216 protein-coding genes, 2 tRNA genes, 6 pseudogenes and 1 riboswitch (1 of these 225 running past the window's edge) are annotated in these 226638 nt (G+C 61.4%); of the genes and pseudogenes, 123 read left to right on the top strand and 101 right to left on the bottom strand.

The window, feature by feature from the left end:
• Nucleotides 1-1477, top strand: the 3' portion of a protein-coding gene (locus RlegSU303_RS21860) for an ABC transporter permease (protein WP_131720332.1). 191 nt of this gene lie to the left of the window's left edge; the window shows 1477 of its 1668 coding nt (coding positions 192-1668); its start codon lies off the left edge, out of view; it ends in the stop codon at nt 1475-1477.
• Nucleotides 1474-2511 carry an ABC transporter ATP-binding protein gene (locus RlegSU303_RS21855; protein WP_131720333.1) on the top strand — a complete coding sequence of 346 codons (1038 nt, stop codon included), beginning with the start codon at nt 1474-1476 and terminating at the stop codon, nt 2509-2511. Before RlegSU303_RS21860 ends, RlegSU303_RS21855 begins: the two co-directional genes overlap by 4 nt.
• Nucleotides 2512-2576: 65 nt before the next feature.
• Here RlegSU303_RS21855 and RlegSU303_RS21850 read toward each other — a convergent pair whose 3' ends face one another.
• From RlegSU303_RS21850 to RlegSU303_RS21800, 11 genes are all read right to left on the bottom strand, one after another.
• Nucleotides 2577-3911, bottom strand: coding sequence for a glucoamylase family protein (locus RlegSU303_RS21850; protein ID WP_131628259.1), 1335 nt, complete (start codon nt 3909-3911; stop codon nt 2577-2579).
• A gap of 254 nt (nt 3912-4165) precedes the next feature.
• Nucleotides 4166-6004 carry an ABC transporter ATP-binding protein gene (locus RlegSU303_RS21845; protein WP_131628260.1) on the bottom strand — a complete coding sequence of 613 codons (1839 nt, stop codon included), beginning with the start codon at nt 6002-6004 and terminating at the stop codon, nt 4166-4168.
• Nucleotides 6005-6029: 25 nt separating this feature from the next.
• Nucleotides 6030-6785 (bottom strand): DUF1028 domain-containing protein, encoded by a 756-nt coding sequence (locus RlegSU303_RS21840; protein ID WP_131720334.1) that lies wholly within the window; start codon nt 6783-6785, stop codon nt 6030-6032.
• 2 nt (nt 6786-6787) lie between these two features.
• Nucleotides 6788-8572, bottom strand: coding sequence for a gamma-glutamyltransferase family protein (locus RlegSU303_RS21835; RefSeq protein WP_131720335.1), 1785 nt, complete (start codon nt 8570-8572; stop codon nt 6788-6790).
• A 21-nt stretch (nt 8573-8593) separates the two neighbouring features.
• Nucleotides 8594-9469 (bottom strand): ABC transporter permease, encoded by an 876-nt coding sequence (locus RlegSU303_RS21830; RefSeq protein ID WP_131720336.1) that lies wholly within the window; start codon nt 9467-9469, stop codon nt 8594-8596.
• Entirely contained in the window at nt 9466-10413 is a 948-nt protein-coding gene (locus tag RlegSU303_RS21825) for an ABC transporter permease (RefSeq protein WP_131720337.1), read from the bottom strand. The genes RlegSU303_RS21830 and RlegSU303_RS21825 overlap by 4 nt, the downstream gene beginning before the upstream one ends.
• A gap of 125 nt (nt 10414-10538) precedes the next feature.
• Nucleotides 10539-12047, bottom strand: a complete 1509-nt coding sequence (locus RlegSU303_RS21820; RefSeq protein ID WP_168279257.1) for an ABC transporter substrate-binding protein — start codon at nt 12045-12047, stop codon at nt 10539-10541.
• Nucleotides 12048-12141: 94 nt separating this feature from the next.
• Nucleotides 12142-12873: a FadR/GntR family transcriptional regulator gene (locus RlegSU303_RS21815; protein ID WP_131720339.1), complete on the bottom strand. Its 732-nt coding sequence runs from the start codon at nt 12871-12873 to the stop codon at nt 12142-12144.
• A 209-nt stretch (nt 12874-13082) separates the two neighbouring features.
• Nucleotides 13083-14525 (bottom strand): M81 family metallopeptidase, encoded by a 1443-nt coding sequence (locus tag RlegSU303_RS21810; protein ID WP_131720340.1) that lies wholly within the window; start codon nt 14523-14525, stop codon nt 13083-13085.
• A 405-nt stretch (nt 14526-14930) separates the two neighbouring features.
• Nucleotides 14931-15494, bottom strand: a complete 564-nt coding sequence (locus RlegSU303_RS21805; protein ID WP_205928092.1) for an ImmA/IrrE family metallo-endopeptidase — start codon at nt 15492-15494, stop codon at nt 14931-14933.
• Nucleotides 15495-15851 (bottom strand): helix-turn-helix domain-containing protein, encoded by a 357-nt coding sequence (locus tag RlegSU303_RS21800; RefSeq protein WP_131720341.1) that lies wholly within the window; start codon nt 15849-15851, stop codon nt 15495-15497.
• A 167-nt stretch (nt 15852-16018) separates the two neighbouring features.
• Here RlegSU303_RS21800 and RlegSU303_RS21795 point away from each other — a divergent pair, with 167 nt between their 5' ends.
• Nucleotides 16019-16240, top strand: coding sequence for a DUF2188 domain-containing protein (locus tag RlegSU303_RS21795; RefSeq protein ID WP_131720342.1), 222 nt, complete (start codon nt 16019-16021; stop codon nt 16238-16240).
• A 170-nt stretch (nt 16241-16410) separates the two neighbouring features.
• Here the strand turns inward: RlegSU303_RS21795 and RlegSU303_RS21790 are convergent.
• Nucleotides 16411-16485 (bottom strand) — tRNA-Gly (locus tag RlegSU303_RS21790).
• 256 nt (nt 16486-16741) lie between these two features.
• On the opposite strand from RlegSU303_RS21790, the gene RlegSU303_RS21785 reads away from it, so the two are divergent.
• The 4 genes from RlegSU303_RS21785 to RlegSU303_RS21770 all read left to right on the top strand — a co-directional run bounded on the left by RlegSU303_RS21785 (nt 16742) and on the right by RlegSU303_RS21770 (nt 19539).
• The gene (locus RlegSU303_RS21785; RefSeq protein ID WP_131720343.1) at nt 16742-17251 is read left to right on the top strand and encodes a prolyl-tRNA synthetase associated domain-containing protein; all 510 of its coding nucleotides are present in this window, start codon (nt 16742-16744) and stop codon (nt 17249-17251) included.
• Nucleotides 17252-17411: 160 nt separating this feature from the next.
• Nucleotides 17412-18386: a thioredoxin gene (trxA, locus tag RlegSU303_RS21780; RefSeq protein ID WP_029870880.1), complete on the top strand. Its 975-nt coding sequence runs from the start codon at nt 17412-17414 to the stop codon at nt 18384-18386.
• 268 nt (nt 18387-18654) lie between these two features.
• Nucleotides 18655-19341, top strand: coding sequence for an LON peptidase substrate-binding domain-containing protein (locus tag RlegSU303_RS21775; protein WP_027666960.1), 687 nt, complete (start codon nt 18655-18657; stop codon nt 19339-19341).
• 9 nt (nt 19342-19350) lie between these two features.
• Nucleotides 19351-19539, top strand: coding sequence for a Trm112 family protein (locus RlegSU303_RS21770; RefSeq protein ID WP_011653922.1), 189 nt, complete (start codon nt 19351-19353; stop codon nt 19537-19539).
• 67 nt (nt 19540-19606) lie between these two features.
• Here the strand turns inward: RlegSU303_RS21770 and RlegSU303_RS21765 are convergent, their stop codons facing one another.
• Nucleotides 19607-20821, bottom strand: coding sequence for a ubiquinone biosynthesis hydroxylase (locus tag RlegSU303_RS21765; protein WP_131720344.1), 1215 nt, complete (start codon nt 20819-20821; stop codon nt 19607-19609).
• Nucleotides 20822-20904: 83 nt separating this feature from the next.
• On the opposite strand from RlegSU303_RS21765, the gene tesB reads away from it, so the two are divergent.
• The 6 genes from tesB (at nt 20905) to RlegSU303_RS21735 (ending at nt 28461) form a co-directional block, all read left to right on the top strand.
• Nucleotides 20905-21789: an acyl-CoA thioesterase II gene (gene tesB, locus RlegSU303_RS21760; RefSeq protein ID WP_131708640.1), complete on the top strand. Its 885-nt coding sequence runs from the start codon at nt 20905-20907 to the stop codon at nt 21787-21789.
• 211 nt (nt 21790-22000) lie between these two features.
• Nucleotides 22001-22351: a P-II family nitrogen regulator gene (locus RlegSU303_RS21755; RefSeq protein ID WP_017962468.1), complete on the top strand. Its 351-nt coding sequence runs from the start codon at nt 22001-22003 to the stop codon at nt 22349-22351.
• Nucleotides 22352-22378: 27 nt separating this feature from the next.
• Nucleotides 22379-23806 (top strand): ammonium transporter, encoded by a 1428-nt coding sequence (locus RlegSU303_RS21750; RefSeq protein ID WP_131720345.1) that lies wholly within the window; start codon nt 22379-22381, stop codon nt 23804-23806.
• A gap of 249 nt (nt 23807-24055) precedes the next feature.
• The gene (locus tag RlegSU303_RS21745) at nt 24056-26749 is read left to right on the top strand and encodes a DNA translocase FtsK (RefSeq protein WP_131720346.1); all 2694 of its coding nucleotides are present in this window, start codon (nt 24056-24058) and stop codon (nt 26747-26749) included.
• Nucleotides 26750-26887: 138 nt separating this feature from the next.
• Nucleotides 26888-27556, top strand: a complete 669-nt coding sequence (locus RlegSU303_RS21740) for an outer membrane lipoprotein carrier protein LolA (RefSeq protein ID WP_017962465.1) — start codon at nt 26888-26890, stop codon at nt 27554-27556.
• Between the two features lie 101 nt (nt 27557-27657).
• On the top strand, nt 27658-28461 hold the full coding sequence (locus RlegSU303_RS21735) for an exodeoxyribonuclease III (RefSeq protein WP_017962464.1): 804 nt from the start codon (nt 27658-27660) through the stop codon (nt 28459-28461).
• Nucleotides 28462-28508: 47 nt separating this feature from the next.
• Here RlegSU303_RS21735 and RlegSU303_RS21730 read toward each other — a convergent pair whose 3' ends face one another.
• Together RlegSU303_RS21730 and RlegSU303_RS21725 are read right to left on the bottom strand one after the other, a co-directional pair.
• Entirely contained in the window at nt 28509-28964 is a 456-nt protein-coding gene (locus RlegSU303_RS21730) for a cyclic nucleotide-binding domain-containing protein (protein ID WP_017962463.1), read from the bottom strand.
• A 115-nt stretch (nt 28965-29079) separates the two neighbouring features.
• Nucleotides 29080-29763 carry a response regulator transcription factor gene (locus RlegSU303_RS21725; protein WP_017962462.1) on the bottom strand — a complete coding sequence of 228 codons (684 nt, stop codon included), beginning with the start codon at nt 29761-29763 and terminating at the stop codon, nt 29080-29082.
• A gap of 167 nt (nt 29764-29930) precedes the next feature.
• On the opposite strand from RlegSU303_RS21725, the gene RlegSU303_RS21720 reads away from it, so the two are divergent.
• Together RlegSU303_RS21720 and RlegSU303_RS21715 are read left to right on the top strand one after the other, a co-directional pair.
• Nucleotides 29931-30452, top strand: coding sequence for a L,D-transpeptidase family protein (locus RlegSU303_RS21720; protein WP_131720347.1), 522 nt, complete (start codon nt 29931-29933; stop codon nt 30450-30452).
• 132 nt (nt 30453-30584) lie between these two features.
• Nucleotides 30585-31415 carry an aldo/keto reductase gene (locus RlegSU303_RS21715; RefSeq protein ID WP_131720348.1) on the top strand — a complete coding sequence of 277 codons (831 nt, stop codon included), beginning with the start codon at nt 30585-30587 and terminating at the stop codon, nt 31413-31415.
• A 158-nt stretch (nt 31416-31573) separates the two neighbouring features.
• Here the strand turns inward: RlegSU303_RS21715 and leuC are convergent, their stop codons facing one another.
• From leuC to ffh, 9 genes are all read right to left on the bottom strand, one after another.
• Entirely contained in the window at nt 31574-32983 is a 1410-nt protein-coding gene (leuC, locus tag RlegSU303_RS21710; RefSeq protein WP_020052055.1) for a 3-isopropylmalate dehydratase large subunit, read from the bottom strand.
• A gap of 284 nt (nt 32984-33267) precedes the next feature.
• Nucleotides 33268-34080, bottom strand: a complete 813-nt coding sequence (locus RlegSU303_RS21705; RefSeq protein WP_017962458.1) for an amino acid ABC transporter permease — start codon at nt 34078-34080, stop codon at nt 33268-33270.
• Between the two features lie 16 nt (nt 34081-34096).
• A complete protein-coding gene (locus tag RlegSU303_RS21700; protein WP_017962457.1) occupies nt 34097-34894 on the bottom strand; it encodes a basic amino acid ABC transporter substrate-binding protein in 798 nt (265 codons plus the stop codon).
• 145 nt (nt 34895-35039) lie between these two features.
• Entirely contained in the window at nt 35040-35594 is a 555-nt protein-coding gene (gene rplS / locus RlegSU303_RS21695; protein WP_012759374.1) for a 50S ribosomal protein L19, read from the bottom strand.
• 285 nt (nt 35595-35879) lie between these two features.
• The gene (gene trmD, locus RlegSU303_RS21690; protein ID WP_094087177.1) at nt 35880-36611 is read right to left on the bottom strand and encodes a tRNA (guanosine(37)-N1)-methyltransferase TrmD; all 732 of its coding nucleotides are present in this window, start codon (nt 36609-36611) and stop codon (nt 35880-35882) included.
• Entirely contained in the window at nt 36611-37180 is a 570-nt protein-coding gene (gene rimM / locus RlegSU303_RS21685; protein WP_131628280.1) for a ribosome maturation factor RimM, read from the bottom strand. The genes trmD and rimM overlap by 1 nt, the downstream gene beginning before the upstream one ends.
• A 113-nt stretch (nt 37181-37293) precedes the next feature.
• Nucleotides 37294-37665, bottom strand: a complete 372-nt coding sequence (gene rpsP, locus RlegSU303_RS21680; RefSeq protein WP_012759371.1) for a 30S ribosomal protein S16 — start codon at nt 37663-37665, stop codon at nt 37294-37296.
• A 49-nt stretch (nt 37666-37714) separates the two neighbouring features.
• Complete coding sequence (locus RlegSU303_RS21675) at nt 37715-38035, bottom strand: chorismate mutase (RefSeq protein ID WP_131720349.1); 321 nt, start codon at nt 38033-38035, stop codon at nt 37715-37717.
• A 16-nt stretch (nt 38036-38051) separates the two neighbouring features.
• Nucleotides 38052-39638: a signal recognition particle protein gene (gene ffh, locus RlegSU303_RS21670; RefSeq protein ID WP_131720350.1), complete on the bottom strand. Its 1587-nt coding sequence runs from the start codon at nt 39636-39638 to the stop codon at nt 38052-38054.
• Between the two features lie 470 nt (nt 39639-40108).
• On the opposite strand from ffh, the gene RlegSU303_RS21665 reads away from it, so the two are divergent.
• The 6 genes from RlegSU303_RS21665 (at nt 40109) to RlegSU303_RS21640 (ending at nt 45544) form a co-directional block, all read left to right on the top strand.
• The gene (locus tag RlegSU303_RS21665) at nt 40109-40333 is read left to right on the top strand and encodes a hypothetical protein (protein WP_017962453.1); all 225 of its coding nucleotides are present in this window, start codon (nt 40109-40111) and stop codon (nt 40331-40333) included.
• A 118-nt stretch (nt 40334-40451) separates the two neighbouring features.
• Entirely contained in the window at nt 40452-41357 is a 906-nt protein-coding gene (gene dapF, locus RlegSU303_RS21660) for a diaminopimelate epimerase (protein WP_003543663.1), read from the top strand.
• Nucleotides 41354-42628, top strand: coding sequence for a tRNA (N(6)-L-threonylcarbamoyladenosine(37)-C(2))-methylthiotransferase MtaB (mtaB, locus tag RlegSU303_RS21655; protein WP_131720351.1), 1275 nt, complete (start codon nt 41354-41356; stop codon nt 42626-42628). The genes dapF and mtaB overlap by 4 nt, the downstream gene beginning before the upstream one ends.
• Nucleotides 42629-42644: 16 nt before the next feature.
• Complete coding sequence (ftsY, locus tag RlegSU303_RS21650; RefSeq protein WP_017962450.1) at nt 42645-44240, top strand: signal recognition particle-docking protein FtsY; 1596 nt, start codon at nt 42645-42647, stop codon at nt 44238-44240.
• Between the two features lie 75 nt (nt 44241-44315).
• Nucleotides 44316-44960: a septation protein A gene (locus RlegSU303_RS21645; protein WP_065281557.1), complete on the top strand. Its 645-nt coding sequence runs from the start codon at nt 44316-44318 to the stop codon at nt 44958-44960.
• On the top strand, nt 44957-45544 hold the full coding sequence (locus tag RlegSU303_RS21640; RefSeq protein WP_131720352.1) for a DUF2585 domain-containing protein: 588 nt from the start codon (nt 44957-44959) through the stop codon (nt 45542-45544). Before RlegSU303_RS21645 ends, RlegSU303_RS21640 begins: the two co-directional genes overlap by 4 nt.
• Before the next feature lie 191 nt (nt 45545-45735).
• On the opposite strand, the gene RlegSU303_RS21635 is transcribed toward RlegSU303_RS21640, so the two are convergent.
• From RlegSU303_RS21635 to ccmA, 5 genes are read right to left on the bottom strand one after another with little or no spacing between them, the layout of a single operon-like run.
• A complete protein-coding gene (locus RlegSU303_RS21635; RefSeq protein WP_094087183.1) occupies nt 45736-46344 on the bottom strand; it encodes a DsbE family thiol:disulfide interchange protein in 609 nt (202 codons plus the stop codon).
• A complete protein-coding gene (ccmD, locus tag RlegSU303_RS21630) occupies nt 46341-46520 on the bottom strand; it encodes a heme exporter protein CcmD (protein ID WP_131720353.1) in 180 nt (59 codons plus the stop codon). Before ccmD ends, RlegSU303_RS21635 begins: the two co-directional genes overlap by 4 nt.
• Nucleotides 46521-46522: 2 nt before the next feature.
• Nucleotides 46523-47284, bottom strand: coding sequence for a heme ABC transporter permease (locus RlegSU303_RS21625; RefSeq protein ID WP_020052040.1), 762 nt, complete (start codon nt 47282-47284; stop codon nt 46523-46525).
• A gap of 48 nt (nt 47285-47332) precedes the next feature.
• Complete coding sequence (ccmB, locus tag RlegSU303_RS21620; protein ID WP_131644526.1) at nt 47333-47992, bottom strand: heme exporter protein CcmB; 660 nt, start codon at nt 47990-47992, stop codon at nt 47333-47335.
• A 52-nt stretch (nt 47993-48044) separates the two neighbouring features.
• On the bottom strand, nt 48045-48692 hold the full coding sequence (gene ccmA, locus RlegSU303_RS21615) for a heme ABC exporter ATP-binding protein CcmA (RefSeq protein ID WP_131720354.1): 648 nt from the start codon (nt 48690-48692) through the stop codon (nt 48045-48047).
• Nucleotides 48693-48954: 262 nt separating this feature from the next.
• On the opposite strand from ccmA, the gene acnA reads away from it, so the two are divergent.
• From acnA to RlegSU303_RS21600, 3 genes are all read left to right on the top strand, one after another.
• Entirely contained in the window at nt 48955-51645 is a 2691-nt protein-coding gene (gene acnA / locus RlegSU303_RS21610; protein ID WP_131720355.1) for an aconitate hydratase AcnA, read from the top strand.
• Nucleotides 51646-51881: 236 nt separating this feature from the next.
• Nucleotides 51882-52622: a DUF1223 domain-containing protein gene (locus RlegSU303_RS21605; protein ID WP_017962441.1), complete on the top strand. Its 741-nt coding sequence runs from the start codon at nt 51882-51884 to the stop codon at nt 52620-52622.
• 383 nt (nt 52623-53005) lie between these two features.
• The gene (locus tag RlegSU303_RS21600; RefSeq protein ID WP_017962440.1) at nt 53006-53407 is read left to right on the top strand and encodes a DUF2794 domain-containing protein; all 402 of its coding nucleotides are present in this window, start codon (nt 53006-53008) and stop codon (nt 53405-53407) included.
• Nucleotides 53408-53413: 6 nt separating this feature from the next.
• On the opposite strand, the gene RlegSU303_RS21595 is transcribed toward RlegSU303_RS21600, so the two are convergent.
• From RlegSU303_RS21595 to RlegSU303_RS21580, 4 genes are all read right to left on the bottom strand, one after another.
• Entirely contained in the window at nt 53414-53971 is a 558-nt protein-coding gene (locus tag RlegSU303_RS21595; protein ID WP_131720356.1) for a GNAT family N-acetyltransferase, read from the bottom strand.
• 109 nt (nt 53972-54080) lie between these two features.
• Nucleotides 54081-54809 carry a Bax inhibitor-1/YccA family protein gene (locus tag RlegSU303_RS21590; protein WP_011653891.1) on the bottom strand — a complete coding sequence of 243 codons (729 nt, stop codon included), beginning with the start codon at nt 54807-54809 and terminating at the stop codon, nt 54081-54083.
• Between the two features lie 180 nt (nt 54810-54989).
• Complete coding sequence (locus tag RlegSU303_RS21585) at nt 54990-57533, bottom strand: ABC transporter permease (RefSeq protein WP_131720357.1); 2544 nt, start codon at nt 57531-57533, stop codon at nt 54990-54992.
• A complete protein-coding gene (locus tag RlegSU303_RS21580) occupies nt 57530-58237 on the bottom strand; it encodes an ABC transporter ATP-binding protein (RefSeq protein ID WP_131619998.1) in 708 nt (235 codons plus the stop codon). Before RlegSU303_RS21580 ends, RlegSU303_RS21585 begins: the two co-directional genes overlap by 4 nt.
• Before the next feature lie 72 nt (nt 58238-58309).
• On the opposite strand from RlegSU303_RS21580, the gene RlegSU303_RS21575 reads away from it, so the two are divergent.
• On the top strand, nt 58310-58954 hold the full coding sequence (locus tag RlegSU303_RS21575; RefSeq protein ID WP_131720358.1) for an arylesterase: 645 nt from the start codon (nt 58310-58312) through the stop codon (nt 58952-58954).
• 68 nt (nt 58955-59022) lie between these two features.
• On the top strand, nt 59023-59616 hold the full coding sequence (thpR, locus tag RlegSU303_RS21570; RefSeq protein WP_131720359.1) for an RNA 2',3'-cyclic phosphodiesterase: 594 nt from the start codon (nt 59023-59025) through the stop codon (nt 59614-59616).
• Here the strand turns inward: thpR and RlegSU303_RS21565 are convergent.
• Nucleotides 59523-60023: a low molecular weight protein-tyrosine-phosphatase gene (locus RlegSU303_RS21565; RefSeq protein WP_131720360.1), complete on the bottom strand. Its 501-nt coding sequence runs from the start codon at nt 60021-60023 to the stop codon at nt 59523-59525. The two genes, thpR and RlegSU303_RS21565, sit on opposite strands and share 94 nt — an antisense overlap.
• A gap of 33 nt (nt 60024-60056) precedes the next feature.
• Here RlegSU303_RS21565 and RlegSU303_RS21560 point away from each other — a divergent pair, with 33 nt between their 5' ends.
• Both RlegSU303_RS21560 and RlegSU303_RS21555 read left to right on the top strand, forming a co-directional pair.
• Entirely contained in the window at nt 60057-60362 is a 306-nt protein-coding gene (locus tag RlegSU303_RS21560) for a 4a-hydroxytetrahydrobiopterin dehydratase (RefSeq protein ID WP_131720361.1), read from the top strand.
• 79 nt (nt 60363-60441) lie between these two features.
• A complete protein-coding gene (locus tag RlegSU303_RS21555) occupies nt 60442-60834 on the top strand; it encodes a YkvA family protein (RefSeq protein WP_012759347.1) in 393 nt (130 codons plus the stop codon).
• 34 nt (nt 60835-60868) lie between these two features.
• Here the strand turns inward: RlegSU303_RS21555 and RlegSU303_RS21550 are convergent, their stop codons facing one another.
• Complete coding sequence (locus RlegSU303_RS21550) at nt 60869-61429, bottom strand: sigma-70 family RNA polymerase sigma factor (protein ID WP_065281541.1); 561 nt, start codon at nt 61427-61429, stop codon at nt 60869-60871.
• A gap of 336 nt (nt 61430-61765) precedes the next feature.
• Here RlegSU303_RS21550 and RlegSU303_RS21545 point away from each other — a divergent pair, with 336 nt between their 5' ends.
• The 5 genes from RlegSU303_RS21545 to RlegSU303_RS21525 all read left to right on the top strand — a co-directional run bounded on the left by RlegSU303_RS21545 (nt 61766) and on the right by RlegSU303_RS21525 (nt 66690).
• A complete protein-coding gene (locus RlegSU303_RS21545) occupies nt 61766-62275 on the top strand; it encodes an invasion associated locus B family protein (RefSeq protein ID WP_017962430.1) in 510 nt (169 codons plus the stop codon).
• 250 nt (nt 62276-62525) lie between these two features.
• Nucleotides 62526-63752, top strand: a complete 1227-nt coding sequence (rlmN, locus tag RlegSU303_RS21540; protein ID WP_017962429.1) for a 23S rRNA (adenine(2503)-C(2))-methyltransferase RlmN — start codon at nt 62526-62528, stop codon at nt 63750-63752.
• 93 nt (nt 63753-63845) lie between these two features.
• Nucleotides 63846-64799 (top strand): ABC transporter substrate-binding protein, encoded by a 954-nt coding sequence (locus tag RlegSU303_RS21535; protein ID WP_131720362.1) that lies wholly within the window; start codon nt 63846-63848, stop codon nt 64797-64799.
• A gap of 221 nt (nt 64800-65020) precedes the next feature.
• Nucleotides 65021-65899 (top strand): ABC transporter permease, encoded by an 879-nt coding sequence (locus tag RlegSU303_RS21530; protein ID WP_017989717.1) that lies wholly within the window; start codon nt 65021-65023, stop codon nt 65897-65899.
• Nucleotides 65896-66690, top strand: coding sequence for an ABC transporter ATP-binding protein (locus RlegSU303_RS21525; RefSeq protein ID WP_131720363.1), 795 nt, complete (start codon nt 65896-65898; stop codon nt 66688-66690). The genes RlegSU303_RS21530 and RlegSU303_RS21525 overlap by 4 nt, the downstream gene beginning before the upstream one ends.
• Nucleotides 66691-66738: 48 nt before the next feature.
• On the opposite strand, the gene RlegSU303_RS21520 is transcribed toward RlegSU303_RS21525, so the two are convergent.
• The 3 genes from RlegSU303_RS21520 to RlegSU303_RS21510 all read right to left on the bottom strand — a co-directional run bounded on the left by RlegSU303_RS21520 (nt 66739) and on the right by RlegSU303_RS21510 (nt 68978).
• A complete protein-coding gene (locus RlegSU303_RS21520; protein ID WP_131720364.1) occupies nt 66739-67104 on the bottom strand; it encodes a hypothetical protein in 366 nt (121 codons plus the stop codon).
• Between the two features lie 295 nt (nt 67105-67399).
• Nucleotides 67400-68041 carry a LysE family translocator gene (locus RlegSU303_RS21515; protein ID WP_017962425.1) on the bottom strand — a complete coding sequence of 214 codons (642 nt, stop codon included), beginning with the start codon at nt 68039-68041 and terminating at the stop codon, nt 67400-67402.
• A gap of 85 nt (nt 68042-68126) precedes the next feature.
• Complete coding sequence (locus tag RlegSU303_RS21510) at nt 68127-68978, bottom strand: SDR family NAD(P)-dependent oxidoreductase (protein WP_131644517.1); 852 nt, start codon at nt 68976-68978, stop codon at nt 68127-68129.
• A gap of 175 nt (nt 68979-69153) precedes the next feature.
• Between RlegSU303_RS21510 and RlegSU303_RS21505 the strand changes: the two genes are divergently transcribed.
• Nucleotides 69154-70377 carry an argininosuccinate synthase gene (locus tag RlegSU303_RS21505; protein WP_131720365.1) on the top strand — a complete coding sequence of 408 codons (1224 nt, stop codon included), beginning with the start codon at nt 69154-69156 and terminating at the stop codon, nt 70375-70377.
• A 342-nt stretch (nt 70378-70719) separates the two neighbouring features.
• On the opposite strand, the gene RlegSU303_RS21500 is transcribed toward RlegSU303_RS21505, so the two are convergent.
• Entirely contained in the window at nt 70720-71205 is a 486-nt protein-coding gene (locus RlegSU303_RS21500) for a toll/interleukin-1 receptor domain-containing protein (RefSeq protein WP_313903993.1), read from the bottom strand.
• A 498-nt stretch (nt 71206-71703) separates the two neighbouring features.
• Nucleotides 71704-72003: pseudogene (locus RlegSU303_RS34400) on the bottom strand (integrase); the annotation flags it as partial.
• 501 nt (nt 72004-72504) lie between these two features.
• On the opposite strand from RlegSU303_RS34400, the gene RlegSU303_RS21495 reads away from it, so the two are divergent.
• A complete protein-coding gene (locus RlegSU303_RS21495) occupies nt 72505-73419 on the top strand; it encodes a hypothetical protein (protein ID WP_131720367.1) in 915 nt (304 codons plus the stop codon).
• Nucleotides 73420-73785: 366 nt separating this feature from the next.
• Here the strand turns inward: RlegSU303_RS21495 and RlegSU303_RS21490 are convergent, their stop codons facing one another.
• Nucleotides 73786-74943, bottom strand: coding sequence for an acyl-CoA dehydrogenase family protein (locus tag RlegSU303_RS21490; protein WP_131720368.1), 1158 nt, complete (start codon nt 74941-74943; stop codon nt 73786-73788).
• Between the two features lie 56 nt (nt 74944-74999).
• Nucleotides 75000-75781, bottom strand: a pseudogene (locus RlegSU303_RS34570) (IS5 family transposase).
• Nucleotides 75782-75959: 178 nt separating this feature from the next.
• Here RlegSU303_RS34570 and RlegSU303_RS21480 point away from each other — a divergent pair.
• Nucleotides 75960-76652, top strand: a complete 693-nt coding sequence (locus tag RlegSU303_RS21480; RefSeq protein WP_131719970.1) for a winged helix-turn-helix transcriptional regulator — start codon at nt 75960-75962, stop codon at nt 76650-76652.
• 381 nt (nt 76653-77033) lie between these two features.
• Nucleotides 77034-77675, top strand: coding sequence for a LysE family translocator (locus tag RlegSU303_RS21475; RefSeq protein ID WP_003543626.1), 642 nt, complete (start codon nt 77034-77036; stop codon nt 77673-77675).
• 26 nt (nt 77676-77701) lie between these two features.
• On the opposite strand, the gene RlegSU303_RS21470 is transcribed toward RlegSU303_RS21475, so the two are convergent.
• A complete protein-coding gene (locus RlegSU303_RS21470) occupies nt 77702-78133 on the bottom strand; it encodes a hypothetical protein (RefSeq protein ID WP_131619986.1) in 432 nt (143 codons plus the stop codon).
• Nucleotides 78134-78361: 228 nt separating this feature from the next.
• On the opposite strand from RlegSU303_RS21470, the gene RlegSU303_RS21465 reads away from it, so the two are divergent.
• The 4 genes from RlegSU303_RS21465 to ppa all read left to right on the top strand — a co-directional run bounded on the left by RlegSU303_RS21465 (nt 78362) and on the right by ppa (nt 83884).
• On the top strand, nt 78362-80449 hold the full coding sequence (locus tag RlegSU303_RS21465; protein ID WP_131719971.1) for a M3 family metallopeptidase: 2088 nt from the start codon (nt 78362-78364) through the stop codon (nt 80447-80449).
• Nucleotides 80450-80606: 157 nt separating this feature from the next.
• Nucleotides 80607-82427 carry a translational GTPase TypA gene (typA, locus tag RlegSU303_RS21460; protein WP_131719972.1) on the top strand — a complete coding sequence of 607 codons (1821 nt, stop codon included), beginning with the start codon at nt 80607-80609 and terminating at the stop codon, nt 82425-82427.
• A 215-nt stretch (nt 82428-82642) separates the two neighbouring features.
• Nucleotides 82643-83149, top strand: a complete 507-nt coding sequence (locus RlegSU303_RS21455; RefSeq protein WP_003543622.1) for a GNAT family N-acetyltransferase — start codon at nt 82643-82645, stop codon at nt 83147-83149.
• A gap of 201 nt (nt 83150-83350) precedes the next feature.
• Nucleotides 83351-83884 carry an inorganic diphosphatase gene (gene ppa, locus RlegSU303_RS21450; protein ID WP_011653868.1) on the top strand — a complete coding sequence of 178 codons (534 nt, stop codon included), beginning with the start codon at nt 83351-83353 and terminating at the stop codon, nt 83882-83884.
• A gap of 4 nt (nt 83885-83888) precedes the next feature.
• Here ppa and RlegSU303_RS21445 read toward each other — a convergent pair whose 3' ends face one another.
• On the bottom strand, nt 83889-84200 hold the full coding sequence (locus tag RlegSU303_RS21445) for a DUF167 domain-containing protein (protein WP_064649684.1): 312 nt from the start codon (nt 84198-84200) through the stop codon (nt 83889-83891).
• Nucleotides 84197-84487 (bottom strand): YggT family protein, encoded by a 291-nt coding sequence (locus RlegSU303_RS21440; protein ID WP_003543619.1) that lies wholly within the window; start codon nt 84485-84487, stop codon nt 84197-84199. The genes RlegSU303_RS21445 and RlegSU303_RS21440 overlap by 4 nt, the downstream gene beginning before the upstream one ends.
• Nucleotides 84488-84626: 139 nt before the next feature.
• Here RlegSU303_RS21440 and RlegSU303_RS21435 point away from each other — a divergent pair, with 139 nt between their 5' ends.
• Nucleotides 84627-85874: an MFS transporter gene (locus tag RlegSU303_RS21435; protein ID WP_131719973.1), complete on the top strand. Its 1248-nt coding sequence runs from the start codon at nt 84627-84629 to the stop codon at nt 85872-85874.
• Between the two features lie 3 nt (nt 85875-85877).
• Here the strand turns inward: RlegSU303_RS21435 and RlegSU303_RS21430 are convergent, their stop codons facing one another.
• From RlegSU303_RS21430 to hemC, 6 genes are all read right to left on the bottom strand, one after another.
• On the bottom strand, nt 85878-86651 hold the full coding sequence (locus RlegSU303_RS21430; RefSeq protein ID WP_131719974.1) for a glutamine amidotransferase: 774 nt from the start codon (nt 86649-86651) through the stop codon (nt 85878-85880).
• The gene (locus tag RlegSU303_RS21425) at nt 86620-87105 is read right to left on the bottom strand and encodes a tellurite resistance TerB family protein (protein WP_017962409.1); all 486 of its coding nucleotides are present in this window, start codon (nt 87103-87105) and stop codon (nt 86620-86622) included. Before RlegSU303_RS21425 ends, RlegSU303_RS21430 begins: the two co-directional genes overlap by 32 nt.
• A gap of 17 nt (nt 87106-87122) precedes the next feature.
• The gene (locus RlegSU303_RS21420) at nt 87123-88751 is read right to left on the bottom strand and encodes a heme biosynthesis protein HemY (RefSeq protein WP_131719975.1); all 1629 of its coding nucleotides are present in this window, start codon (nt 88749-88751) and stop codon (nt 87123-87125) included.
• Between the two features lie 4 nt (nt 88752-88755).
• Nucleotides 88756-90024, bottom strand: a complete 1269-nt coding sequence (locus RlegSU303_RS21415; RefSeq protein WP_205928081.1) for a COG4223 family protein — start codon at nt 90022-90024, stop codon at nt 88756-88758.
• Between the two features lie 68 nt (nt 90025-90092).
• On the bottom strand, nt 90093-90800 hold the full coding sequence (locus RlegSU303_RS21410) for a uroporphyrinogen-III synthase (protein ID WP_017962406.1): 708 nt from the start codon (nt 90798-90800) through the stop codon (nt 90093-90095).
• Nucleotides 90801-90807: 7 nt separating this feature from the next.
• On the bottom strand, nt 90808-91737 hold the full coding sequence (hemC, locus tag RlegSU303_RS21405) for a hydroxymethylbilane synthase (protein WP_077977850.1): 930 nt from the start codon (nt 91735-91737) through the stop codon (nt 90808-90810).
• Between the two features lie 72 nt (nt 91738-91809).
• On the opposite strand from hemC, the gene tsaD reads away from it, so the two are divergent.
• The 6 genes from tsaD to RlegSU303_RS21375 all read left to right on the top strand — a co-directional run bounded on the left by tsaD (nt 91810) and on the right by RlegSU303_RS21375 (nt 95885).
• On the top strand, nt 91810-92919 hold the full coding sequence (gene tsaD, locus RlegSU303_RS21400; protein WP_017962404.1) for a tRNA (adenosine(37)-N6)-threonylcarbamoyltransferase complex transferase subunit TsaD: 1110 nt from the start codon (nt 91810-91812) through the stop codon (nt 92917-92919).
• Nucleotides 92916-93899, top strand: a complete 984-nt coding sequence (locus tag RlegSU303_RS21395) for an NAD(P)H-dependent glycerol-3-phosphate dehydrogenase (RefSeq protein ID WP_017962403.1) — start codon at nt 92916-92918, stop codon at nt 93897-93899. The genes tsaD and RlegSU303_RS21395 overlap by 4 nt, the downstream gene beginning before the upstream one ends.
• Nucleotides 93900-93908: 9 nt before the next feature.
• Nucleotides 93909-94202: a YciI-like protein gene (locus tag RlegSU303_RS21390; protein WP_131719977.1), complete on the top strand. Its 294-nt coding sequence runs from the start codon at nt 93909-93911 to the stop codon at nt 94200-94202.
• Nucleotides 94203-94204: 2 nt separating this feature from the next.
• A complete protein-coding gene (locus tag RlegSU303_RS21385) occupies nt 94205-94636 on the top strand; it encodes an EVE domain-containing protein (protein ID WP_003543603.1) in 432 nt (143 codons plus the stop codon).
• Nucleotides 94633-95280 carry a class I SAM-dependent methyltransferase gene (locus tag RlegSU303_RS21380; protein WP_131719978.1) on the top strand — a complete coding sequence of 216 codons (648 nt, stop codon included), beginning with the start codon at nt 94633-94635 and terminating at the stop codon, nt 95278-95280. The genes RlegSU303_RS21385 and RlegSU303_RS21380 overlap by 4 nt, the downstream gene beginning before the upstream one ends.
• Before the next feature lie 347 nt (nt 95281-95627).
• Complete coding sequence (locus RlegSU303_RS21375; protein ID WP_131719979.1) at nt 95628-95885, top strand: CrpP-related protein; 258 nt, start codon at nt 95628-95630, stop codon at nt 95883-95885.
• A gap of 195 nt (nt 95886-96080) precedes the next feature.
• Here RlegSU303_RS21375 and RlegSU303_RS21370 read toward each other — a convergent pair.
• The 6 genes and pseudogenes from RlegSU303_RS21370 to speB form a co-directional block, all read right to left on the bottom strand.
• Nucleotides 96081-97882, bottom strand: a pseudogene (locus RlegSU303_RS21370) (adenine deaminase).
• 144 nt (nt 97883-98026) lie between these two features.
• Complete coding sequence (locus tag RlegSU303_RS34395) at nt 98027-98179, bottom strand: hypothetical protein (protein WP_331275227.1); 153 nt, start codon at nt 98177-98179, stop codon at nt 98027-98029.
• A 192-nt stretch (nt 98180-98371) separates the two neighbouring features.
• Nucleotides 98372-99019 carry an amino acid ABC transporter permease gene (locus RlegSU303_RS21360; RefSeq protein ID WP_017962398.1) on the bottom strand — a complete coding sequence of 216 codons (648 nt, stop codon included), beginning with the start codon at nt 99017-99019 and terminating at the stop codon, nt 98372-98374.
• On the bottom strand, nt 99016-99684 hold the full coding sequence (locus RlegSU303_RS21355) for an amino acid ABC transporter permease (protein ID WP_017962397.1): 669 nt from the start codon (nt 99682-99684) through the stop codon (nt 99016-99018). Before RlegSU303_RS21355 ends, RlegSU303_RS21360 begins: the two co-directional genes overlap by 4 nt.
• 144 nt (nt 99685-99828) lie before the next feature.
• A complete protein-coding gene (locus RlegSU303_RS21350; RefSeq protein WP_094087218.1) occupies nt 99829-100626 on the bottom strand; it encodes a transporter substrate-binding domain-containing protein in 798 nt (265 codons plus the stop codon).
• Nucleotides 100627-100710: 84 nt separating this feature from the next.
• Nucleotides 100711-101772 carry an agmatinase gene (gene speB / locus RlegSU303_RS21345; protein ID WP_179039174.1) on the bottom strand — a complete coding sequence of 354 codons (1062 nt, stop codon included), beginning with the start codon at nt 101770-101772 and terminating at the stop codon, nt 100711-100713.
• 181 nt (nt 101773-101953) lie between these two features.
• Between speB and RlegSU303_RS21340 the strand changes: the two are divergent.
• The 3 genes and pseudogenes from RlegSU303_RS21340 to RlegSU303_RS21330 all read left to right on the top strand — a co-directional run.
• Nucleotides 101954-102182, top strand: a pseudogene (locus RlegSU303_RS21340) (TOBE domain-containing protein); the annotation flags it as partial.
• A gap of 133 nt (nt 102183-102315) precedes the next feature.
• A complete protein-coding gene (locus RlegSU303_RS21335; protein ID WP_205928082.1) occupies nt 102316-103185 on the top strand; it encodes a LysR family transcriptional regulator in 870 nt (289 codons plus the stop codon).
• A gap of 177 nt (nt 103186-103362) precedes the next feature.
• Complete coding sequence (locus tag RlegSU303_RS21330; RefSeq protein ID WP_131719981.1) at nt 103363-103716, top strand: RidA family protein; 354 nt, start codon at nt 103363-103365, stop codon at nt 103714-103716.
• Between the two features lie 127 nt (nt 103717-103843).
• Here RlegSU303_RS21330 and RlegSU303_RS21325 read toward each other — a convergent pair whose 3' ends face one another.
• A complete protein-coding gene (locus RlegSU303_RS21325) occupies nt 103844-104335 on the bottom strand; it encodes a hypothetical protein (protein ID WP_131628297.1) in 492 nt (163 codons plus the stop codon).
• A 315-nt stretch (nt 104336-104650) separates the two neighbouring features.
• Here RlegSU303_RS21325 and sdhC point away from each other — a divergent pair, with 315 nt between their 5' ends.
• From sdhC to lpdA, 16 genes are all read left to right on the top strand, one after another.
• Nucleotides 104651-105046 (top strand): succinate dehydrogenase, cytochrome b556 subunit, encoded by a 396-nt coding sequence (gene sdhC / locus RlegSU303_RS21320; protein ID WP_131628298.1) that lies wholly within the window; start codon nt 104651-104653, stop codon nt 105044-105046.
• A 10-nt stretch (nt 105047-105056) separates the two neighbouring features.
• On the top strand, nt 105057-105437 hold the full coding sequence (gene sdhD / locus RlegSU303_RS21315) for a succinate dehydrogenase, hydrophobic membrane anchor protein (RefSeq protein WP_017962390.1): 381 nt from the start codon (nt 105057-105059) through the stop codon (nt 105435-105437).
• A 6-nt stretch (nt 105438-105443) separates the two neighbouring features.
• Entirely contained in the window at nt 105444-107285 is a 1842-nt protein-coding gene (sdhA, locus tag RlegSU303_RS21310) for a succinate dehydrogenase flavoprotein subunit (RefSeq protein WP_131719982.1), read from the top strand.
• Between the two features lie 18 nt (nt 107286-107303).
• Nucleotides 107304-108083: a succinate dehydrogenase iron-sulfur subunit gene (locus RlegSU303_RS21305; RefSeq protein ID WP_003567268.1), complete on the top strand. Its 780-nt coding sequence runs from the start codon at nt 107304-107306 to the stop codon at nt 108081-108083.
• A 364-nt stretch (nt 108084-108447) separates the two neighbouring features.
• Nucleotides 108448-108963, top strand: a complete 516-nt coding sequence (locus RlegSU303_RS21300) for a protease inhibitor Inh/omp19 family protein (RefSeq protein ID WP_003543526.1) — start codon at nt 108448-108450, stop codon at nt 108961-108963.
• 47 nt (nt 108964-109010) lie between these two features.
• Nucleotides 109011-110174, top strand: a complete 1164-nt coding sequence (gene zapE / locus RlegSU303_RS21295; RefSeq protein ID WP_017962387.1) for a cell division protein ZapE — start codon at nt 109011-109013, stop codon at nt 110172-110174.
• Nucleotides 110175-110351: 177 nt separating this feature from the next.
• Entirely contained in the window at nt 110352-111314 is a 963-nt protein-coding gene (mdh, locus tag RlegSU303_RS21290) for a malate dehydrogenase (protein ID WP_003543522.1), read from the top strand.
• A gap of 36 nt (nt 111315-111350) precedes the next feature.
• On the top strand, nt 111351-112544 hold the full coding sequence (gene sucC / locus RlegSU303_RS21285) for an ADP-forming succinate--CoA ligase subunit beta (protein ID WP_011653813.1): 1194 nt from the start codon (nt 111351-111353) through the stop codon (nt 112542-112544).
• 19 nt (nt 112545-112563) lie between these two features.
• Nucleotides 112564-113466 carry a succinate--CoA ligase subunit alpha gene (gene sucD / locus RlegSU303_RS21280; protein WP_017962386.1) on the top strand — a complete coding sequence of 301 codons (903 nt, stop codon included), beginning with the start codon at nt 112564-112566 and terminating at the stop codon, nt 113464-113466.
• Between the two features lie 170 nt (nt 113467-113636).
• The gene (locus tag RlegSU303_RS21275; RefSeq protein WP_017962385.1) at nt 113637-116621 is read left to right on the top strand and encodes a 2-oxoglutarate dehydrogenase E1 component; all 2985 of its coding nucleotides are present in this window, start codon (nt 113637-113639) and stop codon (nt 116619-116621) included.
• Nucleotides 116622-116636: 15 nt separating this feature from the next.
• The gene (locus RlegSU303_RS21270; protein ID WP_017962384.1) at nt 116637-116945 is read left to right on the top strand and encodes a YciI family protein; all 309 of its coding nucleotides are present in this window, start codon (nt 116637-116639) and stop codon (nt 116943-116945) included.
• Nucleotides 116946-116984: 39 nt separating this feature from the next.
• Entirely contained in the window at nt 116985-118253 is a 1269-nt protein-coding gene (gene odhB, locus RlegSU303_RS21265; RefSeq protein WP_017962383.1) for a 2-oxoglutarate dehydrogenase complex dihydrolipoyllysine-residue succinyltransferase, read from the top strand.
• 13 nt (nt 118254-118266) lie between these two features.
• Entirely contained in the window at nt 118267-119016 is a 750-nt protein-coding gene (locus RlegSU303_RS21260) for a DUF4241 domain-containing protein (protein ID WP_017962382.1), read from the top strand.
• Nucleotides 119013-119543: a hypothetical protein gene (locus RlegSU303_RS21255; protein ID WP_017962381.1), complete on the top strand. Its 531-nt coding sequence runs from the start codon at nt 119013-119015 to the stop codon at nt 119541-119543. The genes RlegSU303_RS21260 and RlegSU303_RS21255 overlap by 4 nt, the downstream gene beginning before the upstream one ends.
• Nucleotides 119540-120292: an SDR family oxidoreductase gene (locus tag RlegSU303_RS21250; RefSeq protein ID WP_017962380.1), complete on the top strand. Its 753-nt coding sequence runs from the start codon at nt 119540-119542 to the stop codon at nt 120290-120292. The genes RlegSU303_RS21255 and RlegSU303_RS21250 overlap by 4 nt, the downstream gene beginning before the upstream one ends.
• Nucleotides 120293-120385: 93 nt before the next feature.
• On the top strand, nt 120386-121792 hold the full coding sequence (gene lpdA / locus RlegSU303_RS21245) for a dihydrolipoyl dehydrogenase (RefSeq protein WP_131719983.1): 1407 nt from the start codon (nt 120386-120388) through the stop codon (nt 121790-121792).
• Nucleotides 121793-121917: 125 nt separating this feature from the next.
• Here lpdA and RlegSU303_RS21240 read toward each other — a convergent pair whose 3' ends face one another.
• Both RlegSU303_RS21240 and RlegSU303_RS21235 read right to left on the bottom strand, forming a co-directional pair.
• Nucleotides 121918-122994: a TraB/GumN family protein gene (locus tag RlegSU303_RS21240; RefSeq protein WP_131719984.1), complete on the bottom strand. Its 1077-nt coding sequence runs from the start codon at nt 122992-122994 to the stop codon at nt 121918-121920.
• A gap of 182 nt (nt 122995-123176) precedes the next feature.
• Nucleotides 123177-124112: a tyrosine recombinase XerC gene (locus RlegSU303_RS21235; protein WP_131719985.1), complete on the bottom strand. Its 936-nt coding sequence runs from the start codon at nt 124110-124112 to the stop codon at nt 123177-123179.
• 139 nt (nt 124113-124251) lie between these two features.
• On the opposite strand from RlegSU303_RS21235, the pseudogene RlegSU303_RS21230 reads away from it, so the two are divergent.
• Nucleotides 124252-125202, top strand: a pseudogene (locus RlegSU303_RS21230) (GNAT family N-acetyltransferase).
• A 14-nt stretch (nt 125203-125216) separates the two neighbouring features.
• Nucleotides 125217-125714 carry a GNAT family N-acetyltransferase gene (locus RlegSU303_RS21225; protein WP_131719987.1) on the top strand — a complete coding sequence of 166 codons (498 nt, stop codon included), beginning with the start codon at nt 125217-125219 and terminating at the stop codon, nt 125712-125714.
• Here RlegSU303_RS21225 and RlegSU303_RS21220 read toward each other — a convergent pair.
• From RlegSU303_RS21220 to RlegSU303_RS21210, 3 genes are read right to left on the bottom strand one after another with little or no spacing between them, the layout of a single operon-like run.
• A complete protein-coding gene (locus RlegSU303_RS21220; protein ID WP_131719988.1) occupies nt 125695-126627 on the bottom strand; it encodes a dihydrodipicolinate synthase family protein in 933 nt (310 codons plus the stop codon). The two genes, RlegSU303_RS21225 and RlegSU303_RS21220, sit on opposite strands and share 20 nt — an antisense overlap.
• 14 nt (nt 126628-126641) lie before the next feature.
• Nucleotides 126642-127514, bottom strand: a complete 873-nt coding sequence (locus RlegSU303_RS21215; protein ID WP_131719989.1) for an amidohydrolase family protein — start codon at nt 127512-127514, stop codon at nt 126642-126644.
• Nucleotides 127511-129223: an IlvD/Edd family dehydratase gene (locus RlegSU303_RS21210; protein ID WP_131719990.1), complete on the bottom strand. Its 1713-nt coding sequence runs from the start codon at nt 129221-129223 to the stop codon at nt 127511-127513. The genes RlegSU303_RS21215 and RlegSU303_RS21210 overlap by 4 nt, the downstream gene beginning before the upstream one ends.
• A 240-nt stretch (nt 129224-129463) precedes the next feature.
• Here RlegSU303_RS21210 and RlegSU303_RS21205 point away from each other — a divergent pair, with 240 nt between their 5' ends.
• Nucleotides 129464-130489, top strand: a complete 1026-nt coding sequence (locus tag RlegSU303_RS21205) for a Gfo/Idh/MocA family protein (protein ID WP_131719991.1) — start codon at nt 129464-129466, stop codon at nt 130487-130489.
• A gap of 132 nt (nt 130490-130621) precedes the next feature.
• The gene (locus tag RlegSU303_RS21200) at nt 130622-131293 is read left to right on the top strand and encodes a GntR family transcriptional regulator (protein ID WP_131719992.1); all 672 of its coding nucleotides are present in this window, start codon (nt 130622-130624) and stop codon (nt 131291-131293) included.
• A 55-nt stretch (nt 131294-131348) separates the two neighbouring features.
• On the opposite strand, the gene RlegSU303_RS21195 is transcribed toward RlegSU303_RS21200, so the two are convergent.
• Nucleotides 131349-132977 carry a GH39 family glycosyl hydrolase gene (locus RlegSU303_RS21195; RefSeq protein ID WP_131719993.1) on the bottom strand — a complete coding sequence of 543 codons (1629 nt, stop codon included), beginning with the start codon at nt 132975-132977 and terminating at the stop codon, nt 131349-131351.
• Nucleotides 132978-133328: 351 nt separating this feature from the next.
• Between RlegSU303_RS21195 and RlegSU303_RS21190 the strand changes: the two genes are divergently transcribed.
• The 13 genes from RlegSU303_RS21190 (at nt 133329) to RlegSU303_RS21130 (ending at nt 147255) form a co-directional block, all read left to right on the top strand.
• Nucleotides 133329-135230, top strand: coding sequence for an ABC transporter substrate-binding protein (locus tag RlegSU303_RS21190; RefSeq protein WP_131719994.1), 1902 nt, complete (start codon nt 133329-133331; stop codon nt 135228-135230).
• A 67-nt stretch (nt 135231-135297) separates the two neighbouring features.
• Nucleotides 135298-136302, top strand: coding sequence for an ABC transporter permease (locus RlegSU303_RS21185; RefSeq protein WP_017962368.1), 1005 nt, complete (start codon nt 135298-135300; stop codon nt 136300-136302).
• A 6-nt stretch (nt 136303-136308) separates the two neighbouring features.
• Entirely contained in the window at nt 136309-137166 is an 858-nt protein-coding gene (locus RlegSU303_RS21180; RefSeq protein ID WP_017962367.1) for an ABC transporter permease, read from the top strand.
• A gap of 4 nt (nt 137167-137170) precedes the next feature.
• A complete protein-coding gene (locus RlegSU303_RS21175) occupies nt 137171-138205 on the top strand; it encodes an ABC transporter ATP-binding protein (RefSeq protein ID WP_017962366.1) in 1035 nt (344 codons plus the stop codon).
• Nucleotides 138202-139092 (top strand): ABC transporter ATP-binding protein, encoded by an 891-nt coding sequence (locus RlegSU303_RS21170; protein ID WP_131719995.1) that lies wholly within the window; start codon nt 138202-138204, stop codon nt 139090-139092. Before RlegSU303_RS21175 ends, RlegSU303_RS21170 begins: the two co-directional genes overlap by 4 nt.
• Nucleotides 139093-139198: 106 nt before the next feature.
• On the top strand, nt 139199-141415 hold the full coding sequence (locus RlegSU303_RS21165; RefSeq protein ID WP_131719996.1) for a primosomal protein N': 2217 nt from the start codon (nt 139199-139201) through the stop codon (nt 141413-141415).
• Between the two features lie 80 nt (nt 141416-141495).
• Nucleotides 141496-141885 carry an AGROH133_08824 family phage infection protein gene (locus tag RlegSU303_RS21160; RefSeq protein ID WP_094087239.1) on the top strand — a complete coding sequence of 130 codons (390 nt, stop codon included), beginning with the start codon at nt 141496-141498 and terminating at the stop codon, nt 141883-141885.
• Between the two features lie 255 nt (nt 141886-142140).
• Nucleotides 142141-142707, top strand: coding sequence for a F0F1 ATP synthase subunit delta (locus tag RlegSU303_RS21155; RefSeq protein WP_179039208.1), 567 nt, complete (start codon nt 142141-142143; stop codon nt 142705-142707).
• Entirely contained in the window at nt 142707-144236 is a 1530-nt protein-coding gene (gene atpA, locus RlegSU303_RS21150; protein WP_131619955.1) for a F0F1 ATP synthase subunit alpha, read from the top strand. The genes RlegSU303_RS21155 and atpA overlap by 1 nt, the downstream gene beginning before the upstream one ends.
• A 28-nt stretch (nt 144237-144264) precedes the next feature.
• Nucleotides 144265-145149, top strand: a complete 885-nt coding sequence (locus RlegSU303_RS21145; protein WP_131644488.1) for a F0F1 ATP synthase subunit gamma — start codon at nt 144265-144267, stop codon at nt 145147-145149.
• Between the two features lie 23 nt (nt 145150-145172).
• On the top strand, nt 145173-146609 hold the full coding sequence (atpD, locus tag RlegSU303_RS21140) for a F0F1 ATP synthase subunit beta (protein ID WP_017962360.1): 1437 nt from the start codon (nt 145173-145175) through the stop codon (nt 146607-146609).
• Nucleotides 146609-146848, top strand: coding sequence for a hypothetical protein (locus RlegSU303_RS21135; protein ID WP_003543462.1), 240 nt, complete (start codon nt 146609-146611; stop codon nt 146846-146848). Before atpD ends, RlegSU303_RS21135 begins: the two co-directional genes overlap by 1 nt.
• On the top strand, nt 146848-147255 hold the full coding sequence (locus RlegSU303_RS21130) for a F0F1 ATP synthase subunit epsilon (protein WP_012759246.1): 408 nt from the start codon (nt 146848-146850) through the stop codon (nt 147253-147255). The genes RlegSU303_RS21135 and RlegSU303_RS21130 overlap by 1 nt, the downstream gene beginning before the upstream one ends.
• 283 nt (nt 147256-147538) lie before the next feature.
• On the opposite strand, the gene RlegSU303_RS21125 is transcribed toward RlegSU303_RS21130, so the two are convergent.
• The 6 genes from RlegSU303_RS21125 to RlegSU303_RS21100 all read right to left on the bottom strand — a co-directional run bounded on the left by RlegSU303_RS21125 (nt 147539) and on the right by RlegSU303_RS21100 (nt 153100).
• The gene (locus tag RlegSU303_RS21125) at nt 147539-148276 is read right to left on the bottom strand and encodes a sugar transferase (RefSeq protein ID WP_131719997.1); all 738 of its coding nucleotides are present in this window, start codon (nt 148274-148276) and stop codon (nt 147539-147541) included.
• A 167-nt stretch (nt 148277-148443) separates the two neighbouring features.
• Nucleotides 148444-149664, bottom strand: coding sequence for an acyltransferase family protein (locus tag RlegSU303_RS21120; RefSeq protein WP_131719998.1), 1221 nt, complete (start codon nt 149662-149664; stop codon nt 148444-148446).
• A 121-nt stretch (nt 149665-149785) separates the two neighbouring features.
• Complete coding sequence (locus RlegSU303_RS21115) at nt 149786-150796, bottom strand: ABC transporter substrate-binding protein (protein ID WP_131719999.1); 1011 nt, start codon at nt 150794-150796, stop codon at nt 149786-149788.
• 67 nt (nt 150797-150863) lie between these two features.
• Nucleotides 150864-151676 (bottom strand): ABC transporter ATP-binding protein, encoded by an 813-nt coding sequence (locus RlegSU303_RS21110; protein WP_131720000.1) that lies wholly within the window; start codon nt 151674-151676, stop codon nt 150864-150866.
• Nucleotides 151673-152479, bottom strand: a complete 807-nt coding sequence (locus RlegSU303_RS21105) for an ABC transporter permease (protein ID WP_131720001.1) — start codon at nt 152477-152479, stop codon at nt 151673-151675. The genes RlegSU303_RS21110 and RlegSU303_RS21105 overlap by 4 nt, the downstream gene beginning before the upstream one ends.
• Before the next feature lie 12 nt (nt 152480-152491).
• Entirely contained in the window at nt 152492-153100 is a 609-nt protein-coding gene (locus RlegSU303_RS21100; RefSeq protein WP_131720002.1) for a YkoF family thiamine/hydroxymethylpyrimidine-binding protein, read from the bottom strand.
• A riboswitch (TPP riboswitch) is annotated at nt 153091-153204 on the bottom strand. It overlaps the preceding gene by 10 nt.
• 310 nt (nt 153205-153514) lie before the next feature.
• Here RlegSU303_RS21100 and soxR point away from each other — a divergent pair.
• From soxR to RlegSU303_RS21050, 10 genes are all read left to right on the top strand, one after another.
• A complete protein-coding gene (soxR, locus tag RlegSU303_RS21095) occupies nt 153515-153979 on the top strand; it encodes a redox-sensitive transcriptional activator SoxR (RefSeq protein ID WP_017962353.1) in 465 nt (154 codons plus the stop codon).
• 130 nt (nt 153980-154109) lie between these two features.
• Nucleotides 154110-154880, top strand: a complete 771-nt coding sequence (locus RlegSU303_RS21090) for an SDR family NAD(P)-dependent oxidoreductase (RefSeq protein WP_131644572.1) — start codon at nt 154110-154112, stop codon at nt 154878-154880.
• A 103-nt stretch (nt 154881-154983) separates the two neighbouring features.
• Nucleotides 154984-155325, top strand: coding sequence for an ArsR/SmtB family transcription factor (locus tag RlegSU303_RS21085; protein ID WP_017962351.1), 342 nt, complete (start codon nt 154984-154986; stop codon nt 155323-155325).
• Nucleotides 155326-155516: 191 nt separating this feature from the next.
• On the top strand, nt 155517-156410 hold the full coding sequence (locus RlegSU303_RS21080; RefSeq protein WP_131720003.1) for a LysR family transcriptional regulator: 894 nt from the start codon (nt 155517-155519) through the stop codon (nt 156408-156410).
• A 134-nt stretch (nt 156411-156544) separates the two neighbouring features.
• Complete coding sequence (locus RlegSU303_RS21075) at nt 156545-157024, top strand: formate dehydrogenase subunit gamma (RefSeq protein ID WP_017962350.1); 480 nt, start codon at nt 156545-156547, stop codon at nt 157022-157024.
• Nucleotides 157021-158577, top strand: a complete 1557-nt coding sequence (locus RlegSU303_RS21070) for a formate dehydrogenase beta subunit (RefSeq protein ID WP_131720004.1) — start codon at nt 157021-157023, stop codon at nt 158575-158577. Before RlegSU303_RS21075 ends, RlegSU303_RS21070 begins: the two co-directional genes overlap by 4 nt.
• Before the next feature lie 57 nt (nt 158578-158634).
• Complete coding sequence (fdhF, locus tag RlegSU303_RS21065; protein ID WP_017962348.1) at nt 158635-161514, top strand: formate dehydrogenase subunit alpha; 2880 nt, start codon at nt 158635-158637, stop codon at nt 161512-161514.
• Between the two features lie 37 nt (nt 161515-161551).
• Nucleotides 161552-162376: a formate dehydrogenase accessory sulfurtransferase FdhD gene (fdhD, locus tag RlegSU303_RS21060; RefSeq protein WP_131720033.1), complete on the top strand. Its 825-nt coding sequence runs from the start codon at nt 161552-161554 to the stop codon at nt 162374-162376.
• A complete protein-coding gene (locus RlegSU303_RS21055) occupies nt 162366-162611 on the top strand; it encodes a formate dehydrogenase subunit delta (RefSeq protein WP_012759231.1) in 246 nt (81 codons plus the stop codon). Before fdhD ends, RlegSU303_RS21055 begins: the two co-directional genes overlap by 11 nt.
• Nucleotides 162612-162716: 105 nt before the next feature.
• A complete protein-coding gene (locus RlegSU303_RS21050; protein WP_131720005.1) occupies nt 162717-164375 on the top strand; it encodes an OFA family MFS transporter in 1659 nt (552 codons plus the stop codon).
• Nucleotides 164376-164525: 150 nt separating this feature from the next.
• On the opposite strand, the gene RlegSU303_RS21045 is transcribed toward RlegSU303_RS21050, so the two are convergent.
• The 3 genes from RlegSU303_RS21045 to rocF all read right to left on the bottom strand — a co-directional run bounded on the left by RlegSU303_RS21045 (nt 164526) and on the right by rocF (nt 167501).
• Complete coding sequence (locus RlegSU303_RS21045; RefSeq protein WP_003543427.1) at nt 164526-165002, bottom strand: chemotaxis protein CheW; 477 nt, start codon at nt 165000-165002, stop codon at nt 164526-164528.
• Nucleotides 165003-165289: 287 nt separating this feature from the next.
• The gene (gene rocD / locus RlegSU303_RS21040; protein ID WP_131708687.1) at nt 165290-166489 is read right to left on the bottom strand and encodes an ornithine--oxo-acid transaminase; all 1200 of its coding nucleotides are present in this window, start codon (nt 166487-166489) and stop codon (nt 165290-165292) included.
• A 76-nt stretch (nt 166490-166565) separates the two neighbouring features.
• Entirely contained in the window at nt 166566-167501 is a 936-nt protein-coding gene (rocF, locus tag RlegSU303_RS21035) for an arginase (protein WP_131708688.1), read from the bottom strand.
• Nucleotides 167502-167625: 124 nt separating this feature from the next.
• On the opposite strand from rocF, the gene RlegSU303_RS21030 reads away from it, so the two are divergent.
• A complete protein-coding gene (locus tag RlegSU303_RS21030) occupies nt 167626-168063 on the top strand; it encodes an Lrp/AsnC family transcriptional regulator (RefSeq protein ID WP_011653765.1) in 438 nt (145 codons plus the stop codon).
• Between the two features lie 63 nt (nt 168064-168126).
• Here the strand turns inward: RlegSU303_RS21030 and RlegSU303_RS21025 are convergent, their stop codons facing one another.
• The 3 genes from RlegSU303_RS21025 to RlegSU303_RS21015 form a co-directional block, all read right to left on the bottom strand.
• Nucleotides 168127-174549, bottom strand: a complete 6423-nt coding sequence (locus RlegSU303_RS21025) for a translocation/assembly module TamB domain-containing protein (RefSeq protein ID WP_131720006.1) — start codon at nt 174547-174549, stop codon at nt 168127-168129.
• A gap of 67 nt (nt 174550-174616) precedes the next feature.
• Nucleotides 174617-176545 (bottom strand): autotransporter assembly complex protein TamA, encoded by a 1929-nt coding sequence (locus RlegSU303_RS21020; RefSeq protein WP_205913541.1) that lies wholly within the window; start codon nt 176543-176545, stop codon nt 174617-174619.
• A gap of 169 nt (nt 176546-176714) precedes the next feature.
• Complete coding sequence (locus RlegSU303_RS21015; protein ID WP_003582726.1) at nt 176715-176972, bottom strand: YMGG-like glycine zipper-containing protein; 258 nt, start codon at nt 176970-176972, stop codon at nt 176715-176717.
• Between the two features lie 90 nt (nt 176973-177062).
• On the opposite strand from RlegSU303_RS21015, the gene RlegSU303_RS21010 reads away from it, so the two are divergent.
• From RlegSU303_RS21010 to RlegSU303_RS20975, 8 genes are all read left to right on the top strand, one after another.
• A complete protein-coding gene (locus tag RlegSU303_RS21010; protein WP_017962341.1) occupies nt 177063-177248 on the top strand; it encodes a hypothetical protein in 186 nt (61 codons plus the stop codon).
• Nucleotides 177249-177298: 50 nt separating this feature from the next.
• A complete protein-coding gene (gene hemA, locus RlegSU303_RS21005; protein WP_026158911.1) occupies nt 177299-178513 on the top strand; it encodes a 5-aminolevulinate synthase in 1215 nt (404 codons plus the stop codon).
• Nucleotides 178514-178887: 374 nt separating this feature from the next.
• Nucleotides 178888-179859: a LacI family DNA-binding transcriptional regulator gene (locus tag RlegSU303_RS21000; protein WP_231283308.1), complete on the top strand. Its 972-nt coding sequence runs from the start codon at nt 178888-178890 to the stop codon at nt 179857-179859.
• Between the two features lie 40 nt (nt 179860-179899).
• On the top strand, nt 179900-181138 hold the full coding sequence (locus RlegSU303_RS20995) for an ABC transporter substrate-binding protein (RefSeq protein WP_017962338.1): 1239 nt from the start codon (nt 179900-179902) through the stop codon (nt 181136-181138).
• 74 nt (nt 181139-181212) lie between these two features.
• A complete protein-coding gene (locus tag RlegSU303_RS20990; RefSeq protein WP_020486024.1) occupies nt 181213-182130 on the top strand; it encodes a carbohydrate ABC transporter permease in 918 nt (305 codons plus the stop codon).
• A complete protein-coding gene (locus RlegSU303_RS20985; RefSeq protein WP_011653757.1) occupies nt 182127-182990 on the top strand; it encodes a carbohydrate ABC transporter permease in 864 nt (287 codons plus the stop codon). Before RlegSU303_RS20990 ends, RlegSU303_RS20985 begins: the two co-directional genes overlap by 4 nt.
• Before the next feature lie 20 nt (nt 182991-183010).
• Nucleotides 183011-184933: a glycoside hydrolase family 127 protein gene (locus RlegSU303_RS20980; protein ID WP_131720008.1), complete on the top strand. Its 1923-nt coding sequence runs from the start codon at nt 183011-183013 to the stop codon at nt 184931-184933.
• A gap of 24 nt (nt 184934-184957) precedes the next feature.
• Nucleotides 184958-186031, top strand: coding sequence for an ABC transporter ATP-binding protein (locus tag RlegSU303_RS20975; RefSeq protein WP_181018133.1), 1074 nt, complete (start codon nt 184958-184960; stop codon nt 186029-186031).
• 160 nt (nt 186032-186191) lie between these two features.
• On the opposite strand, the gene dxr is transcribed toward RlegSU303_RS20975, so the two are convergent.
• Nucleotides 186192-187382, bottom strand: coding sequence for a 1-deoxy-D-xylulose-5-phosphate reductoisomerase (gene dxr, locus RlegSU303_RS20970; protein ID WP_131720009.1), 1191 nt, complete (start codon nt 187380-187382; stop codon nt 186192-186194).
• Between the two features lie 399 nt (nt 187383-187781).
• Between dxr and RlegSU303_RS20965 the strand changes: the two genes are divergently transcribed.
• The gene (locus tag RlegSU303_RS20965; RefSeq protein ID WP_131619935.1) at nt 187782-188432 is read left to right on the top strand and encodes a hypothetical protein; all 651 of its coding nucleotides are present in this window, start codon (nt 187782-187784) and stop codon (nt 188430-188432) included.
• Nucleotides 188433-188494: 62 nt separating this feature from the next.
• Nucleotides 188495-188785, top strand: a complete 291-nt coding sequence (locus tag RlegSU303_RS20960; RefSeq protein ID WP_026265482.1) for a BON domain-containing protein — start codon at nt 188495-188497, stop codon at nt 188783-188785.
• A 75-nt stretch (nt 188786-188860) separates the two neighbouring features.
• Here the strand turns inward: RlegSU303_RS20960 and RlegSU303_RS20955 are convergent, their stop codons facing one another.
• Nucleotides 188861-189013: a hypothetical protein gene (locus tag RlegSU303_RS20955; protein ID WP_017962331.1), complete on the bottom strand. Its 153-nt coding sequence runs from the start codon at nt 189011-189013 to the stop codon at nt 188861-188863.
• 109 nt (nt 189014-189122) lie between these two features.
• Nucleotides 189123-189347 (bottom strand): annotated as a pseudogene (locus tag RlegSU303_RS20950) (hypothetical protein).
• 147 nt (nt 189348-189494) lie between these two features.
• Here RlegSU303_RS20950 and RlegSU303_RS20945 point away from each other — a divergent pair.
• Nucleotides 189495-190013, top strand: coding sequence for a DUF2937 family protein (locus RlegSU303_RS20945; protein ID WP_131720010.1), 519 nt, complete (start codon nt 189495-189497; stop codon nt 190011-190013).
• A gap of 154 nt (nt 190014-190167) precedes the next feature.
• On the opposite strand, the gene eat is transcribed toward RlegSU303_RS20945, so the two are convergent.
• From eat to RlegSU303_RS20920, 5 genes are all read right to left on the bottom strand, one after another.
• A complete protein-coding gene (gene eat, locus RlegSU303_RS20940) occupies nt 190168-191532 on the bottom strand; it encodes an ethanolamine permease (RefSeq protein ID WP_165504089.1) in 1365 nt (454 codons plus the stop codon).
• Nucleotides 191533-191560: 28 nt separating this feature from the next.
• Nucleotides 191561-192307: an ethanolamine ammonia-lyase subunit EutC gene (gene eutC, locus RlegSU303_RS20935; protein ID WP_131720011.1), complete on the bottom strand. Its 747-nt coding sequence runs from the start codon at nt 192305-192307 to the stop codon at nt 191561-191563.
• Complete coding sequence (locus RlegSU303_RS20930) at nt 192304-193701, bottom strand: ethanolamine ammonia-lyase subunit EutB (RefSeq protein WP_131720012.1); 1398 nt, start codon at nt 193699-193701, stop codon at nt 192304-192306. The genes eutC and RlegSU303_RS20930 overlap by 4 nt, the downstream gene beginning before the upstream one ends.
• Nucleotides 193702-194336: 635 nt before the next feature.
• Nucleotides 194337-194413 (bottom strand) — tRNA-Arg (locus RlegSU303_RS20925).
• A 54-nt stretch (nt 194414-194467) separates the two neighbouring features.
• Entirely contained in the window at nt 194468-195631 is a 1164-nt protein-coding gene (locus RlegSU303_RS20920) for a M20 aminoacylase family protein (protein WP_131619931.1), read from the bottom strand.
• 157 nt (nt 195632-195788) lie between these two features.
• Here RlegSU303_RS20920 and RlegSU303_RS20915 point away from each other — a divergent pair, with 157 nt between their 5' ends.
• Both RlegSU303_RS20915 and RlegSU303_RS20910 read left to right on the top strand, forming a co-directional pair.
• Nucleotides 195789-196922 carry a D-alanyl-D-alanine carboxypeptidase family protein gene (locus RlegSU303_RS20915; protein ID WP_131720013.1) on the top strand — a complete coding sequence of 378 codons (1134 nt, stop codon included), beginning with the start codon at nt 195789-195791 and terminating at the stop codon, nt 196920-196922.
• An 18-nt stretch (nt 196923-196940) separates the two neighbouring features.
• Nucleotides 196941-198113 carry a CobW family GTP-binding protein gene (locus RlegSU303_RS20910; RefSeq protein ID WP_131720014.1) on the top strand — a complete coding sequence of 391 codons (1173 nt, stop codon included), beginning with the start codon at nt 196941-196943 and terminating at the stop codon, nt 198111-198113.
• Between the two features lie 30 nt (nt 198114-198143).
• Here the strand turns inward: RlegSU303_RS20910 and RlegSU303_RS20905 are convergent, their stop codons facing one another.
• The 9 genes from RlegSU303_RS20905 to RlegSU303_RS20865 all read right to left on the bottom strand — a co-directional run bounded on the left by RlegSU303_RS20905 (nt 198144) and on the right by RlegSU303_RS20865 (nt 206329).
• The gene (locus tag RlegSU303_RS20905; protein ID WP_131720015.1) at nt 198144-198917 is read right to left on the bottom strand and encodes a FadR/GntR family transcriptional regulator; all 774 of its coding nucleotides are present in this window, start codon (nt 198915-198917) and stop codon (nt 198144-198146) included.
• A 9-nt stretch (nt 198918-198926) separates the two neighbouring features.
• A complete protein-coding gene (locus RlegSU303_RS20900; RefSeq protein WP_065281453.1) occupies nt 198927-200207 on the bottom strand; it encodes a TRAP transporter large permease in 1281 nt (426 codons plus the stop codon).
• Between the two features lie 4 nt (nt 200208-200211).
• Nucleotides 200212-200790 (bottom strand): TRAP transporter small permease, encoded by a 579-nt coding sequence (locus tag RlegSU303_RS20895; RefSeq protein ID WP_131720016.1) that lies wholly within the window; start codon nt 200788-200790, stop codon nt 200212-200214.
• A gap of 144 nt (nt 200791-200934) precedes the next feature.
• Nucleotides 200935-201912 (bottom strand): TRAP transporter substrate-binding protein, encoded by a 978-nt coding sequence (locus RlegSU303_RS20890; RefSeq protein ID WP_131720017.1) that lies wholly within the window; start codon nt 201910-201912, stop codon nt 200935-200937.
• Between the two features lie 612 nt (nt 201913-202524).
• Entirely contained in the window at nt 202525-202749 is a 225-nt protein-coding gene (locus RlegSU303_RS20885) for a sulfurtransferase TusA family protein (RefSeq protein ID WP_026158909.1), read from the bottom strand.
• A 5-nt stretch (nt 202750-202754) separates the two neighbouring features.
• Nucleotides 202755-203981 (bottom strand): L,D-transpeptidase family protein, encoded by a 1227-nt coding sequence (locus tag RlegSU303_RS20880; protein ID WP_017962321.1) that lies wholly within the window; start codon nt 203979-203981, stop codon nt 202755-202757.
• Nucleotides 203982-204177: 196 nt separating this feature from the next.
• The gene (locus RlegSU303_RS20875; protein ID WP_077977783.1) at nt 204178-205131 is read right to left on the bottom strand and encodes an acetyl-CoA carboxylase carboxyltransferase subunit alpha; all 954 of its coding nucleotides are present in this window, start codon (nt 205129-205131) and stop codon (nt 204178-204180) included.
• Between the two features lie 62 nt (nt 205132-205193).
• Complete coding sequence (gene xerD, locus RlegSU303_RS20870; RefSeq protein ID WP_017962319.1) at nt 205194-206147, bottom strand: site-specific tyrosine recombinase XerD; 954 nt, start codon at nt 206145-206147, stop codon at nt 205194-205196.
• 5 nt (nt 206148-206152) lie between these two features.
• A complete protein-coding gene (locus RlegSU303_RS20865; RefSeq protein WP_231283307.1) occupies nt 206153-206329 on the bottom strand; it encodes a hypothetical protein in 177 nt (58 codons plus the stop codon).
• Nucleotides 206330-206476: 147 nt separating this feature from the next.
• On the opposite strand from RlegSU303_RS20865, the gene RlegSU303_RS20860 reads away from it, so the two are divergent.
• From RlegSU303_RS20860 to RlegSU303_RS20850, 3 genes are read left to right on the top strand one after another with little or no spacing between them, the layout of a single operon-like run.
• A complete protein-coding gene (locus tag RlegSU303_RS20860; RefSeq protein ID WP_094087305.1) occupies nt 206477-207067 on the top strand; it encodes a shikimate kinase in 591 nt (196 codons plus the stop codon).
• The gene (gene aroB / locus RlegSU303_RS20855) at nt 207064-208194 is read left to right on the top strand and encodes a 3-dehydroquinate synthase (RefSeq protein ID WP_231283306.1); all 1131 of its coding nucleotides are present in this window, start codon (nt 207064-207066) and stop codon (nt 208192-208194) included. Before RlegSU303_RS20860 ends, aroB begins: the two co-directional genes overlap by 4 nt.
• A complete protein-coding gene (locus RlegSU303_RS20850) occupies nt 208194-209504 on the top strand; it encodes an HlyC/CorC family transporter (protein ID WP_017962316.1) in 1311 nt (436 codons plus the stop codon). The genes aroB and RlegSU303_RS20850 overlap by 1 nt, the downstream gene beginning before the upstream one ends.
• A 48-nt stretch (nt 209505-209552) precedes the next feature.
• Here RlegSU303_RS20850 and RlegSU303_RS20845 read toward each other — a convergent pair whose 3' ends face one another.
• Nucleotides 209553-209837 carry a BolA family protein gene (locus RlegSU303_RS20845; protein WP_017962315.1) on the bottom strand — a complete coding sequence of 95 codons (285 nt, stop codon included), beginning with the start codon at nt 209835-209837 and terminating at the stop codon, nt 209553-209555.
• Nucleotides 209838-209939: 102 nt separating this feature from the next.
• Between RlegSU303_RS20845 and RlegSU303_RS20840 the strand changes: the two genes are divergently transcribed.
• The 5 genes from RlegSU303_RS20840 to RlegSU303_RS20820 all read left to right on the top strand — a co-directional run bounded on the left by RlegSU303_RS20840 (nt 209940) and on the right by RlegSU303_RS20820 (nt 215566).
• The gene (locus RlegSU303_RS20840; protein ID WP_011653732.1) at nt 209940-210557 is read left to right on the top strand and encodes a J domain-containing protein; all 618 of its coding nucleotides are present in this window, start codon (nt 209940-209942) and stop codon (nt 210555-210557) included.
• Between the two features lie 310 nt (nt 210558-210867).
• Entirely contained in the window at nt 210868-211860 is a 993-nt protein-coding gene (gene cobS / locus RlegSU303_RS20835) for a cobaltochelatase subunit CobS (RefSeq protein ID WP_003543345.1), read from the top strand.
• Nucleotides 211861-211872: 12 nt separating this feature from the next.
• Nucleotides 211873-213774, top strand: coding sequence for a cobaltochelatase subunit CobT (gene cobT, locus RlegSU303_RS20830; RefSeq protein ID WP_131619922.1), 1902 nt, complete (start codon nt 211873-211875; stop codon nt 213772-213774).
• Between the two features lie 13 nt (nt 213775-213787).
• Nucleotides 213788-214825 carry an esterase-like activity of phytase family protein gene (locus RlegSU303_RS20825; RefSeq protein ID WP_131619921.1) on the top strand — a complete coding sequence of 346 codons (1038 nt, stop codon included), beginning with the start codon at nt 213788-213790 and terminating at the stop codon, nt 214823-214825.
• Nucleotides 214826-214999: 174 nt separating this feature from the next.
• Complete coding sequence (locus tag RlegSU303_RS20820; RefSeq protein WP_131619920.1) at nt 215000-215566, top strand: ATP-binding protein; 567 nt, start codon at nt 215000-215002, stop codon at nt 215564-215566.
• Here the strand turns inward: RlegSU303_RS20820 and RlegSU303_RS20815 are convergent, their stop codons facing one another.
• Together RlegSU303_RS20815 and rpmB are read right to left on the bottom strand one after the other, a co-directional pair.
• Nucleotides 215567-216202 carry a VUT family protein gene (locus tag RlegSU303_RS20815; RefSeq protein WP_131619919.1) on the bottom strand — a complete coding sequence of 212 codons (636 nt, stop codon included), beginning with the start codon at nt 216200-216202 and terminating at the stop codon, nt 215567-215569.
• Nucleotides 216203-216314: 112 nt separating this feature from the next.
• Nucleotides 216315-216614, bottom strand: a complete 300-nt coding sequence (rpmB, locus tag RlegSU303_RS20810; RefSeq protein WP_027666808.1) for a 50S ribosomal protein L28 — start codon at nt 216612-216614, stop codon at nt 216315-216317.
• A 242-nt stretch (nt 216615-216856) separates the two neighbouring features.
• Between rpmB and RlegSU303_RS20805 the strand changes: the two genes are divergently transcribed.
• Nucleotides 216857-217639 carry a DUF3108 domain-containing protein gene (locus RlegSU303_RS20805; RefSeq protein ID WP_094087309.1) on the top strand — a complete coding sequence of 261 codons (783 nt, stop codon included), beginning with the start codon at nt 216857-216859 and terminating at the stop codon, nt 217637-217639.
• Between the two features lie 30 nt (nt 217640-217669).
• Entirely contained in the window at nt 217670-218560 is an 891-nt protein-coding gene (gene yddG / locus RlegSU303_RS20800) for an aromatic amino acid exporter YddG (RefSeq protein ID WP_131619918.1), read from the top strand.
• A 126-nt stretch (nt 218561-218686) separates the two neighbouring features.
• On the opposite strand, the gene RlegSU303_RS20795 is transcribed toward yddG, so the two are convergent.
• Together RlegSU303_RS20795 and gloB are read right to left on the bottom strand one after the other, a co-directional pair.
• The gene (locus RlegSU303_RS20795; protein WP_017962307.1) at nt 218687-219109 is read right to left on the bottom strand and encodes a cupin domain-containing protein; all 423 of its coding nucleotides are present in this window, start codon (nt 219107-219109) and stop codon (nt 218687-218689) included.
• Complete coding sequence (gene gloB / locus RlegSU303_RS20790) at nt 219109-219879, bottom strand: hydroxyacylglutathione hydrolase (protein ID WP_017962306.1); 771 nt, start codon at nt 219877-219879, stop codon at nt 219109-219111. Before gloB ends, RlegSU303_RS20795 begins: the two co-directional genes overlap by 1 nt.
• Before the next feature lie 53 nt (nt 219880-219932).
• Between gloB and RlegSU303_RS20785 the strand changes: the two genes are divergently transcribed.
• From RlegSU303_RS20785 to RlegSU303_RS20770, 4 genes are all read left to right on the top strand, one after another.
• On the top strand, nt 219933-220709 hold the full coding sequence (locus RlegSU303_RS20785; RefSeq protein ID WP_017962305.1) for a class I SAM-dependent methyltransferase: 777 nt from the start codon (nt 219933-219935) through the stop codon (nt 220707-220709).
• Between the two features lie 136 nt (nt 220710-220845).
• Nucleotides 220846-221943 carry a histidinol-phosphate transaminase gene (gene hisC / locus RlegSU303_RS20780; RefSeq protein WP_206106334.1) on the top strand — a complete coding sequence of 366 codons (1098 nt, stop codon included), beginning with the start codon at nt 220846-220848 and terminating at the stop codon, nt 221941-221943.
• A complete protein-coding gene (locus RlegSU303_RS20775) occupies nt 221940-222863 on the top strand; it encodes a prephenate/arogenate dehydrogenase family protein (protein ID WP_168279178.1) in 924 nt (307 codons plus the stop codon). Before hisC ends, RlegSU303_RS20775 begins: the two co-directional genes overlap by 4 nt.
• Before the next feature lie 9 nt (nt 222864-222872).
• Entirely contained in the window at nt 222873-223292 is a 420-nt protein-coding gene (locus tag RlegSU303_RS20770; protein WP_017962302.1) for a GNAT family N-acetyltransferase, read from the top strand.
• Between the two features lie 93 nt (nt 223293-223385).
• On the opposite strand, the gene RlegSU303_RS20765 is transcribed toward RlegSU303_RS20770, so the two are convergent.
• Complete coding sequence (locus tag RlegSU303_RS20765; protein WP_017962301.1) at nt 223386-224402, bottom strand: DUF2125 domain-containing protein; 1017 nt, start codon at nt 224400-224402, stop codon at nt 223386-223388.
• Nucleotides 224403-224452: 50 nt separating this feature from the next.
• Here RlegSU303_RS20765 and RlegSU303_RS20760 point away from each other — a divergent pair, with 50 nt between their 5' ends.
• Nucleotides 224453-224983 (top strand): gamma-glutamylcyclotransferase, encoded by a 531-nt coding sequence (locus tag RlegSU303_RS20760; RefSeq protein WP_026158908.1) that lies wholly within the window; start codon nt 224453-224455, stop codon nt 224981-224983.
• A gap of 2 nt (nt 224984-224985) precedes the next feature.
• Here RlegSU303_RS20760 and RlegSU303_RS20755 read toward each other — a convergent pair whose 3' ends face one another.
• A complete protein-coding gene (locus tag RlegSU303_RS20755; protein WP_026158907.1) occupies nt 224986-225783 on the bottom strand; it encodes a lysophospholipid acyltransferase family protein in 798 nt (265 codons plus the stop codon).
• 87 nt (nt 225784-225870) lie between these two features.
• On the bottom strand, nt 225871-226581 hold the full coding sequence (locus RlegSU303_RS20750) for a YdcF family protein (protein WP_017962298.1): 711 nt from the start codon (nt 226579-226581) through the stop codon (nt 225871-225873).
• Nucleotides 226582-226638 lie beyond the last annotated feature (57 nt).

Raw genomic sequence — 226638 nt, 5'->3', positions numbered from 1 at the left:
CGTCGCGATCTTCAGTCTCGTGCCGCTCGGCTTCATCGGCTGGGTCACCTACGATGTCGGCTGGGAAACGGTGAAGGCCCTGGTCTTCCGGCCACGCGTCGGCGAGCTTCTCGTCAATACGGTTCTCCTGGAATCGATCACCATCCCGCTGTCGATCGCGCTTGCCGTGACGCTTGCCTGGCTGACGGAACGGACGGACATTCCTTTCGCGCGGCTCTGGGCCTGGCTTGCGATCGCCCCGCTCGCTGTGCCTGCTTTCGTGCACAGCTATGCCTGGGTCAGCCTCGTTCCCGGCATGCGCGGCCTGCAGAGCGGCGTCTTCGTCTCGGTCATCGCCTACTATCCGTTCCTTTACCTGCCGGTCGTCGCAGCATTGCGCCGTCTCGATCCGGCCATCGAGGATGCCGCGGCCTCGCTGGGTCTTAATCCTTGGCGGGTCTTCTTCCGCGCCGTGCTGCCGCAACTGAGGCTTGCCATCTGCGGCGGCTCGCTGCTGATCGCCCTGCATCTGCTTTCGGAATACGGCCTGTTCGTCATGATCCGGTTCGACACGTTCGCGACGGCGATCGTCGATCAGTTCCAGTCTTCCTACAACAGCCCGGCCTCCAACATGCTCGGCGGCGTGCTCGTCGCCTGCTGTCTTTTTTTGCTCGGCTTCGAGGTGTTGGTGCGCGGCAATGAACGTTATGCCCGCGTCGGCTCCGGGTCGCCACGTCCGGCGGATCGCCGTCGGCTGGGTTGGTTCGTGGTGCCGGCCGTGTTGCTGCCCGTCATCCTGGCGGTGCTGACGCTCGGCGTGCCGCTGGTGACGCTTGGCCGCTGGCTCTATCTCGGCGGCATCGCTATCTGGCGCATCGAAGTCGGCAGCGCCTTCCTGCAGACGATCGTGCTTGCCGTTGTCGGCGGCGTGCTGGCGACGATTGCCGCGGCACCGATGGCCTGGCTTTCCGTGCGTGCGCCCGGCCGCTTCCAGCGCGTGCTCGAAGCCTGCCATTATTATGTCGGCTCGCTGCCGGGCGTCGTCGTGGCGCTGGCGCTGGTGACGATTACCGTGCGTCTGGTGCTGCCGCTCTATCAGACCTTCGCAACGCTGCTCGTTGCCTATGTGATGCTTTTCCTGCCGCGCGCCATGGTCGGACTGCGAGCCAGCATCGCCCAGGCCCCGGTGGAACTGGAGCGCGCCGCGATGGGTCTCGGCCGCACCCCGGGCCAGGCGGTGCGGCAGATCACCATGCGGCTTGCAGCACCCGGAGCGGCCGCGAGCGTCGCACTGGCCGCGCTCGGCATCACCAATGAACTCACGGCGACACTGATGCTGTCGCCCAATGGCGTCGATACGCTGGCGACGAAATTCTGGTCGCTGACCAGCGAGATCGATTATGTCTCGGCCGCGCCCTACGCCTTCATGATGGTCGTGCTGTCGCTGCCGCTCACCCTGATGCTCTATACCCAATCGAAACGGACCGCCGGCCAATGACGCTGCTTACGATCGAGAACATCAGCAAGCGTTATGGCCCCGTCCAGGCGCTGAAGGATATTTCGCTCGAGGTCTCGGCGGGCAGCCGCACGGCCGTCGTCGGCCCGTCCGGTTCGGGTAAGACGACGCTGCTGCGCATTATTGCCGGCTTCGAGCAACCCGATGTCGGCAGGGTGACGCTGGATGGCGACCTGCTCGCGGACGGTCCGGCGACAGTACCGGCACACAAGCGCGGCATCGGCATCGTCTCGCAGGATGGCGCGCTGTTTCCGCACTTAAGCGTTGCCGAGAATATCGGCTTCGGCTTCGAACGAGGGGCTGCGGATCGCGAGAAGCGCGTGCTTGAGCTGCTCGACATGGTCGAACTCGACCGCGGAATGCTGACGCGGCGCCCGCATCAGCTTTCCGGCGGCCAGCAGCAGCGCGTGGCGCTTGCCCGCGCGCTCGGCCGCAAGCCGCGGCTGATGCTGCTCGACGAACCTTTCTCGGCACTCGATACCGGTCTGCGGGAAAATATGCGCAAGGCGGTTGCGCGCGTGCTGCAGGCGGCCGGCATCACCACCATCCTCGTCACCCATGACCAGGAAGAGGCGCTGACCTTTGCCGATCAGGTGGCGGTTCTGAGAGAAGGACGGCTGATCCAGGCCGGGTCGCCGCAGTCATTGTATCTGCATCCGCGCGATCGCGAGACGGCACTGTTTCTCGGCGATGCCGTGCTGCTTCCCGCCATCATCCGAAACGGCCTCGCAGACTGCGCCCTCGGCCGTGTCGCGGTCGAAGGCAGTCGTCAGGGCAAGGCGGAAATCATGCTGCGGCCCGAGCAGATTCGCGTCGTTGCTGATGAAAGCGATCGCGACTATGGCGGGCGTGTCGTCGAGGTGGAATTCGGCGGCGCGGTCTGCACCGTCGCCGTCTCGCTCGACGGCGTGGCGCTGCCGCCGATCCTGATCAAGACTTCGAGCGTTGCGCTTCCGGCGCGAGGCGATCTCGTTCGCCTCGACATCGCCGGCAAGGCTCATGTCTTCGAGAACTAAACTAAGAGCCCGCACCTCCTATTGGACGCGCGGGCTCTATCACTTTCGATTTCCGGACTTATGCGCTAGCCGAACTTGCGCACCACTTCTTCCGGCTCGATGCCTTCGAGCCAGCCGCCAGTAAAGCCGGCGCGCTCGAGCCCGAGGCGGATGACCGGCGATTGCCGCATCAGTTTCCAGATGAAATCCGAACGGTCGTTCTCGATGGTCATGACGACAAGGCCCTGGTCGATGCCGACGGTGCGGTCGTCGACCCAGCCTTCCGGCCGCTTGGTTTTGACCGTCGGATTGAAGCCGCCGGGAAAACCGCCTTCCAACAGCAGGTTCGGATAGGTGGTCAGAAGCGCCTTGGTGCCGTCGAGAGCCGCCTGCTTGTCGTAGGGCAGGCAGGCAAGGGCTGCCCAGGGTGCGATCGTGCCGTCATCCGGGCCGAGCGGGGCACCGCGAGCGGCGTAACCCAGAACCTTCGGCTGGCGGCCGCCGCGCATGCGCCGTGTCGGGGGCGGGCCGTCACAGGCGGAGAAGCCCCAGATATTCCTGTTGTAGCCGACGAACTGACCGGGATTGCGCTCGGCATAGTCACGCTGGACGTTGATCATCACCTGCGTGTTGCGGAAATAGTCCCAGTTCCGCTCTGCCATCGGCTTGTCCTGAATGGTGCGGAAGTCGATCCAGGCATGCGAGAAAAGATGGATGAAGAGCGGCCCGGCATAGAGATAGGACTGCTCGCCATGCAGCATCCAGGAATAGCTTGACGTAAAGGCGTCGTAGCTCGATTGCGGGATGGGGTGCGTCGGCGAAGCGAGCGCCAGCGTATAGAGGATGATCGCCTCGTCGAAGCCGTGATAGCGCCAGCGCAGGAAGCCGGATGAGGGCTTCCAACCCATGGAAATGGTGTCGCCCTTGTTCAGCGCCCAGCGCCAGTCGACGCGCTCGTAGATGAAGGTCGCGAGTTGACGGATTTCGGTTTCCGTCTCGTCGTCTTCGCGATTGAAATATTGCGCAGCCGTCAGGATGCCGGCGACAAGCAGCGCCGTGTCGATGGTCGAAAGCTCGCTGTTCCAGGCGCGATGGCCGGTATCCATGTGCAGGAAGTGGTAGAAGAAGCCGCGGTGGCCGGTCGCGTGGCGTTCCTCGCCCTGACGCGCCTCGGCGAAGAACCGCAGCGTATTGACCGTGCGTTCGGCCGCTTCCTCGCGGCTGATCCATAAACGCTCGACACCAACAGGATAGGAGGAAAGCGCAAAGCCGACGGCTGCGATGCTGCACGGAACCCCGCCGATCGAGGTATCCGCCACAAGGCCGTTTTCGGGATTGGTATATTTCAGGAAGTAGTTGAACGCCGAATGCTGCAGCCTGTCGACGAGCGCTGCATCAATGTCTTCAATCCGTTGCAGCATAGGCTCCTACCCAACTGTTGCATCGCCCCATGCTTCAACATGGGGGCCGTCCCCGGGCAAATCAAACCTTTTTGATTCGCAAGGATAAGAGAACACAAAAGGGTGGAATCGGTCGTTAATAATTATCGGTAAAATAATATCTAGCAGAAGTCATATAAGCGGTGCAGCAAAAAAGACAGCCCGCGCGCCACCGGCACGGGTTATTTTCCCGCAATACTTGTTTTCCTGATGTTTTGGAGAGTAGATTTTCACGTTCAGGCGGCTTCATCGAGCCGCACCAGATGACCTGCCGTCACTTCCCGATATCGGCGCGGCGGCGCGACGTAGCCAACCGGGCGAACGGGGCTTTTGAGCTCGTCGGTTCCGAGATTGCGCTTGATGCCGCGCCGCGAGGGGTCGGGAACCGGCACGGCTGCCATCAGCTTCTTCGTGTAGGCGTGCTGCGGGTTGCTGAACAGTTCCGCGCGCGGGCCGATCTCGACGATTTCGCCGAGATACATCACCGCGACCCGATGGCTGACCCGCTCGACCACCGCCATGTCGTGGGAAATGAACAGGAAAGCGAGGTTGAGGCTTTGCTGCAGGTCCATCAGCAGATTGCAGACCTGCGCCTTGATCGACACATCGAGGGCCGAAACGCTTTCGTCGGCGACGATCACCTTCGGATCGAGTGCGAGCGCGCGGGCAATGCAGATGCGCTGGCGCTGGCCGCCGGAGAATTCGTGCGGATAGCGTTTCATCATGTCGGGTTTCAGTCCGACGCGTTCGAGAAGATCGGCCGCCTTTTCACGGGCCTGGGCGCCAGTGCCGAGGCCGTGCTCCGTAATCGGTTCGGCGACGGCGGCACCGACGGTCATGCGCGGGTTGAGGCTGGCGAAGGGGTCCTGAAAGATCATCTGGATGCTGCGGCGCATCCGTCTGAGACTGACCGCGTCAAGGCTCAGCACGTCATAGCCGTCGAGGCTGACACTGCCGCCGTTCGGCTGGACGAGGCGGGTGATCGAGCGGCCGGTGGTCGACTTGCCGCAGCCGGATTCGCCGACGAGTGATAACGTCTCGCCCTGGAAGAGATCGAAGGAGACGTCCTCGACCGCATGGATCGCGCCAGTCTTGCGGCCGAGCAGGCCGCCGCGGATATCGAAACGGGTAACGAGGTTCTTGACTTCGAGGATCGGCGTCCGGCGGCGGTCGACGGTATCAGCCACCTCGATCGGCTCGCGGCGTTCGCCGGTCGTGGTATCGACGACCGGGAAACGCAGCGGCCATTTCCGGTCGGCCATCGAGCCGAGGCGGGGCACGGCCGAGAGCAAAGCGCGGGTATAGGGATGCCTGCCGCGATGGAAGATATCGTCGGTCGTGCCGGTTTCCACCGCCTCGCCGCGATACATGACGATGGTGCGGTCGGCGATTTCGGCGACGACGCCCATGTCGTGGGTGATGAAGAGCACCGACATGCCCTCTTCTTCCTGCAGCATCTTGATCAGGTCGAGGATCTGGCCCTGGATCGTCACGTCGAGCGCCGTCGTCGGTTCGTCGGCGATCAGCAATTTCGGCCGGCTGGCGAGCGCCATGGCGATCATCACGCGCTGGCGCATGCCGCCCGAGAACTGGTGCGGATATTCGTCGAAGCGCGACGCGGCGTTGGGGATGCGGACCTTTTCCAGCAAGCGCACGGTCTCGGCCCGCGCCTCGGCCTTGCCGATATCGCCGTGGCAGGTGAGCGCTTCGGAGATCTGGCGGCCGATGGTGAAGATCGGGTTGAGGGACGTCATCGGCTCCTGGAAGATCATGGCGGCGTCATTGCCGCGCACCCGGCGCATCTCCTTTTCCGGAAGGCTGAGAACATCCTTGCCGTTCAAGGTGATGGCGCCATCGATGCGGCTCGATCCCTTGGCGAGCAATCGCATGATCGACAGGGAGGTGACGCTTTTGCCCGAGCCGCTTTCGCCGACGATTGCAACTGTCTCGCCAGGCATGACGTCGAAGGAGACGTCGCGCACCACCGGCTTCCAGTCGCCATCGACGAGGAAGGAGGTCGTCAGGTTCCGGACGGAGAGAACCGGAGAGGCGGGGGCCGAAGAAACATCACTCATGTCGTTGCCTTATTCTTGTCTGGGTTCACATCTTCAACGGCGTGGCAAAGGAGGCGGATGGCCTGCCTTCAGCGATACGGGCCGCTTCCAGCGCCGCGATCTTTTCATCGATCTCGCGCCTGTCGGTCATGCCGTTCGGATTTTGCCGCGTCGCCATCGTCTCGGCGACATGCAGGTAGCGTTCACCCGCCACTGCATGGAGGCGGACAAGTTCGGCGAGCGGATCGGGATGATCGTCGGCGCGGAGGCTCAGCCAGGGATAATCCTGGTCGCGATGGATGACGAGGGCGGCGGACTGCCTGCCGCGCTTATCGCCGCCGGCATTTTCGCCTGCCTGCATCGCCAGGAGCAGGCGTTCGGCCAGCGGCTTGTCCATTGCCTTGTTGTAGGCGGCAAGCGTCTTAGTAATGACGGCAGGCCCCGCAAGCATGTTGCCGGCGACCGAGACGTTTTCGTCGATCAGGTGCCCGGCCCAGTCGATGCATGCGGCGCCGGTGAAGGCGGCGTTGCGCCCCTTCGCATCGATGAGGTGCAACTGCCGCTGATCGCGGCCGGCGTCACGCGCGGTCAGTTCAGCGATGATCTCCTCCGGCGCCCTGCCGGCGGCAAGCAGCGACAGGCCGTCGACGCCGTAAAGCGGGCTGACGAAGGCCTGCGTGCCGACGGCGCCGATGCCGCCGCGAATATGCGGAACAAGGGCGCCGACGGCGAAGAAGCGGCTCGCGACGGCGATGCCGAGATGACCGGTCAAGGGATCACGGGCGACGATGGACCAGGTCATGGCTATCTCCCGATCGCATAGGCCTGCATCAGGCGGGGGGTGGCTGCGGCGCGCAACAGCCCATCGGCATCGCGTCTTGCGGCGGTCAGCCGGCCGATCGTCCAGGGATCGGCGACCGTCAGCTTGTGGCCCCTGCGGCGCAGGGCATCGAGGACTTCAGGGCCGAAATTCGCTTCCGCCATCAGGCTGCCGGGCTCGCGGGTGCGCGGATAAAAAGAGCCCGGAAAATGCGAAGTGTGGAACAGCGGCTGGTCGATCGCCGCCTGCAGGTTCAGCTTGTGATTGATATAGCGCAGGAAGAAGGAGAGCTGCCACTGCTCCTGCTGATCGCCGCCCGGTGTGCCGAACGCCAGCGTCGGGCGACCCTCATAAAGGCCGAGCGACGGCGTCAGCGTCGTGCGCGGCCGTTTGCCTGGCGCAAGCGACGTCGGCAGGCCTGCTTTCAGCCAGAACATCTGGGCGCGGGAATTGAGGCAGAAGCCGAGGCCGGGCACGGTCGGCGAGGATTGGAGCCAGCCGCCGGACGGGGTGACGGAGACCATGTTGCCGTCGCGGTCGATGACGTCGATATGCACGGTGTCGCCGCGTTTTTCGGAAAGATGCGCCATGGTCGGCTCGTAGACGGCGCCGGTCTTCGAATCCGCGCCGAGCATCTTCATCGTCAGATCATGCTGCGCTTCGAAGCCGGGCACGACACCGGGGCGAAGATCGAAGGAGGCGTCCGCACCAACCAGCTTGCGGCGCTCGGCGGCATAGGTCTCCGACAGCAGATGCGCGACGGGAATCTCCGCAAAATCAGGATCGCCGTAATAGACTTCGCGGTCGGCGAAGGCGAGCTTCATCGCCTCGACGACGGTATGGACGAAATCGGCGCCGACGGGGTCCATGGCGGCGAGGTCGAAGCCTTTGAGGATCGACAGGGTCTGCAGGAAGACGGGACCCTGGCCCCAGGGACCGATCTTGGCGATGGTCCAGCCATGATAATCATAGGTCAGCGGCTCCTCGATCGTTGCCGACCAGTTCGCCATGTCGTTGGCAGTCAAAACGCCCTTGTGGCGGTTGCCGCTCGCATCCATCACCTCGGCGGTCTTCAGATAGTCGTCGATCTTCTCGGCGACGAAACCGCGATAGAAGGCGTCGCGGGCCGCCTCGACCTGCGCTTCCCGGCCGCTTTTCACTTCCGCCTCGGCGATGACGCGCTTCCAGGTTTCGGCAAGCACCGGATTCCTGAAATTCGCATGCACTTCGGGGGCGCTGCCGCCCGGCAGCCACGTCTCGTAGGAGGTCGGCCATTCCTTCTCGAAGAAGGCGGCAAGCCCCTTGATGGTGGCGGAGACGCGCGGCAGCATCGGATGGCCGTGCTCGGCGTAGTAGATCGCCGGTTCCAGCACATCGCGCACGCTCATCGAGCCATAGTCGCGCAGCATCAGCATCCAGCCATCGAAGGAGCCGGGGATCACGGTCGCAAGCAGCCCGTCGCCGGGGATCAGGCTCAGGCCTTCCGCCGTATAGTGTTCGATCGTCGCACCGGCGGGGGCGGGGCCTTGCGCGCAGATGACCTCGACCTTGTTCTTCTTCTTCGAATAGATCACCGCCGGCATATCGCCGCCCGGACCGCAAAGATGCGGCTCGACGATCTGCAGCACGAAGCCCGTCGCCACAGCCGCGTCGAAAGCGTTGCCGCCCTTTTCGAGAATGCTCATGCCGACGGCCGAGGCGATCCAGTGCGTCGAAGTGACGACGCCGAAGGTGCCGAGGATTTCTGGACGGGTCGTGAAAGCGGTCATGTCAAATGTCCTTTCAAGAAATCATGCTTCGCGCGGGTCGAGCGCATCGCGCAGGCCGTCGCCTAGGAGATTGAAACCGATGACGACGAGGAAGATCGCGGCACCCGGCCACATCGCCATCCATGGCGCCTGGGAGAGGAAATTCTTGGCGACGTTCAGCATCGAGCCCCAGCTTGGCGCCGGCGGTTGCTGCCCGAGGCCGAGGAAGGAGAGGCTCGCTTCGGCGATGATCGCCGTTGCGATCGTCAACGTTGCCTGCACGAGGATCGGCGCAAAGACGTTCGGCAGGATATAGCGGGTGATGATGCTCGATGACCGGAGGCCGATCGAGCGGGCGCCTTCGACATATTCCTCGGTCTTGACCGAAAGCACCTGGCCACGCGTCAGCCGCACGAAGACGGGCATGGCTGAAAGGCCGATCGCAATCATCGCATTGGTCAGGCTCGGGCCGAGAAAGGCTGCAAGCGCAATCGCGGTGATGAGGAAAGGCATGGCCAGAAAGGCTTCGGTGATGCGGGAGATCACCATGTCGATCCAGCCGCCGAAATAACCGGAGATAAGGCCGAAGGGCACGCCGATGACAACGGCGATCGCGACCGAGAAGACGCCGGCCATCAGCGAGGCCTGCGCCCCCCAGATCATCCGGGAAAGAATGTCGCGGCCGATGTCATCGGTGCCGAGCCAATGGGCGGCGGACGGGGCCTTGCGGATTGCGGACCAGCTTGTGGCGTTCGGATCGGGAATCGGAAGAAGGGGCGCGGCAATGGTGAGGATCGCGAAAAAGGCGATGATCGCCAGGCCGACGAGGGCGCCCTTGTTGGCTTTCAGCTTGCGCCAGGCACGGCTCGGCGTGCGGTCGATCGCGGTGGGAATGCCGGTTTCTCCGATCGCGGTCATAGGGCGGCCCTCATGCGCGGATTGAGCAGGACATAGAGAATATCGGCCAAGAGGTTCATCAGGATGAAGCCGATCGCCGTGCAGATCACCACACCCTGGACGACGGCGTAGTCACGGTTGAAGACGGCGTCGACGATGAGCTTTCCGAAACCCGGAATGGTGAAGATCTGCTCGGTCAGCACGGCGCCGGCAAGCAGTTCGCCAAAGAGCAGCGCCGTCAGCGTCACGATCGGCAGCACCGCGTTGCGGAAGCTGTGTTCGAGCACGACAGTCCTTTCCGGCAGTCCCTTGGCGCGGGCGGTGCGGATGTAGTCGGCGCTGAGTACGCTGAGCATTGCCGAGCGGGTATGCCGCATCAGGGTCGCGGCCAGCGCGTTGCCGAGCACGAAGGAGGGCATCAGCATGGTTTCCAGCGAACGCAGCGGGTTGCTGAAGAAGGGTTCGTAGCCGGATGCCGGCAGCCAGCCTAGATTGACCGAAACCAGCAGGATCAGCATGATGCCGAGCCAGAAATTCGGGATCGACAGGCCGGTCAGCGCGATGATGTTGGCGAGATAGTCGATCATCGTGTTTTTCTTGACGGCCGCCAGGATGCCCATCGGCACGCCGATGACAAAGGCGAAGATCATCGACATGATGGCAAGCTGGATGGTGACCGGCAGCTTTTCGCCGATGAGCTGCAGAACCGGCTGGTTGGTGCGCAGCGAGATGCCGAGATCACCTTGAAGCGCGGCACCCAGCCAGCGGACATATTGATAGGGCACGGGATCGTTCAACCGGTACTTCTCGCGCAGGAATTCGAGAACCTGCGGGTCGCGTTCCTCGCCTGCCATGGCGAGGATCGGATCACCGGGCAGCAGCTTCTGCAGCGAGAAGACGAAGATCGAAATGATCAAAAGCGTCGGTATGGCGACCAAGAGCCGTTTGGCGATGTAGGTGTACATGGGCGATCCTGACACGACTGGGATCATGCGGCGGCGGGTTTCCGCCGCATGATTTACTGGATCAAAAAGAAGAGCATGATGTCGTCCGAAAACCGCTCACACTTTTCGGCATCATGCTCTAGGGATCAGCCGGCTTTCTTGACGCCGACCAGGCGGATCATGCCATCCGGCGACGGAATGAAGCCGGTGATGTTCTTGTGCAGCGCCCAGATCCAGGACTGATGGCCGAGATAGATGATCGGCAGATCGTCGTTGAGGATGACCGCGGCGGCATCGTACTTCTGCTTGCGCACGGCCTCGTCGGTCGACGCACGGGCTTCGTTCAGCAGCTTGTCCACCTCGGCGTTGCAGTATTTCGTGTCGTTGATGCCGCCCTTGCAGGTGATGAACTGATGGATATTGCCATCGGGATCGACGCGGCCGGACCAGTCGGAACGGCTGAGCTGATAGTTGCCGGCCGTCTGCTCGCTCAGCAGCGTGGCGAATTCCGTCGACTTCAGGCTGACGTCAAAGCCGGCTTCGCCGACCATCGACTGGATGATCTGCATCATCTGCATGGCAACGGGATTGTTCGGGATCTGAAGCTCGATCGGCACACGGTCGAAGCCGGCTTCCTTGATCAGCGCCTTGGCCTTGTCGAGATCGCGGGGGGGGACGGGAATATCCTTGTCGAACCACGGGCTGCTCGGCGGGAAGGGCTGGTTGCCGGCAACCGCCGTGCCCTCATAGACGATCTGGTTGACGGCATCGCGGTCGATCGCCAGCGAGAAGGCCTGGCGCAGGCGCTTGTCCTTGCCGAAAGGATTGTCGGCACGTGCGCCGTTGCCGATATTGGTGTAGAGCGCCATGTAGCCGGTGCCGACGGCGTCGGCATAGACAAGGCTCGAATCCGCCTTCACGGCTTCAGCGTCGGTTGCCGCCAGGCGCTCGATCATGTCGAGATCGCCGGACCGCAGATTGGCGAGGCGTACCGTCGTATCCGGGATCGGCAGATAGGTGAGCTTGTCGATGAAGATCTTGTCCTTGTTCCAGTAGTCCTGGAACTTTTCAAGCACGATGCGGTCCTGCTGCACGCGTTCGACGAACTTGAACGGACCGGCGCAGACCGGGTGATCGCCGAATTTGTCGCCGAGTTCCTTGGCGGCCTTCGGCGAGACGATCATGCCGGCGCGGTCGGAAAGCTGGGCAAGAAGGGTGACGTCAGGCGCCTTGAGGGTGAACTTGACCTGGTATTCGCTTGCAGCCTCGACCTTTGCGACCGAGGCAAGCTCGCTCTTGCGGCGTGATTCCGGCAGGGTGATGTTGCGCTCGATGGTGGCGACGACGGCTTCGGCGTTGAAGGGGGTCTCGTCATGGAACTTGACGCCCTGGCGGAGCTTCATGGTGAGCTCTTTGCCATCGGCCGACCAGCTCCATTCGGTAGCAAGCTGCGGCACGATCTTCAGGTCCGGTGAGACGTCAACCAGCTTGTCGCACATCGCGGTATAGACGATGCGGCCGACGAAGGTGCGCGACTGCGCGGGATCGAGCACGTCGGCATCGTCCTGCAGGCCGATCTTCAGGTCGACGGCGAAGGCAGGAAGTGCAAGCAGTGCGCCGGCAACGGCGGTGGTCAGCAATTTGGCGATCTTCATTCCATTCTCCTCTGTCTATTTTTGTTTGGTTTTTGCTTCCATTCCGGCGGTTATGGCCCCCCTGTATTTTTTCTCCCGGCTCACCTCCCCCTGTTCAGGCGAGGGTCTTGTCGGCCTCCGTTTCGCTGTGATCGAGCGAGGTGATGCGGACGAGGCTTTCCTGCAGCGTCAGAAGATGCTGGCGCATCGCTTCGCCCGCCCTGGCAGGATCACGAGCGGCGATCGCATCGACGATTGCCGTGTGCTGGTTAAAGGTGACGGGCCGCGTCCGGCTGGCGCTGCGGGCACGCTCGCGGATCGTCTGCCAGGCCTCGTCCTGGCGCACCCGGTTGATGACGTCGAAGATGGTGAGGAAGAAACCGTTGCCGGCGCATTGGGCGATCTGGCGGTGCAGGGCCCCGTCCCAGAGCTCGCGCCCGTCGGCATCGGTGCTTTCGTAGATCTTCTTCACCAGATCGTACATACGCTCGATATCGGCGGTCTTGGCGCGCATGGCGGCAAGCTGGGCGAGTTGCGGCTCGATGCGCAGGCGCACTTCCATGACTTCCATGAGATCGGTGCCGGCAACGATCGAGCCGACATGATCGCTCCAGCCGTCGGGGCGCGGGCCGGCATAGGTGCCGGAGCCTTGGCGGCGCCAGACGCGCCCCTCGGCCTCCAGCACTTCGAGGGCGCGACGCACGGCACGGCGGCCGACGCCAAGCATTTCCGAAAGGGTGCGCTCGGTCGGCAGCTTGCCGTCGGCGTCGAGACTGTCGGATCGCAGGAGAGCCCTCAGCTTCTCCAGCGCATAATTCGAATTGCCCTGCGCTTCATCCATCGGCATTCGCTTAAATGGTCCGTACCAATTTTCTATTGGTTCAGTGCAAACCAAATCGCGCCGACCGTCAAGCGCTTTTTTGTGCAAATGGAAATCTGCCCGTTTTTTGCTCAATTCCCCCGTTGCCCCAATATGGGAAACGGCCTTTCGCGCCGACAGGGCGGCGGCGCGATCGACACGATCATCCCAAAAAACGCAATTGGTTCAGGTGAAACTCAGGCCGGCGTCGAGCGTGCGGAGAGAAAGACCTGCGGCTCGAAGACAAAATCCTTGTCGAACGGGTAGGTCGGATGCTGCTTGCGCAGCCGCGGCAGGCGCTCAACGAACTGATCGACGACCCCTGTGGACAGCGCCATCAGGTTCGGATTGGCGATCGGCGCCAGTTCCGGCGAGAGATAGCCCGATTTGACGACGATGATTTTCGCCCGGTGCGGGTCGAGGCCGAGCCGGGTGAAATCGACGATGTTGTGATAGGGCCGGCGCTTGGCGGAGAGCACCAGATCGATGCCGCCGGTCGAAACCACCGCCTGGCGGTCGCTCGGATCAGAGGTTTCGTGCAGGAATTTGACGGTGAATCGGGCGATAACCGGCTTGCTGCCTTTGGTATCGAGTGAGGCGCCGACGCTGAGTTCCAGCTCGGCGCCGATGCCTGCGGCATAACAGGCCTCGGTTGCCGCCTTGTCCGCGATGCCGGCGAAGACGACGCCGGTGGCGCCCCTGGCGATCAGCTCTGCCAAAACATCGGCCCGGTCCCCGACCCCGCCGCCGGTCGGGTTGTCGCCGGATTCGGCAAGCACAACAGGGGCGGTCGGGCTTGCGATCGCCTTTTCGACGCATTCTTCGACCGAGCCGGTCTCGCAGCCGAAAACAAAGTCTTCGCGCACATCCCAATAAGCCCTCGCGAGGCGTTTCGCTTCGCGCTCCAGCACAGTGCGGTCGGTGCCGGTCATGATGGCGGCGGCGGTGGCGCGCGGTTCATCGGCCCAGACATAACCGACCATCAGCGATGCGTCCCAGACGCCATCGATCGCATCGATCCCAGGCAGCATCTCATAGAGGCTCTTTGCCGGCTCATCGACGGTGCTGGTGCGCTCGCCGGGCAGTACGACGGGGATCGGCGTCCAGAGGAGGCTCGGCCGCTCGCCGGTTTTCAGGCTCTTTACCAGCATGGAGACGGAGCGGCGCATCGTCTCCTCGACATCGATATGCGGCGCGGTGCGGTAGGTGGAATAGATATCGAGCGCATCGATGATGCGTTGGGTGACGTTGCCGTGCAGGTCATAGCTTGCCGAAACCGTGCAATCCTTGCCGACCAGCGCACGGGCCGCACTGATCCAGTCGCCTTCGGCATCCTCCATGCCTTCGACATACATGGCGCCATGCATGGCGAGATAGAGACCGTCGAGCGGCAGCATCGGCTTCAACCGCTCGAGGAATTCACCCTTGAAGGCCTCGTAGGTGGCGCGCGAAACCGGGCCGCCGGCAATGGCGCGCGCATGGATCGTCGGCAGGAATTCGGCATCGTAATCCTTGAGGAAGGCGAAATACGGCGCGTCCAGTAGCGCCTCGCCGCGCACGACGCGAAAGTCCTTCTCCTCGTTCAGGACGGGATTGTATGTGCTGCACTCGATATGAATGCCACCGACGGCGATGCGCATGGGAAACCTCAGTTGATGTTGGGAGCAATCAGGAAGTTATGGGCGATGCTGGCAACTCGGCTCCAGCGCCGGTATCGATGCGCCGGGTGCGGATCGGTGTCGCTCGAAAGAGTTCGTGCTGCGATAAACTGAACATTCGGGATCCGATCCGAAGACGCGTCCTTTTTGCCTCGACAATAAGTTTACAAACGAACCAATCAACCAAAATAAATCACAAACCGGATCTAGGTCCGCCGCCAGCCTCTCCTTCCTCGGCCTCGCCACTATGGGCAGCGTGCTCGGATTCAATATTCTGGATGATGGCCCGCGCGATTTGCTGGATCCGTGGATTAGCAAGTTTGCTGCAACGGCCATGGACGCAGGCCAAATCCGGCAGTGCTCATGCAGTGGACAAGGCGCTACTTGCTAGGCTCTTTTGCGAAAGGCCAATCGTTTCTCAACTCCTGTCATGCGGCACCTCCATGTGCAGAGGTCCACACTTACTTCAAACAGGGCAGCGATTTCTGAAATGGTACGTCCGCTGCCTCGATGGTGGAGCAGCGCAGTCTCAGGCAAGAGTAGCGCAGCACCGAGCCAATCGGCCTCGTCCTCCTGCTCCGATGAATAGTCGGACAGCAACACGAGGCCGCTGGGCGAAACGTCGACATCAGCCGGAGTATGATCAAGCAGGATGTGAGCTAGTTCATGCATCAGTGTTGCGCACTTCCTAGCCTGGCTGTCGGAGGTGTTCAGCACCACGACGTGTTCGCCGTCTTCAAACAAGGTCATCCCCGACCAGCTGTTCGGATCGCGTCGAAGCAGTTGTTCAGCGTGCTCTGGCTCTAAATCCAAGTCCGCCGCCTCAAGGACCATCACGTTAAGGCTTTCGGCGTAGGCCCAAGGATCGAGACGAGCCAACGCGTCAATCCCAAGGGATGTGCGCGCGGAAAGAGCTCGTCGCTCTGCCTCAGCCTTGAAACCGCGACGCATTCAATTTCCACCAATAAGGTCCGAACGCGCTTTCCTCGCGCGTTGCGCTGCCAAGATCAGCGCACCCAGCGAATTCGCAGTCTCGACAGTAACAGTCGGCTTCTTTCGAAAGTGAACTACCGCCCGCTCGACAGTCTCATCGCCTTTGGGCTCTTTCTCGATTCCGAGAAACTGCGCTGGATCAACATCAAGCCAACGACAAATCTTCGCAAAGGTCGCCAAGTCCGGCAAATGGCCGTTTTCCACACGTGATAGAGTTGCAGGGCTCACCTCTGCATGAGCGGCAGCCGCGCGGATGCCGAGATTTCCACGTTTGCGAGTAATCAACCGACCCAGTTCGGTGATCGGGAGTGACATATCATTCTCCGAGAGCCAGTTGACTCCATAGTTAATAAACCATAGTGTCTCACATGTAAGACAAGTCGCATCACTGCTGAAACTGCCTTACTCCTGAAACAGTTGGAATCACGACAACCGCTTGCTGTCAAGTGATTGCGACACGTTAAACCAAAAGGACGTAAGACATGGGTAAAAATCAGTACGTTGTTAGGAATGGAAAGGGATGGGGCGTGCGTGGTGAGGGCAATGAGCGCCTTACCGGCTCGTTCGAGACGCAGGCAGAAGCAATTTCGCGAGGTCGCGAAATTGCGCAAAATCAAAGTGCAGAATTGCGTATCCAGGGTCGCAACGGTCAGTTCCGTGAAGCGTGGTCATACGGCAATGATCCCTATCCTCCCAAGGGATAATTGTCTCACTGAAGCCCGGGGCCGCCAATGCGGCCCCTTTTGTTGACAACACTTCTGCGGCTTCCATGGCGCGTGGTCCCCTATCGCGATAGGAAGCCTAGGCAGAGGCAGCCACAAAGAAATGGTGGAAAGCCCGGTTCTGGGAGGCTTATGAACATCTTAGAGGAAACTGGAGCGGGCGAAGGGATTCGAACCCTCGACCCCAACCTTGGCAAGGTTGTGCTCTACCCCTGAGCTACACCCGCTCAATCCGCATCGGTCCGGGGTAGTTGTTGGACCGTGGGCGCCGCCTCGCGGCGACCGGCGCTATATGGCCTAACGGGTTTTCAAATGCAACAGGGAAATGACGGAGAGGCGAAGAAAAATTCCGGGGTTCGCAGCGGCCCGCCGGAAAGGCCGCAAATGCGGGGCAAAGCGTCGGTCGCAAAGATTGCCAAACGATGTGGACCGACTTAATCAGGACGCCTCGCTTTTTTCCCTTCCTGCCCAATGGATTGCCCCATGTCCGAAAATGCCCCGAAGACACGAGAAGAATTGTTTGCCTTTCTCGACGGGCTCAGCATCGCCCATAAGACGGTCGACCATGCGCCGGTCTTCACCGTGGCGGAATCGGTGTCGCTGCGTGAGGAAATTCCCGGCGGCCACACCAAGAACCTGTTCGTCAAAGACAAGAAGGACAGGTATTTTCTGTTGACCGTGGAGGAAAATGCTGCCGTCGACCTCAAGCAGGTGCATAATGCCATCGGCGGATCCGGCCGGGTTTCCTTCGGCAGACCGGAGAAGCTGATGGAGTATCTCGGCGTTGCTCCGGGTTCGGTCACGGCCTTCGGCGCGATCAACGATACCACTGAGAATGTTACCTTCGTGCTCGATGCCGAGCTGATGGCGCACGAGATCGTCAACTGCCATCCGCTATCCAATGATGCGACGACCTCGATTGCGAGCAGCGATCTCATCCGTTTCATGGAGGCGACCGGACATAAGCCGCTTGTCTTGAAAGTGACGTCCTGACATACGATTTTAGCGCTAAAGCGCGTCGCGATCTTTTAGATTCGCTTGCCGCGCTTTAGTCTTTGGTTTTGCGCATGTCTTTATCGCAAAACCGCCACACAGTTTTGCGCGACATGCTTTAGCAAAGACGCCGGCAGGATCGGCGCGGCGGGAGATACCTATGAGCGGCAGCGACAACCCCTATAACGGTTCCTTCGGAAATCAGATGACGGCGACGACAAGCTTTGGCGCTACGCCGGAACCCGCGGCTGCGGCCGGCAGCTACATCACGGAGACGACGACCGCGAATTTCGCCAAGGACGTCATCGAGGAATCGCGCAAGCAGCCGGTGCTGGTCGATTTCTGGGCGCCCTGGTGCGGTCCCTGCAAGCAGCTGACGCCGGTCTTGGAAAAGGTGATCAACGAAGCCAAGGGCCGCGTCCGGCTGGTCAAGATGAATATCGACGACCATCCCTCGATCGCCGGCCAGCTCGGCATCCAGTCGATCCCTGCTGTCATCGCCTTCGTCAACGGCCGTCCTGCCGACGGTTTCATGGGGGCGGTGCCGGAAAGCCAGATCCAGCAGTTCATCGACCGGATCGCCGGTCCAGCCGGCGCCGACGAGGCGGCCGAAATCGAAGCTGTACTCACGGAAGCGGCGGAACTGCTTGCCGCCGGCAATATCAACGAGGCCGCCCAGCTCTATGGCGCCGTGATGCAGGCCGACCCCGAGAATGCCAAGGCGCTTGCCGGCATGGCCGAATGCATGATCGCCGCCAACCAGCATCAGCGGGCGCGCGAAATACTGACGGAATTGCCGGAAGAGCTGGCGAAAGACGCCGGCATCCAGGCCGTGCTGATGAAGCTCGAGCAGATCGAGGAGGCCCGCAAGCTCGGCGATCCCGTAGCTCTCGAGCGTGAACTGGCCGCCAATCCCGATGACCACGAGGCGCGGATCAAGCTTGCCAAGATCCGCAATGTCGAAGGCCGGCGCGACGAAGCGGCCGACCATCTGCTGCTGATCATGCGCAAGGACCGTGCCTTCGACGATGATGGCGCCCGCCGCCAGCTGCTGCAGTTCTTCGAGGTCTGGGGGTTCAAGGATCCGGCGACGGTTGCAGCGCGCCGCAAGCTTTCGGCGATGCTGTTCTCCTAGGGCGTAGCGCGTCCAACAAGACACGCTATCACTTTGATTCTACGCGTAGTGCTTCTCGAAAATCGATTCCGATTTTCGAGGTTAGCGCCACTGCATAATTCCTTAAATCGGAATCGATTTAAGGATTAAATTATGCAGCGATTCAAAGTGTTACAGCGTCCTTTGCGCGTCTAAAAAGACGCGCGGCGCTGTAAGTTCGAGCATCTGCCCTTGCGTTTTCGGACGAGGGCACCACATTCTCGTCAGAACGGGCATGCCCGTTACAAGAATGCGGGACGGTTTCATGCAAGTCGGGAATGCCAGATACCTGAAGCCGGGCGATCTGCCTGATGTGATCGCTGTCTTCCCCCTGACCGGCGCCCTCCTCCTGCCGGCCGGGCAGCTTCCCCTCAACATTTTCGAGCCGCGCTATCTGGCGATGCTGGATGCCGCACTGACCGGAAACCGGCTGATCGGCATGGTCCAACCGGCACTCGGCGAACACGAGGACAAGGGCGGTGAGCCCAACCTTGCCGCTGTCGGCTGCCTCGGCCGCATCACCTCCTTTGCCGAGACCGGCGACGGGCGCTATATCGTGTCGCTGACCGGCGTCTGCCGCTTCAGGCTGCTGGAGGAGAAAGCGACCAGCCATCCCTTCCGCACCTTCCGTATCGCTCCCTTCATCGCCGATCTCTCGGCCGAGAACGAGGAGGGCGCGGTCGATCGCGCGGCACTTCTCACCGCCTTCAAGGCCTATCTCGATGCCAACAAGCTGGAGGCCGACTGGGAGAGCGTCGAACGGGCGAGCAATCTGACGCTCGTCAATTCGCTGGCGATGATGTCGCCCTTCGGGCCGGCGGAAAAACAGGCGCTGCTGGAGGCGCCGGACCTGAAGACGCGGGCCGAGACGCTGATCGCCATTACCGAAATCGTGCTGGCGCGTGTCTTCGGTGACTCCGACACGGTTCTGCAGTAGACTTCAGCCATGGACGAAAAACTCAGCCGCGTCGATCCAAAGCTGCTCGATCTGCTGGTCTGCCCACTCTCCAAGGGCCGGCTTTCCTATGATCGCGAGCACAATGAACTCGTCTCGGAAAAGGCGCGGCTTGCCTATCCGATACGCGACGGCATTCCGATCATGCTGATGTCCGAAGCCCGCCGTCTCGACGACTAAAGCAATTCCAGGAAGCGGTTTTCGCAGGCAAAGCGCCAAGCGCTTTTGCCGGGAATTGCGTAAAAGGTTAAATCGTCTGGCCGGCAAGCAGCCGCGGATTGTCCTTTGCCGTCGTTCCGGCCGCCTGGCCGATGAAGAAGGACTTGAGACGCGGCAGCCGGTCGACGATGCCGAGGCCGACGTCGCGGGCGATGCGGATCGGCGTTGCGTCGTTGGAGAAGAGCCGGTTCAGCACGTCGGTCGTCACCCCCATGCGGAAAGTGTCGAAGCGCCGCCAGGTCTGGTAGCGCTCGAGGATATTGATCGAGCCGATATCGAGGCCGAGGCGGTCGGCCTCCACCACGGTTTCGGCGAGTGCCGCCACATCCTTGAAGCCGAGATTGAGGCCCTGACCCGAAATCGGGTGGATGCCGTGGGCGGCATCGCCGGCCAGCGCGAAACGCGGCGCGACGAAGGAGCGGGCCAGTGTGAGGCCGAGCGGGAAGGCGCGCTTGTCGCCGATCACCTTAAGGCCCCCAAGCTTGTGGCCGAAGCGGCGTTCGAGCTCTTCCTCGAAGATCAGGTCGTCGGCGGCGACCAGCCGGTTGGCATCCGGCGTCCGCTCCGTCCAGACGAGCGAGGAGCGGTTGTTCTTGAGCGGCAGGATGGCGAAGGGGCCGGCCGGCAGGAAATGTTCCTCGGCGCAGCCGTCATGCGGCCGCTCGTGTTCGACTGTTGCAACGATGCCGGACTGGCCGTAGTCCCAGGTGACGGTCCTGATGCCGGCGAGATCGCGCAACGTCGAGCGCACACCGTCGCAGGCAACCAGCAGCCGGGTTTCCAGCGTGCTACCGTCCGAAAGCGTGACGGTGGCATGGGTGTCGTGGGTCTTCAGCTCCGTGGCGCCGAGCCCGTGGCGGATGTCGATGCCGAGCCGGTCGCAGGCGCCGCGCAGTGCCGCGACCATCGCGACATTCGGGATCATGTGGGCGAAAGGCCGGCCGTCGGCCACTTCGCCGTCGAAGGTCAGAAACACCGGACGCACCGGATCGGAGGTCTTGGAGTCGGTGACGATCATCTTGGTGATCGGCTGGGCCTCCGGCTCGATCTCCTTCCAGATGCCGAAGACCTCGAGCATCTTCGCCGCCGCGGCGATGATGGCGGAAGCGCGCGTATCGTTTTTCCAGACATGTTCGGGAGCCGCCTCGACGACCGCGACGTTCAGATGCGGGGCGGCCTGTTTGACCGCGACAGCGGCGGAAAGGCCGACATAACCCCCGCCCACAACCAGCATGTCCAGCATCGCGCCGCTCCCGTACCTTGTGCCTCAGATGTGCTCTATATAGATCATCGCAACTTCACTTCCTACCGCTGGGAGACATAGAAATGACGGGCGAGACATCAGGGCCTTCGGCGATGGAGACGCTGCTTTCGACGCTCGACCTCGAGCCGATCGAGGTCGATATCTTCCGCGGCCGCAGCCCCAAGGTCGGCTGGCAGCGGGTCTTCGGCGGCCAGGTGATCGGCCAGGCGCTGATGGCGGCGCAGCGCACCATCGAGGGCGAGCGTTTCGTCCATTCGCTGCATGCTTATTTCATGCGTCCCGGCGATCCCACGGTGCCGATCATCTATCGGGCAGAGCGCATCCGCGACGGATCGAGCTTCAACACGCGGCGCGTCGTCGCCATCCAGCATGGCAAGGCGATCTTCGCGCTGTCGGCCTCCTTCCAGGTGGAGGAGCCGGGCTTCGAGCACCAGATCGCGATGCCTAAGGTTGAAATGCCGGAGGCGCTGCTCGGCGAGCAGCAGATCAAGGAGCAGTATCTCGCCCATGCGCCGGAAGCGATCCGAAAATACTGGCAGCGTGAGCGGCCGATCGAGATCCGCCCCGTCTCGCTGACGCATTATTTTTCCGAAAGGAAGCTCGATCCGAAACAGGACGTCTGGGTGCGCGCCACCGGCCCGGTCCCCGACGACCGGCTCTACCAGGCGGCGGTGCTTGCCTATCTTTCGGACATGACGCTGCTCGATACGTCGCTCTATGCGCACGGAACGTCCATCTTCGACCAGAGCCTGCAGGTGGCGAGCCTCGATCACTCCATGTGGTTCCACAGACCCTGCAAACTCGACGACTGGCTGCTTTATACGCAGGACAGTCCGTCGGCTTCAGGTGCCAGAGGATTAACCCGGGGTAGCCTATTTACACGATCCGGTAGCCTGATCGCATCGGTCGCGCAGGAAGGCCTGATTCGGAAAAAGGCAAATGAATAAATAATGTGCAACTTTACAAATTTGCGCGTTATTTGTGCGCTTATTGGCCAATCATTTGCCTGTTTATTGGCACTCTTTATTATAACCTATACTTTTCAATAACTTACGTATTGCCTCGAATCTGGCACGTCCCTTGAATGTGTATTGGCCGGTCGCTGTTCAGGAACGTCAGCGGCAAGGAGAGTCGGCTCCGCGCCGAGGATAACGAAGGATGGGAAACCAGATGAAAATTGTGATGGCCATTATCAAGCCGTTCAAGCTCGATGAGGTCCGCGAAGCCCTTACGGCGATCGGTATTCAGGGGCTGACCGTAACCGAAGTGAAGGGCTACGGGCGCCAGAAGGGGCACACCGAAATCTATCGCGGCACCGAATATGCAGTCAGCTTCCTGCCGAAGCTCAAGATCGAAATCGCGGTTGCATCGGAACTCGTCGACAGGGCGGTCGAGGCCATCGCGGCAGCGGCCAAGACCGGTCAGATCGGTGACGGCAAGATCTTCGTCTATTCGATCGACCATGCCGTGCGCATCCGTACGGGCGAAACCGATTCAGAAGCGCTGTAAGAACGGCAGATCAAGGAGCTTTTTCCAATGTCAATTTCGAAGTTTTCTTCCACCTTTGCGCGTCTTTGCGCAGCTTCGGCCGCCCTTCTGGCGCCGGCCGTCGCTTTTGCGCAGGAGGCTGCACCAGCCGCTACTGCCGCTGCTGCTCTTGCTCTCACCATGGACAAGGGTGACAATACCTGGATGCTCGTCTCCTCGGCGCTCGTCCTTCTGATGACCATCCCCGGCCTTGCGCTTTTCTACGGCGGTCTCGTCCGTGCCAAGAACATGCTCTCGGTGCTGATGCAGGTCTTCATGATCACGGCCGTCGTGGCGCTGATCTGGGTGACCTACGGCTATTCGCTCGCCTTCACCGATGGCGGTTCGCTGAACAGCTTCGTCGGCGGCTTCTCCAAGGCCTTCCTCGCCGGCGTCAACACCTCGTCGCTCGTAGAAACCTTCTCGAAGGGCGTCGCCATTCCGGAATACACTTTCATCGTGTTCCAGATGACGTTTGCCTGCATCACGCCCGGCCTGATCGTCGGCGCATTCGCCGAGCGCATCAAGTTCTCGGCAGTCATGCTCTTCGTCGTGCTCTGGGTCACCTTCATCTACTTCCCGATGGCGCACATGGTCTGGTTCTGGGGTGGTCCGAGCTCCTACACCTCGCCGGCCGGCCTGATCTTCTCCTACGGCGCAATCGACTTTGCCGGCGGCACGGTCGTTCACATCAATGCCGGTATCGCGGGCCTCGTCGGCGCAATCATGCTCGGCAAGCGCACGGGCTATAAGAAGGAAATCATGGCTCCGCATTCGATGACGCTGACCATGGTCGGCGCCTCGCTGCTCTGGGTCGGCTGGTTCGGCTTCAATGCCGGCTCCAACCTCGAAGCCAATGCCTACGCTTCTCTCGCTATGATCAACACCTTCGTCGCAGCGGCTGCCGCCGCTGTGTCCTGGTGCATCGTCGAAACCCTCACCCGCGGCAAGGCTTCCATGCTCGGTGGCGCTTCCGGCGCGGTTGCCGGTCTCGTCGCCATCACCCCGGCGGCAGGCTTTGCCGGCCCGATGGGCTCGATCGTTCTCGGCCTCCTCGTTTCGCCGGCCTGCTACTTCTTCGTCGACGTCGTGAAGAACAAGTTCAACTACGACGACAGCCTCGATGTTTTCGGCGTCCATTGCGTCGGCGGCATCATCGGCGCTCTCGGCACCGGTATCCTCGTCAACCCGGCGCTCGGCGGTGCAGGCATCGTCGATTATTCGACCGCCGATTTCGCAGCCTCCTATGCCGGCACGGCAACCCAGGTCTGGAACCAGGCCAAGGGCGTGCTGACGACGCTGCTGTGGTCCGGTATCGGCTCGGCGATCCTCTACAAGATCGTCGACGTCGTCATCGGCCTGCGTGTTACCGTTGAAGCCGAACGCGAAGGTCTCGACCTTTCGACCCACGGCGAAGCCGCCTACCACTCTTCCTGATCACAGGGTTTGCGGCGCCCGGCAGAAGGGCGCCGCATCACAGCCCGTCGCGGCCTATCTAACCATAGACCGCATTTGGCCCGGACCTTTCAAGGTTCGGGCTTTTTTTCATTTCCCGGTTCGGAATGCACGTCCAGGCATGCATGGTTAACATCGCTTTAACCCGGCTCTGATTAGGTAGAGCGGACGCATTTTGGCACCGACGCTTCAGCGATTCGCGTGTCCTCAGGCATTGGACGGGTTAGACACATGGCAAGAAGCACGTCGCCGGCGATGGATGGCCGTCCGGATCGGTTTTCCTTCTCGGCATTCATGCTGCGGCAGATCCAGGCGCTCATCGGCTTTGCGATCTTTCTGCTGCTGGCGTTCTGCGTCGCGGCGCTGGCGACATGGAATGTTGCGGATCCGAGCTATTCCTATGCGACCGCCAACCTGCCGACGAATATTCTCGGTTACAGCGGGGCTGCCTTTGCCGATATCGTCATGCAGTTCCTCGGGCTTGCCAGCGTCGTTTCGATGCTGCCGATCGTCGCCTGGGCGCTGACGCTGATCTCGGGCCGCCGCTTCAGCCGTATTCCTGCCCGTGCCGGCGCCTGGTTCGGCGGTTCGGTGCTTTCCTGCGCCGTCCTCGGCTGCTTTCCGCCGCCGCTCACCTGGCCGATCCCGAACGGCATCGGCGGTGTCATCGGCGACATGATCCTGCGTTTTCCCGCACTCTTCGCCGGCGCCTATCCGACGGGCACCTTCGCCATGGTCGTCGGTTGCATCTTCGCCGCGCCGACCGCCTGGCTGATGCTCTTTGCATCAGGCCTTGTCGGCCGCAGTGACGCCGACGAGGAGATCGAGGAAGACTACGTCGATACGCGCAGCAAGGCCCGCGTCGTCGGAGACGAGGACGAGGAGGAAGACGAGTCCCGCTGGGTCGCTCTCAGCGGCGCCGTGACGCATGCCTGGTACATGAGCCAGGGCCGACTGCGCCGGCTGTTCGGCATGGGTCCGCGCAAGCGGCGCCAGGGCGATTACGAATCACCTTATGATTTCAACGATGACGAGTTCGGCACGCTGAACGAACCCGTGCGCGCCAAGGCGCCGACCGTCCGCGGCGAGCGCATGGAGCCGTCGATGGAGCCGTCGATGGGGTCAAGAACGGCTTCGCCGCGGCGCATCGTCTCCGCGCCGTCGATGTCCATCGATGATGACGATGATAATGACGACGACCTGCCCTTCGATAACGACATGCCGCCGCGCCCGGCCGATATCCTGCCCGACGACGATGACGACGACTGGATGATCCGCGCACCGGCAAAGGCCGCCGGCAAGCCGGAACCGCGCGTCGTCCCGGTGGTCGCACGTCCGAAGCCCAGCGCCCGCATCGAGCGGGAGGCGCAGGGCTCGTTCATCCGTCCCGAGGGTTTCCAGCTTCCGTCGATGCATCTGCTCGCCGAACCGAAGAATGTCGTGCGCGACTCGACGCTTTCGGCTGATGCGCTGGAACAGAATGCCCGCATGCTCGAAGGCGTGCTTGAGGATTTCGGCGTCAAGGGCGAAATCATCCATGTCCGCCCCGGCCCCGTCGTGACGCTTTACGAACTGGAGCCGGCGCCCGGTATCAAGTCATCGCGCGTCATCGGCCTTGCCGACGATATCGCCCGCTCGATGAGCGCGATTGCCGCCCGCGTCGCCGTCGTGCCCGGCCGCAACGCGATCGGCATCGAATTGCCGAACCAGACGCGCGAAACCGTCTATCTGCGTGAACTCATCGCTTCCAGGGATTTCGAAGGCAGCAAGGCGAAGCTCGCCATGGCGCTCGGCAAGACGATCGGCGGCGAAGCCGTGATCGCCGATCTCGCCAAGATGCCGCATCTGCTCGTCGCCGGCACCACAGGCTCCGGCAAGTCGGTCGCCATCAATACGATGATCCTGTCGCTGCTCTACCGCATGACGCCGGAACAGTGTCGGTTGATCATGATCGACCCGAAGATGCTCGAACTCTCCGTCTATGACGGCATCCCGCACCTACTTTCGCCTGTCGTCACCGATCCGAAGAAAGCCGTCGTCGCGCTCAAATGGACCGTGCGCGAGATGGAAGAGCGCTATAAGAAGATGTCGAAGATCGGTGTCCGCAACATCGACGGCTTCAACACCCGCGTCGAGCAGGCGCTGTCGAAGGGCGAGGCGATCTCGCGCACGGTGCAGACCGGCTTCGACCGCCATACCGGCGAGGCGATGTACGAGACCGAAGAATTCGATCTGCGACCGATGCCTTATATCGTCGTCATCATCGACGAGATGGCCGACCTGATGATGGTCGCCGGCAAGGATATCGAAGGCGCAGTCCAGCGCCTGGCGCAGATGGCGCGTGCGGCCGGCATCCACGTGATCATGGCGACACAGCGTCCGTCGGTCGACGTCATCACCGGCACGATCAAGGCGAACTTCCCGACCCGCATCTCCTTCCAGGTGACCTCGAAGATCGACAGCCGCACCATTCTCGGCGAACAGGGCGCCGAACAGCTGCTCGGCATGGGCGACATGCTCTACATGGCGGGTGGCGGGCGTATCCAGCGCGTGCACGGCCCGTTCGTTTCGGATGTCGAGGTGGAAGAGATCGTCTCCTACCTGAAGACCCAGGGCTCGCCGCAATATCTCGACGCGATCACCGCCGATGACGACGAAGACGGTGATTACGGCGGCGGTGGCGGTGGTCCGGCAGGCACGTCCAATCTTTCCGAATCGGAAGATCCCTACGACCAGGCGGTCGCCATCGTGCTGCGCGACGGCAAGGCGTCGACCTCCTACGTGCAGCGCCGACTCGGCATCGGCTACAACCGTGCCGCCTCGCTCGTCGAGCGCATGGAGAAGGAGGGCATCATCGGACCGGCCAACCATGCCGGCAAACGCGAAATTTTGGTTCCGACCGAAGGCGACATCCTCGACCGCTGACATAACAGGCATATATTTCCGATGCAGCCGCTTTTGCGGAAACCTGATAGCATCGAAGCCGTTACTTTCGCAGGCCGATCGCAACGCCTTGAAGACGCCGCCTTTCGGCAGCATGCAGATCGCATAAAGGAGATTTAGATGAGTCACTCCGATACCTTCCTCTCCGGCCTGACGGTAACGCGCCGCGACCTTCTCGGCGCCTTTGCCGTCGCTGCGATAGCGAGCGCCATTCCCCTTGGCGCTTATGCGCAGGCGGCAGCTCCCGCCTCCGGCACGGCGCAGGCGATCGCCGATCATTTTTCCGGCGTCACGACGATGCAGGGCGAATTCGTGCAGTTCGGCCCGCGCGGCGAACAGACCGGCGGCAAGTTCTTCATCCAGCGCCCCGGCAAGCTGCGCTTCAACTATGACGATCCGTCGCCAATGCGGGTGATCGCCGACGGCAGGAACGTCGCCATCGGCAATATGAAGCTCAAGACCTGGGATCTCTATCCGCTGTCCAAGACCCCGCTCAGCCTGCTCCTGGCGCAGCGTATCGACCTTTCGGCCGGCATGGTGAAGGGCGTGAAGGAAGAGTCTGACCTGACGACGATCGCACTCGGCAACAATACGGTGTTCGGAAACTCGACCATCACCATGATGTTCGACCCGAAGACCTACGACCTGCGTCAGTGGACGATCACCGACAATCAGGGCAAGGACACCTCGGTGATGATCTTCAACGTCAAAACCGGCATGCAGTTCGAGGATCGCGTCTTCCGTGTGCCCTATGAGACCATTCCAGGCACGCCTCAGTCGCGCGATTGAACCTTTTCGGTTGATCGGCCGCTCCTTTTACAAGCGGCCGGTTCCCTCGCGTCCGCCTTTGTTTTAAAGCCCTTTCGTGAAAGCGTGAAGGGGTATAGGGCATGGATTTTTCGATCACCACCTGGAACATCAATTCGGTGCGGCTGCGCATGCCCATCGTCGAGCAGCTCGTTCTCAAGCACAGGCCCGATATCCTTTGCCTGCAGGAAACCAAGGTGACGAACGATCTGTTCCCTGCGGCACCGCTCAGGGCGATGGGCTACAATCACATCATCATCCACGGCCAAAAGGGCTATCACGGCGTGGCGATCGCCTCGCGCATACCGTTGACCGAGGATCACCGGCAGGATTATTGCGGCGTCGGCGATGCGCGTCACATCTCGGCGATCTTCGAGTACGGCAATCGCCGCGTTCGGCTGCACAATTTCTATGTCCCGGCCGGCGGCGACGAGCCGGATCGCACGATCAATCCGAAATTCGGCCACAAGCTCGATTTCATCGAGGAGATGAAGCTGCTGAAAGCCGATGGCGAGGCCAATACCTCAGCCATCCTCGTCGGTGACCTCAACATCGCGCCGCTGGAGCATGACGTCTGGTCGCATAAGCAGCTTCTGAAGATCGTCAGCCATACGCCTGTCGAAACCGAGGGGCTGCTCGAGGTGATGAAGCGCGGCGCCTGGCTCGATCTGATGCGCCAGCATGTGCCTGAAAACGAGAAACTCTACACCTGGTGGAGCTACCGCGCCAAGGACTGGGAGGCCGCCGATCGCGGCCGCCGTCTCGACCATATCTGGTCGTCGTCGGATCTCGGGCCGCATCTCAAGCGGATAGAAATCCTCAAGGAGGCGCGCGGCTGGGACCGGCCCTCCGACCACGTACCAGTCACGGCGCATTTCGATTTCTAAGCGGTACAGCTTCGTGGAAGCGCAGGGATCCTTATCGCTATCTGGAATCAGCTGAAGCGGTAGAACTGGCTTGCGGCCTTTGCCGCAAGCTCCGCAAGATTATCGCGGATCCGGTTCTCGATCAGCCGGGCTGCGTCCGGATATTCCTCGATCAGCCGGTGGAAGAGGGCGCGCGTGATGCGGATGATGCTGGTGTCCTCGCGCGCTACCGCGGTGAATTTGCGCTCCACCAGCGTCACCAGCGCCAGCTCGGAAACCAGGGTTCCGGGACCGGCGATCCCCTCTGTCCTCTGCATGCCGTCGCTGCTCGTCGCGCTCAGCTCCAGGCTGCCGCTGAGGATGACATAGGCGCTCTCGGCGGGCGAGCCCTGGCGAAACAGCATCTGGCCGGCAGCGATCATGCGCCGGTCGGCGCCGAAGGCAATCAACCGCAGCTGATCCTCACTCATGTCCTTGAACAGAGGAAGCTGCGCGAGCATATGGATGTCGTCGGTCAGCGCCATGCGGGCTTTTCGCCTTAGAGCAATTCCAGCAAACCGCGTCGCGGTTCTGCGTCCGGAATTACGTGAAAACAAAGAGATAGGGCATTTCCGTCATTCAGAGAAAAACGGAAATACTCTAGGGTATGATCTTGTAGCCGCCGTTTTCCGTGACGAGGATTTCGGCATTGGAGGGATCGCGCTCGATCTTCTGGCGCAGGCGATAGACGTGGGTTTCCAGCGTATGCGTCGTCACGCCGGAATTATAACCCCAGACCTCTTCGAGCAGTATGTCGCGGGTAACGACCTTCTGTTCGGCGCGGTAGAGATAGCGGATGATCGCCGCTTCCTTTTCCGTCAGCCGGATCTTCTGGCCGTTATCGGTGGTCAGGAGCTTCTGGCTCGGCTTGAAGAGGTAGGGGCCGACGGTGAAGGTCGCGTCCTCGCTCTGCTCATGCTGGCGCAGCTGCACGCGGATGCGCGCGAGCAGCACGGCGAAGCGGAAGGGCTTGGTGACATAATCGTTGGCGCCGGCTTCGAGGCCGAGGATCGTGTCCGAATCGGTATCGTGGCCGGTCAGCATGATGATCGGCGCCTTGAAACCGCCCTTGCGCAGCAGCTTCACTGCCTCGCGGCCGTCCATATCGGGCAGGCCGACATCCATGATCAACAGGTCGATCGGCGTCGCGCGGGCGGTCGCCACACCTTTGCCGGCGTTGGCTTCTTGCAGAACCGTGAATTCCTCATATAGCGACAATTGCTCCGTCAGCGTCTGCCGAAGGTCATCGTCGTCATCCACCAGAAGAATGGTGCGTGCGGTCATGCCGTTTGCGTCCTCATGTTAAGTCCCCTAGTCCTACGCCAAATTCCTGGTTTGGCAAGGATCGGGCAGCGGGCTGTTGCCGGGTCCGTTTCGATATGATTTCAATCGAAGCCCCAGACAAGGCACGACATGCGAGAAAAATGGAAAAAGCAAGGCAGAGGCGAGGTATGACGCCGTCGACGATCGTGGTGCGTCCTGCGCCGGGGCGCAAGAGCCGGGCGATCGTTCGGTTTGGCGCCATCACCGTGCCTGCTGCGATCGGCCGCTCCGGCCGCACCGTGATGAAACGCGAGGGCGACGGCGCCACGCCGATCGCCTCGATGAGGCTGATATCAGGCTTCCGGCGCGGCGAGCGGAACGGCCGCCTCGTCACTCCGCTTTCCATCCGCCGCATCCGCCCCGATATGCTCTGGTGCGATCAGTCCGACAGTGCCAGCTACAACCGCCTCGTCCAGGCGCCGTTCAGCGCAAGTCACGAGGAGATGCGGCGCAGCGACGGGCTCTACGATATCTGCCTGGTGATGGACTGGAACATTTCCTCGCGTGCGCGCAATCGCGGCTCGGCGATCTTCTTCCATCTCATCAGGCCAGGCTATGAGCCGACGGCCGGCTGCGTGGCGGTGAGCCTGCGCGACATGCGCCGACTGCTGCCTCACCTTCGAAAGGGAACGATTGTCCGCGTCGTCTGATTGTCTTCCGGATGCGGCCGCCTATATGCTTCCGGTGACCGAACGCTCCGGCTGAAATGCGTTCTGGGACGCCCCGTAGGTGCGGGCGCAATTCATGCCTCGTCCAATTCTTCAAACTCCCGGAGATATATTGTGACCGCTCAACCCATCATTACTTTCCATGACGGACATTCCATTCCCCAAGTCGGCCTCGGTGTCTGGCAGACGCCGCAGGATATTGCCGCTCCCACCGTGCGCACGGCGATCGCCGCCGGCTATCGTCATATCGATACGGCTTCCGGTTACGACAACGAAGAGGGCGTCGGCGAAGGCATCCGCTCTTCCGGCCTCGACCGCAAAGACATCTTCGTCACCACCAAGCTCAGGAATACCGATCAAGGCTATGACAATACGTTGCGCGCCTTCGACGGCAGCCTGAAGAAGCTCGGCTCCGAATATGTCGACCTCTATCTCATTCATTGGCCGTCGCCGCATCGCGGCCTTTATACGGAGACCTGGAAGGCTTTCGCCCGCATCCGGGAAGAGGGCCGTGCCCGGTCGATCGGCGTGTCGAATTTCAATCCTGAACATCTCGAGCGCATCATCGGCGAAACCGGCATCGTTCCGATCATCAACCAGATCGAGCTGCATCCCGATTTCCAGCAGAAGGCGGCGCAGGAGGTTCACAAGAAGCTTGGTATCGTCACCGAATCCTGGAGCCCGCTCGGCCAGGGCAAGTTCATCTCGAACGCCGATATCGGCGAGATAGCCAAAAAACATCAGAAGACGCCGGCTCAGGTCATCATTCGCTGGCACATCGACACCGGCCTCGTCGTCATCCCGAAATCGGTGACGCCGTCGCGGATCGAGGAGAATTTCCAGGTGTTCGACTTCAAGCTCGACGCCGATGATATGGCCGCGATCGCCAAGCTCGACAGCGCCGGTGCCCGTATGGGGCCGGATCCGATGACGGCAACCTTCTGATCGTCGCCTCGATTATCGCCAGCCAATCAAGGGTCGTCCCGCAGAAGACCGCATGCGGGGCCGCTGTATAAGGCGACCGAGGCCGGACGCCATAAAATGTGAAGCCCACCGATGCGCAGCGGCATCGGTGGGCTTTGATCGTCATCCGTTTTGACGGATCAATTCCACTCGCGGATATCGACGAAGTGCCCGGCGATCGCGGCTGCAGCGGCCATTGCCGGCGAGACGAGGTGCGTGCGGCCCTTGAAGCCCTGACGGCCTTCGAAGTTGCGGTTCGAGGTCGAAGCGCAGCGTTCGCCCGGCTTCAGACGGTCGTCGTTCATCGCAAGGCACATGGAGCAGCCCGGCTCGCGCCAGTCGAAACCGGCGGCCTTGAAGATCTTGTCGAGGCCTTCGGCTTCCGCCTGTTCCTTGACGAGGCCGGAACCCGGCACGATCATCGCGTCGACGGTTGGGGCAACCGTCTTGCCTTCGACGACCTTGGCGACTTCGCGCAGATCCTCGATGCGGCCGTTGGTGCAGGAGCCGATGAAGACGCGGTCAAGCGTGATGTCGGTCATCTTCGTGCCCGGCTTCAGGCCCATATAGTCGAGCGCGCGCCACTTGGAGGTGCGCTTGGTTTCGTCCGGAATGTCGTCCGGGTTCGGAACGATGCCCTGGACGGAGATGACGTCCTCGGGCGAAGAGCCCCAGGAAACGATCGGCGGCAGGCTGGCGGCATCGAGCACGACGACGCGGTCGTAATGAGCGCCCTCGTCGGTCTGCAGGGTCTTCCAATAGGCGATCGCCTGTTCCAGCGCCTCGCCCTTCGGCGCGCGCGGCTTGCCTTTGATATACTCGAAGGTCTTTTCGTCCGGGGCGATCAGACCGGCGCGGGCGCCGCCCTCGATCGTCATGTTGCAGATCGTCATGCGGCCTTCCATCGACAGCGCGCGGATCGCTTCGCCGGCAAATTCGATGACGTGGCCGGTGCCGCCGGCTGTGCCGATTTCGCCTATGATGGCAAGGATGATGTCCTTGGCGGTGACATGCGGCGGAAGCACGCCGTCGACCCGCACCAGCATGTTCTTCGCCTTCTTCTGGATCAGCGTCTGGGTCGCCAGCACATGCTCGACCTCCGAAGTGCCGATGCCGTGCGCCAGCGCGCCGAAGGCGCCGTGCGTCGAGGTATGGCTGTCGCCGCAGACGATGGTCATGCCGGGCAGGGTGAAGCCCTGTTCCGGACCGACAATGTGGACGATGCCCTGGCGCTTGTCGCTTGCCGAATAATATTCGACGCCGAATTCGGCGGCATTGGTCGCCAGCGCTTCCACCTGGATGCGGCTTTCCTCGTTCTTGATGCCGAGATGGCGGTCGGGCGAGGTCGGAACGTTATGGTCGACGACGGCGAGCGTCTTTTCCGGCGCGCGAACCTTGCGGCCGGTCATGCGCAGGCCTTCGAACGCCTGCGGCGAGGTGACTTCGTGGACCAGGTGGCGGTCGATGTAGAGAAGACAGGTGCCGTCTGCCTGTTCGTCGACCAGATGATCGTCCCAGATCTTGTCGTAGAGGGTACGCGGTGCGCTCATGGCGTTAAGTCCGTTTTTCTGAAGCTTTTGGAAAATCGAGAAATGGCAGATCAAGCTCCGCCGGCCGTCATTCGATCAACGAAGTCGGCTGTTGAGCGCACCGGACACGCACGCAAAAAACCGCGCCGGCAGGCGATAATGGTCCTGCAGCACGAAAATATGCGCACCAATGCATCTGAACTTGGATTCCATAGCCCTGCATATAGCGATTTTTCGCGGCGGCTTCAATTTGAATCATCAGCAGGCGCTCTGCGGCCTCTCAGCGGCGAGGCCGGATTGATCGCTTACCGCGACTTCATCCATTTCTCCGTCCGCCGCAGCGCCAGCGACAGGCCGATTGTCAGGATCAGATAGATATAGGTGACGATCGAATAGGTCTCGAAGAAGCGGAAGGAGCCGGCGGCATAGACCTTGCCCATCTGGGTGATGTCGGCGACGCCGAGCACGGAGACGAGCGAGCTGTCCTTCACCATCGAGACGAAATCGTTGGAGAGCGGCGGGAAGATCACCCGGATTGCCTGCGGGAAGACGACGGAGCGAAAGCGCCGGTAGCGCGACAGGCCAAGCGCCTTGGCTGCCTCGATCTGGCCGAGATCGACCGACTGGAAACCGGCCCGGAAGATTTCGGCGATGAAGGAGGAATAACCGACCGTCAGCGCGATGATCGCTCGCCACATCAGCGACAGGTCGCGCACCAGGATGGGCTCGGCCACGCCGGATGTCACCAGCGGCGAAATCAGGAAATTATAGGCTGCGACCAGAGCCGGCGCGCCGACGAAGGCGACGTAGAACAGCAGCACCAGGATCGGTATGCCGCGGATGATCTCGATGTAGAATCGCGCAATCTGACGCAACACCTGGCTGTCGGCCATGCCAAGCAGGCAGATGCCGAGGCCGAGCACGGTGGCGAGCACGAAGGCGACCAGCGTGACGAAGACGGTGACGCCGACACCGTTGACGACGGTGCGGAAGACCTGGGCATAGATATCGTTGGCGACGATGACGGCGGCAAGCACGATGCCGATCGTGACGAGGGCGACCAGCCACCAGGGATAGTCGTCCTTGACGTGTCTGTCGGGAGATGGTCGCAACGCCATCAGCAGCTGCTCGGCGTCATTCGCCCATCTTGTAGTCGAGGAACCACTTCTTGTTCAGCCCATCCAGCGTACCGTCGGCCTTGAGTGCGGCGATGGCGGCATTGACCGGGGCGACGAGGTCGGAGCCCTTCGGGAAGATGAAGCCGAAATCTTCGGTGCCGAGCGGCTCGCCGATCAGCTTCAAGGCGCCGTTCGAGGCGTCGACATAACCCTTGCCGGCGGTGCCGTCGGTCAGCACGACGTCGACGTCGCCGGCCTTCAGGGCCTGGACGGTGGCGCCGAAGGTTTCGAAGAGCTTGATGCGCGGGTTCTGCTCGTTGCCGTCAAGCACTTCATAGACCGCGGTGTAGAAGGGCGTGGTGCCGGGCTGCGCGCCCACCAGGCCGTCCTTGAATTCGCCGAAGGACTTGGCATCGGCGAAGCGCGTCTCATCGCCGCGCACCAGCATGAACTGCTGCGAGCGCATATAGGGATCGGAGAAGTCCACCTTCTGCTTGCGGTCTTCCTTGATGGTGATGCCGGTCATGCCGATGTTATACTGGCCGTCGGACACGGCCTGGATCATCGCGTCCCAGCTGGTGTTCTGGTATTCGACCTTGAAATTCAGCCGCTTGGCGACCTCGTTCATCGCATCATATTCCCAGCCGATCGCCTTGCCGGATTTCGGATCGACGAATTGCAGCGGCGGATAGGCATTCTCGGTGACGACGACGACACTCTTGCCGCCGAGATCCGGCAGTTCGGCGGCCGATGCGGCGAGGGGTACAAGAGCAAGGGCGGCGAAGCTCGCAAGAACGGTACGGCGAAACAACATTGAACGGTTCCCCAAAATTGAACGGCAAAAACTGTCACGGAAGATAGGCCTGAGGCAAGGCCGCCGGCTGCGCACCGAAGCAAAAAATAGAAAAGGCGACCCGAAGGCCGCCTTTCCAAGCAAAGAATTTTGCGTGGCGCAGATCTTATTCTGCTGCCGGTTCCGCTGCAGCGGCGGCTGCTTCAGCGGCGGCCTTTTCGGCAGCGGCCTTGGCTTCCGCAGCTTCTGCTGCTGCCCTCTCGGCGGCGAGCGCCTGAGCTGCTGCAACCTTTTCAGCTTCGATGCGTGCCTTTTCCTCGGCAATGGCGGCGCGCTCGGCGTCGTTGAGCTTGCGGGCGCGGACGCCGGTGTCTTCAACGATACGGGCAGACTTGCCGCGACGGTCGCGCAGGTAATAGAGCTTGGCGCGACGGACCTTACCGCGGCGAACGACGTCGACGCTTTCGATCATCGGCGAGTAGATCGGGAATACGCGCTCGACGCCTTCGCCGTAGGAGATCTTGCGGACCGTGAAGTTTTCCTGCAGGCCGCCGCCGGAGCGGGCGATGCAGACGCCTTCATAGGCCTGAACGCGGGTACGGGTGCCTTCCGTGACCTTGACGTTGACGCGGACGGTGTCGCCCGGGGAAAATTCGGGAAGCGTGCGCTTGGCTTCGATCTTGGCGGCCTGTTCGGCCTCAAGCTGCTGAATGATGTTCATCGTCTTAACCTTTGGTTCTTCTGAAACAGCCAGAGCGCTCGACACTGATCCTTCGGAACTGGCCTCAGGACTTTGCCCGTTAAGGCGGGAGCGGATTCGCCATTCTTTGTTTGCTGGCAGACGGGGATAAACCCCATTTCCGCGTGCGCCAATACACGAAAGGCCAGGGCTTGTCATCCCTTGGACGGCATTTTTGTGAAAAGGGCTACGAAATCAGCCGTTTTTCTCACTTTATAGCGCCGCGCACCTTTTCAGACGCGCAAAGGACGCTGCAGCATTTTGAATCTACGCATCGTGCTTTCCGAAATTCGATCCCGATTTCGGGGTCAATGCGTCAGCCTTTTCCAGCAAATCCGGCCGCCGCTCCCGCGTCAGCCGCACCGCTTCCTGATGCCGCCATTTCTCGATGGCGCCATGGTTGCCCGAGGTGAGGATCGCGGGGATTTCCCGGCCTTCCCATTCCTGCGGCCGGGTATAATGCGGATGTTCCAGCAGTCCGCCTTCGAAGCTTTCGTGCAGGCCGGAAAGATCGTTGCCCATGACGCCAGGCAGGATGCGGATGATGGCATCGAGCACGATCAGCGCCGCCGGCTCGCCGCCTGACAGCACGTAGTCGCCGATCGAGACCTCTTCCAGTCCGCGCGCCTCGATCACCCGCTGGTCGACGCCTTCGAAGCGGCCGCAGACGATGATGACGCCGTCGCCCGCCGCGAGCTCGCGCACACGCTCCTGTGTCAGCGGCCGGCCGCGCGGGCTCATCAGCAGCCGCGGGCGGGTATCGTTTTCTGAGGCGCTGTCGATCGCGCGGGCGAGAACGTCGGCCTTCAGCACCATCCCGGCGCCGCCGCCGGCCGGGGTGTCGTCGACGGTGCGGTGTCTGTCGGTGGCGAAGTCGCGGATCTGCACCGTGTCCAGCGACCATTGCCCCCGCTCCATCGCCTTGCCGGCGAGCGAGAAGCCCAGATGCCCCGGAAACATTTCCGGATAAAGTGTCAGCACGCTCGCCCGGAAAGCCATTACTTCTTCTTTTTCGGCTTGTCGGGAGTGAATTTCGACAGCTCTTCCGAATCGTCGACCAGACCCGCCGCCAGCGGATCGATCAGCAGCGTGCCGGCCTCGAGGTCGATCTCCAGCACCGAGGCTTCGGAGAAGGGGATCAGCACCGGGCGCTTGCCCGGACCTTTGAGTTCCAGCAGGTCGCCGGCGCCGAAATCGAAGACGCCGGTGACGGTGCCATAGCTGACACCCTTGTCGTCGCGCGCCTCGAGCCCTTCGAGATCGGCATAGTAGAACTCGTCTTCGTCCAGCTCCTCGTCCGGCAGGTTGTCCCGCTCGATATAGAGCTCAAGCCCGTTCAGGGCCTCGGCGGCATTGCGGTCGTTGACGCCGCGGAAACGGACGACGACGACATTCTTCATCTCGCGGATTTCGAGGACTTCGAAGCTGCGGCCGTCCATGCTGTGCAGATGGCCGTAGTCGCCAAGCGCGCCGGGATCGGCCGTATAGGCCTTGGCGCGCACCTCGCCCCGGAGGCCCTGCGCGCCACCGATCGTCGCCATCAGAACGGGGTTTTCAAGCTTGGTCATGGGTTCCTTCATGTGAAGCCGAAAGACAGGTTTCTCATAAACGAAGTGCGGGCGATTGGAAACGAAAACGGGCGGCATGTCGCCATGCCGCCCGCTCGAAGGGAATGTCGCGATTATTCCGCGGCGTCTGCAGCAGCAGCAGCGGCGTCGGTGACCTTCTGAGCCTTTTCGGCGGCGCGTTCCTGGGCGCGCTTGCCGGGCTTTGCCTTGACCGGGTTGTTCTTGACTTCGCGCTTGGCAACGCCGGCCTCATCGAGGAAGCGCAGAACGCGGTCGGTTGGCTGGGCGCCGTGTTCGATCCAGTGCTTGATGCGCTCGGCGTTCAGCTGAACGCGCTTCTCATCGTCCTTGGCAAGCATCGGGTTCCAGGAACCGAGGTTTTCGAGGAAGCGGCCGTCACGCGGGCTGCGCGCATCGGCGAGAACGACGTGGTAATACGGGCGCTTCTTGGAACCACCGCGGGCGAGACGAATTTTCAGTGCCATGTTCTTTACTCCTTGGGCTTTTCTTGACCGCTTTCTTGAGCGGTACGGGTTATCGGGCTGCAGCGCTCTGTTCAGCGTGATCCGCAGCGATCTGCTCATGATGCCGGATGACTTCCTTGATGACGAAGTTCAGGAACTTCTCAGCGAAATCCGGGTCCAGATTGGCGGCTTTCGCCAGCTGGCGAAGGCGTTCGATCTGGTATTCCTCGCGCGCCGGGTCGGCCGGCGGCAAATTGTATTTGGCCTTCAGCACGCCGACCTCTTTGGTGCAGCGGAAGCGTTCGGCCAGCATGTGCACGAGAGCGGCATCGATATTGTCGATCGACTGGCGATAGCTCGCGAGCTGGGTTTTGACGTCTGGATCAATCATGGGGCAAGCGATCCTTTCACTTCTTCTTGGGCAATCCGGGCAATCCCGGGAAACCACCGCCAAGGCCCGGCAGCTTGGCACCGCCGAGGCCCGACAAACCACCCGGCAGACCGCCGAGACCGGGCATACCCCCACCCGGCTTTCCAAGCCCCGCCGCTTCCGCCTGCTTCTGCAAGGCCTCGAGCTGCCGGGGATCGATATTCGAAAGATCGGGCATGCCGCCACCCATGCCGCCCATGCCGCCGCCGAGCCCCATCTTGCCGGCAAGGCCGCCCATCATCTGCTTCATCATGCCGCCTTTGCCCTTGCCGCCCATCATCTTCATCATGTCCGCCATCTGGCGGTGCATCTTCAGAAGCTTGTTGATGGCGGCGGCATCGGTGCCGGAGCCGGCGGCGATGCGCTTCTTGCGCGAATGCTTGAGCAGATCGGGATTGGTGCGCTCGGCCTTCGTCATCGACTGGATGATGGCGATCTGGCGGCCGAAAAGTTTGTCGTCGAGGCCGGCTGCGGCCATCTTGTCCTTCATGCCGGCCATGCCGGGCATCATGCCCATGATGCCGCCCATGCCGCCCATCTTCTGCATCTGGCGCAGCTGGTCGGCCAGGTCGTCGAGGTCGAACTTGCCCTTGGCCATCTTGGCGGCCATGGCGGCCGCCTTCTCGGCGTCGATGTTTTCGGACGCGCGCTCGACGAGCGAGACGATGTCGCCCATGCCGAGGATGCGGTCGGCGATGCGGCGGGGATGGAATTCCTCCAGCTCGCTCATCTTCTCGCCGACGCCGATCAGCTTGATCGGCTTGCCGGTGACGGCGCGCATCGAAAGGGCGGCACCGCCGCGGCCATCGCCGTCCATGCGGGTCAGCACCAGACCGGTGATGCCGACCCGTTCGTCGAAACTGCGGGCGAGATTGACAGCGTCCTGGCCGGTGAGGCTGTCGGCGACCAGCAGGATTTCATGCGGGTTCGACCGCTTCTTGATGTCGGCCATCTCGACCATCAAGGGCTCGTCGATATGCGTGCGGCCGGCGGTATCGAGGATGACGACGTCATGGCCGCCGAGCTTGGCCGCCTGCACGGCGCGCGCGGCGATATCGGTCGGCGACTGGCCTGATATAACAGGCAGCGTGTCGATATTGGCCTGCGCGCCGAGCTGGCGAAGCTGCTCCTGGGCTGCCGGACGGCGCGTGTCGAGCGATGCCATCAGCACCTTCTTCTTCTCGCGCGTCGACAGGCGATGGGCGATCTTCGCCGACGTCGTCGTCTTGCCGGAGCCCTGCAGGCCGACCATCATGATGACGACAGGGGCAGCGGCATGAAGGTCGACGCCGACCCCTTCGCCACCCAGCATCTCGATCAGCTCGTCATGCACGATCTTGACGACCATCTGGCCGGGCTTGATCGACTTCAGGATCTCGGCGCCGACGGCCTTTTCACGCACGCGGTCGGTGAAGGAACGCACGACGTCGAGCGCAACGTCGGCCTCCAGCAACGCACGGCGAACCTCGCGCAGCGCTGCGGAAACATCGGCTTCCGAAAGCGCGCCACGGCCTGTCAGTCCATTCAGAATGGATCCAAGACGGTCCTGGAGGTTTTCAAACATCGGCTCTTCCTTGATACGTTTCGGGCGGGTTTCACATGCCCGGAAACGTCGTGCTTTTCCTTGACGAAAACAAGACGCAAAGCCAAAAAGCACCCGAGGGCGCATCGCGCTGTCGGGTGTTGACCTCCGGGATCTCTAAAGTCCCGGTCGGCGGCTCGGAGTCATGCGGCTCGTCGCGGATTGGGCGCGATAAACAGGAAAGCCGCGCGAAAGTCAAGGCAATGCGGACAAATGACCGCATGGCGGACTTCTCGGAAGCCGTTTCACCCAGCGGTTGCAGCGAAGGTACATATTCAAGCAGATCGATGTAATGGCTCGCGCAATCCCCCAGGGTTTCAGGTTTTGACGATAAATATTCCAGTCGAGGCCTGAATTCGCTAGCAACGCCAGTTGCAAATTATTCGGCGTGTGATTCTACTTTCTACTTAAGTGCGTCCTGTAAAATGATTCGTGAATATCCTTGATGCCGAATGAATCGGCGGAGATATCGAATGCTAAATGCTGATATTGAGAGTTGGGCGCTGGCGCGGGCCCATCATATTGTCCTGAACGAAGGCCTGAATCTTGCGAAGGCGGCACAGGATCTGGATCGCAAGCGGTCCCGCTCGCTGGTCTACGAGCTGAGAAAGGTCATCACCGCAGCTATTGTCGAAGCCCATGCGGCATCCTTCGATCCCGACGGTGCACAGCGGTAAAAGCCGAACTGCTGCCTCGAAGGGGTCAGCGGGCCGCAACGTCTGCCCGGCACTCACCCACTGGTAATTCCTTCGCATTTCCGCCATATACACCGGAAAGACAGACGGAATGATACCCATGAGCGCAACGGTCGAATTCGCGAGGATGAACGGGCTTGGCAACAAGATCCTGGTCGTCGACATGCGCGGCCGGCCGGACAAGGTGACGCCGGCGGCGGCGGTGGCGCTCAATGCCGATCCGCAGACTGAGTTCGATCAGATCATGGCGATCCATGATCCGAAGGCCGAAGGCACCGATGCCTTCATCGATATCCTGAATTCCGATGGCTCGAAGGCGCAGGCCTGCGGCAACGGCACGCGCTGCGTCGTGCAGGCGCTTGCCGCCGAGACCGGCAGGAAGGTCTTTACCTTCCAGACGGTCGCCGGCATCCTCAACGCCGTCGAGCACGAGGACGGGACGATCTCGGTCGATATGGGCCGGCCGGTGTTCGATTGGGACAGGATCCCGCTGGCGGAAGAATTCCACGACACCAGCCGTATCGAGTTGCAGATCGGCCCGATCGACAAGCCGGTGCTGCATTCGCCGTCGGCGATGTCGATGGGCAATCCGCATGCGATCTTCTGGGTGGACAGGGACGTGATGTCCTATGATCTCGCCCGCTTCGGACCGTTGCTCGAAAACCATCCGATGTTTCCCGAGCGCGCCAATATCACGCTGGCGCAAGTGACGTCGCCGACATCGGTGACGACGCGCACCTGGGAGCGCGGCGCGGGGCTGACGCTTGCCTGCGGCTCGGCCGCCTGTTCTGCTGCCGTCAGTGCTGCGCGCACCGGCCGCACCGGCCGCAAGGTGACGATCAATGTGGCGAGCGCCAAGCCGCCGGCCACGCTTTCCATCGAATGGCGCGAGCGCGACGATCATGTCATCATGACCGGCCCGGCCGAATGGGAATGGTCGGGCAGGGTCGATCCTTCGACCGGTCTCTGGTCGCGCGAGGGTACCCGAGAGGCGGAGGCGCAGTGAGCGGCATCGAGGTCATTACCTTCGGCTGCCGCCTCAACACATATGAATCCGAAGTGATGAAGGCGCAGGCTGAGAAGGCCGGGCTCAACAACGCCATCCTGGTCAATACCTGTGCCGTGACCGGCGAGGCCGTGCGCCAGGCCCGCCAGGCGATCCGCCGGGCACGGCGCGACAATCCGCATGCCCGCATCATCGTCACCGGCTGCGCCGCGCAGACGGAAAAGCAGACCTTCGCCGAAATGGCGGAGGTCGATGCAGTGCTCGGCAACGAGGAGAAGCTGACCAGCGCCTCCTATCGCAGCCTGCCGGATTTCGGCGTTTCGGCCGAAGAGAAGCTCCGGGTCAACGACATCATGAGCGTCAAGGCGACGGCGCCGCAGATGGTCAGGCATATTGACGGCCATGTGCGCGCGTTCATCCAGGTGCAGAATGGCTGCGATCACCGCTGCACCTTCTGCATTATCCCCTATGGCCGCGGCAATTCCCGCTCCGTACCGATGGGAGCCGTCGTCGATCAGGCCAGCAAGCTCGTCGACGGCGGTTATCGCGAGATCGTACTGACCGGCGTCGATGCCACCAGCTATGGCGGCGATCTGCCGGGCGCCCCGACGCTCGGGCTTTTGGCGAAGACGCTGCTGAAGCAGATCCCCGATATCCGCCGGCTCAGGCTTTCCTCGATCGACAGCATCGAGGCCGATACCCACCTGATGGATCTCATCGCCGACGAGCCTCGTTTCATGCCGCATCTTCATCTTTCGCTGCAGCATGGCGACGACATGATCCTGAAGCGCATGAAGCGTCGGCATTTACGCGCCGATGCGTTGCGTTTCATCGAGGATGCGCGCCGGCTGCGCCCCGAGATGAGCTTCGGCGCCGATATGATTGCCGGCTTTCCCACCGAAACCGAAGAAATGTTCGAGAATGCCGTGCGGCTGGCCGAAGAGGCTGGCATCGCCCATCTGCATGTCTTCCCCTACAGTCCGCGTCCCGGCACACCGGCCGCCCGCATGCCGCAGCTCGACCGGTCGCTGGTCAAGGATCGCGCCGCAAGGCTGCGCGCCGCTGGACATATGCTGCATCAATCCCATCTCGATGGGATGATCGGAACCCGGCAATGGCTGCTTGTTGAAAACAACGGCCTGGCGCATACGGAGAACTTCACGCTGGTCGCAGCTCCCGGCCTTCGTCCCGGCGAACTTGTGCCGGTCACGATCACCGGCCACAATGGCAAGCATCTCGACATGCAATTGACGGCCGCAGCAGCGGCCTGACTTTCACGGAATCCTCATGGCGCTCAGTTTCATCAAAAAGGTTTTCACCTTCGGCAAGCCGGCTGAAGAACCTGTGCCTGCGGCCGTGGAAAGGGAGCTGGAGCCGCGTTCGCGCGACGAAGATCTGCCGGTTGCTGACGATCCGGTGCTGGCCGAGGAAATGGATACGGCCGGCGGGCCGGCTGCCGATATTGACGAGGGCGGGGTAGAGGCGCCGGTTGCTGACGACGATGTCGAATCCTCAATGCTGCCCGCCGCCGACCAGCTGAGCGATATGGGTGTCGTACCGCTTTCATTGCTGGAGGCCGAGGCGGCAGCGGAGGTGGAGGCTGAAAGCCGGACGGTCGCCGAGCCCGTTGTGGAAATACCCGCTTCTGTCCCTCCGGAACATTTCCCCGACGAGGCAGGAGATCCTCTGGAGACCGGAGCGCTAGAACAGCCGGCTAACCTCGAAGAGATCGTCGAAAAGCTTCCGGAAGAGATTCCGACCGAGCCGGGAGAGATTCCAACTGGGGATGATGCAGGACTGGATTCGCCCTCCCAGCCAATCTCCCCACCTGTGGGGGAGATGCCCGGCAGGGCAGAGGGGGGTAACCCCGCGGCAGAACCGGAGACCGGTTCTCCGATCCTCCCCAGAGGATTTGCCACCGGCCCGAAGGTCGTCGAGCCGGAGCCGGTCGTCCTGCAGCCGAGACTCAGCTGGTTCCAGCGTCTGCGCAACGGCCTTGCACGCACGTCCTCGCAGTTGACCAGCCAGATCACCGCGCTCTTCACCAAGCGCAAGCTCGATGACGAGACGCTGCAGGATCTCGAGGACCTGCTGATCCAGGCCGATCTCGGCGTCGAGACCGCCATGCGCGTCACCGACACGCTTGCTTCCGAGCGCTATGGCAAGGATGTCACCGGCGAGGATGTCAGCCGGATCATGGCGTCGGAAATCGCCAAGGTGCTGAAGCCGGTCGCCAAGCCGCTGCAGCTCGACCTCTCGCACAAGCCGCATGTCATCCTCGTCGTCGGCGTCAACGGCACCGGCAAGACGACGACGATCGGCAAGCTTGCGGCAAAGCTTTCCGGCGCCGGGCTGAAGGTGATGCTGGCTGCCGGCGATACGTTCCGGGCGGCGGCGATCGAGCAGCTGAAAATCTGGGCCGACCGGACGAAATCCGAATTCATCGGCACCAAGCTCGGCGCCGATGCCGCCGGCCTTGCCTATGATGCCTTCGAACAGGCGAAGGCGAAAAAATGCGACGTGCTGATCGTCGATACCGCCGGCCGCCTGCAGAACAAGGCAGAGCTGATGGCCGAGCTCGAAAAGATCGTCCGCGTGCTCGGCAAACTCGATCCCGATGCGCCGCATACCGTGCTGCAGACGCTTGATGCCACGACGGGGCAGAACGCGCTCAGCCAGGTAGAGATCTTCCGCAACGTCGCCGGCGTCAACGGGCTGATCATGACCAAGCTCGATGGCACGGCCCGCGGCGGCATTCTCGTCGCCATCTCCGCCAAGCATAAGCTGCCGGTCTATTTCATCGGCGTCGGCGAGGGCGTCGAGGATCTGGAGCCGTTCGAGGCCGAGGATTTTGCCCATGCCATTGCCGGACTTGGGCAATGATGCCACAGATATGCCGCCGAAAGCCTGCAGGGCACGGCCGGAAACAGTTTCCAGGAAAACAGGTTTGAAGAACGCATGAGCACCGAGAGCGATATCACCCCGTCTGCTGCCGACCGGCATCACCCGCTGTTGAAACTGGCGCTGGAACTCGGGCCGCTGATGATCTTCTTCTTCGCCAATCTGCGCGGTCAGTGGCTGGTGGAGACGTTTCCTGCTCTTTCCGAATTGGGCGGACCGCTGTTCGTCGCGACCGGCCTCTTCATGGCGGCGACGATCATCTCGCTGATCGTTTCGAAGATCGTGCTCGGCCATCTGCCGATCATGCCTTTTGTATCGGGCATCGTCGTCGTCATCTTCGGCTCGCTGTCGATCTGGCTGCAGAACGAGACCTTCATCAAGATGAAGCCGACCATCGTCAACGCGCTCTTCGGGGTAGCGCTGCTCGGCGGGCTGGCCTTCGGCAAGTCGCTGCTCGGCTATGTCTTCAACGCCGCGTTCCAGCTCGATGCCGAGGGCTGGCGCAAGCTCACCATCCGCTGGGGCATCTTCTTTCTCTTCCTCGCGGTGCTGAACGAAGTCGTCTGGCGCAATTTTTCCGACAGTACCTGGGTCGCCTTCAAGGTCTGGGGCACGATGCCGATCACCATCATCTTCACGCTGGCGCAGATGCCGCTGGTGCTGAAACATAGCGTCAACCTGGAAACGGAAGGCGAGAAGTGAGCGCTGTCGACGTAGAAACTCGCGTAAGACACCAGAACTTATGGTTTATCGCCTGCCTTGCGGTGCTGATCATTCAGATCGTCGCCGAATATATGATGGGCCGCGTGCCGATCTGCGCCTGCGGCACTGTCAAGCTGTGGGAGGGCGGGGTCAATACCAGCGGCAATTCGCAGCATCTGTCGGATTGGTACACGCCGTCGCACATCATCCACGGCTTCCTGTTCTACGGGCTCGCGCATCTCATCCTGCGCGGCAAGCCGCTGGCGGCGAGGCTGCTGCTGGCGCTGGTCATCGAATCCGGCTGGGAACTGCTCGAGAATTCGCCTCTCATCATCGACCGCTACCGCACGGCGACGATCGCGCTCGATTATTACGGCGACAGCATCCTGAATTCGGCGATGGACACCGTCTTCATGTGCGTCGGCTTCTTCTTCGCGCGGCGCGCGCCGGTGGCGCTGACGGTGGCGATCGCCATCTTCTTCGAGATTTTCACCGGCTACGTGATCCGCGATAACCTGACGCTCAACGTTATCATGCTGATCTGGCCGGTGGAGGCGATCAAGGTCTGGCAGGGTGGGGTGTAGGGCTTCTTTGTTCTAACAAGACCCCTCCCCAACCCCTCCCCACAAGGGGGAGGGACTAACTCGTGGCACCGCCTCGCAAACCAGACCAACTGCACACTGGACGTTCGATAGGACGCACGGCAAGAGCCGCACGTTAAGTCCCTCCTCCTTGTAGGGAGGGGTTGGGGAGGGATCTTTTGTGGATCACTCACTCAGGAAGCCGGCTTCCCGAGCGCCTTTTCCATCGCAGGAAACAGCCCTTCCTTCAGGCTGATATCGTCGAAGGGCCCGACGCGCTTGTAGAGGATCGTGCCGTCAGGCCCGACCAGATAGCTTTCCGGAATGCCGTAGACACCCCAGTCGATCGCTGCCTTGCCGTTCGGATCGACGCCGATCGCCCGAAAAGGGTTGCCGAGCTCGCCGAGGAAACGCAGGGCGTTGTCGTTCTGGTCCTTGTAATTGATGGCGACGATGTTCAGCCGTCCGTCTTTTGCCAGTTCTTTCAATAGCGGATGTTCGTCCCGGCAGGGGAGGCACCATGAGGCGAAGACGTTGACGAGGGTCAGCTTGCCCTTGATTGCCGCATCGGTCAGCGCCGGCACGTTGGCGCCGTCGAGCGGCGGCAGGTTGAGCGCCGGTGCCTTGGTGCCGATCAGGGCGGAGGGAATTTCGGCGATGTTCTTGCCATGGAAATCCTGGTCGTAGAGCATCTTTGCCGCCGTGGCCGCAATGCCGCCGAAGACGACGAGCGGCAGCAGCGCCAATGCGTAACGGCTAATCCCGCGCGGCTTGGCGGCGGCGTTTTCCGGCGTGTCGTTCATTCGCCATCCCCCACACTGTCCTTGGGGCGCGCCGAACGGCGGCGGATGCCGGCAGCCTCAAGGGCGGCGAGTTCCGTGCGGCGGGCGCGGCCGTCGGCCCAGGTCCGGGCTGTGACGGCGATCGTCACCAGGGCTGCAAAGCCATAGGAAGCGTAGACGTAGAAGGCATGCGTCACGATTAATCCTCCCGGCTCGCCATGCGGGCGGCAAGACGGCGCTGGGCGGCGATGCGGCGGCGCCAGATCTCGTTCCTCATTGCCATGATGTGCAGCGTGAAGAAGAGCAGGGTGAAGGCGATCGCCATGACGAAGAGCGGCCGCAGGAATTCCGGATCGATCGCCGGGCCGTCGAGGCGCAGCACGCTTGCCGACTGGTGCAGCGTGTTCCACCACTCCACAGAAAATTTGATGATCGGGATGTTGACGAAGCCGACGAGGATGAGCACGGCGCTGACACGCGCGGCCTTCGACGGATCGTCGATGGCGCGGCCGAGCGCAATCAGCCCGAGATACATCAGGAAGAGAACGAAGACGGAGGTCAGCCGCGCATCCCAGACCCACCAGGTGCCCCACATCGGCTTGCCCCAGAGCGAACCGGTGACGAGCGCGAGCAGGGTGAAGGCGGCGCCGAGCGGGGCTGCGGCCTTGGCGGAGACATCGGCCAGCGGATGGCGCCAGACCAGCGTACCGATCGCCGAGAGGCTCATAATCGTATAGCACATCATCGAAAGCCAGGCCGAGGGGACATGGACATACATGATGCGCACGGTCTCGCCCTGCTGGTAATCGCCTTCGGTGGCGAAGCTCAGATAGAGGCCGACCGCGAAACAGAGGGCGGTGATGCCGGCCAGCCACGGAATGGCGCGCGCCGCCAGCGCCAGAAACCGCGTCGGATTGGCGAGATCACTGAATTTGCTGATGGCAAGGCTCGTTTCGCTCATGTCCGCTTCCTTACCTTGATCCGGCTTTTCCCGCAATCGAATGGCCCATCAATCCGCTGTGTTTCGCAGCGCCAGGGCGGCGGCTGCCGGGCCGATGACCGCGAAGAAGAGTGTCAGCGCAATGAGGATCAGGAAGGGCGGCAGGAAGGGGGCAGGATTCTCGACTGCGGCATAGGTGGCGCTGACGCCGAAGATCAGCACCGGAATGGTCAGCGGCAGCACGAGGATCGAGACCAGCAGGCCGCCGCGGGGCAGCGCCACGGCAACGGCGGCACCCACGGCGCCGATGAAGGTGATGGCGGGCGAGCCGACCAGCAGCGTCAGCATGGTCGCGCCGATCGCCGTCTCGTCCATGTTCATGAAGAGGCCGAGCAGCGGCGAGGCGATGACCAGCGGCAGGCTGGTGGCCGTCCAATGGGCGAAGCATTTGACCAGCACGGTGAGAACCAGCGGCGTTTCCTGTATCAGCATCAAGTCGAGCGATCCGTCGTCGCGCTCGGCCTGGAACAGGCGGTCGAGCCCGAGAAGGGCGGCGAGCAGCGCGCCGATCCAGACGATGGCGGGGCCGATGCGCGACAGCAGTTTGAGATCGGGACCGACGCCGAAGGGAATGACGGCGACGATGGTCAGGAAGAACAGCACGCCGATCAGCGCGCCGCCGCCGGCACGGATGGAGAGTTTCAGGTCGCGGAAGAAGAGGGCGGTCATGCGGGGCGGCTCTCTGCATATGCGGTGGACGGGGTAGCTACGTCGAAAAGCATCACACCCACACCCCCGCATCCACGCCGGCAAAGCCCGTCATCTTCAATTCCTGCGCATTCCTCAGCCCCAGCGGCTGATGCGTTGCCGCCAGCACGATGCCGCCCTTTTCCAGATGCGCTCCAATCAAATCGGCAAACAGCCGGTCGGCGCTGGCATCGAGTGCGGCGGTCGGTTCGTCGAGGATCCAGACGGGGCGGTGGGCGACCAGCAGCTTGGCGAAGGCTATCCGGCGCTGCTGGCCGGCGGAGAGATAACCGAAGGGAAGGTGGGTGATGCCGGAGAGACCGACGGCATCAGTGGCGTCCTCGACGGAAAGGCCGGCGGCGGAGCCTGCATTGCCGAGAAAGGCGCGCCAGAAATCGAGGTTTTCTGCAACCGTAAGTTCATTCTTCATCGCATTTCGATGACCGAGGTAGTGGCTGACTTCCCCAGGGTGCCTGCCTCCCGGACTCTCTTCGCCGTGAAATATGACAGTGCCTTTCTCCGGCCTCAGCAGACCGGCGACGACACGCAGCAAAGTGGACTTTCCCGATCCATTTTTTCCTGTCAGCACAAGCGCCGCGCCGGCTGCCAAGTGAAAGGAAATGTTAACGAAAATGAGATCCTCACCGCGCCTTGCAGCCAGATTTTCGGCGGTGAGATGCATGCGTCGGCTCTTTCTTGGTTTCGGCTAGCGGCGGGGTCAAAAAATGTCCGATTTTGACTGTGCTCGGGTATGGCAAGTTTTTAGGAAATTATCTATAAGACCTGCAACCACGCCAGCGGTCGGCGTGAATTTCATCCTTGCGCCGAACTTGGAGCGTCTGTTCCACGTGCGGACAGCGGAAATGGCCGTACCCGCATCCTGATGTGCATTAAGTGCATAGGCGTTCGCACGACTGTGTTGGCTATCAGAAACGGGGTATCTCGTGTCTAAATCTCTTGACAGTTTCAATTGTCGTTCCACGCTTTCCGTCAACGGGAAGGACTATGTCTATTACAGCCTGCCCAAGGCTGAGGCAAACGGTCTGGCCGGCGTGTCGAAGCTTCCCTATTCGATGAAGGTGCTGCTCGAAAACCTGCTGCGCTTCGAAGACGGCCAGTCGGTCACCAAGGAGCACATCCTGGCCGTTGCCGAATGGCTGAACAACAAGGGTGCGGTCGAAAACGAAATCGCCTATCGCCCGGCGCGCGTGCTGATGCAGGACTTCACCGGCGTTCCGGCCGTCGTCGATCTTGCCGCGATGCGCGACGCGATGGTGTCGCTCGGCGGCGATCCCGAGAAGATCAACCCGCTCGTTCCCGTCGATCTCGTCATCGACCACTCCGTCATCGTCGACGAATTCGGCACGCCGCAGGCCTTCGCCCGCAACGTCGAGCTGGAATACCAGCGCAACGGCGAGCGTTACCGTTTCCTGAAGTGGGGCCAGCAGGCCTTCAAGAATTTCCGCGTCGTGCCTCCCGGCACCGGCATCTGTCATCAGGTCAATCTCGAATATCTCGGCCAGACCGTCTGGACCAAGGAAGAAGACGGCGAGACGATCGCCTATCCGGATACCTGCGTCGGCACCGACAGCCACACGACGATGATCAACGGTCTCGGCGTTCTCGGCTGGGGTGTGGGCGGTATCGAAGCGGAAGCTGCGATGCTCGGCCAGCCGGTCTCGATGCTGCTTCCCGAAGTCATCGGCTTCAAGCTGACCGGCAAGCTCAAGGAAGGCGTCACGGCGACCGACCTTGTTCTCACCGTCGTACAGATGCTGCGCAAGAAGGGCGTCGTTTCGAAGTTCGTCGAATTTTTCGGCCCCGGCATGGACAACATGCCGCTCGCCGACCGCGCGACGATCGGCAACATGGGTCCGGAATACGGCGCCACCTGCGGCTTCTTCCCGGTCGACGGCGAAACCATCAACTACCTTACCATGTCCGGCCGCACACATGACCGGATCGCCCTCGTCGAAGCCTATTCGAAGGCGCAAGGGATGTGGCGCGAAGGCGACGGCTCCGAGCTCGTCTTCACCGATACGCTGGAACTCGATCTTAGCGACGTCGTGCCGTCGATGGCCGGCCCGAAGCGTCCCGAAGGCCGCATTTCGCTTGAGAACATTGCGACCGGTTTTGCCGGCTCCATGGATGCCGACTACAAGAAGCCCGGCCAGCTGAACAATCGCTATACGGTTGAAGGCACCGACTTCGATCTCGGCCACGGCGACGTGGCGATCGCTGCCATCACGTCGTGCACCAACACCTCCAACCCGTCAGTGCTGATCGCCGCCGGCCTTCTTGCCCGCAACGCCGTTGCCAAGGGCCTGAAGACGAAGCCGTGGGTGAAGACCTCGCTGGCACCGGGAAGCCAAGTCGTCGGCGAATATCTCGCCAAGTCGGGCCTGCAGGCCGATCTCGACAAGCTTGGCTTCAACCTCGTCGGCTTCGGCTGCACCACCTGTATCGGCAATTCCGGTCCGCTGCCGGCGCCGATCTCGAAGACGATCAACGACAAGGGCCTTATCGTTTCCGGCGTTCTCTCCGGCAACCGTAACTTCGAAGGCCGCATCTCGCCCGACGTGCAGGCGAACTACCTCGCATCTCCGCCGCTCGTCGTCGCTTATGCGCTTGCCGGCACGGTGCAGATGGATCTGACCAAGGAGCCGATCGGCGAGGACCAGAGCGGCAATCCTGTTTATCTCAAGGACATCTGGCCGACCTCCAAGGAAGTCCAGGAATTCATCCTGAAATACGTGACCCGCGAACTCTACGAAAGCAAATATGCCGATGTCTTCAAGGGCGACGTCAACTGGCAGGCCGTTCAGGTCCCGCCGGGTCAGACCTATGCCTGGGACGACAATTCGACCTACGTACAGAACCCGCCCTACTTCGTCGGCATGGGCAAGAAGGGCACCGGCGTCTCCGACATCAAGGGCGCTCGCGTCCTCGGCCTGTTCGGCGACAAGATCACCACCGACCACATCTCGCCTGCCGGTTCGATCAAGGCGGCATCGCCGGCCGGCGCCTACCTCATCGACCACGACGTCGCCGTTGCCGACTTCAACCAGTACGGCACGCGCCGCGGCAACCATGAGGTGATGATGCGCGGCACCTTCGCCAATATCCGCATCCGCAACCACATGCTCGGCCCGAACGGCAAGGAAGGTGGCTACACCATCCATTACCCGTCGAAGGAAGAGACCTCGATCTACGACGCCGCGATGCAGTACAAGCAGGAAGGCGTGCCGCTCGTCATCTTCGCCGGTGTCGAATACGGCAACGGCTCCTCGCGCGACTGGGCTGCAAAGGGCACCAACCTGCTCGGCGTCAAGGCAGTGATCGCTCAGTCCTTCGAGCGCATCCATCGTTCGAACCTGGTCGGCATGGGCATTATCCCCTTCGTCTTCGAAGAGGGCACGACCTGGCAGAGCCTCGGCCTCAAGGGCGACGAACTCGTCACCATCGAAGGTCTGGAAAAAATCAAGCCGCGCGAGAGGAAGATCGCCAGGATCACCTATGGCGACGGCACCGTGAAAGAGGTTCCGCTGCTGTCGCGCGTCGATACGCTCGACGAGGTGATCTACCTCAACAATGGCGGCATCCTGCAGACGGTTCTGCGCGATCTCGCTGCCTGATTTTTAAGAGACTTGTTTGATAATAGCCGCCGGAGAGCAATCTCCGGCGGCTTTTCTTTGGTGCGACGATAGTATTTGGACGGGCTCACGATGATTTGTTTCACGCAAGTTCCTGTCGAGCTTCGTCTCACCCGTTCGTGACTTTTCGTTTGGACCCGGAAGGATTATTCGTACGTTCATATGTCAGGGCCGCCGGTTCAAACATGCCGTCGGCGCTGAAAAAGAGGTGCAGGTGAATGTCCCCCCGTTTTTTGCTTCCGCTAATCGCCGGCGTTGTTCTGTCGGGCCCGCTGCAGGCCGAAGACGGCACGCCGAAAGGTGTTGTCGAACTCTTCACGTCGCAGGGCTGCTCCTCCTGTCCTCCCGCTGATGCCGCTTTTCGCAAGCTGGTGAACCAGGGCGATGTCATCGCGCTCGCCTATCATGTCGATTACTGGAACTATCTCGGCTGGGCCGATACGCTGAGCTCCAAGGAAAATACCGAGCGACAGTATGGCTATGCCAAGACGATGGGCCGCAGCAACGTCTACACGCCGCAAGCCATCGTCAACGGACGCGACCATTTGGCCGGCGCCGATCTGAATGGCATCAACAGCAAGATCGACACCTATAGCAGCGAAGGCAATGGGCTGACCGTTCCGATCAGCGCCGCGATGCGCGGCGACGAGCTGGAGATCAAGATCGGCGCGGGACAGGGCAAAGCCAATGTCGTGATGGTCTATTTCGATAAGGAAAAGACGATCGACGTCGAAAAAGGCGAGAACAGCGGCCAGAAGCTCTCCTATCTGCACAGCGTCACCAATGTCGAAACCGTCGGCATGTGGGACGGCAAGGCAACCAGTCTGACGCTGCCGGCCAGCGTCCTGCAGCGGCCGCAGCTCGAGGGCTGCGCCATCCTGCTGCAATCGGCAACCGCAGACGGCGATCCGGCCGCGATCCTTGGCGCGACCGTGGTGATGGCTGGCAAAAATATCTGAGATTCCATCCGGTTTCGGATGAAGTGCCGGGCGGCCCGGCCGAGCGTATTCGGGGCTGGGGTTAAGGTCGATACGCTCCGCCGGGCCCTTTGGCGCGCTGGCGCCAAACCCGAATTCATAAATCTCCTGCAAATGAGGCGCTGTTTTGACTGAAATGCGGCGCTGCGGAGAAAGCGTTGACCTGTCCAGCGCATCATGCTTTCCGAAAATCGAACCCAACTTTCGCAAGGCATGATGCACTGACTCGAAGTGCTACAGCGTCCTTGCACGAGAGACGCGCGGCGCTGTAGTGCGGCCGAATGTGACGGCTGGCACTCTTGCAATTTGCGGCGGCTCGGGCAAACTGTCACCCTCCTGTCACAAGCGGAGGCCTTGGGAGACTGATGACAGATCAGCCGGATTTGCGACACGGCGAGAGCCGCTCCGTCGACAATAGTTCCTCAGTCGTCGTCGATCTCAGGGAATACAAGCAAAGCAAGGACCCGCTTCCGGTGACCTTCCACCGGCGCGAACTGGACGCGATCCTCTGGATCTACGGCCGGATGGTCGGTGATGGTGAATGGCGCGACTACGCCATCGATCACCTGAAGGACAGGGCGGTCTTTTCCGTTTTCAAGCGTTCCGGTGAAATACCGCTCTTCCGCATCGAGAAGAACCCCAAACTCGCCGCCAAACAGGGCGCGTATTCCGTGATCAGCGTCAACGGCACCATCCTGAAGCGCGGTCACGAGCTGAACCAGGTGCTGAAGGTCTTCGACAAGGCCCTGAAGCTCGTCGACAAATAAGCCATATCAGCCGTTAAACAGCACGCCGGGATAGGTCGACGGGTCCGGATCGGTGCTCATGCCTTCGCCTAAGGCGCGCTGCATGAACATCGTATCCAGCCAGCGGCCGTGCTTGTGGCCGGTGCCCTTCATCAGACCGACCTCCTCGAAGCCGGCCGTGCGATGGAGCGCGATCGAGGCGGGGCTGGCGCCGCCGATGACGGCCGCCATCTGCCGAAAGCCGAGAGTGGTGCAACGGATGACCAGTTCGGCGAGCAGCGCCTTGCCGATGCCGCGGCCACGGGCTTCAAGCGCGAGATAGATCGAATCCTCGACCAGCCAGCGATAGGCAGGACGCGTGCGGAAGGCCGAGGCATAGGCGTAGCCGAGGAGAGTCCCGTCCGCGCCGATGGCTGCGATATAGGGATATTGCTGGCCGACGATCGCCGAAAAACGCAGTGCCATCTCGGCCTCGGAGGGCGGGACGATCTCATAGCTCGCGACGCCGTTCAGGACCGATTCGCGATAGATATCGGCAATGGCGGGAATATCGGCATTCGAAGCATCGCGCAGGAGGAAGGACATTTCAGCAGCATATCCATAAGGGCGGCAAGGGCTTTCTAAACCATTCCGTGAAAGCCTACGCAACAAAAAAGGCGGCCGAAGCCGCCTTTTCGATCCCAGTCTGCCCTGCTTATTTACGGTTGCCCATGAACTGCAGCAGGAACATGAAGAGGTTGATGAAGTCGAGATAGAGCGTCAGCGCTCCCATGATCGCCTTGCGGCCGGCCACGGCGACGTCATCGGCTTCCAGGTACAATTCCTTGATCCGCTGCGTATCGTAGGCGGTGAGGCCTGCGAAGATCAGCACGCCGAGCACCGAGATTGCGAACTGCACGGCGGACGAGGCCAGGAAGATGTTGACCAGCGAAGCGATGATCAGGCCGAAGAGACCCATCATCAGGAACGAGCCCATCGCCGACAGGTTACGCTTCGTCGTGTAGCCGTAAAGCGACAGCGCGCCGAAGGAGGCGGCGGTGACGAAGAAGGTCTGAACGACGCTCTGACCCGTGTAGATCAGGAAGATCGATGAGAGCGACAGGCCGACGAGCGCTGCGTAGACCGCAAAGGTCGTCTGGGCGGCGGCCACCGTCATGGTATTGATCCGGAAGCTCAGGAAGAACACCAGAGCCAGCGGCGCAAGAATGACCACCCACTTCAGCGGGCTGACATAGATCGCCTGACCGAAAGCGGTCAGCTCACCATTGGCGAAGGCGAATTGGAACGACAGATATGCGGCCACACCGGTGATCGCCAGGCCCAGCGCCATCAGGTTGTAGACCTTGAGCATATAAGCGCGAAGGCCTTGATCAATCATCTCGCCGGTCTGAGCGCGGCTTTGATAGTTACGAAGATCAGCCATAGTTTCCTCTTACAAGCTCCGATGGAAATACGGTGTCGGGGTTTTCGACCCGGGCGCCGCTGCGGAGCTCCAGCATGCCTGCGGATAATATGAGGCTTTCGCCCTTTGCAAACAAGAGGCTTGCATAGGCTCGGTCGGTTAAATCGCCGTAAGGTGAAGGGTTTGGGTGCCGCTGCCCGGTCAAAGCTCGCGCAAGACGGGGGCTGCCTTCTGCCCAAGTATGCGCCAGGTGCCGATGAGGCCGATGCCGACGGTCAGGACGAGCGCGGTCACAAGCGTCAGTCCCGCCACGTCGGGCAGAAAGGCCGAGGGCAGACGCATGATGCGGGCGACGATGAACCAGGCGGCGGCGCTGCCGGCGATCAGCGCGAAGATCGCAGTCGCGAGGCCGAGGATCAGATATTCGTAGCTGAAGGCGCGGATCAGCATGGCGCGCGTGGCACCGAGCGTCTTCAGCACCACCGCGTCGTGGGTGCGCGCCCGGTTTCCGGCGGCAAGCGCGCCGGCAAGGACGAGGATCGAGGCGATCAGGGCGACCGAGGCCGCAGCGCGGATTGCGGTCGCCAGCTGTGCGACCAGCTGGTTGACGATATCGATCGCGTCCTTGACGCGCACACTGGTGATCGTCGGATAGGTGTTGGTGACCGATTTCAGGATCGCCGCATCTTCGGCCGGTGTCGAGGAGGGATCGGTCAGAGTCGCCAGCCACGCATGCGGGGCGCCGCGGAAGGTATTCGGCGAGAAAACCATGACGAAATTGATCGACAGCGATTCCCACTCGACGCGGCGCAGATTGGCGATCTTCGCCGTGATGTTGCGGCCGAGCACGTTGACGGTCACCTTATCGCCGATCTTGAGGCCGAGTTCATGTGCCTCTTCCGAGGAGAAGGAGACGAGCGGCTCGCCGCTGTAGTCCCTGTCCCACCATTTGCCTTCGGTGAGGGCGGCGTTCTCCGGCAGGGTTTCGGCATAGGTGATGCCGCGATCGCCGTTCAGCACCCAGCGGCCGGCCGCCGGCACGTTCATCTTGGTGACGTCCTCGCCGTTGAAGGCGATGATCCGGCCGCGCAGCATAGGCACTTCGACGAGCTTGCCCTGCGGCGCTTGGCCCTGGACGAGATCGCGGAAGGCGCCGACCTCGGCGCTCTGGATATCGACGAAGAAGAAGTTCGGCGCACCCTCGTTCATGCGGCCGGTCAGCTGCTGGCGCAGGTTTCCGTCGATCAGGGTCAGCGTCACCAGCAATGCCAGGCCAAGGCCGAGCGAGAGCACGACCGAGGGCGTCAGTGCGCCGGGGCGGTGGATGTTGCCGATCGCAAGCCGCAGCGCCGGCGAATTGACACGTGGACTGCGGCGCGCGAGCCAGGCGATCAGCGCGGCGACCAGGCGCAGGACGACGAAGGCGAAGACGATCGCGCCGACGAAGACGACGGCGATAAAGCGGTCATAGGCGGTGAGAATGGCAAGCCCGGCAAGGGCGGCCATGAACAGGGCGGCAAGCAGGATATAGGGCCAGGAGGGCAGGTGGCGGGCCTCGAAGCCTTGCTCGCGGAACAGTGCGGTCGCAGGCACTTCGCGAGCGTGGCCGAGCGGCAGGATGGCGAAGGCGAGCGTCGTCAGGATGCCGAAGAGCGTGGCGAGCAGCAGGGCGCCGGGATAGAGGGTCGGCGCGGTCGAGACCGGCAGGAATTGCGCCAGGAACTGCGCGGCAAGCATCGGCGACAGGGCGCCGATGACGAGGCCGATCAGGATGCCGCCGAGAGCGATGATGGCGATCTGGAAGAGATAGATCAGGACGACGACCTGCGCCGGCGCGCCCAGACATTTGAAGGTGGCGATGGTGGTGCGTTTGGAATCGAGGAAGGCGCGCACGGCATTGGCGACGCCGACGCCACCGACGATCAGCGCCGTGAGGCCGACCAGCGTCAGGAACTGCGAGAAGCGGGTGATGTTTTCGGTGAGCGAGGGCGCGGCGCGGTCGCTGGTGCGGATCGCCCAGCCGGCGGAGGGGAACTCCTTCGAGGCGCGCGCCTGGATGTCCGACATCGCGCCTTTGTCGTCCAGCCGGATCTTGTAGGCATGTTCGACCAGGCTTCCGGTCTGGATCAGCCCGGAGGCTTGGAGCGCCTGGCGGCTGACGAGCAGACGCGGCGCAAAGCCGAAACCTTCCGACAGCGCATCCGGCTCGATTTTCACCGTGCCGGTGATGCTGAGCTTGACGTTGCCGAGCAGCAATTCGTCGCCGACCGCAAGCCCGAGCCGATCGAGAAGGAGGGGCGCTGCGACCGCACCATAGGTGCCGCCTTGGCCCGAAAGCAGTGCTGCAAGCGGATAGTCCGGCTCGGCGACGAACTTGCCGTAGAGCGGGTAGGCGTCGTCGACAGCCTTGACCTCGACCAGCGCCTGATCGGAACCGTCAGGTTTGCGGGCCATCGAGCGCAGGCCTGTTGACACCGAAACGGTGCCGAGGCCTTCGAGGAAACCGATTTCCTGAGGCGTGGCTTCGCGGTTGTTGAGTTCGAATCGGACGTCGCCGGCCAGCAGTTCCTGCCCCTGCGAGGCGATCGTGTCGGTGATCGACTGCGAAACGGAATTGACGGCGGCAATCGCGCCGGTGCCGAGCGCGATGCAGGCAAGGAAGATGTAGAAGCCGCGGACGCCGCCGCGCAGCTCGCGCAGCGCCAGGCGAAAAGCGAGCGAGACGCGTGGGGTGATGATCCTCATGCGATCGCCGCTTCGCTGCGGCGGGCGGCGCTGTCGCCTTCGATCCGGCCGGAGCGGACGCGAATCTGGCGCGAGCATCGGTTTGCGAGCGAGACGTCGTGGGTGACGAGAAGCAGGGTCGTGCCGCGTTCGGCCTGCTTGGAGAACAGAAGGTCGGCGATCTGGCGGCCGGTCTCGGTATCGAGATTGCCGGTCGGCTCGTCGGCGATCAGCAGGGCGGGGGAGGGGGCGAGCGCCCTGGCGATCGCCACGCGCTGCTGTTCGCCGCCGGAAAGCTGGCCGGGATAGTGGTTCAGCCGTTCGCCGAGGCCGACCGATTTCAGCTCGCGATGGGCGATCTCGAAGGCGTTGCCGACATTGGCGAGCTCGAGCGGCACTGCGACGTTTTCCAGCGCCGTCATGTTGGCGATCAAGTGGAAGGATTGGAAGACGATGCCGATGTTGCGGCCGCGGAAATCGGCGACCTGATCCTCGCTCAGGGCGTGGAGCGGCGTATCGTTGATGTTGATCTCGCCGCTGTCGAGTTTCTCCAGCCCGGCAAGCACCATCAGCAGGGTGGATTTGCCGGAACCGGAAGGGCCGACGATGCCGACGGATTCGCCGGCCGCGATATCGAGATCGATGCCCTTCAGAACGTGGACGGAGGCGGCTGCGCTGCCAAGGGTCAGATCGGCGCCCTTCAACTCGATAATGGTTTTTGCCAACAGAAATCGCCCTATATAAGTCGGTAATCGAAAGGCCGCATAACGGCACCTCGCCAATCTAGGGAAACCAGGATGAGATTTAAAGTTGCCGCCCTTCAATTCACCGTCATCGCCGTCTCGCTGATCTTTGCCGCTGCAGCCGATGCCCGGACGATCAATCTCGTCGGTTTTGGGGATAGTTTGATGGCGGGCTATCAGCTATCGCCCGGCGACGGCTTTCCCGAAAAGCTGCAGGCGGCCCTGAAGGCGAAGGGGCTCGATGTCACCATCGCCAATGCCGGGGTCTCCGGCGACACGACGACAGGCGGCCTTGCGCGCATCGACTGGTCGGTACCCGACGGCACCGATGGGGTCATTCTCGAGCTAGGCGCCAATGATGCGTTGCGCGGTATCCCGCCGGAGGAGAGCGAGAAAAATCTCGATCAGATGATTATCCGGCTAAAGGAGCGTGGAATCGCCGTTCTGCTCGCCGGCATGATGGCGCCGCCGAACATGGGGGCGGATTATGCCGCACGATTCAACCCGATCTACCAGAAACTTTCGGAAAAACATGGGCTTCCCCTCTATGCCTTCTTCCTCGACGGCGTTGCGCTGGAGGCGGGGTTGAAGCTCGACGACGGCATGCATCCAAATGCGAGAGGTATCGACGTCATGGTCGAAAAGATGGAGCCTGCTGTCACAAATTTCGTCGAAGCGATTTCTTCTGTGAAGAATTAGGGGCTTGCGCGGTTGTTGATTGCATGATTCCGTGTGAGCACCTGCAAAAGATTCGGGGAGTGCTCGTGATGCCGAGACTGTTTACCGCCCTCGAAATTCCGCGCAATGCGGCGATGAGTCTTTCATTGCTGCGCGGTGGCCTCCCCGGAGCACGATGGATCGATGTGGAGAATTACCACATCACTCTGCGCTTCATCGGTGATGTCGACGGCCGGACGGCCGATGAAATCGTTGAACGCCTCGACCGGATCGACCGGCCGGAATTCCAGTTCCGGCTGGAAGGCATCGGTTCCTTCGGCTCGAAGAAACCGCATTCGGTCTGGGCCGGCGTCTCGCAATCGCCTGAGATGTATGCCCTGCAGGGCGAGATCGAGCGCATCTGCCAGCGGATCGGACTGCCGCCTGATCCCCGCAAATTCATGCCGCATGTGACGCTGGCGCGGCTCAAATCCTCACGCCTCGACGATGTCGTGCAATATCTGGCGGGACGCGGCAACTTCCATACCGCAACTTTCACCGCGCCGCGCTTCGTGCTGCTTTCGTCGCGCGAATCGGTCGGTGGCGGGCCTTATCTCACCGAAGAAGTGTTCCCGCTGCACGAGGCGCGCTCGGCGCCCAGCGTTTCGAGCAGCCTGCAGCAGCCGGTCAAGAGCCTGGTGTAGGCCAGTTCGAAACCGCCTGGGCCGCCATAATAGGGATCGGGAATATCCTCTCCCGTTCCCAGCGCGATATCACCAAAGAGACGGATGTTCGCCCCAGGCAGTGCGCTCTTGCTAAGAGCCGCCAGATTGTCGCGGTCCATGGTGAGGATCAGATCGAAATCCCTAAAGTCACTCGACCTGATGCGCCGGGCGCGCTGTCCCGATATGTCGATGCCGTGGCTTTTCGCGATGGCGATCGAACGCCGGTCGGGCGGCTCGCCTTCATGCCAGCCGCCGGTGCCGGCGGAAGCGATCGTAAAATCGCCGGTCAAGCCTGCCTGGGCGATGAGATGGCCAAAAATTCCCTCCGCGAGCGGAGAACGGCATATATTGCCCATGCAAACGAAGAGGATGCTGATGCGTTTCATCGGTAACCTGTCGACAGAGAAGAGGAGCATGGCATGAAAATGGAAAGACTGGAACGGACGGCGGTTGAGGCTGAGCTGACCGAGCTTTCGGGCTGGGTGCTCAATGATGCGGGTTCTTCGATATCGAAGACGTTCAAGTTCGCAAATTTCGTCGAGGCTTTCGGCTTCATGACGCAGGCAGCGCTCGCGGCCGAGAAGCTCAACCACCATCCCGAATGGTTCAACGTCTATTCCAGGGTGGATGTGACGCTGAACACGCATGATGCCGGCGGACTGACGGAGTTGGATTTCAAGCTCGCCAAAGCCATGGAGAAGGCTGCGGCGCGTCGTATTGATTGAAGCCGGGCCGATTGAAAGGGGCCGATTGAAAGACTGGGCGCCATCACCATATGTTCGCTTGGACGAAAGGGATGCAGGGATGGACGAGGTCAAATTCGGGGAAATCCTGTTGCCGGGCGACGAGGACACCCAGAGCCGGCGCGAGAAAACCGTAAGGCAGAAATTCTGGCCGACTTTCCGGCGGGCGGTGCGGCAGATCCCGTTCTCGCGCGATGTCGTCGCCGGTTTCTATTGCGCGCTCGATCCGCAGACGCCGACGAAGGTGCGCGGCGTGCTGCTTGCAGCACTCGCCTATTTTGTCATGCCGATCGACATGATCCCGGATATTTTTGCCGTCATCGGCTTTTCCGACGACATCGCCGTGCTCTCGGCCGCCTTCGCGATGGTGCGCGGCCACATCCGGCCGGGCCATTACGAAGCAGCCGACCGCGTTCTCGCCGATCGGCCGGAAGAAGCAATGAAGACGATCTAAAGCGCGTCCGCTGCACACTTTTGGGCGACATGGGTCAGGCGATTTCGCGTTCCAGCACCTTGCGAAGCTTGCCGAAGGCAAGCCGGATACGCGACTTCACCGTGCCGAGCGGCAGCCCGGTCGCTTCGGCGATCTCCGAATGTGATTGACCGAGGAAGAAGGCGGCGCGCAGCATGTCGCGCTGTTCCTCCGGCAATTGGCCGACGGCGGCGCGTATCTTGGCGTCGCGATCGTCATTGGCGATGATTTCTTCCGCGCCGATATCGGCCGGCGGCTGCAGGGCCGGATCAGTCTCATCGAAGATGCGGGTGTTGGCGCGGCGCTGGATGTCGATGCGGCGGTTGCGGGCAATACGGAAAAGCCAGGTCGAGAGGGAAGATCGGGTGGCATCGTAGAGCTCTGCCTTGTGCCAGAGCACAATCATGATCTCCTGGACCAGTTCCTCAGCCTCGCCTGATGTCATCCTCTGGCGCATCAGCCAGGCCTTCAGGCGGGGTGCGAAATAGTCGAACAGGATGGAAAAGGCCTGCTGGTCGCGATCGTCCGCGACGGCCTTCGCGAGGGCAGCGAAACGCTGTCTTTCCTCGGCATCCATATCTCCTCACCAGCCCCCTGCGGCAATAATTTCGTCCCGGATTTCCAAGTCTTACTGAGGTACAACGGATTTGGGAAAGGTCAAACTCTTGCCTGAATCTTTGTGTCTTAAATTCAGCCGAACGGAGGGCCAGTGCCATTGGGGCACGGTGTCGCGGCCGATACCGTTAAAGGGACGAAAATTGACACCCGAGCTGAAATGACACAGGCAGATACAAATCGCAGCTATTGTTGACCATTTGGTAACCTGAATTAAGTCAAAATAAAGCAGATCGTGATTATGCGGCGCCCGCTATGATCGCTTCGGGCCTTGAATCGCAAGAACCGGCAGGAATCCATGTTTGTAAAAAGTATCGTATCCGCTCTCGCACTCACCCTTGTTATGGCCGGAGTTGCGACAGCGCAGCAGGCCGCGCCGAACCGAATCCAGCAGTTCCAGGCATGGGGCGCTTACTCCTACAAGTCGGGCAACAGCACCGTCTGCTACGTGCTGTCCGTTCCGACGGCAAAGCAGCCGGCAAGCGTCGACCACGGCGACAATTTCTTCATCGTCTCTCAGCGCCCGGGCCAGAACATCTCCTACGAGCCGCAGGCGATGATGGGCTACACGGTCAAGGAAAATTCGAAGATCAACGTCGTCATCGACAACAAGACCTTCGTGATGTTCACCAAGGACAAGGCCGGCTGGGTCGAGAACGCGGCGCAGGAGCCAGCCCTCGTTGCCGCGATGAAGACCGGTCATTCGATGACGGTCAATGCCGTTTCGCGCAAGGGCACCGGCACCTCCTACAGCTATTCGCTCTCGGGCATCTCGGCTGCGCTGAAGCAGATCGAAACCTGCAAGTAAGCGGTCCTTTAGACCGAAGAATTTCATGGGCCGGCCTTGCGCCGGCCCATGCCGTTTCCATCTATGGTGACGCGCGGGCAAAATGATGCTAAAGCCGGCGCCAACAGCGGACAGATCGCGATTTCAGTCGCCGTTCCGCCATTCAACTTCTGCCGATGTGCTGTCATGCGCCCGCAGGTCTTCCGGCTTACCGCTGAAGTCCGCGGGGTTGCGAGGAGCAGCCACATGTTTGAATTCGGGATGAAAGACTATGTCCGTCATGGATGCGATCGTTGTCACCAAGCCGCAGGCGCGCACGTCCGCCAACCTCGAGAAGCCGTCGTTGATCGGCATGTCGCGCGAGGAGATGGGGGCGGCACTGCGGGAAAAGGGTGTGGCCGAAAAGCAGATCAAGATGCGCGTCTCGCAGCTCTGGAACTGGATCTATGTGCGAGGGGTCTCCGACTTCGACCATATGACGAATGTCGCCAAGGACATGCGGGAAATGCTGAAGCAGCATTTCACCATCGCACGTCCCGAGATCGTCGAGGAGCAGGTCTCCAACGACGGCACGCGCAAATGGCTGCTGCGCTTTCCCGCCCGCGGCGCCGGGCGTCCCGTCGAGATCGAGGCCGTCTACATTCCGGAAGAGGGCCGCGGCACGCTCTGTATCTCCAGCCAGGTCGGCTGCACGCTCACCTGTTCCTTCTGTCATACCGGAACGCAGCGTCTGGTGCGCAACCTGACGGCGGAGGAAATTCTTTCGCAGCTGCTGCTTGCCCGCGACCGGCTTGGGGACTTTCCGGACCGTGAAGCGCCGCAGGGTACGATCATGCCCGCCGAGGGCCGCAAGGTCAGCAACATCGTCATGATGGGCATGGGTGAGCCGCTTTATAATTTCGATGCCGTCAAGCAGGCATTGCTGATCGCAACGGATGGTGATGGCCTGTCGCTCTCCAGGCGCCGCGTGACGCTTTCCACCTCTGGCGTCGTGCCGGAGATCTTCCGCACCGGCGAGGAAATCGGCGTCATGCTGGCGATTTCGTTGCATGCGGTGCGCGACGATCTGCGCGACATTCTGGTACCGATCAACAAGAAGTACCCGCTGAAGGAACTGATCGAAGCCTGCCGGACCTATCCGGGCCTTTCGAACGCACGGCGCATCACCTTCGAATATGTGATGCTGAAGGATGTCAACGACAGCCTGGAAGACGCCAAGGGGCTGATCAAGCTCCTGAAGGGCGTGCCGGCGAAGATCAACCTCATTCCATTCAATCCCTGGCCCGGCACCAATTATCAGTGTTCCGACTGGGAGCAGATCGAGAAGTTCGCCGATTTTATCAATTCGGCAGGTTATGCCTCGCCGATCCGCACGCCGCGCGGCCGCGATATTCTTGCCGCCTGCGGCCAGCTGAAATCGGAATCCGAACGCATGCGCAAGACCGAGCGTCTGGCCTTCGAGGCGATGATGATCGCCAATCACGGCGCCGACGACTGATCAGCAAGTTTGATCCTCGCTACAATTCTCCGCGATTGATTTCAGGGGGCGCTTTTCCTAAAAGTGCCCCCAAAATCATTCAGGAGGATCCCCATGCGCCCGATTTTACTCGCTCTTGCCGCCACTTTGGCCCTTTCCCTGCCCGCAAAGGCCGATGACGTCACCGTCGCCGTGACGGCGATCGTCGAACATCCGGCGCTGGATGCGGCGCGCAAGGGTGTTCTCGATGCGCTGACGGCGGCTGGCTACAAAGAGGGCGAGAACCTGAAATTCGTCTTCGAATCGGCGCAGGGTAATCCGGCGACGGCGGCCCAGATCGCCCGCCAGTTCGCCGGCGACGAGCCCAATGTCATCGTGCCGATCTCGACGCCCTCGGCCCAAGCCGTCGTTTCCTCGACGCGTGACATTCCTGTCGTCTTCACAGCCGTGTCCGATCCGCTCGGCGCCCAGCTCGTCAAGGATATGGACAAGCCCGGCGGCAACGTCACCGGCCTCTCCGACATGTCGCCGGTCGCCGAGCACCTTGCGCTGATCAAGGAAATCCTGCCCGATGTGAAAAGCATCGGCTATCTCTACAATTCCGGCGAGGCGAATTCCGTTTCGCTGCTCGCCGTCTTGAAGGCTGAAGCCGAAAAGGCTGGCCTGAAGGTGGTCGAATCGGCCGCCACCAAGTCGGCCGAGGTCCAGGGTGCGGCACGCGCGCTCGTTGGCCGCGCCGATGCGATCTACATTCCGACCGACAACACGATCATCTCCGCGCTCGAAGGCGCCGTCGCGGTTGCCGAGGAGAGCAAACTGCCGCTCTTTACCGCCGATACGGATTCGGTTTCGCGCGGCTCGATCGCCGCCCTCGGCTTCAACTATTATGATGTCGGCAAGCAGACCGGGGAGATCGTCGTGCGTGTGCTGAAGGGCGAGAACCCGGGCAACATCGCGGTCAAGACGCCCGCCGGCAGCGACCTGGTCGTCAACAAGGCGGCGGCCGAGAAGATGGGGGTCACGCTGCCGCAGAGCGTGCTTTCCCGCGCTAACAAAGTCGTCGAATAGTCGGTCGGTATTTCTAAAGCGCGTCGCGATCTTTCAGATTCGCTTGCCGCGCTTTAGATGTTTCCGCATGTCTTTGGCGCAAAACCGCTGCACACTTTCGCGCGACATGCTGTAACGCCTTCATCGTATTCAGCCGCTCTCGTTTGCACGGGAGCGGTTGTTTGTATTAAAAGACTCCGTTTCGCGACGGGCGGAACGGACACAAAAAGGGGCTGAAAGCCTTGAGCCAAATCGCATTCTGGGGGGCCGTCGAGCTCGGTCTGGTCTATTCGTTCGTCGCTCTCGGCGTCTATCTCGCCTTTCGAGTTCTCGACTTCCCCGACCTGACGGTCGACGGCTCCTTTCCACTTGGCGCGGCGGTGACGGCCGTGCTGATCATTGCCGGCGTCAATGCCTGGCTTGCGGCTCTGATCGCCATGGCCGCCGGTGCCGCTGCGGGCATGGTGACAGCACTGCTCAACGTGCGCTTCAAGATCCTCAATCTGCTCGCCTCGATCCTGACGATGATTGCACTGTTTTCCGTCAATCTGCGCGTAATGGGCAAACCCAATGTCGCCCTCATCAATGCCGACACGATGATCAGCCCGTTCTTCGGCCATGGCCTTCGCGATTTCTACGTGCGGCCGCTCTTCGTCGGTGTTCTCGTCGTCATCGCCCTCATCCTGGTCTGGCGTTTCCTGGAAAGCGATGCCGGGCTGGCAATGCGGGCGACCGGCGCCAATGCAAGGATGGCGCGGGCCCAGGGCGTCGATACCAGCCGGCAGATCTATCTCGGCATGGCTATCTCCAATGCGCTGGTGGCGCTCGGCGGCGCGCTGTTTGCCCAGACGAACGGCTTTGCCGACGTCACCTCGGGCGTCGGCACGATCGTCGTGGGGCTTGCGGCCGTCATCATCGGCGAGACGCTGCTCGGGCGCCGCGGTCTGCTGATCGCGCTTGTTGGATGCGTGCTCGGCTCGATCCTCTATCGCATCGCGATCCAGCTGGCGCTTTCGAGCGACGTCATCGGTCTGCAGGCGTCCGACCTCAATTTCGTCACGGCCGTGCTGGTGACCGTGGCGCTCATCCTTCCCCGTTTGCGCGGAGGTGCCGCGTCGTGATCAACCTCAAGAACATCAAGGTCGTTTTCGGGCGCGGCACGCCGCTGCAGAAGCAGGCGCTCTCGGGTGTCAGCCTGACGATCGAGGAAGGCTCCTTCGTTACCGTCATCGGCTCGAACGGCGCCGGTAAATCGACGCTGCTCGGCGTGCTCGCCGGCGACGTGCTGGCAAGCGAGGGGCAGGTGCTGATCGGTAATACAGACGTCACACGCAAGACGACGGCGGCGCGCGCCGGGCTGGTCGCCCGTGTCTTCCAGGACCCGCTGACCGGAAGCTGCGGTGCGCTGTCGATCGAGGAAAACCTGGCGCTTGCGGCGCGCCGCGGCGAGCGGCGCGGGCTTGTTTCGGCGCTTGGCGCAAAACGGCGCGACCATTTTCGCGAGAGGATCGCCGAACTCAATCTCGGGCTGGAGAACCGCATGAAGGACCGCATGGACTTGCTTTCCGGCGGCCAGCGCCAAGCGGTCTCGCTCGTCATGGCGACGCTGGCGGGCTCGGAAGTGCTGCTGCTCGACGAACATACAGCGGCGCTTGACCCCGGCATGGCGGAATTCATCATGGGTCTGACCCAGAAGATCGTTTCCGAGCGCAAGCTGACGACGCTGATGGTGACGCATTCGATGCGCCAGGCGCTCGACTATGGCCACCGCACCGTGATGCTGCATGGCGGAGAGATCGTGCTCGATGTCGCCGGCGACAGCCGCAAGACATTGCAGGTCGAGGATTTGATCGCAATGTTCCGCAAGATGCGCGGCCAGACGCTGGATGACGATGCGTTGCTGATCGGTTAGCGGGCAGCTGATCGTTTCACGACTCCTCAGAGGCCCGTGGGACCGTCATCAAGAGCAGACTTCCACCAGCACGCGACGACCGTACTGGTTGAGCCATTCCGGCTGGCACTGTTCCGGGTAATAGTCGTCATCGCCGAAGAACAGACGATTTCTATCGTGGAAGGCGAAACGGCCGTCGCGATGTCCGCCAAAAGGGCCGGCTCCGCCGAAATGATGCGCTCCGAAGCCGTGATCGGCGAAATTACCGCCGCCCATATGCGCACCACCGCCGAAGTGGCCGCCGTCACGCGAGAAGCCGCCACCGCCATGGCCTCCGCCGCCGTGAGCTAAGGCAGGTGTTGTCGCTGTAAGGGACGTGGCGGCAAACGTCAGCGCAACAACTCCTGCCGTTATGATATTGCGGAACCTAATCATGGACTTATCCTTTCAAGGCAGCTCTTCGTGAGCCCTAAAGGATATGTGGGCAGCGAAGGTGGCGTGGCCTAGCCACAATTGCCGATTTGCGATCATATGTTGATCACAAGTAATCGCGCGAAAGGCATGGAATAATTTTGGAAGGCGACGAAATTCGCCGTCGCCGCCTGCTCCGGCGTGGCGTCTCGCGAATATAGGTGTAGCTGGCGGCGGATCGTTTCACGACCGCGGGCGGATCGATCAACCGACCGCGGGCGGATTGCTGCGCAACCGCGGGATTGCTGCGCAACCGCGGCTATCTCGCCTGGGTGAGCAGGATCTTTGCGGCGAAGATCGAGAAGACGCCGGCGAAGGTGTAGTCCATGCCGCGCAGCACTTTCTTGTTGTTCTGCAGCCATGAGGCCAGCCAGTCGGCGGCAAAGACGACGCTGGCGTTGACCGGCATGCCGATCAGGATGAAGCAGAAGCCGAGAAAGAGCAGCTTTTGGGTGACGGCCGGATCGCCGGCGCTGACGAATTGCGGCAGGAAGGTCATGAAGAAGATGATGACCTTGGGGTTCAGAAGATTGACCCAGAAGCCTGACGAGATGTTCGAGAGGGCGGTGCCCTTCTGCTCCTCGACCTTGGCGACGGTGAGCTTCGAGCCGAAACGGATCGCCTGTACCGCCAGCCAGAGCAGATAGGCGGCACCACCGGTCTTCAGGATCAGGAAGGCGGTCGGCGAGGCGGTGATCAGCGCCGAAATGCCGAAAGCGACCAGCATGGTGTGGACGACGATGCCGAGGCTGGTGCCGACGACAACGAAGAGCGCCGCCTTCTTGCCCTGGGCGAGCGCGCGGCTGATCGACAGCGTCATATCGGGGCCTGGGGTCGCCGCAAGCAGCAGCGTCGCGGCGGCAAAGGCGAGAAGGGTCGGCAGGCTGGGCAGGAAATCCATGACACACTCTGAAAGCCGGAAAGGATCTGGGGATCTCTTACCCGGCTTTCGGAAAATTACCAATCAAACCTTCTGATGGCGCCGATTACTTTTGTTCGAGGAACGCCTTGAAGCTGTCGGCATAGTCCTTGTGCCAGCGCGACAGGGGCGGGCGGTTCTCGACGATATCGCCGGCTGCCCAGAGCATGCGGCGTTCGTCGACCGGACGCGCGACGTCATTGTCGGGGCAGAGGATATAGAAATCGCCGCGTTCGAGGCTCTCGACCATGAAATCGACGGTCTGCTCCGGCGTCCAGGCCGCGGCCGGTTTTTCGGCGCGGTCGCCCTTGGTGAGGCCGGTGAAGACGAAGCCGGGGATCAGAAGATGGGCGGAGATCTTTCCGCCTTGGGTGTTGCGAAGCTCGTGCTCCAGCGCTTCAGTAAAGACTTTCACGCCAGCTTTGGAGATATTGTAGGCGGGGTTGCCGGGCGGCGTGGTGATGCCTTGTTTGGAGCCGGTGTTGATGATCAGGCCCGGCTCGCCATGCGACAGCATCTTCGGGCCGAAGGTGCGGGTGCCGTTGATTACACCCAGCAGGTTGACGGCGAAGATATTGTCCCAGTTCGCCTGCGGGCTGAAGATCGAGGTTTCCGGGCCGATGCCGGCATTGTTCATCAGCACGTGCACGCGGCCGAAACGCTGGAGCACCGCGCGCTCGAGCGCTTCCAGCGAGTCTCTGCTGGCGACGTCGGTCTCGACCGCCATCACATTTTCCTCGCCGGCAATGGCCTTAAGTTCGTTGGCGGCGTCGGCCAGCCGATCGCCGCCCAGATCGGCAATGGCGACGCTCATACCGCGTCCGGCGAAATATTTCGCCGCGGCAAGGCCGATGCCGGAGGCGCCGCCGGTGATGACGGCAACATTGGATTTCTTGAAAATGTCTTGAATATTCGTCACGGGCAGCCTCTCCTCGAGTATTTGCGGACGCTGGCGAATATGGGCTCCGCTTTCGCGCTGTCAAACGGTATCGGCACCATCAGCGTCGCACTTGGTCTTGCGTCACGCGCCAATCTCGCTAAAAGTGCCGCGACACCGGGTTTTGCCGGCCTTTTATGCAACGGACCTCATCATCATGGCATCATACAAAGACGTGAAGAAAGTCGTTCTCGCCTATTCCGGCGGCCTCGACACCTCGATCATCCTGAAGTGGCTGCAGACGGAGCTCGGCGCCGAAGTCGTCACCTTCACCGCCGATCTCGGCCAGGGCGAAGAGCTGGAGCCGGCGCGCAAGAAGGCCGAAATGCTCGGCATCAAGGAGATCTATATCGAGGATGTGCGCGAGGAATTCGTGCGCGATTTCGTCTTCCCGATGTTCCGTGCCAATGCCGTCTACGAGGGCGTCTATCTGCTCGGCACCTCGATCGCCCGTCCTCTGATTTCCAAGCATCTGATCGACATCGCCCGCAAGACGGGTGCGGATGCGATCGCCCACGGCGCGACCGGAAAGGGCAACGACCAGGTCCGTTTCGAGCTGTCCGCCTATGCCCTGAACCCGGACATCAAGATCATCGCGCCGTGGCGCGACTGGGCGTTCAAGAGCCGCACCGATCTGCTGGCCTTTGCCGAACAGCATCAGATCCCGGTTGCCAAGGACAAGATGGGCGAGGCGCCATTCTCCGTCGACGCCAACCTTCTGCATTCCTCTTCCGAAGGCAAGGTTCTCGAAGACCCCTCCCAGGAGGCGCCTGAATATGTGCATATGCGCACCATTTCGCCTGAAGCTGCACCCGACAAGGCAACGACCATCAAGGTCGGCTTCGAAAAGGGTGATGCAGTTTCGATCAACGGCGTGCGCATGAGCCCAGCGACACTCTTGGCTGCGCTCAACAATTACGGCCGCGACAACGGCATCGGCCGTCTCGACCTCGTCGAGAACCGCTTTGTCGGCATGAAGTCGCGCGGCGTCTACGAGACGCCAGGCGGCACCATCCTGCTTTCGGCGCACCGCGCCATCGAATCGATCACGCTCGACCGCGGTGCCGCCCATCTCAAGGACGACATCATGCCGCGCTACGCCGAGCTGATCTATTACGGCTTCTGGTTCTCGCCGGAACGCGAGATGCTGCAGGCGCTGATCGACAAGAGCCAGGAGCATGTCGAAGGCGAAGTGACGCTGAAGCTCTACAAGGGCAATGTCATGGTCATCGGCCGCGAAAGCGAAAAGTCGCTCTATTCCGACAAGCTCGTCACCTTCGAGGACGATCAGGGCGCCTACGACCAGAAGGATGCGGCGGGCTTCATCAAGCTCAATGCGCTGCGCCTGCGCACGCTCGCCAAGCGCAACCTCGCGAAATAATCGCGGTTCGCCTTCGAACCGGATAAGAGCCCGCCGGCATTGCCGCGCGGGCTTTTTCGTGGAGTGAGGTTGCAAACACCACCAAACTCTAGAGCGTTCTGGATGGCCGGATTGCAACAACGGACATCGGCTCGGCTTGGATAGACGACCGCTACGGGGCCGAAGGCAGACGGGCAGCTTTTGATGGGCGGCCGGCGATATCGGACAATGCTAAGCTGGCTATTCGGTGGGAAAGATCTCGGCCGACTGCGGTTAGGTAGTCCGAAGCAACGCCTAGCCGTTCACGAAGCTTCAGATCGTTTCGGTCCGCATGCGCTCGCTGAGGTGCCACCCCGGTTCTATCTAAACAGTCACCAATTCGGCAAGCTTCGCTGCCACCTCTGCCATCGTGGCCTCTGCCGTGTTTAGCCCGTTTCGCGAGGCCAGCAGGGGACTTATTTCGCGTAGAGCGTCATAAGTTGTCTGATGCACGATGGGTACAAGCCTCTCGCCCGCCAGGAGTGCCGAAAGTTCCTTGTCGGCGACACCCCCTTTAGGGAGGGTGCTCAGCATTGCAGGAGTCACCAACACAATCCCCACTCGCGAGTTCGCCAAGCCTTTGTCGATGGAGCGCATGAACGGCTCGCCAAGCCCAATGTCCTTCTCGCTGAACCAGACCCGGACACCACGCGCCTCAAGAAGGTCGTGCAGTTCCTTCGCGGCCTTCTGTCGGTCGTCCCAAGCATGGCAGAGGAATACGTCTCGGAGTTCCGGTCGCTTGGCGGCTAGTTCTTCGACGTTGACCCGGACCGGGGTGAGTTCCCGAACTTCCGCAGGAGTGTAGAACAAAGCCGAACCAGGTTTTGACCAACTCGCTCTTACGCGGCCAGTCCCGCTGCCGCTGCTCCGTGCACCTCCACTGCTCGCCGAGGACGAATAGTAGGAAAGGGACGAATAGGACGGGGGAGAGTACCCACTACTGTAGCCGTATCGCGAGCGGCCACGACATGCAGGGCAGTTTGCCGCTGCTCTCGCTGACCGATGGCCTTCGCTTGGTGCCGTGCATCTTGCCATGTCAGCGGTATTCTCCCAAAGGCCCAAAGGGGTGAACTTAGCTAGCCATACATAGATCACGATTCGCAGACTAGAACCTATCGGATTATTAGCGAATTCTCTGACTACTCTTTGGATCTATCTGATAGTGTATCGGGGTCTGCGGCGCTTTGAGGATTGATTGCAGCTTGGCCGAATGACATCTGAGGGCGCGCGCATAGCAGTTCGGTCGACTTTCTAAACGAGGGCCGTCTGCACCGAGACGCACGGCCCCGGGCTGTGCATTGTCAAATCGTGATCGACCCGACTGGGAAAGGCGTAGTCATCGATTTTTCCGCCTCTTCGTTCAAGCCACGCAAGCAAACTTAGCCTAACGTCGGTCGTAATCTCAAATTGGACGGGACGTCCAGTTTTTGCTGGACGACCATGGCGCGGGCTCGAATTTCCTGGCCTGTAACAATGGTTCCGATCTTGATCTTGACCAGATCGCAGCCGCGTGGCTTGCTGTCGATTGCGAGATCGAACAGCGCTCGCTCCCTTATGCGCCCCTCTATCGAGGAAGAAACGAATTGCCCAGATCTGGCGCTGCTTCAGGGGCTTCTTTACGCCAACCTTCCGGCCGGCGTTCTATGCCGGGCGACCCAGTGCACCAGGATCATATTGTGCGATAACCATTTGAGTTCTCCTTCCGCCACCATTGGCCGTTGGAAGAACGCGCGAATTCCAGGTTCAAGGGCACCGTATCCAAACTGTCAAGTTTTCGGTGTCAACGTCACCTGCCGTAGAGCGACAGTGATTTCGGCGACCGCGTCCCGACGGCATTTCGGTCATTTGAGCAACAATAGCAATTCCTGAAAGCTTCCGTAGGGAAAGACCGGCCTGCCACATTCCAGCCAGTGATCGTACTGGCGGAGTCCTGAATTCCGCCGCCCGCCGTGGCAAAATAATTGATAGTCAATGTAGTCGCTCGCTTTCATGCCGTAAGGAAGGAAAAAAACCTGGCGGGGCAAACATGTCGATCCACGTTGAAATTAGGAATAGTACCGCGCAAGATTGTGCAATAACTTGACAATCAGCCAGAAAAAAAGATCGTCGATGTTCGAGGAACGCGCCTTCAACCTTTTTGTTTATTTTGATGAGGGAGTAGCTCGGCAATATGGTGCCCGCCATCACCGTCTAGCGGGCAGTGACGAGGCCAAACTAAAACTCTTGCTAGCCAACGTTGAGGCCGACCACACGAACGCCAGGCGTTTCGATTTTGAACGGACCTTCACCCCGGATGAGTGGATTGCGGCGCAACGCTTTAGCGAAGTAACTCACTATTTTGAGGAGGCATTTTATCACTATAGGGCACCTCGCGCGGTAATTTATTGCGTGACGCCAGTTGTCGATGGCGTGCCTACTGTACATCAACAGGTTTCCACCGGCCCGTTTCGCGGCGATGTCGTGACAAAGATCGAAGGGCGTGGATCAGTCCCGGACTATTTGGTCACATACGTGCGGGGAAATAAATTTCACTTGGCTGAACTGCTCGACGACGATTATTTCAAAGCTATTAAGTTGCTCTTCAACGCGGGCCACCATGTATCATCGGCAAAGCTGCTTATGTCGTGCGTCGATACGCTCGCTTTTGTGGAACATGGCGACGTCCGCGGCAATTTCACTGACTGGCTGGACACATATGTTAACCTCGCGCCAATCGGAATAAGCGCCGTTGAGGTCTGGGAATTTCGAAACTCAATTCTTCACATGACCAACCTCGCATCGCGACAGGTCCTCGCTGGAAAGGTGTCTTCCATAGCGCCTTACATAGGAAGGGCCCCCTTAATGGCACCGTTAGACCCGCGTCTGCCCAAGCCGTTCAACCTCTATCTATTAATGTTGGCTGTTGCAGACGGGGCGGCAAAGTGGGCACAGACTTATGCCGATAAAGAGAAAATGTTGAAGTTCATTGAGCGGTACGACACAACGATCTCAGATGGGCGCGTGGCAAAATGGTCTAAGGAGTAGTCCCCCTCGAAATTTATGCCTCAAGGGTTCAGTTCCAATGGTGGCCTGTCCCCCGATAGCACCAAATGGCCGATCACCGAATGTCTGCCTTTCGACCTGCTGCGTCAGAAGGAGATAGTCAGCTTTCCACCCCAAGCTCGATTTTCAACCCGCATAAGCTGAACCGCAGCTTTTTGGAAATCTCGTACCCCGTCTGAATGTCCGTATTGAGGGCGCATTGCTGCCGTGGTCGAGGTCGCATATCGGCCCAAAGCGGACAAGAGGTTGCTCTGTCGTCCCTGCTGGCGGGGCTCGTCCATTCGAATTCTGGACGTCAAACTACCCACCTAGCCTATGATTCCGCGGAGTTCGTCGTTGCGCCAGGCGCTAGAAAATCTTCTCGGTGGGAAGTCCGAGCGCGAATGAACCCGCGTATTGCGCCTGGGCTCCGGGCTGCATCGGATGATAGCGAGCGCCCTGTATGTCACGGAAGCAGCGCTCCAGGCCGTTCTCTCGATAGAATGCCGCGCCGCCTGCGACCTCCATTGCAAGCTCCGTCACCTCGATAGCGTGCCGTGCGACCAGGGAACGGCCGATCATAACCTCGTTGACGGTTTCCGCGGACGGTTCGTTTCGAGCAACTACCTCTAACATCCAGCGATGCGCGATCTGTGCGGCCCTCAGAGACGTTTCCATGCGCCCGACCAACCCGATCACATGATCGCTGTTGGCCTTGCTACGGACCATCTTGACTGCGATGTCGCGGGCGCTCTCGGCGACGCCAAGATAGGCCGCGTAGATCAGAGGAAACGCGATCATGGCGATGACTTGAAATACTGGATGCCATTGCCCCGCGCTTCTGGAAAATGCGACACTCGCATCCGGCACGAAGAGGTTTTCGATGATGATATCGTTTGACCCGGTTCCCCTCATTCCAAGTGTTCGCCACGTATCCTCTATCGAAACCTCTGGCGATGCCATCGGAACGCCGAAATGAATGACGGAGCGCGCGCCGTCCTGTTCTTCATAAACGGCACCGGTCATCAGGATGTTTCCTGCCGCCGCGCCGGAAGTGAAGCGTTTACGCGCGGTGATCCGGTATCCGCCATCAACTTTCATGGCCTTGCCCGATCCGCCGATCCAGTCCGATCCGCCGCTCGAGAGCAATATGATTTGCTCCGATGCAACACGTCTCAGGAGCGGCTCCACCGCGGCCACCTTTTGATGCCGCCAGCGCCAGGCGGGGATGGCGACTTGATGGGTATGCATGGAAAAGGCAAGCGCAGTGGACCCACATGCACGAGCAATGGATTTGAGCATCTCAGAAAGTTCGGGCACTTCCGCGCCCAGTCCGCCCAATTCGATTGGAACGCCTGCCCGCACGAGTCCAGATTCCTTTAGAAGCGCGTAATTCTCGCCGACGAAGGTGTCGCTCTCGTCGATCGATGCGGCGCGTTGCGCGATGGTGGGCAGGACCGAATTGGTTAGTTCGACAATGGTCCGACCGCCGGCAAGGTTCTGTTTTGGTTCTGTAAGCCCGAGCATATCAATGCCTCCTATCTCGTGAGGATTGAGACTCTGCGCTCGTTTCACAATTGCGGCTAGGTCATGTTGACAAAGTGGGGCAGCCAAATCTTCGCTGCGGCGATCGCCAGGAATGCCGCGAATGATGTTTTGGTCTTGTCGTAGCGCGTAGCGATGCGGCGGAACTGTTTGATCCGGTTGAACATCCGCTCGATGCGATTGCGATCCTTATAGGCATGATAATCGCAATTCGGTGGGTTTTTTCTGCTTGCTCGTGGCGGAATAACCGGGCGTGTTCCGTGGAAGAGAAGTTCCTGGCGGATGCTGTCGGCATCATATCCCTTGTCGGCGAGTAGACGACGAGGCCTGTTTACCGGCATTGCGAGAAGATCTGGAACGGCCAGATAGTCAGAGGCTTCGCCACCCGTCAGGACAAAGCCAAGAGGGCGGCCCTGACCGTCTGCTCGGGCGTGGATTTTTGTCGTAAAGCCGCCGCGTGATCGACCAAAAGCCTCCTTATGAGTCCCCCTTTAGCGCCCGCTGCCTGTGAATGGCCTCGAACTGTGGTGCTGTCCAGCATGTGCTGCCAATCATCTGTAAGGCCAAGCTCGACAAGCGTTTCCAAAAGTGCATCCCATACCCCTTGCTCGGCCCAGCGACGGAACCGGACGTAGACTGAATTCCACTTTCCGTATCGCTCATGCATGTCACGCCACGGGCAGCCGACCCGAAGGACATGCAACATGCCGTTCATGAACTGACGATTATCGTGCGAGGGTCGCGATTTACGGCCACGCTCTGCAGGAAGAAGTGGTTCCACAATCCGCCATTCTGCGTCGGTTAGGTCTCCACGCGCCATTGCTGCCTCCTAAAAAGCAGCCTTGAATCAGACCCTACCTGATTTGAAAAGGCACTTTGTCAACAGGGCCTAGTACACGAACTGTACTGAACCCCGCCGCCGTATGGCCAGGCAAGGAGCATTTGGCGGACCGGTTGTTTTGCAATATTGTGCCTGATCCAGACCGGTGGAGGTCCTTATGGTAGAGCGTGACGGCTACGGGCAATTCTGCCCAGTATCAATGGCGTCGGAAATCCTCTGCTCGCGGTGGACGACCTTGGTCGTCCGCGAATTCCTTTGCGGATCGACGCGCTTTAATGAGTTGCGTCGCGGTCTACCAAAAATGTCTCCGGCACTCCTATCAAAACGACTGAAAGAACTGGAACAATCGGGCGTCATCACGGTGACAAGGAGCGCGAACGGCATTACCGATTACCAACTCACGGCAGCGGGCGAAGAATTAAGACCTCTGATCATAGGTCTCGGAAATTGGGCTCAACGGTGGATGGAATCGCGACTTTCCTTGAAGAATCTCGACCCTTCTCTGCTCATGTGGGACATGCGGCGGAGCCTCGATACAAGAAGACTTCCGACCCACCGTTGTACGATACAGTTTCTGTACCCGGAACTTTCGGCCGCGCAAAAAAGCTGGTGGCTTGTGGTCGAAAACGGAAAAGTCGATCTCTGCAACTTCGATCCGGGCTATGATGTAGACCTTCTCGTTGAAGGGTCGCTCCGTTCGATGACCGCAATTTGGATGGGCATCACGACCATACGTCAGGAAACCGATGCAGAAACGCTGAAACTTGACGGGGACAGGGTCCTCGCGCGCGACATGCAGGAATGGCTCGGTCTTAGTGTGTTTGCCAAAACCCCCCGGATGAGGGCTTGAACCATCGAGAGTGGTTCTGACGGATAAAGCCCAGCAACGAAGACCCGTCACCCCAGCCGGAAAATTGGCACGCACTCCTGCAGAAGCCGGTCCGCGTCTTGACAGCCGTGACCCCAAAACGGCCGGGCAGCAAATTCCCTGACCCCCGGTCATTTAGGCCGGTTTGAATCTGAGCCGCCGCGGGCAGCAGCTTTCGGCGTAGACGATCTGGCTCTTGGATGACCGAATTGCGGGCGCAAAGCAGCCGCATCCTTCAACAACGAACAGATGTCCGCCTCCGGTAGCGTTTGCTACCTGATCCCACTCTTCGTGGCAGTGCACCACCCTTGACGGATGGCCGTGATCGCTTAGTCTGCCGTCATCATCCTCCGGAGCATTTCCATGACGCAGTCTTTGCTCTTTGGCGCTTTTCTGGCGGCGCTCTTTTACGTGCTCATTCCAGGCCCCGCCTTCTTGCAGCTGCTCGGTATCGGCGCCGGGCAGGGCCGCAAGGCCGGCGCCTTCTTCATGATGGGGCATCTGGTCGGGGATCTTATCTGGTCGTCGCTTGCCCTGATCGCGATCGTCGGGGCAAAGACGATCGGAACCTTGGTCTTCGACCTGCTCGGCCTTGCCTGCGGTTTCTACCTCGCCTGGATCGGCTGGAGCGCCGTCAATGCCAAGCCGAAAGCGGAAGGGCAGGCGCTTGTTGTGGTCGAGCGGCCGTTTCGTCGCGGTCTGATCTTTGGCGTCACCAATCCGAAGGGTTATCCGGTGGCGCTTGCCACCTTCACCGCACTGGTTGCTGGCTCGGCCGGCGCGCTCGATTTCGAGGCGTTGCCGGTGCTGCTCGTCGTGTCGTTCGTCGGTTTCGTGACTGCCGACATCATCCTGATCGGCATCATCGGCGCCGGTACGGTGCGGCGCTTCTATCGTGCTCATGAGCGGTTGATCGTGCGCTGTTCCGGCGTGCTTTTCATGGGATTTGCTGCCCAGGCGCTCTGGCACGCAACGCCCGGCCTGCTCGGTTGGCGCAAGGCCTGACCTAGATTTTCGGCATCATTCTCCGATCAGCCATCCAGAAAATTGACGATCGATTTCAGCGTCTGGACCTCATTGGGATCGCCGATGGACATGGCGATCTGCAGCTGGTTCTGGTAGTAATCGAGGAAATTGAAGCTGGTGCCGTCGGTGACGCTGGAGAGATCGATGATGTTGCCGAGCGGATCGATCGCATGCATCGGCAGCGGTTCGGAGATCGCGGCGTAGGTGTTTTGATCGATCAGGCCACTGTCGAAACCCTGGCGTGCGTAATTGCGCAGTTCTCCAGGGCTGACCGCGGTGAAATCCGGGCCTTCGCCAACATCGTCTTCGATCTGGAACGAGGCCGGGGCGGGAGCTCTGGTCTCGATTTGAATATCAGAGGTCTTCGAACTTTTTGCGTTATTGGGATTGTTTTTAAAGAGCAAACTCTGAGAAGACCGCACAGAAAAAATTTCCATGGCGCATGTCCCCTTACAAGAAGAACATCGGAAAACTAGCGCTTGCGCGTGATTCGCGTCAATCGTTAACGATTGGTTAATTTTCACGTATCAATTGTTGTCCACCGGATTTGCCGGGCGCACGCCAAATTTGGCAGGCGGGGCAAAAGGTCCTTCCCGGCAACATACCAATTCTATGACGGCTCTCCTATATTGACGATCCATCTGCATGCCAAAAGGAATTCTCCGATGCCTTCTCCACATGATTTCAATCCGGCGCTGGTGACCTGGGACGGTCTTCACGGTCTGCCGCGTTTCGATGCTGTTGATGACGGTGATTTTGCCGCCGCCTTCGAAGCCGCGCTTGCCGCGCATGAAAAGGAGATCGACGAGATCGCCGGAAACGGCGATGCGCCGACATTCGACAATACGGTCGTGGCGCTGGAGATTGCCGGCGACGCGCTGTCGCGCGTTTCGTCGCTGTTCTGGAACAAGGCGGGCGCCCATACTAATGATGTGATCCAGGCGCTGGAGCGGGAGATCTCGCCGAAGATGTCGCGCCACTATTCGAAGATCGGGATGAATGCAGCGCTTTTTGCCCGCATCGACGCGCTCTGGGAGAGCCGCGAGACGCTTAACCTGACGCTCGAACAGACACGCGTGCTGGAGCGCCACTGGAAAGGCTTCGTCAAATCGGGCGCCAAGCTCGAAAAGGCTGAGCAGGAAAAACTCGCCGCGATCAATGAAAAGCTTGCCGGCCTCGGGACGCAATTCGGCCAGAACGTGCTGGCCGACGAGAAGGCCTGGGCTCTGGTGCTTTCTGATGGACCCGAGCTGGAGGGCCTGCCGGAATTCCTTCGCGACGCGATGGCGGCAGCAGCGCGCGAACGCGGCGAAGAGGGCAAATATGCGGTGACGCTGTCACGCTCGATCATCGAGCCCTTCCTCACCTTTTCGGAGCGCCGCGATCTGCGCGAGCAGGCTTTCAAGGCGTGGGTGGCGCGCGGCGAAAATGCCGGAGAGACGGACAATCGCGCCGTCATCAAGGAAACGCTGGCGCTGCGCCATCAGGTGGCGACGCTGCTCGGCTATGGCAATTTCGCCGAGCTGAAACTCGACAACACGATGGCGAAGACGGCGGATGCGGTGAACGGCCTGCTCAAGGCTGTCTGGGCACGGGCGGTGAAACGCGCCGGCGAGGAGGAGATCGATATCGCGGCACTGATTGCCGAGGAAGGCCGGAACCACGAGGTGATGCCCTGGGACTGGCGCCACTATGCCGAAAAGATCCGCGCACGGAAGTTCGATTTCTCCGAGGCTGAGCTCAAGCCTTATCTGCAGCTCGAGAAGATCATCGAAGCCTGCTTCGACGTGGCCGGCCGGCTGTTCGGCATCCGGGCCGTCGAGAAGAAGGGCGTGGCCGCCTATCACCCTGACGTCAGGGTGTTCGAAATCAGGGACCGCGAAGACAAGCTCGTCGCCCTCTTCCTCGGCGATTATTTCGCCCGCAGTTCGAAACGATCAGGCGCCTGGATGAGCTCGCTGCAATCGCAGCACAGGCTGCAGCTGAAGAACGGCCGCCACGGCGAATTGCCGATCATCTATAATGTCTGCAACTTCGCCAAGCCGGCGGAAGGCAAGCCGGCGCTGCTGTCGCTCGACGATGCCCGCACGCTGTTCCACGAATTCGGCCATGCGCTGCACGGCATGCTTTCGAACGTCACCTATCCCTCGGTTGCGGGCACCGGCGTCTCGCGCGATTTCGTCGAGCTGCCCTCGCAGCTCTATGAGCACTGGCTGACGGTGCCCGATATTCTGAAGCGCTATGCCGTGCATGTCGAAACCGGCGATCCGATGCCGCAGGCCCTGCTCGACAAGGTGCTTGCCGCCCGCACCTTCAATGCCGGCTTCAATACCGTCGAGTTCACCTCATCGGCGCTGGTCGACATGGCGTTTCACACGAGAACGGCCGTCGAGGACCCGATGGCGGTGCAGGGCGAGGTGCTGGCCGAGATCGGCATGCCGAAGTCGATCGTCATGCGCCATGCGACGCCGCACTTCCAGCACATCTTCTCCGGCGGCTATTCGGCCGGCTATTACTCCTACATGTGGTCGGAGGTGCTCGACGCCGACGCCTTTGCCGCCTTCGAGGAGACGGGAGATGCCTTCAACGGCGAGATGGCGCGCAAGCTCAAGGACAATATCTATTCCGTCGGCGGTTCGGTCGATCCGGAAGACGCCTACAAGGCCTTCCGCGGCAAGCTGCCGAGCCCGGATGCGATGCTCATCAAAAAAGGACTTTCGACCTTCGAGGAATTGACAGGCAGCGACGCCTAAGACAATTTGATGACACGCTATGATGCGGCGGGGCGACAGCCTTGCCGCAGCTTTTGCGCGTTCCCCCCTTTCGCAAACACAAAAAAAACTGTATGGACGCCCCAAACTAATAGGCGCGTCCTCTAGAGCGTGCGCCCCAGCCTCAGAGATTTCACATATGTCACTTCGCAATATCGCGATCATCGCGCACGTTGACCATGGCAAAACGACCCTGGTGGATGAGCTTCTCAAGCAGTCCGGCTCGTTCCGCGAAAATCAGCGTGTCGCTGAACGCGTGATGGACTCGAACGATCTCGAAAAAGAACGCGGCATCACCATTCTCGCCAAGGCGACCTCGGTGGAATGGAAGGGTGTCCGCATCAACATCGTCGACACCCCCGGCCACGCCGACTTTGGCGGTGAAGTCGAGCGCATTCTCTCGATGGTGGATGGCGCGATCGTTCTCGTCGACTCCTCTGAAGGCCCGATGCCGCAGACCAAGTTCGTTGTCTCCAAGGCGTTGAAGGTCGGTCTTCGTCCGATCGTCGCGATCAACAAGATCGACCGTCCGGATGGACGCCACGAAGAAGTCATTAACGAAGTCTTCGACCTCTTTGCAAACCTCGACGCGACCGACGAGCAGCTCGACTTCCCGATCCTCTACGGTTCCGGCCGCGACGGCTGGATGAACGTCAATCCGGAAGGTCCGAAGGATCAGGGTCTTACCCCGCTTCTCGACCTGGTGCTCAAGCATGTTCCGGAGCCGACCGTCCACGAAGGTCCGTTCACGATGATCGGCACGATCCTCGAAGCCAACCCCTTCCTCGGCCGCATCATCACCGGTCGTATCAATTCCGGTTCCATCAAGCCGAACCAGGCCGTGAAGGTTCTCCACGCCGACGGCAAGACGATCGAAACCGGCCGTATTTCCAAGATCCTCGCCTTCCGCGGCATCGAGCGCACGGCAATCGACGAAGCGCATCAGGGCGACATTATCGCGATCGCCGGCCTTTCCAAGGGCACGGTCGCCGACACCTTCTGCGATCCCTCGATCACCGAGCCGCTCCAGGCACAGCCGATCGATCCGCCGACCGTCACCATGTCCTTCATCGTCAACGATAGCCCGCTGGCCGGCACTGAAGGCGACAAGGTGACCTCACGCGTCATCCGCGACCGTCTCTTCAAGGAAGCGGAAGGCAACGTCGCCCTGAAGATCGAAGAAGCCGAAGGCAAGGATTCGTTCTACGTGTCCGGCCGAGGCGAACTTCAGCTCGCCGTTCTCATCGAAACCATGCGTCGCGAAGGCTTCGAGCTTGCCGTGTCGCGTCCGCGCGTCGTGATGCACAAGGATGAAAACGGCCAGCTTCTGGAGCCGGTCGAAGAAGTCGTCATCGACGTCGACGAAGAACATTCCGGTGTCGTCGTGCAGAAGATGTCCGAGCGCAAGGCCGAAATGGTCGAGCTGCGTCCGTCGGGCGGCAACCGTCTCCGCCTGCGTTTCTACGCACCGACCCGTGGCCTGATCGGCTACCAGTCGGAGCTGCTGACGGATACGCGCGGCACGGCCATCATGAACCGCCTGTTCCACGACTATCAGCCCTACAAGGGTGTGATCGGCGGCCGCGTCAACGGCGTGCTGCTCGCCAACGCTCCCGGCGAAGCCGTCGCCTATGCGATGTTCAATTTGGAAGATCGTGGCCCGATGATCATCGAGCCGGGCGAAAAGGTCTATGCCGGCATGATCATCGGCATCCATTCGCGCGACAACGACCTTGAAGTCAACGTCCTGAAGGGCAAGCAGCTCACCAACATCCGCGCCGCCGGCAAGGATGAAGCGGTGAAGCTGACGCCGCCGATCCGCATGACGCTTGATCGCGCGCTCTCCTGGATTCAGGATGACGAGCTGATGGAAGTGACGCCGAAGAATATTCGTCTGCGCAAGATGTATCTCGACGCAAACGATCGCAAGCGTTTCGAAAAGACGAAGGCGGCTCTCTGAGCGCCTAGAGCGCGTCGCAATCTTTCAGAAAACCTTAGAAACCCCGGCCTTCGCGCCGGGGTTTTTTATTGTGCGCCGCGTCGATTCCATCTTGTGACAATCGTTAAAAAAGCGTTAACTTTTGATCGTCGTCCACATATCAAGTCTGTGGGCAATCGATCACGATGCCCCTGTGCATATGGTTAATTGCCCTCGGCGGGACCAGAGTAAACGTTATGAAGACGTTGTCGATCGATGTCCGGCGGGCCGAGCCGCAAGATGCCCGAGCCATATCGGAAACACACAGGCTTGCCTGGCAACACACCTACGCGGGCATCATTCCGCATCGCGCGCTGACGCAGATGATCGAGCGGCGCGGCGAAAGCTGGTGGCGCAAGGCGACGCGGGGACCCGCAACGCTGCTGGTTCTCGATGTTGCCGGAACAGTTGCCGGCTACGCGACGCTCGGCCTCAATCGCGCCCGCGCTCTGCCGCAGGAAGGCGAGATTTACGAGCTTTATCTTCGGCCTGAATATCAAGGCATCGGCCTTGGCAGGATGCTGTTCGGCGAAGCGCGCCGGCTCTTGAAGTCGCTCGGCTGCAACGGGCTGGTCGTCTGGTGCCTCGAGGATAACGAGACCGCCAGCCACTTCTACCGCAATCATGGCGGCGTCGATTTCTGCGAAGGCATGGAAAGTTTCGACCACAGGCAGTTGAAGAAGATCGGCTTCATCTGGAGTTGAACGGCCGTTCAAGGTGCCACAGTGCGCTCGGCGTCTGAAAAGACGCCGCGGCGCTGGAGTCGATGTTCGCCTATCTCCTATTGGAAACTTTTGATGTGAATGTGGCCCGGTGCAGTCAAGCATTGGCGCTGTGCGATGTTGCGTTGCCGCATGAAACTGATTATCTGGCTGCGAGCAAATTCAACGTCGCGGGAGTTTTCTATGCGCATCGACGCCATTTCAATCGGTAACAATCCACCTGAGGACGTCAACGTTATCGTTGAGGTTCCGGTCGGCGGTCATCCCATCAAGTATGAGATGGACAAGGAAGCCGGTACCCTGGTGGTCGATCGCTTCCTCTATACGCCGATGACCTATCCGGGCAATTATGGTTTCGTGCCGCACACGCTGTCGGAAGATGGTGACCCGATCGACGTCCTGATCGCCAGCACCCGCCCGCTGGTTCCCGGCTGCGTCATCAATGTGCGCCCGATCGGCGTCCTGAAGATGGAAGACAATTCCGGCAAGGACGAGAAGATCATCGCCGTGCCGTCGCCGAAGCTGACGCTGCGCTATGAGAAGGTGAAGGACTACACCGATCTTCCCGAGATCACGCTGAAGCAGATCGAGCACTTCTTCGAGCACTACAAGGATCTGGAACCCGGCAAGTGGGTGAAGATCTTCGGCTGGGGCGACTCCAAGGAAGCCGGCGAACTCATCCTCGAAGCCGTCGAGCGCGCCAAGAAGAAAGGCTGATCGCTCAGCCTAAAAATATCTCGAGCTTTTTTACCAAATCCTCCGGATCGCCGTCGATCCGGAGGATTTTTTTGCGCGCGGTCTCACCCGAGACGAGGCTGACGCTGGATTTGGGAATGCGCAGGGATTTTGCGATCAAAAGGATGAGTGCCTTGTTGGCCTTGCCTTTCTCGGGCACGGCAGTGACGCGTGCCTTCAGGAAAGCTTCACCCTCGCCGTCGGCCTCAACGCCGTCGAGAGCATCACGCCCGCCATTCGGCGTCAGCCGGACGGCGAGGCGTAGATGGTCATCGAAAAGGCTCCAGGGACGGCTCAAGCGACCAGCGGGTACAGCGTGGTCCAAAGCAGGGTGCGCAGGAAGAAGATGATCAGCAGCAGGATGATCGGCGAAATATCGATGCCGCCAAGATTCGGCAGCCGGCTGCGGATCGGCTTCAGCACCGGCTCGGTGACATTATAGAGGAATGTGCCGACCGAATTGACGAACTGATTGCTGGAATTGATAACATTGAAGGCATAGAGCCAGGAAAAAATGGCACTGGCAATCAGGATCCAGGTGTAAATATTCAAAGCCAAATCAATGGTTTGAAACAGCGCAAACATCATCGTCTCCAATTCGTTGTTGACAGACATGTAGACATTGGCGACTAAACGGGCAAGTGCCGTGTGGAAACACACGGTGAATCATGTTTAACGGGCGGCTTTGCAGCTATTCCGGCGCCCGTCTCCTCGGAAAACATCCATGTCGTTTTCGCCCACCGGAGACCGTTTTGCCGCGTTCCGGCATTCCTCCTACACGCGGTTCTTCTTCGCGCGCTTCCTGCTTTCCTTCTCGCAGCAGATCGTCAGCGTCGCCGTCGGCTGGCAGATGTACGACCAGACGGGCAGCGCGATCTACCTCGGATTGATCGGTCTCGTGCAGTTCCTGCCGTCGCTGCTGCTCATCCTCGTCACCGGTTCGGTGGCCGACCGGTACAATCGCCGGGCGATCGCCGCACTCTGCTCGCTGGTGAGCGCGCTCTGCACGCTGGCACTGCTTGTGATGACTTTGATGGGAAGCTTTACGCCGCTGCCTGTCTTCGCGGTGCTTTTGATCTTCGGCATCGAGCGCGCCTTCATGTCGCCGGCAGTGCAGTCGCTGGCGCCCAATCTCGTGCCGGAGGAGGCACTCTCCAATGCCATCGCCTGGAATTCGTCGTCCTGGCAGCTCGCGGCAATCACCGGGCCGGTGCTCGGTGGCCTGCTCTACGGTGTCAGTGCGCCGACTGCCTATACGGTGGCGGTGATCTTTTCCGTCCTCGGTGCCGCCCTTCTCTACATGATCCCGAAACCGGTGCAGAAGACGACCGGCGAGACCAAGAGCTGGGCGATGATCCTCGGCGGCTTCAGTTTCATCCGTGCCGAAAAGGTGGTGCTCGGGGCGATCTCGCTCGATCTCTTCGCCGTGCTGCTCGGCGGGGCCACGGCGCTGATGCCGATCTTCGCACGTGACATTCTCACCCTCGGTCCCTGGGGCCTCGGACTGCTACGCGCCGCACCCGGACTTGGTGCCATCGTTATGGCGATCTTCCTGGCCGCCTATCCGCTCAGACATCGCGCCGGCATCTACATGTTCATCGGCGTCGCCCTGTTCGGCGTCGGAACGATCATCTTCGGCGTCTCGACCAACACCGAGGTCTCGATCGCGGCGCTGGCGCTGATGGGTGCGGCCGACATGGTGTCGGTCTATGTACGCGAGAGCCTGATTGCGCTCTGGACGCCGGATCATCTGCGCGGCCGTGTCAATGCGGTCAACATGGTCTTCGTCGGCGCTTCGAACGAACTCGGGGAATTCAGGGCGGGCACGATGGCGGCGCTGTTCGGCGCGGTGCCGGCGGTTGTCATCGGCGGTGTCGGGACGCTTGTCGTGGCGGCGATCTGGGCGTCGAGTTTCCCCAAACTGCGTGGGATCGATACGCTCGACGCGCCTACCCCAGCGCAATCGATTTAGGGATTAAGCGCGAAGAGCGATGGAAGACGTCGCCTTCGCCGTCTTTCCCTCGAAGACGATGTCGAGAAATTCGGTCAGCCAGGCTTTCAGCGGCGCGTCGAACAGCATGCGGCCTTCGAGATGTTCGCGGCCCTGCTGGGCGTTCGGCAGGATGAAGCGATGGGCGCCATGCACGACCCAGCGATGCATCATCACCCGGGTCAGTTCGGCATGGAACTGCAGGCCCCAGGCGTTGCCGTCGTAGCGGAAGGCCTGGTTCGGATAGGCATCGCCTTCGGCCAGCAGGTCGGCGCCACGCGGCAGCTCGAAGCCTTCGCGGTGGAAATGATAGACCATCTTCGGCCAGTGCATCAGCAGGCGGCCCTTCTCGGTCGGGTGCAGCGGATACCAGCCGATCTCCGTCGAGCCGTCGGCATTCGACTGCACCTTGCCGCCGAGATGACGCACCAGCATCTGCGCGCCGAGGCAGATACCGAGATAGGGGCGTTTTTCCCGGAGCGGAATATCAATCCAGTCGATCTCCTTCTTGACGAAGTCATCGGGATCATTGGCGCTCATCGGCCCGCCGAAGACGACGGCGCCGGCATAGTCTTCAAGTGTTGTCGGAAGCGGCTGGCCGAGAACCGGGCGACGGATATCGAGGCGGTAGCCCTTTTCGACGAGCAATTGGCCGACACGGCCGGGGCTCGACCGCTCCTGATGCAGGACGATGAGGATCGGGCGCTCGTCGCGGTTCGGGTTTTGCTCAGTCGGCATCATCTTGCGCAACCTGGACATCTGTCACCCTGGCGGCGGCCTCCTGCCGCTTCTGGATGCGCTCGCGCGAGGAGACGCCGAGCAGATCGGCGATACGCCAGATCACATGGTCTTCCATCTCGCTGCGCTCGCCATCGGCATAGACGATGTCCCAGAGGATGCCGATTAGTTCCAGCCGTTGCTCGGTATTGAGATGACGTTTCAGATCGGCGGTGAAGCGATAATAGTCGACGGCGGAGCTTTCGGCCTCGAGACCGGCGGCCATCAGAGCATCGAGCTGCTTGCCGTCGAGCGCATACTGCTCCTTCAGGAGTTTGCGCAGCCGCTTCTTCTCGCTGGCTTTGATCTGACCGTCGGCCTCCATGACCTGCATGCAGAGCGCTGCCACTGTGATGCGTGGATCATCAGGGGCAAAGCCTTTCTTCGGGTTGTCGGCGGTGAGCTTCTGGAAGAATGCCTGAAAGCGTTCGAACATGCGGTTTTCGTTCCATTTCAAAAAAGGCGGAGCCGTGTCTTGGGTTCCGGTTCCACCCTGGGATCGCGAACGCCGGGATCATCCGGCAGTCCGCCAAAGAAAGGTTTTGCCTCGCTCGGCGCCGGCGCTTTATCGCTCACGGCCGGTTCGGCGGGTTTCGGTTTTGCCGGTGCCGGTGCCGGTGCTGGTGCCGGCGCGGGGCGCACGGCCTCGGCAATCGTCGCAGCGCGTTCCAACTCGATGATGCGATGGTCGTTGACGGGGCTTTCCGGTCTGACGTCACGCAGCGGCGGCAATGTCTTCAAAGCCGTTTCGATAGAGGCCGGGGCCGAACCGTCTTCGAGCGTACCCTCGATCTGGCCGAAGGGCGCCTTCCATTCGAAGGCGTCGAGGCGGCCGGTCACCGGCGATACCGGCAGCCACTTGTCCGATACGAAGCCGTCTGCCACCCAGGCCGGATCGCGCGGCGCCTTGAGCGCCTGGGCCAGCCAATGGCGCACGCGGCCCTGGTCTCCGGTCTCGGCTTCCTCGATGTCGGCCAAAAGCAGGTAGGCTGCTTCACGCGGCTGCATGCGCGCCGCTGCCTCCGCTTTGGCGCGAGCCTTGGCGAATTGCTGCGCGTCGAGGGCTGCCTGGGCGACGACGAGAAGGGATTCGACGTTGTTCGGGCGCTGCCCTTCCAGCCGTTCGGCACGCTTCAGCCGGTCGAGCGTCGAATCGCCGCTGCGGGCCCTGACATAGGCTTGGCCGATCTCAGGATGAGGGGCCGATTTCCATGCCTGTTCAAGGATCGAGGCGGCCTTGCGCACGCCGCCTTCGCGAAACAGCGCCTTTGCGGCGATGAGGGCTGCCGGAATGAAATCGGCGGCTAGCTTCAACGCCTGCAGAGCGTCGTCGCGGGCACCCGTCGGGTTGCTTTCCAGCTTCTCGCCGGCGCGCGCCGTCAAGAGGACGGCGTGCAAACGGTTGGCTTCGGCCTTTTCGACGACGCGGGCGGCCTTTTGCTGTTCGAGCAGGCGGATCGCATCATCCCAGCGGCCAGCCTGGCTGCGATATTCGAGCGTCGCCTGTGCGGCCCAGGGAAGATAAGGCGCGTTGTCGGCAGCCTTTTCGGCATATTGGCGGGCGGCCTCGTTGGCCCCGAGACGGCGGGCTTCCAGATAGAGGCCGCGCAGACCGAGCTCGCGCGTCTCGGGATCGTTGGCCATGGCCTCGAACTTGGCGCGCGCCTCATCATGGCGACCTTCGATCAGGGCGGCCTGGGCCTCGAGCAGGTTGATCAGCGGTTCCTGATCGGCGCGGATCAGGCCGCGCGAGCGGGCGGCCATCTTGCGGGCAAGCAGCGCATTGCCGGCGCCGGCGGCGATCAGGCCGGTCGACAGCGCCTGATACCCGCGGTCCCGCTTGCGGGCGCGGAAATAACGCGTCACCGAATGCGGCGAGGTCCACACCAGGCGGACGAACCACCAGGCGATCATCACGGCGGCGACCAGCGCGATGATCGCGCTGGCGGCGACGATCAGCTTCGTCTGGTAGATCTGGCCCTCCCAGATCAGCGAGAGGTCACCGGGACGATCGGCAAGCCAGGAGAAGCCATAGGCAAGAAGCAGCACGAAGAGGGCGAAGACGACAAGGCGGATCAGCATGGTCTCATCCTTCCTTGCCGGTGCCAGAAACCGCTTTCGACAGCGCGCCGCCGACCAGTTCCTCGACGCGGATGCGCGCTTCGAGCGATTGCTTGAAGGCGGCGGACGCCTGTTTGCCGAGGGCGGGCAGGCTGTTCCATTCGGCGGAAGCGCCGGGCAGGTCGCCGTTCTTCACCTTCTCCTCCATGCGGGCGGCGATAGCTTCGACGCTTTCACCCTCGATATTGCCGACGGGACGAACGGTCACCAGCGACTTGGCGCTCGACATCAGCCGGTCCGACCAGCTCTGGTTCGGATCCGGCTGGTTGACGGCTTCGACGATCGCGGTGGCGACATCGGGAACCTCGCCCACCAGCTCGGTGCGTGAGGGAACGCCGGTCTGGGCAAAGGCTCTGAGGTCGGCGACGGCTGGATCGTCGGGGGCAACGCCGGCGAAGGTGTCGAGCTCGGCCAGGAACGGGCCACCGCGATCGATCGCCGCCTTCAGGGCGGCAGCGGCGATCGCCCGGGCAACGGCGACGTCCTCGCGCGGCTCGTTCAGCTTCTTTTCGGCCTCTTCGAGGCGCTTGGCGATATCGGCGCGGTTCGTCGTCTGCTGCTCGGAAGACTGGGCAAGCGTCGAGCGCAGCTGGTCGACCTGACCGGTCAGTTCTGCAATCTTCTGGTTGAGTGCCTCGACATTGACAGACTCGGCTGGTGCGGCGACCGCGGGGGCCTTCGCAGTCGTTTCCAGCGCAGCGACGCGTTTCGCAAGCTCGCCGTCGTCCGTACCCGCCGGATTGGCGGCAAGGTTGGCGACGGCCTGTTTCAGGCCGTCGATCTCGCCGGCAAGATCGGCCGTCTCGGGCGAGGTCGTCTGCGGCACGGAGGAGCCCGGGAGGTAACCGGCATACTGGATGGCGCCGGCGCCAAGCAGCGCCACAAGGCCGCCGAAGATGCCGGCGGCAATGAGACCGGAGGTGCCGGCGCTCTTCGGCGCGGGCTGTTCGGGAGGAGGGGTGAAGGAAGGTTCTGGAGCTGCCGGTTCCTCCTCCGGCGCATCCATTACAGGCTTCTCTTCATGTTCGGCATGCGACGCCGTCTCGGTTTCGGGCGGCAGGCCGACATCGCCGGTAGTGCTGTCGGCATCGCCGGTTTCATTGTCTACCGGTTTTTCGGTATCGGCTGCAGCGGCGAATTCCTGTGCATCGAGGTCGATCGTGACCGGTTCGTCGGCGCTCTTCGAATGGCGTGGCGGGTTTCCCGATACCATGAGGTCCTCTTTATCCTGCATTGCAACGAAACTAGACAGTGATGCCAGTTAAGGGAAGAGGTTAGATCAAATTTGGGCGAGCAGAGCCTTCAAAGCAGCGACAAAAGGCTTTCCTCATTCGTCATCGGTGAGATCATTACGTTTTTTTTCAAAGCCGCTGGAACGGCCTCCGCCACCGCCTGGCTCAAGCAAAGGAGGCGAATTGCGTTGCGCTTCGGCGGGGCCGCCCGCGGCTCCGGCAGACGAAAGAAATCCTCAGCCGTCTGGCGGGAATAGAAGAGAATGGCGTCCGGGTAACCGTTATCGAAGATCGCGTCAATCTCGGCGGGGTCGGGGACGGCCGGCTGCATGCGGTAGCATTCGGCGACGGAAAAATGGATGCCGAGTTCGCGCAATCGCCTTTCAAAGGTCTCGGCGCGCGGGGTACCGGCTAGGTAGAGCAGCGTGCCCAGTTTCTCCGTCGCGACGAGATCGGCGAGATCGCCGCCGTTGCCCTGGGATGAGGCGACCGATCGGAAGCCGAGGCTGCTCGCCTCTTCCGCCGTCGTTTCGCCGACCGCAAAAAGCGGACGGGCAAGATGCGGGTGAAGTTTCTCGCCGAGTGCGGAGAGGACCCTGATGGCTTCGGCGCTGGTCACCGCAATTGCGCCGCTGGTAGCTGCAAGCGCGTCCGCCGCGGCATTGCTATCGTGCAGCGGCTGACGCAGCGGCAGCAGCAGCGGCTCGTGGCCCATATCGCGCAGACGTTGTGCGGTTCTCGTCGCCGAATGCGCGGGGCGGGTGACGAGCACGCGCATGGCCGCTTCAGTGCCAGTCGTCGAAAAAGGCGCTGCCGGCCCTGGCGCGCACGTCCTGGCCGGCGCGAGTGCCGAGTGCTGCCGCATCGCGGCGGTGGCCGTCGGTCGTCACCGCATGCTGGCTGCGGCCGTCGGGGGTGATGATGAGGCCGGAGAACCGGATCAGGTCGCCTTCGCAGACGGCATAACCGCCGATCGGCGTGCGGCAGGAGCCGTCGAGTGCGGCGAGGAAGGCGCGTTCGCAGGAGACGGTGTCGAAGGTCGGGCCATCGTTAACAGGTGCCAGCAGATCGTCGACCCTGGCATCGCCGATGCGGCTTTCGATGCAGATCGCTCCCTGCGCCGGCGCCGGCGGGAAGGTGTCGGGGTCGAGGATATCGGTCAGAACGTCGACCTTGCCGAGACGCTTCAGACCGGCAAGCGCCAGCAGGGTCGCATCAACCTCGCCCGCTTCGAGCTTGCGCAGGCGCGTTTCGACCAGGCCGCGGAAGGTGACGACATTGATATCCGGCCGCATCCGGCGGATCAGCGCCTGGCGGCGGAGCGACGAGGAACCGACGGTGGCGCCATGCGGCAGGTCGATCAGCTTTCGGGCGGTGCGGCCGATGACGGCGTCGCGGATATCCTCGCGCGGCAGATAGGCGGAGAGATAAAGCCCCTCGGGCAGCTTCGTCGCCATGTCCTTGGCGGAATGCACGGCGAAATCCAGCTCGCCGGCGGCAAGCTTCTGTTCGAGCTCTTCGGTGAACAGGCCCTTGCCGCCGATCTCGGCCAGCGACCGGTCGGTGATGCGGTCGCCCTTGGTGGTCAGCACGACGATCTCGAACATGTCCTCGGGCAGATGATGCGCCGCCATCAGCCTGTCGCGGGCCTCATGCGCCTGGGCAAGCGCCAGCGGGCTGCCCCGAGTGCCGATCCGGAAAGGTTTTGTTTGCATCCGCTCTATTCCGTTGTTACCGGAGTTCTCGTAAACGGGTTTCCATCCCATCGCAATCAACGAACAGGCTTCATGGTTCCCTTTCTGCGCATCCTTGGCATCGAAACGAGCTGCGACGAGACCGCCGCCGCGGTCGTCGAGCGCGATGCTGAGGGGCATTCCAACGTGCTGTCGGATGTCGTGCTTTCCCAGCTCGACGAGCATAGCGCCTATGGCGGCGTGGTGCCAGAGATCGCCGCACGCGCCCATGTTGAGGCACTCGACGAGCTGATCGAGGAAGCGCTGAAGCGCGCCAATGTGTCGCTCAACGACGTCGACGCCATCGCCGCCACGTCGGGCCCGGGGCTGATCGGCGGGCTACTGGTGGGATTGATGACCGGCAAGGCGATCGCCAGAGCCGCCGGCAAGCCGCTCTATGCGATCAACCATCTCGAAGGCCATGCGCTGACGGCGCGGCTGACGGACGGGCTTTCCTTTCCCTATCTGATGCTGCTCGTCTCCGGCGGCCATACCCAGCTCATCCTGGTGCGCGGCGTCGGACAGTACGAGCGCTGGGGCACCACGATCGACGATGCGCTCGGCGAAGCCTTCGATAAGACGGCAAAGTTGCTCGGCCTGCCCTATCCCGGCGGCCCGGCGGTAGAGCGGATGGCGCGGGACGGCAATCCCGATCGCTTCGATTTTCCGCGGCCACTGGTCGGCGAGGCGAGGCTCGATTTCTCCTTCTCTGGCCTGAAGACGGCGGTGCGGCAGGCGGCGCAGGATATCGCGCCGCTTAGTGATCAGGACGTGGCGGATATCTGCGCCTCGTTCCAGAAGGCGGTTTCGCGGACGCTGAAGGACCGTATCGGCCGCGGCCTGCAGCGGTTCAAGACGGAATTTCCGGCGACATTCCCAGCGACTGGCGAAAAGCCGGCGCTCGTCGTTGCCGGCGGTGTCGCCGCCAATCTCGAACTGCGCGGCACGCTGCAGGCGCTGTGCGACAAGAACGGCTTCCGCTTCGTCGCGCCGCCGCTCAGGCTCTGCACCGACAATGCCGTGATGATCGCCTGGGCGGGACTGGAGCGGATGGCGACCGGCGCTGCACCGGATCCGCTCGATGTGCAGCCGCGCTCGCGCTGGCCGCTCGATTCCAATGCGGAAACGCTGATCGGTTTCGGAAAACGAGGGGCCAAGGCATGAGTGAAAACATCGCCGTCGTCGGATCGGGGGCTTTCGGCACGGCGCTTGCCGCCGTCATCGCGCTTGCCGGCCGCAGCGCCGTGACACTTGTCGGGCGTAATCCGTCACTGATTGCCGATCTGAAGGCGGAACGGCTGCATGATACGGTGCTGCCCGGCATTCTCCTGCCCGATAGGCTGGAATTTTCCGCCGAGGCGGATGCGATCGCTGGTGCCTCCATCGTGCTGTTTGCAATGCCGTCGCAGGCGCAGGCCGATGCGGCGCGGCAATACGGTCCTTATCTATCCAAGGATGCTGTCGTCGTTACCTGTGCCAAGGGTATCGAACGAGCGACCGGCAATCTTCTGACCGACATGCTGGAACGGGAACTGCCGGACCATCCCGTCGCCGTGCTCTCCGGTCCGGGTTTTGCCGCCGATATCGCCAAGGGCCTGCCGACGGCGATGGCGATTGCCGCAGCCGACATGGAAATTGCGGAGCGGCTCGCTCAGGCCATATCGGGCCGAACCTTCCGGCTCTACGCCTCCAACGACCGGATCGGCGTGCAGCTCGGCGGCGCGCTGAAGAATGTGCTGGCGATCGCCTGCGGCATCGTCGAGGGCCGTGGCATCGGCGATTCCGCACGTGCGGCGCTGATTGCGCGCGGTCTTGCGGAAATGTCGCGTTTCGTCGTCGCCCAGGGCGGGCAGGCGGATACGGTGCGCGGGCTTTCCGGCCTCGGCGATCTGGTGCTGACGGCAACGAGCCATCAATCGCGAAATCTACGCTTCGGCATAGCGCTCGGGCGCGGCGAAAAGAGCGATCCCCTGCAGGGTGCGCTGGTGGAAGGCGCGTTTGCCGCCTCTGTCGCCTCGCGGCTTGCAGCAGAGTTGAAGGTCAGCATGCCGATCACAGACGCCATTTCCGCCATCATCGACGGCAAGCTCGACATATCAGAAGCGATAGAGCAGCTGATGACGCGTCCGATCACCACCGAATAGGAGATAGATATGCTTTTCGCCCTTCTCTGCAAGGACAAACCGGGACATCTGAACGTGCGCATGGATACGCGTCCGACGCACATCGAGCATCTGAACAAGCTGAATGCCGAGGGCACGCTGAAGATCGCCGGGCCGTTTCTCGATGACGACGGCAAGCCCTGCGGCAGCCTGATCATCGTCGAAGCGGAATCGAAAGAGGCGGCGCGTGCGCTTGCCGATGCCGATCCCTATGCCAAGGCCGGACTATTCGAAAGCGTCGACATCAAGGCCTACAACTGGGTCTTCAACAAACCGGAGGCGTGAGCATGGCGCATTGGCTCTATAAATCCGAACCCGCTTCCTGGTCCTGGGAGCAGCAGAAGGCTGCCGGCGAAAAGGGCACGGAATGGACCGGCGTCCGCAACTATCTGGCGCGCAACAACATGCGGGCGATGCAGATCGGCGACAAAGGGTTTTTCTATCATTCCAATGACGGGCTGGAGATCGTCGGCATCGTCGAAGTCTGCGCCCTGTCGCATCCCGATTCCTCCGCCAAGGGCGATCCGAAGTGGGATTGCGTCGATATCCGCGCCGTCATGGACGTGCCGAAGCCGGTGACGCTGAAGGATGTCAAGGCGAGCGAGAAGCTCGCCAAGATGGCGCTCGTCACCTCGATGCGGCTTTCGGTGCAGCCGGTGACCGAGGAAGAATATCTCGAAGTCTGCCGGATGGGCGGATTGGACAATCCGCCGCGTTGAAGACCGATCCGCAAGCCTTCATCCGCGCCAATACCAGCCTGATGCCGCCGCCGCATGTGCCGGAGGTTTCGCTCTATCTGGCGAGCGAGGCGCATGAGCTCTGGCTGAAGACGGAGGAGGAACTGGAAGCAATCGGCCTGCCGCCGCCCTTTTGGGCTTTTGCCTGGGCAGGCGGGCAAGGACTGGCGCGCTACGTTCTCGATCATCCGGAAACGGTGCGCGGCAAGCGCGTGCTCGATTTCGCCAGCGGTTCCGGCCTTGTCGGCATTGCGGCGATGATCGCCGGTGCCCGGGAAGTCACCGCCGCCGATATCGATCCCTGGGCGGAAGCCGCAGTCCGGCTGAATGCCGAGGCCAACCGCGTTTCGCTCGGATTTACAGGCGCCGATCTGATCGGGCAGGCCGTCGACGCGGATATCGTGCTTGCCGGTGACGTCTTCTACGACCGCGCTTTCGCCGACGCGCTCGTTCCCTGGTTCGCCAAGCTGGCAGCCGACGGCAAGCCGGTGCTGGTCGGCGATCCCGGGCGCAGCTATCTGCCTCGGGATCGGCTGGAATTCTGCGCGGTTTATGAGGTGCCGGTAACGCGGGCGCTGGAGGACAGCGAAATCAAGAAGACGACAGTGTGGCGCTTCGCTTCCTAGATCGGATCGACATTCGGGACTCGATCATTCGCGATCACCGGACACTTCCCAAGCAAGGCAAGGCATGCTGTGGGATCGGCCGGAAGGCGACCGGCGTGAGCCCGCATTATATTGAATTCTAACATGTTACCCTCTTTGTCATTGTAATGACCAAGAGTATGTGCGGCGTCCCTCAGGGGTTCAATCGGTAAAGCAACGTCTTCGATCAGGAAGCGTTATGTTGCTATATCAGATCGTTATGCTGCGCCGCTTGTCACCGCAACTGTCCCAAATTAACCCATTAATTAGCATTCACTTGCATGCGCGGACTGCGATGCTACCGTCGCCCACATCGTGGGGGATCGCGTATGACAATTGAAGAGCTGATCGATCTGCAGGAAGCGGGCTCAAGGGCGCGGGTGCTCGGCCTGAAGGCTCACGAAAACCCATACCTCGCCGCCTATAGGATCCCTACTGGTGATACCAGCGCCCTCGGCGATTGGCTTGCGCGTCACGACGCGTGGAAGTTCGGTTGGGAAGCGGAGGACGCTAGCCGCGAAGATAGAATTGCTGCGCACTTCAAGGAGCTGATCTCGACTGCCAAACACCGTGCGCTCGATGCCTAACGTTATTGATGGTGGTTTGTTAGAGCGGTTCAGCTTTTAACGGAAGCGCAGAACCGCTCTATCCTTTTGTTTTTACGCATTCCGGACGGAAAACCGCTTCGCACTTTTCCTGGAATTGGTCTAGCGACAAGTTCGGTTTTCTTGCCCCGTCACGGCGAAGGATCGGCACCTCTTTCACCATCAGATTGCCAGCGTTCAGGCCTTTTCGAAGAGCGGCGAGATCACCATTTCCGGCACCAGCACCAGGCCCTTGTCGGTTATCCGGATTTCCGGGATGACCGATAGCGGGATAAGGTTGAAGCCCATATAGGCGATGGTGCAGCCTGCCTTTTCCCATTCGAGCTTCAGGGCCTTTACCTCGTCGGCGACCTGGTGCACGCGCTTGTCGGACAAAAGCCCGGCGATCGGCAGTGGCACCATGGCCGTCACCTTGCCGTCCATCACGACACAGACGCCACCCTGCTTTTCTTCGATCGCGTCGAGCGCCACCTGCATGTCCGCGGCATTGGTGCCGGCGACGATGATATTGTGGCTGTCGTGGCCGACCGAGGATGCGACCGCGCCTTGTCTGAGGCCGAAGCCGTTGAGCAGCCCGTGGGCGACATTGCCGGCAGACTTGCCGTGACGCTCCACCACCGTCACGAAGCAGAGATCGTGCTTGTCGAAATGCGCCTGCCAGTCATTGGCCGGTTCCAGCGTGACGGTGACATGGCCGAGGGTAATGCCAGGCAGCTCCGTCTTGATCGTATGAGCGACGACCGTCTCCGTCGGCAGGTCCGGTGTCAGCTTGAGATTTTTTGGCAGCTTGACGGTGTGGTAGGCGGCATCCGGATAGCGGTACGGTTTCGACAGGGCTTCGTCGAGGATCGGCGTGATCTTCTTGCTGTCGACGACGAGCTCGCCGCCATACCAGGTGCTGACCGGCGTGAGGTCGTCGCTGAGAAGCACCAGGTCGGCGCGGCGCCCGCCGCCCAGACCGCCGATTTCGCCTTCCATGCCGAACCGCGTCGCGCCGTGCAGCGAACCCATCGCCCAGGCCTGTTCCGGCCTCATGCCGTATTTCACGGCTTCGCGCGTTACCCAGTCCAGGCCGAAGGCGAGCAGATCTTCGGCATCCCGGTCGTCGGTGCAGACGGCGACGCGCTTGTGGGAGGCGCCGAGCTCAGTGATCGTCTTGATCGCCTGCGGCAGCGAATGCCAGGGTGTCGTCGGCGGGCCGCCGCGCAGGAAGATCCACACGCCGGCTTCCAGCAGGTCGTCGGCGATGTCGCGGTCGATAGCTTCATGCGTGTCGGTAACGCCGGATGCGGCGTAGGCGGCAACGAACTCTCGTCCGTAGACATGGCCCGACACCTGCCTGCCGCGCCCGAGTGCTGCAGCCAGGATCGCATGGCTGCGCTCGTCGCCCATCGCAACGGGGACAAAATCCATTTTCTCACCGAGAGCCACGGCTTCCGGCCACTTGTCGAACAGGGCGGCGATCTTGTCCGGCGTCAGGTCACCGCCGGCTGTTTCCAGATCCGGCGTCGTCGCCGGCACGGTGCTCGGCACGGTCAGGAAGATCGACAGCGGCGCCTGCCGTGCATCCTCGAGCATGGCCTCGACGCCGGCGACGTCCATGACATTGCCGATCTCGTGGCTGTCGCAGAAGATCGTCGTCGTGCCGTTGAGGAGCGCCGCTTCCGCATAGGCGCAGGCCGTCACATCGAGGATTCGATATGGATATGCGGATCGACCAGGCCCGGGGCGATGATGCCGCCCCTGGCGTCGTAGAACTTGGCGCTCCCGCCTCTGTAGCTGCCGGCCGGCTTCACGGCCGCAATGCGGCCCCCCGAAATCCAGACTTCGCGTCCGTCGAGAAAGCGCTCCGAATAGGTGGACAAGACGCGTGCGCCCTGGATGACCAGGTCAGGTTCGCGACGAGCGGAGGCGACATCCGCAAGACGGCGAGTCATGGTCGAGAGCGGCTGAACGGAGAAGCGGGTAAGCGTGCTCATGTAAACCTCATTTCCAAGGCTCGGGGGAGGACTGGCGAGATTGTAGGGAACGCCGTCGGGGGAAGGAAGCACGAATAGTTGTTGTCTCTGGCGCAGGGCGACAGGCGCGTTCCGATCATTCGCGATCGCCCGGACCAGAAGACGTCAGCCGGCGATCAAAGCGGCTTCATACACCATCGTCGCGGCGGCAAGATCAGCCAATGCGGTTCCGACGGCCTTGTAGAGAGTGATCTCATCGTTGGACGTCCGCTGGAACATTCCGGCGACACAGCTCGTCAAGTGTCGCATGCACCGCATCTGTAGAAATGACGCCGGCCCTGATCGGCTGAACCAGATCGCCTGCTTCGTGAAGGGCTTCGTGGGTGTCGATATAGACCGAGGAACGCCGAAGCGCATCGTCGCCGCTGCGCGGCGTACCAGCTTTTCAACCGGCATCGGCCGCCCTTTGGACACGTCGTTGCGATCGGAATGCGGAGCATTGAACACCGCTCAGCCAAATGCCGCTTTCTTCTCCAGAAATCTGGCGTATTGCGTCAGCGGATAGCACAGGGCGAAGAAGATCACTGCGACGAGACCGTAGACTTTGAAAGGTTCGAAGGTCGCGTTGTTGATGGCGTTCGCGGTTTTCAGCAGTTCGTCGAAGCCGAGGATCGAGGCCAGTGCGGTGCTCTTGATCAACTGGACCAAGAACCCGACCGTCGGCGCGCGGGTGATCCGGAAAGCCTGCGGCAGGATGATAAGGCGAAGTTCCTGGAGACGATGCAAGCCCAGGCTGGCTGCGGCGTCCCATTGCCCGCGCGGCACCGCCTCGACGCCGCTCCGCCAGATTTCGGCAAGATAAGCGCTGGCGTAGAACGTCAGGCCGCAAACGGCGGCGGTCCATGACTCGATCCGGAAGCCGAGCATCGGCAGGCCGAAGAACATCAAAAACAGCTGCATCAGGAGCGGCGTTCCCTGAAACAGGGCAATGTAGCCGGACGCGAAGCTGCGCGGCCAACGCGTTTTCGATATCCGCGCAGACAGGATCGCCAGGCCAACGATGGCGCCGCCGGCAAAAGCTGCGAGCGAAAGCAGCAGGGTCCAGCGTGTCGCGAAGACAAGATTGCGCAGAATGTCCCAGAAGGTGAACTCAATCATGCCAGACCGGCTCCCAGAAAACGGCGTTTTCCGGCGAAAAGAAGCCGGCGAAGTGCGGCGGACATCGAGAGGTAGATCAACGTCGCCACCAGATAGGTCTCGAAGGAGCGGAAGGTGCGCGACTGAAGCAGATCGGCCTCCTGCGCCAGCTCGCGGACAGATATTTGCGAAACCACCGCCGATTCCAGCATCATGATGATGATCTGGCTCGTCAGCGCCGGAAAAATGATGGCGATCGCCTGCGGCAGGATGATCTTGAAGAACACCAGCCGAGGCCTGAGGCCGAGCGCCTGCGCCGCCTCCTTCTGGCCTCTCGGTATGGCATCGAGCCCGGCCCCGACCACCTCGATCGTGTAGGCCGCCATGTTGAGGGTCATGGCAAGGACGGCGGCAGTGATCGGATCGAGGCGAATGCCGAGACTAGGCAAGCCAAAGAAGATGAAGAACAGTTGCACCAGGAATGGCGTGTTGCGCATGATTTCCACATAGAGGCCGACGACCTTGCGCAACCATGGATAGGGTCCCCGGCGCGCGGCTGCGCCGAGGACGCTGAGAACGATCCCGAGGACCGATGTGGAGACCGTCAGTGCAAGCGTCGTGCCTGCGCCATAAGCCAGAGCTCCCATTCCGTCCCAAAGCCAATTGAAATCGAGGCTGTATCTCATCGCTTGTCCTTTGGAGCCGGATGATCCGGGCCGGGTCGGCCCGAAATCCCGATCCGCCTCTCAACCAAAGAATTGAAGCATGATGCCACCGCAATCGCTTGCAGTTTTCGGCATCATGCTCTGGTGAGTGGGAGGCCGCCCTCGTCAGTCCTTCAGGTTTTCAGGATTGAGCGGCGCTTTCAGCCAGTTCTTCGAGCTCGCGTCGAGCGAACCATCGGCGATCATTGCGGCGACGCTGTCGTTGACAGCCTTCTTCAGGCCTTCCTCGCCCTTGCGGAGCGCGATGTGCGAGGGGGAGCTGAGGAGCTGGAACTTCTGCTCCGGCTTCAGCTCGTCCTGTCGTGCCAGAACCTGCGCACCGACATCGTTGCCGACGACCATCAACTGGGTCTGGCCGGATATGAAGGCCTGGATGACCGAATTATAGTTCTCGAAACGCTGGATCGCAGCCGAGCCGGGGGCGACGGCCGTCAGCGACGTGTCTTCGAGCGTCCCACGATTGACGGCAACGCTCTTGTCGGCGAGGTCTTCCTTGCCGCTCACTTTCAGCGCAGCCGGACCGATGACGGCGATATAGTAGGGGGCGTACGGGGCGGCAAAATCGATAACCTCGGCGCGCTCCTTCGAATAGCCGACGCTCATCAGCAGGTCGACGCGGTCGTCGTTCAGGTAGGCGATCCTGTTCTGGCCGGTAACGCTGACGAGATTGAGTTTCACGCCGAGCCCGTCGGCGATCTTCTGGGCGACGTCGACGTCATAGCCCTTGATGCTCATATCGGCGCTTGCCGAAGAGAAGGGCGGGAAATCGGAGAAGATGCCGATGTTGATCTCGCCTGCGGCTTTGATATCGGCAAGTTCGTCGGCCTGCGCGGCCCCTGCCAGGATGCCGAATACGGCAATTGCCGCGGTGGCGGTGTAGCGCAATTTCATAAGAGCAGTCATGTCGTTCCCCTTTTTGAGATGTGTTGTGCGACAGGTGATGGATGGCAGCGGGCGCGAGGCCCGCTGCCATCGTGGAGCTGGTTCTCAGGTCAGCTTTGTCCTGACCGCGGGACTGAACGTCGCGAGGCACAGGAGTTCGAACAGGACCTGGGCGGCGATCTGCGCGGTGTTGGTGGTGTTGTCGTATTGCGGCGCGATTTCCACGACGTCGCCGCCGACGAGGTTGATGCCCTTGAAGCCGCGCAGCAGGGTCAGGGCCTCTCTCGGCTGAAGCCCGCCGACTTCCGGCGTGCCGGTTCCCGGCGCGAAGGCCGGATCGAGGCTGTCCACGTCGAAACTGAGATAGGTCGGACCGGCGCCGACAACCTCCAGAGCCTTTGCGATCACGGCCTTGAGCCCCATCTCCGCCACCTCCTCCGCGTGAATGACGGTCATGCCGGAGGCAAAGGAGAACTCCCAGAGATATTCGCCGCCGCCGCGGATACCGATCTGGATCGTACGCTTCGGATCGAGCACGCCCGCCAGAACCGCCTCGCGGAAGGGCGCGCCGTGATGGAACTTCGAGCCCTCATAGGGGCCGGCGGTGTCGCAATGAGCGTCGATGTGGATCATGCCTACCGGCTGGCTGGCCGCCAGGCCCTTGAGGATGGCGCCGGAGATCGAATGGTCGCCGCCGACCGACAGCGGGATGACCCCGGTTGCCGCGATCATCCGGTAGCAGGCCTCGATGTCGGCATGGCACTCGGCCAGGCCGAACCGGCTGCGCATCGGCACGTCGCCGACATCGGCGACCGTTAGCCCTCCCATCGGCGCGACACGCAGAACATGTTCGTAGGGACCGATACGCTCGACCGCCCGGACGGCGCGCGGCCCCAGCCGTGCGCCGGCGCGATTGGTGACGCCGAGGTCCATCGGCACGCCGATCAGAGCCACGTCAAGCGCCTCAAGCACCTCGGACCGCAAGCCGTTCTCGATGAAACAGGCGTCCAGAAAGGTCGCAGGGTCGGCGAAGGGCCATTTGCGGCTGTCGCCGTCCTTGAATACGCTCGCCGCCACGGCGCGGAAGTGCGGATCTTCCATCTCCCCGCCTGCAGCGCTGCCGAAGCGCTTTCTCAAGTCTTCCAGAAAATCCCGGTCAATGGTCAAGGCAGGCTCCCACGGTATTGATGCTGCCATCATCATCAGTGCCGCACGCTTCTCTTGGAACCGCGAAAATTCGAGAGGGGATATAACGATTCTTGATAGCTTGGATCTGCCGAGGCTCCGCGATGCGGGTGGTGCGTCCATCGGTATGTTCAGAAAACTTTATAACCCGGCGAGAATTTTCAAGATTTGCGTGAGGCCGGAAAGCGTCGAGATATCGTCCGGCGCTCCGGGTGCAGGGGCTATGCCCGGACGGGTTGCCGACGTCGTGACACTCGGTGCCTTCAGGCATGTCGTTCTGGACCTCGCCAGTGGCGACCGGCTTGCCCGAACCGTCCAGACATAGCCTTCGCGCGCGGGCAGGAGATCAGCGTTTCCATTCCCCCGAGGCATGCGTCCTCTTCGCGCGATAAGCTGGCATTGACCGGGCGCAGCTTGCGCTGCGCCCGCGGGCTAAGGATCGCCGGTTGCCGGAAGGACATGGTTCGTCCAATATCCACTTACGGGCAGAGAGGCTCTCGGCTCTCGAGCGTCACAAAGTATGGAATGCGGCTTCTGATGCTTGATCTTGATTCCTATCTGCTTCGTGCATTTCTGACCGTCGCGGAGATCGGCACCGTCAATGGGGCAGCCGTCAAGCTGAACAGAACGCAGGCGGCTGTGAGCATGCAGATCCGCAAGCTGGAGGAGCTTGTCGGCGTTACGCTGTTTTCGCGTTCGTCAAAGGGCCTCGAGCTGACGAGCCATGGGCAGATCATGCTGGCTTATGCCCGTGAAATGGTCGCCCTCAGCGACGAGGTCGGGAAAAGACTGACAGGCAAGATGATCGAGGACCGCATTCGCCTCGGCGTCGTTGAGGACTTCGCAGCCGGCCACCTGATCGACATTCTTAGTGCCTTCAGAGCCCAGAACCCCAAAGTCGAGATCGACATCATCGTCGAGCCGAATCGCCGCCTCGCCAAACTGTTTGAAGACAGGAAGCTGGATCTCGTGGTTTGCGACATCACCTGCCTCTCGCGAAAACCGACCCTGATCTGGACCGAATATTTGATGTGGACGGTCAGATCCGACTTCGTGGTGGATACGGAAAAACCGCTTCCCATCATCATGTTCGAGGAGGAGTGTCCCTGGACGCTCCCGACGATCGCGGCGCTGTCCCAGCGGAACGTCAAATGGAAGACGGCGTGCGTCGCATCGACGCTGGTCGCCATGGCGACCGCGGTTCGCGTCGGTATCGGTATCGCGCCAATGATGCTCAACACGAAACCGGAGGGCTGCCGGACGCTTGACAGATCGGCAGATCTGCCCGGTCCGGTGCGCATCGAAATCGGTCTCTATGCTCAGTCCGAGACGGCCGAAGGCGCGCGCTACCTTGTGGACTTCATTTCGCGGCATACGGCCATATTGTCCAGCTAGAGCATGATGCCGAAAAGCGTGATCGGTTTTCGAACGACATCCTGTTCTAGGAGCGTTCAGCTTCCATTATATCGGGTCAATTTAATTCCCTCTACCGGAATGGCGAGCGAAGCCCCACAGTGATCCATGAAGGGTCGACGGCCCAATCTCAAGCATTCATGGAAGTCTGCGAATACGATGATCGGGCAAGCCAAAGTTGACGAAACTCTCCGCGCGGCTGCCACCTATCTGCCCGGCCAGGTCGCAAACCTCACGAGGGGAGCGAGCGTGACGGCGCAAACCAACGAAATACTGGAGCGCATCGATGACATGCTGCTGCGCGAAGGTACCGACAAGTCAGAGATCATTCTCGCCAACATCTGGCTCAGGGACCTTGCCTCATTCGAGGAAATGAACAGAGCCTGGGATGCTTGGATGCCGGAGAGCGGAACGCCACGGCGGGCGACGTTTGAGGACAAGAATCTCCCGCCGATGTGCGCCATCCGCATTGACGTAGCCGCGTCGCGAAAGAGTGGGGCCGGGCACATTTGAGCCGCCTGCGTTCGGCATCATGCTCTAAAGCGCGTCGCGATCTTTCAGATTCGCTCCTCGCGCTTTAGGTCTTTGATTTTACGCATGTCGTTGTCGCAAAACCGCTGCACACTTTTGCGCGACATGCTTAAGGCCGGATGACGCAGACATTGGCCTCGTAGGCGCAGGGATCGTCCTGCACTGCAATATCGATGACCTTTGCCTTCGGGGCCAGCGGCTCAAGCCGCGCGGGAGGATAGAAGCCATAGCGCTCGCCGCCGACATAGGTTCCGCCATCGGCCTGATAGACGTAAGACGTACCAGCATAGGTGTCGCCGCCGTCACTCTGCGCCTGGGGTACGACGACGATGATATTGTTGCGGGTGACGCGATTGGTCGCCGGCGAGGAAAACTGTTTCAGGAACGGCATCCGTTCCTTGCGGTTCCGATATCGATGGGCATTGTCGAAACGGATGCCGCGATTGCGCCAGTTCACACGTTCGCCGAGAAGCAGTCCGCCATGAAAAGCGTGGCGGTGGTCGGAAAAGCGACGATCATGACGGCGGTCGCCGGCTTCGGCGGGAAGTGCAGCAAGCACGGACAGGGCAAGCAGGGCGACTGCGGACAGACTGCGAAACATGGGTGGCCGGCCTCCGGAATTCCGATCCCTAACAAATCGTTAACGCCAGATTGCGCCAAAAGCCGGAGCTTGTCCATTCAGCTCGGACAACCGGCACAAAATTTGAGCGGAAAAGACCAGTTTGTTTAGCCTGCAAACTTCCCGGTAACGCGAATCGATTAAATTAAAAGCAGACAGCGATTGTGCTTGTCGTCGGCGTTCCCGGTGATTAAACGTCGCAATTGATGCAACGCACACAGAGAATTTTGTCATTCGTGTGGTTGACTGAGCATGCTCCGAAATCCGGGAGCGCAGAGAAGCCGCCGCGAGGTTCTGATGGCGAACGTGACAAATAACCGGCCCCTATCGCCGCATCTGCAAATCTACAAACCTATTCCTACCATGGTCATGTCCATCGTTCACCGCATTACCGGTAGCGCGCTTTACGTCGGCACGCTGCTCGTCGCCTGGTGGCTGATCGCGGCGGCAAGCGGCCAGGGCGCCTATGACTGGGCCAACTGGGTGCTCGGCAGCCTTCTCGGCAAGCTCGTGCTTCTTGGCTATACCTGGGCGCTGCTGCACCATATGCTCGGCGGCTTCCGCCACTTCATGTGGGATCTCGGCTATGGCTTCGGGAAAGAGTTCTCGACCAAGCTCGCCATCGCCAACATCATCGGGTCGCTCTGTCTGACCGTGCTGGTCTGGGTGATCGGCTTCCTCATTCGCTTCTGAAGGTCCTCTCATGGATATGCGCACCCCCCTCGGCAAGGTTCGCGGGCTCGGCTCCGCCAAGGACGGCACGGATCATTTCTGGCGCCAGCGGCTGACGGCCGTCGCCAATGTTCCGCTCATCCTCTTCTTCGTCATCTTCATGCTCGCCTATGCCGGCGCGCCCTATGCGGATGTGGTCCGCGCGCTGTCGAACCCCTTCGTCGCGGTCGTCATGGGCCTGATGGTGATTTCCGGCGTCATCCACATGAGGCTCGGCATGCAGGTCATCATCGAGGACTACGTGCATGGCGAATTCGGCAAGGTCGCTCTGCTGATGCTGAACACGTTCTTTGCGATCCTGATTGCCGGCCTCTGTCTCTTCGCCATTCTGAAAATCGCATTCGTAGGATAAGCTGACATGGCACCGACTTCACCCGCCCAGAACGGCAAAGCCTACAAGTATGTCGATCATTCCTACGACGTGATCGTCGTCGGCGCCGGCGGCGCCGGCCTGCGCGCCACGCTCGGCATGGCCGAGCAGGGTTTCCGCACGGCCTGCATCACCAAGGTTTTCCCGACCCGCTCGCATACGGTCGCGGCCCAGGGCGGCATCGCCGCCTCGCTGCGCAACATGACGCCGGACAGCTGGCAATGGCACCTCTACGATACCGTCAAGGGTTCCGACTGGCTCGGCGACGTCGACGCCATGCAGTATCTCACGATGGAAGCGCCGAAGGCGGTTTATGAGCTCGAGCATTACGGCGTGCCGTTCTCGCGCAACGAGGAAGGCAAGATCTATCAGCGCCCGTTCGGCGGCCACATGCAGAATTATGGCGAAGGCCCGCCGGTCCAGCGCACCTGCGCCGTTGCCGACCGTACCGGCCACGCTATCCTCCATACGCTCTACGGCCAATCGTTGCGCAACAATGCCGAATTCTTCATCGAATATTTCGCGCTCGACCTGATCATGTCGGAAGACGGCAGCCGCTGCATCGGCGTCGTTGCCTGGTGCCTCGATGACGGCACGATCCATCGCTTCGCCGCCAAGATGGTGGTGCTGGCAACCGGCGGCTACGGCCGCGCCTATTTCTCGGCAACGTCTGCCCATACCTGCACCGGCGACGGCGGCGGCATGGTGGCGCGTGCCGGCCTGCCGCTGCAGGACATGGAATTCGTCCAGTTTCACCCGACCGGCATCTACGGTTCGGGCTGTCTGATCACCGAAGGCGCGCGCGGCGAAGGCGGCTATCTCGTCAATTCCGAGGGCGAGCGCTTCATGGAGCGTTATGCCCCTTCGGCCAAGGACCTTGCCTCGCGCGACGTCGTTTCGCGCTGCATGACGCTGGAAATTCGCGAGGGCCGCGGTGTCGGCAAGGCGAAGGACCACATCTTCCTGCATCTCGATCATCTCGATCCGGCCGTTCTTCATGAACGCCTGCCGGGGATTTCCGAGAGCGCCAAGATCTTCGCCGGCGTCGACGTCACGCGCGAACCGATCCCGGTTCTGCCGACCGTTCACTACAATATGGGCGGCATTCCCACGAATTATTGGGGCGAAGTGCTGAATGCCGACGGTGCCAATCCGGAACGGATCATTCCCGGCCTGATGGCTGTGGGTGAAGCCGGCTGTGCTTCGGTGCACGGCGCCAACCGCCTCGGCTCGAACTCGCTGATCGACCTCGTGGTCTTCGGCCGCGCCGCTGCGATCCGCGCCGGCGAGGTAATCGACCGCGCCGCACCGATCCCGCATCTCAATGTGGCCGCCTGCGACACGATCATGGACCGCTTCGACGGTCTGCGTCACGCCAGCGGCGGCACGCCGACGGCGGAACTGCGCGAGAAGATGCAGCGCGCCATGCAGGAAGACGCCGCCGTCTTCCGCACGCAGGAATCGCTGGAATCCGGTTGCCGGCGCATTTCGGCAATCTGGGGCGAGATGAAGGACATCAAGGTCACCGACCGCTCGATGATCTGGAACTCGGATCTGGTCGAGACGCTGGAGTTGCAGAACCTGATGGCCAACGCCATCACGACGATCTACGGCGCCGAAGCCCGCAAGGAGAGCCGCGGTTCGCATGCCCGCGAGGATTATACCGAGGGTGCTTTCGCCGGCCGCGATGATGTCAACTGGCGCAAGCATACGCTCGCCTGGGTGAGCGAGGCAGGCGAGGTGAAACTCGACTACCGGCCTGTTCACACCGAGCTCATCGCGGAGGGCATCGATCCGCACAAGATCGAGCCGAAGGCCCGCGTGTACTGATCTCAAGAGGAACCTGATATGGTTGAACTCGCTCTCCCCAAGAATTCTCAGATGCGCGAAGGCAAGGTCTGGCCGAAGCCGGCGGGTGCCAAGAACACCCGCGAGTTCCGCGTCTATCGCTGGAGCCCGGATGACGGGCAGAACCCGTCCATCGACACCTTCTACATCGATGTCGACGATTGCGGACCGATGGTGCTCGACGGTCTGCTCTACATCAAGAACAAGATCGACCCGACGCTGACGCTGCGCCGTTCCTGTCGCGAGGGCATCTGCGGCTCCTGCGCGATGAATATCGACGGCACGAACACGCTCGCCTGCACCAAGGGCCTCGACGATATCAAGGGCGCGGTGAAGATCTATCCGCTGCCGCATCTGCCCGTCGTCAAGGATCTGGTTCCAGACCTCACCAACTTCTATGCCCAGCATCGTTCGATCGAGCCGTGGCTGAAGACGGTGTCGCCGGCGCCGGCCAAGGAATGGAAGCAGAGCCACGAGGACCGGCAGAAGCTGGACGGCCTCTATGAATGCATCCTCTGCGCCTGCTGCTCGACCTCCTGTCCGAGCTACTGGTGGAACGGCGACCGCTATCTCGGGCCGGCCGTTCTGCTGCAGGCCTATCGTTGGCTGATCGATTCCAGAGACGAGGCGACCGGTGAGCGCCTCGACAATCTCGAGGATCCATTCCGCCTCTATCGCTGCCACACGATCATGAACTGTGCGCAGACCTGCCCGAAGGGCCTCAACCCAGCCAAGGCGATCGCCGAAATCAAGAAGATGATGGTCGAGCGCCGGGTTTGATCAGCATGCATACCGATGGCGGTATAGACGGCTTCGATCCCGAAGCCGTCACCGAGATCAGGTCGCGGTACGCGAACAGCGAATGCGCATCGGTCCCGGTGCAATCATGCAGTGATGCACTATTCCGAGACATTGCGCGCGTTCGACAGGGATCCTGACAGAGATGAACACGCGCAACACCTTGCTGACAAATTCTATGTGCAGGAAGTTTTGCAGCGGGACAGTTGAACTGTATCGTTTTTCGGTTAGTTGTTGTCACGGGCAATTTATGCTGCCCGACTTGATTAACCAAAGCGAATTACGATAATCGGACTTGTCTCACGCCCGTTTCTCTACGGCGATGGCCGAATTCAGGAGTATGATGATGCAGTTGCGATATGCGATGACAGGTCTGGTGGTGGTTCTGTCGCTAGCCGGTTGTCAGCGTACGGCATATGATTACAGCTCCAACGCCAGTGCCGGCCCGGCGCCGTTGACGGCGCAGCCGGTTCCCTCGGTGCAGGGTGGGCAGCTTCCGCCGCCGACCGGCAGCTCGCAGTTTCCGGCCGCGCCGACGACGACGGCACCGATGCCGGGCGCTCAGCCCGGCGCAATGGCCGCCAATGCGCTCGATATTACCAAGGAATCGATGGTCGGAAGCTGGCGTGTCAACGGCAGCTGCGACATGTTCCTGACGCTGACCAATCTCGGCAGCGGTTCGCGCGGCGGAACGCGTGGCTGCGTCGGCGAGCTGACGGCAATGGGCTCCTGGGAGGTCGCCGGCAAACAGGTGCTGCTCAAGGACCGCTCGGGCAACCAGCTCGGCAGCGTCTACAAGACGGCCGACAACCGCTTTGAGGGACAGACGAGCACAGGTCAGTCGATCAGTCTCAGCCGGTAAATGTTCCGGCGGGTCTCCGCCGTTGACTGACAGGCGGATATGCCCTCATGCAACCAATGCCGGATTATGCGCTCAGCGTCTGCGAACAGCTTAAATCGCTGACCGCATCGGGCGCGCTCCAGGTCGATTCCGCCCAATTGGACGTGGCAAAGAGCCTCGACCGGGTGCTCGCCGGCCTGAAGCAGCGGCGGCCGGCGGCAAAATCGAGCGCGCTCGGCTGGCTGTTTGCCGCCAAGAAGAAATCTGCCGACGGCATCAAGGGGCTTTATATCCACGGCAGCGTCGGGCGCGGCAAGACCATGCTGATGGACATGTTTTTCGCCATGGCGCCGTGCCGGAAGAAACGCCGGGCGCATTTCCATGAATTCATGGCAGATGTGCATAACCGTATCGCGGCGCACCGGCTGAAGCTCAAGAACGGCGAGACCAGGCAGGCCGATCCGATGCCGCCGGTCGCCGCAGCGCTCTATGACGAGGCAGAACTGCTCTGCTTCGACGAGTTCACGGTCACTGATATCGCCGATGCGATGATCCTGTCGCGGCTGTTCTCCGAGCTTTTCGCGCGCGGATGCGTGCTGGTCGCGACCTCGAACGTCGAGCCCGACAATCTCTACCGGGATGGTCTCAATCGCGGCCTGTTCCTGCCCTTCGTCGCCTTGCTCAAACAGCATGTCGATGTCGTCACCCTGGATTCACCGACCGACTACCGCATGGAGAGGCTGAGCAGCCAGCCGGTCTATCTGGTGCCGATCAACGAGCATAACGACATGGCGATGGATGCGTCCTGGACGCAGGCGCTGCATGGGCGCAAGGCGCAGCCGCTGGATATTCCGATGAAGGGGCGCCACATCCATGTGCCGCTCGCCGTCGACCGCATGGCGCGGTTCTCTTTCACCGATCTCTGCGACAAGCCGCTCGGGGCGGTCGACTTCCTGGCCATTGCCGAACGCTTCGATACGGTCTTTGTCGATCACATTCCCTTGCTCGGGCCGGAAAAGCGGAACCAGATCAAACGGTTCATCATTCTGGTCGATACGTTCTACGATCATGCCGTGCGGCTTTACATTTCCGCGGCGGCCATGCCGGAGGAACTGCTGCTGCACCGCCGGGGCACCGAGGGCTTCGAATTCGACCGCACGGCGTCGCGCCTGTTCGAGATGCGCAGTGCGGAATATCTTGCGCTGCACCATGAAAAACGCGCCGCAGAGTAACAATTTGGTGACAGAATACCTTACGTTTACGTAAGAATTTTTGTATCTAAACGATTGAAAACGCTGCATCAAAATTAATGCATTGCCATTTTTGGGCTTTGGGTCTATGCGATTGCGTCATTGGGCGGTGCCTTGCGCGTCCGTTCGACGAATTTGATCGCAAAGGAAACAGCGAAAATGGCGCGTAACAAGATCGCACTCATTGGTTCTGGCATGATTGGTGGCACGCTGGCGCACCTCGCCGGCCTGAAGGAACTGGGCGACATCGTTCTCTTCGACATCGCGGACGGCATTCCCCAGGGCAAGGGTCTCGATATTTCCCAGTCGTCGCCGGTCGAAGGCTTCGACGTCAATCTGACGGGCGCCAGCGACTATTCCGCGATCGAAGGCGCTGACGTCTGCATCGTCACGGCGGGCGTCGCCCGCAAGCCCGGCATGAGCCGCGACGACCTTCTCGGCATCAACCTCAAGGTCATGGAGCAGGTCGGCGCCGGCATCAAGAAGTATGCGCCGAACGCCTTCGTGATCTGCATCACCAATCCGCTCGACGCCATGGTCTGGGCGCTGCAGAAGTTTTCCGGTCTTCCCGCCAACAAGGTCGTCGGCATGGCCGGCGTTCTCGACTCCTCGCGCTTCCGTCTTTTCCTCGCCAAGGAATTCAACGTGTCCGTCCAGGACGTCACGGCCTTCGTTCTCGGCGGTCACGGCGACACGATGGTGCCGCTCGCCCGCTATTCGACGGTCGGCGGCATTCCGCTCACCGATCTCGTCACCATGGGCTGGGTCACCAAGGAGCGCCTCGAAGAGATCATCCAGCGCACCCGTGACGGCGGCGCCGAAATCGTCGGCCTGCTGAAGACCGGCTCGGCCTATTACGCCCCGGCCGCCTCGGCGATCGAGATGGCCGAATCCTACCTCAAGGACAAGAAGCGCGTTCTGCCTTGTGCTGCCCACCTCTCCGGTCAGTACGGCGTCAAGGACATGTATGTCGGCGTTCCCACCGTCATCGGCGCCGGCGGCGTCGAGCGCATCATCGAGATCGATCTCAACAAGACCGAGAAGGAAGCCTTCGACAAGTCCGTCGGCGCCGTCGCCGGTCTTTGCGAAGCCTGCATCAACATCGCGCCTGCTCTCAAGTAGTCGCTGGGCTGAAGTAATCGAAACAGGGATACACCCATGAACATTCATGAATATCAGGCCAAGGCTCTGCTGAAGGGCTATGGCGCGCCGGTTGCCGAAGGTGTGGCTATTCTCAAGGTTGAAGAAGCCGAGGCTGCCGCCAAGTCGCTTCCCGGTCCGCTGTACGTGGTCAAGAGCCAGATCCATGCCGGCGGCCGCGGCAAGGGCAAGTTCAAGGAACTGTCGCCGGAAGCCAAAGGCGGCGTGCGTCTCGCCAAGTCGATCGACGAAGTGGTCGCCCATGCCAAGGAAATGCTGGGTAATACGCTGGTGACGGCGCAGACGGGCGAAGCCGGCAAGCAGGTCAACCGCCTTTACATCGAAGACGGTGCCGACATCGCTCGCGAGCTCTATTGCTCGCTGCTGGTCGACCGCTCGGTCGGTCGCGTGGCTTTCGTGGTGTCCACCGAAGGCGGCATGGACATCGAAGCTGTCGCCCACGACACGCCTGAGAAGATCCAGACGATCGCCATCGATCCGGAAGCCGGCGTGACGGCTGCCGACGTTGCTGCGATCTCCAAGGCTTTTGAGCTCGAGGGTGCTGCCGCCGAAGACGCCAAGACGCTTTTCCCGATGCTCTACAAGGCCTTCGGCGAGAAGGACATGGCTCTGCTGGAGATCAATCCGCTGATCGTCATGAAGGACGGCCACCTGCGCGTCCTCGATGCCAAGATGTCTTTCGATGGCAATGCGCTCTTCCGTCACGACGACGTCAAGGTGCTGCGCGACGAGACCGAAGAAGACGCCAAGGAGATCGAGGCCTCGAAGTGGGACCTCGCCTACGTCGCGCTCGACGGCAACATCGGCTGCATGGTCAATGGTGCGGGCCTTGCCATGGCGACGATGGACATCATCAAGCTCTACGGCAAGGAGCCGGCTAACTTCTGCGACGTCGGCGGCGGCGCCGGCAAGGAGAAGGTTGCTGCGGCTTTCAAGATCATCACCGCAGACCCCAAGGTCGAAGGCATTCTCGTCAACATCTTCGGCGGCATCATGAAGTGCGACGTCATTGCCGAGGGCGTGATTGCCGCGGTCAAGGAAGTCGGCCTCAAGGTTCCGCTCGTCGTGCGCCTTGAAGGCACCAATGTCGAGCTCGGCAAGAAGATCCTGAACGAGTCGGGTCTGGCGATCACGGCGGCTGACGACTTGGACGATGCGGCCAAGAAGATCGTCGCGGCGATCAACGGCTAATTTTGAAGGATCTGAAAGAATGTCTATTCTCGTCAATAAAGACACCAAGGTCCTCGTTCAGGGTCTGACCGGCAAGACCGGCACGTTCCACACCGAACAGGCGCTTGCCTACTACGGCACCCAGATGGTCGGCGGTATCCATCCGAAGAAGGGTGGCGAAACCTGGACCGGCGCAAAGAGCGAAAGCCTGCCGATCTTCGCAACCGTTGCCGAGGGCAAGGAGAAGACCGGCGCCAACGCGACCGTCATCTATGTTCCGCCGGCAGGAGCCGCCGACGCGATCATCGAGGCGATCGACGCCGAGATCCCGTTCATCACCTGCATCACCGAAGGCATCCCGGTCATGGACATGGTGCGGGTCAAGGCTCGCCTCGACCGTTCCAAGTCGCGCCTGCTCGGTCCGAACTGCCCGGGTATCATGACGCCGGAAGAATGCAAGATCGGCATCATGCCGGGCTCGATCTTCCGCAAGGGTTCGGTCGGTATCGTTTCCCGCTCGGGTACGCTGACCTATGAAGCCGTGTTCCAGACCTCCAATGAAGGTCTCGGCCAGACGACGGCCGTCGGCATCGGCGGCGACCCGGTCAAGGGCACCGAGTTCATCGACGTCCTGGAAATGTTCCTGGCCGACGAAGCCACCCAGTCGATCATCATGATCGGCGAAATCGGCGGTGCGGCTGAAGAAGACGCTGCGCAGTTCCTCAAGGACGAAGCCAAGAAGGGCCGCAAGAAGCCGATGGCCGGCTTCATTGCCGGCCGTACGGCGCCGAAGGGCCGCACCATGGGCCATGCCGGTGCTGTGGTTTCCGGCGGCAAGGGCGATGCGGAATCGAAGATCGCGGCGATGGAATCGGCGGGCATTAAGGTATCGCCCTCTCCGGCCCGCCTCGGCAAGACGCTGGTTGAAGTCCTCAAGGGCTAAGCCACCTATAGACCGGGCGGAGGAACGGCATCTGCGCCTTCCGCCCGGCCTCGACAACACGGAAACCAGCAGATGCGCCGCGGACAGGCGGCAATCGGAATGCGGCAGCCGGCCATCAAGCCGGCAATTCATCAAAGTCAGGAGGCGGACGGAAGCGTCCGCATATCACCATGGCACGGCAAGAAGCCAACGAGCAGTTTCAGATCACCTCGTTTCTGGATGGCGCCAACGCTGCCTATATCGAGCAGCTCTACGCGCGGTACGAAGAAGATCCGGCATCGGTCGACGATCAGTGGCGGTCCTTCTTCAAGGCGCTGGAGGAGGATCCCAGCGATGTGAAAAGGGCAGCCAAGGGCGCTTCCTGGCGCAAGAAGAACTGGCCGCTTCAGGCAAGCGGCGATCTGGTATCGGCTCTCGATGGCGACTGGGGCATCGTCGAGAAGGTGATCGAGACCAAGGTCAAGGCCAAGGCCGAAGCTCAGGGCAAGCCTGCCGACGGCATCGACGTGCTGCAGGCGACGCGCGATTCCGTGCGCGCCATCATGATGATCCGCGCCTACCGCATGCGCGGCCACCTGCATGCCAAGCTCGACCCGCTCGGCATCGCTGCTGCCGTTGAGGACTACCACGAGCTCTCGCCGGAGAATTACGGCTTCACGGCCGCCGATTACGACCGCAAGATCTTCATCGACAACGTGCTCGGCCTCGAATACGCGACCATCCCCGAGATGATCGAGATCCTCGAGCGCACCTATTGCTCGACGCTCGGCGTCGAATTCATGCACATCTCCAATCCCGAAGAGAAGGCCTGGATTCAGGCGCGCATCGAAGGGCCGGACAAGGGTGTGGCCTTCACGCCGGAAGGCAAGAAGGCGATCCTCGCCAAGCTCGCCGAAGCCGAAGGCTACGAACAGTTCCTCGACGTCAAGTTCAAGGGCACCAAGCGTTTCGGCCTCGACGGCGGCGAATCGCTGATCCCGGCGCTGGAGCAGATCCTCAAGCGTGGCAGCCAGCTCGGCCTCAAGGAGGCCCTGTTCGGCATGGCCCATCGCGGCCGCCTGAACGTGCTCTCCCAGGTCATGGGCAAGCCGCACCGCGCAATCTTCCACGAGTTCAAGGGCGGCTCGGCCGCTCCCGACGAGGTCGAGGGCTCGGGCGACGTCAAGTACCATCTCGGCGCCTCCTCCGACCGCGAATTCGACGGCAACAAGATCCACGTTTCGCTGACGGCGAACCCGTCGCATCTCGAAATCGTCGATCCGGTCGTCATGGGCAAGGCCCGCGCCAAGCAGGATATGACCGCCACCGTCTGGGACGGCGACATCATCCCGCTTTCCGAACGCGCCAAGGTGCTGCCGTTGCTGATCCATGGCGATGCGGCCTTTGCCGGCCAGGGTGTCATTGCCGAAATCCTCGGCCTTTCCGGTCTGCGCGGCCACCGCGTCGCCGGCACCATGCATGTGATCATCAACAACCAGATCGGTTTCACGACGAACCCGGCCTTCTCGCGTTCGTCGCCCTATCCGTCCGACGTCGCCAAGATGATCGAGGCGCCGATCTTCCACGTCAACGGCGACGATCCGGAAGCGGTGGTCTATGGGGCGAAGATCGCCACCGAATTCCGCATGAAGTTCCACAAGCCTGTTGTGCTCGACCTGTTCTGCTACCGCCGCTACGGCCACAATGAAGGCGACGAACCGTCCTTCACGCAGCCGAAGATGTACAAGGTGATCCGCGGCCACAAGACCGTGCTGCAGCTCTACGCAGCCCGTCTCGTTGCCGAGGGCCTGCTTACCGACGGAGAAGTCGAGAAGATGAAGGCCGATTGGCGCGCGCATCTCGAGCAGGAGTTCGAGGCCGGCCAGCACTACAAGCCGAACAAGGCCGACTGGCTTGATGGTGAGTGGTCGGGCCTGCGCACGGCCGACAATGCAGACGAGCAGCGCCGCGGCAAGACCGCGGTGCCGATGAAGACGCTGAAGGAGATCGGCCGCAAGCTCTCTGAGATCCCGGCGGGCTTCAACGCGCACCGCACGATCCAGCGCTTCATGGAAAACCGCGCCAACATGATCGCCACCGGCGAGGGTATCGACTGGGCTATGGCCGAAGCGCTCTCCTTCGGTGCGCTCTGCGTCGAAGGCAGCAAGATCCGCCTCTCCGGCCAGGATTGTGAACGCGGCACCTTCTCGCAGCGCCACTCGGTTCTCTACGATCAGGAAACCGAAGAGCGTTACATCCCGCTCGCCAATCTTTCGCCGACGCAGGGGCGCTACGAAGTCATCAATTCGATGCTTTCGGAAGAGGCCGTGCTCGGTTTCGAATATGGCTATTCGCTCGCCCGTCCGAATGCGCTGACGCTCTGGGAAGCGCAGTTCGGCGATTTCGCCAACGGTGCGCAGGTGGTTTTCGACCAGTTCATCTCGTCGGGCGAACGCAAGTGGCTGCGCATGTCGGGCCTCGTCTGCCTGCTGCCGCACGGCTATGAGGGCCAGGGTCCCGAACACTCCTCAGCCCGCCTCGAGCGTTTCCTGCAGCTTTGCGCTGAAGACAACATGCAGGTCGCCAACGTCACGACGCCGGCGAACTACTTCCACATCCTGCGCCGGCAGCTGAAGCGCGATTTCCGCAAGCCGCTGATCCTGATGACGCCGAAGTCGCTGCTGCGCCACAAGCGGGCGGTTTCGACGCTTGCCGAAATGGCCGGCGAATCCGCCTTCCATCGCCTGCTCTGGGACGATGCCGAGGTGATCAAGGACGGCCCGATCAAGCTGCAGAAGGACAACAAGATCCGCCGCGTCGTCATGTGCTCCGGCAAGGTCTATTACGATCTTCTCGAAGAGCGTGAAAAGCGCGGCATCGACGACATCTATCTCTTGCGTGTCGAACAGCTCTATCCGTTCCCGGCAAAGGCGCTGATCAACGAGCTGTCGCGCTTCCGCAACGCCGAGATGGTCTGGTGCCAGGAAGAGCCGAAGAACATGGGCGCATGGTCGTTCATCGACCCCTTCCTCGAATGGGTACTCGCCCATATCGACGCGAAGTACCAGCGCGTCCGTTATACCGGCCGTCCGGCCGCCGCCTCGCCGGCGACCGGGCTGATGTCCAAGCATCTGTCGCAGCTCGCCGCATTCCTCGATGATGCATTGGGCGGTTAAAACAAGGGGCGCGCAATGGCTTATTTCTTTCTGAGACTGCAGCCGCCGCGCCCCACTTTCCCGCATGACGGGACCGGGGAGGAAATGGCGGCGATGAAACGCCATGCCGAATACTGGCATCGGAACGCTCTTGCGGGATCGGCGATCATCGTCGGCCCCGTCTTCGAGGGTGAAGGCGCCTGGGGCATGGCGATCGTCGAGGTCGAAGATCAGGCGGCGGCGCAGGTTCTTGCCGACGGCGATCCGATCATCGCTTCCGGTTTCGGTTTCCGCTTCGATATCCTGCCGATGCCCTCGATCATCTCGCGGCCGCCCGCCATCTGAAACGCATAAACGAAAACACACGAAATCAGGATCTGAACAATGGCCACAGAAATCCGCGTTCCAACTCTCGGTGAATCCGTCAGCGAGGCAACCGTCGGCACCTGGTTCAAGAAGGTCGGCGACGCCATCAAGGCCGACGAGCCGATTCTCGAGCTTGAAACCGACAAGGTGACCATCGAAGTTCCAGCACCCGCCTCCGGCACGCTTTCGGAAATCGTCGTTGCTGCCGGCGAGACCGTCGGCCTCGGCGCGCTGCTCGGCCAGATCGCCGAGGGTGCTGCTGCCGCGCCGGCTGCTGCACCGGCCGCCGCTCCTGCTGCTCCGGCTCCCGCCCAACCGGCCGCTGCTGCTCCGGCCCAGCCGGCGGTTGCCGCCGCTGCTGCGTCGTCCTCGAGCGCCTCCGTCTCCACCATGCCGCCGGCACCGGCAGCTTCAAAGATGCTTGCCGAAAACAACCTTTCCGCCGATCAGATCGACGGTAGCGGCAAGCGCGGCCAGGTGCTGAAGGGCGACGTCATCGCCGCCGTTGCCAAGGGCATTTCCGCTCCGGCCGCCGCACCCGCGGCGACGCCTGCCGCCGCGCGCGGCCCGTCGACGGTCGAGGATGCCTCGCGCGAAGAGCGCGTGAAGATGACGCGCCTGCGCCAGACGATCGCCAAGCGCCTCAAGGATGCGCAGAACACCGCCGCCATGCTGACCACCTACAATGAGGTGGACATGAAGGCAGTCATGGATCTGCGCAACAAGTACAAGGACATTTTCGAGAAGAAGCACGGCGTCAAGCTCGGCTTCATGGGCTTCTTCACCAAGGCGGTGACGCATGCGCTGAAGGAACTGCCGGCCGTCAACGCCGAAATCGACGGCACCGACGTCATCTACAAGAACTACTGCCATGTCGGCATGGCCGTCGGCACGGACAAAGGTCTTGTCGTTCCCGTCATCCGCGACGCCGACCAGATGTCGATCGCCGAAATCGAGAAGGAGCTCGGACGTCTTGCCAAGGCAGCCCGTGATGGCTCGCTCTCCATGGCCGACATGCAGGGCGGCACCTTCACCATCACCAATGGCGGCGTCTACGGTTCGCTGATGTCTTCGCCGATCCTCAACGCACCGCAGTCCGGCATTCTCGGCATGCACAAAATCCAGGAGCGGCCGGTTGCGATCGGCGGCCAGGTGGTCATCCGTCCGATGATGTATCTGGCGCTGTCCTACGATCACCGCATGGTCGACGGCAAGGAAGCGGTTACCTTCCTCGTGCGTGTCAAGGAAAGCCTCGAAGATCCGGAACGTCTGGTTCTCGATCTCTAAGGGAGCGCTTTCGATGCGGAACCGGATCATGCGAGCGGCGCGCCTTCTTTTTTGCGCTGCCGCCGCGCATGTCCCGGCCTCCACATCGGCTGCCGGCTGGGATATCGGCAAGGCAAGCAGCAATTTCGAGCTGGTGGCGCTTGGTGATGCCGAGCTTTCCGGTCGGTCGATCGGCGTCATCCATATGGGCAATCTCGAGCTGACATCGGGGCGCATCGTTGCCGGTGATCCGCTCGCCCAGCCCGACCGTCCGGCACTAGCAAGAACGGTTGCGCCTGGCGAGTATCCGGTGACGCTCTACCAGGCCTTCGGGCGCATCGCCGCTGCCAGCATGCGGTTTGCCGAGGGCAAGCCGGATCGTTGGGAGCTTGCGGTCCTGCCAGGGCAGGACCCGGCGACGCTGAAGGACGGCGAGATCTTCGGCTATCCCGTCGATGCCGGCCTCGGCTGCTACATGGATGCCGATACGCTTGATCTGATCGGAGAGCGCGAGGCCCAGGTGCAGGCGCAGAAAGCGGGTTCCGACGTCAACTATTACGACGACGTGCTGGCGTCGGACCTCAACGCGAACAAGGGCATCTATGCGCTGCACCGGCCGGTCGCCGGCAGACGAGGCAATGTCGCGGTGTTCTGGAGCGGCTGGGGCGACGGTTTCTATCCGGTCTTCTGGGGGCTAGACGGGCATGGTCGTGCGCTGGTGCTGCTGACGGATTTCAGCGTTGTCGAGAATGCCGACGGGCGCAAGGAGCCGAAGCTGCAATGAGCGGAAGGACCGGGATTACGACGAGACGGACAGGCGTGGCTGCAATGGCAGCCGCCGCGTTTTTCGTCGTTCCGGCATCCACCTTCGGTGCCGCATGCAAGCAGGAGCAGGCCGTCTACGTCGATCGCGACGGTGCCTATGAATTGCGCTTTGCACCGCTGAATTCTCCATCGGCCGCTGCCAGCAACCAGTTCAAGGTCAGCGCGCTGAAGACGTCAGTCGTGATGGAAGGTTATGTCATGCCGTCGGAAGATCCGGTGCGCGCGATCGGCATCCTGATGTTCAACTGCCCCGAGGGTGATGCGACCGGCGCCGATCTCAATGCCTGCACGGTTTGGCAGGGCGCCGTCTACGGCATGGATGCCGAGGGCGAGATGGACAATCTGCAACCCGAAGGCGCTGCGGCGGCCGAAAAACTCGTGCTCCCCGGTCTTGGTCCCGCCATCCGCGAATCCAGCGCCTGGGGCGAGGGCAAGGCCGTGGTGGCACCCTGGGACGTGCTGACATTTAAGGAGTGTGCGACATGAGCGATACACCTGTTGTTCTCATTACCGGCGGGAGCCGAGGCATCGGCGCTGCGGCTTCGCGGCTTGCCGCGCGCCAGGGCTGGCGCGTTGCGGTGAACTACGCCGCCAACCGTCAAGCCGCGGATGCTGTCGTGGCTGCGATTGTCGAGGATGGCGGCGAGGCCGTGGCGATCCAGGGCGATGTCGGCAAGGCTGCGGATATCGTCTCGATGTTCACGGCAGTCGACCGGCATTTCGGCCGGCTCGACGGGCTCGTCAACAATGCCGGCATCGTCGATTATCCGCAGCGCGTCGACGAGATGTCGGTAGAGCGGATCGAGCGCATGCTGCGCGTCAATGTGACCGGGTCGATACTCTGCGCGGCAGAGGCCATACGCCGCATGTCGAGCCGGCATGGCGGGAAAGGCGGGGCGATCGTCAATATCTCGTCGATGGCGGCGATCCTCGGTTCGGCGACGCAGTATGTCGACTATGCCGCCTCGAAGGCGGCGATCGACACGTTCACCGTCGGGCTGGCGCGTGAGGTCGCAGCCGAGGGTATCCGCGTGAATGCGATAAGGCCCGGCGTCATCGAAACCGACCTTCATGCCTCCGGCGGCCTGCCGGATCGGCCGAGGGAGCTGGCGCCGTCGATCCCGATGCAGCGCGCGGGCACGCCCGCGGAGGTGGCGGATGCGATCCTCTATCTCCTTTCACCTTCGGCTTCCTATATAACCGGCGCGATCCTCAATGTGAGCGGCGGCCGCTAGAACAACGGGCGAAAAACAGCTGCAATATATTATCGAATTCCTCGGCCTGATATCGCGCGGCCGATTAAACAAAAATCCAAAGGGAAAGAAGCAATGTCCTACGATGTGATCATTATCGGAACCGGTCCGGGCGGCTATGTCTGCGCCGTCAAGGCGGCCCAGCTTGGCCTCAAGGTAGCCGTCGTCGAAAGGCAGGCGACCTATGGCGGCACCTGCCTGAACGTCGGCTGCATTCCGTCGAAGGCGCTGCTGCATGCCTCCGAAATGTTCCATCAGGCCGGCCACGGGATGAGCGCCCTCGGTATCGACGTCCCGGCGCCGACGCTCAATCTCGGCAATATGATGGCCCACAAGGATGCGACAGTGAAGTCGAATGTCGACGGCGTCGCCTTCCTCTTCAAGAAGAACAAGATCGATGCCTTCCAGGGCACGGGCAAGATCGTCTCGGCCGGCAAGGTCTCCGTCACCGGCGATGACGGCAAGGTGCAGGAAATCGAAGGCAAGAACATCGTCATCGCCACCGGCTCCGACGTCGCCGGCATTCCCGGCGTGCAGGTAGAGATCGACGAAAAGACCATCATCTCGTCCACCGGCGGCATCGCGCTGGAAAAGGTGCCGGAAACGCTGATCGTCGTCGGCGGAGGCGTCATCGGGCTCGAGCTCGGTTCCGTCTGGTCGCGCCTCGGCGCCAAAGTCACCGTCGTCGAATATCTCGACACCATCCTTGGCGGCATGGACGGCGAAGTCTCCAAGCAGTTCCAGCGTATGCTTGCCAAGCAGGGCATCGATTTCAATCTCAGCGCCAAGGTCACCGGCGTCGAAAAGGGCGACAAGGGCGCCAAGGTCACCTTCGAGCCGGTCAAGGGCGGCGACAAGGTGACTCTCGACGCCGAGGTCGTGCTGATTGCCACCGGCCGCAAGCCCTATACGGCGGGCCTCGGCCTCGAAGAAGCCGGTGTTACGCTCGACAATCGTGGCCGTGTCGAGATCGACGGCCACTACAAGACCAATGTCGACGGCATCTATGCGATCGGCGATGTGGTCAAGGGTCCGATGCTGGCGCACAAGGCGGAAGACGAGGGCGTGGCGCTTGCCGAAATCCTCGCCGGGCAGCATGGCCATGTGAACTACGAGGTCATTCCGAGCGTCGTCTACACCCAGCCGGAAATCGCTTCCGTCGGCAAGACCGAGGAAGAGTTGAAGGCGGCAGGCGTCGCTTACAAGGTCGGCAAGTTCCCCTTCACGGCGAACGGCCGGGCGCGTGCGATGCTGGCGACCGACGGCTTCGTCAAGATCCTTGCCGACAAGGAAACCGACCGGGTGCTCGGCGGCCATATCGTCGGCTTCGGTGCCGGCGAGATGATCCACGAGATCGCCGTGCTGATGGAATTCGGCGGTTCGTCGGAAGATCTCGGCCGGACCTGCCACGCGCATCCGACAATGTCGGAAGCGGTGAAAGAGGCTGCGCTCGCAACCTTCTTCAAGCCGATCCATATGTGATCTCAAATATTCGCAACAACGCATGCAGCCGCTTGCCGTGAGGCAGGCGGCTGTTTTATTGGGTGCGTATCGGCGCTGTTGGAACCAGCGCTCAGTCGAATGACGACCAGCTGGCTGCCGCGGCCTCAGTTCACCGCTGTCACGGTGAAGCCCTGCTGTCGCAGCAGTTCGATGACACCGTCTTTGCCGGGCAGATGCAGGGCACCGACGGCCATGAAGACGTTGCCGCTGTCGAGGATGGGCGCTGCGCGCTCGGCCATCACCTTGTTGCGGTCAAGGATGACGCGCTGCTCGAAAGCGGCATAATCGCTGTTTTCGCCTTCTTCCTCCGGTGTCACGGTTTTCAACATCGGCATGGTCATGCCGATGTCGCCGGAGAGGTAGAGGTCGGTCATCGTCTCGACGACGTCGCTCATCTTGTCGCCGAGTTCCAGCGTCTGGATCAGCGATTTCAGATGGAATTCGACCGGCAGATCGGCCATGGCCTGGATCTGCTCGGCAAGGGTTTCCAGCCCCTTGACCTGTTTGCCTTCGGCAATGGCATCGGTGGCGATCTTCTGGTCGAGGAACTGCGCGCCTTTTGCCTTGCGGGCGATTTCGCAGGCCGGCAGGGCAACGGCGCTCGAAATCATCCAGGGCCGCATCCGGGAAACGGCGCTGATCGGGATACCGCGCTGCTTGAGGCCGGTTTCGAGACGCTTGTAGTCCTCGGGGGAAAGCAGCTTGTCGATCGTCGTGCCGTCGGTGAACATCGTCAGCTCCGGCTTTGCGAGCAGGGCGGCGGTCGCCTTCCGCTCATCAAGGATCTCGTCGGATTCGATGATGATCGTGTCGGCGGTGTCGTGGGCTGCCTGGGCGCGCGGCGGCAAGGCAAGCACGCGCGGATCGGTAACATGCATGCTGCCGAGCAGCCACGAGGGTGCAAGTCCCGGCTTTTCGATCTTCCAGAAGATGCCCTTGCCGTTCGGCGTGGCGTCGGCTTCCTTCAGCGCCTCCGCGTAGCGGGTAGGGTCGTTCTGCTGCAGCTCGACCATCAGATTGCGGCCGGTGCAGGCGACGTCTTCGGCTGCTGCCGGCCTTGCCGTCAGGAAGGCGGCAAACAGGGCGGCAAGAAGCAGCATGTGAAAGGCTGCGATCAGCCAGAGCAACAGATTGGCCGGCACTGCGAGGTAAGACGTCCGGCGGCCGATTGATGTCGTCATGATGGGTGTTCCGATCACATGCTATAGGCTTCATGCTCTACGCCCGGCTTGCGCATATTCCTTTAAGAGAATGCGTTAACGAAACTTAAAGTGCATCACATCAAATCGGATTCATGGCGATGCACTTTAAAATCAACGCATCGTGCTTTCCAAAAAACAATTCCGATTTCCGGGCCGACGGGCTAGGCGCGCGGATGAGCCCGATCATACACCTCGAGCAGCCGCGATGCATCGACGCCGGTATAGACCTGCGTTGTGGAAAGGCTGGCATGGCCGAGCAATTCCTGGATGGTGCGCAGATCGCCGCCGCCGGCAAGCAAGTGGGTGGCGAAGGAGTGGCGCAGTGCATGGGGTGTCGCCGTCTCCGGCAGACCGAAGGCGCTGCGCATCTTCTGCATCGTGCGCTGGATGATCGCCGCTTGCAGCTTGCCGCCGCGGGCGCCGCGAAACAGCGGTTCTCCGCTTTCGAGATGATATGGGCAGAGCGTGCGGTATTTCTCGACCGCGTCGAAGACCACGGAGAGCAGCGGCACCAGCCGAGTCTTGTTACCCTTGCCGGTGATGCGCAGCGTCGTCGCGCCCTTCTGCAGGTCGGCGGGAGTAAGGTCCAGCGCTTCGGAGATGCGCAGGCCGCAGCCGTAGAGCAGCGTCATGACAGCCGCATCGCGCGCCGCAATCCAGGGTTCGTCATGGAGTTGGGCGTCGTCGCTGACGACGGTGATCGCCTGGGTGTCCGACAGCGGTTTGGGCAGTGATTTCGGCTGTTTCGGCGAGCGCACCGCGGCAGCGCCGGCGGCGTTGACCAGGCCCTTCTTTTCGAGATGGCGCAGCAGGGAGCGAAGACCGGCGAGATTGCGGCCGAGCGATCGGGCGCCGGAGCCCTGCTTGCGCCGGGCCGCCAGGAAGGCGCGGAAATCGGCGGAGCGCAACTCCCTGATATCGCCAAGCGTCACCGGGCCGGCGAGATGGCCGGTCAGGAAGGTCAGAAACTGGCGGGTATCGCGCTCGTAGGCGTCGAGCGTATGCTCGGAAAGACGGCGCTCACTGGCGAGGTTTTCGAGCCACGCGGCCCGTTCCGCCATCAGGCGCTGATCGGCGATAACAAGCAGTTCGTTCACGTTGCGCGCCTTGATTTTGCCTTCAAGTCCGCCAATTTGGAGCAGGAACAGTTATGGAATTGCTAATGCCGGCCAAGCCATTGTCATCCTTCGATCATATTCTACTGCGATAGCTTATACCCCATAGACAGGATCTTTCATGGCACGGCGCGATTCCATGACGGCTTTCGGACAGCTCGCGGAAGCGATCGCTCTCGTTTCATAGGGAAAGCCCGGTCATATCGTCGATACGCTGATTGCCGAACGCGGCCAGAGGATCGTGAAAAATCCGCTCTGGCCTGTCATGCGGCCGTTCCTCTATACGCTGCTGCGCTACAACAAGGCGCTCGAGTTCGCCAATGCGGTCGCCAAAATGCCGGGCTTCCAGTCGTTCGAATATCTGAGTGACGTGCTGAAACTCGACATCGGCATCACCAATAGCGAACGCATTCCCGATACCGGCGGCTTCATCCTCGTCAGCAACCATCCGACCGGCATCGCCGACGGCGTTGCCGTGTTCGATCTTTTGAAGGCGCGACGGCCGGACATGATGTTCTTTGCCAATCGCGATGCCATCCGCGTCAATCCGCGGTTTGCCGAGATGATCATTCCCGTCGAATGGCGGGAGGAGCACAAGAGCAAGCTGAAAGCGCGCGAAACGCTGCAATTGACCAACCATGCGGTGAAGGAAGGTAAGGCGACAGTGCTCTTTCCCTCAGGCCGCATCGCCTATTGGGCGAACGGCCGGCTGAACGAACGTCCGTGGAAGACTTCGGCCGTCGGGCTGGCGCGTAAATACAATCTGCCGATCCTTCCCGTCCATATGACGGCACGCAATTCCGGCCTGTTCTACTGGCTGGCGAAGTGGTCGACGGAGCTTCGCGACATGACGGTGTTCCACGAACTGTTGAACAAACGCGGCGACCGCTTCGATTTCGTCATCGGCAACCTCATTCCGGCCGAACAACTGGACGGCGATCTCAACGAGGTGACGAAGGCGCTGGAGAAACATACGGTGCACGACATGGCGAGAGATGGTGACGCGAGTTTCGTGCCGGTCGGCCTGCCGGTTGCGGCGACGTGCCGCGAGATTCTGGTTCCTGCAATCTAACCACCGGCATTGCCATGACGATCGATATCCGCCGGCTCCGCGATCGATTGCCGCAGGAGATCGCAGATCTTGAAAGCGAGGCCCGGCGGGAGGGCCATCGCCATGTCGCCCGCCTTATCGACGAATGGTCGGCCGGCGATAACAGGTTCGAACATCACGGTGAAACGCTGCTTGGCGCTTATGTCGATGACGCGCTCGCCGGCATCGGCGGCATGACTGTCGAAACGGCCATGTCAGGGGCGCTGCGGATGCGGCGTTTCTACATTCGTCCCGCAATGCGCGGGCGCGGCATCGGCCGGATGCTTGCCCTGGCTCTGCTCGACCATGCGCGTTCCTTCTGCATCGTCGTCACCGTGCATGCGGGAAATGATGGTGCGGCGAGGTTCTGGGAGTCGCTCGGTTTTCAGCCCCACGGACGAGATGGACATACGCATCTGCTCGCGTTGCAGCACCATAGCGATGATCCAGCGGCTTCGGATTTGCGCCGGTGCGTTACGCACCGATCTCCTTGAGGCGGATGGCCTGGCGCGCCAGCAAGCGCTCGACATCGGCAATATCCAGTGTCGAGAGCTTGGCGCCCGGCTTGCGCAGGGTGGCGGACTTGATCACGCCGCGCTTGGCGAGCACATATTTGCGCGAGGCAAGGCCGATGCCCTGCTGCTGTTCGTAGCGGGCGAGCGGCAGATAGGCATCGAAGATCGCATGGGCGCGATCGGGATTTCCGGCTGCATAGGCCTCGACGACACCAACCATCATCTCGGGATAACAAAAACCGGTCATGGCGCCATCGGCGCCGCGGCCCATCTCTTCGGGCAGGAAAAGCCCGCCATTGCCGCAGAGGATCGAGATACGCCGCATGGCGCCCCTGTCGCTGGCGGCGCGAAGTGCTGAGATTTTCGAAAGACCCGGCCAATCTTCATGTTTGAGCATGACGCAGTTCGGCACCTCGTTGACGATGCGCTCGATGACCTTGGGCGCGATCGTCACGTTGGTGGTGAGCGGATAATCCTGCAGCACGAAGGGCTTATCGCCGAGGGCCTCGCCGACCGACTGGTAGAAGGCGAAGGCCTGATCGTCGGTCTTGACGGTCCAGGGTGGCGCGACCATGACGCCGGCGGCACCCTGACCCATGACGGCTTCGGCGAGTTCGCTCATCGGCGCAAGCCCTGGCGCCGAAACGCCGACGACGACGGGAAGGCGCCCGTCGAGGCGCTTCAACACCCGTTCGACGACTGTCCGCGATTCCTCGGCGGTCAGCTTCGGAGCCTCGCCGAGCTGACCAAGCACCGTCAGGCCGGTGACGCCGGCACCCTCATAGAAATCGACCATGCTGTCGATACTGGCGAGATCGAGGGCGCCGTCATCGGTGAAGGGGGTTACGGCGATCACATAGACGCCCTTGGCATCTTCAGTCAGTCTGGCCATTGGTGCTCTCCAATTCAGCGGCCGAAGAACAGCGCTTCGGCATTTCGAACAAAAATCTTTTCGGCAATCGTGGGGTCGTCGATGGCGGCCTGCATGGTCTCTATCAGCTCAGCGTCATCGGGCATGCCGTCCCACAATTCGGTGTGCGGCCAATCGCTGCCCCAGAGCAGCCTTTCCGCATGGCTGGCGGCAAGGGCTTGGCCGACCTCGGCAAAACCGTCGTAATTCACGTCCTTCGTCAGGCGATAGGGCGCGGTTACTTTGACGTAGGCCTCGGCTCTGTCCATCAGTCTTTTCAGGGCATCGACATGCAATGATCTCGTCTCTCTGGCAAGCGGAATGAAGCCGAGATGGTCGATGACGATGGGCAGGCGGATGCCGGACAGCGTTGCCGCAATATCGGAAAGTTGTTCGGGATTGATCTGCAATTGCAGCGACCAGCCGAGAGGGGCAATGCTTTCCGCCAGTGTCCTGGTGGCGGCGAGCGGGAGGCCGCCCTTGTTGCGCGTATTGATCCGCACGCCGCGGACGCCGAGCCGGTCGAGCCGCTCTATCTCGGTCTTAGCGGTTTCGGGATCGATGACGACGATGCCGCGCAGACGATCTGGATAGGCGGCCAGCGCATCGAGCAGCACCCTGTTGTCGAGGCCATAGACGCTTGGCTGCACCATTACGCCCCCGGCGATGCCGAGGCTGCCGGAGAATTCGATCCAGTCGGCGATCGTCGCGATGTCAGGCGTGTAGCTGCGTGGGGTATTGAGCGGAGCGCCGGCGCGAAAGACGTGGAAATGCGTATCGACCGTGCCTTGCGGCAGTGCCGCCCGCGGCAGCCGCGTCAGCGGCCGGCGGGGCAAGCAAAGCGGTGCCTCCATATCAGCGGCGCTCATCGCGCGTCGAGCTCCTCGCTTTGCAGGAAGTCGAAGTCGGCGCCTTCGTCGGCCTGGAGCACGCGCTCCTGATAGAGCTTCGCATAGCCGCGCGACGGCGCAGGGGAAGGCCGATTGACGACATCAAGCATGCGGCGATCGAATTCCGCCTGGTCGATATCGAGGTCGATGCGCCGGCCCTCGACGTCGAGGCGAATGCGATCGCCGGTGCGGACGATGGCCAGAGGGCCGCCATCGGCTGCCTCAGGCGCGATATGGAGGATGATCGTGCCGAAGGCCGTGCCGCTCATGCGGGCGTCGGAAATCCGCACCATGTCCTTCACGCCCTGCCGCGCGAGCTTGCGGGGAATGGGTAGATAGCCGGCTTCCGGCATGCCGGGCGCGCCCTTCGGTCCGGCATTGCGCAGAACCAGAACGTCATCGGCATGGACGTCGAGATCGTCGCTGTCGATGCGCAGCGTCATATCCTCGACGGAATCGAAGACCACGGCGCGGCCGATATGCTGGAGCAGTTCCTTGGAGGCAGCCGATTGTTTGATGACGGCGCCGCGCGGCGCAAGATTGCCGTACAGGACGGCGATCGTTCCGATCGGCTTCAACGGTTTCTCGACGGTGCGGATGATGGTCTGGCCCGGTTCGTCGACGACGGCGTCGATGATTTCGCCGATCGTCCTGCCGTAGACCGTCGGGGCGCTGCCGTCGATTTCATGGCGCACCGCCTTCAGCAGAGCCGGGACGCCGCCCGCCTCGTGGAACTGCTCCATATAATGCTGGCCGGAGGGCTGCAGGTCGACGAGCAGGGGAATGCTTCGGCCCAGCCGATCGAGTTCGGCCATGTCGAGGCGCAGGCCGAGGCGGCCGGTGATTGCGGCAAGATGGACGACGGCGTTGGTCGAGCCGCCCATCGCCTGCAGCGCGACGAGACCGTTGCGGATTGCCTGCGGCGTCAGGATATCGCGCACCGTCGGGGCGGTCTCATCCATGGCGAGACGCGCGGCGATGCGGCCCGTCTCCTCGGCAAGGCGAACCCGTTCGGATTCGACGGCGGGCGCCGAACCGGCGCGGGGAAGGCAGAGACCCATGACTTCGGTCAGGTTCGCCATGGTGCTCGCCGTGCCCATCACCGTGCAGGTGCCGATCGAGCTGGCCAGCTTGTTGTTGACCTCGGCGATCTCGGCCTCGTCGATCTCTCCGGCGCGAAAGCGTCCCCAGAAACGGCGGCAATCCGTACAGGCGCCGAGCCGTTCGCCCTTGTGGTGGCCGACGGCCATCGGGCCGGTCGGCAGGAAGATCGCCGGTATCTCGCTGCTGGCGGCCGCCATGATCTGGGCCGGCAGGGTCTTGTCGCAGCCGCCGATCAGGACGACGGCATCCATCGGCTGGGCGCGGATCATCTCTTCCGTTTCCATCGCCATCAGATTGCGCAGATACATCGAGGTTGGCGAGGCAAAACTCTCGTGGATCGAGATCGTCGGAAACACCATGGGCATCGCACCCGCCAGCATCACGCCGCGTTTGGTTGCCTCGATGAGTTGCGGCACATTGCCGTGACAGGGATTGAAATCACTGTAGGTATTGGCGATGCCTACGATCGGACGGTCGAGCGCATCGTCCGAATAACCCATGGCCTTGATGAATGCTTTGCGCAGGAAAAGGGAGAATCCCTGATCGCCATAACTCGTCAGCTTGCGGCGAAGACCGTTCGACAAACCTGTTCCTCCCTCGCCAAATTGATCCATGGCCGTGGCGTCAGGGTAGAGGGATACGGAAGATTGTCAATAAATAAGATGGCGCCACTGTATCGTATTTTTGGATTTCCTCGGCGATCGCCATAAAATATAATGAAAATCTCCGAAATTCGTGCTTTCGTTCGACAATCAGATGATTGGCTTTTGCGAGGAAGCAGGATAGATTATTGATAAAATGGGATTGAATACAGAGGAGGCGCCATGATGGGAACGGAACGGCGGCGTATCGGCATTATCGGTGCCGGCTGGGTCAGTGCCTACCATCTGCCTGCATGGATGCGGCAATCGGAAAGAGCCGAGGTCGTGGCGATTGCCGATCCGTCGGCGAGCGCCATCGAAGCCCGGCTTGCCGCCTTCGATATCGCGCGCAACTATGCGAGCGTGCAGGCGATGCTGGATGCCGAGCAGCTCGATGCCGTTGATATCTGCGCGCCGCGGGAATTCCATGTCGAACTGGTCCGGCTGGCGGCAGCAAAGGATCTCGACATCATCTGCCAGAAGCCGCTGGCACCCTCCTACGGCGAGGCGGTCGATCTGCTGGCAAGCCTTTCCGGCAGGGGCAAGCTGATGACCCATGAGAACTGGCGGTTCCGCGCTTATTATCGACGGCTGAAGGCGTGGCTCGACGAGGGGCTTGCCGGCGAGATCCGCCAGGTGCAGTTCGAATTCCTGTCCAGCGGCATGATCGCGGATGCGGAGGGAAAGAGACCGGCGCTGGTGCGCCAGCCGTTCTTCCGGACGCAGCAGCGATTGCTGGTCATGGAGGTCATGATCCATCATCTCGATACGCTGAGATATCTTCTGGGCGAGTTGGAGGTGGTCAGTGCCCGGCTTGAGAGGAGCAATCGCGATATCGTCGCGGAAGATGTCGCAAGCGTCGTCCTGCGCCGGACGAGCGACGGCGTTCTCGTGATCGTCAACGCCAATCTCGCCGCGCATGGCGCGCCGCCGTCGCCGCGCGATCACCTCCGCATCTTCGGTACGCGCGGTACGCTCGAACTTAACGGCAATCTGCTCTCGGCCGAGGGTGCGCAGCAGCGCCGGGAAAGCTTCGATCCTGACGAGACCTACCAAGGCGCCTATGACGCGACCATTGCGCATTTCCTCGACAGCCTCGATGGAAAGGTCGCGATGGAGACATCGCCGGGCGATAACATCAAAACGCTTGCTCTCGTCGAGGATATCTATCGCCTGAGCCGGTTCGACCCGGAACGCAATCCACTGTAACATGGCCCGCCGTTAGAGCGCCGCGCGTCCGACAGGACGCGCTAAGGACGCTCTACCACATTAAATTGGCGCATAATCCTTTTCCGAAAATCGACTTCGATTTTCGGGGTTATGCTTCAGAGGAGATGACATTTGCAGACGCTCAACGAAAGCCGCGAAGACGGCATCGAGCATGATGATTTAAGTATTGCCCGCGCGCTGGAGGAAGACATCATTTTCGGGCGGCTTGCGCCCGGAACCCGTCTGACCGAAGACACGCTCCTTGCCCGCTTTCATGTCACGCGCCATTTCGCCCGGCAGGCGATCGTGCAGCTCGAGACGATGGGCATCGTCGTTCGGGAGCGCAACAAGGGGGCGACGGTCCGTTCGCTGACGGCTCGCCAAGTCCAGGAAATTTACGACGTTCGGGAATTGTTGCAACGGCAGGCAGCGCTGTGGATAAGGCTGCCGGCGCCAGAGGCATTGATCGAGGAGCTGCTGGCGCTACACGAGGAGCATGGCCGCCACATCGAATCCGGCTATCTCAGGGGTGTGCACGAGGCCAATGACAAATTCCACCTGACGCTCTTCGGCGCCTGCGGCAATGCGCATCTGGTGCAATCGATCGAGCTCTATATGCGGCTCAGCCTGCCGGTGCGTGCCAATTCAATGTCGAGCAAGGAATCGCTGCGCATCTCGCACGAGCACCACCGGCTGATGATCGAGATGCTGCGTGGTGGGGATAACTGGGTTCTCGCCCAGCTCTGCGTCGACCATCTGCAGCCGAGCAAGAAACGTTATCTTGCCTATGTCAGCGAGAATTGACCGGTCGTTTGAAAGGGAGCGCAAACTTTCGATTGCGCTCCCTTCGCCTACCGGCTCACCAATCGAGGCGCAGGAGAGACACGCCCTGACGCGGTAGGGAGACCTTGAACGCGATCTTGCCGTCGTCGACCTTGACGGATGCCTCACCGTCAATCTCGGCGAGCTTTCCCGAGGCTTCCAGCCTGGCATAGTCTTCGCCTGCCGGATTCTGCGGCTTTCTCATCGTCTTCCAGACGCCGAAGGCATTGGAATGCTCCTCGTCCATCCTGAAATGCCTGAGCGAGGCGGACTTGTCGCCCCAGCCGTCGAGATTGACCGTGATGTCGGCGGACGGCCCGGCTTCATCATCGTCGTGGTAATGCCAGACGAGAATGGAAACGCCCTTGTCGTCGCGGGTCGCCACGACATTGACATCGGGCTTGCCGCGAACGCCATGGCTCATGATATCTTCGATATCACGGCGATAATCGCTTTCCGATTCCAGCCATTCGCCGCCGAGTTTGCCGAGCATGCGGAAGCCGTTGAGAACAGCCTTGTCGACGCCATTGGTGGCAAGATCGCGGAAGCCGTCGAAATAGGGCTGGTCGTCGAAGAGGAAGGCCCAGGTGACCGCGCCTTCGATATGGATGTTGGCGCGTCTTGCGAGCTCATAGGTGCGGATCATGCTCTCGACGACATAGACGCCGTAGAGCGGGCCGTTGCGATAGCCGTTCTGCGGATGGACGCGTGCGGAGCAGGCAGCACAGCCTTCCGGATCGGATTCGCCGATCACCACGGGCAGGTGGCGGAGTTCCGGAAACTCATTGATGATGGCAAGGTTCGTCTCGATGTCGCGGAGCTGCTTGTGCAGGCCCATCCGCACGTGACCCTCGTAGATCACCGGATTGCCCTTGGCGTGGAAGGCGAGGAAATCGATCGGCGACTTGTTGTCGACCACATGCTTGAGGAAGGCGCGCAGAAAGGTCTGGGCTTTTTCGTTGGCAAAGGCGCCGCAGGTGTGCGGCCCGCCGACGCGGGCCTTCGGAAGCGCGCGCTTCAAGGCCTTGGCGCTGACGTCATACATCTCGCAAAATTGCGGGATGGTACCGGTCCAGTAGTGGCCGTCCGGCTCGTTCCACACTTCCCACGGCCAGCTTGAAACGATGTCCTCACCATATCTCTCGGCCAGATGGCGCGCCCAAGCTTCGATCAGGTCGCCCCATTTCTTCAGGTCCGTCGGCGGGGCCGTCCAGCCGGTGGTGATCGTTGCATATTTGTCGGCCGGTTCCCATCGGTGGCGATAGGGACCGTCGAAATCGGAGAGTGCTTCTGGCGTGAAGCCGATCTGAATCAGCGGAATATTGCCAGCTTCGACATAGGTGTCGAAAATCTTGTCGATGATCGTCCAATCATAGACCGGATTGCCGCTCGCATCCTCGGTATAGGCATTGGTCGAACCCCATTTGAGCGCGGGCAGGCCGTCGCCGCTGGTCAGAAGATTGTGCGCGCGGATGCGGGGCGGCTCCGGGCTGAGCTCTGTAAGCTCCTTGAGCAATTTCCTGCCATGTGGGGAATAAGTGTAGTTCGGTTCGTCGTATCCGAACCAGTTCCATAAGGGTTCGTATTTGCCGGTCGGCCGGTTGGCGTGAACGGAGATTGTCACGTCATAGGGGCTGCTCATCCTGGTGTCCTCTTGAACGGTCATGCCAAAGCCTCCTCCCGAAAGCAGCCGACCTATCTGGTGATGAAGTGCGGCCTCTTGGGAGGGCGCCGCGCTCGCCGCAAAAGCTAAGCCAAATGCTCTCTTTGTCAATAATATAAAAACGCACGTCGCTGCCATGCGTCAAAAACGCCTGAAAATGCGCTATTTTTTATAGTCTTCAAAATTATCAGTTGCCGTTTCTCAAAAAATTGTCGATAACTACGGCGTGAGTTCGCCCGCCGCCGAGGAGTGCATGTGTCCCTGCGGCACGTGCAGGCAGGGGTTCGCTGGACGCCATCGTCAATTGATTACGGGAAGTGCTCGCCGCGGCGAGTTGAGGAGGAGGAACATCCGATGAAGTTCCGTAAATATGCAGCCATTGCCTTATTGTCGCTCGTGGCCCTTCCGGCATTTGCGCAGGATTTCATTGCCGGCATACCGCGCAATGAAACGCTGATCATCCAGGGTACGCCGCAGCAGAATGCCGACTGGTTCAACCTCTGGGCTCCGGGCGGCGGGGCGGCGGCAAACCTCAACGGCCTGCAGCAGCTGACCACCGATACGCTGTGGTTCATCAATCCAGAGGGCGGCAAGGATGCCTGGCAGAATGCGCTGGCCAGCGAACCGCCGAGCTACAACGCCGATTTCACCGAGATGACGGTGAAATTGCGCAAGGGCATCTTCTGGAGCGACGGCGTCGAATTCACCAGTGACGACGTGGTCTATACCGTGCAGACGCAGATCGATCATCCCGGCATGGCCTGGAGCGCACCGTTCACCGTCAATGTCGCGAGCATCGAAAATCCGGATCCGCAGACGGTCGTCTTCCATCTGAAGAAGCCGAACTCGCGCTTCCATACGCTTTTCACGGTGCGCTGGAATGCCGCCTGGATCATGCCGAAGCACGTCTTCGAGAAAACCGCAGATCCGCTGTCCTTCAACAATAATCCGCCGGTTTCACTCGGGCCCTACCAGCTGCAAAGCTATGACAAGGGCGGCAACTGGACGATCTGGAAGCTGCGCGACGACTGGCAGCGCACGTCGATCGGCCTGGCTGCGGCACAACCGCCCGAGGTCAAATACGTCGTCTATCGTGCGGCCGGCAATCCGGAGGCCCGCGTCATCGAACAACGCAACCACAATCTCGACGTCATCAACGACATGGCGCCCGAGGGCATGTTCTCGATCATGCGCGACAGCAAGACCACAGCCTCCTGGCTGAAGGGCTTTCCTTTCGCGCATCCGGACCCGACGCTGCCTTCCGTTCTCTTCAATACGAAGAAGGCGCCCTTCGACAACAAGGACGTGCGCTGGGCTCTCGCTCTGCTGATCGATATCCGTGAAGTGGCGCTCGGCTCCTACCGCGGCGCGGCCAATATCGCCGCCCTTGCCACGCCGCCGACGGGTTCTGCCCCGGACGATTATTATGCACCGATGCAGGACTGGTTGACGAATTTCGAGCTCGACACCGGATCCCGCAAGATCAAGCCCTACGATCCGAACATCTCGGCGCAGATCGCCAATATGGTGCGCGGCCAATGGGCCGATCAGATCCCGACCGATCCTGCCAAGCTGCAGCGCACCTTCGGCTTCGGCTGGTGGAAAAAGGACGTTGAGGCTGCGACCGAGCTGCTGCAGAAGGCCGGCTTCAAGAAGAGCGGCCGCCAGTGGGTGAAGCCTGACGGCACGCCCTTTTCGATCCGCCTGCAGGTGGAAGGCGATGCCATCCCGACGCTTGCCCGCGCCGGCACGGTGATTGCCCAGCAATGGTCGCAAGCCGGGATCGCGACCAAGGTCGATGTCGCCGGCCCGACCAATGGCCAGCGCCTCAGCACCGGCGATTTCGAGACGGCGATCTACTGGAGCATCGAGACCTGGGGCGGTCATCCCGACCTCTCCTTCTTCCTCGACAGCTATCATTCGGAGTTCATCAAGCCGGTCGGGCAGATCCAGCCGCCGCGCAATCTGCAGCGTTGGCAGGATCCGCGCCTCGACCAGCTCATCGAGCGCAATCGATCGATCGCCTTCGATTCGCCCGATGTCGCCAAGCTCGGCCAGGACTTCCTGAAGCTTGCCGTCGAGGAAATGCCGATGATCCCGCTGATGGCCTACAACAAGTTCGCACCGCTCGATACGACCTACTGGACCAACTATCCGAGCGCCGACAATCCCTATTCGGCCTCGGGTCCGAACTGGTCGAACATTCGCTACATGGTGGTCGGGCTGAAGGCCAATCCGGATGCGCCGAAGCCTTGATCGAGGCACAACAAAGGAAACAGCCGGCCGCCGGCTGTTTCCGTTCTGCTATTGAAGGGTCGATGTCATGAACGGCTTTCTGATCTATGCGGCAAAACGCTTTCTGCAATTTCTCTTCGTGGTCTTCACCGGCATCACGCTGGCCTTCCTGATCGCGCATTTTTCGCCGGTCGATCCGATCGAGCAGACCGTATCGCTATTGACGAGCTTCGGCTCCACCGATCCGCAGGCCGTCGAAATCCTTCGCGAATCTCTGCGCGAGCTCTACGGAACCGGCGGACCGCTGCTGGAGCAGTATTTCACCTTCTGGGGCCGTGTTCTGACCGGCGATTTCGGCCCGTCGCTTTCGTCTTTCCCGACACCCGTGATGACCGTTATCGGCAGGGCGCTGCCCTGGACGGTCGGGCTTCTGACGCTCGCAACAATCATTTCCTGGATCATCGGCAATTTTCTCGGCGCGCTTGCCGGCTATTTCCGCAGCAGCAAGCTGCTGAAGGTCGCCGGCATCGTCATCATGGCGCTGCAGCCGATCCCGACCTACATCATCGGTCTCAGCCTGGTCATCCTCTTCGGTTTCATCTGGCCGATCCTGCCGATCAGCGACGGCGCCCAGGTCAATCTCGCGCCGGGTTTCAACTGGGCCTTCATCAGCTCGGTGGTCGAACACGGCATCCTGCCGGCCCTGACCCTCGTGCTCGTCGGCATCGGCGGCTGGTTCATCTCGATGCGCTCGCTGGTTTCCAACATCGTCACCGACGACCACGTCGTCTATGCCGAACTTGGCGGCGTGCGCTCGCGCAGCATCTTTTCGCAATATGTGGCGCGCAACGCCATGCTGCCGCAGGTCACGGGCCTGGCACTCAGTCTCGGCAACGTCTTCGGCGGCGCCGTCATCGTCGAGTTCGTCTTCAATTATCCCGGGATCGGCAAGCTTCTGATCTCCGGCATCTATTCCGGCGATTACAGCCTCGTGCTCGGTGTCACCACAATCGCCATCATCGCGGTTGCCGCCGCGGTCTTCGTGATCGACATCATCTATCCGCTGATCGATCCACGCGTGAAACTGGGATAATCCGCGATGTTCAAAGTCCTCAGAGACCTGCTGCGCTACAACAAGGAGTTCCTGCTCGGAACCATCCTGATCTCTATCATCCTGGCGCTGATCGCGGCGTCGTTTTTCTCGCCCTATGACGAGAATGCCATCTATGTGGTTGCGCCCGACATGCCGCCTTCGGCCGAATTCTGGCTCGGCACCACCTCGCGTGGCCAGGAGGTTTTCTGGCAGATCGCCGCCTCGATGCGCAATACGCTGTTCTTCGGCATCATCGTCGCCTTCGTCAGCCGCATCATCGCCATCGCCGTCGGGCTGATCTCCGGCTATATCGGCGGCCGGACCGACCAGATCATCATGGCGGTCAACGATACGCTCGGCGCACTGCCGAACATTCCGATCCTGCTGCTTCTGGTCTTCGTGCTCCGCGACCAGATGACCTGGTTCATGCTGGCGATCACCGCAGCGCTGCTCGGATGGACGCATGACAGCCGTCTGATCCGTTCCGTCGCCCTGTCTCTCCGTCAGCGGGAATTCACCCGGCACGCGGTCTTCTCGGGCATGCGCACACCGCAGATCCTCATCCGCGAACACCTGCCCTATGTCATGCCGATCGTCTTCTTCACGACGATGAACAACATGATCTGGGCGATCGGTCTCGAGGTAACGCTCTCGGTGCTCGGATTTTCCGACATCAACCGGCCGACCATCGGCGGCATGATCTACTGGGCCAATGCGCATTCCGCGATGGTATCGGGCATATGGTGGTGGGTCGCCTTTCCGATGCTCTTCGTCGTCATTCTGTTCCTCGGCCTGTTCATGCTCGCCATGTCGGTGAACGAATATATCGATCCGCGCTCGCGGCTCGCCCGCATGGGAGCTTGAGGAAATGCAGAACCTGATGAGGACGCAGCCTTTGACCCTTGCCGAAAACGCCATGGACGCACTGACGATCGACGGGCTGAAATGCTATTACGTCAATGATTATTTCGGCGTGCGGCGGGAGATCCGTGCAGTCGACGATATCAGCCTGACCATCCGCAGGAACGAGATCTACGGTATTGCCGGCGAATCCTCGAGCGGCAAGACATCGCTGATCAAGACGCTTGCCGGCGCCATCCGCCCGCCGATGCGCGTCGTCGGCGGAACGGTGAAATTCAATTTTGCCGACGGTCCGATCGATGTCTATGGCGAACCGGCGAAGATGAAGGCGGCACGCTGGCGTCACCTCTCCTACATCATGCAGGGCTCGATGAACGTGCTGAACCCGGTCAGAAGGGTCAAACACGCCTTCACCGATTTCGCCTCCCGCCATATGAACCTCGATCCCGCCGCCTTCCGGGCGCGCGTCGAGGCGCATCTTGCCAGGCTGCATCTCGATCCGCATGTGCTCGAAGCCTTCCCGCACCAGCTTTCGGGCGGCATGCGCCAGCGTCTGACGATTGCTCTCGCCACTGTCTGCGAGCCGGAATTCATCATCGCCGACGAGCCGACGACGGCGCTCGACGTGCTCGTGCAGCAGGACGTTCTGGCGCTGATCAAGGAAGTGCAGGCCCGCATGCAATCCTCGGTCATCTTCGTCACCCACGACATGTCGGTGCATGCCGCCATCACCGACCGGCTGGCCATCATGTATGCGGGACGGCTGGCGGAGGAGGGGCCGACGCAGGCGATCTTCGACAATCCCCAGCATCCCTATACCGTCCACCTGATCGGCAGCCTGCCGCGCATTGGCGACGTCTCGACGCGGAAAAGCCTCAGGGGCAAGCCGCCGGCACTTTCGGATCCGCCTTCGGGATGCCGTTTCCATCCGCGCTGTCCGATCGCGATCGACAAATGCGCACGTGAAGTGCCGGCCATGCTGCCGAGCGCCACGGGAGGGCGGGTCGCGTGCTTCCGTGCCGGGGAGTATCAGATCCAATGAGCAGTAATTTCCTTCTCGAACTCGACCATGTCACCAAGCTCTTTCCGATCGGCGGTTTCTTCTCGCGCGAAAAGATGAAGGCGGTCGATGATGTCAGCTTTGCGCTCAGCGCCGACAAGCCCGAGATATTCACGATCGTCGGCGAATCCGGCTCCGGAAAATCGACGCTGGCGAAGATGATCCTCGGCAGCGAAAAGGCCGATCGGGGCCGCATTTATTTCGACGGTACGGATGTGAAGGCGATGCGTTCCCGCAGAGATCGCGAGGCTTTCATGGCCAAGGTCCAGCCGGTCTTTCAAAATCCGTTCGAAGCTTTCAATCCGCTGACGCGGATCGACGAGTATCTGCTGGCCACCGCCCATCGCTTCAAGGGAGCAAAGAGCCGCGCCGAGAAAGAGGCGCTTGCCGACATTGCCCTCCAACGCGTCGGCCTGTCGATGGCGGAGATAAAAGGTCGTTTCTCGCACGAGCTTTCAGGCGGCCAATTGCAGCGCATCGCCGTCGCCCGTGCGCTGATACCCGAGCCGAAGCTGATCGTGGCGGACGAGCCGGTCTCGATGGTCGACGCATCGCTGCGCATGTCGATCGTCAATCTCTTCCGCGATCTGCGTGATGCTCTCAACGTCTCGATCGTCTACATCACCCACGATCTTGCGACGGCCTATTACATTTCCGACCGCGTGGTGATCATGCGCAAGGGGGTGGTGGTGGAGAGCGGCGATGCCAGGGACGTGCTGGAACATCCGAAACACGCCTATTCGATTGCGTTGAAGAACGCTGTCCTGCCGCCCAATCCGCGCGAGGCATCGGCGATCCTGCGCCTGCGGCAACGCAACGCCGAGACAAGTGAAGCCACTTCCGGCAGTGGCGACCGCCTTGCCAGGTGAAGTGCAACTTCTGACCGTCACTGTTTAAATCGTCGCGACGACCCGGAACGTGTCGCTCCGTCTTTGCGGTTCCAATTCTATCGTTTTGCGGGCATGGTCTCGCGCGATGAGCACAGATTCGTCCGATCTCTTTGGCGCGCTTTTCGAGGCACCGCCCGCGAACCGAACGGTTCCCGTGCTGGTGCCGATGCCGGCGCCGAAACCCTATTCCTATTCGGTGCCGGATGGCATGGCGGTCGAGCCCGGCTCGGTCGTGCAGGTGCCGCTCGGTCCGCGGCAGGTGATCGGCGTCGTCTGGGACGGCGGCGAGGACGGCGTCGATCCGAAGAAGCTTCGGCCGATCAGCCATGTCTTCGACTGCCCGCCGCTTGCCAGGGAGATGCGGGATTTCATCGATTGGGTGGCGACCTATACGCTCTCGCCGCCCGGCCTCGTCGCGCGCATGGCGCTACGGGCGCCGAACGCCTTCGAACCGGAACCGATGGTGGAAGGATTGAAGCTCGTCGGCGGCGAACCGGAGCGGATGACGCCGGCGCGCGCCCGGGTGCTCGATACGGCCTCCGACGGCTTTTCCTGGACACGCAGCGGCCTTGCGCATGCGGCGGGTGTCTCGACGAGTGTCGTCGACGGGCTGATCACGCTCGGCATTTTTGAGGCGATATTCCTGCCGCCGCCGCCGGTGGTTGCGATGCCGGATCCGGATTTTGCGGCAGCACGTCTCGAAGGGCCGCAGAAGCAGGCGGCCGAAGAGATCGTTTCCGATGTCCGCAAGGGCGAATTTTCGGTGTCGCTGATCGACGGGGTAACCGGCTCCGGCAAGACCGAGGTCTATTTCGAGGCGATTGCCGAGACGCTGAAACGCGGCAAGCAGGTGCTGATCTTGCTGCCGGAGATCGCGCTGACGGCCAGTTTCATGGAGCGCTTCCAGGACCGCTTCGGGGCAAAGCCGGCCGAATGGCATTCCGATCTTGCGCCGCGCATGCGCGAAAAGGTCTGGCGCCAGGCGGTGACCGGCGAAGTGCGCGTCGTGGCAGGCGCGCGCTCTGCGCTCTTCCTGCCCTTCGAGGATCTCGGCCTGATCATCGTCGACGAGGAACACGATCCCGCCTACAAGCAAGAGGATCGCGTCTTCTACAATGCTCGCGATATGGCTGTCGTGCGCGGCCGTATCGGCGATTTTCCCGTTATCCTGGTGTCGGCGACGCCGTCGGTTGAAAGCCAGGTCAACGGCCAGAGCGGGCGCTACAGCACCGTCCACCTGCCGACGCGTTTCGGCGATGCGGCGATGCCGGACCTGCATCTGGTCGATATGCGCAGGCACGCGCCGGAGCGGGGCGGCTTCCTGTCGCCGGTGCTGATCCGGGCGATCGGTAAAACCGTGGAAAAGCGTGAACAGGCGCTGCTCTTTCTCAATCGGCGCGGTTATGCGCCGCTGACGCTCTGCCGGGTCTGCGGCCATCGGTTTCAATGCCCGCAATGTTCGAGCTGGTTGGTGGAGCATCGCTTCCGCAAGCAGCTGCAATGCCATCAATGCGGCCATGCCGAGCGCACGCCGGAGGCCTGCCCGGAATGCGGCACGCTCGACCATCTCGTCGCCTGCGGACCAGGCGTCGAGCGCATCGCCGAGGAGGTGGAACGGCATTTTCCGGAGGCGCGGACGATCGTTCTCTCCTCGGATATCATGGGCGGGGTGAAGCGGCTGCGGCTGGAGCTGGAAGCGATCGCCAAGGGCGAAGCCGATATCGTCATCGGCACCCAGCTTGTGGCCAAGGGCCACAATTTTCCGCTGATGACGCTGGTCGGCATCGTCGATGCCGATCTCGGCCTCGCCAATGGCGATCCGCGCGCGGCCGAGCGCACCTTCCAGCTTTTGTCGCAGGTCACGGGCCGGGCCGGGCGCACCGGCCTCAAGAGCCATGGGTTGCTGCAGACCTATCAGCCGCAGCATCCTGTCATGCAGGCAATTGTTTCCGGCGATTCCGACGCTTTCTACGAGCGCGAGATCACCGAACGCGAACGCGCCCTATTACCGCCCTTTGGCAGGCTCGCCTCGATCATCGTTTCGGCAGAAACCCGCCACGACGCCGAAAACCATGCGCGCGGCATACGCAGTGCCGCACCGCAGGTGTCGGGAATCTCGGTGCTCGGTCCGGCCGAAGCGCCGCTTGCGCTGGTGCGCGGCCGCCACCGCTTCCGCCTTCTGGTGCACGGCCGGCGGAACTCTGACATGCAGGGGTTCCTGCGGGCGATGCTGTCGCAATCGCCCAAAGAGCGCGGATCGGTGCAGGTGCAGCTGGATATCGATCCGCAGAGTTTTCTCTAAATCAAATAAGGCCGCCATTCCCTCCTTTTTCGGCGCATGCCATAAAACACTGATTCATCCGGGTGATTTGGGGCTGACGCATGGAGTTTTACTTTCCGACCGAGTTTGGCGAGCAGCTTGCCTTTTGCTCCGCTGCTTTCACGGCGCTCGCCGGCTTCATCATGATGTTCGCGCCGGGCCATACTTTCCGTCTTCTCGGTCTGCAGGCGCAGGAGGGGCGGCCGGAAGGCTTCGGCGAGGGACGCTCGATGGGCGGTTTCTATCTCGGTTTCGGGCTGTCGGCGATCATGCTCGCCCAGGATTGGATCTACATGGCGCTCGGCGCCTCCTTCGCGATGGCTGCCTTTGCCCGCGTCATCTCGATCCTGTCCGATAAGGGGAGTAATCTCGTCAACTATTTACTCCTGGTTGTGCAGATCGCTTTGGCCGCGCTACCGCTGCTCTACGTTTTCGGCTTCACCCAGACGTGACTCTCGCTGCCGGCAGACGGCTTCTTCGGCCTGCTTTCAGGCCATTGCGCGATTTTGCAGACAGAAATTCATGTGAAAGGCGTATTCGGGCATTACGCGTGTTGCGAGTCCGAACATCCTATGTTAGACGGACCCCGAATTTCGGAAGAAGCAAGAGGCTTCTCTTGTGATTTCTGGGGGAAATCAAAACGAATTCAAGATCATAGGTTCGGCGCCCGCCGAGAGCCGGATTTTGGGTTGAAATCAGGGAAATTTGTGCCAGTGGCAGACACGTCCCAGCTTACTTCTGGTGTTGCAGAACGCTATGCCTCGTCGCTTTTCGAACTGGCGCTCGAGCAGGGCGTCGTCGACAGCGTCACCGCCGATCTTGACCATTTCCAGGCGATGCTGGATGAGAGCGCCGATCTGAAGCGTTTCGTCGCAAGCCCGGTTTTTTCCGCTGAAGACCAGCTGAAGGCGATCGTCGCCATCAGCGAGAAGGCCGGCATCAGCGGTTTCTTCGCCAATTTCCTGAAGGTCGTGGCGCGCAACCGCCGCCTGTTCGCCCTGCCGGGCATGATCAAGGCCTTCCGCATCATCGCCGCGAACCATCGCGGTGAAATCTCCGCCGAGGTCACCTCGGCACATGCGCTTTCGCAAGCGCAGGAAACCGAATTGAAGGTGGCACTCAAGGGCGTTACCGGCAAAGACGTGACGATATCAGTCACGGTTGATCCGTCAATTCTTGGTGGTCTAATCGTGAAGGTCGGGTCCCGTCAGATTGATACGTCTCTTCGTACCAAACTCTCTACCCTTAAGCTCGCATTGAAAGAGGTTGGCTGATGGATATCCGCGCCGCGGAAATTTCCGCAATTCTCAAAGACCAGATTAAAAATTTCGGCAAAGAGGCAGAAGTCTCGGAAGTCGGCCAGGTTCTCTCCGTCGGTGACGGTATCGCTCGTGTCTATGGTCTGGACAATGTCCAGGCCGGTGAGATGGTCGAGTTCCCGGGCGGCATCCGCGGTATGGCGCTGAACCTCGAATCCGACAATGTCGGCGTCGTCATCTTCGGCTCCGACCGCGACATCAAGGAAGGCGACATCGTCAAGCGGACCGGCGCCATCGTTGACGTTCCGGTCGGTCCGGAACTGCTCGGCCGCGTCGTCGACGCGCTCGGCAATCCGATCGACGGCAAGGGCCCGATCAACGCGACGCGCCGTTCGCGCGTCGACGTCAAGGCTCCTGGCATCATTCCGCGCAAGTCGGTTCATGAGCCGATGTCGACCGGCCTCAAGGCCATCGACGCGCTGATCCCGGTCGGCCGCGGCCAGCGCGAGCTGGTTATCGGTGACCGCCAGACCGGCAAGACCGCGATCCTTCTCGACGCCTTCCTCAACCAGAAGGCCATTCACGACAACGGTCCGGAAGGCGAAAAGCTTTACTGCGTCTACGTCGCCATCGGCCAGAAGCGTTCGACCGTCGCCCAGTTCGTCAAGGTGCTCGAAGAGCGCGGCGCGCTGAAATATTCGATCATCGTTGCCGCCACCGCTTCCGATCCGGCGCCGATGCAGTACCTGGCACCGTTTGCCGGCTGCGCCATGGGCGAATATTTCCGTGACAATGGCATGCATGCGCTGATCGGTTACGACGACCTGTCCAAGCAGGCCGTGTCCTACCGCCAGATGTCGCTGCTGCTGCGCCGCCCGCCGGGCCGCGAAGCCTATCCGGGCGACGTTTTCTACCTCCACTCGCGCCTGCTCGAGCGCGCTGCGAAGATGAACGACGACATGGGCGCCGGTTCGCTGACCGCTCTGCCGGTCATCGAAACGCAGGGCAACGACGTGTCGGCCTTCATTCCGACCAACGTCATCTCGATCACCGACGGCCAGATCTTCCTTGAAACCGACCTGTTCTATCAGGGTATCCGCCCGGCCGTGAACGTCGGTCTGTCGGTTTCCCGCGTCGGTTCGTCGGCGCAGATCAAGGCGATGAAGCAGGTTGCCGGCTCGATCAAGGGCGAACTCGCGCAGTATCGCGAAATGGCCGCCTTCGCCCAGTTCGGTTCGGACCTCGACGCTGCGACGCAGCGCTTGCTGAACCGTGGTGCACGCCTGACTGAACTCCTGAAGCAGCCGCAGTTCTCGCCGCTGAAGACGGAAGAGCAGGTCGCCGTGATCTTTGCTGGCGTCAACGGCTATCTCGACAAGCTGCCGGTCGCTTCGGTCGGCAAGTTCGAGCAGGGCTTCCTCTCATATCTGCGTTCGGAAGGCTCCGCCATCCTCGACGCGATCCGCACGGAAAAGGCAATCAGCGACGATACCAGGGGCAAGCTCACCGCTGCTCTCGATAGCTTCGCAAAGTCTTTCTCGTAATCAGGCCCTAAGTTAGGACGGATCACGGATGCCTTCACTTAAGGATCTGAAAAACCGGATCGCCTCCGTCAAGGCGACGCAGAAGATCACCAAGGCGATGAAAATGGTCGCCGCGGCGAAGCTTCGGCGTGCGCAGGAGGCGGCCGAGGCCGCCCGGCCTTATTCGGAGCGCATGGGTGCGGTTCTGGCGAACATCGCCAAGGCCGTCACCGATGCCGACGGCGCGCCGACGCTGATGAGCGGCACCGGCCAGGACAAGGTCCATCTGCTGGTGGTCTGCTCGGCCGAACGTGGTCTTTGCGGCGGTTTCAATTCGCAGATCGCACGCTTTGCACGCGAACATGTCCGCAAGCTGCTTGCCGAAGGCAAGACGGTGAAGATCTTCACCGTCGGCAAGAAGGGTCACGACATCCTTCGCCGCGAATTCGCCTCGCTCATCATCGAGCGTAAGGAATTGCGCGACGTCAAGCGCGTCGGCTTCGAGAATGCGGATCAGATCGGCAAGCGCATCATCGAGATGTATGCTGCCGGCGAGTTCGACGTCTGCACGCTGTTCTATTCCGAGTTCAAGTCGGTGATCAGCCAGATCCCGACGGCGCAGCAGCTCATCCCGGCTTCGACGGGAGCTGTGCAGACCGAAGATACCGCACATGCAGGCGCCGTCTACGAATACGAGCCGGATCCGGCATCGATCCTCGAAGATCTGATTCCGCGCAACATCTCCGTCCAGATCTTCCGCGCGCTCCTTGAGAACGTCGCAGGCGAGATGGGCGCCAAGATGAGCGCTATGGACAATGCGACGCGTAATGCCGGTGAGATGATCAACAAGCTGACGCTGAGCTACAACCGCCAGCGTCAGGCGCAGATCACCAAGGAACTCATTGAAATCATTTCGGGCGCGGAAGCGCTCTGAGGCTAGGAAAAGAGGGTCAGAAAATGGCTGAGGCAGCTACCCCCAAGATCGGCTCTGTCGGCAGAGTCACCCAGGTTATCGGCGCCGTCGTCGACGTTGCGTTCGAAGGCGAACTGCCGAAGATCCTGAACGCGCTGGAAACCACCAACCACGGCAACCGCCTGGTTCTCGAAGTTGCGCAGCACCTTGGCGAAAACGTCGTCCGTACCATCGCGATGGACTCGAGCGAAGGTCTCGTGCGCGGCCAGGAAGTCGCCGATACCGGCGCTCCGATCATGGTTCCGGTCGGCAACGAAACGCTCGGCCGTATCATGAACGTCATCGGCGAGCCGGTCGACGAAGCCGGTCCGCTGGTCACCGCTCACAAGCGCGCCATCCACCAGGATGCGCCGTCCTATGTCGAGCAGTCGACGGAATCGCAGATCCTCGTCACCGGCATCAAGGTCGTCGATCTTCTGGCTCCCTATGCACGCGGCGGCAAGATCGGCCTCTTCGGCGGCGCCGGCGTCGGCAAGACCGTTCTGATCATGGAACTGATCAACAACGTCGCCAAGGCGCACGGTGGTTACTCGGTTTTCGCAGGCGTCGGTGAACGCACCCGCGAAGGCAACGACCTCTACCACGAAATGATCGAATCGAACGTCAACAAGCATGGCGGCGGCGAAGGCTCGAAGGCGGCACTTGTTTACGGTCAGATGAACGAACCGCCGGGCGCCCGCGCCCGCGTCGCCCTGACCGGCCTGACGGTTGCCGAACACTTCCGCGACCAGGGTCAGGACGTTCTGTTCTTCGTCGACAACATCTTCCGCTTCACGCAGGCAGGTTCCGAAGTGTCGGCTCTGCTCGGCCGCATCCCGTCGGCCGTTGGTTATCAGCCGACGCTCGCAACCGACATGGGCCAGATGCAGGAGCGCATCACCACGACGACAACAGGCTCGATCACCTCGGTTCAGGCCATTTACGTTCCGGCCGACGACTTGACCGACCCGGCACCGGCAACCTCGTTTGCTCACCTTGATGCAACGACGGTTCTGTCGCGCTCGATCGCCGAAAAGGGCATCTACCCGGCGGTTGATCCGCTCGACTCGACGTCGCGCATGCTCGACCCGATGGTCGTCGGCGAAGAGCATTACGACGTCGCCCGTAAGGTCCAGTCGACTCTGCAGCGCTACAAGGCCCTGCAGGACATCATCGCGATCCTTGGCATGGACGAATTGTCCGAAGAGGACAAGATTGCCGTCGCCCGCGCCCGCAAGATCGAGCGTTTCCTGTCGCAGCCGTTCTTCGTCGCCGAAGTCTTCACCGGCTCGCCCGGCAAGCTGGTTGCTCTCGAAGACACGATCAAGGGCTTCAAGGGCCTCGTCAACGGCGAATACGATCATCTGCCGGAAGCTGCCTTCTACATGGTCGGCTCGATGGAAGAAGCGGTCGAAAAGGCCAAGAAGCTCGCAGCTGCTTAATGAGCGATGCGCTAGACGAGATATTCTGCTGCGACTCCTTGAAAGGGGTCGTGGCGGATCTTCCGGAACCAGCAGCGCCGACCGTCTACCGCGCCGATAATGGCGTGCTGATGATGGTGGTGGGTCTGGTCCAGAGCGAGGAAGGCCTCGGTTATCTCGACCAAGCGATAATGCACTGCCCGTTCTGCGGGACTAAATTGCAAGATGCGAAAGCCATAGCCGAGAAGGTAAGTCACTGATGGCTGACAATTTCAACTTTGAGCTCGTTTCGCCGGAGCGTCTGCTGCTGTCGGAGATGGTGACCGAGGTCGTCATCCCCGCGACTGAAGGCGAGATGACGGTCATGGCAAACCATGCGCCGACGATGACGACGATCAAGCCGGGTGTCGTGAGCGTGCGTTCGGCTTCCGGCAAGAAGCAGGACTACGTGGTGTTCGGCGGTTTTGCCGATATCCTGCCGACCGGCTGCACATTGCTTGCCGAATCCGCGGTTCCGGTCGAGGAACTCCATAAGGACGAACTGACGCGCCGCATCGAGGCCGCCCGAAAGGAACTCGAACATGCCGAACTGCACGAGCACAAGTCGAAGCTCGAGCACTTCATCATGGAACTGACGCATCTGCGCGGCGTCGTTCAACAGGATTGATCGCAACCGACTGCGACGGATGAAAGGCGGCTGCGACAGCCGCCTTTTTTGTGTCTGTTCTATCTGTCGGGCGCTAGCGTATCGACCCGAAATCGGAAACGCTTCTCCGAAAGCGCGTCGCGATCTTTTCAGATTCGCGCCTCGCGCTTATGTATTGGTTTTACGCATATCGTTATAGCAAAGCCGCTGCACAGTTTTGCGCCATGCTCTAAAGACAGCGCCACTGGTGGCTTGAAATGAAGAAGCGGCCGATAGGCCGCTTTTGCCGACGTGCCGGATCGTCTCAGAAGCCGGTGCCGCCGCGCAACTCGATGACGACCGTCTTGAACAGGATCTTCAAGTCGAGCAGCAGGCTGAAATTCCTGACATAATAAATATCGCAGGCAATGCGAGCGCGGGCTTCCAGCGGCCGTGCCGTTGGGCCGCGCCAGCCGCGTGTCTGTGCAAGACCGGTGATGCCGGGGCGCATGATGTGGCGGTGGTGGTAGTCCGGCACCAGTTCCTCGTAGAGCCGGCCGGCCGCCCGCATATTGATGGCGTGGCAGCGCGGGCCGACCAACGACATCTCACCCCTGAGGACGTTGAAAAGCTGCGGCAGCTCGTCGATATTGGTCTTGCGGAGCAGCGCGCCGATGCCGGTCACCCGGCTGTCGCCCTTGACGGTCTGTTGAATGCCGCTGGGATCGCAAGCTTCCGCGCGCATCGACCGGAACTTGAAGACTGTGATCTTCCGGCCGTTCAGCCCCCAGCGGATCTGGCGGAAAAACACCGGACCACCATCGTCGAGTTTGATGAAAAGAGCGATTGCCAGAAAAAGCGGCGCCAGCACGATGAGAGCGCTGACTGAGGCGACGATGTCGATCAACCGCTTCACGCCGAGCCGCACAGCCATCTTTCTTTCGATAATGGAAAAGCTATCCGGCTGGCGAATGTTGGAGTTCGCTATAACCAGGGTCTTGATTTTGTCCTGACGCTGAGACGGATCGAAGCGTGGATTCGTCTTCGAAGTAAAAGCATTCATTACGCAAGGTCCACAAGCTTAGATGCGATACTGAACAACAAGGAGACAAATACATGGTCACGTATCGTTTGTCATCGGTATAAATAAGAATTTGATAACCCTAAAGACGCCAAAAATGGGAGTATTCGGCGTTAACCTTAATGCGTGTAGTTGCGCTTATGCGAAACTTATACTTTGAAAGGAGTAGCCCGATTGGATTGACGCGATGTCAGCCGGTTTCCGAAATGGATCGCTGGTCTTTCCAACAGGTAGTAGCTGAGGCTTGCGATGAGAAGGATGAGCGCTGCCGCCAGTCCGCAAGATTGCAGCCAGCCGGTGACGACATTTTCAGAGGAAAAGCCGAACGAGCCTCGATCGAGCCTCTGGATCAATAACAAGATGACCTCCTGCCAGATATAGATGCCAAAGGAGATCTTCGCGATATACCGGACCGGAGCATTGTCGAGCAGCCTGCCCAGGTGTTGCGAATGACTGAGCGAAACGAGCGCCGTTGCGACCGCCAGCGGAAAGACCGGAAAACCGTAGGGGATTTCGAGCCAGCCGTAAGCTTCGGCCGAGCCGCCGGGTGATATGACGAGGCGGTAGGCGGCAATGGCGAGGCCGAGGAGCGCTGCGGCATCGAACCAGGAGGAACGCCTTCTTGGCAGCATGACCTCGACGCCAGCGGCAAGCGCGCCGAGCGCGAAGACGGCGAAGAAGCCGATCGGATTATATCTCGGCATCCACTCCTTCGCCCCGCCCTGCAGACCGTACTGCCAGCCGCGTTCGATGTCGTTGAGCGGAAAGAGGGTCAGGATGAGCACATGGGCGAGGAGTACGCCCGTGATGACGCAAAGCCAGGCGAAGCGGGCAAGCAACGGGCGCTGCCTCAGGAATGGCAAACGAAACAGCAGGAGAAAGCAGACCGGCAGGAGCACATAACTGGTGACCTCGAAGGGAATGGACCAGAGCGGCCCGTCGGCTTCGACAGGAAAAAAGGTGCGCCAATGCCACTGGCTCATGAACAGCAGCCCGGAGACGCAGCGGAGCACAAGCTCAGGCGTCAGCGGCAAGGCAAGCAGCGTCAGGCTGAGCGCGAAGCCGACGGTGGCGGCGAACCAGAAGCCCGGAGCGATGCGCGCCGCCCTGCGGATCGTGTAATGCCGCAGGTTGGGCATGTCGCTGCCCGCGTCGAGCGCGCGCCAGAAGGGATGGGCGAGCAGAAAGCCGCTGAGCACGAAGAAGACGGCGACGCCGAAATTGCCGAAGCGGAGGATGTTTGCGGTCGGTCCGAGTTCGTCGGGGATTCTGCGCATATCCAGCCGCAGCGCGAAGTGGTGGGCGAGCACCAGCAGACAGGCCGTCGCGCGCAGAAAGTCCGCTCCGGCCAGTCTCTCCTGTTGTCGCATCTTGTCCCCCGCCCTACCCAGAGCATGGTGCCGAAAAGTGTGAGCGGTTTTCGGACGACATCATGCTTCGGGTCTGGGACTTTGCAGCGGAAAGCCGCGACGGGCAAGGCAGGCGTTGGGCTCAGTCGAGAAGTTCGTTGGTATAATAGGTGGAAAAGTCCGGCTTCTCCTTGAGTGCAGCGCCATTCGCATCGACCAGAATGCCATTCTCCATCAGGAAGCTGCCGAGGGCCTCGGCCTTTGCCGGGTCGAGCTTACCGATCAGACCGGCCTCGGATTTCAGGAAGTGCCCCTCGATCAATGCCTTCTGAGAAGCCTTTACCAGTTCCGTATTCATCAGTGCGCCGTTGCTTCCAGAGATCAGCAGGTCGCAGGCTTCGTCGGGATGGTCGACGGAGTAGGCATAACCCTTTCGTGTCGCCTGGATGAAGGCGCGGGCGTGTTCTCGACTTGCGGAGAGATAGGCGTCGCTGGAGACGATGACCGTCGTCTGCTCGTCGGGGATGCCATAATCGGAATAGTGGAAGCGGCCGATCTTCCGGTTTTCCAGTTCGGCGGCGATGCCTTCCCAGGTGTAGATCTCCAGCGTGAAATCGATCGAGCCATTGTCCAGCGCCTCGTAAGCGGAGGTGCCAAGGGTGACGGTCTTGACGTCGCCTTTGCCGCCATCATTGCGGATCATCGCGGAGATCAGCGCGCTCTCCCAGGTGCCGCCAAAGCCGCCATAGGTCTTGCCGTCGAGGTCTTTGGGGCTCTTGATGTCGTCGCGTCCGCCCTTGAAGATCAGGCGTGCGGTTTCCGTCTGGACGACGCCGTAGACCATCTTCACGTCACCGCCGCCAGCGCGTTGCGTGAGGGTCTCGATCTCGCTGCTGATGCCGAAATCGGCAACGCCGTTGGACACCAGCGTTCCGGCGCTGGTGTCGGCAAAGGGAAGAATCTCGACATCGAGCCCGGCATCGGCATAGAAGCCCTTCGCCTTGGCGACATAGATGCCGATATGGTTGGTGTTGGGCGTCCAGTCGAGCGCGATGCGAACCTTTGCGGGCGCCGATTGGGCGAAGGCGGGGCGGCCGGCGAGGCTTGCGGCGATGGCGGCGAAGATCGTCTGGCGACGGGTGAGAAGCAGCATGGTTACCTCCTCAGGTCTCTAGAGCATGATGCCGAAAAGTGTGAGCGTTTTCGGACGACATCATGCTCTAACTCTTTAAATTAGAACAGGATTCAGATTTTAGGCCGACCGGCCTAAAATCATCCTGTTCTAGCGGATGAAGCAGGGTTTGCAGGATTTCGGTTTCGATCGCCTGGGCCGCCGGCGAGCCGAGATCGGCAATGCTTCTCGGACGGGGCAGGGGAACGCGGAATTCGCGGATGATACGCGCCGGACGAGCCGAGAGCACGTAGATCCGGTCGGAGAGGAACACGGCCTCGCGAACATCATGGGTGATCAACAGCGCCGTCCAACGGTGTTCGGTCCACATGCCCTGCAGCCATTCCTGGATCTGCGTGCGCGTCAGCGCGTCCAGCGCGCCGAAAGGCTCGTCGAGCAGCAGCATGTCCTGGGTCTGGACGACGGTGCGCAGCAGCGCGGCGCGCTGGCGCATGCCGCCTGACAGTTCGGAGGGATAGTGGTGCTCGAAGCCTGCAAGGCCGAAGCGCTCGAACAGAGGCGCTACGGCGGCACGGGCCGCGCGGCGACTCATACCGCGCACCTCCAGGCCGAGTGCGGCATTGTCGATGATCCGGCGCCAGGGCATCAGTGCATCGCGTTGCGGCATGAAGGCGAAGGAATGCGGCGCCTGTTCCAGCGGCGCGCCCTTGAAAAGCATGGTGCCGGAATCGGGCCGAAGCGCCTGGGTCAGCAACCTCAGCACCGTCGATTTTCCGGAGCCGGATGGGCCGACGATCGAAACGAACTCGCCGCTTGCGACAGCGAGTGAAATATCGTCCAGCACCTTCATGCCGTCGAAGGACTTCGAGATGTTGCGCAGTTCAACCATTGCATCGCTCATCGGCGCTGCTCCCCGGATGGCTGCCAGGGCATGACGAGGCGCTGGATCATCAGCGTCGCTCCGAAGAGGCAGAGTGTCAGCACGGCGCTGACGACGACGGCGGCGAGCACGAGATCGGGACGGAAATTGTTCTTGGCGTTGAGAATATAGATGCCGAGGCCGCGGGCGGCACCGGCATATTCGGCAAAGATCGCGCCGACGACGGCATAGGTGATCGAGATCCGCAGGCCCGCGAAGAAATAAGGCAGCGAGGAGGGAAGCCGTGCCAGACAAAAAATGCGCCAACGGCTCGCCTTCATCGAATTCAGCAATTCGGCGATGTCGCGGTCGGTCGATTCATAGCCCTGCAGCAAGGCGACGAGCAGCGGGAAGAAGGTGACGAGCGCCACCAGCAGGATCTTCGGCAACAGGCCGAAGCCGAACCAAAGGACGACGAGGGGCGCGATCGCCACCAGCGGCAGGGTCTGGCTGGCGATGAAGATCGGCAGCAATGCCCGGCGCATGAAGGGCACGAAATCCATGAGGATCGAGGCGGCAAAGGCGAAGGCCAGCGACAGGGCGAAACCTCCGAGTGTCGCGCCGAGCGTGGGCCAGGTATTGGCAATCAGTCCCTCGCGGTTCAGCCAGCCCTGCATGACGATGCGCGAAGGCGCCGGCAGGATGGATGGTTTGATGCCGGAGAGATCGACATAGAGTTCCCATGCCGCCAAAAAGGCGCAGCCGGCAAGCAAGGCGGGTATGCCCCGGTAGAGAGCGGCGCGGAGCGCGGCAAGGCGCGATTCCGATGGTTTTGACGGTATCATCAGCGTTCGATTTCAAGCTTTCGTCGGGCTGTTGGCCGACACCGTGATGTCGAGGGTCACATGCCCTTCGGGTTCGCCGAAGCGAAAGAAGGCCTCACGAATGGTGGCGAACACCGCGCCGGCATCGCCAGAGAGCCTGGTGCAGAAATTTTTGGCGCGGTCGAAGGTGCCGGAGCGCTTCAGGAAGTCGATGCAGCCGTAGATCTCGTCCATATGGGTGCCGGCTCCCATGACGTAGAGCGAGAATTGCGCGGCGGTCGGTTGTCTGGTCTCGGCGGTGGTTTCAACGGCGGCAAGTGCGGCTGTTATACGCTCGGCAAGCGGCTCCGCCTGGCCGAGGGAGGGGCTGACGCCGCAGATGGCGTCGTCGGGCTCGCCGGGGCAGCCGCGTGAAATGGCAGCGGACAGCACGCAATGCTCGCCGGTCTTCGCGGCAGCGACGAAAAGGTCGTGCATGGCGGCGAAGAGAATGTCAGGCGGGCCGACCAGCAGTGTGGAGATGTCATCGGTCTCGATGCGCAGCCGGTTGCGATAGGGATCGAGCGCCGTGACGGCATCGAGAATGATGCCGACGAAATTGTCGGACATCGGATAGAGTGACACTTGTGCGCCTGAGAACATCTGAACCTCGCTCCGCTGGCATTACCCAGATCAGCTTTGAAGGGTCCAGAGGCTTGCGCCTCACATCTCAGCCCCGGCAATACGGAGCTCCCCTGTTATTTGCGCGGAAACTATCACCGGGGTTTTCTCCCCGCAACAGCAAAATTGCGAACCCGTCCGTGCGGTCGGAATGAACCGGATGTGACGGAAAACACCCGGGCGGAGGATCTGCCCGGGTGTTCCCAATGGTTCCGTACCTGCCGGGAACGGAACCGGAGCTTCCTCCCTCAGGCGGCTAGTGCATAACCCCGAAAATCGGAATCGATTTTCGGAAAAGGATATGCGCAGATTCAAAGTGATAGAGCATCCTTAGCGGACTTTACGATTGCAGGAGCAAGGGTTATAAAACCTCAACTAATCTTGAGGTCAAGAGGCATGGATACAATTCCGGCAGCGCCGCTCGGCAAGCTCCTGACGGTCGGCGAAGTGGCGGAGCGCAGCGGCCTGGCCGTCTCGGCGCTGCATTTTTACGAAACCAAGGGGCTGATCTCGAGCATCCGCTCTCGAGGCAATCAGCGGCGCTATGGGCGCGATGTGCTTCGCCGGCTCGGCATCATCAAGGTGGCGCAGCGTGTCGGCATTCCACTTTCGGAAATCCAGGCGGCGTTCGAGTCCCTGCCGCAGGGACGCACGCCGACCGTGGCCGACTGGCAGACGCTGTCGGCGCTGTGGAAGGATGATCTCGACGCGCGAATCAGGCGGCTTAGCCTGCTGCGCGACCGTCTGACCGGCTGCATCGGCTGCGGCTGCCTGTCGATCGAAAGCTGTCCGCTGCGCAATCCCTGCGACCGGCTCGGCAAGGAAGGGCCGGGCGCGCGGCTTCTGGAGACCGAAAACTAAAGGCTGAAACTTCTCGGGAAGGCTAGTGTCTCCCGGAAAGATCGATGCGCGCCTTTCTTTCGGTCGGCGCGCTCATATGTTAAGGGCGATTGACGCAACCGGCGGCACTGTCCGCAAGGAGGACGGCTTCGTGTTCCATCCCAGACTGTTCGAAAATCGCAATGTCGTGGTGACCGGTGCCGGCCGCGGCATCGGCCTCGAAGTCGCCCGGCAGTTCCTGGATTGCGGCGCGAAGGCGATCGTCCATACCGGGCGCAAGCCGGGACGAGACCTGCCGGATTTCCTGCTGACGGCTGAATCCGAAAGACGGGCGCTGCTGCTTAATGCCGATTTCTCCGCAGTCGGTGGCGCCGCGCAATTTGCCGAGGATGTTCTCGCCTTCTTCGATAAGGTCGATGTGCTCGTCAACAATGCCGGCACCATGCTTGGTCGTTTTCCCGCTGCCACGCTCACCGATGTAGAATATGAGGCGGTCGTGCGGCTCAACCAGACATCGGTGGTGGCGCTGACGCGGGCGCTGCTGCCGGCATTGAAGGCGGCTGGTGGTGCTGCCATCGTCAACACCGTTTCGATTTCGGCGCTGACCGGCGGCAGCCCCGGTTCCTCTATCTATTCGGCTTCGAAAGCCTTCGTTGCGACCTATTCCAAGGCGCTTGCCCGTGAGCTTGCACCGGACGGAATCCGCGTCAACTGCGTATCGCCGGGAACGATCGAGACGGATTTCCATGAGCGCTATTCCTCCCGCGAAAAGCTGGAGCAGACGAGAAAATCCATCCCCCTGCAGCGGCTCGGCACGGCGGAGGATTGTGCTCCGGCCTACCTATTCCTGGCGGCTCCCTCGCTCTCGGGCTACATCACCGGACAGGTGATTGAGATCAATGGAGGTCAGCTTATCTGCTGATTTGTTTGGACCTTTTTTGACATTTCATCACTTTTGACCAATTCGCTTGTGCGAATATGCTATTGTGCTGATCTACCCCATTGCCTCCCTTCCGAGATACCGAATGCCGTTGCCCAAACCCGAGCCGGGGATGTCCGGCCAGGAATTGCACAAACTCGCTGGAAAAGCCCATGAAGCGAGCGATCTGCTGAAAGCGTTAGCGCACCAGACCCGACTTCTGATCCTCTGCATATTGGCGAACGAGGAGCGGACGGTGGGTGAGATCGAAAATATCCTCGGCATCCAGCAGGCAATGGTCTCGCAGCAGCTGGCGCGGTTAAGGCTAGAAGGGCTGGTCCATACGCGCCGCCAGGGCAGGCTGGTCTATTACAGCATCGGCAATGTCAGCGTGCTTGCCTTCCTCGAATCGCTGTTCGATCTTTTCCCGGCTGCAGAAAACAGTTAGAGCATGATGCCGAAAAGTGTGCGCGGTTTTCGGACGACATCATGCTCTATTTCTTTGATTTAGATCAGGATTCAGATTTTAGGCCGATCGGGCCTAAAATCATCCTGATCTAGAGATCGCCCTTGCGGCGCACGGCTGCTGCGTCAAAGATGAACTGACCCGGATGATATCATGCCGGATCGGGAGACCGGATGATCGACAAGCTGGAATTCTTCATCGCCCTTGCCAACGAAAAACATTTTGGCCGCGCCGCGGAGGAGTGCGGGATCTCGCAGCCGACGCTTTCGGCGGCCATCCGGCAGCTCGAGGATCAGCTCGGCGTCATGCTGGTGCAGCGCGGTTCGCGGTTCCAGGGACTGACGCCGGAGGGGCAGCGGGTGCTCGAATGGGCCCGGCGCATCGTCGGCGATGCCCGCACCATGCGCGAGGAGATGCGCGCTGCGCGCCGCGGCCTTTCCGGCCACATCCGCCTCGCCGCCATTCCGACCGCGCTTGCCATGCTGTCGCGCATCACCACGCCCTTTCAGGAGCGGCATCCCGGCGTGACTTTCTCGATCGTCTCGCGAAATTCGTTGCAGGTGCTGAGCATGCTCGAAAACCTCGAAATCGATGCCGGCATCACCTATCTCGAAAACGAGCCGCTCGGCCGCGTCACGACCGTTCCCCTCTATGCCGAGCGCTATAATCTGATCACGGCTGCCGGCAGCCCGCTATCCGATCGCGACAACGTGACCTGGCGGGAGATCGGTGACCTTCGGCTTTGTCTATTGACTTCCGACATGCAGAACCGCCGGATCATCAATCGCCACTTGACGGAAGCAGGCGCCACAGCGCATCCGACGCTCGAATCCAACTCGATGATCGTGCTGTTCTCGCATGTCAGGACTGGACGCTGGGCGAGCATCATGCCGCGCAACGTCGCCAAATCCTTCGGATTTCCAGTGGAAATCCGCATGATCCCGATCGTTGAGCCGGAGGCGCATCATCTGGTCGGCCTTGTTGCGCCTTATCGCGAGCCCTTCACGCCGCTTGTCTCGGCTTTGCTGCATGAAGCAAGAGTGCTCGTGCAAGATGAAGAACTTTGATAGAAAAAACCTATCAAGCAACGAGATAGCTTTATTGATCGCCGGCTGCTTCCCTGAGATGGTGGTTACGGAATAGCACTCGGCTGGGGAGGCCCGCTATTTCGCAACGAGCAAGCGGCTGGGAGGGCTGCCTTATGACCATTCATATCGCCGAAGGCGATATTGCAGCACGCACCCGAGCCATCGTCGCCGATCTTCGCTTTCTCGAAGGGCCGCTGCTTCCCATTCTGCACGAGGTTCAGCAAGAATTCGGCTATGTGCCGCAGGAAGCGATGCCTGTTATCGCGGAGGAATTGAACCTCTCCCGCGCCGAGGTGCATGGCGTGGTGACCTTCTATCACGATTATCGCGACCATCCCGCCGGCCGGCATGTGCTGAAGCTCTGTCGCGCCGAGGCCTGTCAGTCGATGGGCGGCGATGCGCTGGCCGAACGTGTCAAGGCGCTGCTCGGCATCGATTTTCATCAGACGACGCTCGATGGCGGCGTGACGCTGGAGCCGGTCTATTGTCTCGGGCTCTGCGCCTGTGCGCCGGCGGCGATGCTCGACCGCGAGGTTTATGGCCGGGTCGACGATCAGACGGTGGTGGAACTCGTCGCGGAGGCACGCCGATGACGGTCAGGATATATGTTCCGCGCGATGCCGCAGCGCTGGCGCTCGGGGCCGAAAAGGTGGCAAAGGCGATTGCCCAGGAGATCGCCGCCCGCGGCTTCGATGCCGAGATCGTGCGCAACGGCTCGCGCGGAATGTTCTGGCTGGAGCCGCTGGTCGAGGTCGAGGTCCACGGCAAGCGCATCGGCTATGGACCGGTGAAGGCGACAGATGTGCCTGATCTGTTCGACGCCGGGATGATTGATGGAGGCGAGCATCGGCTCTGTCTCGGGGAGGTTGAAGACCTCCCGTTCCTCAAGGAACAGACCCGCCTGACCTTCGCCCGCTGCGGCGTCACCGATCCGCTTTCGCTTGGCGATTACGAGGCGCATGGCGGTCTTGCCGGCCTTCGTCGCGCCATTTCGATGACACCAGTCGATATCGTCAAGGAAATCACCGATTCCGGCCTGCGCGGACGCGGCGGCGCCGGCTTTCCAACAGGCATCAAGTGGAAGACCGTTCTCGATGCCGTCGGCGAACGCAAATATATCGTCTGCAATGCCGATGAGGGCGACAGCGGCACCTTTGCCGACCGGATGATCATGGAAGGCGATCCCTTCGTGCTGATCGAGGGCATGGCGATATCAGGGCTCGCGACCGGGGCGACCAAGGGCTTCGTCTATACGCGTTCGGAATATCCGCATGCGATCGCTGTCATGACCGAGGCCGTCGGCATCGCGCGCCAGGCCGGCATTCTCGGACCATCGGTGCTCGGCTCTGGCCGCGCCTTCGATATCGAAGTGCGCACCGGCGCCGGCGCCTATGTCTGCGGCGAGGAGACGGCGCTGCTCAACAGTCTCGAGGGCAAGCGCGGCATCGTGCGTGCCAAGCCGCCGCTGCCGGCGCATAAGGGGCTGTTTAACTGTCCGACCGTCATCAACAACGTGATCTCGCTGGCTTCGGTGCCGGTCATCATGGAAAAGGGTGCGGCCTTCTACCGCGATTTCGGCATGGGCCGCTCACGCGGCACCATCCCGCTGCAGATTGCCGGCAATGTCAGATATGGCGGCCTCTTTGAGACGGCCTTCGGTCTTTCGCTCGGAGATATCGTCGACAGGATCGGTGGCGGTACAGTGACGGGACGGCCGGTCAAGGCCGTGCAGGTCGGCGGACCGCTCGGCGCCTATTTCCCGCGGGCGCTGTTCGACACGCCATTCGATTACGAATCCTTCGCCGCCAAAGACGGACTGATCGGCCATGCCGGCATCGTCGTCTTCGACGACACGGCCGATATGCTGAAGCAGGCGCGTTTCGCCATGGAATTCTGCGCCGTCGAAAGCTGCGGCAAGTGCACGCCCTGCCGCATCGGCTCGACGCGCGGCGTGGAGACGGCCGACAAGATCGCTCACGGTATCGAGCCGGAGAAGAACCGGGCCCTGCTTGCCGATCTCTGCAACACGATGAAGTTCGGCTCGCTCTGTGCGCTGGGTGGGTTCACGCCCTATCCTGTGATGAGCGCCATGACGCATTTCCCGGAGGATTTTTCGCCGGCACCTCTGGTGGAGGCGGCGGAATGACGCGTTTTTCATGGAACGCCTGCGCTGATCTCACCATCTCAAGCAAGGAGACCCATCATGTCTCTCATCCATGAAATCGACTACGGCACCCCCGCTTCGAAATCCGAGGCCATAGTGACGCTCACCATCGACGGACAGCAGATCAGCGTGCCGGAGGGCACCTCGATCATGCGCGCCTCGATGGAGGCCGGTATCAAGGTGCCGAAGCTCTGCGCCACAGATATGGTCGATGCTTTCGGCTCCTGCCGGCTCTGCCTCGTCGAGATCGAGGGCCGCAACGGCACGCCGTCCTCCTGCACGACACCGGTGGCGGCAAACATGGTGGTGCACACGCAGACGGGGCGATTGAAGGATATCCGCCGCGGCGTGATGGAACTCTATATTTCCGACCATCCGCTCGACTGTCTCACCTGCGCAGCCAACGGCGATTGCGAATTGCAGGACATGGCGGGCGCCGTCGGCCTGCGCGATGTGCGCTACGGCTATGAGGGCGACAATCACGTCAAGGCGCGCAGTAATGGCGACATCAATCTGAAATGGATGCCGAAGGACGAGTCCAATCCCTATTTCACCTATGATCCCTCCAAGTGCATCGTCTGTTCGCGTTGCGTGCGCGCCTGCGAGGAAGTGCAGGGAACCTTCGCGCTTACGATCGAGGGCCGTGGTTTCGGCTCGCGCGTTTCGCCCGGCATGCACGAGCATTTCATCGATTCCGAATGCGTCTCCTGCGGCGCCTGCGTCCAGGCCTGCCCGACGGCGACACTGACGGAGAAGTCGGTGATCCAGATCGGCCAGCCCGAGCATTCGGCTGTCACCACCTGCGCCTATTGCGGCGTCGGCTGTTCTTTCAAGGCGGAGATGCGCGGCGAGGAACTGGTGCGCATGGTGCCCTGGAAGGACGGCCAGGCCAATCGCGGCCATTCCTGCGTCAAGGGCCGCTTCGCGTATGGCTACTCCACCCACAAGGACCGCATCCTCAATCCGATGATCCGGGAAAAGGTCAGCGATCCCTGGCGGGAAGTGAGCTGGGACGAAGCCTTCACGCATGTGGCGCTGGAGTTCCGCCGCATCCAGTATCAATACGGTCGCGAGGCGATTGGCGGCATCACCTCGTCGCGCTGCACCAATGAGGAAACCTATCTGGTGCAGAAGCTGATCCGCGCCGGCTTCGGCAACAACAATGTCGATACCTGCGCCCGCGTCTGCCATTCGCCGACCGGCTACGGCCTCGGCCAGACCTTCGGCACGTCGGCGGGCACGCAGGATTTCGACAGCGTCGAGCATTCCGACGTCGTCATCGTCATCGGCGCCAATCCGACCGACGGGCATCCGGTGTTCGGCTCGCGGCTGAAGAAGCGGCTGCGCCAGGGCGCCAAGCTCATCGTCATCGATCCGCGCCGCACCGATATCGTCCGCTCGCCGCATATCGAGGCTTCCTATCACCTGCCGCTGAAGCCCGGCACCAATGTCGCGGTCATGACGGCGCTGGCGCATGTGATCGTCACCGAAGGCCTCTTTGACGAGGCGTTCATCCGCGAGCGCTGCGACTGGTCAGAGTTCGAGGACTGGGCCGCCTTCGTCGCCGAACCGCAGCACAGTCCCGAAGAGACCGAGATCTTCACCGGCGTGCCGGCGGCGGATCTGCGCGGCGCGGCACGGCTCTATGCCAAGGGCGGCAACGGCGCGATCTATTATGGCCTCGGCGTCACCGAACATAGCCAGGGCTCGACCACGGTGATCGCCATCGCCAACCTGGCGATGGCGACCGGCAATATCGGCCGCCCCGGCGTCGGCGTGAATCCGCTGCGCGGCCAGAACAATGTGCAGGGCTCCTGCGACATGGGTTCCTTCCCGCACGAACTGCCGGGCTACCGGCACATTTCCGACGATGCGACGCGCGATATCTTCGAAAAGCTCTGGGGCGTGAAGCTCAACAACGAGCCGGGCTTGCGTATTCCGAACATGCTGGATGCAGCAGTCGACGGCTCCTTCAAAGGCATCTACATCCAGGGTGAAGACATCCTCCAGTCCGATCCCGATACCAAACATGTCGCGGCCGGGCTTGCGGCGATGGAATGCGTCGTCGTGCAGGATCTGTTCCTCAACGAGACCGCCAATTACGCCCATGTCTTCCTGCCGGGCTCGACCTTCCTCGAGAAGGACGGCACCTTCACCAATGCCGAACGACGCATCAATCGCGTGCGCAAGGTGATGTCGCCGCGCAACGGCTATGGCGACTGGGAAGTGACGCAGAAGCTTGCCCAGGCGATGGCGCTCGACTGGAATTACAGCCATCCGTCGGAAATCATGGACGAGATCGCCGCGACGACGCCGAGTTTCGCGATGGTCTCCTACGACTATCTCGATAAAATGGGCTCGGTGCAGTGGCCCTGCAACGAGAAGAACCCGCTCGGCTCGCCGATCATGCATGTCAACGGCTTCGTGCGCGGCAAGGGCAAGTTCATCCGCACCGAATATGTGGCGACTGACGAGCGCACCGGTCCGCGCTTCCCGCTGCTGCTGACAACCGGCCGCATCCTCAGTCAGTACAATGTCGGGGCGCAGACGCGGCGGACCGAGAATGTCGTCTGGCATGCGGAGGACCGGCTGGAAATCCATCCGCACGATGCCGAGCAGCGCGGCGTTCGCGACGGCGACTGGGTGAAGCTCGGCAGCCGCTCCGGCGACACCACGCTCAGGGCGCTGATCACCGATCGCGTCGCGCCGGGTGTCGTCTATACGACCTTCCATCATCCCACGACGCAGGCGAATGTCATCACCACCGATTTCTCCGACTGGGCGACGAACTGCCCGGAATACAAGGTGACGGCGGTGCAGGTCTCGCCCTCCAACGGGCCGAGCGAATGGCAACTCGAGTATGACGAGCAGGCGCGGCAATCGCGCCGCATCGCCGGCAAGCTCGAGGCAGCGGAGTGACGATGCGGGGGCGGCTCTGTAAGCAGGAACGCGCATGATGACCTTCACCGTCACCGCCCATGTCCCCGAAACCGCCCGCCGCAACGGCATCCTGCAGGCCGGTTCGCGCATCGTGCCGGAAGAGGTGCCAATCGCCTTTTCCTATGGTGGCAGTTCTCATGCGGTGATGATGGCAACGCCTGATGATTTCGAAGATTTTGCTGTCGGATTCAGCCTGACCGAAGGGATCATCACCGGGCCGGCGGAGATATCGGACATCGAGGTCATCGAGGGTGAGCAGGGGATCGATGTGCAGGTGAGCCTGGTCGACGACGTCGCCGATCGGCTGCGGGCACGACGCCGCAGCATGGCGGGACCGGTCGGCTGCGGGCTCTGCGGCATCGAATCGATCGAACAGGCGGTACGGCCGGTGCCTGACGTTTCGACATCGCCGTTGGCGCTGTCGCATGCGGATATCGTCCGCGCCGTTTCGCTTCTGAACGAGGCACAGCCGCTGCATCGTGAGACGCGGGCGGTGCATGGCGCCGGGTTCTATCTTCCCGGCAGGGGGCTGATTGCCGTGCGCGAAGATGTCGGCCGGCACAATGCGCTGGACAAGCTCTGCGGCGCCGTCATCGGCGCCAGTGAAAGAGGCGGGGACGGCGCCGTCGTCGTCACCAGTAGGCTTTCCGTCGAGATGGTGCAGAAGGCGGCGATCCTCGGCAGCCCGGTGCTCATCGCCATATCGGCGCCGACGGCTCTCGCCATCCGCACGGCCGAAGAAGCCGGCATGACGCTCGTCGCGCTGGTGCGCGGCGAGGATTTCGAGATCTTCACCCACCCGCACCGCATCTCGCCCGGAAGCATTGCCGATGTCGCATGATACCAAGACCAAGCTCGTCTATATGGCAAACCAGATCGCCACCTTCTTCAAGAGCCAGCCGCAAAGCGAGGCCGCGCAGGGGGTCGCCACCCATATCAATAAATTCTGGGACCCGCGCATGCGGCGGCAATTGTTCGAAATTCTGGAGAATGAGGAGAATGGCCTGGATGCACTCGTGCTTCAGGCCGTTCCTCTGATCAGAAAACCGGAGCCGGTGACACACCAGGTCCCATAGCCAGCATTGGGCCCATGCGGGAGGGGAGGCAGGAGCAAGCTGCCTGCGTATGCCGGTCACAATAAGTCTGAATCAAGCCAGGTCTGAATCAAGGAGGAGTTGTTCATGACAGCAGCGGGAACACGTACAGACGGGGCGTTGGCGGGGGGCGGCCTGCTCGATCGTGAAAGGATCGTCGCAAGGCCGGGGTTCAATCGGTGGCTGGTGCCGCCGGCAGCGCTCGCCATTCATCTCTGCATCGGCATGGCCTATGGTTTCAGCGTCTTCTGGCTACCGCTTTCCAAGTCGCTCGGGATCACGGCCTCGACGGCTTGCCCCGACCTGACACTCGCCTCGGCGCTGTTCACCACGACTTGCGACTGGCGCGTTGCCGACCTCGGCTGGATCTATACGCTGTTCTTCGTTTTGCTTGGCTCGTCGGCTGCCATCTGGGGCGGCTGGCTCGAGCGGGCCGGTCCGCGCAAGGCGGGCGTCGTTTCCGCCTGCTGCTGGTGCGGCGGCATCATTCTTGCTGCGATCGGCGTCATCACGCATCAGCTCTGGATGATGTGGCTTGGCGCCGGCGTCATCGGCGGCATCGGTCTCGGCCTCGGTTACATCTCGCCGGTCTCGACGCTGATCAAATGGTTTCCCGACCGGCGCGGAATGGCGACCGGCATGGCGATCATGGGCTTCGGCGGCGGTGCGATGATCGGCGCCCCATTGGCCAACCTGTTGATGAATACCTTCAAGACCGACAGTTCAGTCGGCGTCTGGCAGACCTTCATCGTCATGGCGGTGATCTATTTCGTCTTCATGATGGGCGGCGCCTTCGGCTATCGCATTCCGCCGGGCGGCTGGCGTCCCGAGGGTTGGACGCCGCCTGCAGCCAAGAGCACGATGATCACCACCAAACATGTGCACCTGCGCAATGCCCACAGGACAAAACAGTTCTGGCTGATCTGGGCGGTGCTTTGCCTCAATGTTTCGGCCGGTATCGGCGTTCTCGGCATGGCCTCGCCGATGCTGCAGGAGATCTTCGCCGGCTCGCTGATCGGCCTGCCGGATGTCGGCTTCGCCCAGCTCGACGCCGGGCAGAAGGCATCGATCGCCACGATCGCCGCCGGTTTCGCCGGTTTGCTGTCGCTCTTCAATATCGGCGGGCGGTTCTTCTGGGCGTCGCTCTCCGACAAGATCGGCCGTAAGAATACCTATTATTGCTTCTTCGTCCTTGGCATCGTGCTCTATGCGCTGGCGCCCACTTTCGCAGGCATGGGCAACAAGGCGCTGTTCGTTCTCTCCTTCGGCATCATCCTGTCGATGTACGGCGGCGGCTTTGCGACGATCCCGGCCTATCTTGCCGATATTTTCGGTACGCAGTTCGTCGGCGCCATCCACGGCCGGCTGCTGACGGCCTGGGCAACGGCCGGCATCGTCGGCCCCGTCGTCGTCAACTATATCCGCGAAGCGCAGATCGCCGCCGGCGTTGCGCCCGGGCCAACCCTCTATACCGGCACCATGTATATCCTCGCCGGCATGCTGGCGCTCGGGCTCGTCGCCAATGCGCTGATCAAGCCGCTTTCGGACAAATGGTTCATGTCGGATGACGAGGTCGCTGCGCTGCAGGCGAAGTCGGCAGCTGTCAATGCCGGGCCGACCGGTTCCTTCGGCATCGGCACAGGCGGGCTGGACGCCAAGGCGATGCTTGCCTGGGCCGTCGTCGGCATTCCGTTGCTGTGGGGTGTCTGGGTGACGCTGAGGGCGACTTTCGCGCTGTTCGGATAAGCAAAAGTGCCGCCTCGCGGCGGCACAACCAATCCAGTGAGGCTGCCGTTTTCCTGCAGCCTGCTGCTTGTTCCGCAATAAAAAGCCGCCCGTTACCGGGCGGTTTTCGAATATCCGAATTGTGCAAATGTCCAGATTATATTGGCCGGATCAGGCGGCCAGTTCGTCCGTTTCGTTTTCCTTGAACATCTTGGCAAGGTTCAGGAAGCAGATCATGCCGTTTTCCGAAGCAATGATGCCTTCGCAATAGGCGCGGTCGAAGGAGGCGGTCACCTCGGGCACCGGCTGGACCTGGCTGGAGGAGATGGTGAGAATATCCGAGACGCGGTCGACGAGCATGCCGATGACCATGCTGTGGACTTCGGCAACGACGATGGCGCTGCGCTCGTTGGCGACCGTGCTCTTCATGCCGAGCTTGAAAGCAAGATCGATGATCGGGATCACCGAGCCGCGCAGGTTCATGACACCGATGACATCGGCCGGCGCATGCGGGATCGGCGTCGATGGTGCCCAGCCGCGGATTTCGCGGATGGTCGTGGTCTTGACGCAGAATTCCTGATCATGCAGGCGGAAGGCAATAATTTCGAGCGTATCGCCGCTGAAGTTAGTCGAATTGATCGTCGCCATTAGAATTCTTCCCAACTATCGTAAGCCAGGGCAGAAGCGGATGCGCCACCATTGGCGCGGACAAGCTTTGCCTTTATCCCACGCGATGGCTTTGCGCTCGGCGAAGCATCGTTACGGTTATCGATGACTTTAGCGAAAGAGTGTTGCCCAAATCTAAATTGGGCGACGGGATTGCAAAGGTTTTTAACCTCGGATGAAGGCAAGGCAGTTTTGCTGCCGATCTCCTCCAGCCGATATTTTCGCAGTCATGATTATTCGGATGCTATAGAAGCGTTTCGCCGATCTACTCAGCCTATCGTCTTTTCGATCTGCGAGATCGCCCAATCGACCTGCTCTCTTGATATGACCAGTGGCGGAGCGAGGCGAATTGTGTGGTCGTGGGTGTCCTTGGCGAGAAGACCACGCTCCTTCAGCGCATGGCAATATTGCCGTGCGCCGCCGGCTTCCGGTTCCAGCTCGATGGCCATCATCAGGCCGCGGCCGCGCACGTCCCTGACGATGTTCGAGCGGATCGACCTCAAGCCTTCGAGGAAATAGTCGCCCATAACGGCGGCGTTCTCGATCATGCCCTCTTCCGTCAGCACCTTCAGTGCTGCGCGCGCCACTGCGCAGGCGAGTGGATTGCCGCCGAAGGTCGAGCCGTGCTGGCCGGGCTTCAGCACGCCCAGAACTTCGGAATTCGAAAGCACGGCCGACACCGGATAAAAACCGCCGGACAGCGCTTTGCCGATCAGCGTCACGTCGGCCTCGATGCCTTCGTGTTCCTCGGCCAGCAGCTTGCCGGTACGGCCGAGGCCGGTCTGGATCTCGTCGAGGATGAGGGTGACGTTGTTTGCCGTGCAAAGCTCACGGATGCGGGTGAAGTAGCCCGCCGGCGGGATGATGACGCCGGCTTCCCCCTGGATCGGCTCAATCAGGGCGGCCACGGTATTGCCGTTGATTGCGGCGGCGAAAGCCTCGGCATCGCCGAAGGGAATGGTGCGGAAACCTGACGTGTAGGGGCCGAAGCCGCTACGGGCCTCGGGATCTGTGGAGAAACTGATGATGCTCAGCGTCCGGCCGTGGAAATTATCGGCGCAGACGATGATCTCCGCCTTGCCCTCCGGCACGCCCTTGACCTCGTATCCCCATTTACGCACCGCCTTGATGGCAGTCTCCACCGCTTCGGCGCCGGAATTCATCGGCAGGATCTTGTGCGATCCGGTGAGAGCCGCGAGCTCTTCGTAGAGATAGGCGAGCTGATCGTTGCGGAAGGCGCGGGAGGTGAGCGTTAGCCTGCCCGCCTGCTCGACCATGGCGGCGAGGATCTTCGGATGGCAATGGCCCTGGTTGACGGCGGAATAGGCCGAGAGGCAATCGAGATAACGGTTGCCGTCGGTATCCCAGACATAAACACCTTCGCCGCGCGTCAGCACCACGTCGAGCGGCTTGTAGTTATGGGCGCCGAGCCGCTGTTCAGTGGCGATCAGTTTTTCCGAAGTGTTCATGGCCGTTCTCCCTCTAATCTTATTTCAACGCATGTCGTTATCGCAAAACCACTGCACACTTTTGCTCGACATGCTCTTATGCAGCGCGTGTCGGACGATCGAAGATGCGGCGGCCAAACAGGCTTGCCGTCAGCTCCACCAGGATGCGGGCGCTCTTGCCGCGATCGTCGAGAAACGGATTGAGCTCGACGAGATCGAGCGACGAAACGAGGCCGCTGTCCGAAAGCATTTCCATGACCAGATGCGCCTCGCGAAAGGTCGCACCGCCAGGCACCGTCGTGCCGACGCCGGGGGCAATCTCGGGATCGAGGAAATCGAGGTCGAGGCTGACATGCAGCAGGCCGTTCGCCTTGGTGACGACATCGAGGATCTCACGCATGATGGCGCCGATGCCCTGCTCGTCGATCGCGCGCATGTCGAAGACGTTGACGCCGTGTTCGTGGATTTCCTCGCGCTCGCGCGCATCGACCGAACGGATGCCGACCTGGAAGACATTCTTCGGATCGACGAACGGACGGTCCTTCGGCAGGATGTCGGCGAACTCCGCCTCGCCGCAGAAGAAGGCGACGGGCATGCCGTGAATATTGCCGGAGGGCGACGTCGCCGGAGAATTGAAATCGGCATGGGCATCGAGCCAGAGCACGAAGAGCGGGCGGCCTTTGCTGGCGGCATGACGGGCCATGCCGGAAACGCTGCCCATGGAAAGGCTGTGGTCGCCGCCGAGAATGAGCGGGAAACGGCCGGAGGCGGCCACATCGTGGACGCTGCTTTCGAGCGCGCGGGTGAAGGCGCCGACGATCCTCAGGTTATGGGCCTTCGGGTGGTTCGGCAGATCCATCGCCGGCACGATCCTGAGATCGCCGATATCGGCGACGTCATGGCCAAGCTCGATCAGCGTCTGGTCGACGCCGGCAATGCGCAGGGCCGCGGGGCCCATGGCAGCCCCTCTGCGGCCGGAGCCTTCTTCCAGCGGCGCGCCGATGAGGGTGACAGATCGCGATTGCGCATTCATTTTGGAGGGCTCCGTGTTGAGGCCTGTTTCGGCCGATAGTGGGATAAAGGGCTGGCGGCAAAAAGATGGAAAAGTGTCAGAAATGGACTATGATTGTGCAGATTGATAAACCACTTTTGACAAAGTGATCAGTGTGGACGATCTCGATACCGAACTTTTGAGTGCACTTCGCCATAACGCCCGGATTTCCGTCTCCTCGCTCGCAGCGATGACCGGCGCATCGCGGGCAACGGTTGCCACCCGTATCGACCGGCTGGTGGCCAGCGGCACCATCGTCGGCTTCACCATCCGCACCGGCCATGAGACGCGCTCCGCCGGCGTGCGCGCCATCGTCATGATCGAGGTGCTCGGCAAGCTCGCCGACAGGGTGGCCGATCAGTTGCGGGGCCTGCCGCAGGTGCGCGCGCTTCACAGCACCAACGGCAAATGGGATTTCGTCGCCGAACTCGAGGATCGCGACCTCGCCGCCTTCGACGAGACGCTGCGCCGCATCCGGCTGATCAACGGCATCAATTCGACCGAGACCAACATCCTTCTCAAGACCAGCAAAACCGGTTTCTAAGCCGGGCTAGAGCTTTTGCATACCGTCGGTCCAAAGCCGCTGCATAGCTTCGGGCGAGATGCATCAGTATTCCCGTTCGTAGACAATCCCGGCTTCGCCCTCACCGTTGCCACCGGCCCCTCCGCGCAGCTTGACGCCGCGGCCGACATCGAGGTTGATCACAGCCTTGGCGCCGGCCGAACCGCCCTGCTGCAATTCGAAATAGGTGCGGTCGTTGAGATAGCGGCCGACGCTGACGCTCGTCTGGCCCTTGGAATCGGTGCTGACGTCGAAATCGTCGACGCCGAGCTGATTGCGTAGGCCTTCGAAAAGCGAGGTAGAACGGTTGCCGGCCAGCTGACTGACCGCGTCGGCGAGCTGGGCGATCTGCACCGGCGAGAGCTTCGACATCGACTGGCCGAAGATCAGCTGCGCCAGCACCTCGTCTTGAGGCAGTTCGGGCGAGGAGGAGAAAGTGATCGCGGGGTCGGTGGCGAGGCCAGCGACGTCGACGGTCAGCGTGGTCGAGCCGGAGGCCGAGGTCGCTTCCATATCAAGCGCCGGCGTCAGGTCGCCGACGAAGGTTATCCTGCTCTTGTCGGAAAAATCGAGGCGGCGGTTGAGAATGGTCAGGCGGCCGCGTCGCATGGTGAACCCGCCGGTGACGATGGGCGCTGCCGCCGTACCGCGGATCGTTACCAGGCCGCCAAGCTCGGCATCGATGCCGCGGCCGCGCACGAAGATATGCGAGGGCGCGTCGATTTCGAGATCCAGCGTGATCACAGAGGATTTCTCGCCGGGTTTACGCTCGCCGTCATCGCGCAACTGCGCAAGCACTGCGCGCGGCGCATTCTTGTGCCGGATGTCGATTTCTCTCAGCGAGGTCGGCAATTTTTCCGGGACCGTGATCGAGGTCTTGTCCAGCCGAAGCTTGCCGCTCAGCGTCGCATTGGCGATCGGCCCGCGCAGGCCGACCGTGCCATTGACTGTCGAGACGACAAGGGTTCCATCGACATAGACCGCCTTGTCGAGCTTGATCGAAATGTCTGCGGGAAAGCCTCCGGCCGGCTGGATGCCGATGGTGCCGCTGGCCGAAATCGTGCCGCCGCCGCCAAGGTTGCCGGTGAGGCGCGATATCACCGCCTGGCTGCCATTGAAGGTCACGGTCGCCGTCAGGTTGTTGACGGCCATATTGCGCCGGACGTCGACGAGCTTTGCGCCATTGGTCGAGACAGTGCCGTTGATGACGGGTGCCGCGGCCGTTCCGCCGATCTGGAGATTGACGGTGGCGACGCCGTCCGCGACGAGGCCCTGTTGCGCAAGCGGGGCGCCGAGCACGGCGAAAGGAAGATTGCCTGTGAAGCGCATGTCCATGGCGCGATTGCCTGTGATGACGACGCTGCCGCCGCCCTTCAGCGACATGCCGGCATCACCGGCAAGACTGGTATCGACCGTCAGCTTGTTTCCGGCAAGTTTGCCTGATGCGCCGATGCTGAACGGCGAAAGGCCGGCACCTTTTGTCTGGCTCGTCGCTGCGTTCTTCCAATCGATCTTGAAGTCGACGGAGGGCGCCGATAGCGGGCCGGTGGCCTTTACGGTCGCCGAGACCGCGCCCTCGACTGCAAGGCCGGGAACGAAGCCGTTGGCAATGCCGGCCGGAAGATTGGCGGTGTTTGCCGTGACATCGAGAGACTTGATCGATGTGCCGTCGATGGCGAGATTGCCGGTGGCTTTCAGCGCAATGCCGCCGCTGCCGTTGAGGGCGGCATCGAAATCCAGCCTGTCACCGGCGTATTTTCCCGTCGCCGCCAGCGCAAGGCGGGACAGGCCGGCAGCCTTGGTATGGCTGGTCGCGGCATCCTTCCAGTCGAGCTTGAAATCGACGATCGGATTTGCCGGCGTTCCCGACGTGACGGCACTTGCCGAAAGCGTGCCTTCGGCGCCGAGTCCTGGAACGAAGGCGTTTGCGATACTTGCCGGCAGCGCCGGAATATCGGCATTGATCGAAAGGTCCCGAATGGCAGTTCCCGCGATCGTCACGCCGCCCGTCGCCTTGGCCAGCACGCCGTTCTTGCCGGCGAGATTGGCGTCGAAATCGACCCTGTCATTGACGAACTTGCCGGAAGCCGCAGCACTCAGGCCAGAAAGGCCGCTGCTCTTGGTCTGGGCGGTCGCGGCGTTCTTCCAGTCGAGCTTGAAATCGACCGCCGGCTTCGGAAGCGCTCCAGAAGCGGATGCCGTCCCCGAGACGGTGCCTTCGGCGGCAAGACCCGGGACGAAGCCGTTAGCGAGGCCTGCCGGAAGGTTGGCGAGATCGGCCTTGACGTCAAGATTGCGGACCGACGTGCCTGAAATCGCGACGTTGCCGGCGGCCTTCAGCGAGAGGCCGCCCTGGCCGGCGAGATTGGTATCGAAATCGAGCCGGTTGTCGGCAAAGCGTCCCGATGCGGCAAGTGCCAGGCCCGAGAGATGAGCGCTTCTGGTCTGGCTGGTCGCAGCATCTGTCCAGTCGAGCTTGAAGTCGGCTTTCGGTGCGGCGGGTGTTCCGGCGGCGGACACAGTGCCGGATATCGTGCCGCCGGCCGCCAGATCGGGAACGAAGGCATTTGCGAGACTGGCTGGAAGCTTGGCGATCTCGGCATCGACCTTGATGCTGTCGATCGCCGTACCGGCCAATGCGATATTGCCCATGGCCTTCAGCGAGAGGTCTTTGTCGCCGTTGACTGCCGCGTTGAAATCAAGCTTGTTTTCGGCAAATTTACCCGACGCGGTCACGCCGATCGCGGCAAGGCCGGCACGTTTCGTGTGGCTCGTCGCAGCATCCTTCCAATTGAGATCGAAATCGGCAGTGGGGGCGGAAAGCGACCCGGCGGCCGAGATCTTTCCGGAGATCGCGCCTTCGGCGGCGAGATCGGCGACGAAGCTGTTTGCAATGTTTGCCGGGATGTTTGCCAGCGCCGCATCGACCTTGACGTTGCCGATTGTCGTGCCCGTGATGGCGACATTGCCGTTTGCCGTCAGCGAGAGGCTGTTGGCGCCGACGATCCCCGTGTCGAAATCGAGCTTGTTATCCGCAAATTTACCCGACGCGGTCACGCCGATCGCGGCAAGGCCGGCACGTTTCGTGTGGCTCGTCGCAGCATCTTTCCAAACGAGATCGAAATTGGCAGTGGGGGCGGAAAGCGACCCGGCGGCCGAGATCTTTCCGGAGATCGCGCCTTCGGCGGCGAGATCGGGTACAAAGCTGTTTGCGATATTTGCCGGAACATTCGCCAGTGCGGCGTCGACCGCGACGTTGCCGAGCGTCGTGCCCGTGATGGCGACATTGCCGTTTGCCTTCAGAGAGAGGCTGTTGGCGCCGCCGATCACCGTGTCGAAATCGAGCTTGTTGTCGGCGAATTTGCCGGATGCCTTGACGGCGAGGTCGGCTAGGCCCGCACGCTTCGTCTGGCTCGTCGCAGCGCTTTTCCAATCGAGATCGAAATTGGCGGTGGGATTGGCGAGGGAGCCGGAGGCCGCCAGTTTTCCCGTAATCGTGCCTTCGGCGGCAAGATCGGGAACGAAACCGTTGGCGATGCGGGCAGGCAGATTGAGGATATCGGCGTCGACATTAAGCACCGGTGCCTTCGGGTCGGCGAGCGCGACATTGCCGGCAGCCTTGAGCGACAGACCGTCAGTGCTGCCGACCGTCGTGTCGAAATCGAGCTTGTTGTCGGCAAATTTGCCGACGGCGGTGATGCCGAGCGGTAGCAGACCCGCCCCCTTGGTCTGGCCCGTCGTCGCATCCTTCCAGTCGAGCTTGAAGTCGGCGACCGGTGCTGCCGGCGTTCCGGTCACGGCAATGGTTCCGGAGATCGTGCCGCCGGCTGACAGGTTCGGCACGAAACCGTTGGCAAGCGCTGCCGGCAGCTCGCGGATGTTTGCATCGATCTTCAGCGTTTCGCCGGCGGAACCGGTGACGGTCACCGAACCGGTGCCGGTCTTCAGCGTCAGCCCGTTCAGGCTGGCGGCGCCGCCGCCGATTGCGACCTGCGTCGGTGCGGCAAGCTCTATCGGGATATTGCGGGGGCTTGCCGAGAAGCGATCGAGGTTCAGGTGCATCGTGCCGCCCGCCGCTTCGATATTGCCGGCGGCCAGCACGGGATTGCCGTCATAGGCAGCATCGAGATCGAAATCGGTATGGTCTTGCTGCTTGGTAAAATCGAGCGAAAGGCCGGCGAGCCTGTTCGTTCCGGCACTCACCTCCTCGGCCTTGACCGTGCCGTTTGCCGCAAGGGCTTTGAGATCGCTGACCGTGACATCGATATCCGGCTTGGCGATCGCAAGCGTATCACGGCGGATGGAGCCGCCGGTCGCAAGCAGCTTGAGCGCAATCCTGCCGCCATCGCTGCTGACGCCGAGCGACCCTTTGAGATCGCCTTCGGCCTTCTGTCCGCCGAGTGCGGCGAGCAGGCCGATATTGGGGAAATCGAAGGTCAGCGCGCCTGTCGGCTCAAGGGAAGACGAGAATTCCACATTGCCGGTCAGCCGGTTGTCGCCGATATCGGCGGTCAGCGCCGGAATGCTCGTCTTGCCGTCCTGCGAGCGGATGTCGCCGTTAATGCCGATCGGCTGGCCGTCGATCGTGCCGGTGGCGGCGATCCTGCCCTGCGGGGCCTTGGGATCGGCGAGACCCGACAGGTCGATATTGAGGTTGCCGAGTACGCGGTCGGCCATTTCAAGGCTGGGCGCCTTGAGATTGGCCGTGACGGAGATTGCCGGGAGCTCACCTCCCACTCTCAACGCATAACCCGCCCCGCCGCTGGCCCCGGGGATGAGCTTGCCGATGTCAGGCAACCGGCCGGAGAGATCTGCGTTCAAGATCCCGCCGTCGAGCGCGACGTTGCCGGCGGCTTCGAGCGTGCCGGACTTCAGGACGAGGTTGGACAGCGCGAATTTCGACGGGATGGTGCCGACCACCTGGCTCTCGAGCGAGATCGGCCCGTCGAACCTGCCTGTTGCCGCAGCCGGCAGGGCTGCCGGGTTGATGGTGAGCTTGAGGTTGCCGGTCAGCGCTTGGTCTGTCAGCCGATAGGAGCCGTTGAGGCCGCCGTTGATATTGGCGCTTTCGACGGTGGTGCCGTTGAAGCCGATGCTGGAGGGCGAGATCTGCAGCGGCGAGGCGATGGTGATCGGGCCTTGGACCGCACGATTGAGGTTCGGCTCGGCAAAGGTCGCGTCGCCGGCAACGAGGCGCAGCTGGACGCTGCCGGAACGGGCGGCAAGATTGAAGGCGTCGCTCTTTGCCGTCAGCTTGACGTTGCCGATATCGGCCTGCGGCAGGGTTGCGGTGTCGAGCGAGCCGCTGACATTCAGTCTGGCCGCCTGCGCATCGCCTGTGAGCGCCAGGTTGAGGCCTGATATCAGGAAGCGCGCTTCGCCTTCGGCGAGCGGCCAGCGGAAATCGACCGGCCCCGACGTGCCGAGCAGATTGGCGTTCAGGCTGTTGTTGCCGGCCGGATCGAGGGTGCCCGAGGCGGCGATCACCACGCTGCCGGTGGCGATGTTGCCGGTCTGGATATCGATCTTGCCGTGATTGTCGAAGGTGGTGGCAAGATCGATATTGGTCTGGCCGGCAAAAAGCGGCCGGAATGCCGATGGAAGCAGCGAGCTCAGGTCACCGCCGCCCTTGAGGTCGAGGTGGTGCAGCCCGTCTTCCGTAATCTGATGCCGGGCTTCGATTGCGGCGCGCTGCTGCCCGTCGAGGGCAGCCTGCAATTTGCCTTTCCAATCGGATATCGGCCCCTGGCCATCGAGATCGATGTTGACGGCCGGGCTGTCGGGCAGGCCGAGAAAGCCCGCCAGCAGTCCGCCCTTCGGCTCGGACAGCTGCGCCTTCAACCGCAGCCGGTTTTCGGCTGGGGCAAAAGCGATGTCGGCGACAAGCCGCGCATCCGGAACCGCGTGACGGCTGACATTGACGATGGCCTCGCCGCCATCGCCGTTCGCCGAAAGGCTGCCTTCGGCGGCGAGCGCAAAGGCGCGGCCGGCAAGGGGTGCGGCAAGTTTGATATCGGGCAGCACGATGCGGTCTACATCGACTTTGATCGGAAGGCTGAATCCGCCGGAATTTTCAGCCTCGGGCCGCGAGGGCAGGGTGCGTACCGGCTTGCGCAGCACGTTGATCGCTTCGATCTCGAAGCGTTTGGCATGGAAGGTTCCGGTCAGCAGCGCAAGCGGATTCCAGTCGATCGCGACGCCATGAATTTCCGCAAAGACGCCCCTGGTGTCGGAGATGGAGATCTCGGCGGCTCGAAGTCCGCCGGTCAAAAGGCCTTGCGGTTCGCGAACCTCGATCGTCATGTCGCGATTGGACAGCGTGGAGGCTATCTTTTCTGTGACGATGCGCGCGCCAAAACTGGTGAAGCCGAAGATCGCCAGTGCCACGACCGCGAGAATCAACGTGGCGCCGACGACATAGCCGGTGAGCCGTACGACCCAGTTGACGATTTTTGTCAGCGTTTGCATCGGCGCGGACACTACCCCGTTTTCATGACGGCTCACAGATCGGAAAACACGAGCGGAATCGGCAATCCTAGAAGGATTGGCCGATGCCGGCGTAGATTCCGTAATCTGTGCCATCTTCGTACTTGTTCAGCGGCATGGCAAAATCAAGCCGCAGCGGGCCGAAAGGCGTTGCATATCGTATTCCGGCGCCGGCGCCGGCGCGGATATCGGAAAAACCCGGAAAGGTGCTGTCCGATACGGTGCCGACGTCGATGAAGGGCACGATGCCGATCGTATCGGTGATCTTGATGCGGGCCTCCAGCGAACCGGTCACATAGGAGCGGCCGCCGGTGGGATCGCCATTGTCGTTATAGGGCGAGATTTCCTGATAGCTGTATCCGCGCACGGAGCCGCCACCACCGGCAAAGAAGCGCTGCGTGGCGGGAATGTCCCCAATGCTGTCGCCGCCGATCAGGACGCCGGCGGCAACCTTGCCGGCAAGCACCACGCCGTCTTCCTGGCCGAACGGCAGATAGCCGGAGATCGAGCCCTCGAATGCTGCATAGGGCGTGGCGTTGAAGATCTCGTAGCCGGGCTTTGCCGAAAGCGTCGCGCGATAACCCTCCGTCGGGTTGAATTTGTCGTCGCGTGCGTCGCGATCATATTGGATCGGCAAGGTGAAGGTCAGATAGTCGTTCGTGCCGAAGGCGTCGTCGTCGCGCTCCCAGCTGACTTCGCCGCTCGCGGAGATCGTGTCCTGGTCGGTCAGTTCGTAGGAAAGGCCGAGCGAGGCGGTGACGAGTGTGGCGTTATAGGCATCCGGATTTTCGGTCTTGGCGACGATGCCGGCCTTCAGGGTGGCGGCGGGGAAGAAGGCGCCGGGCTTGGTGAAGAGGATGCCGGCGGAATAGTCGAGGCTGCCGACATCCGTCGTTTCCCCAAGCCGCGAGACCGCTCCCTCGATCCTCAGCGTTTCGGCTTCGCCAAAAAGGTTGCGGTGGCCCCAATAGCCCTGAACACCGAAGCCGTCGGTGGTGGAATATTGCGCGCCGACACCGAAGTAGCGCCTCTTGCCCTCGGAAACTTCGATCGTCATCGGCAAGGTGCCGTCCGATGCCAGCGCATCTCCTTGGTGAATGGTGACGCTCGAAAAGACGCCGAGGGCACGAAGGCGCTCGCCGGCTTTCTTCAGCGTTTCCGGGGAATAGGCTTCGCCCTTGTTCAGCCGGGAATAACGCTGGATGAAAGCTGGCTTGACGGTCTTCTCGCCGGTGACGCCGACATCGCCGATCGGGGCGATGGGACCTCCCTCGGCAGCAAGGACGATATCGACCGTATCGCTGTTGTGATCGGCGACCACCTTGCGTTCGGTCAACTTGGCGAAAGGTCGGCCTTCGCTCTTCAATTGTTCGACGATCTTGTCGCCGGCCCTGATGATCGCGAGCGAGCCGGCCTCAGCGCCCGGGGCGAGATCGTAATCGGCGGGATTATGGTTTGCGGCATCGCCGCCGAACTGGACCTCCCTGACCTTGAAAACGGGGCCGGGAGCAATGGCTACGGTGACGGGGATCGGCCCGGATCGGTCGAATGTCGGGTTGGGCGGCAGGTCGTCGATATTCTTGCCGTCGATGGTGATCGTCACCAGGCCGCCATAACGGGCCTTTTCATACAGAGTGGCGATCAGCCGCTCACGGTCGTCGCGCGCCTTGACGACGATGCCGAGATCGCCGGAAACCGGGAGCTTCTGGTCGCTGACGAGACGGGAACTGTTTTCCAGCGCTTCTTTGAGGTCGGGATCGGCGGTATCGGACTTGAGCTCGACCTGATAGCGCACCGGATCGGGCACCTGCTCGCCTTCATCTTCGTCTTTGCCGAAAATGGTGATGCCGAAAAGCTTGAAGGCGTAAGCGTCGCCGATCAGGACCGGTGAGAACGCAGCTGCCGCTGCGACCACCATCATGGTGCCTGTTCGCCGATACGCAGTACCTGTTTTCGGACCTGTCCCTCTAATCCGCATCCGCCGCTTTTGGTTACGCCTACATTGAAGCTTCGTTGCCCAGCCGTGAACAGCTTAGCGACAAAATCGCGCGGGGTGTACCATTTTAAATTGCCAACGCACTAATTTAGCACAAAAAATCCCGGAACTGTGTCCGGGATTTCCTGAATCTGCCGGTTCCTGAACGTTCTCAGCGCGGGCAGGTATCGATGTAGCGGCGGCCGTAACGGTCGCGATAGTAGCACTGGCCGGGCTGTTCGGCGACGCTGCCGATGAGGGCGCCGGACACGCCGCCGATAGCGGCGCCGACTGCCGCGCCACGGACGTTGCCGGTGACTGCGCCGCCGATGACGGCGCCTGATGCGGCGCCGATGCCGGCGCCCTGCTGCGTCGGTGTGCAGCTTGCGATCGACAGGCCGATCAATGCAAGTATGACAGCTTTCTTCATCTTTTCTCTCCGAGGTTGTTGCCCAGCGGGCAAAGGCCGTCCCTTTTATTTTTTGTCAGGCTAGACCGAAAACTATGTCGGAAGAAAGGGTTGTCCACTGCTGTCCTGATTTTTTTCGATACAGGATGTTGTCGCCAGCTGCGCGGTTTCGCGAATTTCCATTATGCTTGCCACATCAATTTCGTTGATCGCGGCTCGCATATTCTTTATCTGGAATCATTCAAAACTCTGCGCCTTTTGCCGCAGTTGATGTTAAAAGCAAAGGGCAAGGGTTGACGCGCGAACGTCCGGTCAGCAAGAACGGTCGCGTGATACTGGAGCATATGATGGATTTCGAAGCGTATTTTAAAAGCGAGCTGGACGGGCTTCACACCGAGGGCCGTTACCGCGTTTTTGCCGATCTCGAACGTCACCGCGGCAATTTTCCGCGCGCGACGCGCCATACGGCCGATGGCGCAAAAGAAGTTACCGTCTGGTGCTCCAACGACTATCTCGGCATGGGCCAGCATCCCAAGGTGATCGAGGCGATGAAGAACGCCATCGACCACTGTGGCGCGGGTGCGGGAGGCACCCGGAATATTTCTGGCACCAACCATCACCACGTCGTGCTCGAACGTGAGCTTGCCGATCTGCACGGCAAGGAAGCGGCCCTGATCTTCACATCAGGCTATGTTTCCAACTGGGCGGCACTCGGCACGCTCGGTGCGAAGATTCCCGGGCTGATCATCTTCTCTGACGCTATGAACCATGCCTCGATGATCGAGGGCATCCGCCACGCCAAGTGCGACAAGGTGATCTGGAAGCACAATGACGTGGCCGATCTCGAAGCCAAGCTCGCTGCCGCCGATCCGAAGGCGCCGAAGCTGATCGCCTTCGAGAGCGTCTATTCGATGGACGGCGATATCGCCCCGATCAGGGAGATCTGCGACCTCGCCGACCAATATGGCGCGATGACCTATCTCGACGAAGTGCATGCCGTCGGCATGTACGGCCCGCGCGGCGGCGGCATTGCCGAACGCGAGGGGCTGATGGACCGTCTGACCGTCATCGAAGGCACGCTCGGCAAGGCTTTTGGGGTCATGGGCGGCTATATCGCCGCTTCGACGGCGCTTTGCGATTTCATCCGCTCGTTTGCGTCGGGCTTCATCTTCACCACGGCGTTGCCGCCGGCGCTTGCCGCCGGCGCCGTTGCCTCGATCCAGCACCTGAAGGTCAGCCAGTTCGAGCGCGCCCGCCATCAGGATCGTGTCCGCAAGCTGAGAGCGCTGCTCGACCAGCGCGGCATTCCGCATATGCCCAATCCGAGCCATATCGTGCCGGTGCTGGTCGGCGATGCGGCCAAGTGCAAGTGGATCTCCGATCTGCTGCTCGACAATTGCGGCGTCTACGTCCAGCCGATCAACTATCCGACAGTGCCGAAGAAGACTGAGCGCCTGCGCATCACGCCGACACCGCTGCATTCCGACGCCGATATCGCCCATCTGGTCGAGGCGCTGCATTCGCTCTGGTCGCGTTGCGCGCTCGCAAGGCACGTCGCCTGATTTTTCGATGATCGCTCGGTTCGAACCGTAATTCAGGGCCTCCACTGGAGGCTTTGACAGCGATCGGTCTTGCTCCCGCAAGGCGTTGCAGCAAACCTCCCTTGCCCATCCAAGATCATCCGCTCTTTGGTCTTAACACCGATGACACATCGCAATCGGCCTGACCGATGCGCATTGATCTTTCCCTGTGCTTGCCCCTCCGCAAACGGCCTTGCCGATCCGAGCCATGGCGTCGCATGAGAAAACCTTTTCTCACTTGACATGAGGATTGGTAAAAGCTTTTCTCAGATCACTTCAGAAGGAGGGACGTTCTGAACATATCGGGAGGAAAAAGAGGCAGGATCACCATCCACGAGGTGGCGGCGGCTGCCGCGGTGAGCATCTCGACGGCGTCGAAAGCCCTCAATGATACCGGCCGGATGGGGTCGGAAACGCGCGAACGGGTGAAACGGATCGCCACCGAAATCGGTTACCGGCCGAATGCGCTGGCGAGAGGTCTTCTCAGCAAGCGCAGCTTCACCATCGGGCTGCTGACGAACGACACTTATGGCCGTTTCACGCTGCCTGTCATGGCGGGCATCTCGGATGCTCTCGTCGATCACGGCGTTTCGGTCTTCCTGTGCGCCATCGAAGACGATCCGGCGCTCGCCCAGATCCATGTCGACGCGATGCTGGACAAACAGGTCGACGGCATCATCGCGACGGGAAAACGCCTGGATCGGCGCCTGCCCGTCGATCTTTCGAATTTGCATGTGCCTGTCGTCTACGCATTCACGGAGGGAACGCAGAACAGTGTCACCTTCCGTTCGGACGACGAACAGGGTGCGCGGCTGGCGGTGGAATGGCTGGTGAAGATCGGACGGCGGCGGATTGCGCACATCACCGGGCCGCAGGACTTCTTCTCGGTGCGGGAACGTGCCGGCGCCTATCACGAGGTGGCCGGTCACCGCGAGCCGGTGCTCTACGGCGTCTGGTCGGAAAGCTGGGGGCATGAGGCGGTCGATCAGCTTTGGAAGAGGTCGGCAGAAAAACCGGATGCACTCTTCTGCGGCAATGACCAGATCGCCCGCGGTGCGGTGGATGCGTTGCGCGAGCGCGGCGTCAAGGTGCCGCAGGACGTCTCGGTCATCGGCTTCGACAATTGGGAGATTGTCGCGGCCCAGACGCGGCCGCCGCTGACGACGGTGGACATGGAACTGAAGGAGCTCGGGCGGCAAGCCGGATTGACGGTGCTTGCGCTTGCGGAAGGACGGCCTGTCGAGCCGGGAGTGAGGAAATTGCCGTGCCGGCTGATCGTCCGGCAGTCATGCGGGGGTAAAGCCCCGGGGATGAGAATAAGAGAATGAGCAAAGGCGCGAGGAGATGCGCCATATTGGGAGGAGTGTCATGATCAAGCGTCTTTTGGCGGCGACCAGCATCGCTACCTTATGTCTGGTGTCGGCCGCGTCGGCTGCCGAAAATGTCGAAATGTGGGTTCGCTCGGGGATCGGCGACGCCTTCAAGAAGGTCGTCGAAGCCTATAATTCCGGTCACGAGAACAAGGTCGTGATGACCGAGGTGCCGTTCTCCGAACTCGTGCAGAAATATGCGACGGCAATCGCCGGCGGACAGGCGCCGGACGCCCTGTCGATGGATCTGATCTATAATCCGGCCTTTGCCGCGGCCGGTCAGCTCGAAGACCTGACAGACTGGGCAAAATCCCTGCCCTATTTCAACTCTCTTTCGCCATCGCATGTTCGCCTCGGCACCTATCAGGACCGGATCTACGGACTGCCGCTGTCGGTCGAGACCTCCGTCTTTGCCTGGAACAAGGATCTCTACAAGAAGGCCGGGCTCGACCCGGAAAAGGCACCGGCGAATTGGGACGAAATCACCGCCAATGCCGAGAAGATCCGGGCGCTGGGTGACGATACCTACGGCTTTTATTTCTCCGGCGGCGGCTGCGGCGGCTGCATGATCTTCACCTTCACGCCGCTGGTCTGGGGTGCGGGCGCCGATATCCTGTCGGCCGACAGCAAGACGGCGACGCTCGATACGCCTCAGATGCGCAAGGCCGTCGATATCTACCGCAACATGATCAAGAAGGACCTCGTGCCGGCGGGAGCCGCCAGCGACAACGGCGCGAACTTCCTGACCTTCACCAACGGCAAGATCGGCCAGCAGAGCCTTGGCGCCTTTGCCATCGGCACGCTGGTGACCGAGCATCCCGATATCAACTTTGGCGTGACCCTCATTCCTGGCGTCGACGGGAAGCCTTCGTCCTTTGCCGGCGGCGACAACTTCGTCATCACCAAGGGCACGAAGAAGATCGACGCGGTGAAGGAGTTCCTCGAATATGTGTATTCGATGGACGGCCAGAAGATCATGGCGAAGTATGGCAGCCTGCCGACGCGCGGCGATATCGCCGACAAGGTGCTTGAGGGCCTCGATCCACGCATGCAGGTCGGCCTGAAGGCGATTGGCGTCGCCAAGACACCCTATACGCTGCAGTTCAACGACCTGATCAACAGCGCCAACGGGCCATGGGCCAGCTTTACCAACGCCGCGATCTTCGGCGACGACGTCGACGGCGCGTTTTCGAGTGCGCAATCGGAAATGCAATCGATCATCGATAGCGGCCAGTAAACTCTCCCTCGGCCGCGGCCGGGGAGCGGTGGCAGCTTCCCGGCCAATTTCACCGACAGATGCGGAGCGTTTTGATGACCGGTTCCGGTTCAGAGATTCTATTGCCTCGGCGCAGGCGACGGCGCCGATCGAACTGGCGCGGCTTCGTCTACATCGCGCCGGCCATGGCGCTGGTCATCGTCTTCTTCATCATGCCGGTTCTCTTTACCGGATGGATGAGCCTGCATAACTGGCCGCTGATGGGGGCGTCACGCTGGATCGGTTTCAACAATTATTTTCGCATGGCCAACGATACCCGTTTCATGACGGCGCTGAATTTCACAGCCTATTATACCGTGATCGTCACCATCGCGATCTTCGCGATCGCCTTTCCGCTGGCGATCTTCGTCGAAAAGGAACGGCAGTTCGTCGGCGCCTACCGGACGATCATCTTCCTGCCCGTCGTGGTCGGCCTTGCGACAGCCTCGCTGCTGTGGGTCTGGCTCGCCAATGTCGATAGCGGCTTCATCGGCCCGGCCTTGAGAGGGCTCGGCCTCGTCGAAAAGAGCCCCAATCTGCTTGCGACCTTCGACACCGCCTTTCTGACGATCGTGGTGATGGTCGTCTGGAAGATCGCCGGCTTCACCATGATCATTCTCCTGACCGGGCTTCAGGCCATTCCGTCCGAGCTGACCGAGGCCGCCCGCATCGACGGCGCCGGCCGCTGGCAGCGTTTCCGGCATCTGACGCTGCCGTTGATGCGCAAGACGATCGCGCTGGCGCTGATCGTCTCCGTCACCGGCTCGATCCTCGCCTTCGACCAGTTCTACATCATGACGTCAGGCGGTCCGCAGAACAAGATGATCTCGGTGGTCTACTACATCTTCAATCAGTCTTTCGTGTCGTTCAATCTCGGTTATGGCGCAGCGCTGTCGATCGTGCTTCTCGCCATCCTGGTGGCGATCAGCATCGTGCAGCTTTGGCTGCTTCGCGTCGGGGAGGAGCGTCCATGACCACCTCAAGGGAACGCCGCGCGCGCAAGGCCATCCGGACGAAGTCGGCCTATCATCTGACCGGCATTGCCATATCGATCTTTTTTCTCGCCCCCTTCGTGATCACGCTGTTGTCGTCCTTCCGGCATGGCACGGAGGCCAGCCTGCCGCCCTTGCCGCCATGGCCGATATCCGGCGTCAGCATCGATTCCTACGCGCTGCTCGACACGTTCGGCGCCGGCATCTGGCGGCACATGATCAATTCGCTGTTCGTTTCGGTCGCCACCGTGGTGCTGACCGTCGCCGTCAGCCTGCTCGCCGGCTACGGCTTCTCGCGCTACCGGTTCCCGATGAAGAATGCGCTTTTCGTGCTGATCATCGCGACGCTGATGATCCCGTTCCAATCGATCCTGACGCCGCTCTTCATCATCCTGGCAAAGCTTGGCCTCAACAATTCGCTGCTTGGGCTGACGCTCGTCTATGTGACGCTGCAACTTCCCTTCTCGGTGTTCATGATGCGCAACGCTTTCGACGCCGTGCCGAAGGAGATCGAAGAGGCCGCACGGATCGACGGCGCGCGCGACCTCAGGCTCCTGGTGCGGGTTCTTCTGCCGCTGGTGCTTCCCGGCGTTGCGACGGTCGCGATCTTTGCCTTCCTCAATGCCTGGAACGAGTTCCTCGCCGCACTCGTGCTGCTCTCCAGCAATGAGAAATACACCCTGCCGGTGCTGATGACGGCGGTTCGCGCCGGGCGGCTCGGCGCCATCAACTGGGGAGCGGTCCAGGCCGGTGTCGTCGTCATGACGATCCCCTGCCTGATCGTCTTCCTGCTTCTGCAACGCTACTACATGCGCGGGCTGATGGCCGGCGCGGTGAAATGATCTTAGAGAAAGTGGAACCCATGACCAAACCAAGCAACGACCGCCAGTTTCGTCCCGTCGCCGTTCCCGATGTGGAGCTCGGCGGCTTCTGGGGCAAATGGCAGGACGCCGTCTGCAATTCCACTGCCGAGACCCTGCTCGACCGCTGCGTCGAGGCCGGCATGCTCAAGGCGATCGATGTCGACCAGCCGAGCCCGGGGGTCGTCATTCCCATTCAGCCATGGGGCGGGACGACGCAGATGTTCTGGGATTCCGACCTCGGCAAGTCGATCGAAACGATCGCCTATTCGCTCTATCGCCGGCCAAACCCGAAGCTCGAAGCGCGCGCCGACGAGATCATCGACATGTATGAGAAGCTGCAGGACGAGGACGGCTATCTGAACGCCTGGTTCCAGCGCGTCGAGCCGAAGCGCCGCTGGACCAATCTGCGCGACCACCATGAACTCTATTGCGCCGGCCACCTGATGGAAGCCGCGGTCGCTTATTATCAGGCGACCGGCAAACGCAAGCTGCTCGACATCATGTGCCGCTATGCCGATTACATGATCAAGATTTTCGGTCGCGGCGAAGGGCAGATCCCAGGCTATTGCGGCCACGAGGAAGTCGAGCTGGCGCTGGTCAAGCTCGCCCGCGTGACGGATGAGAAGAAATATCTCGAGCTATCGAAATACTTCATCGACGAACGGGGCACTGAACCGCATTTCTTCACCGCCGAGGCAAGCCGCGATGGGCGCGATGTCTCCGAGTACCACCAGAAAACCTATGAATACGCGCAAGCGCACCAGCCGGTGCGCGCGCAGACAAAGGTCGTCGGCCACGCCGTGCGCGCCATGTACCTCTATTCGGGCATGGCCGACATCGCCACCGAATACAAGGACGATAGCCTGACGGCAGCGCTGGAAACGCTTTGGGACGATCTGACGACCAAGCAGATGTATATCACCGGCGGCATCGGGCCGGCTGCCTCCAACGAAGGCTTTACCGATTACTTCGATCTGCCGAACGATACCGCTTATGCGGAGACCTGCGCCTCGGTCGGCCTGGTGTTCTGGGCAAGCCGCATGCTCGGCCGCGGTCCGGATCGGCGCTATGCCGACATCATGGAGCAGGCGCTTTACAATGGCGCGCTGCCGGGGCTTTCGACCGACGGCAAGACATTCTTCTACGACAATCCGCTCGAAAGTGCCGGCAAGCACCACCGGTGGAAGTGGCACCATTGCCCCTGCTGCCCGCCCAACATCGCCCGGCTGGTGACCTCGATCGGCTCCTACATGTACGCCGTTTCGGATAACGAGATCGCCGTGCACCTCTATGGCGAGAGCACCGCGCGGCTGAAGCTTGCCAACGGCGCCGAGGTGGAATTCGAGCAGACCACCAACTATCCGTGGGAGGGTGCGGTCGCCTTTACCACCAGGCTGGAGAAGCCGGCGAAGTTTGCGCTGTCGCTGCGCATTCCGGACTGGGCCGAAGGCGCAACTCTCAGCGTCAATGGAGAAATGCTCGATCTCAACGCCAATATGCGGGACGGATATGCCAGGATCGATCGTGAGTGGGCCGCGGGTGATCGCGTCGCCCTCTACCTGCCGCTGGCGCTTCGGCCCCAATATGCCAATCCGAAGGTGCGCCAGGATGCCGGCCGCGTCGCATTGATGCGCGGCCCGCTGGTCTATTGTCTGGAAACAACGGACAATGGCGAAGACCTCAATGCCATCGTCCTGCCCCGTGAGCTCTCCACGGCCGAAACTGTCGTGCTGAAGGATCTCAATGATGCCGTCGCCATCGATCTCAAGGTCGAGCACGAGGAAACATCGAACTGGGGAACAGCGCTCTACCGCAAAGCGCCGGCCGAAAGGCAGGTCGCCACCGCGCGTTTCGTGCCCTATCATCTCTGGGACAACCGCGCGCCCGGAGAGATGCTCGTCTGGGTCCAGTCGGACAGATAGGTCTTTTTGGGGATGACGAACGGTATGGGTAACAAGAGCGTCGTGCTCCAGGACGTGCGAAAAAGCTATGGCAATCTGCAGGTGGTTCACGGGATCGACCTGACGATCGCAGAGGGCGAATTCGTCGTCTTCGTCGGCCCTTCCGGCTGCGGGAAATCGACGCTTCTTCGCATGATCGCCGGCCTGGAGGACGTGACCGACGGGGAGGTCGAGATCAAGGGACGTATCGTCACCGATCTCGATCCATCCGAGCGCGGCATCGCCATGGTCTTTCAGTCCTACGCGCTCTATCCGCATATGAGCGTGCGCGACAATCTGGCCTTTGGCTTGAAGATGGCGCGCACGAATGCTGCGGAGATAGAGACGCGCGTCGAGGCCGCCTCGGCAATCCTGAAAATCGACCATCTTCTCGACAGGCGGCCGGGACAGCTTTCCGGTGGCCAACGGCAGCGCGTGGCGATCGGCCGGGCGATCGTGCGCAAGCCCGATGTCTTCCTGTTCGACGAGCCGTTGTCCAATCTCGATGCGGAACTGCGCGTTTCGATGCGCATCGAGATCGCCCGCCTCCACCGCGAACTCGGCAACACGATGATCTATGTCACGCACGACCAGACGGAGGCGATGACGCTCGCTGACAAGATCGTCGTGCTGCGCGACGGCCGCGTCGAACAGGCGGGAACGCCGCGGGAAATCTACGAGAATCCCTCGAATACCTTCGTGGCGGGCTTCATCGGCTCGCCGAGGATGAACCTGCTCAATGCCCGCTGGGGTGCGGGAGGCATGGTCGAAGTCGCCGGCCGGCAGATCGAAAGCGGCCTGCCGCCGGCAGACAGGCCGGTTGGCGGCGCGGTGACGCTCGGCCTGCGGCCGGAGCATCTGAAGGTGGCCTCCGATCTATCGGGCAGCCTGACGGCCAGGGTCGATTTTTCGGAATATCTCGGGGGAACGCAATACCTCTATTGCCAGCTTGCCGATGGCCAGTCACTGACCGTCGAGCATCGGTCACCGATCAGTATCGCGGCGGGCGAGCAAGTGAGCCTGCTGTTTGAACCGTCGGATTGCCGGTTGTTCGACGAGGGTGGGAACCGGTTGCGCTAAAGCGCGTCGCGATCTTTCAGATACGCTCCTCGCGCTTTAGCTCTTTGTTTTTACACATGTCGTTATCGCAAAACCGCTGCACACTTTTGCGCGACATGCTTTAATCGCGGCGGTCACGGTCACAGGCGGCCGACCACTCGGCGATCGGCCCGTCTGAACTTCACTCGGCGATCGCGAGTGTCATGAGTTCCGCCGCCCTTTGCCGGGCTTCCCTGTCGGCGGCGAAGACATCGTCCATGCCGGCAGCCGGCGGCAGGCCGGCCAGGTCATCCATGACCCTCTCGGTGACCTCGGCCATGGCGAGGAAGGAGAGCTGCCCTTCGATGAAGGCTTCGAGCGCCACTTCCTTGGCGCCGTTCAGCACCGCGCCCTGAACACCGCCGCGCGTCATCGCCAGGCGCGCCAGCCGCAGCGCCGGAAACCGCACCTCATCCGGCGCCTCGAAATCCAGCCTGGCGAGCTTGGCGAAATCCAGCCGCTCGACCGGCAGGTTCGACCGGCGCGGAAAGGATAGGGCATAACCGATGGCGGTGCGCATATCGGGCGCGCCGAGCTGCGCCAGCACCGATCCATCGGTATAGCCGACCATGGAGTGGATAATCGATTGCGGATGAAAAATGACCTCGATCTGTTCGGGCCTGAGGCCGAAAAGGTGCCGGGCTTCGATCATCTCCAGCGCCTTGTTGAACATCGAGGCACTGTCGATCGAAATCTTCAAGCCCATCGACCAGTTCGGGTGGGCGCGCGCGGTTTCCACCGTCACATCCGCCATGTCACGCAGCGAGGCGGTGCGGAAGGGGCCACCCGACGCCGTCAGGATGACCCGCTCGACGGCGTGGCGCTGGTTCTCTTCCAGCACCTGGAAAATCGCGTTGTGCTCGCTGTCGACCGGAAGCAGCCTGCCGCCGCCCGCCCGGATCGCTGCGATGAAGAGATCGCCGGCCGATACCAGGCATTCCTTGTTGGCAAGGGCGATATCGGCGCCGCGGCGGGCCGCGGCAAGCGTCGGCGCCAGGCCGGCAGTACCGACGATTGCCGCCATCACCCAGTCAGCTTCGCGGTCGGCGGCTTCCATCAGCCCGGATTTTCCCGAAGCGACGGCGATGCCGGTGCCGGAAAGTGCGCTCTTCAGTGATTCGTAATGCCGGTCGTTTGCCGTCACCGCCAGCCGCGCGCCGGATGATTTCGCCTGCCGGGCCAACAATTCGACATTGCCGCTGCCGGTCAGCACGGAGATTTCGAAGTTCTCCCGTCCGCCCAGATGATCGACGACATTGAGTGTATTCTGGCCGATCGAACCCGTCGAACCGAAGATGCTGAGGCGCCGCGGCGCGCTTTTGCCGGTCATCATGTAGAATTTCGCGAAAATTTCTCTCGTAGGCTCAGGCTCTACTAGGCTTTGGAGGGGGCGGCAAGTGTGCGGTGCAGCAGATTTCAACCCTTGAGGGGTTTACAGAGCGGCGGCCGGATGTGATCCTTATAACATTGCTGCCGGAATCGCTTCCGCCGCGGCCGGACGGTCGCATGGCAAGTCGGGGCGCTGTGGCGTCCATCGAAGAACAGGCACTCGGTGCCGCCGGCCTTTGGGCCATACATTAAATCGAGGATGAAACCGGGATGGACGGCTTGGCCGTGATCTCTTTCGCGGCTTGGCCGTGATCTCATTGCGTTCGTCGCGAACGCTTTCATATGCGCTGCTGCGTCCACTCCGCGCCGCAGCCCTGTGACAGGTCAAAACGTTCTGAACTTCATGACGACATTCAAATTAGTATGCATCTTTTTCGCCATCCTACCCTCGCTCACAGCCGCAGCGAAGGCGGACGACCTGCTGATCTGGTCGCCAGCCAAGCTTTCGGACCGGTCCTACAAGGCGACGGTGGGTTTTCGCCTGCCGGCGGAATGGGAAACGAGCGCTGGCGCCGACATCGCGCTGGCCTCGACCAAAGGCGGAGCGCTGCTGCCCGATTCCGAACAGGCAATGCTTTGGGGCAGGATCACCAGGACGAGCGTTACCCCGGCAGGCCGGTCAGAGCGGGGTGCCAGCGTCAGCGTCGATACGCTGCGCGGCAGCGGCGCGCTAACCCTCAGCCGCTCGCGCAGCTGGATCCTGTCCGATTCGCTCGACATGCAATCGAGCCGATCCATCAGCGTGCAATATGACGCGGTCGAGGCCCGGCAGGCTTCGGTAACGGCAACGCAGGCGCTGAAGCTGATTCATCCCTGGACGGGAACCGCGCTTTCGGCAGGGACAGGCGTCAGCAATGCGAGCGGCGACTTCTCGAGCACGGTTGGGGTCAGCCAGGCCATTCTGCCGAACCTCAATCTCGATGCTTCGGTCAGCAATCCATTTTCAGGAGGTGAGGCGGGCAGCGTCAATCTCCGCTATCGCGTCAACTGGTAGCGGTGGTGAACCAAAGTCCGCTGAGCAGCGTTTCCTACGAGGCTTTCACGGAGGAACGGATCATGGTTTTCAAGGAGCAGACATTTCACGGGCTCGAACCCGAGATGGAGATCGAGATCGCCAATCGCGCATCGGTCGAAGCGGCCGTTGCCAATGCCCTGGCGATCGCCGGCGGCATCGACGCCTCCGATGTCGAGGTGACGATGGAGAACGATCAGATCGTGTTGAGCGGCACCGTCGGCACGGTAGGCGAAATCGAACGGGCAACTGCGGTCGCCAAGGCGGTCGAGGGTGTGCATGCGGTGCAGAACCGAATCCTGCTCGGCGGATCGTCGCTCGACGGTACGCATTAACCAGCGGCGGGCCGCTCCGAGCCCGGCGCTTGCCGGGCGAGAACTGTTTCCACATTGTCGCCTATAAGCCGCCGATCAACCGGCGAAGCGTTCGACGAGGAAGGACGAGCCGGCCAGACGATCCGTTTTCTGCGCGGCGCCCGACCCCTGCGGCTGGTAGGCGATGGCGAGCAGCAGGACACTGACGGCGACATAGGCGATTGTCAAAAGAGTCATCTTGAGACGCATGATGAATACTCCTGTTTCGCGGTAAACGCGGCTGGTATGGCGAAGTTCCTGATGTCGAGATCAGATGAAAAGTCCGGCCGATCAGCCAGGCTTTTCCTGATGGATTGCCTTATCGGCGGACCTGGGTTTCCTTGATGACCGTGTGGCCGTGGCGGCGGATCTTTTCCGTCTTGGTGAAGCAATCGCGGGAAACGTGGCGCCCTCATGTGATGGCGGTAGTAGGGCCGTTCCGACGCGCATCATCCGTGGTGATGGTCACACTTGCCGCCTGGGACGGCATTGCGGAAAAGATGGACGCAGCAGCGAGCGTGCAGGCAAGGACAAACCGTTTCATGACGAGCGCCTCTCTTTTCTGAGTTGGTCACGGCATCAACTCGCCGGAAGCCGTCGGTTCAATCACATAGGGTTACCGATTGTGTCGAAGGCAGAAACCTTTGACGCGCCGGATCGTTAGCGCTGGGGATAGCCGGAGGCATCGAGCATGGGACCGATTGCAAGGATCATCACCATCGTCGCCGGGCTTGCCGGCGGCACGGTGTTTTCGCAGGCACCGGAATTTGCGCAGCAATACCGCCAGCGGATCGGCGGGGCGATCGACGAATTGCGGGTCATCGTCGAGGATTTCAATACTCAGGCCGCCGAGCACCATCTCGATCGCCAGCAGGCGCTGAACACCTATGCGCAATCGTCCGACGATTTCCTGCGCGACCGCGGCGTCTCGATGCAAAGTACGATCTCGCGTTACGAAACGCTGTTGTCGCAGCAACTCCACCTCAGCACTGCCGCCCCCGTGGCCAAGCCGTTCGTGCTGCTACGGAATGCGGATGACGTCGTTTTCGCCAATACCTGGCGCGACTTCGTGCCGGGCGTGCCCGTCAGCTTTGCCGGTCTTGTCTGGGGCGCGATTGGTTTTGTTAGTGGCTGGGCTGTCGCGGCGCTGCTGGGATTGGGTGCGCGGCGGGTCACGAGGACACGGCGAGTCCATCGTCAGGTGCGGTGAACCAATCGGTGGCGAACGTGGCACTGGCCCCGGAGCGTAATGATATCAGTCAAGCTTTGCGCTGAAATGCCCCCCGCCACACTTCGGAGGGGGGCGTCGATATTGATCGGAACCGGTTCGTGCGCCTTTCCGGTGATCGGGCCAGAGAGCCTTGTTACGTGGACGCTGCCGCTTCCTTGGCGATGCCACCTGAAAGCAAACGCCAAATGCCGAATGCCACCACGCCCATCGCGAGGAAGATCACAAAGATCAGGAAGTTGTAGTAGATCATCGCTGCCAGCGCGACGAGGGCGAGCCCGAGGGCAATGGCTGGCACCACGGGATAACCCCAGGCCCTGAAGGGTCGCGCGAGTTCAGGTTCGGTCTGACGCAGCTTAAACAGCGACGCCATCGAGACGATGTACATGATGATCGCGCCGAACACCGACATGGTGACAATATTGGCGGTCAGCGGCAAACCGCCGATCTGGATCAGGCTGTCGGAAAAGATGGCTGCGATGCCGACGGCGCCACCTGCCAGGACTGCGAGATAAGGCGTGCGGAATTTCGGATGGATTTTTGCAAGGGCTTCCGGGAGGTAGCCGGCGCGGCCCAGCGCAAAAATCTGCCTGGAATAGCCCATGATGATGCCGTGAAAGGAAGCAATCAGGCCGAATAGGCCGATCCAGACCAGCATATGCAGCCAACCGGAGGATTCGCCCACGACCGCCTTCATCGCCTGCGGTAGCGGATCGTTGATATTGGACAGCGTGCGCCAGTCGCCGACGCCACCGGCGAAGATCATGGTGCCGAATGCGAGGAAGACGAGTGTCAGAATACCCGCAATATAGGCAATGGGAACGGTGCGGGTGGGGTTCTTGGTCTCCTCAGCCGCCATCGCCGCGCCTTCGATCGCCAGGAAAAACCAGATGGCAAATGGAATGGCGGCAAAGATGCCTCCAATGGCACCGACCGAGAATTCAGGGGCGCCAGCCCAGCCATTGGCCGCGAAATTGGCAAAAGAGAAGCCCGGCGCGACGACACCCATAAAGATCAGCAGTTCGGCAATCGCCAGAATGGTGATGAGGAGTTCGAAGGTTGCCGCGATCGTGACTCCGACGATATTGAGCGCCATGAAAATGATATAGGCGCCGACAGCCGCCATTTTCGGATCGAGCCCCGGGAACTGCACATTGAGATAGGCGCCGATGGCCAGCGCGATGGCCGGAGGGGCGAAGACGAATTCAACCAATGTCGCAAAGCCCGCAACGAAGCCGCCGAGCGGGCCGAAAGCCCTGAGCGCATATGCAAAAGGGCCACCGGCATGCGGAATGGCCGTCGTCAATTCCGTGAAGGAAAAGATAAAGGTGGTGTACATGACGGCAATCAGGATCGTGGTGATCAAGAAGCCGAGTGTGCCAGCCGCCGCCCAGCCATAGCTCCAGCCGAAATATTCGCCTGAGATGACGAGGCCGACGGCAAGTCCCCATAAGTGCAGCCCGGTCAGGCTTTTGGCGAGCGTCGGTTGAGAATTTGACATGATTGTTCCCCTTTTTTTAAATTGAACTTTATGCTTCTTGGTGTGGCAGCGCTTCTATGGCGCCTTCGGCGTTTTCCTTGAGATCGACACCGGTCAGCTGCAGGCGAAGCGCCTCCCGGACAATCCAAACGATCTTGTCGGCTGCGACCTCGTAGCTGAGCCCGTCTGCATGAATATTCGAAATGCAGTTGCGCTCACTATCACGCCGTCCCGATTGCGGGCGGAACGTGATGTAGGCACCGAGGCTGTCAGGCACGCTTAGTCCCGGCCTCTCGCCAATCAGCACGATGGCAACTTCTGCGCCAAACGCCGCCGCTGCCTCATCACCAAATGCCACTCGCGCCTGCTCGCCCAATATCACCGGGGCGACGCTGAAGTTGCCAAGACGCTTCATGCATGCCTTAAACAGCGGCACTGCGTGGTGTTCGACCGCCGAGGCTGAAAGTCCGTCTGCGATGATGAAGGCGATATCATAACGATCGCCTGGGCCTGGCAGATCGGCTGCGTTGGTCTGACGGCCGAGATCCGGGCGTGCCAGATAGATCGTACGGTCTTTGGCGCGAGACCGAATCCGGACCGTCGGCACGGGAGCAAGCTGCTTGGCAAGGGCGACGAAATCCACTTGACCATGCACGGCATCCCGCGCCCGGGCATGGGCAAGCTGGAAGTCGAGAATTGCCGATGTCGGCAACGCGTCGCCCGCCCTTCCAAGCCCAATTCGGGCGCGTGTGGCGTTGCGGAACCGCGCAAATGGATCTCGTTCGAAGGGAGTCATGCCGATGCCCTGTAGCTCAAGAGATTGCGAGAAAAGGCGCCCGAGGCGCTGGCAGGCGCAAGACGACCCGTGTGATCAATCATGCCCATGCGATGAAGCCAGGCTTCGAACTCCGGGGCGGGCGGACGATTGAACTGGTGCCTGAGGCCGACAATATCGTGGTAGGAAAGGCTCTGATAATTGAGCATGACGTCATCGGCGCCGGGCACCGCGATGAGGAAGCTGACGCCCGCGACAGTCAGCAACACCATCAGATTATCCATATCGTCCTGGTCCGCTTCGGCGTGGTTCGTGTAGCAGACGTCGACCCCCATCGGCACGCCAAGCAGTTTGCCGCAGAAATGATCTTCGAGCCCGGCGCGGATAATTTGTTTGGCGTCGAAAAGATATTCGGGGCCAATGAAGCCGACCACCGTATTGACAAGCAATGGATTGAGTTCACGTGCAACGGCGTAGGCCCGGGTCTCAATCGTCTGTTCGTCGACACCATGATGGGCGTTGGCCGAGAGGGCGCTGCCCTGGCCGGTCTCCAGATACATGACATTGTTTCCGACCGTGCCGCGCTTCATGGAAAGTGCTGCCTGCTGACCTTCCCTGAGGACGGCGAGATCGACGCCGAAACCCTTGTTGGCAGCCTCCGAGCCGGCGATTGACTGGAACACCAGGTCGAGCGGCGCTCCAGCCTCAATCGCCTTGATTGACGTGGTGACATGGGTCAACACGCAGGATTGGGTCGGGATCTCGAACCGTTCGCGCAGCCGGTCGAAAAGAATCATCAATCTTGTGCAGGCCTCAAAATTGTCGGTCGCCGGGTTGATGCCGATCACCGCATCGCCGATCCCATAGAGAAGTCCGTCGAGCGTCGAGCCGGCGACGCCTTCAGGATCATCAGTGGGATGATTGGGCTGAAGACGGCTCGATAGTCGGCCGGGCAGACCGATCGTGGAACGAAAGGCCGTGACCACCCTGCATTTGCCGGCGACGGTGATCAGGTCATGGTTGCGCATGATCTTGGAGACCGCCGCGACCATTTCGGGGGTGAGGCCCGATGCGATGGCAAGCAGTTTTTCGGAGGTCGCCTCATAAGAGAGAAGCCAATCGCGAAACTCACCGACCGTCATATGAGATACCGACGCGAATGCCGTCCAATCATGGCGGTCGACGATCAGCCGACTGACCTCGTCGGTCTCGTATGGGATGACGAGGTCTTCCAGGAAAGTTTTGAGAGGCATATCCGCGAGCAGGTAGCGGGCGGCCACCCGCCGCTCGTTGCTTGACGCCGCGATCCCGGCTAGCACGTCACCTGATTTCAGCGGCGAAGCGCAAGCCAATACCGATTTCAGATCCTGAAAGACATGGCGTTCGCGTCCTAGAACGATCGAATATGTTGTCATCTGCTCCTGGCCGTCGATCAGCCTATTTTCGATGCCCGGGAACTCGTCCGCCTTTTGTGGGCATTCCCAGGCTTCCGCCGAGTAGATTTGCTCGGCCCCAGGCCAATCAAGGCAAGAAGCGTGCCATTCTTGTCGGCTAAGATACCGAGGCAGCCGTGCCAAAGGCTCAGCATGGCTGGACCATGACCGCTTACGCGACGCGGCTTTCGCAGAGACTGCTTTCAATTTAGGGTGGTTAGTTCGCTAGGGTGGTTGTATCCACCTTACGATAACGTGCTCCGATGCGCGCATATTTGCGCTCGGTTCAACACTGATTGCGAAAATATTCGTTGATTGTCGTGATCCAGTGGTTCTGGCCCGAGTGCTTTTTCGGTGGGGCAATCTGTGCCGAGGCGCGATCGCCAATTTCGAGTGAACTGACCGTGGCTCGACGCCGATGTTGAAAAACTAGCCAGTTGAACGGGTCTAATCGATCACCAATTTCTTCGACTCGAAGAGCTTGGTCGTGCGGCCTCAACGCGACACTCGGCCTCGCTACTGCCAGTCAAAGGCCGGTTTCTCATGACATCATTATTGCGTTCTTGCATGTCTGCAGGAATGTGCGTTGTGTCGAGGGAGATAACCATCTGATTGACTGGTGATCCCGGCGCGATTCGAACGCGCGACCCCCAGATTAGGAATCTGGTGCTCTATCCTGCTGAGCTACGGGACCACTTGCACGCCATGCATACAAAAGGCTTGGCGGGAAGCCAAGCCTTAATTGTTACTAGAGACCGAGGCGTTGTTCGGCAAGGCGGACCCAGTAGGAGATGCCGTGGGCGATGGCTTCGTCGTTGAAGTCGTAGGCCGGGTTGTGAAGGCCGGCGCTGTCGCCGTTGCCGATGAAGATGAAGGCGCCGGGGCGGGCGTTCAGCATGTAGGAGAAATCCTCGCCGCCCATCATCGGATCGATTTCGGCGTTGACGTTGCCTTCGCCGGCGATGGCGCTGGCGGTGGCGACCGCATGCTCGGTCTCATCGGGGTGGTTGACGGTGACGGGATAATTGCGATGGAAGCTGATTTCGGCCTCGGCGCCGTGGGCTGCGACCAGGCCCTCGATGATCTGCCGGAACCGCGTCTCGGCGAGCGTGCGCACCTCGGGGTCGAGGGTGCGGACCGTACCGGCGAAGGTCGCATCGTTCGGAATGACGTTATGGGCGAAACCGGCATTGAACTTGGTCACCGAGACGACGACCGAGCGCAGCGGATCGGCGGTGCGCGAGGCGATCATCTGCAGATTGGCGATGATCTGGGCGCCGATGGCGATCGGGTCGATGGTCTTATGCGGCTGGGCGGCGTGGCCGCCGCGGCCCTTGATGGTGACGGTGAATTCGTCGGTCGCCGCCATGATCGCGCCCTTGCGGGTGGCGAACTGGCCGACAGGCAGGCCCGGCAGATTGTGCATGCCGTAGACCTCTTCGATATCGAAGCGCTCCATCATGCCGTCCTTGACCATCAGATTGCCGCCGCCGCCGCCTTCTTCGGCCGGCTGGAAGATGACCGCGACATTGCCGTTGAAGTTGCGGGTCTCGGCCAGGTATTTCGCGGCGCCAAGCAGCATGGCGGTGTGGCCGTCATGGCCACAGGCATGCATCTTGCCCGGCGTCTTCGAAGCCCAGGGCTTGCCGGTGATTTCGGTGAGCGGCAGGGCGTCCATGTCGGCGCGCAGACCGACCGTGCGACGGCCTTCGCCCTTGCCCTTGATCAGGCCGACGACACCGGTGCGGCCGATGCCGGTGACGATCTCGTCGACGCCGAATTCCTTGAGCTTTTCGGCGACGAAGGCAGCCGTATTTTCCACAGCGAAGAGGAGTTCCGGCCGGGCGTGGATGTGGCGACGCCATTCGGCGACCTCGTCCTGCAACTCCGCGGCTCTGTTCAAAATCGGCATATCGGCTTTCCTGTTATAAAATCTCGACAATCTTTCATCGCATCACAAGGGTGTGAGGCTGTGGAAATTACTTAGTCAATGACCTTTGCCATGTCATAGCCATATAGGCTAAATAGGGGAAGATTTCGAGATTTTCCTGATATCCGAAGGACGAACCGTGTCGACGAGCCACTTCCGTTTGTTTGCTGCCTTGTGGCCGCTTTCTTTCGTGTCAGCGGCGACTGCCGTTTTTCTGGCCTCGGTTCCGATGGCCCATGCCAATCCGCACATTCTCGTCGATGTGCAGACCGGCCGTGTGCTCGAGCATGAAGAAGCCTTCCGCAAATGGTATCCGGCCTCGCTGACCAAGCTGATGACCGTCTATACCGTGTTCGACGCGATCCGCTCCGGTCAGATCAGCCTCGATACGCCCATCGTCATCAGCAAACGCGCCGCCGCGCAGCCGGCCGCCAAGATGTATTTCAAGCCGGGCCAGAAACTGACGCTCGACAGCGCATTGAAGATTCTGCTGGTGAAGTCCGCCAACGATGTGGCGGTCGCGGTCGCCGAAGCCATCGGCGGCACGCAGGAAGGCTTCGTGACGCGGATGAACGGCGAGGCGTTGAAGCTCGGCATGACGGATTCGCACTTCGTCAATCCGAACGGCTTGCCCGGCAAGGGCCAGTATACGACGGCGCGCGACCTTGCGGTGCTGACGGTGGCGCTGCGCCGCGATTTTCCGCAGTATGCCGGTTATTTCGCACTGGAGGGTTTTACCACCGGCCAGCAGAACGTGCCGAGCCTCAACATGCTGATCGGCCGTTTCGCCGGTGCAGACGGCATGAAGACCGGCTTCATCTGCGCTTCGGGCTTCAATCAGATCGGGTCGGCGACGCGCAACGGCCGCACGCTGGTCTCCGTCGTGCTCGGCACCGACAGCCTTGCAGCCCGCGCCGATGCGACGGCGAACCTTTTGCAGAAGGGATTCACCACCCAGCCTGCCAGCAACGACACGCTGGGTTCGCTGAGACCCTATGGGTCGGGGCAGGACCAGGTGACCGACATCAGCGCCGATATCTGCAGCGCCAAGGGCGCCAAGGTACGCAGCGAAACGCGCGACGAAGTCGGCCGCATGAAGGTGCAGTCACCCTATATCCAGCCGATGCACCACGATCCGCAATTCGTCTTTGCCGGCCTCATTCCGGGCCAGGATCCCCAGCCGGCCGCGCAGCCGGAAAAGATGGCGCGCGGCGATACGGCAGGCGCGATCGCCAACGTGCCGGTGCCGATGCCGCGCCCGACATCCTTTTAAGCTTTAAGGTAAAATAACATGAGCGCGCTCAACGACAGGATTCCGGTCACCATCCTGACCGGCTTTCTCGGCGCCGGCAAATCGACGCTGCTCAACCGCATCCTCAAAGACCCTGTCATGAAGGATGCGGCCGTCATCATCAATGAATTCGGCGATGTCGGCATCGACCATCTCCTGGTCGAAAGTTCCGGCGATTCGATTATCGAGCTGTCCGACGGATGCCTCTGCTGCACTGTGCGCGGCGAGCTTGTCGATACGTTGGCGAACCTGATGGACGCCGTGCAGACGGGCCGCGTCAAACCGGTCAAGCGTGTCGTCATCGAGACGACCGGCCTTGCCGATCCGTCGCCGGTCATGCAGGCGATCATGGGCAATCCCGTCATCGCCACGAATTTCGAACTTGACGGCGTCGTTACCGTCGTCGACGCGGTGAATGGGCTGCAGACGCTCGACAATCACGAGGAAGCGCGCAAACAGGCGGCGGTCGCCGACCGGCTGATCGTCTCGAAAAAGTCGATGGCCGAGGCAACGGACGGGCTGGAAAAGCGGCTGCGGGCGCTCAATCCGCGTGCCGTGATGATGGATGCCGATAGCGCCGAGGCGGGCAGTGCCGCGGTGCTGGTCAACGGGCTCTACGATCCGGCGACGAAGATCGCCGATGTCGGCCGCTGGCTGCAGGACGAGGATTCGCACGAAGCGCATCACAATCACGACCACGGTCGTGATGGACATCACGATCATGATGATGATGATCACCACGGTCACCACCATCATGATCATGCGGATCAGGATCCGCACGACGTCAATCGTCACGATGCCTCGATTCGCTCTTTCTCGATCATCGAAGAGAAGCCGATCGATCCGATGGCGCTCGAGATGTTCATCGATCTGCTGCGCTCGGCTCATGGCGAGAAGCTGTTGAGGATGAAGGCGATCGTTTCTCTCTCCGACCGGCCGGATCGGCCGCTGGTGCTGCACGGGGTCCAGAGCATCTTTCATCCGCCGGTGCGGCTTCCGGCCTGGCCGGATCCGACAGACCGGCGCACGCGCATGGTGCTGATCACCCGGGATCTGCCGGAAGCCTTCGTGAAGGATCTCTTCGACGCGTTCCTCGGCAAGCCGCGCATCGACATGCCGGATCGTGCGGCGCTGTCGGACAATCCGCTCGCCATTCCCGGCATGCGGATTTAAACCGTTGATTTGTTGTTTACGCGATCTTCTTCAGGTCTTGCGTTTCAGAATGCTTGACATCCACTTGGCCTGCTGGCCGCTGAGAAGGGTGCGATAGCGCTCCTGGCTTGCCGCCAGATGGGCGCGCATGGCGGCGCGGGCGGCTTCCGCGTCACCGGCAGAAATCGCCTTCAAAATCGCCAAATGCTCGCGCTGCAGGCCTTCCTGATACTCACGCGACAGCGTGCTGTCTGTACCCCAAGGCGAGGCAACGTCGCAGGGGATCGCCCGCATGCCAAGCGCATCAAGAACTTCGACATAATATGAATTATTGGTGGCAGCCGCGATTTCTCGGTGGAAAGCGAAGTCGCTCTTGCCGGTTGCTTCGCCGCGCTTGAGCAGCCGGTCGAATTCGAAGAATGCTTCCTGAATCTGCGCTTCCTGAGCCGCATTGCGCCGTAGCGCAGCAAGCCCTGCGCTCTCGATTTCCAGTCCCATGCGCACCTCGATGATGTTGAGGGCATGGGAAACCTTGTTGCCGACATCGGCGCTGATCGAACCGAAGGCTATCGTCGGATGGTTCTTGACGAAGACGCCGGCGCCTTGCCGCGCCTCGACGAGGCCGTCGGCGGCAAGGGTTGCGATCGCCTCACGGACAACGGTGCGGCTGACGCCGAAGAGTTCACCCATCCGGGTCTCCGTCGGCAGCTTTTGGCCGGGCGCGTACACTCCGGACATGACCTGGGCGCGGATGGCCGAAACGACGCCTTCGGAGAGTTTCGGCCTTCGCTCGACCCTGAAATCTACGGCTGCGTCGGTCGCCATGTCGCACTCCTATTTGAACACGCTCGGCAGCCACAGCGAGATCGCCGGGATGTAAGTGACCAGCCCGAGCACCACGATGCCCGCACCGTAGAACGGCCAGATCGAGCGCATGGCCTCCCAGACCGAGATCTTGCCGACTGCACAAGCCACGAATTGCACCGCGCCGACTGGAGGCGTGTTCAGCCCGATGCCGAAATTCAGGATCATGATCACGCCGAAATGCACCGGGTCGACGCCGTAAGCCTGTGCAACCGGCAGGAAGATCGGCGTGCAGATAATGATGGTCGGCCCCATGTCCATAAAAGTGCCGAGCACAAGCATGAGGACATTGAGCAGGAGCAGCACCGTCAGCGGATCGTCGGCGACGCTCTTCATCCAGATCACCAGCGAGGCAGGCACCTTGAGGAAGGCCATCAACCACGAGAAGGCGGCGGCTGTGCCGATAATCAAAAGCACCATTGCCGTCGTGCGCACGGCGCCCTGCGTGGCGTGAACGAAGTCTCTCCAGCTCATCTGCCGGTAGACCAGGAGGGTTACCAGCAGCGCGTAGAGCACTGCGATGCAAGAGCTTTCCGTCGCCGTGAAGACGCCGGACCTCACCCCGCCGAAGATGATGGCGATCAGCAGCAGCCCGGGGAGTGCGACAGCGAACAAATTTGCCACCATGACGAAGCCCGGAAAGGGCTCCGTCGGATAGCCGCGCGAGCGTGCGACGATGTAGGCGGTCACCATGAGCGCAACCGCGAGCAAAAGTCCGGGCAACACGCCGGCGGTGAACAGGTCGGCGATCGAGATCTTGCCGCCGGCAGAGATCGAATAGATGATCATGTTGTGGGAGGGCGGCAGTAGCAGCGCGATCAGCGCTGCCATTGAAGTGACGTTCACTGCATAATCGGCGCCATAGCCGCGCTGCTTCATCTGCGGGATCATCAGGCCGCCGACGGCTGCGGCTTCTGCCACTGCCGAACCGGAGATGCCGCCGAACAGTGTGGCGGTGACGATGTTGACCTGGCCGAGGCCGCCGCGTACGTGGCCGACCAGGGATGCGGCGAAGGCGACGATTCGGCTGGCGATGCCGCCACGCACCATCAGGTCGCCGGCATAGATGAAGAAGGGGATGGCGAGGAGCGAAAATACGCTCATGCCGGAATTCAGCCGCTGGAAGATGACCAATGGCGGCAGGCCCATGTAGAGCACCGTGGCGAAGCTGGCGACGCCGAGGCAGAAGGCGATTGGCGTGCCTATCAGCATCAGGGTGGTGAAAACACCGAACAGGATCCAGAGTTCCATCGCGCTACACTTTCAATTTGACGTTCGGATCGGCATTGATGTTTTCGATCTCGACGGCGATTTCCGCCGGCAGAATCTCATCCAGCGCATCGTCGATCGGTTCGCCGGCGAGGCGGAGCACGATGCGCTCCAGCGAGAAGATGACGGCAAGCACGCCGCCGCCTACGAGCGGCAGATAGTCGAACGCGCCGGAGATACCCAGCGACGGCAAGGTTGTGTTCCAGGTCAGGCTTATGAGCGCGCCGCCGTACCAGACCATGCCGGCGCCAAAGGCGAGAATGACGACGTCGGAGATCATGCGCAGGACGCGCTTGCCGGATTTCGGCAGCACATAAAGCAGCACGTCGAAACCAAGATGATTGTTCTCCCGGATGCCGACGGCGGCGCCGAGGAAGATGAACCAGCTCATCAGCATGACCGAGCCCGGCTCCGTCCAGCTCGGCGAGTCATTCAGCACATAGCGGCAAAATACCTGCCAGGCGACAAAGACCGTCATCAGCACCAAGCCGGAGCCCGCGAGCCAAAGGGCGGCGTTGCTCAGGCGTGTCAGAAAATTGACGACGGGTGTCAGGTTGTTCGACATAGGGACCTCGTCGAAATTGGGCGCTCACTCTCCCTTGTCGGGAGGAGACGAGAAAGATGTACATGAAACGGTGAACCGGGGTGGAGATAACTTTCCACCCCGATAACCGACGCCGCTTTCCGCGACAAAGAAGGCAGGTTAGGGCTACTGCACAGCCTTTACATCCTCGACCATCTTCTTCAGCACGTCGTCTTTCACGTGCTTTTCATAAACCGGAGCCACGGCGTCGATGAACCCCTGCTTGTCCGGCATGGTGATCTGAGCGCCGAGCTTTTCGACATTGGCGCGCGATTCAGCGACTTTGGCTGACCACAGCTCGCGCTGCTTGGCGACGCTGTCCTTGGCTGCCTGTTTGAAGACCGCCTGATCCTCGGGCGTCAGTTTGTCGAACGCCGCCTTGTTCATGACGAACACTTCCGGCAGGATCGTATGCTCGTCGAGCGAGTAGTTCTTCGCCACTTCGGCGTGCTTGGCGGTATCGTAGCTTGGGAAGTTGTTCTCCGCGCCGTCGATGACGCCCGTTTCGATCGCCGAATAGACCTCTCCATAGGGCATCGGCGTGGCATTGGCGCCGAGTGCCGCCACCATGTCGACGAAGATATCGGACTGGATAACGCGGAACTTCAGACCTTTCATGTCGGCAACCGAATTGATCGGCTTCGTCTTGTTGTAAAACGAGCGCGCGCCGGCATCGTAGAAGGCAAGCACCACAAGACCGGCCGGTTCGAACGCCTTCTTGATCTGGTCGCCGATGGCGCCGTCCATGACCTTGTGCATGTGATCTTCCGAACGGAAAATATAGGGCAGAGCCGGAACGACCGATTCCTTCACAGTGCCGTTGAAGGGCGCCATTGACACACGATTCAGCTCGATGACGCCGGAGCGCACCTGTTCGATCGTGTCTTTCTCCTCGCCGAGTTGGGCGGAATGATACACTTCGAGGGAATAGCGGCCCTGCGTGCGTTCCTTCAACAGCTCACCGAAATATTTGACGCCCTCGACTGTCGGATAGCCGTCCGGATGAGTATCCGACGATTTCAGCACCGTTTGAGCGCTGGCCGCGCCGCTCATGAATGAAGCGGCAACCATAAGACCGGCCGCCAGTTTAATAAAGTTTTTCATGCTCTCCTCCCGTTTTGCATGACGATTAATTCTCAGAGTCGGTATCCCGGCTTTGCGACTAAGAGGAAGGTCCTCTGCGCGCCTCGCCTTCCAGCGATATTTCCACAATCGGGCACTGATGGTCCGGCCCGAAAGGTTGCGCGAGTTGGAAGCTGCTCATCGAGACATACCAACACGGCTCAACGTGCCATCGGGTCCGATGGAGCAGTTGCACACTTCTGCACGCGAACACTGTCGCTCTTTTCGTGGAAACAGAAGACTTGGATCGGTAGCCTCCTCTATTCTTGCCGTTCCTCCGATCGGCTCACTATGGCTAGAACCTGTAAAGTATAATGTCAACATACAAAAGCTGTGTAGTTGTATGATGAATTTTCGCCGCTGCTTGTTCTCCTATGGGGAGCTGCGAAAGCGCGAGCAGGCAAGATCGGGGGAGCGGACGGCAGCGGAAGGTGAAGCCTATCGTACGAACCGTCAGGCTCGTTCAATTACGCTGGTTTTGCCCGACGGTTTGCTGGTCCCATGCTTCGGCAAGATATGCGCCGCAAAGAGCATGGGTCAGATACCTAACCGCGTGGGGCTTTTAGATCTGCTTACTGGTTTGGGAGACGCGCTTCAGCGCTTGCGGATCAGGAAACGGTGGCCGCTTTCGGTCTTTTCCGTTTCGACCAGCTCGTGGCCGTCCTCATTGCAGAAGTGCGGCATATCGATCACAGCCAGCGGATCGGTGGTGTCGACGCGAATAAGCATGCCGCTCGCCATGGCGGCGAGCTTCTTGCGTGTCTTGATCACGGGGAGTGGGCATTTCAGGCCGCGAAGATCGTAGAGAACGGGGTTCAATCCGTTCAGTTCCTCGCCCAGAATTTCCAAAACGGCTTCTTTGCCGTGGCGTCCGCCGTTTCCTGCGGTTCGGGCGCGGTAAAAGCCAGCGGATTCTGCATCGGCACCGGCACGACTGCGGGCGTCGCGGCAGCGACGGCCGTTGCCTGCGGCTGGGCAGGTGCTGCAGGCGTGGCGCCCGGCGCGGTCTTGGCGGCTAGGCCCTGCGCGGTGCGCTTGGCCATCAGGTCTTCGAGTTCGGCGACCTTGACCATGCGGCCGGCTTCCAGCGACGTGCCGGTCGGGGCGTAAGCAAGTTCGCGGCCCTTGCGCAGCTTGGCGACCACGGCCTTGCGCTCGGCTTCCGTGGGATCGTACCAGGCCATGCCGTCAAATTTGCTCATCGCCTTGGCATAATCGGCATCATAGGTCTTGCCGTAGGAGGCGAGGGCGGCCGTCAGTGCCGGCGGCGTCGACATAACAGGGCATTTGCCGGCGGCATTGAAGGCGCCGCCGTCGGTTGCCTGCTGATTGAAGACGTATTTCTTCTCGCAGACATTCACCTCAGGCGGGCGCTTCGTCACTTCGAAATTGTCGTAGCCGACCTTCAGCATCTTCCAGAAGTCGTAATTGCTGTCGAGGCGATGCTTGACCATGTTTTCCGCCGTCATGCGGAAGGGGAAAGCCTGCAACTGCACCGTCGCCTGGCCGCCCTTGAAAGCGTCGCGGGCAAAAGCGTAGATCTCCAGCACCTGCTGGTCGGTCATCGAATAGCAGCCGGAAGACGAGCAGGCGCCGTGGATCATCAGATCGGAGCCGGTACGGCCGTTCGCCGCGTCGTAGCGGTTCGGGAAGCCGGTGTTGATCGCCAGATAATATTTGGAATTGGGGTTCAGGTTGGCGCGTGTCAGGTCGTAGAAACCTTCCGGCGCCTGCCGGTCGCCGGTCTTTACCTTCGGGCCGAGACGGCCGGACCAGGCGCAGATCTTGTAATCGGCGATCTTGTCGAAACGGTTGTCGGTCTTCGCCTTCCAGATCTCCATGGCACCTTCTTCCTTGAAGATGCGGATCATGATCGGCGAATTGCGGTCCATGCCCTTGGCGGACATCTGCGCGAGGATATGGCTGGGAAGCGGCTGCTCGACCTTGTTCTTGACCTTGGAAAGATCGACCTGCGCGGTTTCCAACGCATCATTGCAGCCGGACAGAGCCAGCGCCATGAGGGAAATATAGGCAAAATGACGTATGCGCATCCCAACTAGCCCATAAAGATAATGCGACCCGGTCCGCCCATCGAGTCCGGGCATCAAACGGAATCATAGACGGTTTATACTTTACAAGTCCTTACCAGCCTATGACGTGCCTGGAACATCCCCGCAAGCGCGAATGCTACAGATAACATCAATGTGGCCAAGATTTGGCCCCAATCGGCGAAGAGCCGAATGTCCGTTAGAGATTGCGGCCCATGGCGAGGAATTTCTGGCGGCGGTCGTTGCGTAGCTGCTCGCCCGAGCGGGGTGCCATTTCGGCCAGAGCACTGGCGATCACGTCACCGGTTGCTGCTATCACGCTGTCGGGATCGCGATGCGCGCCGCCGAGCGGCTCGGAAATGATGCCGTCGATGACGCCGAGCGATTTCAGGTCCTCGGCGGTGATTTTCATGTTGGTCGCCGCTTCCCGGGCGCGGGTGGAATCGCGCCAGAGGATGGAGGCGGCCCCTTCCGGCGAGATGACGCTGTAGATCGAATGCTCGAGCATGTAGACCTTGTTGCCGGTGGCGATGGCGATGGCGCCGCCCGAGCCGCCTTCGCCGATGACGACGGAAACGAGGGGAACCTTGACGCCGAGGCACATTTCCGTCGAGCGGGCGATCGCCTCGGCCTGGCCGCGCTCTTCGGCGCCGACGCCGGGATAGGCGCCTGCCGTATCCACCAGCGAAATCACCGGCAGGCCGAAACGATCGGCCATTTCAAGAATGCGGATCGCCTTGCGATAGCCTTCCGGGCGGGGGCTGCCGAAATTGTGCTTGAGGCGGCTCTTGGTGTCGTTGCCCTTTTCCTGGCCGATGACGGCGACGGGCTGGCCACGGAAACGGGCAAGGCCCGCCTGGATCGCGGCATCCTCGGAAAATTTGCGGTCGCCGGCAAGCGGCGTGAATTCCTGGAACAGCGTCTTGGCGTAATCGACGAAATGCGGGCGCTGCGGATGGCGGGCGACCTGCGTCTTCTGCCAGGGATTGAGCTTGGAATAGATTTCGACGATCGCGTCGCGGACGCGAACCTCCAGCCTGCCGATCTCATCGGTGGTGTCGATGCTCTCGTCTTCCGTTGCGAGCTTCTTCAGCTCGATGATCTTGCCTTCGAGGTCGGAGATCGGCTTTTCGAAGTCGAGATAATTGTGCATGAGGTGCGTTTCCGTTCCTTGTGCCCGGGGCGTTTTCCTGGCTCCGCCCCTTGTCGCCGGTCCTATTCGTGCTTTTTCGCCTGTTTGGCAAGGGGGTGATGCGTCTGGACAAGCTGCTGCAGCCTCTCTTCGAGGACATGCGTGTAGATCTGTGTGGTCGAAATGTCCGAATGGCCGAGGAGTTCCTGTACGACGCGCAGATCGGCGCCGTTGGCCAGCAGGTGGCTGGCGAAGGCGTGGCGCATGACATGCGGCGAGATCAGCGACGGCGTCAGGCCGGCGCGGATCGCCAGGTTCTTGAGGTCGCGGGCAAAAACCTGGCGCGGCAGGTATCCTTCTTTCGAGACGGAGGGAAACAGCCAGGGGCTTTCCTGCGGCTCCTTCGCCGCTGCATTTTCGGCCGCCAGCAGGCGCCCGTAGGATTTCAGGGCTGATATCGCCGATTGCGACAGCGGCACTAGCCGTTCCTTGTTGCCCTTGCCGCGGATCATCAGGAAACGGCCTTCCTGATCGAGCACGCGGGCTGGAAGCGAGACGAGTTCGCTGACCCGCATTCCGGTGGCATAGAGCAGTTCCAGCAGTGCCAGCATGCGCAGGCGCTGCAGCTGGCCCGGGCTTGCATCCTCCGCCTCGGCCTCTGCCTGCGAAAGCAGCCTGCCGACCTCTTCGACGCCCATCGTCTTCGGCAGCGGACGGCCCTTCTTCGGCGCGTCGAGTATGCCGGTGGGGTCGTCGGTCCTCAGTCCCTCGGCGTAGAGGAACTTGTAGAATTGCCGCATGGCGGCAAGCCGGCGCGCCTGGGACGAGGGTTTGAAGCCCTTTCGGGCGAGCGAGGAGAGATAGGCGGCGAGATCGGCGGAGGCGGCTTCGGTGAGCCGTATGCTGCGCTCCTTCAGGAAGGTGCGGACGTCGTCGAGATCGCGTTCATAGGATTGCAGCGTATTGGCGGCAGCACCCCGCTCGGCGCTCATCATCTCCAGGAAGGATTCCACATGGACGCGGCCGAGATCCACCATGCCGGTCACTTCCTGGTCGGGTCGATTGCGCCCGTGGCGGGCGGATTGACCCTCTCGGACGGAATGCGGATCGTCACGTCGCGCTGCTGCGGCTCCACGAAGGTCACAAGCGCCAGCATCGCTCCGTAGACCGTCCCGGCGAGGATCGCGCAGACGAACAGGAAACGGAACAGGGTCGGCATCAGGTAACTCCTTCATGCTCGCTTCTGTTATAAGAAGCCTATCTGCAAGTGCAAGAAGCGGTATTCAAGCCATGATTCCCTTGCCTGCGACTTGACGCTACACCTGCATTTGTCGATACGGTTTGCAAACAAAGTGTGAATGGACCGATGAGTGAACCACTGCTGACCGTTGCTGACAGCTTGAAAGACAGAGCTCGCGCCGCGCTCGGTTCACGCAATCTCATCCTTGTCGGCCTGATGGGCGCCGGCAAATCCTCTGTCGGGCGCATCGTCGCCAGCCAGCTCGCCATTCCCTTCATCGACAGCGATCTCGAGATCGAGCGGGTGTCGCGCATGACGATCGCCGAGCTTTTCGCCGCCTATGGCGAGCAGGAGTTCCGGGCGCTGGAAGCGCGGGTGATCAAGCGGCTGCTGAAGAGCGGGCCGCGTGTCGTGTCCACCGGAGGCGGCGCCTTCGTCAACGACCGGACGCGCAAACATATCAAGAAGGGCGGCCTTTCCGTCTGGCTGAAGGCCGATCTCGACGTGCTCTGGGACCGGGTCGCCAAGCGCGACACGCGGCCGCTGCTCAAGACCGAAAATCCGAAGCAGACGCTCGAGGGCCTGATGAATGCGCGTTATCCGATCTATGCGCAGGCCGATCTCACGGTGCTTTCGCGCGACGTCCGCAAGGAAATCATGGCCGACGAAGTCTTAAAGGCCTTGATCGAAGCTCAGAAGGAAAGTGCAGCGTCATGAATGCGATAACCTCCGCCTCCGCCATCCGGACGGTGCATGTGCCGCTCGGCGAGCGCGCCTACGACATCCTGATCGGGCCGGGGCTGATTGTGCGGGCCGGCGCCGAGATCGCCTCTCGCCTCAAGGGCCGCAAGGCGGCAGTTATCACCGACGAAAATGTCGCGCCGCTCTATCTCAAAGCTCTCGTCGCAAGTCTGGATGAAGCGGGTATCGCCTCGGCTGAGGTCGTCCTGCCGGCCGGCGAGAAGACCAAGAGTTTCGAACATCTGATGACGGCCTGCGACAAGGTGCTGGAGGCGCGCGTCGAGCGTAACGATTACGTCATCGCGCTCGGTGGCGGGGTCATCGGCGATCTTTCGGGATTTGCGGCCGGCATCGTCCGCCGCGGCGTGCGCTTCGTGCAGGTACCGACCTCGCTGCTGTCGCAGGTCGATTCCTCCGTCGGCGGCAAGACCGGGATCAACTCCCGCCACGGCAAGAATCTAATCGGCGTCTTCCATCAGCCGGACTTGGTTCTGGCCGATACGGATGTGCTGAATTCGTTGAGCGCGCGCGAATTTCGCGCAGGTTACGCCGAGGTCGCGAAATACGGGCTGATCGACAAGCCGGATTTCTTTGCCTGGCTGGAAGCGAACTGGAAGGCGGTTTTTGCAGGCGGCTCCGCGCGCATCGAGGCGATTGCCGCAAGCTGCCAGGCAAAGGCCGATGTCGTCGTTGCCGACGAGCGTGAGAATGGTCCGCGGGCGCTGCTCAATCTCGGCCATACCTTCGGCCACGCACTGGAAGCGGCGACCGCCTATGACAGCTCCCGCCTCGTGCATGGCGAGGGCGTTTCGATCGGCATGGTGCTGGCGCATGAATTCTCCGCACGGATGAACCTTGCAAGCCCCGACGATGCGCGGCGCGTCGAGCGGCATCTGAAGGAGGTCGGCCTGCCGACCCGCATGTCCGACATTCCGGGCGAGCTGCCGCCGGCCGAAACGCTGATGGACGCGATCGCCCAGGACAAGAAGGTCAAGAGCGGCAAGCTCACCTTCATCCTGACGCGCGGCATCGGCCAGTCCTTCGTCGCCGACGACGTTCCGGCGTCCGAAGTGATCAGCTTTCTTCAGGAAAAACGCGCCTGATGTCGGTCGAGGGCGCTCTGGCATTTCTTTCGACATATTGGCCGGAGATCCTTTCGATCACGGCGCTGGTGCTCATGTCCGCCTTCTTTTCCGGCTCCGAGACCGCGCTGACCGCCGTTTCGCGCAGCCGTATTCATACGCTCGAGGTCAACGGCGACGAACGTGCCGGCTTCGTCCGGCAGTTGATCGAGCGGCGCGACCGGCTGATCGGCGCGCTGCTCATTGGCAACAATCTCGCCAATATCCTGTCCTCCTCGATCGCCACCAGCCTCTTCCTCGGGCTGTTCGGCAGTTCCGGCGTGGCGCTGGCGACGCTTGCGATGACCGTCATTCTGGTCATCTTCGCCGAAGTGCTGCCGAAGAGCTGGGCGATTTCGGCGCCTGAGCGCTTCGCACTCGCCATCGCGCTGCCGGCCAAGCTCTTCGTCGCCGTCGTCGGCCCGGTTTCCTCCTTCGTCAATGCAATCGTGCGGCAGATTCTTTCGCTGTTCGGCATCAATCTCTCACGCGAGACATCGATGCTGACGGCGCATGAAGAGCTGCGCGGCGCCGTCGATCTGCTGCACCGCGAGGGATCGGTGGTGAAGGCCGACCGTGACCGCCTCGGCGGCATACTCGATCTTAGCGAGCTCGAACTCTCCGACATCATGGTCCACCGCACCGCGATGCGGGCGATCAACGCCGACGATGCGCCGGAAGCGGTGGTGCGCGTCATCCTCGAAAGCCCCTATACGCGTATGCCGTTGTGGCGCGGCACGATCGACAACATCATCGGCGTCGTCCATGCCAAGGATCTGCTGCGGGCGCTCGCCGAGCCGAACATGGAGCCGCAGAACCTCGATATCGTGAAGATCGCGCAGAAGCCGTGGTTCGTGCCCGACAGCACCAACCTCGAGGACCAGCTCAACGCCTTCCTGCGGCGCAAGCAGCATTTCGCCGTCGTCGTCGACGAATATGGCGAAGTGCAAGGCATCGTCACGCTGGAGGATATTCTCGAGGAAATCGTCGGCGACATCTCCGACGAGCACGATATCGAAATACAGGGCGTGCGCCAGGAGGCCGACGGTTCCGTCGTCGTTGATGGCGGCGTGCCGATCCGCGACCTGAACCGCGCGCTCGACTGGAACCTGCCGGACGAGGAGGCGACGACGATCGCCGGGCTCGTCATCCACGAATCGATGACCATCCCGGAAGAGCGCCAGGCCTTCACCTTCTACGGCAAGCGTTTCGTCGTCATGAAGCGGGAGAAGAACCGCATCACCAAGCTGCGCATCCGCCCGGCCGGGGAAGACGGCGCAAAGCCAGCCTGATTCGGCTTGGGTTTTAGGCGGCGAATATCCATATAGGCTTCGGTGCCGCTACCAGCGGGTCGGTTCATCTGGTGCAGCCGGTTCGACAGCCAGCGCATGCAGGCCGGCATCAAGCTCCGGTTTCAACAGGTCGGTGATCGCCCGGTGGCGCGCCAGCCGCGACATGCCGGCGAATTTTCCGGAAACGATCCTCACCCGCATATGGGTTTCGCCGGTGCCGGTGATATCAGGCTGGTGGCCGGCATGCAGATGGCTTTCGTCGATGACGCTCAGGCGTTCGGGCGCGAAGGCTTTGACAAGTTTTTCTTCGATGCGGGTTCGCAGGGTCATCATCCGGTCTTGCTGGTTCGCGAAAAGGGTTCCTACCAAGCCTGCAACATTCCCGTTTGTCAATTCTTGTTGTCGCTTCGCGACAGCCCCATAATTAGCGCCGTCATGAGACTTGATTCCAAATATTTCGATCGCATCCGAACACGCCGCAAACGCGAGCCGGAGACAGAGCAGGCGCCGCCTACCTGTCAATGGGACGGGTGCGACAAGAAGGGGGCGCATCGCGCTCCCGTCGGCCGCAATGCGGAAGGCCAGTTCTTCTTGTTCTGCTTCGAGCACGTCAAGGAATACAACAAGGGCTACAATTATTTCTCCGGTCTTTCGGACGGCGAGATCGCGCGTTATCAGAAAGAGGCGATCACCGGTCATCGGCCGACATGGACGGTCGGCGTCAACAAGGCGGCGAAGGACAGTCCGCTGCATTCGGAGATCCGCTCCGGCGCCTATACCCGCGTTCGCGATCCCTTCGGCTTCGTCAAGGAAGGCGGCAAAGGCAGCGGACCGCGTTTTCCCCAGGCGCGCAAGCTGAAATCGCTGGAAACCAAGGCCTTCGAAACGATGGGCCTCGACGCCAATGCGACATCGGCGGAGATCAAGAGCCGCTACAAGGAACTGGTGAAGAAACACCATCCGGATGCCAATGGCGGCGACCGCGGCTCGGAGGAGCGTTTCCGTGCTGTCATCCAGGCCTATCAATTGTTGAAGCAGAACGGTTTTTGTTAATTCCCGTCCTTGCTCTTGGGCTTCAATCGGGTATGGTCCCAATCGGCTGAGGCCGCAGGCAAACGCGGCTCATATTTGTGCGTTTTCCCGACATCGCCTCCGCCGACCTTCCGGACGCGGCGTTTCTTGTCCGGGACTCTTTCAAGAATGCTCGCACGCGGTCATTATCCCGCCGAGGTTTCGTTTCAGTCCCGGAGAAGTATCGCCGACGTTCCGACCTGGACGGGCGCGGAATAAAAAACGCGGCGTCTGGGTTGCGACATGGCCTGAGACAGTATGGCCGGGTGGTATCACCCGCCTTGGAGACATGATGAGCAAGATCGACCTGGATATATCAGAACTGCCCGATACCACCGTTTCGGTTCGCGAGGCCTTCGGCATCGATTCCGACATCCGCGTTCCCGCCTACAGCAAGGGCGACGCCTATGTGCCGGATCTCGATACCGACTACCTGTTCGACCGCGACACGACGCTCGCCATTCTCGCAGGCTTCGCCCATAACCGCCGCGTGATGATTTCCGGCTATCACGGCACGGGCAAATCCTCGCATATCGAGCAGGTGGCGGCGCGCCTCAACTGGCCCTGCGTGCGCATCAACCTCGACAGCCATGTCAGCCGTATCGATCTCGTCGGCAAGGATGCGATCGTCGTCAAGGACGGGCTGCAGGTCACCGAATTCAAGGACGGCATCCTGCCCTGGGCCTATCAGCACAATGTTGCGCTCGTTTTCGACGAATATGACGCCGGCCGTCCCGATGTGATGTTCGTCATCCAGCGCGTGCTTGAATCCTCCGGCCGCCTGACGCTGCTCGACCAGAGCCGCGTCATTCGGCCGCACCCGGCCTTCCGTCTGTTTGCGACTGCGAACACGATCGGCCTCGGTGACACGACCGGCCTCTATCACGGCACGCAGCAGATCAACCAGGCGCAGATGGACCGCTGGTCGATCGTCACCACGCTGAACTACCTGCCGCATGATCATGAAGTGAATATCGTCTCCGCCAAGGTGAAGAGCTTCGGCAAGGACAAGGGCGGCCGCGAGACCGTGTCGAAGATGGTGCGCGTCGCCGACCTGACGCGCGCTGCCTTCATGAACGGTGATCTGTCCACAGTCATGAGCCCGCGCACGGTCATCACCTGGGCCGAAAACGCCGAGATCTTCGGCGATCTCGCCTTCGCCTTCCGCGTCACATTCCTCAACAAGTGCGACGAGCTGGAGCGTCCGCTGGTCGCCGAGCACTATCAGCGGGCCTTCGGCGTCGAGCTGAAGGAAAGTGCCGCCAATATCGTTCTCGGAGCTTGAGACCGACCGATCATGGCAGCTCGCGGTGACAATTCGAAAGCAAAGCCCGGCGCGCCTGTCGACGTCGAGCCATTGCGCCGGGCGATAACCGGCTGCGTGCGCTCGATCGCCGGCGACGGCGATGTCGAGGTGACCTTCGCCAATGAAAGGCCGGGGATGACCGGCGAGCGCATTCGGCTGCCGGAACTTTCCAAGCGGCCGACGGCGCATGAGCTGGCGGTCACTCGTGGTCTCGGCGATTCGATGGCGCTGCGGCTTGCCTGCCATGACGAGAAGGTGCATGCGACGATGGCGCCGCAAGGCTCGGATGCCCGGGCGATCTTCGATGTGGTCGAGCAGGCGCGTGTCGAATCGATCGGCGCGCTGCGCATGGAGGGCATGGCGTCGAACCTGCGCTCCATGACGGATGAGAAATATTCGAAGGCGAATTTTACCGGTATCGAGCGCCAGGAAGACGCACCGGTCGGCGAAGCGGTTGCGATGATGGTGCGCGAGAAGCTGACCGGCCAGCGGCCGCCGGCCTCCGCCGGCAAGGTGCTCGACCTCTGGCGCGATTTTATCGAGGACAAGGCAGGGTCCGAACTCGACAATCTGTCGAGCGCGATCAACGACCAGCAGGCCTTCGCCAAGCTCATCCGCAACATGCTGTCGGCCATGGAAATGGCCGAGGAATACGGCGACGATGACAGCGACGCCGACAATGACGACCAGTCGGAGCAGGAAGACCAGTCGAGCGGCGACGAACAGGACCAGGACGAGGTCGACGAGGATGCCGGCACCGATGCCGCCCCCGTCGAGGACAGTGAAGTTGCCGACGAGCAGATGGAGGACGGCGAGACCGAAGGCGCCGAAATCTCCGACGACGACATGATGGAAGAAGGTGAGGACGATTCGGAAACGCCGGGCGAGACCCGCCGGCCGAATACGCCTTTCGCCGATTTCAACGAGAAGGTCGATTATCACGTCTTTACCGAAGAGTTCGACGAGATCATCACCGCCGAAGAACTTTGCGACGCCGCCGAGCTGGAGCGCCTGCGCGCCTTCCTCGACAAGCAGCTGGCGCATCTGCAAGGCGCGGTCGGACGTCTCGCCAACCGGCTGCAGCGCCGCCTGATGGCGCAGCAGAACCGCTCCTGGGATTTCGACCTGGAAGAGGGTTATCTCGATCCGGCGCGGCTGCAGCGTATCATCATCGATCCGATGCAGGCGCTCTCCTTCAAGATGGAGCGCGACACCCAGTTCCGCGATACCGTCGTCACGCTGCTCATCGACAATTCCGGCTCGATGCGCGGCCGGCCGATCACGGTTGCCGCCACCTGCGCCGACATTCTTGCCCGCACACTGGAGCGCTGCGGCGTCAAGGTCGAGATCCTGGGCTTTACGACGAAGGCCTGGAAGGGCGGGCAGGCGCGTGAAAACTGGCTTGCCGGCGGCAAGCCGCAGACGCCAGGCCGCCTCAACGACCTGCGCCATATCATCTACAAGTCGGCCGACGCGCCGTGGCGGCGCGCGCGCGCCAATCTCGGGCTGATGATGCGCGAGGGCCTGCTCAAGGAAAATATCGACGGTGAGGCGCTGATCTGGGCGCATAATCGCCTGCTCGCGCGCCGCGAGCAGCGCCGCATCCTGATGATGATCTCGGACGGCGCGCCGGTGGACGATTCGACGCTGTCGGTCAATCCGGGCAATTATCTCGAGCGGCACCTGCGCGCCGTCATCGAACAGATCGAGACGCGCTCGCCTGTCGAACTGCTAGCGATCGGCATCGGCCACGACGTGACGCGCTATTATCGCCGCGCCGTGACCATCGTCGATGCGGACGAGCTTGCCGGTGCGATGACCGAGCAGCTTGCTTCACTGTTCGAGGACCAATCCGTCCAGCCGCGCGGCGGCCGGATACGCCGTGCCGGCTGACATCGCGGGGAGAATGACGGTCAAGCGCCTCTGCCGTGCGGCGTCGATCGCGCTCTGTATCGCAGCCGGCGCTTCCTCGTCATGGGCCGGCGACGACGTGCCTGTCATTAGCCGGCAAATCTCCGATTTCAGGATCGGCTCTTCGGAGACGCAATTCGGATCGCTGGAATTTCTCGGCGGGCTGGAGATGGTCTCCAGCAGAGCGCTATTCGGCTCGCTCTCCTCCATCCGTTTCCGGCCGGACCAAAAACATTTCGTCGTCGTGCTCGATACCGGCCAGTGGTTGACCGGCGGCATCGAGCGCGACGTCAAGGGCAGGCTTTCCGGCCTTTCGGATGTCGAGATCACGCCGATGAAGAACAGCGCTGGGCGCAGCTTCGAAGGCAAGGGACATATGGATGCCGAGGGCCTGGCGCTCGACGGCGACCGGATCCTGGTCTCCTTCGAGCAGGCTCATCGCGTCGATGTCTATCCCGATCCCGGCTTTGCCGGCTCGGGAGCGATCACCACTTTGCCGATCCTGATCCCGCGGAGAATGCTGAGCGACAACCGCGGCATCGAAACCATCACCGCGGCGCCGGCATCCAGCCCGCTCAAGGGCGGCGTGGTCGTCGTTTCCGAACGGGGTCTCGACAGCGATGGCAACCGGCTGGCGGCCATTCTCAGCGGGCCGCTGAAAGGCCGCTTCTCGGTCAAGCGGGACGGCAGCTTCGACATCACCGACGGTGCCTTCCTGCCGAACGGCGACCTGCTGCTGCTGGAGCGCCGCTTCAACATGGCCGAAGGCATCGGCATGCGTCTTCGGCGCATCAAGGGCGCCGACATCAGGCCCGACGCCGTCGTCGACGGCGACTTGCTGCTGGAAGGCAATTTCAACTCGCAGATCGACAATATGGAAGGGCTCGATGCTTTCCAGGCCGCCGACGGCACGACCCATATCATTCTAGTGTCGGACGACAATCATTCGATCCTGCAGCGCAATCTGATGCTGGAATTTCGGCTTTCTGAAGAGGCCGCGTGGTCAGCGCCGAATTCCCGGAAGCGGAATTGATCCTAGCCTTCGGAAAGCACGATACGTAGATTCAAAATGAAATGTTAGAGCGTCCTTTGTGCGTCCGAAAGGACGCACGGCGCTCTGGACGTCAGACTGATGTCATATGCCTCGGCTATCCCGCCGCAATCGGCCGGCTTGCGACATCGGGAAAGCAGCCTCGGAGGGAAGTTCGTGGTGCATATTCATGTCATGGGCGCGTCCGGTTCCGGTACGACATCGCTCGGCCGTGCGCTTGCCGAAAGGCTTGATATCGCCCATCTCGACACTGACGATTTCTTCTGGATGCCGACCGATCCGCCGTTCACGACGCCGCGTGACGCCGACGAGCGCATCCGGCTGCTCCTCGATGAAGCGGCACGGCATGACGGCTGGGTCCTTTCCGGATCCACGCTGAAATGGGGTGGGCCACTGGAGCCGCTTTACGATCTGATCATATTCCTCAGGATCGAGGCGGAGCTGCGGATGGCGCGCATCCGCGCGCGGGAGATTGCCCGATATGGAAACAGGATCGGGCCTGGTGGCGACATGGAAGTTAAAAGCGGAGAATTCCTGCAGTGGGCGGCCAGCTATGACACAGCCGGTCCGGAACGCCGCAGCCTTGCGGCGCATGAACAATGGCTGGAAACGCAGACGGCGCCGGTGTTGCGGCTCGATTCGTCACGAGATATCGACGATCTGGTTGCAGAGGCTCTGCTGCATCCCGCGATCGCCGCCGGTGCGGTCCGGCGGCGTCCCTGATTAGCTGGCGCGAGCGGCCTGCATCGGTCGCAGCACGTTCATCAGTGCGCCATAAGGCAGCAGCATGACGAGGCCGACGATCATCTTCACGGCGAAATCGCCGATCGCCCAGGAAATCCAGCGTGGAGCCTCGGCGGCGAAGACGCCGAGGACGGGGGCTGCTTCCAGCGCAAAGGGATCGTTCGGGCCGAGGAAGACGAAAAAGGCGGCGAAGGACAGCGAGAAGAACATCACCGTATCGAGCGCCGAGCCGATCAGCGAGCCGACCAGCGGCGCGCGCCACCAGGCCTGGCGGCGGAGGCGGTTGAAGACGGCGATATCGAGCAGCTGGCCGGCGAGATAGGCCGAGCCGGAAGCGATGGCGATGCGCGGCACCGAGGTGAAGAAGGATAGCGTCACGCCGACAATGAAGCCGGCAAAGACGACCTTGCGGGCTGCCTGCGGGCCGAACTGGCGGTTGGTCAGATCGGTGATGAGGAAAGCGATCGGATAGGAAAAGGCGCCCCAGGTCAGGATGTCCGCGAGGTTGATGCCGGCGACTTCGGCGTTCAGCGGAAACTGGACGAGGAAGTTGGAGGCGACGACGACGAGCGTCATCAGCGCGACATAGGCGATGGTATAGCGGGTCTTCAGCATTTTTTTATCCTGGGTGATGCCACCAGTTGGAGGAGCAAACCGGCAAAGCAAAAGGCTTGTCCGGTATTATCCGTTCAAGCCTTTTGAAGCCGTATGAAAGAAGGGCAGAAGCTTACGCGGCAGCAGCAGCTTCAGCGGTCTTCTTGGCGATCTGACGGCGCAGCAGGCGAGCGCGCATCGACAGTTCGTTTTCGCTGGCCTTCAGCAGAAAGGCATCGAGGCCGCCACGATGCTCGACGGAGCGAAGAGCGGCAGCCGAAACGCGAAGACGATAACGCTGGTTGAGAGCGTCGGAAATCAGCGTTACCTGGCACAGGTTCGGCAGGAACCGGCGCTTGGTCTTGTTGTTGGCATGGCTGACATTGTTACCAGTCAGGACGGCCTTGCCGGTCAATTCGCACACGCGGGACATGGAACACCTATTCTTGTTTTTCTCGGGCCATCGAATTGCCATTCCCGGCAAAGCCAGGCGCGCAATCCAACGGGCATGATTGGAAAGTTGCGGTTCTATAGTCAGACAGGCTGCTCGCGTCAAGCCAAACCTTGGCCTTTCCCGCAATTCTGTCAAAAAGCTGCTGTTTTCTTCCCTTCGCGGCAGGAGTATAGAGCGCTCAGCAAGGGCCTGCCAGCGCGCAGCAAGACAAGGCTTTTTCCATGGCTCATTCGGGCAGACGGATTTTCATTTCGGCCATCGCCGCACTTCTTGCCATACCGGCATCGGCGGCCGAAATTCAGCATCGGACGGAATACCGGGTGGCGCTCGCCGGCCTGCCGATCGCGCGCGCCGCGTTCCTGACGCAGATCGAGGACGATCACAGCTACAAGATCGCCGGCGACATCAATTCTGCCGGTCTTGCCGATCTCGTCACGACGATTTCGGCCAAGACCAGCGTCACCGGCGTCGTGCGCAAGAACAGGCTGCAGGCGTTGAAATATTCGCTCTACTACAAGAGCGGCAAGAGGAAGGCCCGCGTCTACGAGGTCAGCTACCGCAACGGCAACATCATCTCGGCGACGACGACACCGATGCCGAAGCGTCCGAAGAACTGGATCGACGTCACGCCGCGCGACATGCGCTCGGTGCTCGATCCGATCTCCGGCCTAGTCTTCACCGGCGATACCAAGGTCTGCTCGCAGACGCTGCCGATCTTCGACGGCGAGACGCGCATGGATCTGGTGCTGTCGCCGAAGGGCGACGAGGATTTTTCCACCAATGGGTTCAAGGGCAAGGCGACCGTCTGCGGCGTGCGCTTCGTACCGCGCTCGGGCTACAAGAAGGGCCGCAAGGACATCGACTATCTCAGCAAGAGCAACCGGATGGAAATCTGGTTTGCCAAGTCGGACGCGGCAAATGTATACGCTCCAGTCTATGTGCGCATTCCAACCGAATATGGAATGGTGACGATCACCGCCGTCAAATACGGCAGCAACAGCTGACGGAGCTTCTGCCTCCGTGAAGGGGGACAGGTGAAGCTTCGCGCGACGTTGATCGGCTTTACGGCCATTCTGATGTGGTCGTTCCTGGCGTTGTTCACCGCCGCCTCCGGCAAGATGCCGCCGTTCCAGCTTTCGGCCGTCTGTTTTGCGATCGGCAGCATTCCCGGCCTTGTGGTTCTTACCCTCAATCCCTCGCGGCTGGCGCTGCTGAAGCAGCCGGCCAAGGTCTGGATAACCGGCATTGCGGGGCTGTTCGGCTATCATTTCCTCTATTTTACCGCGCTCCGGAACGCGCCGGCGGTGGAGGCGGGACTGGTCGCCTATCTCTGGCCGCTGTTGATCGTCGTCGGTTCGGCACTGCTGCCGGGCGAACGGCTGCGCTGGTATCATGTGGCAGGTGCGCTTGCCGGACTTTGCGGCACCTTCCTGATCGTCGGCCGCAACGGCATTGATTTCGACGGCGCCTATGCCGTCGGTTACGGTGCTGCCTTTCTCTGCGCCTTCGCATGGTCCGGCTATTCGCTGCTGACGCGGCGTTTTGACGCCGTCTCCACAGATGTCGTCACCGGCTTCTGCCTTGCGACCTCCATCCTGTCGCTCTTCTGCCATCTCGGCCTTGAGACGACCGTCTGGCCGGAAACGGTTTTCGAATGGGTCGCCGTCGCCGGGCTCGGGCTCTTTCCGGTCGGTGCCGCCTTCTACGCCTGGGATTACGGCGTCAAGAACGGCGATATCCAGATTCTCGGCGCGGCAAGTTATGCAGCACCTCTGCTTTCGACGCTTATTCTGGTGTTGTTCGGATTTGCCGAGCCGAGCTGGCGCATTGCCCTTGCCTGCCTGCTCGTCACCGGCGGGGCGGTGCTCGCCGCCCAGGACATGTTCCGCCGCAAAACTCCGGCGCAGTCTGCGGCAGCAGAGTAGGCCTTAGAACAGGATTCAGATTTTAGGCCCGGCCGGCCTAAAATCTGAATCCTGTTCTAAATTAGATAGTTGGAGCATGATGTCGCCCGAAAACCGCCCACACTTTTCGGCATCATGCTCTAGCCGCTAGCCGCCGGGCTTCCAATCGGGTGGCGCCATCTCGAAGCTCGAAAATTCGAAGCCGGGCGAGACGGTGCAGCCGACCAAGCTGAAATCGCCAAGGGTTTCGGCCGATTGCCACCAATTGGCGGGAATGATTGCCTGCGGCCGCTCGCCGGCAGGGAGATTCGTTCCGAGCGTCAGGGTCTCGCTTGCCGTTCCGTCTTCCGACCGGTGCAGCGAGAGCGGCGCGCCGGCGTAATAATGCCAGACCTCGGCGGCGTCATGGACACGATGCCAGTGCGAACGCTGTCCCCTGGTCAGCAGATAATAGATCGCCGTCGAATGGCCGCGTTCTCCGCCCGCCGTATCGCGGAATGTCTGCACGTACCAGCCACCTTCGGGATGCGGCTGCAGGCCGAGTTCGCGGATGATGTCATCGGGAGACATCAGAAATTGTCCTTGCGCTTGCGGATCTCGGCAAAGACTTCCTCGTTGGTCTTGCCTTCCATCACCAGATTGCGGCGGATCGCCGGATCGGCGGCGCGCAGGAACGGGTTGGTTTCCTTTTCCAGCCCCAATGTCGTCGGGATGGTGAATTTGCCGTCGGCGCGCAAGGTCTCGATCTCGGCGGCACGGCTCTTGAGGCGCTCATTGTCGGGATCAACGGTCAGCGCGAAGCGGGCATTGGACAATGTGTATTCATGGCCGAAATAGATGGCGGTCTCATCGGGCAGCACGGCGAGTTTCTGGAGGGAATGCCACATATCGGCGGCCGGGCGTTCGAACAGCCGGCCGCAGCCGAGCGCAAACAGCGTGTCGGCGGCAAACAGCAGCTTATCGTCGACAAAGTGATAGCAGATGTGGCCGGCGGTGTGGCCGGGCGTTTCGATGACGTTGACCGTGTGATCGCCGAAAAGGAAGCTGTCGCCATCAGCCATCGCCCGATCGAGGCCAGGAATGGCGATGGCCTCGTTGATTGGGCCGATGATCTCGCAGCCGAACTGCTCCTTCAGCGCCAGGTTGGCGGTGACATGGTCGGTGTGATGATGCGTGGTGAAGATATGGGTGATTTTCCAGCCGCGACGTGTCGCCGCTTCCACGATCGGCGCTTCCTCCGGCGCATCGATCGCCGCGGTAAAGCCTGTCTCCGGATCGTGCACGAGAACGCCGAAATTGTCGGTGCGGCAGAGAAAAACGTCTAATTCCAAAGGTTTCATCGTTCAATAATCCCTTATCCCAGGAGTCTCGCGGAAATGTAGAGGTTCCGGCCTTGAAGTCCAACCGCCCGCTGATAACATTTGTCGCAATGCACGCCGATATCGTCGACTTACGCCAGTTTTATCATTCCGAGCTCGGACGTCTTGCCGAGCAGTCGATCGCCATGGCGCTGTCCTCGCTCTGGGTGCGGCTGCCGCAAGAGCGTCTGGTCGGTCTCGGTTATGCCGTGCCCTTCCTCGATCGCTTCCAGGCCGATACCGAGCGCACCTTCGCTTTCATGCCGGCCGGGCAGGGCGCGGTGAACTGGCCGATGGGCTCGCTGTCGACGACGGCGCTGATTTTCGACGAGGAACTGCCGCTGCCGGACTCCTCGATCGACCGGGTGCTGATGGTGCATTCGCTGGAATTCGCCGAAAGCCCGCGCGAGACGCTGAAGGAGCTCTGGCGGGTGCTGGCGCCGGGCGGACGGCTGGTCATCGTCGTGCCGAACCGGCGCGGCGTCTGGGCACGCATGGAGCATACGCCCTTCGGTTCGGGCCGGCCCTATTCCCGCGGTCAGTTGACAAATCTGCTGCGCGAGACGAACTTCACGCCGGGCGCGACGGCTGAAGCGCTGTTCTTCCCGCCCTCGAAGCTCAGAACCATCCTGCGCCTGCGGCGCGCCTTCGAGCGGATCGGCCGAACGCTTTGGCCGGCCTTCTCGGGCGTCATCATCGTCGAAGCGCAGAAGCGGCTCTATCAGGGGCTGCCGGTTGCGGCGCGGGCCTCCCGCCGCGTCTTCGTGCCGGTTCTCGCACCGCACGGCGTGCCGACCACACGTAGTAGATGATGTCGCTCGCGGTGGTCTCCACTGCTTGTGTCACGCCCATAGCTCTCGACAACAATCGCATTCCGCTTTAATGCCACTTGGTGTTTTTCAGCCCGGATTTACCGGCAATTCCAAGGTCGAACCCATGAGCGTTGAGATGAGCAAGCCCGTTCCGCGTCCCGGTATTCTCGATATCGCAGCCTATGTGCCGGGCAAGGAACATGCTCCGGGTGTCGCCCGCGTCTACAAGCTTTCGTCCAACGAAACGCCGCTCGGCGCCAGCCCGAAGGCGATCGAGGCCTTCAAGACGGTTGCCGACAATCTGGGGCGTTATCCCGACGGGCAGGCGATCGAACTGCGCGAGGCGATCGCCGCCGTGCACGGCCTCAATCCGGCAAACATTCTCTGCGGCAACGGCTCCGACGAGTTGCTCGGCCTGCTCTGCCATGTCTATCTCGGCGCCGGCGACGAGGGCATCATCACCGAGCACGGCTTTCTCGTCTACAAGATCCAGATCCTGGGCGCGGGCGCCACGCCTGTCGTCGTCAAGGAGAAAGACTATACCGTCGATGTCGATGCGATCCTTGCCGCGGTGACGGAGAAGACGAAGATCGTCTTCATCGCCAATCCCGGCAATCCCACAGGCACCTATGTTTCCGTCAGCGAAATCCGCCGCCTGCAGGCCGGACTGCCGAAACATGTCGTCCTGGTGCTCGATGCCGCCTATGCAGAATATGTGCGCCGCAACGATTATGAAGCCGGCATCGAGGTCGTGTCCTCCAATGCCAATGTGGTGATGACCCGCACCTTCTCGAAGGCCTATGGTCTCGCGGCGCTGCGCGTCGGCTGGATGTATGCGCCCGCCGAGATCGTCGACGCGCTGAACCGCGTGCGCGCGCCGTTCAACTTGAACGCACCGGCAATCGCCGCCGCAGCCGCTGCCATCCGCGACCAGGCCTTCATCCAGCAGGCCGTCTCCTTCAACCAGATGTGGGTGGAGACGATCACCCAGGCGCTCGAAGCGATCGGCCTGAAGGTGACGCCGTCCGTCGCCAATTTCGTCCTCATCCATTTCCCCGAGATCGACGGCAAGCGCGCTGCGGATGCCGACGATTTGCTGACGAGCCGAGGCTACATCCTGCGCGCCGTGCGCGGTTATGGCTTCGCCAATGCGCTGCGCATGAGCATCGGGCCTGAGGAGGCCAATCGCGGCGTGATTGCCGCGCTCACCGAATTCATGGGTCATCAGCCATGAGCGTGCAGTTCGATCGTATCGCGCTGATCGGCATCGGCCTGATCGGCTCGTCGCTCGCCTATGACATCAGGCGACTTGGCCTTGCGAGGGAGATCGTCGTCGCCACACGCAGCCCCGATACGCTGAAACGCGCGGAAGAGCTCGGCCTCGGCGATCGCTATACGACGTCGTCGCAGGATGCCGTCAAGGATGCCGATCTGGTGATCGTCTCGGTGCCGGTCGGCGCTTCGGAAAGTGTGGCGAAGGAGATCTCGGCAAGCCTGAAGTCCGGGGCGATCGTCACCGATGTCGGTTCGACAAAGGCCTCGGTCATCGCGCAGATGCTGCCGCATATGCCTGATAATGTGCACTTCATCCCCGGCCATCCGCTGGCAGGTACGGAGAAATCCGGGCCGGATGCCGGCTTTCCCGGCCTCTTCGAAGGCCGCTGGTGCATTTTCACGCCGATCGCCGGCACCGATGAGGTGGCGTTAAAGCGGCTGCGCAGCTTCTGGGAGGCGCTGGGCTCGAAGGTCGACGAGATGGATGCCGAGCACCACGACAAGGTGCTCGCCATCGTCTCGCACCTGCCGCATATCATCGCCTACAATATCGTCGGTACGGCCGACGATCTGGAGACGGTGACGGAGTCGGAAGTCATCAAATATTCCGCCTCGGGCTTTCGCGATTTCACTCGCCTTGCTGCGTCCGACCCGACGATGTGGCGCGACGTCTGCCTGCACAATCGCGATGCGATCCTCGAAATGCTGGCGCGCTTCTCGGAAGATCTCGCCTATCTGCAGCGCGCCATCCGCTGGGGCGAGGGCGACAAGATTTTCGAACTCTTCACCCGCACACGCGCCATCCGCCGTTCGATCGTCCAGGCCGGCCAGGATGTCGACGCGCCGGATTTCGGCCGCCACGCGCTGGATAAGAAGTAGCAGCCCGCGATGGTGGAGGTGGCAAGCGCTGGCCAGGCCGATATCGACTGGCTGGTACGCGAGGATGCCAGCGCCGGTGCGGCGTGGGTATCGCGCTGCGTCGCGCTCGGCGAATATCTGGTTGCAAGGGAGGCCGATGAGATCGTCGGCTTCCTGCGCTTCTCCCGCTTCTGGGGCAGGGTTCCCTATATGGAAATGATCCGCGTCCTGCCCGGCCACCGCCGGTCGGGCGTCGGCACGGCGCTGTTTCTCGCCTGGGAGAAAGCCATGCGCGACGACGGCGCCCGCATGCTGATGACGTCGAGCGAATGCGACGAAAGCCGGCCTCAGGACTGGCATCGCCGCAACGGATTTTCCGAAACGGGTGCGATCGAGTTGCCTGGTCTGCAATCGGTGCCGGAAGTCTTCTTCATCAAGCGAATCGCCTGAAGCGGCTCGCGTCGAGCCGGAATCACGCGACGCGCTTCAGCCTTTTTGCATCCCGTATCCCAAAGCCGCTAGACAGTTTTGGGGGGAGATGCATCAGATCGGCGGAATCCGGCCGAGCGGGATGAAACCGCTGACGGTGGCATTGCCACGATCGACGACGAGATCGACAGAGACTTTGTCGCCGCCGCCGGCAAGCGCTTTCAAGAGCTTCGTTGCCGTGTTGACGGTCGAGGCGATATCCGGAAAGGCCTGTTTCAGACTGTCCCCCCAGGGGCCGAGCTGTTCGATCTCCAGCTTGAATTTTCCCGAGAGGAAGCCCTGCTCGTCGAAGGAGAAGGGGCCGGTGAGCGTCATCACCTTGCCGTCGCCGATGTCGGCGACGATGCGGCGCAGGTCGCCGGTGGCACCATTGAGGCCGTTCCGGTCACTGCCGTCGATCAGGCCGGCCTTGCCGGCGACGGTCAGGTCGATGCTGGCAGACAATTTCGGGAAGATCTGCGGCCAGTCCTTGATCGCCGTATTGGCGTCCTGCACGGAGATCGCTCCGTCGAGATCGGCGCCGTTCTGGCGCAGATGGATTTCAGTGCGAGCGGCATCGAAGCTCATGGTCTGGCCGCTGTAGGAGGAGACGGCCATCGCCTTCAGACCCTCGATGACGGTTGAGCTGCGGTCGACGCCCTGCAGCCTGGTCGCAAGGCTCGCCTGCAGGTTCGTCCATTGGGCCGAGATCGAAAGGCCGTTGCTGGTGCGGATTTCGGCCGGTGAATCGAGTTCCCAGACGATATCGCCGGGTGCATAGACCTGTGCTGCCGAGCGCAGCGCGCCGAAGGTGGCGGAGACGCCGTTGACATTGTCGTCGACGTCGATCTTGGAGCAGAACAGGCCGATGCGGAAGGGATAGCCGCGGAATTCGATATCGGAGCATTCACCGCTGACGCCTGCCTGGTCGCGCGGCGCGATCGCCTTCAGCACCGTGGTCTTCAACGCCGACGCCGCATAGAACCAGCCGCCGGTATAAAGTGCGATCGCCAGGAGGACACCTCCACCCAGCAACCAGAATTTCTTGCCGCTGCCGGATTGGCTGCTGCCGGATCGGCTTGACGCTGCCATGATGTTCTCCAATGGTGAATCGCAAATGTGATTCCGGTCTGGCGTGCGATATGGACGAATTTTGGGTATTTGGCTACGGTTCGCTGATGTGGAATCCGGGCTTCGAGTTCATGGAGCGGGCAGAGGCCCTGGTCTATGGCTACAGGCGTTCGCTCTGCGTCCGCTCCTTTGTCCATCGTGGCACACGCGACAATCCGGGCCTGGTTCTCGGCCTCGACAGGGGTGGTGCCTGCCGTGGCATGGCTTTCCGCATTTCGCCGGAAAAATGGGATGAGGTGATCGATTATCTCCGCGCCCGCGAGCTGGTGACCAATGTCTACCTGGAGCGCCGGGTGCGGCTGCAGCTAGCCGGCCGGCGCCGGGTGGAAGCAGTCGCCTACATCATCGACCGCGAGCATGAGCAATATGCCGGCGCACTCGATGCGCTTGCGGCGGCACGCGTGGTGAACGAAGCAAAAGGCCAGTCTGGTCCGAATGACGCCTATGTCTTCAACACGCTGACGCATCTGAAGCAGATGGGCATTCGCGACCATTGGCTGGAGCAGGTCGTCAACGAAGTGGAGCGGCTCCGCGCCGCCTGATCTCAGCCAGTTGCCGCGTTCAGCTTGCGCAGCTCGACCAGTCTGTCGACCGCCGTCGGCGGGAGCGGCAGATGCGGATTTTGCGCGACGGTTTCGAGCAGAAGCTCGTCGCTTGCCCGCTCTGATACCTCGATCAGATGGGCAAAAAAGGCGTCCGGATCCATTCCGGGCGCGATCGGCGGCAGGATCCTCACCTTGAAATGGCCGGGATAACGACGAATGCTCCGCCGCGGCCAGAAGAGGCCGGGATGCATGGCGACCGGCACGACGGGAATGTTAAGATCGCGGTACATGCGGGCGATGCCGTATTTATAGAGCGGCTCAGCGCCCGGCGGGCGGCGAGTGCCCTCGGGATAGATGATGAGCTGGCGGCCGGTCGACAGCTCTTCCTTCGTGCGTTTCAGCACTTCCACCATCACCTTGCCGCGGGCGCCACGATTGACCGGGATCATTCGCTGTTTCTTCGCATACCAGCCGAAGAGCGGAATCCACATCAGCTCGCGCTTCAGGATGTAGACCGGATCCTTCAGCCAGGGCAGCAGTGCGTAGGTATCCCAGAAGGACTGATGCTTCGGCGCCAGGATGTAACTGCCATCAGGCAGGTTTTCCAGGCCCTCGATCTCGAAGGTGGTGCCGACGATCACCCGCATCAGCCAGTGGTTGGAGCGCGCCCAGTTCTTAGGGATCCCATAGGCGATCTTGCGCGGCACCACGAAATAGTAGGGCGAGAGCACGATCATCCGGATGATGAGGTTGGCGTAGAAGATCGTGTTGAAGAGAACGGAACGCAGGGCGATCATGAAACTTTCCCGAGGCATGCTCACGCGACCGGCCTACACGATATTGCCCGTCATAAAAAGCGTTTGATGCTGCCCTGATGTAAAAGCTCAGTCTGAGGCGGATACGCCTGCCGAGCGCAGCCCGGTGTGGCGGCCGAAGCCGGTGATGTTGCGGGCGCCGGTCAGCAGCACTTTCACATATTCGGCCAGCATGACGCGCATCGCATTCGGGTCGGTGAACCAGTTGCGGCTCTTCAAATCCGAGTTGACCACGGGATAAGCGATGAACTCGATGTCGGGATCGACATAGGAGAGCTCGGCGAGGCTTCGCGGCATGTGGTAGTTGTTGGTGACGATCAGAACGCTGCGGTATCCCTTGGCGTGGATCCAGTTCGAAGCTTCCTCGGCATTGCCGATCGTGTCGATCGCATCGTAACCGATATCGACACAGCAGGAGAAGAGATCGGCCGAACCCTGCGTCATCTTGCGGATCTGTGCCGGCGTCGTCGTCGGGTGGGCGCCGGAAATGAGCAAGCGCTTGCCGGCACCCTTCTGCAGCAGCTCCACGGCCTGGTCGATGCGCTGGTAACCACCCGTCAGCACCACGATGGCATCCGCCTTCGGTTCGGCCGGGGGCTTCAGCGTCGTCACGGAATCGGCGAAACGCAAAAAACCCCCGAATACCAAGGCGATTGCCAGCAAGAAGGCAAAGCCGCCCCAGCGCAGCAGGCGGCGGATCGGCCCGCGCCGCGGCAGCAAAGCTGCCGGGCGATCAAGCTCCGGGTCCTGATGAATCGGGTTGGGTGTCGTGTGTCCCATCGTCATGAATCGTGATTATACGCTGATTGCGGCGCGGAACAGACGCTTTCATGGCAA

Origin of the sequence: Rhizobium sp. SU303 (assembly GCF_021052345.1) — a bacterium.
Lineage (GTDB): Bacteria > Pseudomonadota > Alphaproteobacteria > Rhizobiales > Rhizobiaceae > Rhizobium > Rhizobium laguerreae.
Note: the sequence above shows the minus strand (reverse complement) of the source record. Positions and strands in the feature narration are given on the sequence as shown.

Bases quoted from the DNA above. Each gene is read 5' to 3' on its own strand.
- hemA (WP_026158911.1), top strand. From the start codon at position 177,299: ATGGATTTCGAAGCGTATTTTAAAAGCGAGCTGGACGGGCTTCACACC.
- RlegSU303_RS21080 (WP_131720003.1), top strand. From the start codon at position 155,517: ATGATCGACAAGCTGGAATTCTTCATCGCCCTTGCCAACGAAAAACAT.
- atpA (WP_131619955.1), top strand. From the start codon at position 142,707: ATGGATATCCGCGCCGCGGAAATTTCCGCAATTCTCAAAGACCAGATT.
- RlegSU303_RS21180 (WP_017962367.1), top strand. From the start codon at position 136,309: ATGTTCAAAGTCCTCAGAGACCTGCTGCGCTACAACAAGGAGTTCCTG.
- RlegSU303_RS21220 (WP_131719988.1), bottom strand. From the start codon at position 126,627: ATGGCCAGACTGACTGAAGATGCCAAGGGCGTCTATGTGATCGCCGTA.
- trxA (WP_029870880.1), top strand. From the start codon at position 17,412: ATGAGCGGCAGCGACAACCCCTATAACGGTTCCTTCGGAAATCAGATG.
- dxr (WP_131720009.1), bottom strand. From the start codon at position 187,382: ATGATGACCGGCAAAAGCGCGCCGCGGCGCCTCAGCATCTTCGGTTCG.
- RlegSU303_RS21410 (WP_017962406.1), bottom strand. From the start codon at position 90,800: ATGCGCGTGCTCGTCACCCGCCCCGCGCATTCGGCGACGAGAACCGCA.
- RlegSU303_RS20845 (WP_017962315.1), bottom strand. From the start codon at position 209,837: ATGATGACCCTGCGAACCCGCATCGAAGAAAAACTTGTCAAAGCCTTC.
- RlegSU303_RS21490 (WP_131720368.1), bottom strand. From the start codon at position 74,943: ATGCTCGGGCTTACAGAACCAAAACAGAACCTTGCCGGCGGTCGGACC.
- hemC (WP_077977850.1), bottom strand. From the start codon at position 91,737: ATGCAAACAAAACCTTTCCGGATCGGCACTCGGGGCAGCCCGCTGGCG.
- RlegSU303_RS21815 (WP_131720339.1), bottom strand. From the start codon at position 12,873: ATGCCGATGGATGAAGCGCAGGGCAATTCGAATTATGCGCTGGAGAAG.
- RlegSU303_RS20755 (WP_026158907.1), bottom strand. From the start codon at position 225,783: ATGATCGCCCTGCGTTCCGTTCTCTTCAACACGATCTTCTACGCCAAC.
- RlegSU303_RS21825 (WP_131720337.1), bottom strand. From the start codon at position 10,413: ATGTACACCTACATCGCCAAACGGCTCTTGGTCGCCATACCGACGCTT.
- ccmA (WP_131720354.1), bottom strand. From the start codon at position 48,692: ATGCATCTCACCGCCGAAAATCTGGCTGCAAGGCGCGGTGAGGATCTC.
- RlegSU303_RS20850 (WP_017962316.1), top strand. From the start codon at position 208,194: ATGTCGGTCGAGGGCGCTCTGGCATTTCTTTCGACATATTGGCCGGAG.
- RlegSU303_RS21645 (WP_065281557.1), top strand. From the start codon at position 44,316: ATGAGCACCGAGAGCGATATCACCCCGTCTGCTGCCGACCGGCATCAC.
- sdhD (WP_017962390.1), top strand. From the start codon at position 105,057: ATGGATATGCGCACCCCCCTCGGCAAGGTTCGCGGGCTCGGCTCCGCC.
- RlegSU303_RS21075 (WP_017962350.1), top strand. From the start codon at position 156,545: ATGACCATTCATATCGCCGAAGGCGATATTGCAGCACGCACCCGAGCC.
- RlegSU303_RS21480 (WP_131719970.1), top strand. From the start codon at position 75,960: ATGGTAGAGCGTGACGGCTACGGGCAATTCTGCCCAGTATCAATGGCG.
- ppa (WP_011653868.1), top strand. From the start codon at position 83,351: ATGCGCATCGACGCCATTTCAATCGGTAACAATCCACCTGAGGACGTC.
- RlegSU303_RS21435 (WP_131719973.1), top strand. From the start codon at position 84,627: ATGTCGTTTTCGCCCACCGGAGACCGTTTTGCCGCGTTCCGGCATTCC.
- RlegSU303_RS21390 (WP_131719977.1), top strand. From the start codon at position 93,909: ATGCTTTTCGCCCTTCTCTGCAAGGACAAACCGGGACATCTGAACGTG.
- RlegSU303_RS21770 (WP_011653922.1), top strand. From the start codon at position 19,351: ATGGACGAAAAACTCAGCCGCGTCGATCCAAAGCTGCTCGATCTGCTG.
- RlegSU303_RS21720 (WP_131720347.1), top strand. From the start codon at position 29,931: ATGACGCCGTCGACGATCGTGGTGCGTCCTGCGCCGGGGCGCAAGAGC.
- ccmB (WP_131644526.1), bottom strand. From the start codon at position 47,992: ATGACCGCCCTCTTCTTCCGCGACCTGAAACTCTCCATCCGTGCCGGC.
- eat (WP_165504089.1), bottom strand. From the start codon at position 191,532: ATGTCAAATTCTCAACCGACGCTCGCCAAAAGCCTGACCGGGCTGCAC.
- RlegSU303_RS20890 (WP_131720017.1), bottom strand. From the start codon at position 201,912: ATGAAAAACTTTATTAAACTGGCGGCCGGTCTTATGGTTGCCGCTTCA.
- rpsP (WP_012759371.1), bottom strand. From the start codon at position 37,665: ATGGCACTGAAAATTCGTCTCGCCCGCGGTGGTTCCAAGAAGCGCCCG.
- RlegSU303_RS21350 (WP_094087218.1), bottom strand. From the start codon at position 100,626: ATGACTGCTCTTATGAAATTGCGCTACACCGCCACCGCGGCAATTGCC.
- RlegSU303_RS20895 (WP_131720016.1), bottom strand. From the start codon at position 200,790: ATGTCGAACAACCTGACACCCGTCGTCAATTTTCTGACACGCCTGAGC.
- RlegSU303_RS21765 (WP_131720344.1), bottom strand. From the start codon at position 20,821: ATGCTGGACATGCTGGTTGTGGGCGGGGGTTATGTCGGCCTTTCCGCC.
- RlegSU303_RS20905 (WP_131720015.1), bottom strand. From the start codon at position 198,917: ATGGCGACCGACGCAGCCGTAGATTTCAGGGTCGAGCGAAGGCCGAAA.
- RlegSU303_RS21205 (WP_131719991.1), top strand. From the start codon at position 129,464: ATGATGGGAACGGAACGGCGGCGTATCGGCATTATCGGTGCCGGCTGG.
- leuC (WP_020052055.1), bottom strand. From the start codon at position 32,983: ATGAGCGCACCGCGTACCCTCTACGACAAGATCTGGGACGATCATCTG.
- RlegSU303_RS21595 (WP_131720356.1), bottom strand. From the start codon at position 53,971: ATGTCCTTCCTCCTGCGCGATGCTTCGAATGCCGATATTCCCGCCATT.
- RlegSU303_RS21700 (WP_017962457.1), bottom strand. From the start codon at position 34,894: ATGTTGTTTCGCCGTACCGTTCTTGCGAGCTTCGCCGCCCTTGCTCTT.
- RlegSU303_RS21025 (WP_131720006.1), bottom strand. From the start codon at position 174,549: ATGCAAACGCTGACAAAAATCGTCAACTGGGTCGTACGGCTCACCGGC.
- RlegSU303_RS21330 (WP_131719981.1), top strand. From the start codon at position 103,363: ATGATCGGGCAAGCCAAAGTTGACGAAACTCTCCGCGCGGCTGCCACC.
- RlegSU303_RS21260 (WP_017962382.1), top strand. From the start codon at position 118,267: ATGCGGAACCGGATCATGCGAGCGGCGCGCCTTCTTTTTTGCGCTGCC.
- xerD (WP_017962319.1), bottom strand. From the start codon at position 206,147: ATGGTGGATCTCGGCCGCGTCCATGTGGAATCCTTCCTGGAGATGATG.
- RlegSU303_RS21185 (WP_017962368.1), top strand. From the start codon at position 135,298: ATGAACGGCTTTCTGATCTATGCGGCAAAACGCTTTCTGCAATTTCTC.
- RlegSU303_RS21385 (WP_003543603.1), top strand. From the start codon at position 94,205: ATGGCGCATTGGCTCTATAAATCCGAACCCGCTTCCTGGTCCTGGGAG.
- RlegSU303_RS21600 (WP_017962440.1), top strand. From the start codon at position 53,006: ATGACAGATCAGCCGGATTTGCGACACGGCGAGAGCCGCTCCGTCGAC.
- dapF (WP_003543663.1), top strand. From the start codon at position 40,452: ATGAGCGCAACGGTCGAATTCGCGAGGATGAACGGGCTTGGCAACAAG.
- fdhD (WP_131720033.1), top strand. From the start codon at position 161,552: ATGACCTTCACCGTCACCGCCCATGTCCCCGAAACCGCCCGCCGCAAC.
- RlegSU303_RS21585 (WP_131720357.1), bottom strand. From the start codon at position 57,533: ATGAGGATCATCACCCCACGCGTCTCGCTCGCTTTTCGCCTGGCGCTG.
- RlegSU303_RS21605 (WP_017962441.1), top strand. From the start codon at position 51,882: ATGTCCCCCCGTTTTTTGCTTCCGCTAATCGCCGGCGTTGTTCTGTCG.
- RlegSU303_RS20880 (WP_017962321.1), bottom strand. From the start codon at position 203,981: ATGCGCATACGTCATTTTGCCTATATTTCCCTCATGGCGCTGGCTCTG.
- RlegSU303_RS21725 (WP_017962462.1), bottom strand. From the start codon at position 29,763: ATGACCGCACGCACCATTCTTCTGGTGGATGACGACGATGACCTTCGG.
- atpD (WP_017962360.1), top strand. From the start codon at position 145,173: ATGGCTGAGGCAGCTACCCCCAAGATCGGCTCTGTCGGCAGAGTCACC.
- RlegSU303_RS21465 (WP_131719971.1), top strand. From the start codon at position 78,362: ATGCCTTCTCCACATGATTTCAATCCGGCGCTGGTGACCTGGGACGGT.
- RlegSU303_RS21575 (WP_131720358.1), top strand. From the start codon at position 58,310: ATGAGATTTAAAGTTGCCGCCCTTCAATTCACCGTCATCGCCGTCTCG.
- RlegSU303_RS21325 (WP_131628297.1), bottom strand. From the start codon at position 104,335: ATGTTTCGCAGTCTGTCCGCAGTCGCCCTGCTTGCCCTGTCCGTGCTT.
- RlegSU303_RS20860 (WP_094087305.1), top strand. From the start codon at position 206,477: ATGAGTGAACCACTGCTGACCGTTGCTGACAGCTTGAAAGACAGAGCT.
- RlegSU303_RS21360 (WP_017962398.1), bottom strand. From the start codon at position 99,019: ATGATTGAGTTCACCTTCTGGGACATTCTGCGCAATCTTGTCTTCGCG.
- RlegSU303_RS21085 (WP_017962351.1), top strand. From the start codon at position 154,984: ATGCCGTTGCCCAAACCCGAGCCGGGGATGTCCGGCCAGGAATTGCAC.
- RlegSU303_RS21755 (WP_017962468.1), top strand. From the start codon at position 22,001: ATGGGAAACCAGATGAAAATTGTGATGGCCATTATCAAGCCGTTCAAG.
- RlegSU303_RS20775 (WP_168279178.1), top strand. From the start codon at position 221,940: ATGAGCGTGCAGTTCGATCGTATCGCGCTGATCGGCATCGGCCTGATC.
- cobT (WP_131619922.1), top strand. From the start codon at position 211,873: ATGGCAGCTCGCGGTGACAATTCGAAAGCAAAGCCCGGCGCGCCTGTC.
- ftsY (WP_017962450.1), top strand. From the start codon at position 42,645: ATGGCGCTCAGTTTCATCAAAAAGGTTTTCACCTTCGGCAAGCCGGCT.
- RlegSU303_RS21795 (WP_131720342.1), top strand. From the start codon at position 16,019: ATGGGTAAAAATCAGTACGTTGTTAGGAATGGAAAGGGATGGGGCGTG.
- rlmN (WP_017962429.1), top strand. From the start codon at position 62,526: ATGTCCGTCATGGATGCGATCGTTGTCACCAAGCCGCAGGCGCGCACG.
- RlegSU303_RS21170 (WP_131719995.1), top strand. From the start codon at position 138,202: ATGAGCAGTAATTTCCTTCTCGAACTCGACCATGTCACCAAGCTCTTT.
- RlegSU303_RS20975 (WP_181018133.1), top strand. From the start codon at position 184,958: ATGGGTAACAAGAGCGTCGTGCTCCAGGACGTGCGAAAAAGCTATGGC.
- RlegSU303_RS21845 (WP_131628260.1), bottom strand. From the start codon at position 6,004: ATGAGTGATGTTTCTTCGGCCCCCGCCTCTCCGGTTCTCTCCGTCCGG.
- trmD (WP_094087177.1), bottom strand. From the start codon at position 36,611: ATGGCTTTCCGGGCGAGCGTGCTGACACTTTATCCGGAAATGTTTCCG.
- lpdA (WP_131719983.1), top strand. From the start codon at position 120,386: ATGTCCTACGATGTGATCATTATCGGAACCGGTCCGGGCGGCTATGTC.
- RlegSU303_RS21125 (WP_131719997.1), bottom strand. From the start codon at position 148,276: ATGAATGCTTTTACTTCGAAGACGAATCCACGCTTCGATCCGTCTCAG.
- RlegSU303_RS21665 (WP_017962453.1), top strand. From the start codon at position 40,109: ATGAATCGGCGGAGATATCGAATGCTAAATGCTGATATTGAGAGTTGG.
- rplS (WP_012759374.1), bottom strand. From the start codon at position 35,594: ATGAACATCATTCAGCAGCTTGAGGCCGAACAGGCCGCCAAGATCGAA.
- soxR (WP_017962353.1), top strand. From the start codon at position 153,515: ATGGATACAATTCCGGCAGCGCCGCTCGGCAAGCTCCTGACGGTCGGC.
- RlegSU303_RS21730 (WP_017962463.1), bottom strand. From the start codon at position 28,964: ATGGCGCTGACCGACGACATCCATATGCTCGCGCAGCTTCCTCTGTTC.
- rocF (WP_131708688.1), bottom strand. From the start codon at position 167,501: ATGAATGCGCAATCGCGATCTGTCACCCTCATCGGCGCGCCGCTGGAA.
- RlegSU303_RS21560 (WP_131720361.1), top strand. From the start codon at position 60,057: ATGAAAATGGAAAGACTGGAACGGACGGCGGTTGAGGCTGAGCTGACC.
- RlegSU303_RS20750 (WP_017962298.1), bottom strand. From the start codon at position 226,581: ATGGGACACACGACACCCAACCCGATTCATCAGGACCCGGAGCTTGAT.
- RlegSU303_RS21355 (WP_017962397.1), bottom strand. From the start codon at position 99,684: ATGAGATACAGCCTCGATTTCAATTGGCTTTGGGACGGAATGGGAGCT.
- RlegSU303_RS20825 (WP_131619921.1), top strand. From the start codon at position 213,788: ATGACGGTCAAGCGCCTCTGCCGTGCGGCGTCGATCGCGCTCTGTATC.
- RlegSU303_RS20985 (WP_011653757.1), top strand. From the start codon at position 182,127: ATGACCACCTCAAGGGAACGCCGCGCGCGCAAGGCCATCCGGACGAAG.
- RlegSU303_RS21045 (WP_003543427.1), bottom strand. From the start codon at position 165,002: ATGGCGACGATCAATTCGACTAACTTCAGCGGCGATACGCTCGAAATT.
- RlegSU303_RS21535 (WP_131720362.1), top strand. From the start codon at position 63,846: ATGCGCCCGATTTTACTCGCTCTTGCCGCCACTTTGGCCCTTTCCCTG.
- RlegSU303_RS21855 (WP_131720333.1), top strand. From the start codon at position 1,474: ATGACGCTGCTTACGATCGAGAACATCAGCAAGCGTTATGGCCCCGTC.
- RlegSU303_RS21305 (WP_003567268.1), top strand. From the start codon at position 107,304: ATGGTTGAACTCGCTCTCCCCAAGAATTCTCAGATGCGCGAAGGCAAG.
- RlegSU303_RS20840 (WP_011653732.1), top strand. From the start codon at position 209,940: ATGAGACTTGATTCCAAATATTTCGATCGCATCCGAACACGCCGCAAA.
- RlegSU303_RS21475 (WP_003543626.1), top strand. From the start codon at position 77,034: ATGACGCAGTCTTTGCTCTTTGGCGCTTTTCTGGCGGCGCTCTTTTAC.
- RlegSU303_RS21395 (WP_017962403.1), top strand. From the start codon at position 92,916: ATGAGTGAAAACATCGCCGTCGTCGGATCGGGGGCTTTCGGCACGGCG.
- RlegSU303_RS20815 (WP_131619919.1), bottom strand. From the start codon at position 216,202: ATGCTGAAGACCCGCTATACCATCGCCTATGTCGCGCTGATGACGCTC.
- RlegSU303_RS20760 (WP_026158908.1), top strand. From the start codon at position 224,453: ATGGACGAATTTTGGGTATTTGGCTACGGTTCGCTGATGTGGAATCCG.
- RlegSU303_RS21165 (WP_131719996.1), top strand. From the start codon at position 139,199: ATGAGCACAGATTCGTCCGATCTCTTTGGCGCGCTTTTCGAGGCACCG.
- RlegSU303_RS21515 (WP_017962425.1), bottom strand. From the start codon at position 68,041: ATGGATTTCCTGCCCAGCCTGCCGACCCTTCTCGCCTTTGCCGCCGCG.
- RlegSU303_RS21745 (WP_131720346.1), top strand. From the start codon at position 24,056: ATGGCAAGAAGCACGTCGCCGGCGATGGATGGCCGTCCGGATCGGTTT.
- RlegSU303_RS21105 (WP_131720001.1), bottom strand. From the start codon at position 152,479: ATGATACCGTCAAAACCATCGGAATCGCGCCTTGCCGCGCTCCGCGCC.
- RlegSU303_RS21160 (WP_094087239.1), top strand. From the start codon at position 141,496: ATGGAGTTTTACTTTCCGACCGAGTTTGGCGAGCAGCTTGCCTTTTGC.
- tsaD (WP_017962404.1), top strand. From the start codon at position 91,810: ATGGTTCCCTTTCTGCGCATCCTTGGCATCGAAACGAGCTGCGACGAG.
- RlegSU303_RS21015 (WP_003582726.1), bottom strand. From the start codon at position 176,972: ATGAAGAAAGCTGTCATACTTGCATTGATCGGCCTGTCGATCGCAAGC.
- RlegSU303_RS21785 (WP_131720343.1), top strand. From the start codon at position 16,742: ATGTCCGAAAATGCCCCGAAGACACGAGAAGAATTGTTTGCCTTTCTC.
- sucD (WP_017962386.1), top strand. From the start codon at position 112,564: ATGTCTATTCTCGTCAATAAAGACACCAAGGTCCTCGTTCAGGGTCTG.
- RlegSU303_RS20930 (WP_131720012.1), bottom strand. From the start codon at position 193,701: ATGACAACATATTCGATCGTTCTAGGACGCGAACGCCATGTCTTTCAG.
- RlegSU303_RS21130 (WP_012759246.1), top strand. From the start codon at position 146,848: ATGGCTGACAATTTCAACTTTGAGCTCGTTTCGCCGGAGCGTCTGCTG.
- RlegSU303_RS20945 (WP_131720010.1), top strand. From the start codon at position 189,495: ATGGGACCGATTGCAAGGATCATCACCATCGTCGCCGGGCTTGCCGGC.
- RlegSU303_RS21255 (WP_017962381.1), top strand. From the start codon at position 119,013: ATGAGCGGAAGGACCGGGATTACGACGAGACGGACAGGCGTGGCTGCA.
- tesB (WP_131708640.1), top strand. From the start codon at position 20,905: ATGACGGGCGAGACATCAGGGCCTTCGGCGATGGAGACGCTGCTTTCG.
- RlegSU303_RS20910 (WP_131720014.1), top strand. From the start codon at position 196,941: ATGAGCGCGCTCAACGACAGGATTCCGGTCACCATCCTGACCGGCTTT.
- RlegSU303_RS20900 (WP_065281453.1), bottom strand. From the start codon at position 200,207: ATGGAACTCTGGATCCTGTTCGGTGTTTTCACCACCCTGATGCTGATA.
- RlegSU303_RS21520 (WP_131720364.1), bottom strand. From the start codon at position 67,104: ATGATTAGGTTCCGCAATATCATAACGGCAGGAGTTGTTGCGCTGACG.
- RlegSU303_RS21375 (WP_131719979.1), top strand. From the start codon at position 95,628: ATGACAATTGAAGAGCTGATCGATCTGCAGGAAGCGGGCTCAAGGGCG.
- RlegSU303_RS21195 (WP_131719993.1), bottom strand. From the start codon at position 132,977: ATGACCGTTCAAGAGGACACCAGGATGAGCAGCCCCTATGACGTGACA.
- RlegSU303_RS21415 (WP_205928081.1), bottom strand. From the start codon at position 90,024: ATGCAGGATAAAGAGGACCTCATGGTATCGGGAAACCCGCCACGCCAT.
- RlegSU303_RS21550 (WP_065281541.1), bottom strand. From the start codon at position 61,429: ATGGATGCCGAGGAAAGACAGCGTTTCGCTGCCCTCGCGAAGGCCGTC.
- RlegSU303_RS21145 (WP_131644488.1), top strand. From the start codon at position 144,265: ATGCCTTCACTTAAGGATCTGAAAAACCGGATCGCCTCCGTCAAGGCG.
- RlegSU303_RS21430 (WP_131719974.1), bottom strand. From the start codon at position 86,651: ATGTCCAGGTTGCGCAAGATGATGCCGACTGAGCAAAACCCGAACCGC.
- RlegSU303_RS20955 (WP_017962331.1), bottom strand. From the start codon at position 189,013: ATGCGTCTCAAGATGACTCTTTTGACAATCGCCTATGTCGCCGTCAGT.
- RlegSU303_RS21420 (WP_131719975.1), bottom strand. From the start codon at position 88,751: ATGCTGATCCGCCTTGTCGTCTTCGCCCTCTTCGTGCTGCTTCTTGCC.
- RlegSU303_RS21020 (WP_205913541.1), bottom strand. From the start codon at position 176,545: ATGCGGATTAGAGGGACAGGTCCGAAAACAGGTACTGCGTATCGGCGA.
- thpR (WP_131720359.1), top strand. From the start codon at position 59,023: ATGCCGAGACTGTTTACCGCCCTCGAAATTCCGCGCAATGCGGCGATG.
- RlegSU303_RS21110 (WP_131720000.1), bottom strand. From the start codon at position 151,676: ATGAGCGATGCAATGGTTGAACTGCGCAACATCTCGAAGTCCTTCGAC.
- RlegSU303_RS21050 (WP_131720005.1), top strand. From the start codon at position 162,717: ATGACAGCAGCGGGAACACGTACAGACGGGGCGTTGGCGGGGGGCGGC.
- RlegSU303_RS21735 (WP_017962464.1), top strand. From the start codon at position 27,658: ATGGATTTTTCGATCACCACCTGGAACATCAATTCGGTGCGGCTGCGC.
- RlegSU303_RS21840 (WP_131720334.1), bottom strand. From the start codon at position 6,785: ATGACCTGGTCCATCGTCGCCCGTGATCCCTTGACCGGTCATCTCGGC.
- cobS (WP_003543345.1), top strand. From the start codon at position 210,868: ATGAGCAAGATCGACCTGGATATATCAGAACTGCCCGATACCACCGTT.
- RlegSU303_RS21505 (WP_131720365.1), top strand. From the start codon at position 69,154: ATGGCATCATACAAAGACGTGAAGAAAGTCGTTCTCGCCTATTCCGGC.
- sdhC (WP_131628298.1), top strand. From the start codon at position 104,651: ATGGCGAACGTGACAAATAACCGGCCCCTATCGCCGCATCTGCAAATC.
- RlegSU303_RS20805 (WP_094087309.1), top strand. From the start codon at position 216,857: ATGGCTCATTCGGGCAGACGGATTTTCATTTCGGCCATCGCCGCACTT.
- RlegSU303_RS20965 (WP_131619935.1), top strand. From the start codon at position 187,782: ATGACGACATTCAAATTAGTATGCATCTTTTTCGCCATCCTACCCTCG.
- RlegSU303_RS20765 (WP_017962301.1), bottom strand. From the start codon at position 224,402: ATGGCAGCGTCAAGCCGATCCGGCAGCAGCCAATCCGGCAGCGGCAAG.
- RlegSU303_RS21545 (WP_017962430.1), top strand. From the start codon at position 61,766: ATGTTTGTAAAAAGTATCGTATCCGCTCTCGCACTCACCCTTGTTATG.
- RlegSU303_RS21805 (WP_205928092.1), bottom strand. From the start codon at position 15,494: ATGCGTCGCGGTTTCAAGGCTGAGGCAGAGCGACGAGCTCTTTCCGCG.
- RlegSU303_RS21250 (WP_017962380.1), top strand. From the start codon at position 119,540: ATGAGCGATACACCTGTTGTTCTCATTACCGGCGGGAGCCGAGGCATC.
- RlegSU303_RS21190 (WP_131719994.1), top strand. From the start codon at position 133,329: ATGAAGTTCCGTAAATATGCAGCCATTGCCTTATTGTCGCTCGTGGCC.
- RlegSU303_RS21470 (WP_131619986.1), bottom strand. From the start codon at position 78,133: ATGGAAATTTTTTCTGTGCGGTCTTCTCAGAGTTTGCTCTTTAAAAAC.
- RlegSU303_RS21270 (WP_017962384.1), top strand. From the start codon at position 116,637: ATGGCTTATTTCTTTCTGAGACTGCAGCCGCCGCGCCCCACTTTCCCG.
- RlegSU303_RS21275 (WP_017962385.1), top strand. From the start codon at position 113,637: ATGGCACGGCAAGAAGCCAACGAGCAGTTTCAGATCACCTCGTTTCTG.
- RlegSU303_RS21225 (WP_131719987.1), top strand. From the start codon at position 125,217: ATGACGATCGATATCCGCCGGCTCCGCGATCGATTGCCGCAGGAGATC.
- typA (WP_131719972.1), top strand. From the start codon at position 80,607: ATGTCACTTCGCAATATCGCGATCATCGCGCACGTTGACCATGGCAAA.
- RlegSU303_RS20770 (WP_017962302.1), top strand. From the start codon at position 222,873: ATGGTGGAGGTGGCAAGCGCTGGCCAGGCCGATATCGACTGGCTGGTA.
- RlegSU303_RS21705 (WP_017962458.1), bottom strand. From the start codon at position 34,080: ATGGCGTTGCGACCATCTCCCGACAGACACGTCAAGGACGACTATCCC.
- RlegSU303_RS20865 (WP_231283307.1), bottom strand. From the start codon at position 206,329: ATGCCGACCCTGTTCCGTTTCCTGTTCGTCTGCGCGATCCTCGCCGGG.
- RlegSU303_RS21120 (WP_131719998.1), bottom strand. From the start codon at position 149,664: ATGCGACAACAGGAGAGACTGGCCGGAGCGGACTTTCTGCGCGCGACG.
- RlegSU303_RS21820 (WP_168279257.1), bottom strand. From the start codon at position 12,047: ATGAAGATCGCCAAATTGCTGACCACCGCCGTTGCCGGCGCACTGCTT.
- RlegSU303_RS20920 (WP_131619931.1), bottom strand. From the start codon at position 195,631: ATGCCGATTTTGAACAGAGCCGCGGAGTTGCAGGACGAGGTCGCCGAA.
- rpmB (WP_027666808.1), bottom strand. From the start codon at position 216,614: ATGTCCCGCGTGTGCGAATTGACCGGCAAGGCCGTCCTGACTGGTAAC.
- gloB (WP_017962306.1), bottom strand. From the start codon at position 219,879: ATGAAACCTTTGGAATTAGACGTTTTTCTCTGCCGCACCGACAATTTC.
- RlegSU303_RS21135 (WP_003543462.1), top strand. From the start codon at position 146,609: ATGAGCGATGCGCTAGACGAGATATTCTGCTGCGACTCCTTGAAAGGG.
- RlegSU303_RS21775 (WP_027666960.1), top strand. From the start codon at position 18,655: ATGCGGGACGGTTTCATGCAAGTCGGGAATGCCAGATACCTGAAGCCG.
- RlegSU303_RS21175 (WP_017962366.1), top strand. From the start codon at position 137,171: ATGCAGAACCTGATGAGGACGCAGCCTTTGACCCTTGCCGAAAACGCC.
- RlegSU303_RS34395 (WP_331275227.1), bottom strand. From the start codon at position 98,179: ATGCGGTGCATGCGACACTTGACGAGCTGTGTCGCCGGAATGTTCCAG.
- RlegSU303_RS21115 (WP_131719999.1), bottom strand. From the start codon at position 150,796: ATGCTGCTTCTCACCCGTCGCCAGACGATCTTCGCCGCCATCGCCGCA.
- sucC (WP_011653813.1), top strand. From the start codon at position 111,351: ATGAACATTCATGAATATCAGGCCAAGGCTCTGCTGAAGGGCTATGGC.
- RlegSU303_RS21590 (WP_011653891.1), bottom strand. From the start codon at position 54,809: ATGGCTGATCTTCGTAACTATCAAAGCCGCGCTCAGACCGGCGAGATG.
- RlegSU303_RS21810 (WP_131720340.1), bottom strand. From the start codon at position 14,525: ATGCGCATCGCCGTCGGTGGCATTCATATCGAGTGCAGCACATACAAT.
- RlegSU303_RS21625 (WP_020052040.1), bottom strand. From the start codon at position 47,284: ATGAGCGAAACGAGCCTTGCCATCAGCAAATTCAGTGATCTCGCCAAT.
- RlegSU303_RS21635 (WP_094087183.1), bottom strand. From the start codon at position 46,344: ATGAACGACACGCCGGAAAACGCCGCCGCCAAGCCGCGCGGGATTAGC.
- RlegSU303_RS21800 (WP_131720341.1), bottom strand. From the start codon at position 15,851: ATGTCACTCCCGATCACCGAACTGGGTCGGTTGATTACTCGCAAACGT.
- RlegSU303_RS21215 (WP_131719989.1), bottom strand. From the start codon at position 127,514: ATGAGCGCCGCTGATATGGAGGCACCGCTTTGCTTGCCCCGCCGGCCG.
- RlegSU303_RS21830 (WP_131720336.1), bottom strand. From the start codon at position 9,469: ATGACCGCGATCGGAGAAACCGGCATTCCCACCGCGATCGACCGCACG.
- RlegSU303_RS21055 (WP_012759231.1), top strand. From the start codon at position 162,366: ATGTCGCATGATACCAAGACCAAGCTCGTCTATATGGCAAACCAGATC.
- RlegSU303_RS21300 (WP_003543526.1), top strand. From the start codon at position 108,448: ATGCAGTTGCGATATGCGATGACAGGTCTGGTGGTGGTTCTGTCGCTA.
- RlegSU303_RS21495 (WP_131720367.1), top strand. From the start codon at position 72,505: ATGTTCGAGGAACGCGCCTTCAACCTTTTTGTTTATTTTGATGAGGGA.
- RlegSU303_RS21100 (WP_131720002.1), bottom strand. From the start codon at position 153,100: ATGTTCTCAGGCGCACAAGTGTCACTCTATCCGATGTCCGACAATTTC.
- RlegSU303_RS21335 (WP_205928082.1), top strand. From the start codon at position 102,316: ATGCGGCTTCTGATGCTTGATCTTGATTCCTATCTGCTTCGTGCATTT.
- ffh (WP_131720350.1), bottom strand. From the start codon at position 39,638: ATGTTTGAAAACCTCCAGGACCGTCTTGGATCCATTCTGAATGGACTG.
- RlegSU303_RS21740 (WP_017962465.1), top strand. From the start codon at position 26,888: ATGAGTCACTCCGATACCTTCCTCTCCGGCCTGACGGTAACGCGCCGC.
- RlegSU303_RS20980 (WP_131720008.1), top strand. From the start codon at position 183,011: ATGACCAAACCAAGCAACGACCGCCAGTTTCGTCCCGTCGCCGTTCCC.
- RlegSU303_RS21675 (WP_131720349.1), bottom strand. From the start codon at position 38,035: ATGATTGATCCAGACGTCAAAACCCAGCTCGCGAGCTATCGCCAGTCG.
- sdhA (WP_131719982.1), top strand. From the start codon at position 105,444: ATGGCACCGACTTCACCCGCCCAGAACGGCAAAGCCTACAAGTATGTC.
- RlegSU303_RS20960 (WP_026265482.1), top strand. From the start codon at position 188,495: ATGGTTTTCAAGGAGCAGACATTTCACGGGCTCGAACCCGAGATGGAG.
- RlegSU303_RS20995 (WP_017962338.1), top strand. From the start codon at position 179,900: ATGATCAAGCGTCTTTTGGCGGCGACCAGCATCGCTACCTTATGTCTG.
- hisC (WP_206106334.1), top strand. From the start codon at position 220,846: ATGAGCAAGCCCGTTCCGCGTCCCGGTATTCTCGATATCGCAGCCTAT.
- RlegSU303_RS21835 (WP_131720335.1), bottom strand. From the start codon at position 8,572: ATGACCGCTTTCACGACCCGTCCAGAAATCCTCGGCACCTTCGGCGTC.
- aroB (WP_231283306.1), top strand. From the start codon at position 207,064: ATGAATGCGATAACCTCCGCCTCCGCCATCCGGACGGTGCATGTGCCG.
- RlegSU303_RS21565 (WP_131720360.1), bottom strand. From the start codon at position 60,023: ATGAAACGCATCAGCATCCTCTTCGTTTGCATGGGCAATATATGCCGT.
- RlegSU303_RS20990 (WP_020486024.1), top strand. From the start codon at position 181,213: ATGACCGGTTCCGGTTCAGAGATTCTATTGCCTCGGCGCAGGCGACGG.
- RlegSU303_RS21455 (WP_003543622.1), top strand. From the start codon at position 82,643: ATGAAGACGTTGTCGATCGATGTCCGGCGGGCCGAGCCGCAAGATGCC.
- RlegSU303_RS20875 (WP_077977783.1), bottom strand. From the start codon at position 205,131: ATGCACAATTATCTCGACTTCGAAAAGCCGATCTCCGACCTCGAAGGC.
- RlegSU303_RS21555 (WP_012759347.1), top strand. From the start codon at position 60,442: ATGGACGAGGTCAAATTCGGGGAAATCCTGTTGCCGGGCGACGAGGAC.
- fdhF (WP_017962348.1), top strand. From the start codon at position 158,635: ATGTCTCTCATCCATGAAATCGACTACGGCACCCCCGCTTCGAAATCC.
- RlegSU303_RS21850 (WP_131628259.1), bottom strand. From the start codon at position 3,911: ATGCTGCAACGGATTGAAGACATTGATGCAGCGCTCGTCGACAGGCTG.
- rocD (WP_131708687.1), bottom strand. From the start codon at position 166,489: ATGAACACTTCGGAAAAACTGATCGCCACTGAACAGCGGCTCGGCGCC.
- odhB (WP_017962383.1), top strand. From the start codon at position 116,985: ATGGCCACAGAAATCCGCGTTCCAACTCTCGGTGAATCCGTCAGCGAG.
- RlegSU303_RS21070 (WP_131720004.1), top strand. From the start codon at position 157,021: ATGACGGTCAGGATATATGTTCCGCGCGATGCCGCAGCGCTGGCGCTC.
- RlegSU303_RS21425 (WP_017962409.1), bottom strand. From the start codon at position 87,105: ATGTTCGAACGCTTTCAGGCATTCTTCCAGAAGCTCACCGCCGACAAC.
- RlegSU303_RS21440 (WP_003543619.1), bottom strand. From the start codon at position 84,487: ATGTTTGCGCTGTTTCAAACCATTGATTTGGCTTTGAATATTTACACC.
- rimM (WP_131628280.1), bottom strand. From the start codon at position 37,180: ATGACCAAGCTTGAAAACCCCGTTCTGATGGCGACGATCGGTGGCGCG.
- zapE (WP_017962387.1), top strand. From the start codon at position 109,011: ATGCAACCAATGCCGGATTATGCGCTCAGCGTCTGCGAACAGCTTAAA.
- RlegSU303_RS21240 (WP_131719984.1), bottom strand. From the start codon at position 122,994: ATGACGACATCAATCGGCCGCCGGACGTCTTACCTCGCAGTGCCGGCC.
- mdh (WP_003543522.1), top strand. From the start codon at position 110,352: ATGGCGCGTAACAAGATCGCACTCATTGGTTCTGGCATGATTGGTGGC.
- RlegSU303_RS20795 (WP_017962307.1), bottom strand. From the start codon at position 219,109: ATGTCTCCCGATGACATCATCCGCGAACTCGGCCTGCAGCCGCATCCC.
- RlegSU303_RS21750 (WP_131720345.1), top strand. From the start codon at position 22,379: ATGTCAATTTCGAAGTTTTCTTCCACCTTTGCGCGTCTTTGCGCAGCT.
- eutC (WP_131720011.1), bottom strand. From the start codon at position 192,307: ATGACTCCCTTCGAACGAGATCCATTTGCGCGGTTCCGCAACGCCACA.